At 73.9% G+C, this 226,214-nt stretch carries 212 protein-coding genes, 1 tRNA gene and 1 riboswitch (2 of these 214 cut by a window edge); of the genes, 66 read left to right on the top strand and 147 right to left on the bottom strand.

Going from position 1 to position 226,214, the window contains the following annotated elements; translation table 11 throughout:
• A protein-coding gene (locus H4O22_RS03145) for a sulfate ABC transporter substrate-binding protein (protein ID WP_182525626.1) crosses the window boundary here: on the bottom strand, positions 1–63 show its start. It extends 981 nt beyond the left edge of the window; the window shows 63 of its 1,044 coding nt (coding positions 1–63); the start codon lies at positions 61–63; its stop codon lies off the left edge, out of view.
• A gap of 281 nt (positions 64–344) precedes the next feature.
• Between H4O22_RS03145 and H4O22_RS03140 the strand changes: the two genes are divergently transcribed.
• Both H4O22_RS03140 and H4O22_RS03135 read left to right on the top strand, forming a co-directional pair.
• Complete coding sequence (locus tag H4O22_RS03140; RefSeq protein WP_406603327.1) at positions 345–2,348, top strand: 2-oxoacid:acceptor oxidoreductase subunit alpha; 2,004 nt, start codon at positions 345–347, stop codon at positions 2,346–2,348.
• Complete coding sequence (locus H4O22_RS03135) at positions 2,345–3,442, top strand: 2-oxoacid:ferredoxin oxidoreductase subunit beta (RefSeq protein ID WP_406603328.1); 1,098 nt, start codon at positions 2,345–2,347, stop codon at positions 3,440–3,442. The genes H4O22_RS03140 and H4O22_RS03135 overlap by 4 nt, the downstream gene beginning before the upstream one ends.
• Before the next feature lie 67 nt (positions 3,443–3,509).
• On the opposite strand, the gene H4O22_RS03130 is transcribed toward H4O22_RS03135, so the two are convergent.
• Entirely contained in the window at positions 3,510–3,965 is a 456-nt protein-coding gene (locus H4O22_RS03130) for a hypothetical protein (protein WP_182525624.1), read from the bottom strand.
• Between the two features lie 90 nt (positions 3,966–4,055).
• Between H4O22_RS03130 and rarD the strand changes: the two genes are divergently transcribed.
• Positions 4,056–4,964, top strand: coding sequence for an EamA family transporter RarD (gene rarD / locus H4O22_RS03125; RefSeq protein WP_220451272.1), 909 nt, complete (start codon positions 4,056–4,058; stop codon positions 4,962–4,964).
• Between the two features lie 29 nt (positions 4,965–4,993).
• Here the strand turns inward: rarD and H4O22_RS03120 are convergent, their stop codons facing one another.
• From H4O22_RS03120 to H4O22_RS03045, 16 genes are all read right to left on the bottom strand, one after another.
• Positions 4,994–6,001: a polyprenyl synthetase family protein gene (locus H4O22_RS03120; RefSeq protein ID WP_182525623.1), complete on the bottom strand. Its 1,008-nt coding sequence runs from the start codon at positions 5,999–6,001 to the stop codon at positions 4,994–4,996.
• On the bottom strand, positions 5,998–7,587 hold the full coding sequence (gene nuoN / locus H4O22_RS03115; RefSeq protein WP_182525622.1) for an NADH-quinone oxidoreductase subunit NuoN: 1,590 nt from the start codon (positions 7,585–7,587) through the stop codon (positions 5,998–6,000). The genes H4O22_RS03120 and nuoN overlap by 4 nt, the downstream gene beginning before the upstream one ends.
• Positions 7,587–9,245, bottom strand: coding sequence for an NADH-quinone oxidoreductase subunit M (locus H4O22_RS03110; protein ID WP_182525621.1), 1,659 nt, complete (start codon positions 9,243–9,245; stop codon positions 7,587–7,589). The genes nuoN and H4O22_RS03110 overlap by 1 nt, the downstream gene beginning before the upstream one ends.
• Positions 9,246–11,186 carry an NADH-quinone oxidoreductase subunit L gene (nuoL, locus tag H4O22_RS03105; RefSeq protein ID WP_182525620.1) on the bottom strand — a complete coding sequence of 647 codons (1,941 nt, stop codon included), beginning with the start codon at positions 11,184–11,186 and terminating at the stop codon, positions 9,246–9,248.
• Positions 11,187–11,217: 31 nt separating this feature from the next.
• Positions 11,218–11,511 (bottom strand): NADH-quinone oxidoreductase subunit NuoK, encoded by a 294-nt coding sequence (gene nuoK / locus H4O22_RS03100; RefSeq protein WP_182526925.1) that lies wholly within the window; start codon positions 11,509–11,511, stop codon positions 11,218–11,220.
• A 10-nt stretch (positions 11,512–11,521) separates the two neighbouring features.
• A complete protein-coding gene (locus H4O22_RS03095) occupies positions 11,522–12,430 on the bottom strand; it encodes an NADH-quinone oxidoreductase subunit J (RefSeq protein ID WP_280530179.1) in 909 nt (302 codons plus the stop codon).
• Positions 12,427–13,011, bottom strand: a complete 585-nt coding sequence (nuoI, locus tag H4O22_RS03090) for an NADH-quinone oxidoreductase subunit NuoI (RefSeq protein ID WP_182525619.1) — start codon at positions 13,009–13,011, stop codon at positions 12,427–12,429. Before nuoI ends, H4O22_RS03095 begins: the two co-directional genes overlap by 4 nt.
• 1 nt (position 13,012) lies before the next feature.
• The gene (gene nuoH / locus H4O22_RS03085; RefSeq protein ID WP_220451271.1) at positions 13,013–14,329 is read right to left on the bottom strand and encodes an NADH-quinone oxidoreductase subunit NuoH; all 1,317 of its coding nucleotides are present in this window, start codon (positions 14,327–14,329) and stop codon (positions 13,013–13,015) included.
• A complete protein-coding gene (locus H4O22_RS03080) occupies positions 14,326–16,734 on the bottom strand; it encodes an NADH-quinone oxidoreductase subunit G (RefSeq protein WP_182525618.1) in 2,409 nt (802 codons plus the stop codon). The genes nuoH and H4O22_RS03080 overlap by 4 nt, the downstream gene beginning before the upstream one ends.
• Positions 16,734–18,047, bottom strand: a complete 1,314-nt coding sequence (gene nuoF, locus H4O22_RS03075) for an NADH-quinone oxidoreductase subunit NuoF (RefSeq protein ID WP_182525617.1) — start codon at positions 18,045–18,047, stop codon at positions 16,734–16,736. The genes H4O22_RS03080 and nuoF overlap by 1 nt, the downstream gene beginning before the upstream one ends.
• Positions 18,044–18,973, bottom strand: coding sequence for an NADH-quinone oxidoreductase subunit NuoE (gene nuoE / locus H4O22_RS03070; RefSeq protein WP_280530191.1), 930 nt, complete (start codon positions 18,971–18,973; stop codon positions 18,044–18,046). Before nuoE ends, nuoF begins: the two co-directional genes overlap by 4 nt.
• Positions 18,945–20,282 (bottom strand): NADH-quinone oxidoreductase subunit D, encoded by a 1,338-nt coding sequence (locus tag H4O22_RS03065; RefSeq protein ID WP_182525615.1) that lies wholly within the window; start codon positions 20,280–20,282, stop codon positions 18,945–18,947. The genes nuoE and H4O22_RS03065 overlap by 29 nt, the downstream gene beginning before the upstream one ends.
• A gap of 142 nt (positions 20,283–20,424) precedes the next feature.
• Positions 20,425–21,168: an NADH-quinone oxidoreductase subunit C gene (locus H4O22_RS03060; RefSeq protein ID WP_220451270.1), complete on the bottom strand. Its 744-nt coding sequence runs from the start codon at positions 21,166–21,168 to the stop codon at positions 20,425–20,427.
• Positions 21,165–21,719, bottom strand: coding sequence for a NuoB/complex I 20 kDa subunit family protein (locus tag H4O22_RS03055; protein ID WP_182525614.1), 555 nt, complete (start codon positions 21,717–21,719; stop codon positions 21,165–21,167). Before H4O22_RS03055 ends, H4O22_RS03060 begins: the two co-directional genes overlap by 4 nt.
• 22 nt (positions 21,720–21,741) lie before the next feature.
• Positions 21,742–22,101, bottom strand: a complete 360-nt coding sequence (locus H4O22_RS03050) for an NADH-quinone oxidoreductase subunit A (protein ID WP_182525613.1) — start codon at positions 22,099–22,101, stop codon at positions 21,742–21,744.
• Between the two features lie 245 nt (positions 22,102–22,346).
• Positions 22,347–23,036, bottom strand: coding sequence for a demethylmenaquinone methyltransferase (locus H4O22_RS03045; protein WP_182525612.1), 690 nt, complete (start codon positions 23,034–23,036; stop codon positions 22,347–22,349).
• A gap of 110 nt (positions 23,037–23,146) precedes the next feature.
• On the opposite strand from H4O22_RS03045, the gene H4O22_RS03040 reads away from it, so the two are divergent.
• Positions 23,147–23,980: a L,D-transpeptidase family protein gene (locus H4O22_RS03040; RefSeq protein ID WP_182525611.1), complete on the top strand. Its 834-nt coding sequence runs from the start codon at positions 23,147–23,149 to the stop codon at positions 23,978–23,980.
• Positions 23,981–24,056: 76 nt separating this feature from the next.
• On the opposite strand, the gene H4O22_RS03035 is transcribed toward H4O22_RS03040, so the two are convergent.
• Positions 24,057–24,671, bottom strand: a complete 615-nt coding sequence (locus tag H4O22_RS03035) for a hypothetical protein (RefSeq protein ID WP_182525610.1) — start codon at positions 24,669–24,671, stop codon at positions 24,057–24,059.
• A gap of 70 nt (positions 24,672–24,741) precedes the next feature.
• Here H4O22_RS03035 and H4O22_RS03030 point away from each other — a divergent pair, with 70 nt between their 5' ends.
• Positions 24,742–26,025 (top strand): isochorismate synthase, encoded by a 1,284-nt coding sequence (locus tag H4O22_RS03030; RefSeq protein ID WP_244963089.1) that lies wholly within the window; start codon positions 24,742–24,744, stop codon positions 26,023–26,025.
• Between the two features lie 120 nt (positions 26,026–26,145).
• Here H4O22_RS03030 and H4O22_RS03025 read toward each other — a convergent pair whose 3' ends face one another.
• The gene (locus H4O22_RS03025; RefSeq protein WP_182525609.1) at positions 26,146–26,433 is read right to left on the bottom strand and encodes a YciI family protein; all 288 of its coding nucleotides are present in this window, start codon (positions 26,431–26,433) and stop codon (positions 26,146–26,148) included.
• Position 26,434: 1 nt separating this feature from the next.
• The gene (locus H4O22_RS03020) at positions 26,435–27,070 is read right to left on the bottom strand and encodes an MBL fold metallo-hydrolase (RefSeq protein ID WP_182525608.1); all 636 of its coding nucleotides are present in this window, start codon (positions 27,068–27,070) and stop codon (positions 26,435–26,437) included.
• A gap of 47 nt (positions 27,071–27,117) precedes the next feature.
• On the opposite strand from H4O22_RS03020, the gene H4O22_RS03015 reads away from it, so the two are divergent.
• Positions 27,118–27,645: a GNAT family N-acetyltransferase gene (locus tag H4O22_RS03015; protein ID WP_182525607.1), complete on the top strand. Its 528-nt coding sequence runs from the start codon at positions 27,118–27,120 to the stop codon at positions 27,643–27,645.
• The gene (locus H4O22_RS03010) at positions 27,642–28,820 is read left to right on the top strand and encodes a cytochrome P450 (protein ID WP_182525606.1); all 1,179 of its coding nucleotides are present in this window, start codon (positions 27,642–27,644) and stop codon (positions 28,818–28,820) included. Before H4O22_RS03015 ends, H4O22_RS03010 begins: the two co-directional genes overlap by 4 nt.
• On the opposite strand, the gene H4O22_RS03005 is transcribed toward H4O22_RS03010, so the two are convergent.
• From H4O22_RS03005 to H4O22_RS02985, 6 genes are read right to left on the bottom strand one after another with little or no spacing between them, the layout of a single operon-like run.
• Entirely contained in the window at positions 28,817–30,682 is a 1,866-nt protein-coding gene (locus tag H4O22_RS03005; protein ID WP_182525605.1) for a Na+/H+ antiporter, read from the bottom strand. The genes H4O22_RS03010 and H4O22_RS03005 overlap by 4 nt on opposite strands.
• Before the next feature lie 31 nt (positions 30,683–30,713).
• Positions 30,714–31,040 (bottom strand): hypothetical protein, encoded by a 327-nt coding sequence (locus H4O22_RS03000; protein WP_182525604.1) that lies wholly within the window; start codon positions 31,038–31,040, stop codon positions 30,714–30,716.
• A 38-nt stretch (positions 31,041–31,078) separates the two neighbouring features.
• Positions 31,079–32,125 carry a thiamine pyrophosphate-dependent enzyme gene (locus H4O22_RS02995; protein WP_244963088.1) on the bottom strand — a complete coding sequence of 349 codons (1,047 nt, stop codon included), beginning with the start codon at positions 32,123–32,125 and terminating at the stop codon, positions 31,079–31,081.
• On the bottom strand, positions 32,122–32,643 hold the full coding sequence (locus H4O22_RS20490; RefSeq protein WP_244963087.1) for a thiamine pyrophosphate-binding protein: 522 nt from the start codon (positions 32,641–32,643) through the stop codon (positions 32,122–32,124). The genes H4O22_RS02995 and H4O22_RS20490 overlap by 4 nt, the downstream gene beginning before the upstream one ends.
• Complete coding sequence (locus tag H4O22_RS02990) at positions 32,640–33,590, bottom strand: o-succinylbenzoate synthase (RefSeq protein WP_182525603.1); 951 nt, start codon at positions 33,588–33,590, stop codon at positions 32,640–32,642. Before H4O22_RS02990 ends, H4O22_RS20490 begins: the two co-directional genes overlap by 4 nt.
• Positions 33,587–34,600: an AMP-binding protein gene (locus H4O22_RS02985; protein ID WP_182525602.1), complete on the bottom strand. Its 1,014-nt coding sequence runs from the start codon at positions 34,598–34,600 to the stop codon at positions 33,587–33,589. The genes H4O22_RS02990 and H4O22_RS02985 overlap by 4 nt, the downstream gene beginning before the upstream one ends.
• A 36-nt stretch (positions 34,601–34,636) precedes the next feature.
• Here H4O22_RS02985 and H4O22_RS02980 point away from each other — a divergent pair, with 36 nt between their 5' ends.
• Positions 34,637–36,001 carry an MFS transporter gene (locus tag H4O22_RS02980; protein ID WP_244963086.1) on the top strand — a complete coding sequence of 455 codons (1,365 nt, stop codon included), beginning with the start codon at positions 34,637–34,639 and terminating at the stop codon, positions 35,999–36,001.
• Between the two features lie 21 nt (positions 36,002–36,022).
• Complete coding sequence (locus H4O22_RS02975; RefSeq protein ID WP_182525601.1) at positions 36,023–36,913, top strand: 1,4-dihydroxy-2-naphthoate polyprenyltransferase; 891 nt, start codon at positions 36,023–36,025, stop codon at positions 36,911–36,913.
• A gap of 22 nt (positions 36,914–36,935) precedes the next feature.
• On the opposite strand, the gene H4O22_RS02970 is transcribed toward H4O22_RS02975, so the two are convergent.
• A complete protein-coding gene (locus H4O22_RS02970) occupies positions 36,936–37,196 on the bottom strand; it encodes a DUF4229 domain-containing protein (RefSeq protein ID WP_182525600.1) in 261 nt (86 codons plus the stop codon).
• Positions 37,197–37,240: 44 nt separating this feature from the next.
• Here H4O22_RS02970 and H4O22_RS02965 point away from each other — a divergent pair, with 44 nt between their 5' ends.
• Positions 37,241–37,447: a hypothetical protein gene (locus H4O22_RS02965; protein ID WP_220451269.1), complete on the top strand. Its 207-nt coding sequence runs from the start codon at positions 37,241–37,243 to the stop codon at positions 37,445–37,447.
• A 145-nt stretch (positions 37,448–37,592) separates the two neighbouring features.
• Here H4O22_RS02965 and ccsB read toward each other — a convergent pair whose 3' ends face one another.
• From ccsB to hemL, 6 genes are read right to left on the bottom strand one after another with little or no spacing between them, the layout of a single operon-like run.
• The gene (gene ccsB / locus H4O22_RS02960; protein WP_182525599.1) at positions 37,593–38,618 is read right to left on the bottom strand and encodes a c-type cytochrome biogenesis protein CcsB; all 1,026 of its coding nucleotides are present in this window, start codon (positions 38,616–38,618) and stop codon (positions 37,593–37,595) included.
• Positions 38,615–40,246: a cytochrome c biogenesis protein ResB gene (gene resB / locus H4O22_RS02955; RefSeq protein ID WP_244963085.1), complete on the bottom strand. Its 1,632-nt coding sequence runs from the start codon at positions 40,244–40,246 to the stop codon at positions 38,615–38,617. The genes ccsB and resB overlap by 4 nt, the downstream gene beginning before the upstream one ends.
• Entirely contained in the window at positions 40,243–40,998 is a 756-nt protein-coding gene (locus H4O22_RS02950) for a cytochrome c biogenesis CcdA family protein (protein ID WP_182525598.1), read from the bottom strand. The genes resB and H4O22_RS02950 overlap by 4 nt, the downstream gene beginning before the upstream one ends.
• Positions 40,999–41,001: 3 nt before the next feature.
• Entirely contained in the window at positions 41,002–41,583 is a 582-nt protein-coding gene (locus H4O22_RS02945; RefSeq protein ID WP_182525597.1) for a TlpA family protein disulfide reductase, read from the bottom strand.
• A 1-nt stretch (position 41,584) separates the two neighbouring features.
• Positions 41,585–42,268: a histidine phosphatase family protein gene (locus tag H4O22_RS02940; RefSeq protein WP_182525596.1), complete on the bottom strand. Its 684-nt coding sequence runs from the start codon at positions 42,266–42,268 to the stop codon at positions 41,585–41,587.
• Entirely contained in the window at positions 42,265–43,605 is a 1,341-nt protein-coding gene (gene hemL / locus H4O22_RS02935; protein ID WP_182525595.1) for a glutamate-1-semialdehyde 2,1-aminomutase, read from the bottom strand. The genes H4O22_RS02940 and hemL overlap by 4 nt, the downstream gene beginning before the upstream one ends.
• Positions 43,606–43,878: 273 nt before the next feature.
• Between hemL and H4O22_RS02930 the strand changes: the two genes are divergently transcribed.
• A complete protein-coding gene (locus tag H4O22_RS02930) occupies positions 43,879–45,123 on the top strand; it encodes a lytic transglycosylase domain-containing protein (protein ID WP_182525594.1) in 1,245 nt (414 codons plus the stop codon).
• Position 45,124: 1 nt separating this feature from the next.
• On the opposite strand, the gene hemB is transcribed toward H4O22_RS02930, so the two are convergent.
• The 7 genes from hemB to H4O22_RS02895 form a co-directional block, all read right to left on the bottom strand.
• Positions 45,125–46,120, bottom strand: a complete 996-nt coding sequence (gene hemB / locus H4O22_RS02925) for a porphobilinogen synthase (protein WP_280530178.1) — start codon at positions 46,118–46,120, stop codon at positions 45,125–45,127.
• 267 nt (positions 46,121–46,387) lie between these two features.
• Positions 46,388–48,046: a bifunctional uroporphyrinogen-III C-methyltransferase/uroporphyrinogen-III synthase gene (locus tag H4O22_RS02920; protein WP_182525593.1), complete on the bottom strand. Its 1,659-nt coding sequence runs from the start codon at positions 48,044–48,046 to the stop codon at positions 46,388–46,390.
• Positions 48,043–49,014 carry a hydroxymethylbilane synthase gene (gene hemC / locus H4O22_RS02915; protein ID WP_280530177.1) on the bottom strand — a complete coding sequence of 324 codons (972 nt, stop codon included), beginning with the start codon at positions 49,012–49,014 and terminating at the stop codon, positions 48,043–48,045. The genes H4O22_RS02920 and hemC overlap by 4 nt, the downstream gene beginning before the upstream one ends.
• On the bottom strand, positions 49,011–50,312 hold the full coding sequence (locus H4O22_RS02910; protein WP_182525592.1) for a glutamyl-tRNA reductase: 1,302 nt from the start codon (positions 50,310–50,312) through the stop codon (positions 49,011–49,013). The genes hemC and H4O22_RS02910 overlap by 4 nt, the downstream gene beginning before the upstream one ends.
• On the bottom strand, positions 50,309–50,989 hold the full coding sequence (locus H4O22_RS02905; RefSeq protein WP_182525591.1) for a redox-sensing transcriptional repressor Rex: 681 nt from the start codon (positions 50,987–50,989) through the stop codon (positions 50,309–50,311). The genes H4O22_RS02910 and H4O22_RS02905 overlap by 4 nt, the downstream gene beginning before the upstream one ends.
• Positions 50,990–51,232: 243 nt before the next feature.
• Positions 51,233–51,487 (bottom strand): glutaredoxin family protein, encoded by a 255-nt coding sequence (locus H4O22_RS02900; protein ID WP_182525590.1) that lies wholly within the window; start codon positions 51,485–51,487, stop codon positions 51,233–51,235.
• Positions 51,484–53,118, bottom strand: coding sequence for a class I adenylate-forming enzyme family protein (locus H4O22_RS02895; RefSeq protein ID WP_182525589.1), 1,635 nt, complete (start codon positions 53,116–53,118; stop codon positions 51,484–51,486). The genes H4O22_RS02900 and H4O22_RS02895 overlap by 4 nt, the downstream gene beginning before the upstream one ends.
• Before the next feature lie 67 nt (positions 53,119–53,185).
• Between H4O22_RS02895 and H4O22_RS02890 the strand changes: the two genes are divergently transcribed.
• The 3 genes from H4O22_RS02890 (at position 53,186) to H4O22_RS02880 (ending at position 56,399) form a co-directional block, all read left to right on the top strand.
• Positions 53,186–54,067, top strand: a complete 882-nt coding sequence (locus H4O22_RS02890; RefSeq protein WP_244963084.1) for an HAD family hydrolase — start codon at positions 53,186–53,188, stop codon at positions 54,065–54,067.
• Between the two features lie 111 nt (positions 54,068–54,178).
• A complete protein-coding gene (locus tag H4O22_RS02885; RefSeq protein ID WP_182525587.1) occupies positions 54,179–54,952 on the top strand; it encodes a sigma-70 family RNA polymerase sigma factor in 774 nt (257 codons plus the stop codon).
• Positions 54,953–55,094: 142 nt separating this feature from the next.
• Positions 55,095–56,399: a DUF5667 domain-containing protein gene (locus H4O22_RS02880; protein ID WP_182525586.1), complete on the top strand. Its 1,305-nt coding sequence runs from the start codon at positions 55,095–55,097 to the stop codon at positions 56,397–56,399.
• A 25-nt stretch (positions 56,400–56,424) separates the two neighbouring features.
• Here the strand turns inward: H4O22_RS02880 and H4O22_RS02875 are convergent, their stop codons facing one another.
• The 5 genes from H4O22_RS02875 to H4O22_RS02855 form a co-directional block, all read right to left on the bottom strand.
• Complete coding sequence (locus tag H4O22_RS02875; protein WP_182525585.1) at positions 56,425–57,600, bottom strand: lysophospholipid acyltransferase family protein; 1,176 nt, start codon at positions 57,598–57,600, stop codon at positions 56,425–56,427.
• Positions 57,593–58,630 carry an NAD-dependent epimerase/dehydratase family protein gene (locus H4O22_RS02870; RefSeq protein ID WP_182525584.1) on the bottom strand — a complete coding sequence of 346 codons (1,038 nt, stop codon included), beginning with the start codon at positions 58,628–58,630 and terminating at the stop codon, positions 57,593–57,595. Before H4O22_RS02870 ends, H4O22_RS02875 begins: the two co-directional genes overlap by 8 nt.
• A 23-nt stretch (positions 58,631–58,653) precedes the next feature.
• Positions 58,654–58,755, bottom strand: coding sequence for a 30S ribosomal protein bS22 (locus tag H4O22_RS02865; protein ID WP_008356322.1), 102 nt, complete (start codon positions 58,753–58,755; stop codon positions 58,654–58,656).
• A 126-nt stretch (positions 58,756–58,881) separates the two neighbouring features.
• Entirely contained in the window at positions 58,882–59,088 is a 207-nt protein-coding gene (locus H4O22_RS02860; protein ID WP_182525583.1) for a helix-turn-helix domain-containing protein, read from the bottom strand.
• A 163-nt stretch (positions 59,089–59,251) separates the two neighbouring features.
• The gene (locus H4O22_RS02855) at positions 59,252–60,436 is read right to left on the bottom strand and encodes an acetoin utilization protein AcuC (RefSeq protein ID WP_182525582.1); all 1,185 of its coding nucleotides are present in this window, start codon (positions 60,434–60,436) and stop codon (positions 59,252–59,254) included.
• A 183-nt stretch (positions 60,437–60,619) separates the two neighbouring features.
• Here H4O22_RS02855 and trpS point away from each other — a divergent pair, with 183 nt between their 5' ends.
• The gene (gene trpS, locus H4O22_RS02850) at positions 60,620–61,582 is read left to right on the top strand and encodes a tryptophan--tRNA ligase (protein ID WP_182525581.1); all 963 of its coding nucleotides are present in this window, start codon (positions 60,620–60,622) and stop codon (positions 61,580–61,582) included.
• A 147-nt stretch (positions 61,583–61,729) separates the two neighbouring features.
• On the opposite strand, the gene proC is transcribed toward trpS, so the two are convergent.
• Genes proC through H4O22_RS02830 form a run of 4 tightly spaced genes read right to left on the bottom strand, consistent with a single transcriptional unit; the run spans position 61,730 to position 65,250 of the window.
• Positions 61,730–62,536 (bottom strand): pyrroline-5-carboxylate reductase, encoded by an 807-nt coding sequence (gene proC / locus H4O22_RS02845; protein ID WP_182525580.1) that lies wholly within the window; start codon positions 62,534–62,536, stop codon positions 61,730–61,732.
• Positions 62,537–62,551: 15 nt separating this feature from the next.
• Positions 62,552–63,487 carry a proline dehydrogenase family protein gene (locus tag H4O22_RS02840; RefSeq protein ID WP_220451268.1) on the bottom strand — a complete coding sequence of 312 codons (936 nt, stop codon included), beginning with the start codon at positions 63,485–63,487 and terminating at the stop codon, positions 62,552–62,554.
• 9 nt (positions 63,488–63,496) lie between these two features.
• Positions 63,497–64,312, bottom strand: a complete 816-nt coding sequence (locus H4O22_RS02835; protein WP_182525579.1) for a sugar phosphate isomerase/epimerase family protein — start codon at positions 64,310–64,312, stop codon at positions 63,497–63,499.
• Positions 64,309–65,250: a Ppx/GppA family phosphatase gene (locus tag H4O22_RS02830; protein ID WP_182525578.1), complete on the bottom strand. Its 942-nt coding sequence runs from the start codon at positions 65,248–65,250 to the stop codon at positions 64,309–64,311. Before H4O22_RS02830 ends, H4O22_RS02835 begins: the two co-directional genes overlap by 4 nt.
• A 31-nt stretch (positions 65,251–65,281) precedes the next feature.
• On the opposite strand from H4O22_RS02830, the gene H4O22_RS02825 reads away from it, so the two are divergent.
• On the top strand, positions 65,282–66,061 hold the full coding sequence (locus tag H4O22_RS02825) for a DUF3109 family protein (protein ID WP_182525577.1): 780 nt from the start codon (positions 65,282–65,284) through the stop codon (positions 66,059–66,061).
• A 6-nt stretch (positions 66,062–66,067) separates the two neighbouring features.
• Here the strand turns inward: H4O22_RS02825 and H4O22_RS02820 are convergent, their stop codons facing one another.
• The gene (locus H4O22_RS02820; protein ID WP_182525576.1) at positions 66,068–66,613 is read right to left on the bottom strand and encodes a hypothetical protein; all 546 of its coding nucleotides are present in this window, start codon (positions 66,611–66,613) and stop codon (positions 66,068–66,070) included.
• A 289-nt stretch (positions 66,614–66,902) separates the two neighbouring features.
• Here H4O22_RS02820 and H4O22_RS02815 point away from each other — a divergent pair, with 289 nt between their 5' ends.
• The 5 genes from H4O22_RS02815 to H4O22_RS02795 all read left to right on the top strand — a co-directional run bounded on the left by H4O22_RS02815 (position 66,903) and on the right by H4O22_RS02795 (position 70,532).
• Positions 66,903–67,322, top strand: a complete 420-nt coding sequence (locus tag H4O22_RS02815; RefSeq protein ID WP_182525575.1) for a hypothetical protein — start codon at positions 66,903–66,905, stop codon at positions 67,320–67,322.
• A gap of 54 nt (positions 67,323–67,376) precedes the next feature.
• Positions 67,377–67,640 (top strand): hypothetical protein, encoded by a 264-nt coding sequence (locus H4O22_RS02810; RefSeq protein ID WP_182525574.1) that lies wholly within the window; start codon positions 67,377–67,379, stop codon positions 67,638–67,640.
• A gap of 180 nt (positions 67,641–67,820) precedes the next feature.
• Entirely contained in the window at positions 67,821–69,086 is a 1,266-nt protein-coding gene (locus H4O22_RS02805) for an HNH endonuclease signature motif containing protein (RefSeq protein ID WP_182525573.1), read from the top strand.
• A gap of 92 nt (positions 69,087–69,178) precedes the next feature.
• Entirely contained in the window at positions 69,179–69,817 is a 639-nt protein-coding gene (locus tag H4O22_RS02800) for a VOC family protein (RefSeq protein WP_182525572.1), read from the top strand.
• Positions 69,818–69,833: 16 nt separating this feature from the next.
• A complete protein-coding gene (locus H4O22_RS02795; protein ID WP_182525571.1) occupies positions 69,834–70,532 on the top strand; it encodes a class I SAM-dependent methyltransferase in 699 nt (232 codons plus the stop codon).
• Positions 70,533–70,545: 13 nt separating this feature from the next.
• On the opposite strand, the gene H4O22_RS02790 is transcribed toward H4O22_RS02795, so the two are convergent.
• Positions 70,546–71,577, bottom strand: a complete 1,032-nt coding sequence (locus H4O22_RS02790; RefSeq protein ID WP_182525570.1) for a LacI family DNA-binding transcriptional regulator — start codon at positions 71,575–71,577, stop codon at positions 70,546–70,548.
• Positions 71,578–71,736: 159 nt separating this feature from the next.
• Here H4O22_RS02790 and radA point away from each other — a divergent pair, with 159 nt between their 5' ends.
• Both radA and disA read left to right on the top strand, forming a co-directional pair.
• On the top strand, positions 71,737–73,173 hold the full coding sequence (gene radA / locus H4O22_RS02785) for a DNA repair protein RadA (RefSeq protein WP_182525569.1): 1,437 nt from the start codon (positions 71,737–71,739) through the stop codon (positions 73,171–73,173).
• A gap of 77 nt (positions 73,174–73,250) precedes the next feature.
• Positions 73,251–74,333 (top strand): DNA integrity scanning diadenylate cyclase DisA, encoded by a 1,083-nt coding sequence (gene disA / locus H4O22_RS02780; protein ID WP_182525568.1) that lies wholly within the window; start codon positions 73,251–73,253, stop codon positions 74,331–74,333.
• Here disA and H4O22_RS02775 read toward each other — a convergent pair.
• Positions 74,324–75,193, bottom strand: a complete 870-nt coding sequence (locus H4O22_RS02775) for a hypothetical protein (protein ID WP_182525567.1) — start codon at positions 75,191–75,193, stop codon at positions 74,324–74,326. The genes disA and H4O22_RS02775 overlap by 10 nt on opposite strands.
• Before the next feature lie 80 nt (positions 75,194–75,273).
• Between H4O22_RS02775 and H4O22_RS02770 the strand changes: the two genes are divergently transcribed.
• Positions 75,274–76,140, top strand: a complete 867-nt coding sequence (locus H4O22_RS02770; protein ID WP_182525566.1) for an HhH-GPD family protein — start codon at positions 75,274–75,276, stop codon at positions 76,138–76,140.
• An 87-nt stretch (positions 76,141–76,227) separates the two neighbouring features.
• On the opposite strand, the gene H4O22_RS02765 is transcribed toward H4O22_RS02770, so the two are convergent.
• The 12 genes from H4O22_RS02765 to H4O22_RS02710 form a co-directional block, all read right to left on the bottom strand.
• Positions 76,228–78,816 (bottom strand): ATP-dependent Clp protease ATP-binding subunit, encoded by a 2,589-nt coding sequence (locus H4O22_RS02765; RefSeq protein WP_220451267.1) that lies wholly within the window; start codon positions 78,814–78,816, stop codon positions 76,228–76,230.
• A 120-nt stretch (positions 78,817–78,936) separates the two neighbouring features.
• On the bottom strand, positions 78,937–79,605 hold the full coding sequence (locus tag H4O22_RS02760; RefSeq protein WP_182525565.1) for a response regulator: 669 nt from the start codon (positions 79,603–79,605) through the stop codon (positions 78,937–78,939).
• A complete protein-coding gene (locus H4O22_RS02755) occupies positions 79,602–80,804 on the bottom strand; it encodes a sensor histidine kinase (RefSeq protein ID WP_182525564.1) in 1,203 nt (400 codons plus the stop codon). The genes H4O22_RS02760 and H4O22_RS02755 overlap by 4 nt, the downstream gene beginning before the upstream one ends.
• 83 nt (positions 80,805–80,887) lie before the next feature.
• On the bottom strand, positions 80,888–81,226 hold the full coding sequence (locus H4O22_RS02750) for a histone-like nucleoid-structuring protein Lsr2 (RefSeq protein ID WP_182525563.1): 339 nt from the start codon (positions 81,224–81,226) through the stop codon (positions 80,888–80,890).
• Positions 81,227–81,354: 128 nt separating this feature from the next.
• The gene (locus H4O22_RS02745; protein WP_182525562.1) at positions 81,355–82,128 is read right to left on the bottom strand and encodes a type III pantothenate kinase; all 774 of its coding nucleotides are present in this window, start codon (positions 82,126–82,128) and stop codon (positions 81,355–81,357) included.
• Positions 82,129–82,130: 2 nt separating this feature from the next.
• Positions 82,131–83,036: a carboxylating nicotinate-nucleotide diphosphorylase gene (gene nadC / locus H4O22_RS02740; protein ID WP_244963083.1), complete on the bottom strand. Its 906-nt coding sequence runs from the start codon at positions 83,034–83,036 to the stop codon at positions 82,131–82,133.
• Complete coding sequence (locus tag H4O22_RS02735; protein WP_182525561.1) at positions 83,033–84,730, bottom strand: L-aspartate oxidase; 1,698 nt, start codon at positions 84,728–84,730, stop codon at positions 83,033–83,035. Before H4O22_RS02735 ends, nadC begins: the two co-directional genes overlap by 4 nt.
• Positions 84,731–84,740: 10 nt before the next feature.
• The gene (panD, locus tag H4O22_RS02730; protein WP_182525560.1) at positions 84,741–85,160 is read right to left on the bottom strand and encodes an aspartate 1-decarboxylase; all 420 of its coding nucleotides are present in this window, start codon (positions 85,158–85,160) and stop codon (positions 84,741–84,743) included.
• Positions 85,160–86,056: a pantoate--beta-alanine ligase gene (gene panC, locus H4O22_RS02725; RefSeq protein WP_182525559.1), complete on the bottom strand. Its 897-nt coding sequence runs from the start codon at positions 86,054–86,056 to the stop codon at positions 85,160–85,162. The genes panD and panC overlap by 1 nt, the downstream gene beginning before the upstream one ends.
• Positions 86,053–87,033 carry a Rossmann-like and DUF2520 domain-containing protein gene (locus H4O22_RS02720; RefSeq protein WP_182525558.1) on the bottom strand — a complete coding sequence of 327 codons (981 nt, stop codon included), beginning with the start codon at positions 87,031–87,033 and terminating at the stop codon, positions 86,053–86,055. Before H4O22_RS02720 ends, panC begins: the two co-directional genes overlap by 4 nt.
• Positions 87,034–87,192: 159 nt before the next feature.
• A complete protein-coding gene (locus H4O22_RS02715; protein WP_182525557.1) occupies positions 87,193–88,875 on the bottom strand; it encodes a glycosyltransferase family 61 protein in 1,683 nt (560 codons plus the stop codon).
• Positions 88,872–90,050: a hypothetical protein gene (locus H4O22_RS02710; RefSeq protein WP_182525556.1), complete on the bottom strand. Its 1,179-nt coding sequence runs from the start codon at positions 90,048–90,050 to the stop codon at positions 88,872–88,874. Before H4O22_RS02710 ends, H4O22_RS02715 begins: the two co-directional genes overlap by 4 nt.
• A 177-nt stretch (positions 90,051–90,227) precedes the next feature.
• Between H4O22_RS02710 and H4O22_RS02705 the strand changes: the two genes are divergently transcribed.
• The gene (locus H4O22_RS02705) at positions 90,228–90,881 is read left to right on the top strand and encodes a sulfotransferase family 2 domain-containing protein (protein ID WP_182525555.1); all 654 of its coding nucleotides are present in this window, start codon (positions 90,228–90,230) and stop codon (positions 90,879–90,881) included.
• 7 nt (positions 90,882–90,888) lie between these two features.
• Entirely contained in the window at positions 90,889–92,322 is a 1,434-nt protein-coding gene (locus H4O22_RS02700; protein ID WP_182525554.1) for a bifunctional cytidylyltransferase/SDR family oxidoreductase, read from the top strand.
• A gap of 9 nt (positions 92,323–92,331) precedes the next feature.
• Here the strand turns inward: H4O22_RS02700 and H4O22_RS02695 are convergent, their stop codons facing one another.
• Together H4O22_RS02695 and H4O22_RS02690 are read right to left on the bottom strand one after the other, a co-directional pair.
• On the bottom strand, positions 92,332–95,901 hold the full coding sequence (locus H4O22_RS02695; RefSeq protein WP_182525553.1) for a CDP-glycerol glycerophosphotransferase family protein: 3,570 nt from the start codon (positions 95,899–95,901) through the stop codon (positions 92,332–92,334).
• 97 nt (positions 95,902–95,998) lie between these two features.
• Complete coding sequence (locus H4O22_RS02690; RefSeq protein ID WP_182525552.1) at positions 95,999–97,534, bottom strand: glycosyltransferase family 2 protein; 1,536 nt, start codon at positions 97,532–97,534, stop codon at positions 95,999–96,001.
• A 90-nt stretch (positions 97,535–97,624) separates the two neighbouring features.
• Between H4O22_RS02690 and H4O22_RS02685 the strand changes: the two genes are divergently transcribed.
• The gene (locus H4O22_RS02685) at positions 97,625–98,236 is read left to right on the top strand and encodes an acyltransferase (RefSeq protein ID WP_244963082.1); all 612 of its coding nucleotides are present in this window, start codon (positions 97,625–97,627) and stop codon (positions 98,234–98,236) included.
• A 7-nt stretch (positions 98,237–98,243) separates the two neighbouring features.
• Here the strand turns inward: H4O22_RS02685 and H4O22_RS02680 are convergent, their stop codons facing one another.
• The 5 genes from H4O22_RS02680 to H4O22_RS02660 form a co-directional block, all read right to left on the bottom strand.
• Positions 98,244–99,527, bottom strand: coding sequence for a nucleotide sugar dehydrogenase (locus H4O22_RS02680; RefSeq protein WP_182525551.1), 1,284 nt, complete (start codon positions 99,525–99,527; stop codon positions 98,244–98,246).
• A 40-nt stretch (positions 99,528–99,567) separates the two neighbouring features.
• Positions 99,568–100,578, bottom strand: coding sequence for a Gfo/Idh/MocA family protein (locus tag H4O22_RS02675; RefSeq protein WP_182525550.1), 1,011 nt, complete (start codon positions 100,576–100,578; stop codon positions 99,568–99,570).
• Entirely contained in the window at positions 100,575–101,696 is a 1,122-nt protein-coding gene (locus H4O22_RS02670) for a DegT/DnrJ/EryC1/StrS family aminotransferase (RefSeq protein WP_182525549.1), read from the bottom strand. The genes H4O22_RS02675 and H4O22_RS02670 overlap by 4 nt, the downstream gene beginning before the upstream one ends.
• Before the next feature lie 77 nt (positions 101,697–101,773).
• On the bottom strand, positions 101,774–103,855 hold the full coding sequence (locus H4O22_RS02665; RefSeq protein WP_182525548.1) for a glycosyltransferase family 4 protein: 2,082 nt from the start codon (positions 103,853–103,855) through the stop codon (positions 101,774–101,776).
• On the bottom strand, positions 103,852–105,180 hold the full coding sequence (locus tag H4O22_RS02660) for a glycosyltransferase (RefSeq protein ID WP_220451266.1): 1,329 nt from the start codon (positions 105,178–105,180) through the stop codon (positions 103,852–103,854). Before H4O22_RS02660 ends, H4O22_RS02665 begins: the two co-directional genes overlap by 4 nt.
• A 113-nt stretch (positions 105,181–105,293) precedes the next feature.
• Here H4O22_RS02660 and H4O22_RS02655 point away from each other — a divergent pair, with 113 nt between their 5' ends.
• Positions 105,294–107,129, top strand: a complete 1,836-nt coding sequence (locus H4O22_RS02655) for a hypothetical protein (RefSeq protein ID WP_182525547.1) — start codon at positions 105,294–105,296, stop codon at positions 107,127–107,129.
• A gap of 6 nt (positions 107,130–107,135) precedes the next feature.
• Here H4O22_RS02655 and H4O22_RS02650 read toward each other — a convergent pair whose 3' ends face one another.
• The 3 genes from H4O22_RS02650 to H4O22_RS02640 all read right to left on the bottom strand — a co-directional run bounded on the left by H4O22_RS02650 (position 107,136) and on the right by H4O22_RS02640 (position 109,611).
• Positions 107,136–108,086 carry an ABC transporter substrate-binding protein gene (locus tag H4O22_RS02650; protein ID WP_182525546.1) on the bottom strand — a complete coding sequence of 317 codons (951 nt, stop codon included), beginning with the start codon at positions 108,084–108,086 and terminating at the stop codon, positions 107,136–107,138.
• A gap of 62 nt (positions 108,087–108,148) precedes the next feature.
• Positions 108,149–108,907, bottom strand: a complete 759-nt coding sequence (locus H4O22_RS02645; RefSeq protein WP_182525545.1) for an ABC transporter permease — start codon at positions 108,905–108,907, stop codon at positions 108,149–108,151.
• Positions 108,904–109,611 carry an ABC transporter permease gene (locus H4O22_RS02640; RefSeq protein WP_244963081.1) on the bottom strand — a complete coding sequence of 236 codons (708 nt, stop codon included), beginning with the start codon at positions 109,609–109,611 and terminating at the stop codon, positions 108,904–108,906. The genes H4O22_RS02645 and H4O22_RS02640 overlap by 4 nt, the downstream gene beginning before the upstream one ends.
• 4 nt (positions 109,612–109,615) lie before the next feature.
• Here H4O22_RS02640 and H4O22_RS02635 point away from each other — a divergent pair, with 4 nt between their 5' ends.
• Positions 109,616–110,611 (top strand): ABC transporter ATP-binding protein, encoded by a 996-nt coding sequence (locus tag H4O22_RS02635; RefSeq protein ID WP_244963080.1) that lies wholly within the window; start codon positions 109,616–109,618, stop codon positions 110,609–110,611.
• A gap of 13 nt (positions 110,612–110,624) precedes the next feature.
• Here the strand turns inward: H4O22_RS02635 and H4O22_RS02630 are convergent, their stop codons facing one another.
• From H4O22_RS02630 to dacB, 12 genes are all read right to left on the bottom strand, one after another.
• Entirely contained in the window at positions 110,625–111,716 is a 1,092-nt protein-coding gene (locus H4O22_RS02630) for a GNAT family N-acetyltransferase (protein WP_182526910.1), read from the bottom strand.
• A 25-nt stretch (positions 111,717–111,741) separates the two neighbouring features.
• Complete coding sequence (locus tag H4O22_RS02625; RefSeq protein ID WP_182525543.1) at positions 111,742–112,347, bottom strand: hypothetical protein; 606 nt, start codon at positions 112,345–112,347, stop codon at positions 111,742–111,744.
• A gap of 9 nt (positions 112,348–112,356) precedes the next feature.
• Positions 112,357–112,872 (bottom strand): DUF3180 domain-containing protein, encoded by a 516-nt coding sequence (locus H4O22_RS02620; protein WP_182525542.1) that lies wholly within the window; start codon positions 112,870–112,872, stop codon positions 112,357–112,359.
• Positions 112,873–112,879: 7 nt separating this feature from the next.
• Complete coding sequence (gene folK, locus H4O22_RS02615; RefSeq protein ID WP_182525541.1) at positions 112,880–113,452, bottom strand: 2-amino-4-hydroxy-6-hydroxymethyldihydropteridine diphosphokinase; 573 nt, start codon at positions 113,450–113,452, stop codon at positions 112,880–112,882.
• Complete coding sequence (folB, locus tag H4O22_RS02610; RefSeq protein ID WP_182525540.1) at positions 113,445–113,813, bottom strand: dihydroneopterin aldolase; 369 nt, start codon at positions 113,811–113,813, stop codon at positions 113,445–113,447. Before folB ends, folK begins: the two co-directional genes overlap by 8 nt.
• Complete coding sequence (folP, locus tag H4O22_RS02605; protein ID WP_182526909.1) at positions 113,810–114,649, bottom strand: dihydropteroate synthase; 840 nt, start codon at positions 114,647–114,649, stop codon at positions 113,810–113,812. The genes folB and folP overlap by 4 nt, the downstream gene beginning before the upstream one ends.
• 59 nt (positions 114,650–114,708) lie before the next feature.
• Entirely contained in the window at positions 114,709–115,329 is a 621-nt protein-coding gene (gene folE, locus H4O22_RS02600; protein ID WP_182525539.1) for a GTP cyclohydrolase I FolE, read from the bottom strand.
• Between the two features lie 2 nt (positions 115,330–115,331).
• Positions 115,332–117,398: an ATP-dependent zinc metalloprotease FtsH gene (gene ftsH, locus H4O22_RS02595; RefSeq protein ID WP_182525538.1), complete on the bottom strand. Its 2,067-nt coding sequence runs from the start codon at positions 117,396–117,398 to the stop codon at positions 115,332–115,334.
• A 98-nt stretch (positions 117,399–117,496) separates the two neighbouring features.
• Positions 117,497–118,048, bottom strand: coding sequence for a hypoxanthine phosphoribosyltransferase (hpt, locus tag H4O22_RS02590; protein WP_182525537.1), 552 nt, complete (start codon positions 118,046–118,048; stop codon positions 117,497–117,499).
• 10 nt (positions 118,049–118,058) lie between these two features.
• Positions 118,059–119,042 (bottom strand): tRNA lysidine(34) synthetase TilS, encoded by a 984-nt coding sequence (tilS, locus tag H4O22_RS02585; protein ID WP_182525536.1) that lies wholly within the window; start codon positions 119,040–119,042, stop codon positions 118,059–118,061.
• A 7-nt stretch (positions 119,043–119,049) separates the two neighbouring features.
• Complete coding sequence (locus H4O22_RS02580) at positions 119,050–120,078, bottom strand: zinc-dependent metalloprotease (protein WP_244963079.1); 1,029 nt, start codon at positions 120,076–120,078, stop codon at positions 119,050–119,052.
• Positions 120,075–121,532: a D-alanyl-D-alanine carboxypeptidase/D-alanyl-D-alanine endopeptidase gene (gene dacB / locus H4O22_RS02575; protein WP_182525535.1), complete on the bottom strand. Its 1,458-nt coding sequence runs from the start codon at positions 121,530–121,532 to the stop codon at positions 120,075–120,077. Before dacB ends, H4O22_RS02580 begins: the two co-directional genes overlap by 4 nt.
• Before the next feature lie 45 nt (positions 121,533–121,577).
• Here dacB and H4O22_RS02570 point away from each other — a divergent pair, with 45 nt between their 5' ends.
• Positions 121,578–122,135 carry an inorganic diphosphatase gene (locus H4O22_RS02570; RefSeq protein WP_425325971.1) on the top strand — a complete coding sequence of 186 codons (558 nt, stop codon included), beginning with the start codon at positions 121,578–121,580 and terminating at the stop codon, positions 122,133–122,135.
• A gap of 58 nt (positions 122,136–122,193) precedes the next feature.
• A complete protein-coding gene (locus H4O22_RS02565) occupies positions 122,194–123,927 on the top strand; it encodes a hypothetical protein (RefSeq protein WP_182525534.1) in 1,734 nt (577 codons plus the stop codon).
• 103 nt (positions 123,928–124,030) lie between these two features.
• On the opposite strand, the gene H4O22_RS02560 is transcribed toward H4O22_RS02565, so the two are convergent.
• From H4O22_RS02560 to H4O22_RS02530, 7 genes are all read right to left on the bottom strand, one after another.
• Positions 124,031–124,690, bottom strand: a complete 660-nt coding sequence (locus tag H4O22_RS02560) for a class I SAM-dependent methyltransferase (RefSeq protein ID WP_182525533.1) — start codon at positions 124,688–124,690, stop codon at positions 124,031–124,033.
• Positions 124,691–124,713: 23 nt separating this feature from the next.
• Positions 124,714–126,762, bottom strand: a complete 2,049-nt coding sequence (locus H4O22_RS02555; RefSeq protein WP_182525532.1) for an acyl-CoA dehydrogenase family protein — start codon at positions 126,760–126,762, stop codon at positions 124,714–124,716.
• 74 nt (positions 126,763–126,836) lie between these two features.
• The gene (locus H4O22_RS02550; RefSeq protein WP_182525531.1) at positions 126,837–128,126 is read right to left on the bottom strand and encodes a C40 family peptidase; all 1,290 of its coding nucleotides are present in this window, start codon (positions 128,124–128,126) and stop codon (positions 126,837–126,839) included.
• An 81-nt stretch (positions 128,127–128,207) separates the two neighbouring features.
• Complete coding sequence (locus tag H4O22_RS02545) at positions 128,208–129,290, bottom strand: phosphatase PAP2 family protein (protein WP_244963078.1); 1,083 nt, start codon at positions 129,288–129,290, stop codon at positions 128,208–128,210.
• A gap of 5 nt (positions 129,291–129,295) precedes the next feature.
• Complete coding sequence (locus H4O22_RS02540; RefSeq protein WP_182525530.1) at positions 129,296–130,318, bottom strand: ABC transporter ATP-binding protein; 1,023 nt, start codon at positions 130,316–130,318, stop codon at positions 129,296–129,298.
• Positions 130,318–131,988, bottom strand: coding sequence for an ABC transporter permease (locus tag H4O22_RS02535; RefSeq protein WP_182525529.1), 1,671 nt, complete (start codon positions 131,986–131,988; stop codon positions 130,318–130,320). Before H4O22_RS02535 ends, H4O22_RS02540 begins: the two co-directional genes overlap by 1 nt.
• Positions 131,985–133,070, bottom strand: a complete 1,086-nt coding sequence (locus H4O22_RS02530) for a thiamine ABC transporter substrate-binding protein (protein WP_244963077.1) — start codon at positions 133,068–133,070, stop codon at positions 131,985–131,987. The genes H4O22_RS02535 and H4O22_RS02530 overlap by 4 nt, the downstream gene beginning before the upstream one ends.
• Positions 133,060–133,168: riboswitch (TPP riboswitch) on the bottom strand. Its footprint overlaps the gene before it by 11 nt.
• A gap of 58 nt (positions 133,169–133,226) precedes the next feature.
• On the opposite strand from H4O22_RS02530, the gene H4O22_RS02525 reads away from it, so the two are divergent.
• Positions 133,227–133,664, top strand: coding sequence for a GNAT family N-acetyltransferase (locus tag H4O22_RS02525; RefSeq protein WP_182525528.1), 438 nt, complete (start codon positions 133,227–133,229; stop codon positions 133,662–133,664).
• 148 nt (positions 133,665–133,812) lie between these two features.
• Here the strand turns inward: H4O22_RS02525 and H4O22_RS02520 are convergent, their stop codons facing one another.
• The 4 genes from H4O22_RS02520 to H4O22_RS02505 are packed head-to-tail and all read right to left on the bottom strand — an operon-like array spanning position 133,813 to position 138,033.
• Positions 133,813–134,886 (bottom strand): MBL fold metallo-hydrolase, encoded by a 1,074-nt coding sequence (locus H4O22_RS02520; protein ID WP_182525527.1) that lies wholly within the window; start codon positions 134,884–134,886, stop codon positions 133,813–133,815.
• A gap of 9 nt (positions 134,887–134,895) precedes the next feature.
• The gene (locus H4O22_RS02515; RefSeq protein WP_182525526.1) at positions 134,896–135,702 is read right to left on the bottom strand and encodes an SDR family oxidoreductase; all 807 of its coding nucleotides are present in this window, start codon (positions 135,700–135,702) and stop codon (positions 134,896–134,898) included.
• Positions 135,702–136,802 (bottom strand): NAD(P)H-dependent amine dehydrogenase family protein, encoded by a 1,101-nt coding sequence (locus H4O22_RS02510; protein ID WP_182525525.1) that lies wholly within the window; start codon positions 136,800–136,802, stop codon positions 135,702–135,704. The genes H4O22_RS02515 and H4O22_RS02510 overlap by 1 nt, the downstream gene beginning before the upstream one ends.
• A gap of 22 nt (positions 136,803–136,824) precedes the next feature.
• Positions 136,825–138,033 carry an oxidoreductase gene (locus H4O22_RS02505; RefSeq protein ID WP_182525524.1) on the bottom strand — a complete coding sequence of 403 codons (1,209 nt, stop codon included), beginning with the start codon at positions 138,031–138,033 and terminating at the stop codon, positions 136,825–136,827.
• Positions 138,034–138,086: 53 nt separating this feature from the next.
• Here H4O22_RS02505 and H4O22_RS02500 point away from each other — a divergent pair, with 53 nt between their 5' ends.
• Entirely contained in the window at positions 138,087–138,839 is a 753-nt protein-coding gene (locus tag H4O22_RS02500) for a putative protein N(5)-glutamine methyltransferase (RefSeq protein WP_182525523.1), read from the top strand.
• Between the two features lie 17 nt (positions 138,840–138,856).
• Here the strand turns inward: H4O22_RS02500 and H4O22_RS02495 are convergent, their stop codons facing one another.
• Genes H4O22_RS02495 through H4O22_RS02470 form a run of 6 tightly spaced genes read right to left on the bottom strand, consistent with a single transcriptional unit; the run spans position 138,857 to position 143,665 of the window.
• Entirely contained in the window at positions 138,857–139,387 is a 531-nt protein-coding gene (locus tag H4O22_RS02495) for a ribonuclease H family protein (RefSeq protein WP_244963076.1), read from the bottom strand.
• 9 nt (positions 139,388–139,396) lie between these two features.
• The gene (locus H4O22_RS02490; RefSeq protein WP_182525522.1) at positions 139,397–139,990 is read right to left on the bottom strand and encodes a hypothetical protein; all 594 of its coding nucleotides are present in this window, start codon (positions 139,988–139,990) and stop codon (positions 139,397–139,399) included.
• A 10-nt stretch (positions 139,991–140,000) separates the two neighbouring features.
• The gene (locus tag H4O22_RS02485; protein WP_182525521.1) at positions 140,001–141,149 is read right to left on the bottom strand and encodes a zinc-dependent alcohol dehydrogenase; all 1,149 of its coding nucleotides are present in this window, start codon (positions 141,147–141,149) and stop codon (positions 140,001–140,003) included.
• Positions 141,150–141,177: 28 nt separating this feature from the next.
• A complete protein-coding gene (locus H4O22_RS02480) occupies positions 141,178–141,756 on the bottom strand; it encodes a TetR family transcriptional regulator (RefSeq protein WP_182525520.1) in 579 nt (192 codons plus the stop codon).
• A 20-nt stretch (positions 141,757–141,776) separates the two neighbouring features.
• Positions 141,777–142,583 carry a glucose 1-dehydrogenase gene (locus H4O22_RS02475; protein WP_182525519.1) on the bottom strand — a complete coding sequence of 269 codons (807 nt, stop codon included), beginning with the start codon at positions 142,581–142,583 and terminating at the stop codon, positions 141,777–141,779.
• Positions 142,580–143,665, bottom strand: coding sequence for an NAD(P)H-dependent amine dehydrogenase family protein (locus H4O22_RS02470; RefSeq protein ID WP_182525518.1), 1,086 nt, complete (start codon positions 143,663–143,665; stop codon positions 142,580–142,582). The genes H4O22_RS02475 and H4O22_RS02470 overlap by 4 nt, the downstream gene beginning before the upstream one ends.
• A gap of 72 nt (positions 143,666–143,737) precedes the next feature.
• Between H4O22_RS02470 and H4O22_RS02465 the strand changes: the two genes are divergently transcribed.
• Positions 143,738–144,382: a PaaI family thioesterase gene (locus H4O22_RS02465; protein ID WP_182525517.1), complete on the top strand. Its 645-nt coding sequence runs from the start codon at positions 143,738–143,740 to the stop codon at positions 144,380–144,382.
• A 328-nt stretch (positions 144,383–144,710) separates the two neighbouring features.
• Here H4O22_RS02465 and H4O22_RS02460 read toward each other — a convergent pair whose 3' ends face one another.
• Together H4O22_RS02460 and idi are read right to left on the bottom strand one after the other, a co-directional pair.
• Positions 144,711–145,589, bottom strand: a complete 879-nt coding sequence (locus H4O22_RS02460) for an alpha/beta fold hydrolase (protein WP_182525516.1) — start codon at positions 145,587–145,589, stop codon at positions 144,711–144,713.
• A 28-nt stretch (positions 145,590–145,617) separates the two neighbouring features.
• Entirely contained in the window at positions 145,618–146,172 is a 555-nt protein-coding gene (gene idi / locus H4O22_RS02455) for an isopentenyl-diphosphate Delta-isomerase (protein ID WP_182525515.1), read from the bottom strand.
• A 169-nt stretch (positions 146,173–146,341) separates the two neighbouring features.
• On the opposite strand from idi, the gene H4O22_RS02450 reads away from it, so the two are divergent.
• Genes H4O22_RS02450 through H4O22_RS02425 form a run of 6 tightly spaced genes read left to right on the top strand, consistent with a single transcriptional unit; the run spans position 146,342 to position 152,039 of the window.
• Positions 146,342–147,409: an NAD-dependent epimerase/dehydratase family protein gene (locus H4O22_RS02450; protein ID WP_182525514.1), complete on the top strand. Its 1,068-nt coding sequence runs from the start codon at positions 146,342–146,344 to the stop codon at positions 147,407–147,409.
• Positions 147,406–148,209, top strand: coding sequence for a UbiA family prenyltransferase (locus H4O22_RS02445; RefSeq protein WP_220451264.1), 804 nt, complete (start codon positions 147,406–147,408; stop codon positions 148,207–148,209). The genes H4O22_RS02450 and H4O22_RS02445 overlap by 4 nt, the downstream gene beginning before the upstream one ends.
• Complete coding sequence (locus H4O22_RS02440; RefSeq protein ID WP_182525513.1) at positions 148,209–149,396, top strand: NAD(P)/FAD-dependent oxidoreductase; 1,188 nt, start codon at positions 148,209–148,211, stop codon at positions 149,394–149,396. The genes H4O22_RS02445 and H4O22_RS02440 overlap by 1 nt, the downstream gene beginning before the upstream one ends.
• Positions 149,397–149,398: 2 nt before the next feature.
• Positions 149,399–150,475 (top strand): type III polyketide synthase, encoded by a 1,077-nt coding sequence (locus tag H4O22_RS02435; RefSeq protein WP_244963075.1) that lies wholly within the window; start codon positions 149,399–149,401, stop codon positions 150,473–150,475.
• Positions 150,472–150,993 (top strand): isoprenylcysteine carboxyl methyltransferase family protein, encoded by a 522-nt coding sequence (locus H4O22_RS02430; RefSeq protein WP_182525511.1) that lies wholly within the window; start codon positions 150,472–150,474, stop codon positions 150,991–150,993. The genes H4O22_RS02435 and H4O22_RS02430 overlap by 4 nt, the downstream gene beginning before the upstream one ends.
• Positions 150,990–152,039 (top strand): NAD(P)/FAD-dependent oxidoreductase, encoded by a 1,050-nt coding sequence (locus tag H4O22_RS02425; RefSeq protein ID WP_182525510.1) that lies wholly within the window; start codon positions 150,990–150,992, stop codon positions 152,037–152,039. Before H4O22_RS02430 ends, H4O22_RS02425 begins: the two co-directional genes overlap by 4 nt.
• Here H4O22_RS02425 and H4O22_RS02420 read toward each other — a convergent pair.
• The 8 genes from H4O22_RS02420 to H4O22_RS02385 are packed head-to-tail and all read right to left on the bottom strand — an operon-like array spanning position 152,011 to position 157,443.
• Positions 152,011–152,637 carry a TetR/AcrR family transcriptional regulator gene (locus H4O22_RS02420; RefSeq protein ID WP_182525509.1) on the bottom strand — a complete coding sequence of 209 codons (627 nt, stop codon included), beginning with the start codon at positions 152,635–152,637 and terminating at the stop codon, positions 152,011–152,013. The genes H4O22_RS02425 and H4O22_RS02420 overlap by 29 nt on opposite strands.
• Positions 152,630–153,670, bottom strand: a complete 1,041-nt coding sequence (paaE, locus tag H4O22_RS02415; protein ID WP_182525508.1) for a 1,2-phenylacetyl-CoA epoxidase subunit PaaE — start codon at positions 153,668–153,670, stop codon at positions 152,630–152,632. Before paaE ends, H4O22_RS02420 begins: the two co-directional genes overlap by 8 nt.
• Positions 153,670–154,152, bottom strand: coding sequence for a 1,2-phenylacetyl-CoA epoxidase subunit PaaD (gene paaD, locus H4O22_RS02410; protein WP_182525507.1), 483 nt, complete (start codon positions 154,150–154,152; stop codon positions 153,670–153,672). Before paaD ends, paaE begins: the two co-directional genes overlap by 1 nt.
• Before the next feature lie 2 nt (positions 154,153–154,154).
• Positions 154,155–155,006 carry a 1,2-phenylacetyl-CoA epoxidase subunit PaaC gene (paaC, locus tag H4O22_RS02405; RefSeq protein WP_182525506.1) on the bottom strand — a complete coding sequence of 284 codons (852 nt, stop codon included), beginning with the start codon at positions 155,004–155,006 and terminating at the stop codon, positions 154,155–154,157.
• Positions 154,990–155,274, bottom strand: a complete 285-nt coding sequence (gene paaB / locus H4O22_RS02400; protein ID WP_182525505.1) for a 1,2-phenylacetyl-CoA epoxidase subunit PaaB — start codon at positions 155,272–155,274, stop codon at positions 154,990–154,992. The genes paaC and paaB overlap by 17 nt, the downstream gene beginning before the upstream one ends.
• Positions 155,271–156,215: a 1,2-phenylacetyl-CoA epoxidase subunit PaaA gene (gene paaA, locus H4O22_RS02395; RefSeq protein WP_182525504.1), complete on the bottom strand. Its 945-nt coding sequence runs from the start codon at positions 156,213–156,215 to the stop codon at positions 155,271–155,273. The genes paaB and paaA overlap by 4 nt, the downstream gene beginning before the upstream one ends.
• Positions 156,216–156,256: 41 nt before the next feature.
• Positions 156,257–157,009 (bottom strand): hypothetical protein, encoded by a 753-nt coding sequence (locus H4O22_RS02390; protein WP_182525503.1) that lies wholly within the window; start codon positions 157,007–157,009, stop codon positions 156,257–156,259.
• 38 nt (positions 157,010–157,047) lie between these two features.
• Entirely contained in the window at positions 157,048–157,443 is a 396-nt protein-coding gene (locus H4O22_RS02385) for a hypothetical protein (RefSeq protein ID WP_182525502.1), read from the bottom strand.
• Positions 157,444–157,609: 166 nt separating this feature from the next.
• On the opposite strand from H4O22_RS02385, the gene H4O22_RS02380 reads away from it, so the two are divergent.
• From H4O22_RS02380 to H4O22_RS02360, 5 genes are all read left to right on the top strand, one after another.
• Positions 157,610–158,089: an NUDIX domain-containing protein gene (locus H4O22_RS02380; protein WP_182525501.1), complete on the top strand. Its 480-nt coding sequence runs from the start codon at positions 157,610–157,612 to the stop codon at positions 158,087–158,089.
• A gap of 69 nt (positions 158,090–158,158) precedes the next feature.
• On the top strand, positions 158,159–161,092 hold the full coding sequence (locus H4O22_RS02375) for an ATP-binding protein (protein WP_182525500.1): 2,934 nt from the start codon (positions 158,159–158,161) through the stop codon (positions 161,090–161,092).
• Between the two features lie 147 nt (positions 161,093–161,239).
• Positions 161,240–161,590: a hypothetical protein gene (locus tag H4O22_RS02370; RefSeq protein WP_182525499.1), complete on the top strand. Its 351-nt coding sequence runs from the start codon at positions 161,240–161,242 to the stop codon at positions 161,588–161,590.
• 22 nt (positions 161,591–161,612) lie between these two features.
• Positions 161,613–162,344: a DinB family protein gene (locus H4O22_RS02365; protein ID WP_182525498.1), complete on the top strand. Its 732-nt coding sequence runs from the start codon at positions 161,613–161,615 to the stop codon at positions 162,342–162,344.
• A gap of 307 nt (positions 162,345–162,651) precedes the next feature.
• Complete coding sequence (locus H4O22_RS02360; protein ID WP_182525497.1) at positions 162,652–163,302, top strand: maleylpyruvate isomerase N-terminal domain-containing protein; 651 nt, start codon at positions 162,652–162,654, stop codon at positions 163,300–163,302.
• A 36-nt stretch (positions 163,303–163,338) separates the two neighbouring features.
• Here H4O22_RS02360 and H4O22_RS02355 read toward each other — a convergent pair whose 3' ends face one another.
• The 4 genes from H4O22_RS02355 to H4O22_RS02340 are packed head-to-tail and all read right to left on the bottom strand — an operon-like array spanning position 163,339 to position 167,786.
• Entirely contained in the window at positions 163,339–163,716 is a 378-nt protein-coding gene (locus tag H4O22_RS02355; protein ID WP_182525496.1) for a hypothetical protein, read from the bottom strand.
• Positions 163,717–163,732: 16 nt separating this feature from the next.
• Positions 163,733–166,129, bottom strand: a complete 2,397-nt coding sequence (gene ppsA, locus H4O22_RS02350) for a phosphoenolpyruvate synthase (protein ID WP_182525495.1) — start codon at positions 166,127–166,129, stop codon at positions 163,733–163,735.
• Positions 166,126–166,989: a pyruvate, water dikinase regulatory protein gene (locus tag H4O22_RS02345; RefSeq protein WP_182525494.1), complete on the bottom strand. Its 864-nt coding sequence runs from the start codon at positions 166,987–166,989 to the stop codon at positions 166,126–166,128. Before H4O22_RS02345 ends, ppsA begins: the two co-directional genes overlap by 4 nt.
• A 44-nt stretch (positions 166,990–167,033) precedes the next feature.
• Positions 167,034–167,786: a carboxymuconolactone decarboxylase family protein gene (locus H4O22_RS02340; protein WP_182525493.1), complete on the bottom strand. Its 753-nt coding sequence runs from the start codon at positions 167,784–167,786 to the stop codon at positions 167,034–167,036.
• Between the two features lie 64 nt (positions 167,787–167,850).
• Between H4O22_RS02340 and H4O22_RS02335 the strand changes: the two genes are divergently transcribed.
• Positions 167,851–168,138: a DUF1905 domain-containing protein gene (locus tag H4O22_RS02335; protein ID WP_182525492.1), complete on the top strand. Its 288-nt coding sequence runs from the start codon at positions 167,851–167,853 to the stop codon at positions 168,136–168,138.
• Positions 168,139–168,148: 10 nt separating this feature from the next.
• Here the strand turns inward: H4O22_RS02335 and H4O22_RS02330 are convergent, their stop codons facing one another.
• Positions 168,149–169,327, bottom strand: a complete 1,179-nt coding sequence (locus tag H4O22_RS02330) for a right-handed parallel beta-helix repeat-containing protein (RefSeq protein WP_182525491.1) — start codon at positions 169,325–169,327, stop codon at positions 168,149–168,151.
• 330 nt (positions 169,328–169,657) lie between these two features.
• Here H4O22_RS02330 and H4O22_RS02325 point away from each other — a divergent pair, with 330 nt between their 5' ends.
• Positions 169,658–170,110: a GreA/GreB family elongation factor gene (locus tag H4O22_RS02325; RefSeq protein WP_182525490.1), complete on the top strand. Its 453-nt coding sequence runs from the start codon at positions 169,658–169,660 to the stop codon at positions 170,108–170,110.
• Between the two features lie 15 nt (positions 170,111–170,125).
• On the opposite strand, the gene H4O22_RS02320 is transcribed toward H4O22_RS02325, so the two are convergent.
• From H4O22_RS02320 to H4O22_RS02305, 4 genes are read right to left on the bottom strand one after another with little or no spacing between them, the layout of a single operon-like run.
• Positions 170,126–170,782, bottom strand: a complete 657-nt coding sequence (locus H4O22_RS02320; protein ID WP_244963074.1) for an acyltransferase — start codon at positions 170,780–170,782, stop codon at positions 170,126–170,128.
• 44 nt (positions 170,783–170,826) lie between these two features.
• Positions 170,827–172,206, bottom strand: a complete 1,380-nt coding sequence (locus H4O22_RS02315; protein WP_182525489.1) for an NAD(P)/FAD-dependent oxidoreductase — start codon at positions 172,204–172,206, stop codon at positions 170,827–170,829.
• Positions 172,203–173,558 carry an aspartate aminotransferase family protein gene (locus tag H4O22_RS02310; protein WP_182525488.1) on the bottom strand — a complete coding sequence of 452 codons (1,356 nt, stop codon included), beginning with the start codon at positions 173,556–173,558 and terminating at the stop codon, positions 172,203–172,205. The genes H4O22_RS02315 and H4O22_RS02310 overlap by 4 nt, the downstream gene beginning before the upstream one ends.
• Positions 173,551–175,068, bottom strand: coding sequence for a CoA-acylating methylmalonate-semialdehyde dehydrogenase (locus H4O22_RS02305; protein ID WP_182525487.1), 1,518 nt, complete (start codon positions 175,066–175,068; stop codon positions 173,551–173,553). The genes H4O22_RS02310 and H4O22_RS02305 overlap by 8 nt, the downstream gene beginning before the upstream one ends.
• Positions 175,069–175,168: 100 nt before the next feature.
• Between H4O22_RS02305 and H4O22_RS02300 the strand changes: the two genes are divergently transcribed.
• Complete coding sequence (locus H4O22_RS02300; RefSeq protein ID WP_244963073.1) at positions 175,169–176,779, top strand: PucR family transcriptional regulator; 1,611 nt, start codon at positions 175,169–175,171, stop codon at positions 176,777–176,779.
• Here the strand turns inward: H4O22_RS02300 and H4O22_RS02295 are convergent.
• Together H4O22_RS02295 and H4O22_RS02290 are read right to left on the bottom strand one after the other, a co-directional pair.
• Positions 176,751–177,155 carry a Rid family hydrolase gene (locus tag H4O22_RS02295; protein WP_182525486.1) on the bottom strand — a complete coding sequence of 135 codons (405 nt, stop codon included), beginning with the start codon at positions 177,153–177,155 and terminating at the stop codon, positions 176,751–176,753. The genes H4O22_RS02300 and H4O22_RS02295 overlap by 29 nt on opposite strands.
• Complete coding sequence (locus tag H4O22_RS02290; protein ID WP_182525485.1) at positions 177,152–178,354, bottom strand: NAD(P)/FAD-dependent oxidoreductase; 1,203 nt, start codon at positions 178,352–178,354, stop codon at positions 177,152–177,154. The genes H4O22_RS02295 and H4O22_RS02290 overlap by 4 nt, the downstream gene beginning before the upstream one ends.
• Before the next feature lie 217 nt (positions 178,355–178,571).
• Here H4O22_RS02290 and H4O22_RS02285 point away from each other — a divergent pair, with 217 nt between their 5' ends.
• Positions 178,572–180,206: an ABC transporter substrate-binding protein gene (locus H4O22_RS02285; RefSeq protein ID WP_182525484.1), complete on the top strand. Its 1,635-nt coding sequence runs from the start codon at positions 178,572–178,574 to the stop codon at positions 180,204–180,206.
• A gap of 228 nt (positions 180,207–180,434) precedes the next feature.
• Here the strand turns inward: H4O22_RS02285 and H4O22_RS02280 are convergent, their stop codons facing one another.
• The 5 genes from H4O22_RS02280 to H4O22_RS02260 all read right to left on the bottom strand — a co-directional run bounded on the left by H4O22_RS02280 (position 180,435) and on the right by H4O22_RS02260 (position 186,008).
• The gene (locus tag H4O22_RS02280; RefSeq protein ID WP_182525483.1) at positions 180,435–181,472 is read right to left on the bottom strand and encodes an ABC transporter ATP-binding protein; all 1,038 of its coding nucleotides are present in this window, start codon (positions 181,470–181,472) and stop codon (positions 180,435–180,437) included.
• Positions 181,469–182,521, bottom strand: coding sequence for an ABC transporter ATP-binding protein (locus H4O22_RS02275; RefSeq protein ID WP_244963072.1), 1,053 nt, complete (start codon positions 182,519–182,521; stop codon positions 181,469–181,471). Before H4O22_RS02275 ends, H4O22_RS02280 begins: the two co-directional genes overlap by 4 nt.
• Positions 182,518–183,555: an ABC transporter permease gene (locus H4O22_RS02270; RefSeq protein ID WP_220451262.1), complete on the bottom strand. Its 1,038-nt coding sequence runs from the start codon at positions 183,553–183,555 to the stop codon at positions 182,518–182,520. Before H4O22_RS02270 ends, H4O22_RS02275 begins: the two co-directional genes overlap by 4 nt.
• Positions 183,548–184,498 (bottom strand): ABC transporter permease, encoded by a 951-nt coding sequence (locus tag H4O22_RS02265; RefSeq protein WP_220451261.1) that lies wholly within the window; start codon positions 184,496–184,498, stop codon positions 183,548–183,550. The genes H4O22_RS02270 and H4O22_RS02265 overlap by 8 nt, the downstream gene beginning before the upstream one ends.
• A gap of 91 nt (positions 184,499–184,589) precedes the next feature.
• Entirely contained in the window at positions 184,590–186,008 is a 1,419-nt protein-coding gene (locus tag H4O22_RS02260; protein ID WP_220451260.1) for an amidase, read from the bottom strand.
• Positions 186,009–186,208: 200 nt separating this feature from the next.
• On the opposite strand from H4O22_RS02260, the gene casG reads away from it, so the two are divergent.
• Positions 186,209–187,852, top strand: a complete 1,644-nt coding sequence (gene casG / locus H4O22_RS02255) for a steroid-24-oyl-CoA synthetase (protein WP_182525481.1) — start codon at positions 186,209–186,211, stop codon at positions 187,850–187,852.
• Here casG and H4O22_RS02250 read toward each other — a convergent pair.
• The 5 genes from H4O22_RS02250 to H4O22_RS02230 form a co-directional block, all read right to left on the bottom strand.
• Complete coding sequence (locus tag H4O22_RS02250) at positions 187,849–188,463, bottom strand: TetR/AcrR family transcriptional regulator (RefSeq protein ID WP_182525480.1); 615 nt, start codon at positions 188,461–188,463, stop codon at positions 187,849–187,851. The genes casG and H4O22_RS02250 overlap by 4 nt on opposite strands.
• Positions 188,464–188,561: 98 nt before the next feature.
• The gene (locus H4O22_RS02245) at positions 188,562–189,335 is read right to left on the bottom strand and encodes an SDR family NAD(P)-dependent oxidoreductase (RefSeq protein ID WP_182525479.1); all 774 of its coding nucleotides are present in this window, start codon (positions 189,333–189,335) and stop codon (positions 188,562–188,564) included.
• Positions 189,336–189,362: 27 nt separating this feature from the next.
• Complete coding sequence (locus tag H4O22_RS02240; protein WP_182525478.1) at positions 189,363–190,139, bottom strand: SDR family oxidoreductase; 777 nt, start codon at positions 190,137–190,139, stop codon at positions 189,363–189,365.
• A 98-nt stretch (positions 190,140–190,237) separates the two neighbouring features.
• Positions 190,238–191,422: an acyl-CoA dehydrogenase family protein gene (locus H4O22_RS02235; RefSeq protein ID WP_182525477.1), complete on the bottom strand. Its 1,185-nt coding sequence runs from the start codon at positions 191,420–191,422 to the stop codon at positions 190,238–190,240.
• A 38-nt stretch (positions 191,423–191,460) separates the two neighbouring features.
• Positions 191,461–192,267 (bottom strand): IclR family transcriptional regulator, encoded by an 807-nt coding sequence (locus H4O22_RS02230; protein WP_182525476.1) that lies wholly within the window; start codon positions 192,265–192,267, stop codon positions 191,461–191,463.
• Between the two features lie 270 nt (positions 192,268–192,537).
• On the opposite strand from H4O22_RS02230, the gene H4O22_RS02225 reads away from it, so the two are divergent.
• The 3 genes from H4O22_RS02225 to H4O22_RS02215 are packed head-to-tail and all read left to right on the top strand — an operon-like array spanning position 192,538 to position 194,839.
• Positions 192,538–193,695, top strand: coding sequence for a 3-ketosteroid-9-alpha-monooxygenase, oxygenase component (locus tag H4O22_RS02225; protein WP_182525475.1), 1,158 nt, complete (start codon positions 192,538–192,540; stop codon positions 193,693–193,695).
• On the top strand, positions 193,695–194,054 hold the full coding sequence (locus tag H4O22_RS02220; RefSeq protein ID WP_220451259.1) for a hypothetical protein: 360 nt from the start codon (positions 193,695–193,697) through the stop codon (positions 194,052–194,054). The genes H4O22_RS02225 and H4O22_RS02220 overlap by 1 nt, the downstream gene beginning before the upstream one ends.
• Positions 194,051–194,839: an SDR family NAD(P)-dependent oxidoreductase gene (locus tag H4O22_RS02215; RefSeq protein ID WP_220451258.1), complete on the top strand. Its 789-nt coding sequence runs from the start codon at positions 194,051–194,053 to the stop codon at positions 194,837–194,839. The genes H4O22_RS02220 and H4O22_RS02215 overlap by 4 nt, the downstream gene beginning before the upstream one ends.
• Before the next feature lie 104 nt (positions 194,840–194,943).
• Here H4O22_RS02215 and H4O22_RS02210 read toward each other — a convergent pair whose 3' ends face one another.
• From H4O22_RS02210 to H4O22_RS02200, 3 genes are all read right to left on the bottom strand, one after another.
• The gene (locus H4O22_RS02210) at positions 194,944–197,070 is read right to left on the bottom strand and encodes an oxidoreductase (protein ID WP_220451257.1); all 2,127 of its coding nucleotides are present in this window, start codon (positions 197,068–197,070) and stop codon (positions 194,944–194,946) included.
• A gap of 498 nt (positions 197,071–197,568) precedes the next feature.
• Positions 197,569–198,300 carry a TetR/AcrR family transcriptional regulator gene (locus tag H4O22_RS02205; protein ID WP_220451256.1) on the bottom strand — a complete coding sequence of 244 codons (732 nt, stop codon included), beginning with the start codon at positions 198,298–198,300 and terminating at the stop codon, positions 197,569–197,571.
• Positions 198,301–198,384: 84 nt separating this feature from the next.
• A complete protein-coding gene (locus H4O22_RS02200; RefSeq protein WP_182525473.1) occupies positions 198,385–199,080 on the bottom strand; it encodes a hypothetical protein in 696 nt (231 codons plus the stop codon).
• Between the two features lie 116 nt (positions 199,081–199,196).
• Here H4O22_RS02200 and H4O22_RS02195 point away from each other — a divergent pair, with 116 nt between their 5' ends.
• Both H4O22_RS02195 and H4O22_RS02190 read left to right on the top strand, forming a co-directional pair.
• Positions 199,197–199,997 (top strand): S-methyl-5'-thioadenosine phosphorylase, encoded by an 801-nt coding sequence (locus H4O22_RS02195; RefSeq protein WP_182525472.1) that lies wholly within the window; start codon positions 199,197–199,199, stop codon positions 199,995–199,997.
• On the top strand, positions 199,994–201,040 hold the full coding sequence (locus H4O22_RS02190) for an NAD-dependent epimerase/dehydratase family protein (protein ID WP_182525471.1): 1,047 nt from the start codon (positions 199,994–199,996) through the stop codon (positions 201,038–201,040). Before H4O22_RS02195 ends, H4O22_RS02190 begins: the two co-directional genes overlap by 4 nt.
• A gap of 4 nt (positions 201,041–201,044) precedes the next feature.
• On the opposite strand, the gene H4O22_RS02185 is transcribed toward H4O22_RS02190, so the two are convergent.
• Positions 201,045–202,385, bottom strand: a complete 1,341-nt coding sequence (locus tag H4O22_RS02185; RefSeq protein ID WP_220451255.1) for a hypothetical protein — start codon at positions 202,383–202,385, stop codon at positions 201,045–201,047.
• A gap of 59 nt (positions 202,386–202,444) precedes the next feature.
• Between H4O22_RS02185 and H4O22_RS02180 the strand changes: the two genes are divergently transcribed.
• The 6 genes from H4O22_RS02180 (at position 202,445) to H4O22_RS02155 (ending at position 206,736) form a co-directional block, all read left to right on the top strand.
• Positions 202,445–203,101, top strand: a complete 657-nt coding sequence (locus H4O22_RS02180; RefSeq protein WP_182525470.1) for a glycosyltransferase family 2 protein — start codon at positions 202,445–202,447, stop codon at positions 203,099–203,101.
• The gene (locus H4O22_RS02175; RefSeq protein WP_220451254.1) at positions 203,098–203,763 is read left to right on the top strand and encodes a TIGR04282 family arsenosugar biosynthesis glycosyltransferase; all 666 of its coding nucleotides are present in this window, start codon (positions 203,098–203,100) and stop codon (positions 203,761–203,763) included. Before H4O22_RS02180 ends, H4O22_RS02175 begins: the two co-directional genes overlap by 4 nt.
• Positions 203,764–203,857: 94 nt before the next feature.
• Entirely contained in the window at positions 203,858–204,526 is a 669-nt protein-coding gene (locus tag H4O22_RS02170; RefSeq protein ID WP_220451253.1) for a methyltransferase domain-containing protein, read from the top strand.
• The gene (locus H4O22_RS02165; protein ID WP_220451252.1) at positions 204,523–205,812 is read left to right on the top strand and encodes a molybdopterin-dependent oxidoreductase; all 1,290 of its coding nucleotides are present in this window, start codon (positions 204,523–204,525) and stop codon (positions 205,810–205,812) included. The genes H4O22_RS02170 and H4O22_RS02165 overlap by 4 nt, the downstream gene beginning before the upstream one ends.
• 1 nt (position 205,813) lies before the next feature.
• Complete coding sequence (locus tag H4O22_RS02160; protein ID WP_182525469.1) at positions 205,814–206,350, top strand: hypothetical protein; 537 nt, start codon at positions 205,814–205,816, stop codon at positions 206,348–206,350.
• On the top strand, positions 206,347–206,736 hold the full coding sequence (locus H4O22_RS02155; RefSeq protein WP_182525468.1) for a hypothetical protein: 390 nt from the start codon (positions 206,347–206,349) through the stop codon (positions 206,734–206,736). Before H4O22_RS02160 ends, H4O22_RS02155 begins: the two co-directional genes overlap by 4 nt.
• On the opposite strand, the gene H4O22_RS02150 is transcribed toward H4O22_RS02155, so the two are convergent.
• Both H4O22_RS02150 and H4O22_RS02145 read right to left on the bottom strand, forming a co-directional pair.
• Positions 206,736–206,808, bottom strand: a tRNA-Thr gene (locus H4O22_RS02150). The two genes, H4O22_RS02155 and H4O22_RS02150, sit on opposite strands and share 1 nt — an antisense overlap.
• Positions 206,809–206,888: 80 nt before the next feature.
• Entirely contained in the window at positions 206,889–207,083 is a 195-nt protein-coding gene (locus H4O22_RS02145) for a hypothetical protein (RefSeq protein ID WP_182525467.1), read from the bottom strand.
• 107 nt (positions 207,084–207,190) lie between these two features.
• Here H4O22_RS02145 and H4O22_RS02140 point away from each other — a divergent pair, with 107 nt between their 5' ends.
• Positions 207,191–208,156 (top strand): LysR family transcriptional regulator, encoded by a 966-nt coding sequence (locus H4O22_RS02140; protein ID WP_182525466.1) that lies wholly within the window; start codon positions 207,191–207,193, stop codon positions 208,154–208,156.
• Here the strand turns inward: H4O22_RS02140 and H4O22_RS02135 are convergent.
• From H4O22_RS02135 to topA, 4 genes are read right to left on the bottom strand one after another with little or no spacing between them, the layout of a single operon-like run.
• On the bottom strand, positions 208,111–209,691 hold the full coding sequence (locus H4O22_RS02135; RefSeq protein ID WP_244963071.1) for an alpha/beta hydrolase: 1,581 nt from the start codon (positions 209,689–209,691) through the stop codon (positions 208,111–208,113). The genes H4O22_RS02140 and H4O22_RS02135 overlap by 46 nt on opposite strands.
• The gene (locus H4O22_RS02130) at positions 209,688–210,869 is read right to left on the bottom strand and encodes a DNA polymerase III subunit delta' (RefSeq protein WP_244963070.1); all 1,182 of its coding nucleotides are present in this window, start codon (positions 210,867–210,869) and stop codon (positions 209,688–209,690) included. Before H4O22_RS02130 ends, H4O22_RS02135 begins: the two co-directional genes overlap by 4 nt.
• A complete protein-coding gene (gene tmk / locus H4O22_RS02125) occupies positions 210,866–211,537 on the bottom strand; it encodes a dTMP kinase (protein ID WP_182525465.1) in 672 nt (223 codons plus the stop codon). Before tmk ends, H4O22_RS02130 begins: the two co-directional genes overlap by 4 nt.
• A gap of 58 nt (positions 211,538–211,595) precedes the next feature.
• The gene (gene topA, locus H4O22_RS02120; RefSeq protein WP_182525464.1) at positions 211,596–214,301 is read right to left on the bottom strand and encodes a type I DNA topoisomerase; all 2,706 of its coding nucleotides are present in this window, start codon (positions 214,299–214,301) and stop codon (positions 211,596–211,598) included.
• Positions 214,302–214,451: 150 nt separating this feature from the next.
• Between topA and H4O22_RS02115 the strand changes: the two genes are divergently transcribed.
• Positions 214,452–217,352 carry a carboxypeptidase-like regulatory domain-containing protein gene (locus H4O22_RS02115; RefSeq protein WP_182525463.1) on the top strand — a complete coding sequence of 967 codons (2,901 nt, stop codon included), beginning with the start codon at positions 214,452–214,454 and terminating at the stop codon, positions 217,350–217,352.
• Between the two features lie 87 nt (positions 217,353–217,439).
• Here the strand turns inward: H4O22_RS02115 and H4O22_RS02110 are convergent, their stop codons facing one another.
• Positions 217,440–218,918, bottom strand: a complete 1,479-nt coding sequence (locus H4O22_RS02110) for a DUF7059 domain-containing protein (RefSeq protein WP_182525462.1) — start codon at positions 218,916–218,918, stop codon at positions 217,440–217,442.
• A gap of 184 nt (positions 218,919–219,102) precedes the next feature.
• On the opposite strand from H4O22_RS02110, the gene H4O22_RS02105 reads away from it, so the two are divergent.
• Genes H4O22_RS02105 through H4O22_RS02095 form a run of 3 tightly spaced genes read left to right on the top strand, consistent with a single transcriptional unit; the run spans position 219,103 to position 224,808 of the window.
• Positions 219,103–223,995 (top strand): Ig-like domain repeat protein, encoded by a 4,893-nt coding sequence (locus H4O22_RS02105; protein WP_182525461.1) that lies wholly within the window; start codon positions 219,103–219,105, stop codon positions 223,993–223,995.
• A gap of 8 nt (positions 223,996–224,003) precedes the next feature.
• Positions 224,004–224,456: a hypothetical protein gene (locus H4O22_RS02100; protein WP_182525460.1), complete on the top strand. Its 453-nt coding sequence runs from the start codon at positions 224,004–224,006 to the stop codon at positions 224,454–224,456.
• Positions 224,457–224,469: 13 nt separating this feature from the next.
• On the top strand, positions 224,470–224,808 hold the full coding sequence (locus H4O22_RS02095) for a YnfA family protein (RefSeq protein WP_220451251.1): 339 nt from the start codon (positions 224,470–224,472) through the stop codon (positions 224,806–224,808).
• Positions 224,809–224,895: 87 nt separating this feature from the next.
• Here the strand turns inward: H4O22_RS02095 and H4O22_RS02090 are convergent, their stop codons facing one another.
• A protein-coding gene (locus tag H4O22_RS02090) for a sodium-translocating pyrophosphatase (protein WP_182525459.1) crosses the window boundary here: on the bottom strand, positions 224,896–226,214 show its 3' portion. 1,039 nt of this gene lie beyond the right edge of the window; only the last 1,319 of its 2,358 coding nucleotides appear in the window; its start codon lies beyond the right edge, outside the window — the gene reads right to left on this strand; its stop codon occupies positions 224,896–224,898.

Genomic DNA, 226,214 nt, shown 5'->3' with positions numbered 1-226,214 from the left:
GGAACCGCATCCGGCCAAGGTCAGCACCACAGCGGCAGCAGCCGCTGCGACCTTGATCTTCATGAGCGTCTCGTCTCTGTGTCAGCCCCGTCCGAGAACGAGGGTCCGTCGCTAATGTCGATGACCATAGTCGACTTAATTGACTAAGTGCACCACGTCGGCGTGTCGGAACTCACTGGTCTGCACCAGGTCCAGCACGGGAGACCGCTTCGGAACGAGGGCCGAGGTCTCTATCGTGGAGAGGAGCGACGCAGACCCGGAACTGGAACAGGTTCCAGTTCCGCAGGACTGCGGGCTACCATCGTCCGACGGTTATCGGTCAAGGACCGTCCGTAAAGGCGTACGTGCACGTCGGTGCAGCAGCGAGGAAGTGGGCGCGAGCCGTGTCAGGACAGCAGGCCAAGCAGGTCAAGCAGCTCGATCGGGTGATCATCCGGTTCGCGGGCGACTCCGGTGACGGCATGCAGCTCACCGGGGACCGGTTCACCCAGGAGTCCGCGTCGTTCGGCAACGACCTCGCGACACTGCCCAACTTCCCCGCCGAGATCCGGGCGCCCCAGGGCACCATCCCCGGCGTCTCGTCGTTCCAGGTGCACTTCGCCGACCACGACATCCTCACGCCCGGCGACGCCCCCGACGTGCTGGTCGCGATGAACCCCGCCGCGCTCAAGGCCAACCTCGGCGACCTGCCCAAGGGCGCGACGATCATCGTCGACACCCACGACTTCACCGCGCGCAACCTGACCAAGGCCGGGTACGACGCGAACCCCCTGGAGTCGCTCGGCGACGCCGGCAGCGTGCTCGGCGAGTTCGCCGTCCACCCGGTCGACCTGACCGGGATGACCATCGAGGCGGTCAAGGAGTTCGGCCTCTCCCGCAAGGACGCCGGCCGCGCCAAGAACATGTTCGCCCTCGGGCTGCTCTCGTGGATGTACGGCCGGCCCACCGAGTCGACCACCGCGTTCCTCACCAAGCGCTTCGCCAAGGTGCCGGCCATCCGGGACGCCAACATCACCGCGTTCAAGGCCGGCTGGAACTTCGGGGAGACCACGGAGACCTTCGCGGTCTCCTACGAGATCAAGCCCGCCCCGGTGGCCGCCGGCACCTACCGCAACATCACCGGCAACCTCGCGCTGGCGTACGGCCTGGTCGCTGCCGGCGTGCAGTCCGGGCTCCCGGTCTTCCTCGGCACCTACCCGATCACCCCCGCCACCGACATCCTCCACGAGCTCTCGAAGCACAAGTCGTTCGGCGTCACGACCTTCCAGGCCGAGGACGAGATCGCCGGGATCGGCGCCGCCATCGGCGCGTCGTACGCGGGCTCCCTGGGTGTCACCTCGACCTCCGGGCCCGGCGTCGCGCTGAAGTCCGAGGCGATCGGCCTGGCCGTGATGACCGAGCTCCCGCTGCTGGTCGTCAACGTCCAGCGCGGCGGCCCCTCGACCGGGCTGCCGACCAAGACCGAGCAGTCCGACCTGCTGCAGGCGATGTTCGGCCGCAACGGCGAGTCCCCGGTCCCGATCGTCGCCCCGCAGTCCCCCGGCGACTGCTTCTCCGCCGCGGTCGAGGCCGCCCGGATCGCGGTCACCTACCGGACCCCGGTGATGCTGCTCTCCGACGGCTACCTCGCCAACGGCTCGGAGCCCTGGGCGCTGCCCGACGTCGCCGACCTGCCGACGATCGACCCGGGCTTCGCGACCGGCCCCAACCACGTGTCCCGCAAGTCGCCCGACGGGGAGCCCGACGAGTTCTGGCCCTACGTGCGCGACGAGGAGACCCTCGCCCGCCCGTGGGCGATCCCCGGCACCGCCGGTCTCGAGAACCGCATCGGCGGCCTCGAGAAGGGCGAGGGCCACGGCAACATCTCCTACGACCCGGCCAACCACGACCTGATGGTCCGCACCCGCCAGGCGAAGATCGACCGGATCGCCGACTCGCTGCCGCCGCTCGAGGTCGACGACCCCTCCGGCGCCGCCAAGGTGTGCGTCCTCGGGTGGGGCTCGACGTACGGGCCGATCGGCGCCGGCTGCCGCCGGGTCCGCAAGGCCGGCTTCAACGTCGCGCAGGTGCACCTGCGCCACCTCAACCCGTTCCCGAAGGACCTCGGCGAGATCCTCAAGCGCTACGACAAGGTCCTCGTCCCCGAGATGAACCTCGGTCAGCTCTCGATGCTGGTCCGCGCCAAGTTCCTGGTCGACGCGATCGGCTACAACCACGTCCGCGGGCTGCCCCTCAAGGCGGCCGAGCTGGCGGAGGCGATCGGCGCGCTCGTCGCCGACGCCGAGGGCGTCACCGTCGACCTCACCCCCGGCACCACCCCCGGCACCACCCAGGAGGTCTCCTCGTGAGCACCAGCACCGACACCAGCACCGGGCTGCCCTTCCCCGGTCTCCGCTCGGGGACCGAGGGCGTGCCGGCGAACGACGCCCCGCAGAACGCCAAGGAGTACACCTCCGACCAGGAGGTCCGCTGGTGCCCCGGCTGCGGCGACTACGCCGTCCTCAAGGCCGTGCAGGGCTTCCTGCCCGAGCTCGGGCTGCGCCGCGAGAACATCGTCTTCGTCTCCGGCATCGGCTGCTCCAGCCGGTTCCCGTACTACCTCGACACCTTCGGCATGCACTCGATCCACGGCCGCGCGCCGGCGATCGCGACCGGCATCGCGACCGCGCGCGAGGACCTCTCGGTCTGGGTCGTCACGGGCGACGGCGACGCGCTCTCGATCGGCGGCAACCACCTGATCCACGCGCTGCGCCGCAACGTGAACATGACGATCCTGCTGTTCAACAACCGGATCTACGGCCTCACCAAGGGCCAGTACTCCCCCACCTCCGAGGCCGGCAAGGTCACCAAGTCCACGCCGATGGGCTCGGTCGACCACCCGTTCAACCCGGTCTCGCTCGCGCTCGGCGCCGAGGCGTCGTTCGTGGCCCGGACCATCGACTCCGACCGCAAGCACCTCACCTCGGTGCTCTCCGCCGCGGCCGCCCACCGCGGCACCTCGCTGGTGGAGATCTACCAGAACTGCCCGATCTTCAACGACGGCGCGTTCGACGCGATCAAGAGCAACGACACCAAGGGCGACGCGATCATCCCGCTGGTCCACGGAGAGCCGATCACGTTCAGCGGCGGCAGCAAGGGCCTGGTCCGCGACACCAGCACCGGCGGCGTCAGGATCGTCGAGGTGGCCGATGTCGGTGCCGACGCGCTGCTCGTGCACGACGCCACCAACCCGGACCCGTCGACGGCGTTCGCGATCTCCCGGCTGACCGAGATGGGCTACCTCAACCAGACCCCGATCGGCATCTTCCGCCAGGTCGAGCGGCCGACGTACGACGATCAGGCCCGGGCCCAGGTCGCCCAGGCGACCGAGGCAGCCGAGGGCCCCGCAGCCGACCGGCTCGCCGCGCTCATCGGCGGCGGCGACACCTGGACGGTCGTCTGAGCTCCTGCCCACGACGCACGAGAGGCCCCCGCCGACGGCGGGGGCCTCTCGTCTGTCCGGGGAGCGGTCAGCAGACCGCGCGGCGGCAGGCGGTGTAGATGCGCTCGGTCGGCGACGCGGCGTACTTCGCCGTGGAGCGGACGAAGCCCTTGTAGTACCAGGTCGGCCGCGAGGAGGCCGGGAACTCCACGCGCACGGCGTAGCGACCCTTCTTGTCGGTCTTGACCTTGCGGTAGTTCTTCCACTTGGCGTTCTTGGCGAGCTTGCGCTGGAAGACCACGGTCTTCTTGGCGCCGTCGGGGGTGACCCGGCCCTTGATGAACCACTTGCCGCCGCGCTGGACGCTGCGGTCGTTGAGCTCGCGACGGGGCTTGGCGCGGGCGGCCGTCGTGGCGTCCGAGATGCGCTCGGCGACGACCACGCGGTCGGCGACGGCGTCCTGGGCGGGCGCCGCGAGGGCAACCGGGGCCAAGCCCAGGAGGCCGAGGGAGAGCAGAGCGGCGAGGCCGCGAAGCAGATGCATGAAGTGCCCTTCGAGTGAGTGTGCGGAACGTCGACACAGTGTGTGCCCCTCCCCCGACCACGACAAACTCGGCCTCCCTAGGATGCGCAGGTGGGGGATTCTCGGCGCGGCCTGCTGCTCGGGGTGGCCGCCTACGGCATCTGGGGCGCCTTCCCGCTGTACTTCCCGCTGCTCGAGCCGGCCGGCTCGGTGGAGATGCTCGCGCACCGGATCGTGTGGTCGGCGCTCACCATGGGGCTGCTCGTGCTCGTCCTGCGCCGCACCGCCGGGGTGCGGGCCGTGGTGCGCGACCGGAGGACCCTGCGGCTGCTCGCGCTGGCCGCGGTGACCATCACCGTCAACTGGGCGACCTACATCTACGGGGTCACCAACGACCGGGTGGTGGAGACGTCGCTGGGCTACTTCATCAACCCGCTGGTGACGGTGCTGATGGGCGTGCTGCTCCTCGGCGAGCGGCTCCGGCCGCTGCAGTGGGTGGCGATGGGCGTGGCCGCCACGTCGGTCGCGGTGCTGACCTGGGACTACGGGCGGCCGCCGTACGTCGCGCTGGTGCTGGCGTTCTCCTTCGGCACCTACGGGCTGGCCAAGAAGACCGCCGACGTCGGCGCCGTGGAGAGCCTGGCGGTCGAGACCGCGCTGGTGGCGCCGCTCGCCGCGGCGTACCTGGGCTACCTGGTCGCGACCGGCGCCTCCCAGTTCGGCGGCCACGGCGCCGACCACGCCCTGCTGCTGGTCTCCGCGGGCATCGTGACCGCGGTCCCGCTGATCTGCTTCGGCGGCGCGGCGACCCGGGTCTCGATGGTGACGCTCGGGCTGCTGCAGTACCTCGCGCCGATCCTGCAGTTCGGGCTCGGCGTCCTCTACTTCGGCGAGGACATGCCGGCCGGTCGCTGGGCCGGCTTCGTGCTGGTGTGGGTGGCGCTGGCGCTGTTCACCTACGAGGCGGCGACCCGCCGGCGCCGCCAGCTCCGGCTGGCGGTGGCGGCCAGCACCGCCTGACCTGCGCGCCCCCGCTGCCCGAGTTGAGGTCAGGCGGAGCGGACGGCGACCGCGTCGGCGAACGCCTCGAGGGCGGAGCGCACGGGGCCGTCGGGGAGGACGGCGAGCAGCGCCTTGGCCTCGTCGGCGCGCGCGACGACGTACGCGCGGGCCTCGTCCATCGCCGGGTGCTTGCGGAGCAGGTCGAGCGCCTCGGCGTGCCGCGCGTCGTCGCTCAGGTCGGACGCGAGCAGCTCGAGCAGCCGGGCGTCGCCCGGGTCGGCCGACGCCCGGGCCATCAGGACCGGCAGGGTCGGCACGCCCTCGCGCAGGTCGGTGCCGGGGGTCTTGCCGGACTCCGCGGACTCAGAGGCGATGTCGAGGATGTCGTCGGAGAGCTGGAACGCCGAGCCGACGATCTCGCCGTACGCGGCGAGCGCCTCCTCGACCTCCGGGCCGGCGCCGGAGAAGCGGGCGCCGTACCGGGCGGACGTGGCGATCAGCGACCCGGTCTTGCCGGCGACGACCTCGAGGTAGTGCTCCAGCGGGTCGTTGCCGGGGCCGGGCTCGACGGTCTCGAGGATCTGGCCCTCGACCAGCCGGGTGAACGTCTCGGCCTGGATCCGGACGGCGTCGTCGCCGAGCCGGGCGGTCAGCTCGGAGGACTTCGCGAACAGGAAGTCGCCGGTCAGGATCGCGACGTGATTGTCCCAGCGGGCGTTGGCCGAGTCGGCCCCGCGGCGCAGGGCGGCCTCGTCCATCACGTCGTCGTGGTAGAGCGAGCCGAGGTGGGTGATCTCGACGACGCACGCCGCGGTCACGACCTCGTCGGCGTCGGGGCGGTCACCGGCCTCGGCGGCCAGCAGCACCAGGAGCGGGCGGAACCGCTTGCCGCCCGCGTCGATGAGGTGGCGGGCCGCCTCGGTGACGTAGGGGAACCGGCTCTGCACGTGCCCGTGCAGCGCGGTCTCGACCACCGCCAGGCGCTCGTGCAGCCGGGCGGCGAGGGAGGGGTCGGTGACGGGCAGGGCCAGACCCGCGGCGTCCTGGGAGCTCACCTGATGAATTGTCCAGCATGCCCGGCGAGGTCGAGCACGGGGCCGGGCACGATGCCGAGCGCCAGGGTCCCGACGACGCCGACCATGATCGCGGCGGAGGTGAGCAGCGAGGGCGTCGTGACGCTGGCGACGTCGCCGTCCGGCTCGGTGAAGAACATCAGCAGGATGTGCCGGACGTAGAAGTAGACCGAGACGATGCTCGCCGCGATGGCGACCAGCACCACCGGCCAGGCGCCCGCGGACAGCGCCACGGTGAAGACCGCCCACTTGCCCACGAACCCGGCGGTCAGCGGGATGCCGGCCAGCGAGAGCAGGAAGAACGCGAACACGCCCGCGACCAGCGGCGAGCGGCGGCCGAGGCCGGCCCAGCGCTGGGTCGACGTGGCCTCGCCGCCGGAGTCGCGCACCAGGGTGACGACGGCGAACGCGCCGATCGTCGCGAAGCCGTAGGTCGTGAGGTAGAAGAGGATCGCCTGCATCGAGGTGACCTGTCCTTCGGCGAGCTCGCCGGCGCTCTGCACGCCGAGCACGCCGGTGAGCAGGAAGCCGGTGTGCGCGATCGAGGAGTACGCCAGCATCCGCTTGACGTCGGTCTGCACGATCGCGAGCACCGCGCCGACCAGCATGGTCAGGATCGCCACGACCCAGAACATCGGCTGCCAGTTCCAGCGGTCGGCGCCGAAGCCCACGTAGAACAGCCGGAGCAGGGCGCCGAACGCCGCGATCTTCGTGCAGGCCGCCATGAACCCGGTGACCGCGGTCGGGGCGCCCTGGTAGACGTCCGGGGTCCAGGCGTGGAACGGCGCGGCGCCGATCTTGAAGAGCAGGCCGACGGCGAGCATGCCCATGCCGATGTAGAGCAGCGCCTGGTTCTCGACGTCGTTGCGGACCGCCTCGTTGATCCGCTCGAGCTGCATCGAGCCCGCGAACCCGTAGATCAGCGCGACGCCGTAGAGGAAGAAGCCGGAGGAGAACGCGCCGAGCAGGAAGTACTTGAGCGCGGCCTCCTGGCTGAGCAGCCGGCGGCGGCGCGCGAGGCCGGAGAGCAGGTACAGCGGGAGCGAGAGCACCTCGAGCGCGACGAACATCGTCAGCAGGTCACCGGACGCCGGGAAGACCAGCATGCCGCCGACCGCGAACATCATCAGCGGGTAGACCTCGGTGTGGTCCAGGCCGCGGGTCGAGGCCTGGCGCTCGGCCTCGGTGCCGGGCAGCGCGGCCGCCTGGCCGGCGAACGCCGAGACGCCGCCCTCGAGACGCCGCTCGGCGAAGAGCAGCACGCCGCCCAGGGCGAAGAGGAGGATCAGCCCCCAGAGGAAGACCGACGGGCCGTCGACGACCAGGGTCCCCGAGGCCGCGACCATGCCGCGCGCGGCCCCGTCGCCGACCTCCTCGAGGTCGAGGCCGACCAGCACGGTGCAGACCAGCGCGGCGACCAGGCCGGCCCCGGCGAGCACGGCCTGGACCAGGTAGCGGCGCTCACGCGGCAGGAAGGCCTCGACCAGGACGCCGAGGATCGCGACGCCGAAGACGATGAGGATCGGCGAGAGGTCGCCGTACTCGATGGTGGGCTTGGTGAAGTCCATCAGTGATCTTCCTCCGCGGTCTCGCCGTGGGGCTCCACGTCACCGGGCTGGACGGTCGGCTCGTCGTCGCTGACGCCGACGTACGAGAGCAGGGACTCGACGGTCGGGTTGCTGACGTCGAGCAGCGGCGCCGGGTAGAAGCCGAAGAGCACGAGCGCCACCATGATCGGCGCCACCGCCGCCACCTCGCGCAGGCTCGCGTCGCGGCCGGCGACCGCCGTCGTGCGGGTCCTCGTGGCGGTCGCGGTCGCCGCGGTGGCGCCGGTTGAGGCGGTGCCGCCCGTGCCCACGGTGTGGTCCGGGTGGTCCGTGCGGTCCAGGTCGTCGACCGGGTCCGCGAGCGCGGGGCCGGTCATCATCCGCTGGTACATCCACAGCACGTAGATCGCGGCCAGCACGATGCCGGTGACCGCGACCGCGCCGACGTACCAGCGGTAGTCGAAGGCGGCCAGGATCACCAGGAACTCGGAGACGAACGGGCTCAGGCCGGGCAGGCCGAGCGTCGCGAGCCCGGCCACCAGGAACAGGCCGGCCAGGACCGGGGTCTTGGCCTCGAGGCCGCCCATCCGGCTGATCAGCGAGGTGCCGCGGCGGCGGATGATGTAGCCCGCCACCAGGAACAGCGCGGCGGTGCCGAGGCCGTGGTTGACCATGTAGAGGATCGCGCCGGAGCCGCCCTGGGTGCTGAACACGAAGATGCCGAGGGTGATGAACCCGAAGTGGCTCAGCGAGGTGAGGCCGATCAGCCGCAGCACGTCGTCCTGGCCGATCGCGACGAGCGCGCCGTACACGATCGAGATCAGCGCGAGCACGATCACCACCGGCGTCGCCCACTGCGAGGCCTCCGGGAACAGGCCCAGGCAGAACCGCAGCATGCCGAAGGTGCCGATCTTGTCGAGCACGCAGACCAGCAGCACGCTCGTGCCGGGGGTCGCCTTCTCGGTGGTGTCGGCCAGCCAGGTGTGCACGGGGAACAGCGGGGCCTTCACCGCGAAGGCGATGAAGAAGCCGGCGAAGAGCCAGCGGCCCGCGGTGGTGTCCATGTCCAGCGCGGCCAGGTCGCCGAGCAGGTACGACGGGGTGCCCTGCTGCGCGGAGACGACGTAGAGGCCGATCACCGAGCCGAGCATCACCAGCCCGCCGGCGAGCTGGAACATCAGGAACTTCAGCGCGGCCGCGGACCGGCCGGCGCGCCCGAAGCCGCCGATGAGGAAGTACGCCGGGATCAGCGTGGCCTCGAAGACGACGTAGAAGAGGAACACGTCGGTGGCCGCGAAGACCGCCAGCGAGAGCCCCTCGAGGGCGAGCGTCCAGCCGATGAAGGCGGCGGGGTTCTCCTCGCCCTCGTGCCAGCCGGCGAGCAGCACGACGGGGACGAGGAACGCGGTGAGCAGCATGAGCAGCAGCCCGAGCCCGTCGACGCCCAGCGCGTAGTGCACGCCGAACGCCTCGATCCAGGTGTGCGTCTCGGTCAACTGCATGCCGCCGTCGACCTCGAACTGCACGGCGATCGCGACGCCCACCGCGAGGGTGAGCAGGGCGACCGCGATGCCGAACCAGCGCACCAGGGACGGGTTGGTCCGCGGGAGGAAGGGAGCGGCCACGGCGCCGACGAGCGGCACCGCGATCAGCACGGTGAGCCAGGGGAAGTCGTTCATCTAGAGATTCACCGCCAGGAGAGCGAGGACGACGAGCAGCACGCCGCCGAGCAGGGAGAGCGCGTAGGACCGCACGTAGCCGTTCTGCGCCCGGCGCAGCAGCCCGCCGATGGCGGCGAGGCCCTTCGAGCCGCCGGTGAACGTCGCGTCGACGCCGGCGCGGTCGGCCGTGGTGAGGCCGCGGACCAGCGTGCTGCCGGGGCGGACCACGAGGGTGTCGTTGATGGCGTCTCCGTAGAGGTCGGCGCGGGCGGCGCGGGTCGCGAAGGACACGTCCTCGGGCGGGGTGAGCGCGACCTCGCGCTTGCCGACCAGGAACCACGCGGCGGCGACGCCGCAGGCGACGACCAGCACGGCCAGGCCGGTGACCGCGAGGGCCGGGATCGGCGGCTCGTGGTGCGGCGCCTCGCCCACCACCGGGGCCAGCCACTCGACGATCCAGTCGCCGAGCAGCAGCACGCCGGAGAGCACGGAGAGCGCCGCGAGCACGATCAGCGGGAAGGTCATCACGGCGGGCGACTCGTGCGGGTGCACGCCCTGCTTCCAGCGCTTCTCGGTGAAGAACGTGAGCAGCATCAGCCGGGTCATGTAGAAGCCGGTGATGCCGGCGCCGAGCAGCGCGAGGATGCCGACGAGGAGGTTCTCCGCGAGCGCGGTCTCGATCAGCTTGTCCTTGGACCAGAAGCCCGAGAAGCCGGGGAACCCGATGATCGCGAGGTAGCCCATCGCGAAGGTCAGGAAGGTCACCGGCATCGCGTGCCGGAGCGCGCCGTACCGGCGCATGTCGACGTCGTCGTTCATGCCGTGCATGACCGACCCGGCGCCGAGGAACATGTTGGCCTTGAAGAAGCCGTGGGTCAGCAGGTGGAAGATCGCGAACGCGTAGCCCGCGACGCCCAGGCCCGCGCCGAGCATCATGTAGCCGATCTGGCTCATCGTGGAGCCGGCCAGCACCTTCTTGATGTCGTCCTTGGCGCAGCCCAGGATCGCACCCCACAGCAGCGTGACGGTCGCGACGATGACCACGACGGTCTGGGCGTGCGGGGCCAGCTCGAAGATGAAGTTCGAGCGGACCACGAGGTAGACGCCCGCGGTGACCATGGTGGCGGCGTGGATCAGGGCCGAGACCGGGGTCGGGCCCTCCATCGCGTCGAGCAGCCAGGCCTGGAGGGGGACCTGCGCGGACTTGCCGCAGGCGCCGAGCAGGAGCAGCAGGCCGACGGCGGTCAGGGTGCCCTCGGTCGCGCCGGAGGACAGCGCGCTGATGCCGGAGAAGCTGGTGGTGCCGAAGGTGGCGAACAGCAGCGCGATCGCGAGCGCCAGGCCGATGTCGCCGACCCGGTTCATCACGAACGCCTTCTTCGCCGCGGCCGCGGCGGAGGGCTTGTGCTGCCAGAAGCCGATCAGCAGGTACGACGCGAGGCCGACGCCCTCCCAGCCGAGGAAGAGCGCGACGTAGTTCTCGGCCAGGACGAGCAGCAGCATCGCCGCCACGAACAGGTTGAGGTAGCCGAAGAACCGGCGCCGCCGCGGGTCGTGGTCCATGTAGCCGATGGAGTAGATGTGGATCAGCGAGCCCACGCCGGTGATCAGCAGCAGGAAGAGCGCCGACAGCGGGTCGTAGAGCAGGTCCATGCCGACGTGCAGCCCGCCGACGTCGATCCAGTCGTAGAGCTCCTGGGTGATCGACCGGTCGTCGGCGTCGCGACCCATCAGGTTCACGAACAGCGCCACGCTGATCGCGAAGGAGCCCAGCGGCATCGCCGTGCCCAGCAGGTGGCCCCAGCGGTCGGTCAGTCGGCCGCCCAGCAGCAGGACGGCCGCGCCCAGCAGGGGCAGCGCGACCACCAGCCACAGGAGGGAGTCGACCCCGCTCGCGGCGGACGGGTCGACCACCGGGATGAGGTGGCCACCGCCCTCCGCGGGGAGCAGGGGGGTCATGGGGTACATCGAGCTCGTCACCGGTCCTGTCTCAGTACTTCAGCAGGCTGGCGTCGTCGACCGAGGCCGAGCGACGGGTGCGGAAGATGGTCATGATGATCGCCAGCCCGACCACGACCTCGGCCGCGGCCACCACCATCACGAAGAAGGCGGCGATCTGGCCGTCGAGGTTGCCGTGCTGCTTGGCGAAGGCCACGAGGGCGAGGTTGCTGGCGTTGAGCATCAGCTCCACGCACATGAACACCACGATCGCGTTGCGACGGGTGAGCACCCCCACGCAGCCGATGCTGAACAGGATCGCGGACAAGATGATGTACGGCGTCACGTCGTCCACGTCAGCGTCCCTCCTCGGTGTCGGCGCGGTCGGCGCGGTCCTGCTGCGCCAGGGCGTCGGCGTCGTCGGTCACCTGGCTGGCCGGCATGCCGGTCCCGCGCTCGGTGTTGTGGCCCGAGCCCGCCGAGCCGTCGGCCGGGGAGCCGGAGCCGCCGGGCAGGCCGCCCAGCGAGCGCTGGACCTCCTCGATGTCGTCGGCCAGCGCCGGGGCCGAGCGGATCGTGCCGCGGGCGGCGAGCACGCGGGAGACCGAGGACTCCGCGGGCGTGCCGTCGGGCAGCAGGGCCGGGGTGTCGACCGCGTTGTGCCGGGCGTACACGCCGGGCGCGGGCAGCGGGCCGAGGTGGGTGCCCTTCTCGGCGTAGTCGCGCACCCGCTGGGCCGCCAGCGAGGACTGGGTCGCCTTCGGCGTGAGCCGCTCGCGGTGGGCGAGCACCATCGCGCCCATGGCGGCGGTGATCAGCAGCGCGCTGGTGACCTCGAAGGCGAAGACGTAGCGCGAGAACAGGATGTTGGCGAGCGCCTGGATGTTGCCGCCGTTGTTGGCCTCCTCGAGGCCGACGACGGTGCCGAGCGCGATCTGGCTCAGGCCGGTGGCGAGCACGACCGCCAGCACCACGCCGGCCACGATCGCGAGCACCCGCTGGCCGCGGATCGTCTCCACGGTGGAGTCGGAGGCGTCCACGCCGACGAGCATCAGCACGAACAGGAACAGCATCAGGATCGCGCCGGTGTAGACGATGATCTGCACCGCGAAGAGGAACGGCGCCTCCAGCACGGCGTACAGGACCGCCAGGCTGATCATCACGACCGCAAGCAGCATCGCCGCGTGCACGGCCTTGCGCACGACGAGGATGCCGAGCGCCGCCAGCACCATCACCGGGGCGAGCAGGTAGAACGCGGGGCTCACGGGTGGGTCCCCTCACCGGCGGGGTCGGCGGCGGGCGTGCTGCCGGGCGCGGGCGCGGCGTAGGTGCCGCGGTAGTAGGCACCCTCGTCGTCGCCGAGGCGCATCGCGTGCGGCGGCTGCTCCATGCCGGGCAGCAGCGGGGCCAGCAGGTCGGACTTCTCGTAGATCAGGTCGGCGCGGTTGTCGTCGGCCAGCTCGTACTCGTTGGTCATCGTGAGCGCGCGGGTCGGGCACGCCTCGATGCACAGCCCGCACAGGATGCAGCGCAGGTAGTTGATCTGGTAGACGCGGCCGTAGCGCTCGCCGGGGCTGAACCGCCCCGACTCGTCCGGCAGGTCGACGTTCTGCCCGCCCTCGACGTAGATGGCGTCCGCCGGGCAGGCCCAGGCGCACAGCTCGCAGCCGATGCACTTCTCCAGGCCGTCGGGCCACCGGTTGAGCTGGTGGCGGCCGTGGAAGCGCGGCGCCGTCGGCTGCTTCTCGAAGGGGTACTGCTCCGTGACGACCTTCTTGAACATCGTCCGGAACGTGACCCCGAACCCGGCGACCGGGTCCCAGAACTGTTCCCTCAACGTGGGCATGTCAGTGGTCCTCCCCGGCAGGGACGGTCGAGCTGGAGGTGAAGCTGAGGGGCTGGGCGGCGCCCCGGACCGGCCCGCCGGCGGGCATGGGCGGCACGGGGAACGAGCCCGGTGCCTGGTCGGCCGGCCGCGGCGACGCGGCGGCGGTGGCCGCGTCGTCCTCCTCGTCGCCGGTGAAGAAGAAGGCGAGCAGGAAGAGCGCCGCGGCGACCCCGATGCCGATCAGCAGGTAGCGCCGGTCGATGCCGCCGTCCATGGAGACGGTGCGGATCGTGGCCACGGCCACGGTCCACAGCAGCGCGATCGGGATCAGCCGCTTCCAGCCGAACGCCATGAACTGGTCGTAGCGCAGCCGCGGCAGCGACCCGCGCAGCCAGATGAAGAAGAAGATGAACGCGAGGACCTTGCCGAAGAACCACAGCACCGGCCAGTAGCCCTCGTTGAACCCGGCGTAGAGCTCGTCGATCCAGAACGGCGCGTGCCAGCCGCCGAGGAACAGCGTGGTCGCGAGCGCCGAGACGGTCGCCATGTTGATGTACTCGGCGAGGAAGAACAGGGCGAACTTCAGCGAGGAGTACTCGGTGTGGAAGCCGCCGACCAGCTCGCCCTCGGCCTCGGGGAGGTCGAAGGGCGCGCGGTTGGTCTCCCCCACCATCGCGATGATGTAGATGACGAACGACGGCGCCAGGATCAGCGCGAACCACAGGTCGTCCTGGGCGGAGACGATCTCCGAGGTCGACATCGACCCGGCGTAGAGGAAGACCGCCACGAGCGCGAGGCCCATCGCGACCTCGTAGGAGATCATCTGGGCGCTCGAGCGCAGCCCGCCGAGGAGCGAGTACGTCGAGCCGCTCGACCAGCCGCCGAGCACGATGCCGTAGATGCCGACCGAGGCGATCGCCATCACGAAGAGCACGGCGACCGGCATGTCGGTCAGCTGCAGCGGCGTGACCCGGTCGGTGAACGGCACGTCGACGACGGGGCCGAACGGGATCACCGCGAAGGTCACGAACGCCGGGACCACCGCGAGCACCGGGGCGACGAGGAAGACGACCTTGTCGGCCGCCTTCGGGATCAGGTCCTCCTTCAGCGCCAGCTTCACGCCGTCGGCGAGCGACTGCAGCAGGCCGAAGGGACCGTTGACGTTGGGGCCGATCCGGTGCTGCATGCGGGCCACGACCCGGCGCTCCCACCAGATGTTGAACAGGGTCAGCAGCACCAGGATGACGAAGATCAGCACGGCCTTGATGAGGATCAGCCACCACGGGTCGTGGCCGAAGTCCTGGAGGCCGACGTCGTCGACGAGTGGGACGATCACTGGGACGCTCCCTTCACGGTGACCGGCGAGCCGGGCGACGCGAGGTCGGCCAGCACGCCGTTGCCGAACGAGTTCGCCGGCACCCAGACCACGCCCTCGGGCAGGTCGTGGGCGATCACCGCCGGCAACGTGACCGCGCCGCGGTCGCCGCTGATGCGGACCGTGGGCCCGACCGCGTCGTAGAGGGCGGTGCTGATGCGGGCGACGGGCATCCGGGCGGTGGCGCGGAGGTGCTCCTCGCCGTCCTGCAGGGACCCCTGGTCGATCATCTGCTTCCAGGTGGCCAGCCGCACGGTGATGCCGTCCCCGGCGACCCCCGCCGCGGGCACGGACGGGTACGCGGGGGCGGGCGCGCGCCCGCCGTCCCAGGCACCCATCTCGGTCATCCGGGACCGGGCCTCGGCGACGGTGCGGAAGCCCAGCGGGCGGCCGAGCTCCTCGGCGATGCCGGCGAGGATCCGCAGGTCGGGCAGGGACGCGGGGTTGGTGAAGACCGCCTCGAAGGGGCGCGGGCGTCCCTCCCAGGTGACGAACGTGCCGGCCTTGTCGCTGACCGGAGCCACCGGGAAGACCACGTCGGCGGCCCGGGTCACCGCGGTCTCGCGGATCTCGAGCGCGACCACGAACGACGCGGCCTCGACCGCGGCGCGGGTGGCGGCCGGGTCGGCGGTGTCGTCGGGGTCGACGCCGCCGATGACGAGCCCACCGAGCTCGCCGCCGAGGAGCGCGGCGACGATCGCGTCGGCGTCGCGGCCGGGACGGTCGGGCAGGGTGTCGACGCCCCAGCTCGCGGCGGCGTCGACGCGGGCGGCGGCGTCGGCGACCGGGCGGCCGCCGGGCAGCAGGGTCGGCAGGCAGCCGGCCTCGACCGCGCCGCGGTCACCGGCGCGGCGCGGCACCCAGGCCAGCCGGGCACCGGTGCGGCGCGCCAGTGCGGCCGCGGCGGAGAGCGCGCCCGGCGAGGTCGCCAGCCGCTCGCCCAGCAGGATGATCGAGCTCGCGTCGATGCCGTGCTCGCTCTGCTCGGCGAGCGCCTCGAGCGCGGCGGCCTCCTCGCCGGGCACGGTCGGGATGACCCGGCCGTTCATCTTCCGCAGGCCGCGGCTGCTGAACGGGGCGATCGAGAGGACGCGGGTGCCGGTGCTGGAGGCCTTGCGCAGCCGCAGGAAGACCACGCCCGCCTCGTCCTCGGGCTCGAGCCCGGCGAGGACGACGGTGCGCGCGGCCTCGAGGTCGGCGTACGTCGGGGCGCCGGCCCACGGGCCGGTCAGCACGACGTCGGAGGCGAGGAACTCCGCCTCCTCCGCCGAGAGGGGCCGGGCGCGGAAGTCGATGTCGTTCGTGCCGAGCGCGACCCGGGCGAAGGTGCTGTAGGCGAACGCGTCCTCGGCGGTCACCCGGCCGCCCGTCAGGACACCGGTGGCGCCGGCGGCGCGGAGACCGCGCGCCGCGACCGCGAACGCCTCGGGCCAGGAGGCCGGGCGCAGCGAGCCGTCGGTGTCGCGCACCTGCGGGTAGGTCAGCCGGTCGGGCTGCTGGGCGTAGGTGAACGCGAAGCGGTCCTTGTCGGTGATCCACTCCTCGTTGACCTCGGGGTCGTTGCCGGCGAGGCGGCGCATCACCTTGCCGCGCCGGTGGTCGACGCGGATCGCGGAGCCGCAGGCGTCGTGCTCGGCGACCGAGGCCGTGGAGACCAGGTCGAAGGGGCGCGAGCGGAAGCGGTACTCGGCCGACGTCAGGGCGCCGACGGGGCAGATCTGGATCGTGTTGCCGGAGAAGTAGCTCTGCAGCGGCTCCTTCTCGTAGATGCCGACCTGCTGGAGCGCGCCGCGCTCGACCAGCGCGATGAACGGGTCGCCGGCGATCTGCTCGGAGAAGCGGGTGCAGCGCGCGCAGAGCACGCAGCGCTCCCGGTCGAGCAGCACCTGCGCGGAGAGGTTGATCGGCTTGGGGTAGGTGCGCTTGACGCCCTCGAACCGCGACTCGCCGCGGCCGTTGGACATCGCCTGGTTCTGCAGCGGGCACTCGCCGCCCTTGTCGCACACCGGGCAGTCGAGCGGGTGGTTGACCAGCAGGAACTCCATGATCCCCTGCTGCGCCTTGTCGGCGGCGGGGCTGGTGGCCTGGGTGCTCACCACCATGCCGTCGGCGACCGGGAGCGTGCAGGAGGCCTGCGGCTTGGGGAAGCCCCGGCCGTTGCCGGCGTCGGGGACCTCGACGAGGCACTGGCGGCAGGCGCCGACGGGCGCCAGCAGCGGGTGGTCGCAGAAGCGCGGGATCTGGACGCCGACCTGCTCGGCGGCGCGGATCACCAGGGTGTCCTTGGGGACGGTGACCTCGACGCCGTCGATGGTCAGCGTGACCGTCTCCACGGCGGTGCCGGTCTTCTCGGGGGTGGTGGTCATCAGGCGTGCGCTCCGGCAGTCGCGAAGGCGGTGGAGGCGGCCGGGTCGAACGGGCAGCCACCGTGGGTCAGGTGGGCGAGGTACTCGTCGCGGAAGTGCTGGATCGAGCTCGTGATCGGGCTGGTCGCGCCGTCGCCGAGCGCGCAGAACGCCCGCCCCAGGATGTTGTCGCACTGGTCGAGCAGCAGCTCGAGGTCGGCCTCGGTGCCCTGCCCCTTCTCCAGCGCGGCCAGGGTCTGCACCAGCCACCAGGTGCCCTCGCGGCACGGGGTGCACTTGCCGCACGACTCGTGCTTGTAGAACTCCGTCCAGCGCAGCACCGCGCGGACCACGCAGGTGGTCTCGTCGAAGAGCTGGATCGCGCGGGTGCCGAGCATGGTGCCGACCCCGGCCATCCCCTCGAAGTCCAGCGGGACGTCGAGGTGCTCGGCGGTCAGCAGCGGCGTGCTCGAGCCGCCGGGGGTCCAGAACTTCAGCTGGTGCCCCTCGCGGATCCCGCCGGCGAGGTCGAGCAGCTGGCGCAGCGTGATGCCGAGCGGCGCCTCGTACTGGCCCGGCCGGGTGACGTGGCCGGACAGCGAGAAGATGCCGTACCCCTTGGACTTCTCCGAGCCCATGCTGGCGAACCACTCCGGGCCGTTGCCGACGATGCTGGGCACCGAGGCGATCGACTCGACGTTGTTGATGACCGTCGGGCTGGCGTAGAGACCGGCGACGGCCGGGAACGGCGGGCGCAGCCGCGGCTGCCCGCGGCGGCCCTCGAGGCCCTCGAGCAGCGCGGTCTCCTCGCCGCAGATGTACGCGCCGGCGCCGGCGTGCACGACGACGTCGAGGTCGAAGCCGGACCCGTGGATGTCCTTGCCGAGGTGGCCGGCGGCGTACGCCTCGGCGACCGCCGCCTGGACGCGGCGGATGACGTGCAGGACCTCGCCGCGGATGTAGATGAACGCGGTGTTCGCGCGGATCGCGAACGAGCTGATGATCACGCCCTCGACGAGGGTGTGCGGGCTCGCCATCATCAGCGGGATGTCCTTGCAGGTGCCCGGCTCGGACTCGTCGGCGTTGACGACGAGGTACTTCGGCTTCGGGTTGTCCTGCGGGATGAAGGACCACTTCATCCCGGTCGGGAAGCCCGCCCCGCCGCGGCCGCGCAGGCCGGAGTCCTTGACCGCGGCGATGATGTCGTCGGGCGCCATGCCCAGCGCCGTGCGGAGCGCGCCGTACCCGCCGCGCTGCTCGTAGGAAGCGAGGGTCCAGGCGCGGTCGGCGTCCCAGTTGTCGGTGAGGACAGGGGTCAGGGTCCCGGTGGTCACTGCGCCTCCTTCTTGTCCGCGGCGGCCACGTTGGTCGGCGCCTGCTCCTCGGCGGTGGCCTGCTTCGCGGTGGAGTCGCCCCCCTCGGCGATGGCCTGGCTCTTCTCGGCGGGCTCGGTCGGCACGGCCGGCGCCGGGTCGGCGCCGCTCTCGTCGCCGGAGTCGCGGAACTGCTCGGCGTCCGGCGCGGTCCAGCCGCGCTCGCGGGCGATGCCCAGGCCGACCAGCGACGCCGGTCCGGCCGCGGGGCCCTCGTCGACGCGGCCGTCGGGGAAGCCGGCGAGCACGCGCTCGGCCTCGCGCCAGGTGCAGATGCGCGGGCCCCGGGTGGAGCGGACCTCGCGCCCCTCGCGCAGGTCGTCGACCAGCTGGGTCGCCGACTGCGGGGTCTGGTTGTCCATGAACTCCCAGTTGACCATCACCACCGGGGCGTAGTCGCAGGCCGCGTTGCACTCGACGTGCTCGAGGGTGACCTTGCCGTCGGCGGTGGTCTCGTCGTTGCCGACGTCGAGGTGCTCCTTGAGCCGCTCGAAGATCAGGTCGCCGCCCATCACCGCGCACAGCGTGTTGGTGCAGACGCCGACGTGGTAGTCGCCGACCGGACGGCGCTTGTACATCGTGTAGAAGGTCGCCACGCCGCTGACGTCGGCGGCGGAGATGCCGAGGATGTCGGCGCACGCCTCGATGCCCTCGGGTGTGACCCGGCCCTGGGCGGCCTGCACCAGGTGCAGCATCGGCAGCAGGCCCGAGCGCGGCTGCGGGTAGCGGGCCGCGATCTCCTGCAGCTCGGCGTACGTGGTCTCGCTCAGCTCGGTGGACTGCTGGGTCATCGGGGTCCCCTCGAGGTCGTGAGGCGGAGGAGCGCAGCGGAGGAGGCGAGCGACGTCGTGGGGTGAGTCATCGGTCGACGCCTCCCATGACGGGATCGATGGATGCGATCGCGACGATGACGTCAGCGACCATGCCGCCCTCGCTCATCACGCTCGTGGCCTGCAGGTTGGTGAACGACGGGTCGCGGAAGTGCGCCCGGAACGGGCGGGTGCCGCCGTCGGAGACGAGGTGGGCGCCGAGCTCGCCGCGCGGCGACTCGACCGGCACGTACGCCTGCCCGGCCGGCACGCGGAAGCCCTCGGTCACCAGCTTGAAGTGGTGGATCAGCGCCTCCATCGACTCGCCCATGATGTGGCGGATGTGGTCGAGGGAGTTGCCCATCCCGTCGGAGCCGATCGCGAGCTGGCTGGGCCAGGCGATCTTCTTGTCCCCGATCATCACGGGGGCGCCCTCGAGCCCGGCGAGCCGCTCGGCCGCCTGCTCGATGATCTTCAGCGACTCGTCCATCTCGTTGAGGCGGATCCGGAACCGGCCGTAGGCGTCGGCGGTGTCCCAGGTCTGGACCTCGAAGTCATAGGTCTCGTAGCCGCAGTAGGGCTCGCTCTTGCGCAGGTCCCAGGGGTAGCCGGTGCTGCGCAGGACCGGGCCGGTGAGACCGAGCGCGAGGCAGCCCTCGAGGTCGAGGTGGCCGACGCCCTCGAGCCGGGCCCGGAAGATCGGGTTGGCGTTGCAGAGCGCGGCGTACTCGGGGAGACGCTTCTTCATCAGGGCCACGAACGCCCGGATCTCCTCCAGGGCGCCCGGGGGCAGGTCCTGGGCGACGCCGCCGGGCCGGATGAACGCGTGGTTCATCCGCAGGCCGGTGATCAGCTCGAACAGGTCGAGGACCAGCTCGCGCTCGCGGAAGCCCATCGTCATCACGGTCAGCGCGCCGATCTCCATGCCGCCGGTCGCGATCGCGACCAGGTGGGAGGAGATCCGGTTGAGCTCCATGAGGAGCACCCGCATGACCGAGGCCTTCTCGGGGATCTGGTCCTCGATGTCGAGCAGCCGCTCCACCCCGAGGCAGTAGGTCGCCTCGTTGTAGAACGGGGAGAGGTAGTCCATCCGGGTGCAGAAGGTGACGCCCTGCACCCAGGAGCGGTACTCCATGTTCTTCTCGATGCCGGTGTGCAGGTAGCCGATGCCGCAGCGGGCCTCGGTCACCGTCTCGCCCTCGAGCTCGAGGATCAGCCGGAGCACGCCGTGGGTCGAGGGGTGCTGGGGACCCATGTTGACGACGACGCGCTCGTCGGCGTCCTCGGCGATGCCGGCGACGACCTCGTCCCAGTCCTGGCCGGTGACCGTGAAGACCCGGCCCTCGGAGGTCTCGCTGCTGCCTGCGTAGACGTCGTGGGTTGCCATCAGTTGTAGGACCTCCGCTGGTCGGGAGGCGGGACGGAGCCGCCCTTGTACTCCACAGGGATGCCGCCGAACGGGCAGAGCGTCCTTGCGCCGCGCGAGGACCGCGAGCGGAGCGAGCGAGCGACGTTCATCGAGGTAGCCATCAGTTGTAGGACCTCCGCTGGTCGGGAGGCGGGACGGAGCCGCCCTTGTACTCCACAGGGATGCCGCCCAGCGGGTAGTCCTTGCGCTGGGGGTGGCCCGGCCAGTCGTCGGGCATGAGGATGCGCGTCAGTGCGGGGTGGCCGTCGAAGACCAGCCCGAACATGTCGTAGGTCTCCCGCTCGTGCCAGTCGATGGTCGGGTAGACCGTGACGATGGACGGGACGTGCGGGTGGGCGTCCGGGACCGCGACCTCGAGCCGGATCCGGCGGTTGTGGCTCATCGAGAGCAGGTGGTAGACGGCGTGCAGCTCGCGGCCGGCGTCGGCCGGGTAGTGCACCCCGCTGACGCCGGAGCAGAACTCGAAGCGCAGCGCCGGGTCGTCGCGCAGCAGCTGCGCCACGGCGGGGAGGTCCTCGGCGCGCAGGTGGAAGGTGATCTCGCCGCGGTGCACGACCACGCTCTCGAGCGCGTGGTCGAGGCCGCCGCCGGCGAGCGCGGTGTCGAGCGCGCTCGCGACCTCCTCGTGCCAGCCGTCGAACGGACGCCGGCTGGCCGCCGGGAAGACCACCGGCTGCACCAGCCCGCCGTACCCGCTGGTGTCGCCGCTGTCGCTGGCGCCGAACATGCCGGTGCGCACGCCGACCGGGCGCACCTCCGGGTCGGTGGTCGCGGGGGCGTTGACGGGCGACTGGTCGACCGCGGCCTGCTCCGGCGCGTCGTTCTCGATGGGCTTGTCCGTCACCGGAGGAGGCCCTTCATCTCGGACGTCGGGAGCGCGCGGAGCGCGTCGTTCTCGCGCTGCTCGATCTCGGCGAGGCGGTTGGCGCCCAGCTTGGTCTGCTGGACCTGGTCGTGCAGCTTGAGGATCGCGTCGATGAGCATCTCGGGCCGCGGCGGGCAGCCGGGGAGGTACATGTCGACGGGGACGATGTGGTCGACGCCCTGCACGATCGCGTAGTTGTTGAACATGCCGCCGGAGCTGGCGCAGACGCCCATCGCGAGCACCCACTTGGGCTCCGCCATCTGGTCGTAGATCTGGCGCAGGACCGGGGCCATCTTCTGGCTCACCCGGCCGGCGACGATCATCAGGTCGGCCTGGCGCGGGCTGGCGCGGAAGACCTCCATGCCGAAGCGGGCCAGGTCGTACTTCGGGCCGCCGCTGGTCATCATCTCGATGGCGCAGCAGGCCAGGCCGAAGGTGGCCGGCCAGAACGACGCCTTGCGCATGTAGCCCGCGACGCCCTCGACGGTCGTCAGCAGGACGCCGCTGGGGAGCTTCTCCTCGATACCCATGTGTCCGTCCCTGTCCTTCCGGTCAGTCCCACTCGAGTCCGCCGCGGCGCCAGACATAGGCGTACGCAACGAACACGGTGGCGATGAAGACGACCATCTCGACCAGGCCGAAGAGCTCCATCGCGTCGAAGTGGACGGCCCACGGGTAGAGGAAGATGATCTCGATGTCGAAGATGATGAAGAGCATCGCGGTGATGTAGTACTTCACCGGGAAGCGCCCGCCGCCGACGGGCTGCGGGGTCGGCTCGATGCCGCACTCGTAGGAGTCGAGCCGCGCGCGGTTGTAGCGCTTGGGCCCGACGACCGCGCTCATCGCGACCGAGCCCACGGCGAACAGCGCCGCGAGGAGGGCCAGGGCCAACACCGGTGTGTAGAGCTCCATGCCGTCCAACTCCCCTCTGGCCACCCTCGAGCTGGATCCGGTTTGTGACTTTGTGAACCGAATCACGAAGTGGCGCGGGGCACAGTCTGCCACTCCTGACGGCCTCCCGCGACCGGGGGGTGGGTCCGCGGAAGCGGCCTCTGACCTGCGGATTTAGCGCACGGGGGCGTGCGTTAATTCCAGACCGCGCGTGACCTGCGAGAACGCCGTCAGGTGGCCGATCTCACGCGGTGGCAGGAGGCGGGTCAGCGGGTGGCGCGGTGCAGGGCGACGATGCCGCCGGAGAGGTTGTGCCACTGCGGGCGCTGCCAGCCGGCGTCCTCGAGCATGCCGGCGAGGCCCGGCTGGTCGGGCCAGGCGCGGATCGACTCGGCGAGGTAGACGTAGGCGTCGGGCGAGGACGAGACCGCCCGGGAGATCGCCGGGAGCGCCTTCATCAGGTACTCCAGGTAGACGGTCCGGAACGGCGCCCAGGTCGGGTGGCTGAACTCGCAGACGACGAGCCGGCCGCCGGGCCGGGTCACCCGGCGCAGCTCGGCGAGGCCGGCGCGCGGGTCGACGATGTTGCGCAGCCCGAAGGAGATCGTGACGGCGTCGAAGGTGCCGTCGGCGAACGGGAGCCGGGTGCCGTCACCGGCCGTGAACGGCAGGTGCGGGCGGGCCCGCTTGCCGACGGTGAGCATCCCCAGCGAGAAGTCGCAGGGCACGACGCTGGCGCCCCGGTCGGCGAACGGCTGGCTCGAGGTGCCCGTGCCCGCGGCGAGGTCGAGCACCCGCTCCCCCGGCTGCGGGTCGACCGCGTCGATCACGGCCCGGCGCCACTGCCGGTCCTGGCCGAGCGAGAGCACGTCGTTGGTCAGGTCGTACCGCTGCGCGACCGCGTCGAACATCCGGCGTACGTCGGTCGGCTGCTTGTCCAGGTCTGCGCGGGCCACGGACACAGGCTAGGGCCGGGGCCGAGGAACCCGCGCGGCGGATGCAACCAAGCACCCCGGGCGGGCGTCTCCCTCGTGTCACCTCCCACCACCGGACGAAGGAACCCGTCATGTCGCTCGTACGCCGACTGGTGCTCGTCGTCACGATCTCGGTCCTGCTCTCGACCGCGGCGTACGGCGCCGGCTGGGCGAGCAGGCACGACGACCGCGCCGTCCCCGTCGTGGCCGAACGCGCCGACCGTCCCCCGGCACCCACCCGGGTCCCGGCACCGCCCGCGGAGCCGCGGCCGGAGCCGCGGCCGGGTCCGCGGCTGCTGGGACCCGGCGACCAGAGCCCGGAGGTGCGCGGGCTGCAGGCCCGGCTGGCGCAGATCGACTGGTTCGAGGGCGACCCGACCGGGTTCTACGGCGACCTGACCGCGGCCGCCGTACGCGGCTTCCAGGCCAAGCGGGGGATCCCGGTGACCGGCGAGGTCGACCGTCGCACGCTGGGCCGGCTGCACGCGATGACCACCGAGCCGACCCGCGCCGAGCTGCTCGGCACGGCCGAGGCTGCCAACGCGCCCGGCGCGCTCGACGAGCGGTGCCGGACCGGCCGTGTGCTCTGCATCGACAAGACCACGAGCACGCTGCGCTGGGTCGTCGACGGCGAGGTGCTGCAGACCCTGGACACGCGGTTCGGCGCCACCGGCACCCCGACCCGCGAGGGCGTCTTCAGCGTCTACCGCAAGAGCCGGGACCACGTCTCGAGCCTCTACGGCTCCGCGATGCCGTACGCGATGTTCTTCGACGGCGGCCAGGCCGTGCACTACAGCCCGGACTTCGCCGCGGTCGGGTACGCCGGCGCCTCCCACGGCTGCGTCAACATCCGCGACCACGACGGCATCGCCTGGCTCTACGAGCAGGTGCAGGTCGGCGACACAGTGGTCGTCTCCTGGTCCTGACCCCCCGCAGCTGTGGAGAACCTCGCCGAGTCGGCGCACCTGTGCGCCGACTCGGCGGAGTTCTCCACAGGCAGGGTCAGGCGAGCTCGGTCGAGATCTCGTCGAGGAGGGTGAAGGTGTCGTCGACGGAGACGCCCTGGGTGGTGAGCTGGACGGTGCGGGACCCGGAGGGCTGCTGGCAGGTGATGGTCTGCGGCTCGCCGCTGTCCTCGCCGGCGGCCACGGCCTGGTAGCTCACGGCGCAGAGCGCGTCGCCCTCGCGCACCAGCTCGACGGGGGCCCGCTCGAGCCCGGCGACCTCGGGGTCGACGAGCCCCTGGGGCGGGGCGAACGAGCCGGGGCCGGTCTCGAAGACGGTGACCAGCGCGACCTGCCGGAGCTCCTCGTCGGTGTACACGCGGAACGCCGGCGCCTCGTCGTACACCTCGGCGTAGGTGTCCTCGACGTACTTGCGCTGGTCGACCTGGCGCTCCACCAGCTCCTCGGCGTCCGCGCCGGCGGCCTCCGGGACGTCGTCGGGGTCGAGCGCGTCGGCGGCGGTCCAGCCGACGGGGAGGGTCTCGGGGAGGTCGGCCGAGCCGGTGTCGCCCTGTGCCTTGGGCAGCACGACGGCGAGGACGACGAGCAGTCCGAGGACGATGGCGCCGAGGGTGAGGCCGACGATGCGCTGGGCGGTGGGGGTCTTCTGCACGCCCGTGACGTTACCCACGACCGCCGAGGAGCGCGCACGGGGTGCTCCTCTCGCTGGGTACGCTCGGCCCGTGACGTCGAGGATCAGCTCCGGGGGACAGCCGCCGGCCGACCCGCCCGCTGCCGGGATCGTCGCCCGGACCGTGCCGCTCGACCCGGCCGTCGCCGACTCGCTCCTCGACCTGCTGCCCGCCGACCGGCCGGTGACCTGGCTGCGCCGCGGCGAGGGCCTGGTCGGGTGGGGCGTGGCCACCGAGGTCCGCACCAGCGGACCGACCCGGTTCGCCGACGCCGCGAAGTGGTGGAGCGAGACCGTCGCCCGCGCCGACGTCCGCGACGAGGTGCAGGAGCCCGGCACCGGGCTGGTCTCGTTCGGCTCCTTCGCCTTCGCCGACGAGCCCGGCGACTCCGTGCTGGTGGTGCCCTCGATCGTCGTCGGGCGCCGCGGCGGCACCGCCTGGCTGACCACCGTCGGCACCGACGCGCTCGACCCCGCACCCGACCTGGCCCTGCAGGAGCCGGCGCCCGCCCCGGTCGGCATCCGGTTCGCCGACGGGGCGGTCAACGGCGAGGAGTGGATGAGTGTCGTCGCCGACGCCGTCGCCCGCATCGAGGCCGGCGACCTCGAGAAGGTCGTGCTGGCCCGCGACCTGATCGCCACCGCCTCGGCGCCGATCGACGTCCGGTGGCCGCTGCGCCGGCTCACCGAGACCTACCCGATGTGCTGGACCTTCCACGTCGACGGGATGTTCGGCGCGACGCCGGAGATGCTGGTCCGCCGCGAGCGCGGCCTGGTCACCTCCCGGGTGCTGGCCGGCACCATCCGCCGTACCGGCGACGACGAGCGCGACCTGGCCCTCGCCGCGACCCTCGCCCGGTCCTCCAAGGACCTCGAGGAGCACGAGTACGCCGTCCGCTCGGTCGCCGACTCCCTCGAGCCGCACTGCTCGTCGATGAACGTCCCCGAGGCGCCGTTCGTGCTGCACCTCCCGAACGTCATGCACCTCGCCACCGACGTGAACGGCGTCGTCCACGACGCCGCGACCGTCTCCTCGCTGCAGCTGGCCGAGGCGCTGCACCCCTCGGCGGCCGTCGGCGGCACCCCGACCCCGGTCGCGGTCGCGCTGATCGAGGAGATCGAGGGCATGGACCGCGGCCGGTACGCCGGCCCGGTCGGCTGGATGGACGCCTCCGGCGACGGCGAGTGGGGCATCGCGCTGCGCTCGGCGGCCATCGAGGACGCCACCGTCCGCCTGTACGCCGGCTGCGGGATCGTCGCCGACTCCGACCCCGAGGCCGAGCTGGCCGAGGCGCAGGCGAAGTTCGTCCCGGTCCGCGACGCGCTCGCGCCGTAGCCGCGCGGCTGGCCGCTCCGCGCCGCGCGCACTTGTCACGCGGTGTCCACGACTGTTCCGCGGTGCTGCAGCACCGCAGGACAGCGGCGAACACCGCGTTACAGCTGGGCGGGCGGTGGCTCAGCCCAGGTCGAGCACGTCGAGCCAGCGACCGCGGACGATCTGCCAGCCGACCACGCGGCGCTCGGCGATGACGCCGGCGGCGTGGAACGGGTCCTGGTCGAGGACACCCTCGACCTCGGCCGCGGAGCCGCCCTCCCAGACCAGCACCGCGCCGCCGTCGTCGGTGGGGCCGCTGGCCAGCAGGGCGGGCTGCTCGGCGAGCCAGTCGCGGTGGGCGGGACGGACCGCGTCGAGGGTCTCGGTGGCCGCGGGGTCGTAGGCGTAGGTGGCGCAGAAGATCGGCATCTCAGAGGTCCTCCCCGTCCGCGATCCGGACGTACTCGAGGCCCTGCGGGGCCAGGAACCGGCTGAGGTGGCCGTCGACGATCCCGAGCCCGGCCTCGGAGTGGACCCGGTCGTGGATGGCGAGGTTGCGGCGGGCGCCGACCTCGCGCGCGAAGTCGATGGTCTCCGAGACCTTCAGCCACGGCCCGGAGACCGGGAGCAGCAGCACGTCGACGTCCTCGCCGGGCGCGGTCAGCGCGTCGCCGGGGTGGTAGACCCTGGCGTCCCCCGCGGTGAGGACGTACCCGCTGTTGTGGAAGCGCGGCAGCTCGGGGTGGATCACCGCGTGCAGCTCGCCCACGACCCGCACCGGGAGGCCGAGGTCGAGCTCCTCGCCGGGCGCGACCACCGTCGTCCGCTCGGCGACGGCGGGGGCGTCCTCGCGGATCCGCTGCGCGACGGCGTCGATGGTGAAGACGGGGACGTCGACGGCGAGCAGGTGGTCGGGCAGGTAGTGGTCGGGGTGCTCGTGGGTGATCAGCACCGCGTCGGCGCCGTCCAGCGCCTCCCGGTCGGTGAACATCCCCGGGTCGAGGACGATCGTGGTCCCGGCGTGCTCCAGGCGCACGCAGGCGTGTCCGAACTTGGTGATCCGCATGCACTCACCGTAATCCGCGGGCGGAGCGGGCCTCCTACGATGCTCGGGTGACCGCACCCCGCGATGGCCTCCCCGAGGACCTAGTGGTCCGTGCCGCGACGCCCGAGGACGCCGAGGCGCTGGCGCACCTCCACCTCGACGTGTGGGACGACGCCTACACGGGGCTGATGCCGCAGCAGATCCTCGACGACCGGCGCGACCGGGTCCAGGAGCGGGTGGAACGGTGGCGCGAGCTGCTCGCCGACCCCGAGGTCACCACCCTGCTGGCAACCGCGGCCGACGAGCTCGTCGGGCTCGCCTCCGCTGGGCCGGGGCTCGACAACGACCTGGTGCTGTCCGGCGACGTGGTGCTGGAGCTCAAGGCGCTCTACGTCCGCGCGTCCTGGTGGGGCAGGGGGATCGGCTCCACGCTGTTCCGCGCGGCCGTCGGCGACCGGGCGGCGTACCTGTGGGTGCTCGCCGGCAACGACCGGGCCATCTCGTTCTACGAGCACCACGGGTTCCGCCTCGACGGGACCGAGGACGAGCTCGACGAGGGCCTGCACGTGCGGATGGTGCGGGCCGGCACCCCGTGACCACCCGCTTCGACCTCTCCGACCCCGCCTTCGACGTCACCTCCCCCGCGGTGCACGCGGCCCGCGCGGAGTCCTGGTACGTCGAGACGACCTGGGGCTGGGCCGTGCTCCGGTACGCCGAGGCGTCGGCGCTGCTGCGCGACCGCCGGTTCCGGCAGGGCAACGCGCGCTGGCCCGCGCAGAACGGCATCCACTCCGGGCTGTTCAGCGACTGGTGGGCCGAGACGCTGCTCAGCCTGGAGGGCGACGACCACGCGCGGATCCGCCGGCTGATGGTCCCGGCGTTCCGCAGCCGCACGATCGCGGCGATGCGGCCGCGCTTCCAGGCGCTCGCCGACGAGCTCGTCGACGCGTTCGCGGAGCGCGGGTCGGTGGAGCTGATCGAGGAGTTCGCCGAGCCGTACGCCGCCCGGGTCATCTGCGTGCTCCTCGGCCTCGACGAGGACCACTGGCGCCAGGTGGCGCGCTGGGCCGACGACCTCGGCGCGTCGTTCTCGATCGACGTCGCCCACCAGGTGCCGCGCATCGAGGCGGCGATCGCCGGGCTGCACGCGTACGTCGACGGGGTCGTCGCGGACCGGCTCGCCCACCCGCGCGACGACCTGGTCACCACGCTCGTGCGGGCCTCGGTCGACGGCGAGCAGCTGACCCGTCGCGAGCTCGGCGTGGCGCTGGTGTTCCTCGCCTTCGCCGGCATGGAGACCACCCGCAACCAGCTCGGGCTCGCGGTGCAGACGCTGCTGCGGCACCCCGACCAGTGGCGGCTGCTCGCCGAGCGGCCCGAGCTCGGCGCGAACGCCGTCGAGGAGGTGATGCGGGTCAACCCCACCGTCACCTGGGTGACCCGCGAGGCGGTCGAGGACGTCGACCTGCACGGGCTGCGGATCCCGCGGGGCGGGATCGTGCAGGTGCTCTCGCACGCCGCCGGCACCGACCCGGCCGCGATGCCCGACCCGTCGTTCGACATCACCCGGCAGCGGCCCCCGCACCACGGCTTCGGCGCCGGCGTCCACCACTGCCTCGGGCACTTCGTGGCGCGCACCGACATGGCCGTCGCGCTGCCGCTGCTCGCGCGCCGGATGCCGGACGCCGTCCCGGACGGCCCCGGGCGCTGGCTGCCGGTCAGCGGCAACACCGGCGCGCTGGCGTTCCCGATCCGGTTCCGACCCTCCTAGCCCGTGGTGTGGTGCACGTAGCACCACCGCCAGTCCTCGCCGGGCTCGGCGGACTGCATCACCGGGTGGCTGGTCTCGTGGAAGTGCGCGGTGGCGTGCCGGCCCGGTGAGGAGTCGCAGCAGCCGATCCGCCCGCAGGCCAGGCACTGGCGCAGCGCCACCCAGTGCGTGCCCTCCTCCAGGCAGCTCTGGCACTCGGGGTCCTCCGGGGTCTCCACCGCGGGGTACTGCTCGAGGTCGGCGCAGGTGAGCCCGGTACGCCGCGTCCCGGCCGACGCTCGCAGCTCGCGGCGCTCCTCGGCGGCGACGTCCAGCATCGACTCCTCGACGTCGAGCATGGCCAGCACGTCGGCGACCACGTCCGCGGGCACCGATCCCGACGAGCGGATCTCGAGCACCCGGCGGCGCTCGGCGGCGAGCGTCGCCAGCCGCACCCGCGCGTACAGGTCGCTGGGCGACTCCTGGCCCTCGACGGTCGCGAGCCGCTCCCAGGCGGCGAAGTTCCGCTGGTCCAGGCGCTGCCGGATCAGGTCCACGGCGCCGTGCCGGTCGTCGTACTCCAGCTGGTCGAGCTCGTGCAGCGCGGCCTTGGACGCCTGCTGGAGCAGCGTGGCGCGGGCGAGCGCGTCCTCGGCGGGATCCGGCGACGGCACCTGGAGCCGGCGGGCGAGCCACGGCAGCGTGGTGCCCTGCAGGAACAGCGTGCCGGCGACGACGGTGAGCGCCGCCAGCAGCAGCACCTCGCGGTACTCGGTGTCCTCGGGGAGCACGAACGCCGCCGCGAGCGTGACCACCCCGCGCATCCCCGCCCAGCCGAGCAGGAAGGTGTAGGTCCACGGCGGCACCGATCCCGTGTCGGGGTCGGCGCCGGGCCGCACGATCAGGTAGCGCGCCGGGAAGACCCACATCATCCGGAGCACCACCACCGCGGCGAGGACCGCCGCGCAGACCGCCGCGATCCGGCCGGCGCCGAGGTCGCTCTCCGCGGCGCCCTCGACGATCCACCAGGCCTGCAGGCCGATCAGCAGGAACACGGCGTTCTCGAGGACGAAGGCGACGGTGCGCCAGTTCAGCCGCTCGGCGATCCGTGACTGGGCGGTCTGCAGCACCGGCGCCCGGTGACCGAGCAGCAGGCCGGCGACCACGACGGCCAGGACGCCGGACGCGTGCACCTCCTCGGCCGCGAGGTACGCCGCGAACGGCACGACCAGCGACAGCGCGCTCTCGAGCACCGGGTCGCCCAGCATCCGCCGCACCCAGGCGACCACGACGTAGAACAGCACCCCGACCAGGACGCCGCCGCCCGCGGCGACCACGAAGTCCAGCGAGACGCCCCAGGCGTCCAGGCCGGTGCCGGCGGCAGCCGCGAGCGCCGTGCGAAGCAGCACGAGCGCGGTGGCGTCGTTGAGCAGCGACTCGCCCTCGAGGATCGTCACGATCCGCCGGGGCAGCCCGATCCGCCGGCCGATCGCGGTCGCGGCGACGGCGTCGGGCGGGGCCACCACGGCGCCGAGCGCGAGCGCCACGGCCCACGAGACACCGGGCAGCAGCCAGTGCACCACGACCGCGACCCCGACCGCGGTGAAGATCACCAGGCCGATCGACAGCAGCAGGATCGGCCGCCGGTTGGTGTTGAAGTCGACCAGCGAGGTCTGCTGCGCCGCGGCGTACAGGAGCGGGGGCAGCAGGCCGAGCAGCACCACGTCGTGGTCGAGGTAGACCTGCGGGACCTGCGGGGCGTACGACGCCGCGACGCCGACGGCGATCAGCAGGAACGGCGCGGGCACGTCGATCCGTTCGGCGACCGCGGTGACCACCAGGACCCCGACGGCCAGTCCGCACAGCAGGAGGGCGACGTCCACGGCGCCATCCTTCCAGGCGGGCGGAGGCGGCTCAGCCCAGCGAGCCGACCCCCGAGAGGTAGTCGGTGCGGTAGGTCAGCGCGAGCGCCCCGCCGGGAGGCAGCAGCGCGGTTGCGGCCTGGCCGAGGTGGGCGCCCTCGACGTGCACGCTCAGGTGCACCGCGCGGTCGGCCGGCACCTCGAAGGACACCGACCCCCAGTAGACGACGTACTGCCTGCCGTCGATGCTCACCACCGGCGGCACCTTGCTGGTGAGCATCCCGTTGCCCGAGGTGAGGTGCACGGTCAGCACCCGGCGCTCCCCGGTGTGGAACTCGACGTACGGGATCACGCCCGGGGGCGCCTGCTGCTCGCTCATGCCCGCACCCTGCCAGCCCCGGCCGGTCCATGGGGGCGTCAGGGGCGCAGGGCGCGGATCCGGGCGTCGAGGTCTCGGCGGTCGTGGCGGCGGACGACGGCCTCGACGACCTCGATCCCGCCGTGCGGGGAGGCGAGGGCGTGCTCGAGCTCGGGGAGGGAGTCGACGCGCCAGTGCGGGGTGCGGGTGGCGGCGCAGAGGGCGGCGAGGTCGACGCCGTGCGGGGTGCCGAAGAGTCGCTCGAAGGACCCGGCGTGCTCCTCGGCGCCCTGCTCGAGCATCGAGAAGATCGAGCCGCCGTCGTCGTTGACCACCACGATCGTGAGGTTGGGGCGCGGCTCGTCGGGCCCGAGCACCAGGCCGTTGCTGTCGTGCAGGAACGTCACGTCGCCCATCAGCGCGATGCTGCGGGTCGAGCGCGGGCGGCCCAGCGCGGCGCCGATCGCGCTGGACACGACGCCGTCGATGCCGGACAGCCCGCGGTTGGCGACCAGCTTGCGGCGGTCGCCGACGGCGTACCCGCGCAGCATCAGGTCCAGGTCGCGGATCGGGCTGGAGGCGCCGACGAACAGCAGCCCGCCGGACGGTACGGCGCGGCCCACCGCCCCGGCGACCTCGTACGGCGTGAGGCCCCGCTCGGCCGCCAGGAGCGCGTCGAGCTGTCGCGACACCGACCGGTCGGCGTCCTGCCACGCGGCCAGCCACGCGGGGTCGTCGGCCCCCTCGGGTCGGGTGTGGGCGTCGACCGCGCCGTCGACGGGGAACGGCCGGTCGGCCCAGACCCCGCGGCCGGGGGCGGCGAGCACCTCGACGTCCGGACGGGCCAGCAGCCGGCTGACCGGCCGGGACAGCGTCGGCCGGCCGAAGACGACGACCCGCTCGACCTGCGCGCCGAGCTCGCCGTCGAGGAGCAGCCGGTAGCAGCGCAGCGCGTGGGTGCCGGTGCGCGACCCGCTGGTCGGCTCGGCGAGCAGCGGCCAGTCGGCGTCCTGCGCGAGCACCCGCGGCGGCGGCCCGGCGTCGTCCCCGGCCACCACCACGGTGCGCGGCCCGAGCGGGATCACCGGGAGCGCCGGCGCACTCACGGCAGCCACCGGTCGGTCGGGACGAGCGGGTCGTCGAGCCGGACGTTGAGGTGCGTGGGGCCCTCGTCGGCGAGCGGCACCGGCCCGGGCGCGTCCAGGTCCAAGGTGGCGACGAGCGGCCCGAAGACGCCCACCTGCTCGGTCGTCTGGTTGGCGCTGGTGCCGTGCAGCCGCGTCGGGCGGTCGGCGGTGACCACGACGAGCGGGACGCCGGCATGGGCGGCCTCGAGCACCGCCGGGTGCAGGTTGGCGACCGCGGTGCCCGAGGTGCACACGACCGCGGCGCGCGCCCCGACCTTGCTCAGCCCGAGCGCGAGGAACCCCGCGGACCGCTCGTCGACCCGGGTGTGCAGCCGCACCAGCCCGGCCGCCTCGGCGTCGTGGACGGCGAAGGACAGCGGGGCGTTGCGCGACCCCGGGGAGACCACGACCTCGCTCACCCCCCCGTCGAGCAGCGCCCGGACGACGCTGCGCGCCAGCGCGGTGCTGGGCGAGGCGCTGGGGGAAGGCTCGGTCACGGACGACGATCCTGCCGGACGGCGCGGACGGCGGCGAGCCGGGACTCCCAGTGCGCGACCCGGTCGGCGGGCGCGGCCAGCCGATCGAGCGCCTCGGGGTCGACCCGCGCCGCCCCGACCGGCAGCGAGCCCTCGACCGGCAGCAGCGGCCGGACCGCCACGTCGTCGGTGAGCAGCTGCACCGTGGCCAGCCCGCACGCGTGCGGCAGCTCGGGCAGCGCCGCGGCCAGCGCGATGCCGGCGGCGATCCCGACGCTGGTCTCGAGCGCGGACGACACCACCACCGGCAGCCCGATGTCCTCGGCGATCCGCAGGCAGGCGCGCACGCCGCCCAGCGGCTGCACCTTGAGCACCGCGATGTCCGCGGCCTCGAGGTCGCGGACCCGGTAGGGGTCGGCGGCGCGGCGGATCGACTCGTCCGCCGCCACCGGCACGCCGACCCGGCGGCGTACGGCGGCCAGCTCCTCGACGCTCGCGCACGGCTGCTCGACGTACTCCAGGCCGCCCGCGGCGCGGTCCAGCGCGGCGACCGCCCGGACCGCGGTGTCGACGTCCCAGGCGCCGTTCGCGTCCACCCGCACCCGCCCGGTCGGGCCGAGCGCGTCGCGCACGGCCTCGACACGGGCCTCGTCGTCGGCGAGCGTCTGGCCGGGCTCGGCGACCTTGACCTTGGCGGTGCCGCACCCGCCGCGGCGCACGACCGCGTGCGCCGCCTCGGGCCCGACCGCGGGGACCGTCACGTTGACCGGCACCTGGCTGCGGACCGGCGCCGGCCAGTCCCCCGCCGCCGCCTCCTCCGCGCAGCGCAGCCACGGCTCGGCCACCTGCGGGTCGTACTCGAGGAACGGGCTCCACTCGCCCCAGCCGGCGTCCCCGCGGAGCAGCACCCCCTCGCGGACGGTGATGCCGCGGAAGCGCGTGCGCATCGGCACCGAGAAGACCCTCATGCCATCCCCCGCAGCCGCACCCGGTCCGGCTTGCCGTTCGGCAGCAGCGGGACGTCGTCGAGCAGCACCAGCTGGCGCGGCGCCCACGATCGCGGGTGCGCCTGCGCCACCCACTCCCGGAGCGTCTCCAGGTCGAGGTCGGCGCCCGCGGCGGCGACCGCGAAGACCACCAGCCGGTTGCCCCACTCCTCGTCGGGGACGCCGAGCACCTCGGCCGCCGCGACACCGGGGTGCTCGCGCACCCGGGCGGCGACCGCGGGCGCGGGCACGTTCACGCCGCCGCTGACCACCACGTCGTCGAGCCGGCCGAGCACCTGCAGCCGCCCGTCCTCGTCGAACCGGCCGGCGTCGGAGGTGCGGAACCACCCGTCGGTCAGCACCTCGGCCGTCAGCGCCGGGTCGCCGTCGTACCCCGCGAAGAGGGTCGGCCCGCCGATCCGCACCCGCCCGTCGCGCTCCAGCGCGACCGCGACGCCGTCCAGCGGCAGGCCGTCGTACACGCAGCCGCCCGCGGTCTCGGCGGAGCCGTACGTCGCGACGACGCGCACCCCCGCCTCCGCGGCCCGCCGCCGCAGCGCGGGGTCGACCGGCCCGCCGCCGAGCAGCACCGCGCGGAAGCCCCGGAGCGCCTCGCCGTCGGTCTCGAGCAGCCGGTGCAGCTGGGTCGGCACCAGCGAGACGAACCGCTCCTCCGCCGTCATCGCCGCGGCCGCCTCGGCGAAGGACCCGTGGTCCTCCAGCAGCACCGGTGGGTGCCCGGCGACCAGCGAGCGGCAGACCACCTGCAGGCCGGCGACGTACGTCGCGGGCAGCGCCAGCAGCCACTGCCCGGAGGTCCCCAGCCGGCGCGCGGACGCGGTCACCGACGCCAGGACGGCGTGCCGCGGCAGCAGCACCCGCTTGGGCCGGCCGGTCGACCCGGACGTCTCCACCACCCACGGCTCCGGCTCGCCGTCCGCGGCCAGCCAGCGGGCCAGCGCGGTGACCGTCGCACCAGCAGGGATTCCCATGTGCCAGAACCTAACCGGCCGTGATGGGATGCCGCGGTGCCGTCCCTCCTCGCCCGCGCGAAGCCCCCCTCCCCCCTCGCCGGCCGCCTCTCCGCACAGTCGATGCTCTTCGCCCTCGGCGAGGGCACGTTCATGGCCGGATCGGCGGTCTTCTTCACCCAGGTCGTCGGCCTGAGCGCGGCCCAGGTCGGCCTCGGACTCACCCTCGCCGGCGTCGCGGCGTTCATCACGGCCTACCCCCTGGGCCGGCTGGTGGACCGGATCGGCCCGAAGCGGGCGTGGGCGATCAGCGCGGTGGGACAGGCCTCGATGTTCGCGGTCTGGCCGTTCATCGAGAGCTTCGCCGGGTACGTCGCGATGGCCGTGGTGATGGAGGTCCTCGGTGCGCTGGGCGGCACCGCGCACGGCGCCTACACGATCGACGTGCTGCCGCCCCGGGAGCGGGTGACCTCCCGGGCCTACATGTACTCCGCGCTCAACGTCGGCTTCACCCTCGGCTCGCTCGTCGGCGGCATCGCGCTGGCGTTCGAGTCCCTGACGCTGATCCAGGTGGTGCCGCTGTTCACCGCCGCGGCCTTCCTCGTCAACGCCCTCTTCATCACCCGCCTGCCGAAGGCCCCGCACGACCTCCGGACCGCCGAGGAGCGCGCGGTCAAGGTCCCCGGCCCCGGGCCGATGCGCAACGCCGGCTGGCTGCTGTCGATGTTCTTCGCCGGCGTGCTCTGGACCAACCAGGTGATCCTCAACGTGGTCATCCCGCTGTGGCTGGTGGAGAAGACCGACTCCCCGTGGTCGGTGCTGGCGCTGCTCTTCGGCACCAACACCGTCATGTGCATCTTCCTGCCGATGCTCGCCGCCCGGGGCGTCAAGGACCGGAGCACCGCCCTGCGCGCGATCCGCGTCTCCACGGTCTTCTTCATCGTCTCCTGCGTCGTCACGCTCTCCACCCACGAGGCGGTCGGCTGGCTGACGATCGCGCTGTTCTTCCTCGGCCACGTCACCCTGACCGGCGCCGAGCTCTTCCTCTCCGCCGCCAGCTGGACCTTCGAGGCCGAGCTGATGGACCCGCGGCGGCGCGGCGAGTACCAGGGCGCCGCGGAGCTGAGCAGCACCCTGGGCCGGGTCTGGGCCCCCGCGGTGTACACGTTCCTGGCGATGAGCTGGGGCTCGGCCGGCTGGCTGGTCATCGCCGGCATCATCACCGTCGCCGCGGCCGGGCTGCACCCCGCGACCGCGATGGCGCGACGGTTCCTGGAGCGCCACGTGCCGGCTGACGTCCTCGCGGACGCCGCCGCGGGCGAGGACCCCGCGGACCAGGTCGCCCCGGTCGGGCCGCCCATCGTCACCCAGCCCGCCGAGCCGGGCGGGGTCGCACCGGGAGGCGTCACCCGGGTCCCCTGACCGGCCTGAGAGGATCCGCGGGTGACAGCTGCACGCGACTGGGTCGCCGGCGCCCGACCCCGCACCCTCCCCGCGGCGGTCTCGCCGGTCCTCGCCGGCACCGGCGTCGCGGCGTACGCCGGGGCCTGGGACGACGCCTCGGACGTGTGGTGGCGGGCGCTGCTCGCGCTCGTCGTCAGCCTGGCCCTGCAGGTCGGGGTGAACTACGCCAACGACTACTCCGACGGCGTCCGCGGCACCGACGACGCGCGGGTGGGCCCGATGCGGCTGGTCGGCTCCGGTGCGGCCACGCCGGGCGCGGTGAAGCGCGCCGCGTTCCTCGCCTTCGGCGTCGCGGCGGTCGCCGGGCTGGTCCTGGCCGCCACCACGGCGTGGTGGCTGCTCGCCGTCGGGGCGGTCTCGGTACTGGCGGCCTGGTACTACACCGGCGGCTCGCGCCCCTACGGCTACCTCGGCCTCGGCGAGGTCATGGTGTTCGTCTTCTTCGGGCTGGTCGCGGTCCTCGGCACGACGTACGTGCAGACCCAGACCTGGGAGCCCGCCGCGCTGTGGGCGGCGATCGGCGTCGGCGCGCTCGCCTGCGCGATCCTCGTGGTCAACAACCTGCGCGACATCCCCACCGACACCGCGGTCGGCAAGCGCACCCTCGCGGTCGTGCTGGGCGACCGCTCCACCCGGCTGCTGTACGCCGCGCTGGTCGCGACCGCCGCGGTGGCCGTCGTGGGCGTCGCGGCGGTGACGACCTGGTGCGTGCTGGTCGGGCTGCTCTTCCTCGTGCTCGCCGCGCCGGGCCTGCGCACGGTGCTGGGCGGCGCGACCGGCCCCGGGCTGATCCCGGTGCTGCAGCACACCGGCACCGCCGAGCTGGCCTGGGCCGCCCTGGTCGCGGGCGCGCTGGTCGTCTGCGGCTGACCCTCGACCGACCGGGGGCGGGTCAGTCCACGTCCTCCCTGGCCCGCTTCTCCTCGAAGCGGGCGGAGGCCCGCGCCGCCCGCTCCTCGACCCGCACGGCGAACGCGCGCCGCGGCCGCTCGAGCAGGAAGTAGGAGCCGACGCCGCTGACCAGGAACGCCACGATCACGCAGATCAGGATGTTCGCCTCGCCGGCGATCAGCAGCCAGGCCGAGAACACGATCGCGAACGCGCCGGCGAACAGCGCGAGGCGCAAGAGGGTGTAGATCCAGAACTCCTTCACCCGTCCAGGGTAGGTCGTCACCAGCGTGCCCCTACATTGGGAGGGTGCTGAAGTTCCTGCTGGTGATGGCGCTCTTCGCGCTCGTGACGTACCTCCTGGTGCGCGCGATCCAGCGCCGCGGGGTCCTGCCGGCGCCGCGACGACAGGCGCCGCGACCCCAGCCCCGGATCGTCGCCCCCGACGACGACGAGGAGTTCCTGCGCGACCTCGAGCGCAAGCGCCGCCACCCCGAGGACCCCGAGACCTCCTAGGCCGGCCGAGGTGACGTACGGCGTGGTCCTGGTCGCCGCGGCGGACCTCCCGGACCCCGACGCCCTCGACGCCGGGGTCGGCCCCGCCGTGGAGCGGGCCCGGGCGCGGCCCCCGGAGGCCCCAGGACGCCGCGCGGCTAGCTCCTCAGAGCCGGGTCGACTCCACGTGCGTCACGCCCGCGCCCTCGGCGTACGAGTGCTGGCTGGTCGAGGAGAAGAAGTTGATCCCGACGAAGTTGAACCACAAGGTGGCGAGACCGACGAGCGCCAGGATCGCGGCGTTGCGGCCCTTCCAGCCCGCGGTCGCGCGGGCGTGCAGGTAGCCGGCGTACACGACCCAGGTGATGAACGCCCAGACCTCCTTGGGGTCCCAGTTCCAGTACGACGCCCACGCCTGGTGCGCCCAGATCGGGCCGGTGATGAGGACCGCGAAGGTCCACACCGGGAACGCGAAGGCGTGCATCCGGTAGGAGACCCGGTCGAGGACGGCCGGTGCGGGGACGCGGGCCAGGTAGCCGCCGGAGGTGCCGCGGCGCTCGGCGCGCTCCTTGAGCAGGTAGAGCACCGAGCCGATGCCGCCGAGGGTGAACGCGCCGGTCGCGATGACGGCGGAGACGACGTGGATGACCAGCCAGGGCGAGTTCAGCGCCTCGGTGAGGGGCGCGACCTCCTCGTGCAGCCAGATCACGTCGACCATCAGCAGCACCAGGACCAGGCCGGTGACGATCGGGGCCATCCAGGCCAGCGAGAACCGGCGGTACAGCGCGAGGTAGAACGCCGCGAGGAAGAACGTCCCGGAGAGCGTGAACTCGTACATGTTGCCCCAGGGCACCCGGTTCGGGTCGGCGGCCATCCCGCGACCGACCAGCGCGACCAGGTGCACCGCGACGGCGATGATCGTCAGCAGCAGGCCCAGCCGGCCGAAGAGGTTCGTACGCCGCTCGGCGTCCTCGTCGATGTCGCCCTCGGCGTCGGGCCCGCGCTCGGCCACCGCGACGCCGCCGGCGCCACCGGCTCCGGAGCGCGCCGGGGCGGTGATCGAGCCGACCGAGACCGGCAGCTTGCGGAGCGCGGACCACTCCACCAGGTGGCTGAGCAGGGCCAGGAAGTAGACGACCCCGCAGACCGCCACGGCCTGGTTGCTCAGGGTCTCCCACGACGCGTCGCTCACGTGCTCTCCTCGTCTCGTGTGCTGCTCGAGGTGTCACCGCGCAGCGCGGCGACCACCTCGTCGATCTCGGTGGTGACGTCGCCGCCGCCGGAGCGGTCCAGCGCGGCCACCTCCACCAGTGTCCCCCCGTCGACCCGCCGGGCACGAACCCAGACCCGTCGCGGCCGGATGAACAGCGAGCCGAGCAGCCCGATGAGCGCGAGCACGACGCCGGCCAGCGCGACCAGCTTCCCGGGCGTGCGGCTGATCTGCAGCCGGTTCCACTCCTCGACGCCCTCGAAGGTGACGCTCCCGAGCCCGTCGGGCAGCTCGGCCGTCTCGCCCTCCTGGAGGTCCAGGCGCAGCGGCTTCCCGTCGGAGGTCATCACCTGCTCGGCGTTGTCCTTGTCCAGGACGTAGACCGACTGGGCGCCGCCGTCGAGGCCGAGGTCGCCGGCGTACACCAGCAGCGAGAGCAGCGGGTTGTTCAGCTCGCCCATCAGGTTGGCGGGGTCGCCCTCGACGTTGACGAACGTCGGGTAGAAGACGCCCTCGAGCCCGACCTGCACCGGGCGCGCGCCGGTCGCCTTGACCACGCCGAAGGAGAACAGGGTCTGGTCCTGCGGCAGGAACACCGTCGGGCCGGTGTAGGCGACCTCGCCCTCGCCGTCGCGGACGGTGATCACCGGCGCGTAGCCGTGGCCGATGAGGAACACCTCGGTGTCGCCGATGGCCAGCGGGTGGTTGACCCGCAGGTCGTAGCGCTGCTCCTCGGTCGCGTCGGCGCCGGTGCAGTCCTCCTGGTAGCGGGTGTCGGCGCTGAAGCCCTGGGACATCCCGGCGCGCGGCCCGTCCTTGAGCCACTCGACGTCGAAGTCGTCGACGGTGAAGCAGAACGGCTCCATGTCCTCGCCGGTGAACAGGTCGCCGGGGACGAAGTCGTCGTACTGGGTCAGGGTGTTCGAGAACGGCGTGCCGACGGGCAGGATGACGCCGCCCTTGTAGCCGAACAGGCCGCCGACGGCGAAGCCGACCAGCACCACGATCACCGAGAGGTGGAAGACCAGGTTGCCGACCTCGCGCAGGTAGCCGCGCTCGCTGCTGACCGCCGCGTCGCCGTCGTCGGGCGGGCGCACCCGGTAGCGCCGACCGCGCAGCACCTCGCGGGCGCGCGCCAGGACGGCGTCGGCGTCCTCGTCGGTGCGGTACGACGCGTGGTCCGGGAGCCGGGTCAGGTTGCGGGGGGCCCGGGGCGGCGGGGCCTTGATGGCGCGGAGGTAGACCAGGGTCCGCGGGATGATGCAGCCGATGAGGGAGATCATCAGCAGCACGTAGATCGCGGCGAACCACGGGGTGTCGTAGACGTCGAAGAGGCCGAGCCGCTCGTAGACCGGCGTCAGGTCGGGGTGCCGCTCCTGCCACTGGGTGGTCTTCAGCGCGTCGACCCCCTGCTGCGGGATCACCGACCCGGGCACGGCGGCGAGCGCCAGCACGAGCAGCAGGATCAGCGCGGTGCGCATCGAGGTCAGCTGGCGCCAGGTCCAGCGCAGCAGCTCGCCGACCGTGAGCTCGCCCCCCTGCCGGGACTCCTGCCGGGACTCCTGCTGGGGCTCCTGCTGGGGCTCCTGCGGGGACAGATCGGTGCTCACACGCCCACCTCGAAGTCGCTGACCAGGTGCAGCTGCAGCCAGGTGACGGCATGGTCCCACCAGCCGGTGACCAGCAGCACGCCGACGATCACCAGCATCAGGCCGCCGGCGCGGGTGACCCACTGCTGGTGGCGGCGGACGAACCCGAGCGCGCCGAGGGCCCGCTGCCAGAAGAGCCCAGCCAGGATGAAGGGCAGGCCCAGCCCGAGGGCGTAGAAGGCCATCAGCAGCCCGCCCCGCGCGGCGGTGCCCTCGGCGTACGCCAGCGTGGTGATCACCCCCAGCGTGGGGCCGATGCACGGCTGCCAGCCGAGCCCGAACAGGAACCCGAGCACCGGGGCCGCCGCGAGCCCGACCGCCGGGACCCGGTGGAAGCGCAGGTCGCGCTGGAGCAGCGGGACCAGGCCGATGAAGACCAGGCCCATGACGATCGCCAGGACGCCGAGCACGACGTTCAGGGTCTGGGTGTTGACCACCAGCCAGGTGGCCAGCGACCCGCTCGCGACGCCCAGCAGCACGAACACCACGCCGAAGCCGAGGACGAACAGCACCGAGCCGGCGACCATCCGGCCGCGCTTGACCTCGCCGGTGGCCAGGTCGGCGCCGGAGAGGCCGGTGGCGTAGGAGAAGTACGCCGGGAGCAGCGGGATCACGCACGGCGAGAAGAACGAGACGAGGCCCGCGAGCAGGGCCACGGGGATCGCGAGCACCAGCGAGCCCGAGCCGGCCGTCTGGCCGAACCAGTCACCCATCGCTCACGCGTCCTCGGCGAGGACGTCCTCGACCACCTGGACCAGCGTGAGCGTCGAGGGGACCGGCCCGTTCACCACGGCCGCCACCCGGCCGTCCTGGTCGAGCACGACGGTGGTGGGGGTCGCCTTGGGGCTGAAGACGCCGGTGAAGGCGAGCAGCACGGCGGGGTCCGACGAAGCGTCCACCGACGGGTACTCCACGTCGTAGCGCCGCTCGAAGGACCGCGCCGCCTCCCGGCTGGGGTCGCGGGTGTTGATGCCGAGGAACCTCGCCCGGTCGCCGAGCTCCTCGGCCGCCCCGACCAGGTCGGGCATCTCGCCGTGGCAGGCCCCGCACCAGGCGCCCCAGGTGTTCATCACGACGACCTCGCCGCGCAGGTCCGCGAGGTCGACCGGCTCGCCGTCCAGGGTCTCCCCCGTCAGCTCGATCGGGTCGGCCCGGTCGCCGGGGTCGATCTGGGTGACCCGCCCGTCGCCCTCGATGTAGCCGCCGTCGCCCGTGCCCTCCAGGGAGGAGCAGGCCGCGGTGGCCGTGAGCAGGGCACCGGTGAGCAGGGCGCCGGCGACGGCGCGGAGGCGGGTCATCTCAGGGACGCTCCTCCTCGGGAGCCCCGCCGGCCGAGAACGGCGCACGCTTGTCGCCCGCGGGGATCAGGTCGCCCGCCGGCTCGGAGTAGGACACCTGGGCCAGCCGGTCGCCGACGAAGTGCAGGGAGGTCAGCGAGCACAGGGTGCACTGGCGGCTGCGGGGGTCGTGCAGGAACGAGCGGCCCTCGACGTGCAGCCGGGTCGTCCAGATCGGCAGCTGGTGGGAGACCACCACCGCCTCGTGGCCGACGGCGGCGGCGCGGGCGTCCTCCACGGCGGCCATCATCCGGGCCACGATCTGCTTGTACGGCTCGCCCCACGACGGGCCGAGCGGGTTGCGCAGGTGCCACCACAGCCGGGGCCGCTTGACCAGCGTCATCGCGCCCTCGCCGAAGCTCATCCCCTCGAAGACCGTGGTCGACTCGATGACCCGCTCGTCGGTGACGATCTCGAGCCCGCGCCGCGCGGCCAGCGGCCGGCCGGTCTCCTGCGCGCGCTCGAGCGGCGAGGAGACGATGTGGGTGATGTCGCGGTCCCCGATCGTCGCAGCGACCCGCTCGGCCATCTGGTTGCCCAGCTTGGAGAGGTGGAAGCCGTCCCGGCGGCCGTAGAGCACGCCGCCGGGGTTGTACACCTCCCCGTGGCGCAGCAGGTGGACGATCGTGTCGGGGGTGGCGCTCATCGCGGCTCCTCGGGGCTGTCCAGGACGGCCGCCGCGGCCAGCGCGGCGGTGGGCAGGGCGTCCAGCACGGTCGAGACCGCGCGGTCGTCGTGGGCGCTGGAGAGGAACCACGCCTCGTACGCCGACGGCGGCAGGTAGACCCCCGCGTCGAGCATGGCGTGGAAGAACGCGGCGTACGCCGGGCTGCTCGTGCGCGAGGCGTCCTCGAAGTCGCGGACCGGCCCCTCGGTGAGGAACACCGAGAACATCGTGCCCGTGGACTGCACCACGTGCGGGACGCCGGCGGCGGTGAGCGCCTCGGCGGCAGCGGCCTTGATCGTCTCGGCGGCGCCGCCGATGTGCTCGTACACCTCGTCGGTGGCCAGGCGCAGCGTGGCGAGGCCGGCGGTGGTCGCAACCGGGTTCCCCGAGAGCGTGCCGGCCTGGTAGACCGGCCCCTCCGGGGAGAGGTGCGCCATCACGTCGGCGCGCCCGCCGAACGCGGCAGCCGGGAAGCCGCCGCCCATCACCTTGCCGAAGGTGACCAGGTCGGGCCGCCAGCCCTCGACGGCGCCGTCGAGGCCCCACTGGCCCTGCTTCGAGGCGCGGAAGCCGGTCATCACCTCGTCGCTGACGAACAGCGCGCCGTGCCGGGCGCAGGTCTCGGCGAGGAAGCCGTTGAACCCGGGCTCCGGCGGCACCACACCCATGTTGCCGGGGGCGGCCTCGGTGATCAGGCAGGCGATCCGGTCGCCGTGCTCGGCGAACACCTTCTCGACGGCCGCCCGGTCGTTGTAGGGCAGCACCAGCGTGAGCTCGGTCGACGAGACGGGGACGCCGGGCGTGCCGGGCACCGCGAACGTCGCGAGCCCGGAGCCGGCCGAGGCCAGCAGCGCGTCGACGTGGCCGTGGTAGCAACCGGCGAACTTCACGACCACGTCGCGGCCGGTGAAGCCGCGGGCGAGCCGGATCGCCGACATCGTCGCCTCGGTGCCGGAGGAGACGAACCGCACCCGCTCGACCGAGGTCCGCGCCACGATCTCCTCGGCCAGCTCGACCTCGGGCACGGTCGGGGTGCCGTACGACGTGCCGCGGGCGACCGCGGCCTGCACGGCCGCCTGGACCTCGGGGTGCGCGTGACCGAGCAGCATCGGGCCCCACGAGCAGATGAGGTCGACGTACTCGTGGCCGTCGACGTCGGTGAGCCACGCCCCCGCCGCCGAGCGGATGAAGCGCGGCGTGCCGCCGACCGCGTTGAAGGCGCGCACGGGTGAGTTCACACCGCCCGGGGTGACCGCTCGGGCGCGTGCGAACAGGTCCTGCGAGGCAGGCGTGGGACGGGGGCTCGCGTCAGGCATCGCCTCATTCTCGCCCAGCCCCCCAACCCGCTGCAGCCCAGGGCGACGCCTCTCCCCTCCGGGAGTGGCCCGGCCCACGTCGGATCCCCCTGTTTCGCCCCAGGTGTCATGGGGCACCATGGGTGACGTCGATCACCCGGAGCATCTCGGGAGCCGGTCCGATCGGCCGAATCGTTTTCCTGCGTAACCTCGCCGTGACACGATTCGTTAAGAACGTCACACGTGCCGCGGGAGGGCACGGACGTATTCGTTGCGAAGCCGGGAGAGAACCGAATGTCCAAGCGACTCGGACGCGCACAGCGCGCGACGGCCCTGGTGCCCCTCGCCCTGCTGTCCGCTGCCTGGACCGCCAACCTGGCCGGCGTGGGCGCCGGCTCGGCGACCGCCACCGGCAGCAACGCGCCGTCCTCGGTGACCAGCCTGCCCGACGGGACCACGGTCCCGACCGAGGCGATCGACGCCCCGGCCAGCGTGTCCTCGCCCGACGGCGTCGCCCCCGGCATCGGGTCCGGCGGCGCGGCCCAGGCGGTGTCCACGGCCTCCACCGCCGCCATCCCCTCGGCCGCGCTCGCGGCCTACCAGCGCGCCGAGACCGTCATCAACGCGGCCGACAAGTCCTGCAACGTCTCCTGGCAGCTCGTCGCCGCCGTCGGCCGCGTCGAGTCCGACCACGGCCGCTACGCCGGCAACACCCTCGACGACCAGGGCGTCGCGACCCCCGGGATCTACGGCATCGCCCTCGACGGCAGCCGCAACACCCAGGCCATCCGCGACACCGACGCCGGCCAGTTCGACAACGACGTGAAGTGGGACCGCGCGGTCGGCCCGATGCAGTTCATCCCCTCGACCTGGTCGGTCGTCGGCGTGGACGCCGACGGCGACGACGCCCGCAACCCCCAGGACATCGACGACGCGGCGCTCGCCTCGGCGGTCTACCTCTGCTCCGGCGACGACGACCTCTCGACCGTCGCCGGCCAGCGCGCCGCGGTCTACCGCTACAACCACAGCCAGTCCTACGTCGACCTGGTGCTCTCGATCATGAACGCCTACCTCGACGGCGAGTACACCTCGGTGCCCAACGGCACCACCGCCGCCGGCTACATCGTCCCCGACCCCGGCTACACTCCGCCGCCGTCGAGCACCAAGCCCCCGCAGGGCACCGGCAACCAGGGCACCATCGCGCCGACGCCGTCCACCCCGTCCTCGCCCCAGGAGCCGACCACCCCGACCCAGCCGGGAGCCACGCAGCCGCCCGCGCCGGGCACGCCCGGCACGCCGGGTGGTGAGGGCGGCAACGGCGGCACCAAGCCGCCGAAGCTGCCCGACGTGAAGCTGCCGCCGCTGCCCGAGCCGGTCGAGCAGACCCTCACCTACGCCCAGGCCGTCACCCAGTGCGCGCTCGACTACGGCCTCAAGCTCGACCTCAGCGGCGCGCTCGACGTGGTCGTCAAGCTGATCACCAACCTGATCGGCGCGTCGGCGCTGAACGCCTGCGTCGACAAGTACATGAACCCCTGAGTCAGCGGGCGAGCAGCCGGGCCACCTCGGTGGCCCAGTAGGTCAGCACCACGTCGGCGCCGGCGCGCCGGATCGAGGTGAGCGACTCCAGGATCGCCGGCTCGCGGTCGATCCAGCCGTTCGCGGCGGCGGCCTCGAGCATCGCGTACTCGCCGGAGACCTGGTACGCCGCGACCGGGACGTCGACCGCGTCGCGGACCCGGCGGACGACGTCGAGGTAGGCCATCGCCGGCTTGACCATCACCAGGTCGGCGCCCTCCGCGACGTCGAGGAGCGCCTCGCGGACGCCCTCGCGGGCGTTGGCCGCGTCCTGCTGGTAGGTGCGGCGGTCCCCCTGGAGCGAGGAGCCGACCGCCTCGCGGAACGGGCCGAAGAAGGCGGAGGCGTACTTCGCGGAGTACGCCAGCACCGAGACGTCCTGGTACTCGGCCGCGTCCAGCGCCGCGCGGACCACGGCGACCTGGCCGTCCATCATCCCGCTGGGGCCGACCATGTCGACACCGGCGTGGGCCTGGGCGCGCGCCATCGCGGCGTACGCCGCGAGCGTGCGGTCGTTGTCGACCTGCCCGTCGGGGGTCAGCACGCCGCAGTGCCCGTGGTCGGTGAACTCGTCGAGGCACAGGTCGCTCATCACCGTCAGCGCGTCGCCGACCTCGGCGACCACGTCGGTGATCGCGAGGTTGAGGATGCCCTGCGGGTCGATCGCCCCGGAGCCCTCGGCGTCCTTGGTGGCCGGGACGCCGAAGAGCATCACGCCGCCCAGGCCGAGCTCGGCGGCCTCGGTGACCGCGGCCCGCAGGCTGGAGCGGGTGTGCTGGAGGACGCCGGGCATCGAGGAGATCGCGACCGGCTCGCTGATGTCCTCGCGGACGAACAGCGGCAGCACCAGCTGGCGCGCCTCGACCGACGTCTCCGCCACCATCCGGCGCAGCGCCGGCGTCGTGCGCAGCCGCCGCGGCCGGATCGTCGGGCCGGTCACCTCGGGGTTGGTCTCCACGTCGTCCTGCCTCTCCTCGTGCCCTCGTTGGTCGAGTGCTCTCGGTGGTCGAGCGGCCCCCCTCGTTGGTCGAGTAGCGAGCGCTAGCGAGCGTATCGAGACCCCCCGACTCGTCGAGACCCTCGAGACCTCGCCCGCTTCTACCCCGGACCGAAACCTCGGCTCTTCCCTACGCTTCTGCCTTCACCCAGGTCTCGATACGCGCCCTCGTTCCTCGGGCGCTACTCGACCTCCTCGCCTTCGTTCGGAGCGCGCTGCGCGCGCTCCTCACTCGGCTCGGACCTTCCTCGACCTGGTGGAGGGCTTGCGCTCCGACGGGCGGGTGACCGGCGTGCCGGCCTCGACCATCGCGGCGCGGCGGCTGGCGCCGAAGTCCGCCAGGGCGTCGACGAGCTGCTCGACGTCCGGCGCGGGGGCCAGGACGTCGACCCGCAGGCCGTGCTCCTCGGCGGTCTTCGCGGTCGCGGGGCCGATCACGGCGATCACCGTCGACGGGTGCGGCTTGCCGGCGATGCCGACCAGGTTGCGCACCGTCGAGGACGAGGTGAACACGACCGCGTCGAACTTGCCCGACTTGATCGCGTCGCGGGTGGGCGCGGGCGGCGGGGTGGCGCGCACGGTGCGGTACGCCGTGACGTCGTCGCACTCCCAGCCGAGGTCGACCAGGCCGGCGACCAGGTTCTCGGTGGCGATGTCGGCGCGCGGGAGGAAGACCCGGTTGATCGGGTCGAGCACCTCGTCGTACTCCGGCCAGTCCTCCAGGAGCCCGGCGGCGGACTGCTCGCCCGAGGGCACCAGGTCCGCGCGCAGGCCCCAGGCGGCGATGGCCTGGGCGGTCTTGTCGCCCACCGCGGCGATCTTGAGCCCGGAGAACGCCCGCGCGTCGAGGCCGTACTCCTCGAACTTCTCGCGCACGGCGCGGACGGCGTTCACCGAGGTGAAGGCGATCCACTCGTAGCGGCCCTCGACGAGGCCGCGGACGGCCTTGTCCATCTGCTGGGGGTTGCGGGGCGGCTCGACGGAGATGGTCGGCACCTCCTCGGGCACGGCGCCGTAGCCGCGCAGCCGGGTGACGACCGGGCCGGCCTGGTCCTTGGTGCGGGGCACCAGGACCCGCCAGCCGAACAGCGGCTTGGTCTCGAACCAGGAGAGCGTCTCGCGCAGGTCGACGACCTTGCCCACGACGGTGACCGCCGGGGGCGTCATCCGCGCGGCGCGCGCGTCGGCGGCGATGTGCTCGAGGGTGGAGGTGACCGTGCTCTGCATCGTGGTCGTGCCGACCCGCGTCATCGCGACGGGGGTCTGGGCCGAGCGGCCGGCGGCGACGAGCGCCTGCGCGACGTCGGCGATCTGGCCGACGGCCGAGAGCAGCACCAGGGTGCGGTCGTCGGCGTACTGGCTCCAGTCGACCTTCTCGCCGCAGGTCACGACGGCGACCTCGCGGTGGTCCTTGGTGGTGAGCGGGATGCCGGCGTACGCCGGGACCGCGCTGACCGAGGAGACGCCGGGGACGATCTCGAAGCCGATGTCGGCCTTGACGCAGGCCTGGGCCTCCTCGGGACCGGACGCGTAGAGGAACGGGTCGCCGGTCATCAGCCGGACGACGCGCAGCCCGCGCTTCGCCTGCTTGACGACGACCTTCGCGCGGGCCGCGTGGGTCAGCGGCTGGCCGTCCTCGCCGAACCCGCCGTCCACGAGCTCGGGGCCGGGCACGGGGGCGTCCTCGGGGAGGTCGGCGGGGTCGGGCAGCCCGAGCACCGTGCGCACGAGCGCGCCGTGCTCCGGTGCCTCGGTGACGACGACGTCCGCCTGCTCGAGCAGCTCGACGGCGCGGACCGTGAGCAGGTCCGGGTCGCCGGGTCCGCTGCCCACGAAGGACACCCACCCGTGGTTCGGGGTGGCGGTGGTGATCTTGCCTCGGGTCATGCGTTGCGCACCTGTTCTGAATCGTCGTGCTGCTGGGAGTCCAGTTGTCCGGCGCCGTCGGCGAGCATCTCGCCGGCCAGCCGGGTGCCGACGCCGGCGGCGTCGGCGGGGTCCCCGGATGCGGACTTCCGCACCGAGAGGGCCCCGTCGAGTGAGAGCGCCACGGCTCGCACCCAGAGCTCGTCGCCGTCCTCGCCCTCGACGACCTCCGCGAGGGCGCCGATCGGGGCGGAGCAGCCGCCCTCGAGGGTGGCGAGCACGGCGCGCTCGGCCTCGACCGCGGCACGGGCCCGCGGGTCGTCGAGCGTGGCCAGCGCGGTGACGAGCTCGTCGTCCTCGCGGCACTCCACGCCCAGGGCGCCCTGGCCGGGAGCGGGGAGGACCTGGATCGGGTCGAGCACCTCGGTCGCCTCCTCCAGCCGGTCGAGCCGGGCCAACCCGGCACGAGCCAGTACGACGGCGTCGTACTCGCCCGAGCGGACCTTGCCGATCCGGGTGTCGACGTTGCCACGGACGCCGACCACGTCCAAACCGAGGCCGAGGGCGTGCAGCTGTGCGGCCCGCCGCGGCGAGCCGGTGCCGACCCGGGAGCCGACCGGCAGCTCGCCGAGGGTGAGGCCGTCGCGGGCGACGACCACGTCGCGCGGGTCCTCGCGTCCGGGCACCGCCACGAGGCGGATCCCGGGGGCGGGGTAGGTGGGGAGGTCCTTGAGGGAGTGCACCGCGACGTCGACGTCGCCGCGCAGCAGGGCGTCGCGCAGCGCGCCGACGAAGACCCCGGTGCCGCCGTACGTCGCCAGCGGGACGCCGGAGGCCTGGGTGCGGTCGCCGTCGGTCGCGATCTCGACCAGGACGGCGTCGCGGCCGAGGCGCTCGCGGATCATGGCCGCGACGGTGCCGGACTGGGTGGTGGCGAGCAGCGAGGCGCGGGTGCCGACCCGCACCGGCCCGCGGACGGCGGCGCTCACTCGAGCCCCTCCGCCCGGGTCACGGCGTCCACGGCCTCGGGGTCGAGCGCGAACAGCTCGGCGAGCGCGGCGGCGTAGGAGATCGCACCGGTCTCGTTGGCGAGCTCCTTGACGCGCACCGTCGGCTCGTGGAGCAGCTTGTCGGCCACCCGGCGCACGGTGTGCAGGACCTCGGCGCGCGCGGCGTCGTCGAGCCCGGGCAGCCGGTGGTCGAGCCGCTCCATCTCGGCGTCGACGACGGAGGTGGCCATCGAGCGCAGCGCCACCACGGTCGGCGTCACGCTGGCCTGGCGGCGGGCGTTGAGGAACGCGCTGACCTCCTGGCCGACGATCCGGCGGACCTGGGCGACCTCGTCGCCGACGGCGCCGTCGGAGTCGGCGTGCAGCTCCTCGGCCAGCGCCGCGAGACCCACCAGGAACACGCCCGGCAGGTCGCCCACGGCGGGCTCGACGTCGTGCGGCAGGGCGAGGTCGATGACGGCCAGCGGCCGGCCGTCGCCCCGGGCGTCCTGCACCATCTCGCGGGTGACCAGCACGCCGGTGGACCCGGTGCAGCTGATCACGAGGTCGGCGCGGCCGAGCTCGGCCTGCAGGTCGGAGAGCGGCACCGGGCGGGCGGCGTACTCGCGGGCGAGCCGGTCGGCGCGCTCGCGGCTGCGGTTGGCGACCACGACCTCGGCGGCACCGAGGCGGGCGACGGTCGCGGTGGCCAGGCCGGCCATCGCGCCGGCGCCGACGACCAGGACCCGCTTGCCGGCGACCTCGCCGACGTGCCGCTCGGCGCGCTCGAGGGCGGCGGTGACCAGGGAGGGTGCGGCGCGGTCGATGTCGGTCTCGGCGCGGGAGCGCTTGCCGACGCGGAGCGCCTGCTGGAAGAGCACGTTCAGGGCGGGCCCGACGGTGCCGAGCTCCTGGCCGACCCGGAGCGCCTCACGGGTCTGGCCGAGGATCTGGCCCTCGCCGACCGCCATCGAGTCGAGCCCGGCCGCCACCTGGAAGAGGTGGGAGACCGCGCCGTCGTCGTAGTGGACGTAGAGGTGCGGGAGCATCTGCTCGGTGGCGCGCTCCGCGCGGTCCACGAGCATCCGGGAGAGCTCCTCGACCGAGCCGTGGAAGCGGTCGACGTCGGTGTAGATCTCCAACCGGTTGCAGGTGGAGATGACGGTGGCCTCGACGACGTGCGGGCAGGCCGCGACGTCCTCGATCAGCTTGCTCACCCCGTCGCCGTCGAGCGCGACCCGCTCGAGCAGCGAGACCGGGGCGGAGTTGTGGGAGATGCCCACGACGAGCACGCTCATGCCGTCACCTCCCGGGTCGTCTGGTCGCCGTGCTTGCGCTGCTCGTGGTAGGCGAGGATCTGCAGCTCGATGGAGAGGTCGACCTTGCGGACGTCGACCCCGGCCGGCACCGAGAGCACGGTGGCGGCGAAGTTGAGGATGCTGGTGATGCCGGCCGCGACCATCCGCTCGGCGACGTCCTGCGCGGCCAGGGACGGCGTGGCGATCACGCCGATCGCGACGCCGTGCTCGCGCACGATCCGCTCGAGGTCGTCGAAGGGGCGTACGTCGATGCCCGCGACCACCTCGCCGGTGCGCGAGGCGTCGGCGTCGAGCAGCGCGACGGTGCGGAACCCCCGGCTGCGGAAGCCCGAGTAGTTCGCGAGCGCGTGGCCGAGGTTGCCGATGCCGACGATGACGACCGGCCAGTCCTGGGTCACGCCGATCTCGCGGGCGATCTGGTAGCGCAGGTAGTCGACGTCGTACCCGACCCCGCGGGTGCCGTAGCTGCCGAGGTAGGAGAGGTCCTTGCGGAGCTTGGCGCTGTTCACGCCGGCGGCGGCCGCGAGGTCCTCGCTCGAGCAGGTCGAGGTGCCCGCCTCGGAGAGCCCCGTCAGGGCTCTGAGGTAGACGGGTAGCCGCGCGACGGTGGCCTCGGGGATGTCCCGGGCGGCCTCGCTGGGAGTCCGTGCGGTCACGAGCGTCTTCTCTCCATGCCACGGGGGCAAGTAGCTGCCGGGGACGGGGGCCGAGCGGCCCGGGTTCGTCGACGACGCGTTCACTCTAGGAGTTTGTGAACGCGAGAACAAACCCGCGACAGGGCCCCTCACCACGGCTAAGACGGCTCTGAGGCCGCGCCGCGACGGGGTCGGGAGGGGTTCACGCACCTAGCGGGCTAGCACATGTGAGAAGTACCACCCACACGGGGGTCGGTGGTCCGGTCAGGGCCGGGGGCGGGTCAGCGCCGCGCGCAGGCGGGTCTCGTCGACCCGCCAGAAGTCGTGCTGCCGGCCGTCGACCAGGGTCACCGGGATCTCCTCGGCGTACCGCTCGAGCAGGGCGGGGTCGTCGAGGATCGAGACCTCGGCGTACTCCTCCCCCAGGTCGGCGCAGACCCGGGCGACCACGGCCCGGGCGTCGTCGCAGAGGTGGCAGCCCGGACGGGAGTAGAGCAGCACCCGCGGCTCCCCGGTCACTCCAGCAACCCCAGCGACCGGCGCCGCTCCAGCCCGCGCAGCCGGCCCTTCTGCACCTTGCCGGTGACCGTCAGCGGGAGCTCCGCGACGACCTCGATCCGCTGCGGCTGCTTGAAGCCGGCGAGCCGCTCCGCGCAGCGCTGGCGGACGGCGGCGACCAGCGCGTCGGGGTCCGCGGCGCCCGGGGCGACGACGTAGACGACGACGGCCTCGCCGCTCGCCTCGTCGGGGACGCCGATCACGGCCGCCTCGTCCACCCCCTCGACCTCGCGGACGACCCGCTCGACCTCGACGGGGTAGACGTTGAAGCCGGAGACGATCACCAGGTCCTGGACCCGGTCGACGAGGAACAGGTCGCCGTCGGCGTCGAGGAACCCGACGTCACCGGTGGACCACCAGCCCTCGGCGTCCGGCCCGTCCGCGCCGTCGGGCCAGTAGCCGCTGAACAGGTTGGGGCCGCGCACCTGGACCTCGCCGGGGTCCTCGCCCTCCGGGGCGCGGCCGGCGTCGTCGACCAGCCGCAGCGAGACCCCCGGCAGCGCGGCGCCCACCGAGCCCGGCTTGGGCCGCACGCTGCACAGCGTGCTGGTCACCACCGGGGCGGCCTCGGTCAGGCCGTAGCCCTGGTGGACCGGGATCCCGGTGCGGGCGGTGAACTCCTCGATGACCTCGGCCGAGAGCGGCGCGGAGCCGGACAGGATCAGCCGGACCGGGCCGAGCCGGTCGTCGAGCTGGACCTCGGCGCCCCAGTGGGCGAAGACCGGCGGCGCCACCGGGACGACGCTGCAGGCCTCGTCGTCGATGATGTCGAGCGTGCCCTGCGGGTCGAACCGGTCGACCAGGACGAGCTTGGCGCGGTGCCGGACGGCGCCCCCGAGCACGGCGTTCAGCCCGTAGACGTGGAAGAGCGGCAGCACCCCGAGCACCACGTCGTCGCCGTGCATCATCGGCGGCTGGACCCGGGCGACCTGGTCGATGTTGGCCAGCAGCGCGCGGTGGGTGAGCATCGCGGCGCGCGGGCGGCCCGACGTACCGCTGGTGTAGAGGAGGCAGGCGAGCTTCTCCGGGTCCTGCAGGGGAGGTACGGCGCGCCCGGTGCCGGCGCGCAGGTGGTCGTAGGAGCGCTCGCCGGGCAGCAGCGTCGCCCCGGCGACGACGACGCGCGGGGTGGCGGCGCGGACCAGCAGGTCGCCGTCGATCTCGGTCGGGCGGCCGGCCGCGTGGTCCTCGAGCGCCTGCTCGAGCAGGGCGACGCCCTCGCGCACCCGGCGCACCGTGTCGGCGTCGGTGACCACCATCCGCGCGCCGGAGTCGGCGATCATCCGGGCGAGCTCGCCGGGCGCGGCCTGCGGGTTGACCGGGACGGCGACGGCCTGCGCGCGGAGCGTGCCGAGGTACGTCGCGACGAACTCGAGGCGGTTGCCGGCGGCCAGCATCACCCGCTGCCCCGCGACGATGCCGGCCGCGCCGAGGCCGGTCGCGATCCGGCCCACCTCGTCGTCGAGCTGGGCCCAGGTCAGGCAGCGCCCGCCGGCCTCCACCAGCGCGAGCTTGTCGGGGTTCTCGGCGGCGGCCGCGGCGACCAGGTCGGCGACGTCGCGGACGTCGTGGACCTCGGCGGAGGCGAGCATGGGCAGATACTTCCACACGCTTCGCCGACGCGCGCCGGAGTCGGCCGGCCGGCACTACCCTGGCCCGGTGACCCCGCCCGCGGAACGGCGACGCCTCCCGAACCTCCAGCAGCGCTCGACCCTGGCGGGCGAGGCCGCCGCCGCGATCGCCGAGGTCGAGACCGCGCTGACCACCCCCGCCGACGTCACCTCGGCGGCGTTCTTCGACGTCGACAACACCGTGATGCAGGGCGCGAGCATCTTCCACTTCGCCCGCGGGCTGCACCGGCGCAAGTTCTTCACCACCCGCGAGATCGCCGGCGCCGCGTGGAAGCAGGCCTACTTCCGGATGGTCGGGGTCGAGGACCCCGACCACGTCGCCGACGCCCGCACCTCCGCGCTCTCCTTCATCGCCGGCCACACCGTGCGCGAGCTCGAGGAGCTCGCCGAGGAGATCTTCGACGAGGCGATGGCGCACCGGATCTGGCCCGGCACCCGCGCCCTGGCCCAGATGCACCTCGACCAGGGCCAGCGGGTCTGGCTGGTCACCGCGGCCCCCGTGGAGATCGCCCGGATCATCGCCCGGCGGCTCGGGCTGACCGGCGCGATGGGCACGGTCGCCGAGCACGTGGACGGCGTCTACACCGGCCGGCTGGTCGGCGACATGCTGCACGGCCCCGCGAAGGCGGTGGCGGTGGGCGCGCTGGCGGCGCGCGAGGACCTCGACCTGCAGGCCTGCTCGGCGTACTCCGACTCCTTCAACGACCTCCCCATGCTGGCGATGGTCGGCGACCCCTGTGCGATCAACCCGGACGCCCGGCTGCGTGCCCACGCCCGGGCGCAGGGCTGGCGAGTGCGCGACTACCGCACCGGCCGCAAGGCGGCGCGCGCCGGTCTGCTGGCCGGGGCGGTCACCGGCGCGACGAGCGGCGCGATCGCCGCCGGGCTCGCCGTCCGACGCCGGCGCTGAGGGGCCCAGCGCCCGGCCGCCCTTTTTCCGGACGATTACGTTCACAGAGCGGACTACCCGCGCGTAGGATCGACGCTGCTCTGGGGGGAGCGCATCGGGGAGGGTGACCACATGGCCTCGCACGGCTTCGTGCTGCGGCACGGGCTCGACGACCTGCGTCACGCGGTCGCGCGCCTGCTGCTGCCCGAGCCGCTGGCCGCCGGGACCCTCCAGTCCGAGGCCGTGGCCGGTGGCGCCAGCCCCCGCCCCGGCGCGTCCTCCGGCGGTGCGGGCGGCGGCCCCGCGCCGTACGGCGACGCCGAGCTGGCCGCGTCCTCGGAGGAGTCCGAGGCCGAGCGCGCCCGCCTGATCGCCCTCGTCGAGCTCGCCCGCGGTGGCGACACCGAGGCCTTCGGCCTGCTCTACGACCATTACCAGGGCTCGGTCTACCGCTTCCTCTTCTACCGCACCCGGTCCAGCGCGCTGGCCGAGGACCTCACCTCGGAGACCTTCTTCCGGGCGCTGCGGAGCATGACCGGCTTCCGGTGGCAGGGCAAGGACTTCGGCGCCTGGCTGATGACCATCGCCCGCAACCTCGCCACCGACCACTTCAAGGCCGGTCGCACCCGTCTGGAGACGGCGACCGAGGACATGGGCCAGCACGACGACGCCACGGAGGGCCCCGAGGCCGCCGTGCTCGCCGGGCTCACCAACGAGATCCTGCTCAAGGCGCTCACCGAGCTGCCCATCGAGCAGCGCGACTGCCTGGTGATGCGCTTCCTGCAGGGCATGAGCATCGCCGAGACCGCCGCCGTCCTCGGGCGCAGCGACGGCGCGATCAAGCAGCTGCAGCTGCGCGGGGTCCGCAACCTCGCCAAGCTGATGCCGGAAGGGATCAGGGGCTGATGACCACCATCACCACCGTCACCGTGATCCGCACGACTCCCCCGTCGTACGCCGTAACCTGCAGCGCCCACGGGTCGTTCAACGTCGTACCGGGACGCCGCACCACGCGTCCCGGCCCAGACGAGACGACAGGACCGAGACGATGAGCCCGGTGTTCGCAGCGCGACGGCGTGCCGAGGAGTTCGACTCCCTGGTCGAGGGCACCTCGACCGGGTCGCCCGACGCGCGGTACGCCTCCCTCGTCGAGATCGTCGGCGCGCTGCGCGCCACCCCGCCCGCCCAGCCCCGCCCCGAGTTCGTGGCCGAGCTGCGCGAGCGGCTGATGACGGCCGCCGAGACCGAGCTGGCACCGGTCGCCGGCCCGGCCGCCGCACCCGTGCACGACCGCCTCACGGTCACCCGCCGCTCCCCCCGCGAACGTCGGCTGGCCACGCTCGTCGGCGGCTTCGCGATCGTCGGCGCCACGACGTCGATGGCGGTCGCGTCGCAGTCCGCGCTGCCCGGTGACGTGCTCTACCCGGTCAAGCGCGCGATGGAGAACGCCCGGACCGGCGTCACCGTCGACGAGACCGAGAAGGGCGCGACCCTGCTGGACAACGCCTCGGGGCGCCTCGAGGAGGTCGGCGAGCTCGCCACGTCCGGGGAGACCGAGGACGTCCGCGCCATCGAGGAGACCCTTACCACCTTCACCGAGCAGGCGACCCAGGCCAGCGACCTGCTGCTCACCGCCTACGAGGCCGACCCCGACCCCGCGGCGATCTCCGAGCTGCAGCAGTTCACCGAGGAGAGTTTCGCGACCCTCGGCAGCCTCGCCTCGCTCGTCCCCGACGAGGTCCGCGACTCCCTCGTCACCGCCGGCAACGTGCTCGCCGGCATCGAGGCCGCCGTCCAGCTGGTCTGCCCGGACTGCGAGGACCTGCTGACCCAGACGCCGAAGTGGCTGCTCACCACCAGCGCCTCCAGCGGCCTCCAGGACCTGCTGCCCGGCCTCGCCCAGGCGGCCCCGGCGCCCGCCGGGCCCGGCCCGGACAAGGGCACGGACAAGGGCTCCGACAAGGGGTCCGACAAGGGGTCCGGCCGGGGCTCCGACGGGCCCGGCACGAAGGGCTGGCAGGAGCCCGAGCCCGGCACGACCCCGCTGCCGACCCCGACCCAGCCCCCCACCGGGGGCGAGGGCGACGGGTCCGCGACCGGCGGCGGGACGAGCGACGGCGGCGCCGGCGGCACCGGCTCCGGCTCCGGCTCCGGCGGCGCGAACCCGTCCGGCCCGGTCGGCGACCTCATCGACAAGGTGATCGGCGGCGGCCAGGGCGGTGCCGGCAGCGGCGGCGGCCAGGGCGGCGGGTCCACCCCCGGCACGCCGGGCCCGTCGGGCGGCGGCGTGCTCGGCGGCGTCCTCGAGGGCGTCGGCGGCCTCATCGGTGGGCTGGTCAAGCCCCGCCCCTGACTGCACGGCCCGGCCGTCGGAGCCGTCAGCGGAAGACGGACTCGCGCTTCATCAGCAGCGTGTAGAGCGTCTGCTGGATCGTCTCGCGCACCTGGTCGGTGACGTTGAAGACGAGCATCGGGTCGTCGGCGGCACCGCGCTCGAACTCGTCGGTGCGGATCGGCTCGCCGAACTCCAGCAGCCACTTCGAGGGCAGCGGCACCAGACCGAGCGGCCCGAGCCAGGGGAAGAGCGGGGTGATCGGGATGTACGGCACGCCGAGCAGCCGCGCCAGCGCCGGCACGTTGCCGACGAGCGGGTAGATCTCCTCCGCGCCCACGACCGAGAGCGGCACGATCGGGACGCCGGTGCGCAGCGCCGCCGAGACGAAGCCCCCGCGGCCGAACCGCTGGAGCTTGTAGCGCTCGGAGTAGGGCTTGCCGATGCCCTTGAAGCCCTCCGGCCAGACGCCGACGAGCTCGCCGCCGGCGAGCATCCGCTCGGCGTCCTCGCTGCACGCGAGGGTGGCGCCGCTCCGGCGCGCGAGCGCGGAGATGACGGGGAGCCGGAAGACGAGGTCGGCACCGAGCGGGCGCAGGAACCGGCCGGTGTGGTCGTGCACCGCGACCATCGTCATCAGCCCGTCCACCGGGACGGTGCCGGAGTGGTTGGACACCACCAGGGCGCCGCCCTCGGTCGGGATGTTCTCGATGCCGCGGACCTCGACACGGAACCAGCGCTCCGCGATCGGGCGGAGCGTGGCGAGCACGAGCTTCTCGGTGACCTCGCGGTCGAAGCCGTACTCGTCGACGGGGTACTCGCCGGTCAGCCGGCGACGGAGGAACGCGAGGAAGCGGGCCAGCTGGGGCTCCCACTGCTCACCGAAGACCTCGACCGCGGCGGCCTGGAAGGCGGCCATCCAGTCGGAGGCGGGGATCCCGGCGAGCGGCCCGCGGTCCTCGGTGGTCACCGGGGCGCGGAGCTCGGCGACGGCGGCGGGCTCGTCGGTCGCCTCGGGTGCCGGCGCGTCCGCGGCGGCGGCGGGCGCCTGCTCCTCGGGCCGGGTCCGCTCGCCCTTGGCGGCGGCGGCCTTGCGCGGGGCGGGGCGGGGCTTCGCGGGCCCGCCGGCGAGCCCGCGGGCGGCGCTGGAGGGCTGCTGCTTGCCGGTGCCGCGGCCGGGGCGACCGCGCGTGCCGATGGGGATGATCTCGGCGTCACCCATGGTCGCCTCCCGAGGACGGAGTGGTGAGCTGGCGCTCGACGCTGGCGAGGATCCGGTCGGCGTGCCCGCCGGTGGGGGGCAGCGGGGCGCCGAAGTCGGCGAACGTCTCCGCGGTGGTGTACGCCGGCTCGAAGCCGAGCACCTCGCGCATCCGGGTCGTGTCGACCCCGCGGCCGTAGGTGAGGAAGGCCAGCTGCTCGGGCGAGAAGTCCGCGACCCGCGCGGACCGCAGCGTGGAGCCGACGTTGCCGACCATGAAGCCGGGCATCCGCACCGAGGGGCGCCGGAGCCGTCGTACGGCCTGGGAGAGCATCAGGATGCCGTCGCCGGCGACGTTGAAGGTGCCGGCGACGTCGGAGCTGACCGCGTGCGTGAGGACGCCCAGGAGGTCGTGCTCGTGCAGGAACTGCAGGCGGGCGTCGTACCCGAGCACGGTGGGGATCACCGGCAGCCGGAAGTACGACGCGACCGGGCTCGACACCTGCGGGCCGAGCACGTTGGCCGCGCGCAGCATCGTCACCCGGACGTCGGAGCGGCGGCGGGCGAACCCGCGGACGTACCCCTCGACCTCCGCGACGTCCTTGGCGTAGCCCGAGGTCGGCGCCCGGCGGGGCTCCATGTCCTCGGTGAACATCGCCGGGTCGCGGTTGCTCGCGCCGTACACCGTCGTCGAGGACTTCACCACGAGGTGCTGCAGGCCCGGCGCCTTCTGGCAGGCGGCGAGCAGCTGCATCGTCCCGATGACGTTGAGCTCCTTCATCGTGTTCCGCCCGCCGGCGGTGCCGGGGGTGGAGATGACGCTCATGTGGACGACCGTGTCGACGTCCTCCTTGGCGATCACCTTGGCGATCACCGGGTTGCGGATGTCGGCGCGGACGAACGAGACCTCGCCGATGTCCCCGCGCGGCGGGACGACGTCGACGCCGATCACCCGGCGGACGCCGGGGTCGGCGGCGATGGACCGCGCGAACCTGCGCCCCAGGTCACGGGAGACTCCCGTGACCAGGACGACCTTGCCCACGCTGCCCATGGCGACGGCGACCCGGTCGAGGCCTACTTGCCGAGCTTGCGACGCTGCACGCGCGTCTTCTTCAGCAGCTTGCGGTGCTTCTTCTTGGCCATGCGCTTGCGCCGCTTCTTGATGACAGAACCCACGGGACACCTTTCAAAGCTGTGACGGCCCACGGCGGTGCCGCAGGACCGGCACAGCCTATCCGGCCCCTGGTGGCAGGCAGAATCCCGGTCCAGGACCGGGTTCCCGCACCCCGCGCCGCGGCCCGCTCAGCCCGCGTCGTAGAAGCTCTTGCGGATGTACTCGTTCGCGTCCTCCTCGCGGACGCGGAACGAGCGGCCGACCCGCACGGCCGGCAGGTCGCCGTTGTGGACGAGTCGGTAGACCGTCATCTTGGAGACACGCATCATCGCCGCGACCTCCGCGACGGTCAGGAACTTCGCTTCGGAGATATCACCGGCGGAGTTGGTAGCCATCGAGCACCAGCTTTCTTTGCGCCCGCCACTGGCTTCCCCACCGGTGATCACACGGGCGACGCAGTCGTGAGAATAGGGCCTGGTGTGACTCGTGGGGAAGAGGTAAACGAAAGAAACTGCAGTGGTCTACGGCGTGTTGACTTGCGCGATCCTGCCGTGCCGCTCACGGCATGGGGTCCAGGCCGTGCAGCGGGAAGGTCGCCATCCGGGTGGCGTGCACCGCGCGATCCAGCCAGGTGTCGGGGTCGTAGCCCTCGCGCCAGTCGCGGTACGCCGGGGTCCGGCCGTCGGTGAGCCGGTGCGGCGCCGTCCGTCCCAGGGTCGCCTCGACGTGCTCGCGCCAGCCGCCCGGGGTCTCCGTCAGCGGGTCGACCGGTCGGCCGGCCACGACGCCGAGCAGGTGCGTCCACGCTCGCGGGACGACCTCGACCAGCGCGTACCCGCCCCCGCCGGTGACCACCCAGCGCCCGCCGGCCACCTCGTGGGCCAGGTCGTGCAGGGCCTGGTACGTCGCCCGCTGGCCGTCGACGGTCAGCATCAGGTGGGCGAGCGGGTCGTCGGCGTGCGAGTCGCAGCCGTGCTGGGTGACCAGCACCTCGGGGTCGAACTCGCGCAGCAGCGGGGGCACCACCGCGTGGAACGCGCGCAGCCAGCCGCCGTCGCCGGTGCCGGGCGGCAGCGCGACGTTCACCGCGCTGCCCTGGGCGTCCCTGCCGCCGAGGTCCTCGGGGAACCCGGTGCCGGGGAAGAGCATCTGCCCGGTCTCGTGCAGGGAGATGGTGAGCACCCGCGGGTCGTCCCAGAAGATCCGCTCCACCCCGTCGCCGTGGTGGACGTCGACGTCGACGTACGCCACCCGCTGGGCGCCCTGGTCGAGCAGCTGCTGGATGCCGATCGCGACGTCGTTGTAGATGCAGAACCCGCTGGCCCGGTCGGGCATCGCGTGGTGCAGGCCGCCGCAGATGCTCGCGGAGTGCAGCGACTCCCCGCTCCAGACCTGGCGGAAGGCCTCGGCGGTCGCTCCGACGACGTGCGCCGCGGCGTGGTGCATCTCGGCGAAGACCGGGTTGTCGTCGGTGCCGAGCCCGAACCGGTGGTCGGGCGCGACCGTCCTGCCGGCCCGCGTGACGGCCTCGATGAGCGCGGGGGTGTGCACGGTGGCGATCAGGTCCTCGTCGGCGACGGGCGCCGGCACGGCGCGCAGCCGCTCCCCGACCACGCCGAGCTCGGTGGCCAGCCGCATCGTGAGGTCGACCCGCAGCGGCGACATGGGGTGGGACGGACCGAAGTCGTACTCGGTCAGCGACGGGTCGAAGACCACCGTCGCCGGACCCTCGCAGGCGGGCATGGCGGGGACGGTACCCGCCCGCCGACCTTCTGCCATGATGAGTCCGTGCTGAGGAACTCCTTCCAGTGGTGGCCCGCCTGACGGCGGACCCGTTCGAAGCACGCACTTCACCCACGGCCGCCCACGGGCGGCCGTTCGTCATCTCCGGCACGTCTCGTGGGCCCTCGACCCAGGAGCAACCCCATGACGACGCGTCACCTCTCCCTCCTCAAGCCCACCGGCCGGCTCACGCTCGGCAACCTGCTCGGCGCGCTGCGCCCGATGGCGGCGGCCCAGGACGGCGCCGACTGCTACTACGGCGTCGCCGACCTGCACGCCATGACCGTGACCCACGACCCCGCCGTCCTGCGGGAGCGCACCGACGAGCTCCGCCTGCTGCTGCTGGCGGCGGGCCTGGACCGCAGCACGCTGTTCGTGCAGAGCCGGGTCCCCGCGCACACCCAGCTGTCCTACCTGCTCGAGTGCGTCGCCACCACCGGCGAGCTCAGCCGGATGATCCAGTTCAAGGAGAAGGGTCGCGGGGTCGGCTCGACCCGGGTCTCTCTCTACACCTACCCGGCGCTGATGGCGGCCGACATCCTGCTCTACCGACCCGCCCGGGTGCCGGTCGGCGACGACCAGCGCCAGCACGTCGAGCTCACCCGCGACCTGGCGCAGCGCTTCAACCGCACCTACGGCGAGGTCTTCACGGTGCCCGAGCTCGTGGTGCCGGCCGCCGGGGCGCGGGTCATGGACCTGCAGGACCCGCGCTCGAAGATGGGCAAGTCCAGCACCGACACCGCGGGCGTGATCCACCTCCTCGACTCCCCCGACGTGGTGCGTCGCAAGGTCGCCCGGGCCGTGACCGACTCCGACACCGGACCGGACGCGGTGCGCCCCGACCGGGAGCGCAAGCCCGGGGTCAGCAACCTGCTCGAGGTGCTCGTGGCGTGCGGCGGGTCCCCCGCGGGGCTCACGACGTACGGCGCCCTGAAGCGGGCGGTCACCGACGCCGTCGTGGCCGTCCTCGAGCCGCTGCAGCAGCGGTACGCCGACCTCGCCACCGACCGCGCCCACGTCGCGGACGTGTACGCCGCCGGCGCCGCCCGGGCTCGCGAGGTGACCGCCCCGGTGCTGGCGGCGGCGGAGGCGGCGGTGGGCCTGTGACCGGCCGGCCCCGGACGTCGTACGAGGTGGTGGTCAGCGCGACCGCGCCGCATGACGTCCCGCGGGACGTCGTACGACCTGGTGGTCATCGCCGCCAGGACGTATGACGTCCCGGGCAGCGGCAGGGGCGGCGGCGGGCGGCAGCCGTCAGGAGCCCTCGGCCAGCGCGCGGGACCGGTCGCGGGCGGCCTCCATGGCGGCGAGGAACGCGGCGCGGACCTTGTGCACCTCGAGCTCGCGCAGCGCGGAGGCGGTGGTGCCGCCCGGGGAGGTGACCTGCTCGCGCAGGATCGCCGGGTGGGTGCCGGTCTCGCGCAGCATCTTCCCGGAGCCGACGAGGGTCTGGATGACCAGCTCGGTGGCGGTGGTGCGCGGCAGGCCGAGGTGGACGCCGGCCTCGATCATCGACTCGACGACGAAGAAGAGGTAGGCGGGGCCGGAGCCGGAGATCGCGGTCACCGCGTCCTGCTGGCGCTCGGGGATCCGGAGCACCTTGCCCACCGACGCCATCAGCTGCTCGACCTCGGCGAGCTGCTCCTCGCTGCAGTGCGAGCCGGGCGAGATGGCGGCCATCCCCTCGTCGACGAGCGCGGGGGTGTTCGGCATGACCCGGACGACGGCGACGTCGGCCGGCACCCGGGACTCGATGTAGGCCGTGGTGATGCCGGCGGCGAGCGAGACGACGAGCTGGCCGGGGCGCAGCTGCGGGGAGACCTCCGCGAGGACGTCGGCCATGTCCTGCGGCTTGACCACCAGCACCACCGTGTCGGCCTTGCGGGCGGCCTCGGCATTGGCGAGCACGGCCACGCCGTACCGCTCCTCGAGCTCGCGGGCCCGCTCGGGGCGCTTCTCGCCCACCATCAGGTCGTCGACCCGGCGGCCGGCGCGCACGAGCCCGGACAGCAGGGCCTCGCCCATGACGCCGGCGCCGACGATGGCGGTCTGCGTGCTCATCAGGGCCTCGACCTCTTACTTCTTGGAGAACAGCGACGTGAGGAAGAATGACAGGTTCTGCGGGCGCTCGGCGAGCCGCCGCATCAGGTAGCCGTACCACTCCTGGCCGTAGGGCACGTAGACCCGCACGGTCTCGCCGGCGGCCGCGAGGCGCTTCTGCTCCTCGGGCCGGACGCCGTAGAGCATCTGGTACTCGTACGAGCCCTGCGCGCGCCCGTAGCGGCCGGCGAGCGAGCCGGTGATCCGGATCATCCGGGGGTCGTGGGTCGCGATCATCGGGTAGCCCTGCCCGGCGAGCAGCACCTTGAGGCAGCGCACGTAGGACTTGTCGACCTCGAGCCGGTCCTGGAAGGCGACCGACTCCGGCTCGTGGTAGGCGCCCTTGCACAGCCGGACCCGCGAGCCCTCGTACGCCAGGGCCCGGCAGTCGGACTCGGTGCGGTGCAGGTAGGCCTGGAGCACCGCGCCCGTCTCGGGGAAGTCCTTGCGCAGCTCGCGCAGGATCCCGAGCGTCGAGTCGGTCGTCGTGTGGTCCTCCATGTCGAGGGTCACCGTCGAGCCCGCGTTGCGGGCCGCGCGGCAGATCGTGCGCGCGTGCTCCAGCGCCGTCTTCTCGCCGTGGCCGGGCAGCGTCTGGCCGATGGCGGACAGCTTCACCGACACCTCCGCGCCCGGGGTCAGCCCCGCGGCGGCGAGCCGGCGCAGCAGCTCGACGTACGCCGCGGCCGTGGCCTCGGCCTGGTCGGCGTCCTGGGTGTCCTCGCCGAGCAGGTCGAGGGTGGCCTTGAGACCGTCGTCGGCGAGCCGGGCGGTGGCGGCGACGACCGAGTCGGTCGACTCCCCCGGCACGTAGCCGGTGATGATCCCGGAGGTCACCGGGAGGGCGCTGACCAGGGACTTGAACCGGTCGCTGCGGGAGAGGAGCAGGATCGGCTGGCGGAGCAGGGACATGCCTGCAGGCTACGTGCTGGGCCCCGACGGGGTGCGGACGGCGAAGTGCTCGCGGGCGAACTCCAGCGACTCCCGCAGGTCGGCCGCGCGCTCCTCGCGGCTGCCGCACCGGCGGGTGTTGATCTCGACGACGACCTCGCCGGCGAAGCCCGCGCCCGCGAGGTGGGCGAGGAACGCCGCCGCCCCGGTCGAGCCGCGTCCCGGCACCAGGTGCTCGTCCTTGGCCGAGCCGGTGCCGTCGGTGAGGTGCACGTGCCGGAGCCGGCCGCCGAGCCGCTCGGCCATCGCGACCGGGTCGGACTGGGCGATCGCCGCGTGCGAGAGGTCGATCGTGGTGTTGGCGTACGGCTCGGCGGAGGGGTCCCAGCCCGGCAGGTACATCTCCATGCCGCGCTTCTGCGAGGCGCGCCACGGATACATGTTCTCGACCGCGAAGGCGATGCCCGTCGACTCCTCGAGGGCCGCGATGCCGTCGACGAAGCCCGCGGCGTACTCGCGCTGCCACCGGAACGGCGGGTGCACGACGACGACGGCGGCGCCCACCTCGTGGGCCATCTCGGCGGAGCGCTCGAGCTTGCCCCACGGCTCGGTGCCCCAGACCCGCTGGGTGAAGAGCAGGCAGGGGGCGTGCACGGCCGAGACCGGCAGCCCGTGGTGGTCGGAGAGCTGCTTGACCGCGCTGGTCTGCTGGCTCAGGGCGTCGATGCCGACCATCACCTCGACCGCGTCGTACCCGATCTCGGCGGCGTAGCCGAAGGCGTGGGCGGAGGACTCCGGGTAGACCGAGGACGTCGAGAGCCCGACGCGCACCGTCGGGGCGCTCACGCGGGGACCAGCACCGAGAGCTGGTCGAGGCGCTCGAGGATGACGCCCTCGCGCAGCGCCCACGGGCAGATCTCGAGCGCGGGGAGGTCGAAGATGTCCATGCAGGCCTCCGCCACGAGGGCCCCCGGCAGGATCTGGTGGGACCGGCTCGGCGAGACCCCGGGCAGGGACGCCAGCTCCTCGGGCGACATCGCGGCCAGCTTGGGGATCCACCGGGAGAGCTCGTCGCAGGGCAGGCTGCGCGGGACGAGCGGGCCCGCGGTGGAGGGCGCCGCGCCGCAGATCCGGGCCAGGGAGCGGAAGGTCTTCGACGACGCCGCCGCCCGGTCGGGGACGCCGGCGCGCAGCAGGTGCCCGGCGTCGCGCGCGATCTCGGCGCGGATGTCGCGGCGCAGCCGGCGGATCATGTCCTCGCTGGGACGGCCGCCGCTGAGCCGGGTGCGGGCCAGCCGGGCCGCGCCGAGCGGCAGCGACCAGGCGACGTCCGGCGCCTCGTCCTGGCCGCCGGCGATCTCCAGCGACCCGCCGCCGATGTCGAAGACCACCAGCCGGCCGGCGGACCAGCCGAACCAGCGGCGTACGGCGAGGAAGGTCAGCCGGGCCTCGTCCTCCCCCGACAGCACGCCGATGTCGACGCCGGTGCGCTCGCGCACGTGCTCGAGGACCGCGTCGGAGTTGGTGGCGTCCCGGACCGCCGAGGTCGCGAACGCCAGCAGGTCCTCGCAGCCCTTGTCCTCGGCCACGACCAGCGCCTCGGCGGTGAAGCCCGCCAGCGCGTCGATGCCGGCCTGGGTCACCGCTCCCGAGTCGTCGAGGTGCTCGGCGAGGCGGAGCGGCTGCTTGTAGGAGTACGCCGGCAGCGGCGCCGCGCCGCCGTGCGCGTCGACCACCAGCAGGTGGCCGGTGTTGGATCCGATGTCGAGGACGCCCACGCGCATGCGTCCAACGTACCCGCCGTACGCTGACAGGGTGCCCGAGGTCGACTTGGTGTTCCCGCGCGCCTGGGTGGAGTTCGTGAACCCCGCCGACGAGGACGAGGTGATGCGCTGCGACCTCACCTGGCTCACGTCGAGCTACACCTGCATCTTCGGGCAGGGCTGCGCCGGGATCTACGCCGACGCCCCCGACGTCGGCTGCTGCACGCTCGGCGCGCACTTCGCCGACGACGCGGACGAGCAACGGGTCGCAGGCTTCGTCGGCATGCTCGACGAGAACCTCTGGCAGCACGGCCCCCGGGGCCGGGAGGTCACCACCGAGGACTGGGTCGAGGTCGACGACGAGGGCGAGCGCAAGACGCTCACGATCGTGGTCGACGGCCAGCAGGCCTGCGTCTTCCAGAACCGCCCGGGCTTCGCGCCGCCGGGCGGCGGGGGCGGCGCCGGCTGCGCGCTGCACGCCCTCGCGTACGTGCTCGACAAGCACCCGCTCGAGACCAAGCCGGACGTGTGCTGGCAGCTGCCGATCCGACGCACCTTCCGCGACGTGACCCGCCAGGACGGCACGACGTACACCGAGGTCTCGATCGCGGAGTACGACCGCCGCGGCTGGGGTCCCGGCGGCCACGACCTCGACTGGTACTGCACCGGCAACACCGAGGCGCACGTCGCCCTGGAGCCGCTCTACGTCACCTCCGCGCCCGAGCTGATCGAGCTGATGGGCCGGCCGGCGTACGACGAGCTGGCGCGGCACTGCGAGGCGCACCTGCGCTCGCGCTCGACGCTGGCGCTGCACCCGGCCGACCCGCACTGAGCCGGCTCAGCCCGTCGCGTCCGTGCACTCCTCGCGGCGTACGTCCTCGCAGAGGTAGAAGCCCCACCGGGTCCTGGCGACCCGTGTGCGCTCGCCGTCGCGGTAGCTGATGCGCAGGCCGTCTCCACCCGCTGCCGGCGACTCCGCCGGCTTGGTGACCTCCACGTAGAGGACCCAGAAGGCGTGGTCCCGGCGGCCGCACCGGCCCTTGACCCGACGGGTCCCGTGGAGCGAGCGCACCTTCCGCAGAGGCTTGGCCGTGGCGAGCGGCATCCCGTCCCACCCGCGCACGACCGTGTAGTCCGTGACCTGAGCACCCCCGACCGGGTTCCTGAGACGGACGTCCGTGATCCGGGCGACTCCGGGGCGCCGGAGGCAGACGTCGGCGGCGTAGAAGGTCGCTGCATGCGGTCCGGGACCGGTCCCCACCACCACGTGCCCGTCGCCGCCGCGGCCCACGTCGAGGAGCCTCGGTCCGGCGCTGCTCGCAGGTCCCGAGAGCAGCACCGCCAGTGCCACCAGGGCGGCTGCGACGCGCAGCGGTCGGCTCATGCCCCCGCATCGTAGGGACTGCCGGGGGGTCGTGTGGACAACTCCTCCGGGTCCCAGGGCGTCACACGGATGTCTCGACGACCACTCGCTGGAGGCAACTGTGTCCCGCTCCCCGCGTCATCCCGTCCTGCTCACGGCGGTGCTCGCGGCACTCGCTGTGGGCTGCGGGTCCGCGACCGAGGATGCCGAACCCTTCCCCCGGCCACGCGAGTCCCGGTCGCCCGAGCCGGCGCGGACCCCACCGTGCGCACCGGCGCGCGAGGTCGCGGCGACACCCGACGACGGCGAGGTGCTGGTCTTCTTCGCGTGCGGCTCTCCCGTCGGCCCCTACTCCGCGTTCTCGCGTCCCGCCGGAGCGGCGGAGTCCCTCGCGACCCGGTTGGACGTGGCCCTGAGGGCGTACTTCGCCGGTCCTCGCCGGGAGGAGAAGAGCGGCTGCACGACGTTCGCGGGACCGGGGACGCTGAGGTCCACGAGCATCGTCGGCACCCGGGCCGTCATCGACCTCGACCTCGACGGCGTCGGGTCGAGCACGAGCGCTCAGTCCCAGCACCTCTGGACCGTCCTCCGACGGCACGCGTTCCAGTTCCCCGGCATCACGGAGATGGAGCCCCGCCACCACGGGAGCTGCGCAGCCTTCGGCGCGGCGGTCGAGGCAGGTCAGTGCCTCGTTGCGCAGCGTGACGGCGCGGCCGTGCCGGGTCCCTGAACCATTCGGCGCATCCCGCCCCGCCGACCGCTCCGCCACCGCCATGCTGCTGCCATGCGGAGAGCCGTCACGATCGCGCTGCACGTTCTCGTCCTCTGCCTGCTCACTGCTCTGGCGTCGGCCGTCTTCCTGCACACCGCGGACGACGACACCTGGTACCCCCGTCCACACGACGCCGACCCAGGTGATGACGACGGCTACCTCGTGGCCGTGCTGAGCCTCCTGCCCTACGTCATCCCGCTCCTGGCCGTCGCGTACGTCGCCGGGGCGCTCGTGAGCCGGGCCCGGCTCTCGCCGACGGACGACACCGACAGGTAGGCCGCTGAGCTCGCCGGATTCGACCCGGTCGAGGGATTGACACCCGTTCGAACGTGTGTTCGAATAGGAGTGCACGCCCGAGGTGGCAGTTCCTCGGGACGTCGAAGGGCGTGCGGGACGCATCGAGCAGGAACCTCGCCGCAGCCAGGCAGCCACCCGGGACCCGATGAGCGCCCATCCGTGATCACTCTGATCTCCGGTGGAGGCTCGATGGACACCCGCACCCCTGACACCCACCCGGTGCTGGGGTTCGTCGCGGCCACCCGCGAGGCCCTGAAGGACGTCGCGGACGCCAACCCGGTCTTCATGACCACCGGGCAGAAGGCGCAGGCGCTCGTCGAGCTGACCGCCCTGGAGTCCCAGGTCGCCGAGCTGCGGCTGCGGGTCACCGCAGCGGACGACGTGGCCGAGGAGACCGGCACCCGCGACGTCGCCGCTTGGGTCGCCCACCGGACCCGGCAGGACACGGCGGCGTCCCGGGCGGACGCCCGGCTGGCGACCGCCCTCGACCGCGAGCACCCGCACCTGGCCGCGGGCCTGCGCGAGGGCAGCGTCTCGCTCGCGCAGGCCCGCGTGATCGCGCACGCGCTCGCCGAGCTGCCCGCCGACCTCGGCGCCGAGCTCCGCGCCCGGGCCGAGGAGGCCCTGGTCGGGTACGCCGCCCACCACGCGCCCGGCGACCTGCGCCGCCTCGGCCGCCGGATCCTCGCCTGCGTCGACCCCGACGCCGCCGACGAGCACGAGGCCCGACTCCTCGAGGACGCCGAGCGCACTGCCCGCGAGCGCACCAAGCTCAGCCTCCGCCGGCGGGGCGACGGCACCACCCGGATCTCCGGGCTCCTCCCCGACGCCGCCGCACACCGGTTGGCGACCTACCTCGAGTCCTTCACCAACCCTCGCAAGGACACCGGAGGGACAGCCACCGCCGGAGTCGGGTCCTACTCCCGACGGCTCGGCCAGGCGTTCGTGCAGCTCCTCGAGACCATCGACCCCCGCCGACTGCCGCTCCACGGCGGCGACGCCACCACCATGTTCGTCGTCGCGCACCTCGACCAGCTGACGAAGGACCTCGGGGTGGCCGAGATCGTCGGCGGCGGCACGATCAGCGCCGGCGAGGCCCGCCGGCTCGCGTGCAACGCCCACCTCGTCCCCGCCGTGCTCGGCGGCGCCTCCGAGGTCCTCGACCTCGGCCGCCGCCGACGTCTCTACACCGCCGCCCAGCGTCGGGCGCTCCTGCTGCGCGACCGCACCTGCCGCGCGGAGGGCTGCGACATCCCCGGCACCTGGGCCGAGGCCCACCACTGGGTGGCCTGGGCGGCCGGCGGGGCCACCGACCTGGCCAACGGCACCCTCCTCTGCCACCTCCACCACCACCGGGCCCACGACGCCGCGTGGTCCGCGGAGCGACTTCCGAACGGCGACGTCCGCTACGCGAGGCGCCGGTAGGCCGGGGTGAGATCTTCGACACGACCTCTCGACGTCAAGAGATCCCGACCCCGCTGTGGGGAGGCCCGAGCGGCTCGCCCACAATCTCTGCTATGCGCTTGGATCACCTCTCGTACGCAGCTGGACCGGACGGACTCGCCGGCACGGCCCAGCGCATCGGGGCCCTGCTCGGTCGCCCCTTCGTCGACGGTGGGGTGCATCCTCGCTTCGGCACCCGCAACATGACGATGCCGCTCGCCGGCGGCACCTACCTGGAGATCGTCGAGGTGCTCGACCACCCGGCCTCCGACAAGGCGCCGTTCGGCCAGGCCGTCCGCGCCCGCTCCGCCCTCGGCGGCGGGTGGCTCGGCTGGGTCGTCGCCGTGCCCGACATCTCCGCCGTCGAGACCCGCCTGGGCCGGGAGGCGGCCCAGGGCAACCGGCACCGCCCCGACGGCACCGAGCTGCGCTGGAAGCAGATCGGCGTCAACGGCCTGATCGCCGACCCGCAGCTCCCGTTCTTCGTCGAGTGGGAGGTCCCGCCCGCCCTGCACCCGAGCGCCGGGGCCGACGGCGAGTACTCGCTGGCCTCCCTGGAGATCGCCGGCGACCCGCTGCGGGTGAGCGAGTGGCTCGGCGAGACCGTCGAGGCGCCGCTCGAGGACGTCAAGGTCGACTGGGTCGCACCGCACGGCACCCCCGGCGTCATCGCCGCCAAGGTGCAGACCCCGCACGGCCTGGTCCGCATCTGAGCGGCTCCGCGGTCCGATGAGCAGCCCGCTCGCCGGGGCGCGGCCCAGCCCCAACATCTGGCACCACCCCGCGACGTACGAGATCGAGAACCGCGCCGTCGACCCCGACGGCCTGCTCGAGGCCGCGATGGCCGCGCAGGCGACCTGGGCCGGTCGGGACGTGCTCGACGTCGGGTGCGGGACCGGCTTCCACCTGCCGCGGTTCGCGCAGACCGCCGCCTCGGTGGTCGGCGTCGAGCCGCACCCGGACCTGGCCGCGATCGCGCGCCGCCGTACCCGCCGGCTCGCCGCCGTCCGGGTCGAGCAGGGCACCGCCCAGGCGCTGCCGCTCCCCGACCGCTCCGTCGACGTCGTGCACGCCCGCTGGGCGTACTTCTTCGGGCCCGGCTGCGAGCCGGGGCTCGCCGAGCTGGACCGGGTGGTACGCCGCGGCGGCACGGCGTTCGTGATCGACAACGACCCGACGCGCTCCACGTTCGGCGGCTGGTTCCGGCGCAGCTACCCCGAGGTGGACCCGGACGCCGTCGAGCGCTTCTGGACGGCGCGCGACTGGCGGCGTACGCCGGTCGACGTGCGCTGGTCGTTCACGTCGCGCGCGGACCTCGAGGCCGTCGTCCGCATCGAGCTGGTGCCCCAGGTCGCCGACGACGTGCTCGCGACCCACGAGGGCACCGAGGTCGACTACGCCGTCAACCTGTGGTCCAAGGACTTCTGAGTCGACTGCTGGGTCAGCTCGACCCGCGCACGGTGAGCGTCGGCTCGAGCAGCACCCCGGCGTGGGCGGTGGGCGGGTGGCCGAGCAGCCCCTCCAGCGCGGTCACGATCTCGATGGCGACGTCCTCGAGCGGCTGCCGCACGGAGGTGAGGCCGGCCGGGACGACCTGGGCGACCTGGGAGTCGTCGAAGCCGACGACGGCGATGTCGCGGCCGGCGACCAGGCCCCGCTCGGCGAGCGTGTGCAGCACGCCCATGGCCAGGGTGTCGCTGGCGCAGACGAACGCCGTGGGCCGGGCCTCGTCGAGCAGCACGGCGCTGGCGCCCCGGCCGGAGGCGACCGAGTCCTCGACGCGGGAGGCGAGGCCGGTGGTCGGGAGGCCGCGGGCGCGCATCGCGCGGCCCCAGCCGGAGCGGCGGTCCTCGCCGATGAAGGAGTCCTTGCGCCAGCCGATCCAGGCGACCCGCTCGTGCCCGCGGTCCAGCAGGTGGGAGGTCGCCAGGTCGCAGCCGGCGGCGCCGTCCACGTCGACCCAGGGGTGGGTGGCCTCCGGGTCGGCCCACGGGCGGCCGAACGCGACGAACGGCGCGCGGCGCGACTGCAGCCAGGTCGCCTGGGGGTTGCCGAGGTAGGTGTCGGTCACCACGAACGCGTCGACGGCGGTCGAGCGGAGCAGGTCGTCGTACCCCGTGAGGGGCTCGTCGGGGTCGCCGGCGAACAGCAGCACGTGGTAGCCGGCCTCGCGCGAGGTGTCGACCAGCGAGTGCACGAACCGGTCCATGGTGGCGTTCGCGTTGCCCTCCTGGACCGGCATGATCCGCAACCCGATCAGGTGCGAGGCGCGGGTGCGCAGGTTGCGGGCCGCCCGGTTGGGCAGGTACCCGAGGGAGGTGATCGCCTCCTGCACCCGCAGCAGGGTGTCGGCGCGCAGCAGGTCGGGGTTGTTGACCGCGTTCGACACGGTCTGGCGCGAGACCCCCGCGAGGTCGGCGACGTCGGCGAGGGTCGGGGCCGCCGACGCGACCCGTCCCGGGCTCCTGGCCATCTCGCCCTCCTTCCCCCGTCCGGCGCGGACTTGATCGATCCAACCGGCAGCATAACGACGGCGTCGAGCGATCGCCCGCCTACCGGACGCCGCCGTCCGCCGTTCACCCCGCGGGGTGGGCTGCCACCGGTTGTCGGCGGGGTCGCCTAGGTTGCGGGCATGGCCAAGACCGCAGCGAAGCCGCCCCGCCCCGCCTACCGCTGCGCCGAGTGCGGCTGGGAGACCGGCAAGTGGGTCGGCCGCTGCGGGGAGTGCCAGGCGTGGGGCTCGGTGGCCGAGGCCGCCGCCCCCTCGGGGCGCACGGCGGCCGCGCCCGTCACCACCCCGGCGGTGCCGATCGGCCAGGTCTCGGTGGAGGACGCCGCCTTCCGGCTCAGCGGTGTCGCCGAGCTCGACCGGGTGCTCGGCGGCGGGCTGGTGCCCGGCGCCGCGATCCTGCTCGCCGGCGAGCCCGGCGTCGGCAAGAGCACCCTGCTGCTCGAGGTGGCCGCCCAGACCGCCCGCTCGGGCCAGCGCACGCTCTACGTCACCGGCGAGGAGTCGGCCTCCCAGGTGCGGCTGCGGGCCGACCGCACCGGCGGCGTGCACGACGAGCTCTACCTCGCCGCCGAGACGGACCTCGGCGCCGTGCTCACCCACATCGAGCAGGTACGCCCCACCCTGCTGGTCGTCGACTCGGTCCAGACCATCGGCGCCTCCGGCACCGAGGGAGTCCCGGGCGGCGTCACCCAGGTCAAGGAGGTCGCGGCCGCGCTGGTGCGGGTCGCGAAGACCCGCAACATCACCACGGTCCTCGTCGGCCACGTCACCAAGGACGGCTCGATCGCGGGCCCGCGCGTGCTCGAGCACCTCGTCGACGTGGTGCTGCAGTTCGAGGGCGAGGGCAGCTCCCGGTTCCGGATGCTGCGCGCGATGAAGAACCGCTTCGGCCCCGTCGACGAGGTCGGCTGCTTCGACCTCTCCCCCGAGGGCATCACCGCGGTCGCCGACCCCACCGGTCTCTTCGTCGAGAACCACCACGCCCAGGTTCCCGGCAGCTGCGTGGCCGTCACCATGGAGGGGCGCCGCCCGCTGCTCGCCGAGGTGCAGGCGCTGGTGACCACGTCCGCGCTCGAGCGTCCCCGGCGGACGACCTCGGGCCTGGACGGGTCCCGGATGGCGATGGTGCTGGCCGTCCTCCAGCAGCACTGCGGCATCCGCCTGCACAACCAGGACGTCTTCGCCTCCACGGTCGGTGGCGCCCGCCTCGGCGAGCCCGCGGTCGACCTCGCGGTCGCCGTGGCGCTCGCCTCCGCCAGCACCGGCGCCATCCCGCCGCGCGGCGTGGTGGCGATGGGCGAGATCGGCCTGGCCGGCGAGCTGCGCCGGGTCCGCGACCTGCCCCAGCGCCTCGCCGAGGCCGCCCGGCTGGGCTTCCAGGTCGCCGTCGTGCCCGCGGGGCCCGGCAGCCGCACCCCCGCCTGGGCCGCCCAGCGCCGCGAGCCGCGCTTCGTCGACGGCATGCGTGTGGTCGAGGTCCCGGACGTCGCCTCGGCGCTCCGCCTGCTCCGGCTGACCGGCGAGCGCAGCGCGCCGCTCCGCGACGTCGCCGAGTGACCCCCGACGCCGAGCCGTGCCACTAGACTCCTGGCCAGCGGCGGAGGGGCCGCGACGTTGACGAAGGGACCCGGCTGGTGGCCACCGACCGCTCGGACGAGGTACTGCGCCTCCGGGAGACCCTCGCCTCGATCGCACCCGGCACCGCGATGCGCGACGGGCTCGAGCGGATCCTGCGCGGCCGCACCGGCGCGCTGATCGTCCTCGGCAACGACAAGACCGTCGAGTCCATCTCCACCGGCGGCTTCGTGCTCGACGTGCCGTTCACCGCCACCGGGCTGCGCGAGCTGGCCAAGATGGACGGCGGGATCATCATCGACAAGGACCTCACGCGGATCATCCGCGCCGCGGTCCACCTGATGCCCGACCACACCATCCCGTCGGAGGAGACCGGCACCCGGCACCGCACCGCCGACCGGGTCGCCCGGCAGACCGGCTTCCCGGTCATCTCGGTGTCCCAGTCGATGCAGATCATCGCGGCGTACGTCGGGGAGACCCGCCACGTGCTCGAGGACTCCGGCCAGATCCTCTCCCGCGCCAACCAGGCGCTGGCGACCCTGGAGCGGTACAAGCTGCGCCTCGACGAGGTCTCCAGCACCCTCTCCGCGCTGGAGATCGAGGACCTGGTCACGGTGCGCGACGTCGCGGTCGTGGCCCAGCGTCTCGAGATGGTCACCCGCATCGCCCGCGAGATCGAGGACTACGTCCTCGAGCTCGGCACCGACGGCCGGCTGCTCACCCTCCAGCTCGAGGAGCTGGTCACCGGCGTGGACGCCGAGCGCGAGCTGGTCATCCGCGACTACCTGCCCTCCGGGCGGCGCTCCCGCAGCCCCGAGGAGCTGCTCGGCAGGCTCGAGGCGCTCTCGGCCACCGAGCTGGTCGACCCGGCGTCCGCGGCGCGGGTCCTCGGCCTCGGCAACGGCGAACACCTCGACGGGGCCGTCGCCCCGCGCGGCTACCGGCTGCTCGCCAAGGTGCCGCGGCTCCCGGGCTCCGTGGTCGACCGGCTCGTCGACCACTTCGGGACGCTGCAGAAGCTGCTCTCGGCCGGCATCGACGACCTCCAGGCCGTCGAGGGCGTCGGCGAGCTGCGCGCCCGCAGCGTGCGCGAGGGCCTCTCCCGGCTGGCCGAGTCGACGATCCTCGAGCGCTACGTCTGATCCGGCTCCACCGCGCCGGACGGCTCGGCCGACGGCCGCTGCTTCTGCTTCTGCTTCGCGCCGTCCTGCTCGCGGTCCTTCTTCTTCTTGTTCTTCTTCTTCTTCTCCGGGTCGTCCTGCTCGTCCGACTTCGGCTCCGGGGCGACGGTGACCTCGTCCGTCGCGCGGACCAGCTCGAACTGCACCTCGGCGGGCTCACCACCGAGCGCGGCGGCCGAGACGTGGTACCAGCCGAGCATCGCCCAGTCGGTCAGGCCCGAGCACTCCTCGTCGGAGCGACGGGCGTTCCACTCCACGACCAGCGTCGTCGGGATCTCCCGCCGGACGGTGACGTCCTGGTCGGGCACCGGCCGCGGGCACTCCCGGGTCGACCAGATGTCGTCGGTGCCCGAGGTGACCTTGAGGGTCAGCGAGCGCGGCGAGACCTTCCAGGTGCAGGCGTCGTCGGTGATCGTGCGCAGCTCGAGGGCGAAGACCACCCCTTGACCCGCGACCGCCTCGGTCACCGACGGGGTCACCGAGATGTCGCTGTCGACGCACGGGCCGTCGGGCACGGCGGGCACCGGGACGGTGCTGGTCGGCGCCGCCGGGGTCCTCCGCTCCTTGCGGGGGCGGGCGTCGGGCCGCGGCCCGGCGGAGGACGTCGGCGAGGCGTCGTCGGCCGACCCGGACGGCGACGCGGCCGCGCCGGAGAGCCGCGCGGAGTCGTCCCCCTCGGAGGAGCCGTCGCTGCCGCCGCCGAGCAGCCGGCCGAGGCCGAGGACCAGGAGCAGCGCGACGCCCAGGACGAGCAGGCGTCGGCGCCAGTACACCCCGGCGGGCAACGGCCCCCGGGTCAGCGGTCGCCGCGTCGCAGTCATGCCGGCCACCGTATCGACGGCGGCCCCGCAGTCCGGGGTGCCACACCGACGCTCCCGCACGAGAGGCAGGATGAGCGGCGATGAGCGCGCTCCACGACCCCCTGCTGCGGTGGTACGACGTCCACGCCCGCGAGCTCCCGTGGCGCGGGCCGAGCGCCACCCCGTGGTCGGTGCTGGTCTCGGAGCTGATGCTCCAGCAGACCCCGGTCGCCCGGGTGCTCCCCGTCCACGAGGCCTGGCTGGAGCGGTGGCCGACGCCCGCCGCGCTCGCGGCCGAGCCGGCCGGCGAGGCGGTGCGGGCCTGGGGCCGGCTCGGCTACCCCCGTCGCGCGCTGCGGCTGCACGCCGCGGCCGCCGCGATCCTCGCCGACCACGACGGCGAGGTGCCCTCGTCGTACGCCGCGCTGCGCGCGCTCCCGGGCGTGGGCGACTACACCGCGGCCGCGGTCGCCACCTTCGCGTTCGGGCAGCGCCACGCCGTGCTGGACACCAACGTGCGCCGGGTGCTGGCCCGCGCCGTGGGCGGGGTGGCGCTGCCCGCGCCCTCGGTCACGCGCACCGAGCGCGAGGTCGCGGTCGGCCTCCTGCCCGAGGACGAGCCGACCGCCGCCACCTGGTCGATCGCCGTGATGGAGCTCGGCGCGCTGGTCTGCACGGCGGCCCGGCCGCGGTGCGAGGCCTGCCCGGTCGCCGACCTGTGCGCCTGGCGCGCGGCCGGCTACCCGGCGTACGACGGGCCGGCGCGGAAGACGCAGGCCTGGGCCGGCACCGACCGCCAGTGCCGGGGCCGGCTGCTGGCGGTGCTCCGCGACAGCCCGGGCGCGGTGCACCGGAGCAGCCTGGAGGCGGTGTGGGCGGACGCGGCGCAGCGGGCGCGCTGCCTGGACAGCCTCGTCGAGGACGGGCTCGTCGTCGGGACCGGACCCGCGACCTACGCGCTCCCCTGACGCCGGCCCCGGACGACGAACCGGCCCGGCCGCACGAGGCGGCCGGGCCGGTTCGGGTTCAGCTCGGGTTCAGCTCCGGGTGGACGGTCAGCCGTCGTTGCCGGACTTCGGCACGTCGGTCGGCCGGGGCTCCTCGCCCTCGTCGAGGGCCTCGGTCAGACCCTCGCCGAGCTCGACCGACGCCGTCTCGAACGGCGGGAGGTCGGGCAGCTCGCCGACCTTCTGGCCCTCGAAGGTGAAGGTCGCGGTCGGCCCCTCGCCCTCGACGTCGACCAGCACGATCATGCCGGGACCGACCTCGCCGAAGAGCATCTTCTCGGCGAGCGCGTCCTCGATCTCGCGCTGGATCGTGCGCCGCAGCGGCCGGGCCCCGAGGACCGGGTCGAAGCCGCGCTCGGCCAGCAGGTCCTTGGCCGGCTGCGTGAGCTCGAGCCGCATGTCGCGGTCGCGCATCCGCAGCTCCACCGAGGCCACCATGTTGTCGACCATCTGGACGATCTGCGCCCGGGAGAGCGGCGGGAAGACGACGATCTCGTCGACACGGTTGAGGAACTCCGGCCGGAAGTGCTGCTTGAGCTCGTCGGAGACCTTGCCCTTCATCCGCTCGTAGGAGCCCGCGGCGTCGCCGGACTGCTGGAAGCCCAGGTTGACCGACTTGTTGATGTCGCGGGTGCCGAGGTTGGTGGTCATGATGATGACGGTGTTCTTGAAGTCGACCACCCGGCCCTGGGAGTCGGTCAGGCGACCTTCCTCCAGGATCTGCAGCAGGCTGTTGAAGATGTCGGGGTGCGCCTTCTCGACCTCGTCGAAGAGCACGACCGAGAACGGCTTGCGCCGCACCTTCTCGGTGAGCTGGCCGCCCTCCTCGTAGCCGACGTAGCCGGGAGGCGAGCCGAAGAGCCGCGAGATCGTGTGCTTCTCGCCGAACTCGCTCATGTCGAGCTGGATCAGCGAGTCCTCGTCGCCGAAGAGGAACTCGGCGAGCGTCTTGGACAGCCAGGTCTTACCGACACCGGACGGGCCGGCGAAGATGAACGAGCCGCCGGGACGCTTGGGGTCCTTGAGGCCGGCGCGGGTACGCCGGATCGCCCGGGAGAGCGCCTTGACGGCCTCGTCCTGGCCGATGACCCGCTTGTGCAGCTCGTCCTCCATCTTGAGCAGCCGGGTGGACTCCTCCTCGGAGAGCTTCACGATCGGGATGCCGGTCGCCACGGCGAGCACCTCGGCGATCAGCTCCTCGTCGACCTCCGCGACCTCGTCCATGTCGCCCGCGCGCCACTGCTTCTCGCGCTCGGACTTCTTGAGGATCAGCTGCTTCTCCTCGTCGCGCAGGCGGGCCGCGGCCTCGAAGTCCTGCCCGTCGATCGCCGCCTCCTTGCGCTGGCGGACGTCGGCGATCTTGTCGTCGTACTCGCGCAGGTCGGCGGGGGCGGTCATCCGGCGGATGCGCAGCCGCGAGCCGGCCTCGTCGATGAGGTCGATCGCCTTGTCGGGGAGGAACCGGTCGGAGATGTAGCGGTCGGCCAGCGTCGCAGCGCTCACGAGCGCCTCGTCGGTGATCGTCACGCGGTGGTGTGCCTCGTAACGGTCGCGCAGGCCCTTGAGCATCTCGATCGTGTGCGCGATGGAGGGCTCGGCGACCTGGATCGGCTGGAAGCGCCGCTCGAGGGCGGCGTCCTTCTCGAGGTACTTGCGGTACTCGTCGAGGGTGGTCGCGCCGATGGTCTGGAGCTCGCCGCGGGCCAGCATCGGCTTGAGGATGCTGGCGGCGTCGATCGCGCCCTCGGCCGCGCCGGCGCCGACGAGGGTGTGGATCTCGTCGATGAACAGCACGATGTCGCCGCGGGTGCGGATCTCCTTGAGGACCTTCTTCAGCCGCTCCTCGAAGTCACCGCGGTAGCGGCTGCCGGCCACCAGCGCGCCGAGGTCGAGGGTGTAGATCTGCTTGTCCTTGAGCGTCTCGGGCACGTTGCCCTTGACGATGTCCTGGGCCAGGCCCTCGACGATCGTGGTCTTGCCGACGCCGGGCTCGCCGATCAGCACGGGGTTGTTCTTCGTGCGGCGGGACAGGATCTGCATGACCCGCTCGATCTCCTGCTCGCGCCCGATGACCGGGTCCAGCTTGCCCTCGCGGGCGTCCTGGGTCAGGTTGCGGCCGAACTGGTCGAGCACCAGCGAGGACGACGGCGCGTCGCCGCCGCCGGTCGCGGCGGCCGCCGACTGCGCGGACTCCTTGCCCTGGAAGCCGGAGAGCAGCTGGATGACCTGCTGGCGGACCCGGTTCAGGTCGGCGCCGAGCTTCTGCAGGACCTGGGCGGCGACGCCCTCGCCCTCGCGGATCAGGCCGAGCAGGATGTGCTCGGTGCCGATGTAGGAGTGACCGAGCTGCAGCGCCTCGCGCAGGGACAGCTCGAGCACCTTCTTGGCGCGCGGGGTGAACGGGATGTGGCCGCTGGGGGCCTGCTGGCCCTGGCCGATGATCTCCTCGACCTGGGCGCGCACGGCCTCCAGGGAGATGTCGAGGCTCTCGAGGGCCTTGGCGGCAACGCCCTCGCCCTCGTGGATCAGCCCGAGCAGGATGTGCTCGGTGCCGATGTAGTTGTGGGAGAGCATGCGGGCCTCTTCCTGGGCCAGCACGACAACTCGTCGGGCTCGGTCGGTGAACCGCTCGAACATGCGTATCGCTCCTGAGGCATCCGGGGGACCTGTCCGGCTCGGTAGCGGGCAGGTGACTGCGTGATCTAACCCCGTCGACAGCCTACGCGTTCCCCGATGGGTCCCCACGGGCATCCGCTCTCAGCGAACACGCGAGCCGAGGCCGTTCTCGTGCGCGAACACCACGGCCTGCACCCGGTCGCGCAGCCCGAGCTTGCGCAGCACCTCGCCGACGTGGCTCTTGACCGTCTCGACCGACACCACGAGATCCGCCGCGACCTCCGCGTTCGAGCGGCCGCGGGCCAGGTGCCCGAGGACCTCCTGCTCCCGCGTCGTGAGGCCGTACGCCGTGAGGTCGGCCGCGGCGGTCCGCGCGGCCGGGGCGCGGGCGAAGTCCTCGACCAGGCGGCGGGTCACGTGGGGGCCGAGCAGCATCGCGCCCTCCGCGACCATCCGGACCGCCTCGACCAGCCGCTCGCCGGTGACGTCCTTGAGCAGGAAGCCGCTGGCCCCCGCCCGGAGCGCCTCGAAGACGTACTCGTCGACGTCGAAGGTGGTCAGCACGAGCACCCGCGTGCCCGAGGTCCCCGGCGCCGCCGCGATCCGCCGGGTCGCCTCGATGCCGTCCATCACGGGCATCCTGACGTCGACGAGCGCGACGTCGGGCCGCGTCGCCGCGACCAGGTCGACCAGCCCGGCACCGTCCGCCGCCGTCCCGACCACCCGCAACCCGTCCTGGGCGTCGAGCAGGGCGGCGAAGCCGGCGCAGATCGCAGGCTGGTCGTCGGCGACCACCACCGTGAGGGTCACCGGGCCGTCCCCGGGACGGTGGCCTCGACCGCGAGCTCGCCGCCGTCGCGGCGCACGGCCAGCACGCCTCCGAGCGCCTCGACCCGCTCCCGCATCCCGGTCAGCCCGCGGCCCTCGGCGTCGCCCGGGTCCGTCGTCGCGTTGCCGACCCGGACGACGACGCCCCCGGTGGCGTCCGGGACCGTCTCCACCCGCACCGGCTCCCCCGGGGCGTGCCGGCGGGCGTTCGTCAGCGCCTCCTGGACGACGCGGAACGCGACGTACCCGGCCGGCGGCGAGACGCCGGAGAGGTCGGCCGGCTCCCAGGCGACGCTCTCGCCCGCGGTGCGCGCCCGTTTGACGAGGGTGGCGATGTCGGCCGCGGTCGGCTGCGGCACGCGCTCGGGGTCCTCGACCGAGCGCCGCAGGATCCCCAGCACCCCGCGCAGCTCCTCGAGGGCGCGCCGGGAGTCCTCGGCGATCTCCGCGACGAGCGTGCGGCCGGCGGCGCTCAGGTCCGGCACGGTGTACGGCGCGGTCTCGGCCCGGACGGCGATCAGGGAGACGTGGTGGGCGACGACGTCGTGCAGGTCGCGCGCCAGCCGGGCGCGCTCCTCGACGACCGCCGACTGCTGCTCGACCTCGGCAGCCCGCGCCTCGAGGCCGGCGGTCCGACGGGCCGTCAGCGCGGACCTGCGCAGCCAGAGCGCGAGCCCCAGCGCGAGGGCGACCACCCCGGCGTACGCGCCCAGCTGAAGCAGCCGATCCCCGATCGCGGTGACGGAGGTCTGGTACGGCAGCACGATCGTGGTGCCGAGGAAGGCGTAGGACGCCACGGGCAGGAGCGCCGCGATCCCCAGGCCCCACGCGGCGCGGCGCGAGCGCCAGGCGGTCACCATCGCGCAGACCAGGAGGGAGACGAAGACGTGGATCGGCCACTCGTGGCGAGCGCCGACGACGGCGACGAGCATCGCCGTCATGACCAGGCCGCCGGCGACCAGCGGGCGGACCAGGGCCACCAGGGGCCCGGCGGCGCAGAGGAGGAGCACCCCGGACGCGGCCGCGGATCCCCATCCCTCGGCCAGGATCGAGCGGTGGGTGAGGAAGGGGTCCCACCACCTCATCGCCTGCCAGGACCCGACGATCGAGAGCGAGCCGGCCGCTGCCAGCACCAGGAAGCGGGCGGGGGTCTCGCGCAGCGCGCCGCTCAGGGTCTCCATGCCGAGGATCCTCGTGCCGCGCTCACCGGAGCCACCACCCTCGCCCGAGGGAGATTCGCGCTCCCCCGAACGTGGGGCGAGGGTCAGTGTGCGGCGTCGTACGCCTCGCGCACCTCGGCGGACACGCGGCCGCGATCGGGGACGTCGTGGCCGTTCTGGCGGGCCCAGTCGCGGATCTCCCGCGCGCTCGGACCGTCGGTGGCGGCGGAGGACGACGCGGAGGACTTGCGGCCGCGCCGGGGGGCGCTGCCGACCTTGCGGGCGTGGCCGATGTAGCCGGCCAGCGCGTCACGGAGGGCGGTCGCGTGCTGCTCGTTCAGGTCGATCTCGTACGACGTGCCGTCGAGGCCGAAGGAAACCGTCTCGATCGCCTCGCTGCCGTCGAGGTCGTCCTCCAGGACGATGTGGATCTTCTGCGCCATGAGTTTTACCTTTCATTTATCCCGAGAGTGACATCCAGAATTACGGATATCGATTAGTAAGCATGCCACCGGGGGCATCCCGTGCGCAACTTCCGAATATTCCCCGAGTTGATACCGAGAATTGGGGATCAGGAGTTGCGGTCGAATACCTGTGCGAGTCCGCGCAGCGTCAACCACGGATCGTGGTCGGTGAAACATCCACATTCCTCGAGCAGCAGCGGGGCGAGATATCCGGTGGCGACGACGCGCACGTCCTCGCGGGGCACCCCGAGCTCGGCGATCATCCGCGCGACAATTCCCTCGACCAGGCTGGCGCCCCCGAAGAGCAGGCCCGACTGCAGCGCCTCGACGGTGTTCTTGGCGATCACCGCGCGGGGCCGGACCAGCTCCACCTTGCGCAGCTGCGCGCCACGGCGGCCCAGCGCCTCGAGCGAGATCTCGAGGCCGGGCGAGATCGCCCCGCCGACGTACTGGCCTTTCTCGCTGACCACGTCGAACGTCGTGGCCGTGCCGCCGAAGTCGACGACGATGGCCGGTCCGCCGAATTGTGCAGCGGCGGCGAGCGCATTGATGATGCGGTCCGACCCTACCTCCCGGGGATTGTCCATCAGGACCGGGATGCCGGTGCGCACACCCGGCTCCACCACGACGGTGGGGCAATCGGGGAAATAGCGGGTGAGCATGTCGCGCCACTCGTGCAGGACCGCAGGCACGGTGGCACACACCGCGATCCCGTCGACGTCGGCGAGCCTCTCGCCGAGCAGTCCGCGCAGCAGCGCCGCCCATTCGTCGGAGGTGCGCCGCTCGTCGGTGCCCACCCGCCAGTCGGCCTCGACCTGCCCGTCCTCGAGCAGGCCCAGCACCGTGTGGCTGTTGCCGATGTCGGCGGCGAGCAGGGCCACGGCTACCCCTCGTGCAGGTCGAGGCCGAGGTCGAAGACGTCGACCGAGTGGGTGAGCGCGCCGACCGAGATCAGGTCGACGCCGGTGGCCGCGACCTCGCGGGCCCGATCGAGCGTCAGCCCGCCGGACGCTTCGAGCGTCGCGCGGCCGGCGGTGAGCCGCACCGCCTCGGCCATCGTCTCCGTCGGCATGTTGTCGAGCAGCACCTCGGTGCAGCCGGCGTCGAGGACCGCGCGCAGCTGGTCGAGGTCGGTCACCTCGACCTCGACCCGCAGGTCGGGGGCGGCCGCACGGACCGCCCGGTACGCCTCGACGACCCCGCCCGCGGCGACCACGTGGTTGTCCTTGACCATCGCGCGGTCGGCCAGGCTGAACCGGTGGTTGAGCCCGCCGCCGCAGCGCACGGCGTACTTCTGCAGCGCGCGGTAGGTCGGCAGCGTCTTGCGGGTGTCGAGCACCCGGGCGCCGGTGCCCTCGAGCGCGGCGACCCACTGCGCGGTCGCGGTCGCGACGCCGGAGAGGTGGGAGGCGAAGTTCAGCGCAGTGCGCTCCGCGGTGAGCACCTCGGAGAGCGGCCCGGTGACCCGCATGACGACGTCGCCGGCGGCCACGCGGGTGCCGTCGGGCAGCCGGTCGGAGACCACGACGTCGTCGCCGAGCGCGTAGCGGAACGCGAGCTCGGCGACCCCGAGACCGGCGACCACCCCCGGCTCGCGGGCGGCCAGGTCGCCGGTGCCGTGCCCCATCGGGGGCAGCGCGGCGCTGGTGACGTCGGCGGCGCCGTCGGGGAGGTCCTCCTCGAAGGCGGCGACGACCATCTCGTAGACCGAGCGCGGGTCCAGGCCCGCCTCCGAGAGCTCCTCGACGAGGGGCCGCGGCAGGTCGGCGTACGACGTCCGGGCGATCACGCGGCGCCGTCCGTCGCCGGCGCGGCCAGGAAGTCGACGACGGTCACGCCGTCGCGCACCGCGACGTCGAAGTGCCCGGCCCAGCGCGCGTCGTCGCGCTCGGGGTGGTCCTCGCGCCAGTGCGACCCGCGGGTCTCCTCGCGCAGGGCGGCGGCCTGGACCATGGCGGCTCCGATCGTCAGCAGGTTGGTGGTCTCCCACGAGGCGACGTCGACCAGCTCGGCGTCGACGCCCGCGAGCTTGTCGAGGCGGTCCGCGGCCTCCGCGAGCCCGGGGGCGTGGCGCAGCACGCCGGCGCGCGTGCTCATCACCTCCTGCAGCTCGGTGCGCACCGAGCCGGACACGAGTCCCGCCGGGCGCTCGTCGACCGCGGGGTCGGCCCACGGCCGGAGCTCGCCCGGCAGCACCGTGGCGATCCGGCGCGAGAACACCAGGCCCTCGAGCAGGGAGTTCGACGCGAGCCGGTTGGCGCCGTGGACGCCGGAGCAGGCCGCCTCGCCGGTGGCGTAGAGGCCGGGGACGTCGGTGCGCCCCCACAGGTCGGTCGCGACGCCGCCGGAGGCGTAGTGGCAGGCCGGGGCGACGGGCAGCAGGTCGGTCACCGGGTCGACCCCGTGCGAGCGGGCGGTGGCCAGGATGGTCGGGAACCGCCGCTCCCAGAACTCCGCGCCCAGGTGCCGGGCGTCGAGCCACATGTGCGGGCGCCCGGTCTCGATCATCCGGCGCATGATCGCCTTCGCGACGACGTCGCGCGGGGCCAGGTCGGCCAGCGCGTGGACGCCCGTCATGATCCGCCGGCCGCCGTCCTCGGGCAGCGCGTCGACGAGGAACGCGCCCTCGCCGCGCACCGCCTCGGAGATCAGCGGCTGCTGGCCCACCGAGTCGGCGCCGAGGTACATGACCGTGGGGTGGAACTGGACGAACTCGAGGTCGCGCAGGGTGGCCCCCGCGCGCAGCGCGAGCGCCATGCCGTCGCCGGTCGACACGGCGGGGTTCGTGGTCTGGGAGAACACCTGGCCGAGCCCGCCGCTGGCGAGCACCACCGCGCGGCAGTGGACGGCGCCGACGCCGTCGCGCTGGCCCTCCCCCATCACGTGCAGGGTCACGCCCGCGACGCCGCCCCCGGCACCCGCGGGCCCGTCGAGCAGCAGGTCGACGGCGAGGGCGTGCTGGACGACCTCGATCTCGGGCGCGAGCTCGACCGCGGCGATCAGGGCGCGCTGGATCTCGGCGCCGGTCGCGTCCCCGCCGGCGTGCGCGATCCGGTCGCGGTGGTGGCCGCCCTCGCGAGTGAGCGAGAGCAGCCCGTCGGAGCCGAGGTCGAACTCCGCCCCCAGCGCGATCAGCTCGTGCACCGCCTCGGGGCCCTCGGTCACCAGCACCCGGACGGCTTCGGGGTCGCACACCCCGGCGCCCGCGACGAGGGTGTCCACCTCGTGCTCGGCGGGGGTGTCCTCCGGGCCGAGCGCGGCCGCGATCCCGCCCTGCGCCCACTGCGTGGAGCCGGCGGCCAGCACGTCCTTGGTCACGACCAGGACGCGGCCGGCGCCGGGCGGCAGGGCCTTGCGCAGCCGCAGCGCGGTGGTCAGGCCGGCGATGCCGGACCCGATGACGACGACGTCGGCGCGGGTCGTCCAGCCGGGCTCCGGGGCGGTGAGCCGGCCCGGGACTCGGCGTACCGCGGTGGGAGGCATGGGGCGCAGGCTACCGTCCGGCCACGTGGTCGCCCCGGACCAGACCGGAGCCCGCGACGGCCTCCGCGGGGTCGAAGCCGGTGGCCAGGATCCGGTTGTCGGCGTCGACGAAGACGACGTGCGGCCGGTGCTCCCGCGCCTCGGCGGTCTCCATCTGCCCGTAGGCGATGAGGATGACCAGGTCGCCCGGGTGGACCAGCCGCGCGGCCGCGCCGTTGATTCCGATCACGCCCGACCCGCGCTCGCCGGCGATCGTGTAGGTCTCGAGCCGGGCGCCGTTGGTGATGTCGACGATGTGCACCAGCTCGCCCGGGAGCAGGTCGGCGGCGTCGAGGAGGTCCTCGTCGACGGTCACCGAGCCGACGTAGTGCAGGTCGGCCTGGGTGACCGTGGCCCGGTGGATCTTGCTCGTCATCATCGTGCGCAGCATCAGCGTTCCTCTCGGGCGGTCCCGAGGACCAGCGGCAGGTTGTCGATCAGGCGGGTGGTGCCGAGGCGGGCGGCGACGAGGATCCGGGCCTCGGTGCCCGCCGGCACGACGGCGGGCAGCTCGCGGAGGTCGGGCGTGGTGAGCACCAGGTAGTCGAGGTCGACCGCCTTGGCCTGCCGCAGCTCGGCCCGGGCCGAGTCCAGCGCGACGGCCGGGCCGTACCCGGCGGTCTCCTGGGCCGCCCGGAGCGCCCGGCTGAGGTAGACCGCCTCCAGGCGCTGGGACTCGTCGAGGTAGCGGTTGCGGCTGGACAGCGCCAGCCCGTCGGGCTCGCGGCAGGTCTCGGCGCCGACCACGTCGACGCCCATGCACAGGTCCGTGACCATCCGCCGCACCAGGACGAGCTGCTGGTAGTCCTTCTCGCCGAACACCGCGACGTCGGGACGCACCAGCCCGAAGAGCTTCGCCACCACGACCAGCACGCCGCGGAAGTGGCCCGGGCGCACCCGCCCCTCGAGGACGGTCGCCAGCGGGCCGGGCTCCACCGTGACCTCGGGCTCGCGCTGCTCGGGCCACCCCGGGTAGACCTCCTCCACCGAGGGGGCCAGCACGATGTCGACGCCCTCGCGGGCGCAGATCTCGAGGTCGGCGTCCAGGGTGCGCGGGTAGCGGTCCAGGTCCTCCCCCGCGCCGAACTGGAGCGGGTTGACGAAGACCGACACCACGACGGGGCCGTCGCCGACCTCCGCGCGAGCCCGCGCCATCAGGCTCGCGTGGCCCTCGTGGAGGGCGCCCATCGTCGGCACGAAGCCGACCCGTCGGTGCGCCCCGCGGGCGGCGGCGAGCAGGCCGGCGAGCTCCTCGCGCGTGTGCGCGAGGGCGGGCGTCCCGCTCACCGGGTCGCTCGGTCCGGCTGCTCAGGGGCCGACGCGGGGGCCGACGCAGGGGCCGTCGGGGGCAGCTCCGCGAGCGCCTCGTCGAGGGCCTCGCGGATCCGCAGCGCACGCAGCGGCACGAGCCGGCCGTCGGTGACCGCGCGACCCAGGGTGGCCCGCGCCATCGCGACGTACGACGCGAGCGTCTGCGGCGCGTTGGCGGCGAGGTCGTCGAGGTGGGCGCGCACGGTGCCGAGGTCGCCGCGGACGATGGGGCCGGTCAGCGCCGCGTCGCCGTGCTCGAGCGCGTTGTCGAGCGCGGCGGTGAGCAGCGGGCGGAGGGTCCCGGCGGAGTCGTCGGCCCCGGCGGCGGTCAGCATCTCCATCGCCTCGGTGACCAGGGTGACCAGGTGGTTCGCGCCGTGGGCGAGACCCGCGTGGTAGAGCGTGCGCATCTCCTCGGGGACCCACATCGGGCGACCGCCGAGGTCGGCGACGAGGGCCTCCGCGAAGGCGCGCTCGCCGGCCCCGGCGGTGAGGCCGAAGACGCACCCGGCCAGCCGGTCGAGGTCGACGGCGGTGCCGGTGAAGGTCATCGCGGGGTGCAGCGCGACGACCCGGGCGCCGGCCGCGCGGGCGGGCTCGAGCACCGCCAGCCCGTGGCGGCCGGAGGTGTGCACGACGTACTGACCGGGGCGCAGCGCGCCGCTCGCGGCCAGCATCGTGACGACGTTCTCGAGCATGTCGTCGGGCACGGTGAGCAGCAGCACGTCGCTGGCGCGGGCGACGCCGGTGGGCTTGTCGTGGGCCACGCCCGGGAGCAGCGCGTCGATGCGTCCCCGCGATGCGTCGGACTCGCCGGCGGCGGCGACCACCTGGTGACCCGCGGCGCGGAGCGCGGCGGCCAGGACGGCGCCGACGCGGCCGGCGCCGACGACCCCGATGCGCGAGGACCGGTGGCCGGGGTGGCGCCGGGAGGGCGCGGACTGCTGGACCATGCTGCTCACACCTTTCGTTCCAGTCCCTCCGACCACCTCGCCTGACGGCGAGGCCGGGGTGGGTACCGGACGGTTGTGCGGATGCCTGCTTGCGGCGCCCACGCTACGTCGCCGCCCGACCCACCGGAACAGCCACGCCTGTGACGTGGCCGACACCCGTCAGGGCAGCTCGTCGAGCAGCCCGCGCAGGTAGGGCCCCTCGCGCTCCTCGTCGTAGGAGTACGACGTCTGCACGCCGCCGCCCTCCGAGCGGCAGATGACCGCGTCGATGCGGTGGCCGTGCACCGCGGCCATGAGGTACTCGTTGCGCGGGCTGTAGGTGTCCGCGCCGATCATGATCACCCGGGTCGGCTCGGTCACGAACGCGATCTGGAACAGCCCGCTGCCGGCGTACCCGGCGATCGCCTCGGCGGCGCGGAAGAGCCGGACCTGCTCCCCCAGCGAGTAGTCCTCGGGGTAGACGACCTCGAAGCCGCGCTCGGCGAAGAGCGCCTCGACCTCCGGGCCGTTGCGGCAGGCGCGCTTGTCGCTGCGGCGCGAGACGAAGAACCGGCGGGGCCACGCGCGGTCCTCGGCCCCCGCGGCGAGCCGGTCGCCCACCTCGCGCCAGGTCTCCGCGATCCGCGGGTGCACGAACTGGGGGTGGCTGAACATCGGGCTGCCCGAGATCAGCCGCTCGACCCGCACCGGGCCGTCGATCACGTCGATCCGGTCGCGCGGGATGCCGCAGGCCTCGTAGAGCTCCAGCTCGTAGGGCAGCGGTCGCGGGCGCTTGCTGGTGCTGCCGACCAGCACGCGGACGTCGGGGTCGATCCGCACCGCCTCGGGCCAGCTCCAGGCCCGGGACAGGCTCTCGGTCAGCAGGTGCCCGAAGTGCCCCCGGAACTCGTTGTCGAGGTGGAGGTAGGTGCCGCTCAGCCGGGGCGGGTCGGCCGGGAGGGGGACCCGGCGCCGGGCGAAGCGGGGCGCGAGCTCCTCCAGCTGGGTGTGCACGAGGACCGGCCACTGGTTGTGCCGGTAGGTGTCGGGGAGCAGCACCCGCCCCGAGACCAGCACCTGGCGCGGCGCCACGACGACGTCGCGGTAGCTGCGCAGGCTGAGCGCGGCCCGGGTGATCGGACGCTGCATGGGCGGCCGGCGCGGGACGGGGCCCTCGCTGCCGGCCGGGGCCGCGGGGGGCGTCTCGGCCGGGATCCGCTCCAGCACCCGGTGCGGGGTGTCGGCCTGCTGGAGGTAGGCGTTGAACTCCGGCTCCCGCATCTTGACCAGCACGTCGGGCACGTCGTGCGCCAGCACCAGGTGGTCGCCGACCGCCCGGTGGGTGACGTGCCGCGCGACCACCTCGCGGAGCTGGCGCGTGCGGGCCCGCTCGCGGCGCGTCCCGTCCGGGACGCCCGCGGCGGGGTCCAGCAGCTCGCCCAGCGGACCGCGCTGGGGGCCGAGCTCCCGGGCGCCGTCCGGCACGACGTACGCGGCTCCGGGCCGGAGGTGGAAGAAGGCGGTCTCGAACCTGCGCCGCCGCTCGTCGGGGACGTCGCAGTCGAGGACGACGTCGAAGGGGCCCAGCGCCGCCATCCGGACGTGCCGCTTGCCGCCCTCCTCGTCGATCACCGTCACCCGGGCGCGCACGGAGGCCGCCCGGACCGCCTCGACGAGCGCGGGGTCCGCGGGACCGAGCAGCGCGACGTCGGCGTCGTCGCGGCCGCGGAGCGAGGCGACCAGGCCGGCGAGCTCCGCCAACCGGCGTCGGCGCCGGCGGTCGGCCACGACCCCGCGGCCCCAGGACGCCGTACGACGGGCGCCGGGCACCGCGGCCACGACCCGGCGCAGCCGGCTCCTCACCCGCGTCGTCCCAGCTGGCGGCGGACCCGGCGGCGGGCCCGGCGGCCCACCTCGCGCACGAGCTCCTTGCCGGGGTAGGTCTCCAGGCCCGGCACCGGCGCCGGCTCGGAGACGCCGTGCTCGAGGCCGGAGCGGTAGAGGACGTCCGCGATCCGGCCGGCCGACTCGACGCTCAGCGTGTCCGGGGGCGTCGCGTCCTCCGGGTAATCCTCGGGGTCGACCAGCAGGTGGGCGAGGTCGCCGACGACGGTGGCGTCGGAGCGCTCGACCGCCTCGATCCAGCCCTGGGTGTACTCGTTGGCGCGCACCGCCGCCCAGCGCGGCGTCCGGATGGGGTACGGCGGGAGGTCGGTCAGCTGGCGCAGGCCGGCCTTGCCCGACTGGCCCACGGTGAACATCCAGGTGGGGTGGTCGCCGCCGCGGTCGGTGTAGGCGATGTTGAAGTACCGCAGCATCTCGGCCTCGGGGTAGGGCAGCGAGGCGTTGTCGAGGTCCTGCAGCTCCAGGGTGCCCTCGGGCACGCCGGTCAGCGCCTCGAAGGCGCGCAGGTTCGTGGTGCGGTCGTGGGGGTCGGCGACCACGAAGGTCAGCCGGTCCTCCCCGAAGACCGCGCCCCACTCCTCGACCACGCGGCGCAGGCTGAACCGGTGCAACTCGGGCATGACCCGGGTCCAGGGGATGTTCACGGTGCCGTCGAGGTCGACCGCCGCGAAGTGCCGGCGCAGCCAGGCGTCGAGGGAGTCGGTGCCCCGCCGGCGGAGCACCTCCTGCCACTGCGAGGCGAGCAGCGGGGCGAGCGGCCGCAGCGTGAGGACGACGTGCACGTCCGGGCCGAGCTGCTCGGCGATGTGCCGGATCCGCTCCGGGCTCGCCTGGGTCAGCGTCTCGCTCGACCACAGCGTGCAGCGGGCGGTCGACGTACGGAACTCCGTGGCGAGCCGCTCCCAGCGCTGCTGCCAGCCGTCGTTCCAGTACGGCGCGAGCGTGCCGGCCGCGGTGAGCGCGGTGCGCATCTCGTGCCGGCCGCGGCCCACGTTGTGCACCCCGAGCTCCTCGAGCCGGGGTCGGGCGGCGTGCAGCGCCGCCTGGAGCGCCGTGGTGCCGGTCTTGGGCATGCCGATGTGGATCAGTCCCGACCCGTCCGGCAGCGCCGTCGCCGTGCTCGTCGAGCGCATCAGATCCGTGACCTCCTCGTCCCCTGCCCGGTGCCAGGAAGGGCGGTCCGACCCTATATCGGCCCCGCCTCATGTCCCGCGGCGTGGCTGCCCGCCCCCCGTTGTAGTCTGAGGCGCCGCGCCGCCGGGAGCCGTGCGGCGAGGGACACCACAGCTTCGGAAGGCGGACTGACGCGGATGCCGATCTTCCTCCGCGACGGCCGCGCCGTCCTGTTCGTGCACGTCCCCAAGACCGGCGGGACCACGATCGAGCGGCTGTTCACGCGCTCGGGCTGGAAGATGCGCTACCGCGCCACCGCCCGCACCCAGCCCGAGGTGTTCCCGTTCCTGCGCTGCTCCCCGCAGCACTACCACGCCGCGGTGCTCGAGGAGATGTTCGTCCCCGAGCGGTTCGAGACGACGTTCCTGCTGACCCGTGACCCGGTCGCGCGCTTCCGGTCCGAGTACGTCATGCGCAACACCCGCGACCCGCGGACCGACGCCGCCTCGGTGGAGCAGTGGGCCGACCGCGCTCTCGACCGCTACCGCGACGACGCCTACGCCTTCGACAACCACCTCCGGCCGCAGAGCGAGTTCCGGGTCCGCGGCGCGGAGGTCTACCGGCTCGAGGACGGCATGGAGGCCGTCGTGGCCGACCTCAACGAGCGGTTCGGGCTGGGCCTGGACAGCGAGATCCCGCACTCCTTCCACAGCGCCCAGCGTGCGGGGGTGGCGAGCGCGGACGTCGAGGTCTCCCCCGCCCTGACCGCCCGCCTCACCGACTTCTACCGCACCGACTACGAGGCCTTCGGCTACCCGATGCCGGGCCCGGACGCCGAAGGGCAGCAGTGATCGACCTGTGAAGAACGTCGCCGTCCTCCTGGCCGGCGGGGTCGGCGTCCGCGTCGGCCTCGACGTGCCCAAGCAGCTGGTGAAGATCGCCGGGCGCCCGATCATGGAGCACACGCTCGCGATCCTCGACGCCCACGAGGACGTCGACGAGATCCTGGTGCTGATGACCCCGGGCCACCTCGACGCGGTGCGGGCCATGGTCCGCACCGGCGGCTACGGCAAGGTCACCCAGATCCTCGAGGGCGCCGAGACCCGCAACGAGACCACCCGGCGCGCACTGGAGGCCCTCGGCGACGAGGACTGCAAGCTGCTGCTGCACGACGCCGTCCGGCCGCTGCTCAGCCCGCGGATCATCACCGACTGCTTCGAGGCGCTCGAGACGTACGGCGCGGTCGACGTCGCGATCCCGTCGGCGGACACCATCATCGAGGTGGGCCCCGACAACACCATCAAGGACATCCCGCCGCGCGCCGCGCTGCGCCGCGGCCAGACGCCGCAGGCCTTCCACGCCTCGGTGCTCAAGGCGGCGTACGCCCAGGCGGTGCTCGACCCCGACTTCGAGGCCACCGACGACTGCACCGTGGTGCTGCGCTACCAGCCCGACGTCCCGATCTGGGTCGTGCCGGGCGACGAGCGCAACATGAAGGTCACCGAGCCGATCGACCTCTACCTGGCCGACAAGCTCTTCCAGCTGACCCAGAGCGACCTGCCGCCCACCCGCGAGCCCGAGGCCTACCGCGAGGCGCTCGCCGGGAAGGTGATGGTCGTCTTCGGCGGCAGCTACGGCATCGGCGCCGACATCGCGCGGCTGGGCGAGGAGCACGGCGCCCACGTGATGACCTTCAGCCGCTCCACGACCGGCACCCACGTGCAGCGCCGCCAGGACATCGCGCAGGCCGCGGCCGCGGTCGTCGCGGAGCACGGCCGGGTCGACTACGTCGTGAACACCGCCGGCGTGCTCCCCCGCGGCGCGCTCGTGGACACCACCGACGAGACGATCTGGGCGGCCACCGAGATCAACTACATCGCGCCGATCCTGATCGCCCAGGAGTTCCACCCGCTGCTCAAGGAGACCCGGGGCAGCCTGCTGCTGTTCACGTCGAGCTCCTACACCCGCGGCCGCAGCGGCTACAGCCTCTACTCCTCGGCGAAGGCCGCCACGGTCAACCTCACCCAGGCGCTCGCCGACGAGTGGGCGCCCGACCAGGTGCGGGTGAACTGCATCAACCCCGAGCGCACCGCCACCCCGATGCGGACCAAGGCGTTCGGGCAGGAGCCGGCCGGCTCGCTGCTGGAGTCGGTCACGGTCGCCCGCGCGTCGCTGGACACCCTCATCGCCGGCGGCACCGGCCACCTGATCGACCTGCGCCGGGCCGACCCGATCGCGCTGGCCATGCACGAGACGGCGTACGACGACGACGGGGTCGACGAGCGGGGCTGACCCCGGGGCTCAGCCCCAGAACGCCCGGACGACCCGCTCGGCGCTGTGACCGTCCTGCAGGTAGTTGTAGGTCCGGTGGAACTCCTCCTGCGCCCCGGCGTACTCCTCCGCCAGGCGCGGCAGCCGCCGGAGCCAGTCGACCACCTCGTCGGCGTCGTCGACGAGCGGGCCGGGGGCGGAGTCCTCGAAGGGGTAGAGGAAGCCGCGGACGCCGCCGGTGTACGCCGCGAGGTCGGGCACCAGGAAGATCATCGGCCGCCGCGCGAGCCCGACGTCGAAGCGGAGCGAGGAGTAGTCCAGGACCGCCGCGTCGGCGGCCAGCACCAGGTCGTTGATCTCCGGGTAGGAGCTGACGTCCAGCAGCCGCGCCTGGGTGCCGGCCCGGGCGTCGGGACGCTGGTGGAACCGGTGGCCGCGCATCAGGAAGACGTAGTCCGACCCCAACCGGCGGCTCGCCGACTCCAGGTCGAGGTGCGAGATCATCTCGGCCGAGCGCCAGGTGGTCGCCAGGTCGTCGCGCCAGGTCGGCGCGTAGAGGACCACCTTCTGCTCGGGCCGGATGCCGAGGCGGCGGCGGGTGTCGGCCCGGCGCTGCTCGGCGTCCGGGGCCACCAGCGCGTCGTCGCGCGGGTAGCCGGCGCTGTGGATCGGGCCGTCGTACCGGTACTCGGTGCGGTAGTAGACGTCCATCTCGGGCGCGGGCGTGAGGATCAGGTCCCAGTCGCGGGAGGTGCGGTCGAGCTCGAGCTGGACCCGGCGGGGGGTGTAGCCCTTGGCCTCCCACATCCGGATCCCCATCGACTTGGCGGGGTAGCCGTGGAAGGTCTGCAGCAGCCGCTGCCCGGGGCGCTTGGCGAACCACCGGTCCACGTCGATGTTGAGGCAGAGGAAGCGCGCCGTCGTCAGCACGCGGTACCACTCGCGGGAGCGCATCAGCACCGGGACCCCGCCCTCGGGGACCTGGGAGGCGCTGTCGGCGACACCCCAGTAGAGGGTCAGCTCGGGGTGGGTGCGGCGCAGCTCGTGGTGGATCGCCAGCTGGCTGTCCGTGGCGGTCGCGCCGTCGTAGGACTGGAGGTAGACCGCCTGGTCGTCGAGGGGCTCCTCGTGGGTGCGCGCCCAGGTCTGGAGGCTGGTCTGCGCGAACGGGCCGCGCTCGTCGTCGGTCAACGGCGGGAGCAGCTGCACGCCGGTCCCCCGCGAGGACCGGGTCGGCCGGAACCGGTAGCCGTGGGCGACGGTGAAGTCGAGGAGCCGGTCGAGGACCGGCCCGTCCAGCACCACCCGGCAGGCGCTGCCGGGGACCCCCTCGAGCCCGAAGACGTAGGGGCCGACCGGCACCGGGGCCTCCCCCAGCTGCCAGGGGTCCCAGCGCAGCGGCAGCGAGGCCCGGACCACGCCGTCGGCGCCCGTCTCCAGCGGCGCCTCGAGGCGGGCGGCGCCCGCGAGGACGAGCCGGCCGCCCGGCGCCGGCGCGGACCCGAGCCAGGAGCCGGTCACCTCGACGGTGCGCTCCGCCAGCTCGACGCGGTCGAGGAGGAGCACCCCGTCGGCCTCGAGCACGTCGGTGTCGCCCGTGCCGGAGCGGCTGAGGACCACGCTGCCCGCGCCGGCGCCGAGCCGGGGCTGCTCGAGCGCCGGCCAGCCGACGGGCACCGGGTCGCCCGAGGCCGGCACCGCCGTCAGCTCCCAGCGCGCGTGCTGCCGGCCCACCCACGGGCGGGGCACCTCGAGCTCGAAGTGCAGCAGGTCGCCGTCGCGGCGCAGCGGCGTCCGGCGCTCGAGGGTGTCCATCCGGACCTCGACGCTGCGCAGGTCGGCGCGGCCGGACCGCAGGGTCCCGGTGATCCGGCGCCCGGAGACGCGCGCCTCCACGAGCCGGGTCCCCTCGTCGGGGCGCACCTCGAGGGTGAAACCCGCCGCGCCGACGCGCACGGGACCGACCCGCCGGTCGCCGTGCAGCCGGGCGGCGACGTGGCCGTGCCAGAGCGGCCCGGCCATCCCGCGGTCGTCGATCTTGGTGACCCCGCCGCGGCGGGTGAGGCCCTGGGTGCGCAGCCGCACCTCCAGCGACCAGCGGACCGGGTCGGCGTCCTGCCGGGCCAGCTCGGCGAGCGCCGCGGCGTCGACGACGGCGCGGACGGCGCCGCGTGACCAGTCCTGGTAGCTGCGCCCCTCGGTCTGGTTGACCGTCGGGTCGACCCGCTGCTCGATCTCGAGCGGGACCCGGGTCCCGCCGCCCTCGCGGACCAGGTCCACCTGCACCTCGGGGAGCTCGGGGAGGCTGACGTGGTCGACGTACGCCGCCAGCTCCAGCTCGAGCCGGTCGGACGACGTCCAGCGGAGGTTGCGCAGCACGACCACCAGCGGGGTCTCCTGCTCGCCCATCACGTAGCAGTCCTCGGGGACCCCGACCTCGGGGTCGCCCCGGAACGGCAGCTGGGCGCGGACCACGCCGTCGACGACGTCGGTGGGCCGCTGCCCGCGTTCGAAGAGCCGGGCGAGGACCAGCTCCTCCAGCTCCCGGCGCCGGTCGGCCTGGACCAGCCACAGCCGGACCCGCGACTCGGCGCTCAGGGACGTCCAGGCCTGCTCGCCGGCGGAGCGCAGCAGCAGCAGCACGTGCTCGCGCAGCCGGCTCCACTGCTCGTCGCTCGCCCGCTCCGCGTCGGCCAGGAACGGCTGGATCGCGGTGTCCAGGACGCCCCACAGCCACCAGTCCCGGGCGTCGGGCAGGTCCAGCCGCTCCAGCTCGCGCCAGGTGCGCTCGTGGTCGCGGACCCAGTCCTCGAGGCCGGTCAGCACCTCGACCATCGCGCCGACGCTGACCCCGTCGCGGCGGCGGGTCGGCTCGTAGGTGTCCTCGGCCAGCAGGTCGAAGCGGTCGGCCTTCGCGTAGGACTCGAGCGCGACGTCCGCGCCGTTGGGGCGCTCGGGCCGGAACCGCAGCCCCGAGGAGACCCAGAAGTCGGTGCGGAACATCCGGTTGCCGATCCCGAGGTCGGTGACCGCCACCGGGGCGGCGGCCAGGTCGGTGCCGACCAGCGCCACCTGGTGGGCGGCACGGAAGGGCGAGTCCACCCGGGGCGCCACGCCGCTCGGGGCCCGCATCCGGCCGACGGCGAGCTCGGAGCCCGACTCCTGCAGCATCCGGGCGAGCCGCCCGACGCCCTTGCGGGGGAGGTTGTCGCCGCCGGACACGAACAGCAGGTAGTCGCCCTTCGCGGCGGCCGCGGCGCGGTTGCGGGCGGTCGCGGCGTCCGGGGCGTCGGTCTTGGCGAGGACGACGCGCCAGTCGGCGTCCGCGTGCTCCTCGACGGTCTTGCGGACCCGCTCGGACCGGCCCCAGGGCTGCACCCGGATCTCGAGGTTGCGGTAGACCTGAGCGCGCAGGTCGTCGAGGCAGCCGCCGATCCGGGTGGTGTCCTCGTCGCTGACCGCCAGCACCACGGTGACGAGCGGGTCGTCCCACCCGCGGCGGAACCGGCGGCTCGCGCGGCCGACGGGCCCGCGGAGGCCGCGCGGCGTCGCCTTGCCCACACGGACGAGCGTCTGGCTGACCCGCTGACGTGCGCGCACGAGCACTCCTCCCGGCTGGACGGCGGCTGGACGACGACAGGGGATCGTATCCCGCCCGACGGTGCCCCGCGTCGGCGGGCGAGGCGGCGCCGGGGGCTCAGCCGGCGTCGGCGACGCAGGTGAGGAGGGCCCGACCGTCGGGGTCGGGCACCACCTCGAGGGTGTACGTCCTCGCCCCGCGGACGACGTGGTGCGGGGGCACCGGCGCCGCGAGCACGGGGGCCGCGTAGGTGTGCTCGCCGAGGTCGACCTGGACGCGGAGCTCCCAGCAGCGCGGCGTGCCGTCGTCCGGGAGCCGCGAGGTCAGGTCGCGCGACCAGGTGAGGGTGCCGTCCGCGGCGATCGACACCTCGCCGGCGGCCGGGTGCGGCACGTCGGGCCGGGCCCGGCGCAGGAGCGGGCGGCCGACCCGCTCCTCGGTGCGGGTCAGCACGACGCGGACGTGGAGTGCGCTCGAGGCGTGCAGCACGCTGGGCGCCTCGAGCCGGAGGACGGGGCCGTCCCAGGAGAGCCGGGCCTCGCCGACCGCCTGGTGGAGGAGGGTGCGCGGCGACTCGACGAGCGCATCGAACGCGTGGTCGGGCACCTCCCCGGCGCCGTGGCCGGGGTAGAGGATCCGCAGCCGCTCGCCGCCCACGACCAGCCGGCGGTCGGCGTCCCCGAGCCCGACCATCTCGCGCAGCCGGTCCACGCGGCCGGCGCGGAGGTGGTGGAACCGCACGCGGGGCAGCACCCGCAGCCCCGAGTCGATCCGGTCGGTGTAGTAGCGGTCGGCGAGGGTCCGCAGGCCCGCGACCAGCTCCTCCTGCTCGGCCGGCGGCAGCTCGGGGAAGTCGCGGTCGAGGAGCTTGGCCAGCTCGCTGGAGAAGTGGCGGACCAGGATGTCGTCGCGGACCGGACCGGGACCGGTCAGCTCGGCGACGTGCCCCATGATCGTCCCGATGTCGGCGAGCCGCATCCGCCACGTCGAGCTGTAGCTGATGTTCGCGGAGTCCGCCCGCTTGACGGCGTAGTAGCACTCGTAGCTGGCCAGCACCGAGATCCGCCGGGCCCGCAGCATCGCCTCGATCGTGAAGGGCTGGTCGCTCCCCACCTTGAGGTCCAGCGGGTAGCGGATGCCGTGCTCGAGGAGCATCGAGCGGCGGAACAGCTTGGTGTTGGAGACGGCGAAGACCAGGGTCCGGTCCGGGAACGGCAGGTCCTCGACGTCCTCGCGGTAGAGGCGCTGCGCCACGTGCCGGTCCTCGACCCCGACCATCCGGCCGCACAGGACGTCGGACCCCCACGCGTCGGCCCGGTCGACCATCCGCTCCAAGGCCTCGTCGCCGAGGTAGTCGTCGGCGCCCAGGAAGTAGACGTAGCGACCCTCGGCCGCGGCCAGGCCCCGGTTGCAGGGGCCGGCGGGCCCGCCGGAGTTCTCCTGGTGCAGGACCGTGAACAGCCCGGGGTGGGCCGCGGCGTACCGCTCGAGCTCCTCGCCGCTGCCGTCGGTGCTGCCGTCGTCGACCGCGACCACGTGCATGCGGTCGGGGCCGATGCTCTGCGCCACCAGGGAGTCCAGCGTGCGGGTGAGGTAGGGCATCGTGTTGTACACGGGGACGACGACCGTCACGTCGACCTCAGCCACTCTCATCCCCCGTCCTGCCCGTCTGTGATTCCGCTGCGCGATGGTAGCGCCGGCCTAGACTGCCCCTTCGTCCCGCCACCCGAGGAGATACCGACCGTGACCAGCACCGTCACCGTGAAGGACACCGCCCAGGTCCACGAGGACGCGGTCCTCGGCGAGGGCACCACGGTGTGGGAGCTGGCCCAGGTGCGCGAGGGCGCGGTGCTCGGCGCCGGCTGCATCGTGGGCCGCGGCGCGTACGTCGGGTCCGGGGTGCGGATCGGCGCGAACGTGAAGCTGCAGAACTACGCCCTGGTCTACGAGCCGGCCGTGCTCGGCGACGGCGTGTTCGTCGGCCCCGCCGCGGTGCTCACCAACGACGAGTTCCCCCGCTCGGTGGACCCCGAGGGCCGCCTCAAGCGCGGCGCCGACTGGGAGCCGGTGGCCGTGGTGGTCGAGGAGGGCGCGTCCCTGGGCGCCCGCTCGGTCTGCGTCGCCCCGGTCCGGGTCGGCCGCTGGGCCCTGGTCGCCGCCGGCGCCGTGGTGACCCGCGACGTCCCGGCGTACGCCCTGGTCGCGGGGGTCCCCGCCCGCCGGATCGGCTGGGTCGGCCGGGCCGGCGTGCGCCTGGTCGAGGAGGAGGGAGAGTCCGGAGGCGGGGTCGCATGGCGCTGCCCGCAGACCGACCAGCGCTACGTCGAGCGCGACGGGGTGCTGACCGAGGCCTGAGCCCGCCTCAGGCGCCGATGACGACGCGGCGGCGCGACGCCCACGCCGCGGGGTCGGTGACCCGCCGCCCGTCGACGAGGACCTCGACGCCCGGCAGGTCGGCAGGGGTCAGCGAGCGGTACTCCGCGTGGTCGGCCTGCACGACCGCGGCGGCCACGTCCTCGCCGCGGTGCGCCGGCAGCCCGAGCGCCTCGAGCTCGGCGACGTCGTACATCGGGTCGGAGACGTACGGCGTCGCGCCGCGGCGCCGCAGCTCCTCGACCAGCGGGAACACCCCGGAGAACGCCGTCTCCTTGACGCCCCCGCGGTACGCGGCCCCGAGGACCAGCACGGGCACCCCGGTCAGGTCGCCCTGCGCCGCGGCCAGCAGGTCGACGGCGTACGACGGCATCGCGGCGTTGGCCTCGCGGGCCGCCCGCACCACGGTGGCCTCCGGGTCGTTCCACAGGTACAGCCGCGGGTAGACCGGGATGCAGTGCCCGCCGACGGCGATGCCGGGGCGGTGGATGTGGCTGTAGGGCTGGGAGTTGCACGCGTCGATGACCAGGTCGACGTCGACGCCGATGGAGCCGGCGTAGCGGGCGAACTGGTTGGCGAGCCCGATGTTGACGTCGCGGTAGGTGGTCTCCGCGAGCTTCGCGAGCTCCGCGGCCTCCGCGGAGCCCAGGTCCCACACGCCGTTGGGACGGGGCAGGTCCTCGCGCTCGTCGAAGTCGAGCACGGCCTCGTAGAACGCGATGCCGCGCTCGGCGGAGGCGCGGTCGGTGCCGCCGACCAGCTTGGGGTAGCGGCGCAGGTCGGCGAAGACCCGACCGGTCAGCACCCGCTCGGGGCTGAACACCAAGGAGAAGTCCTCGCCCGCCCGCAGGCCGGAGCCCTCCTCCAGCATCGGCGCCCAGCGGTTCCGTGTGGTGCCGACGGGCAGCGTCGTCTCGTAGCTGACCAGCGTGCCGGGCCGCAGGCCCCGCGCGACCGCCGCGGTGGCGTCGTCCATCCACCCGAAGTCCGGCGTGCCCTCGCCGTCGACGAAGAGCGGGACGACCAGGACGACCGTCTCGCTGCGGGAGACGGCGTCCGCGGTGTTGGTGGTCGCGCTGAGCAGCCCGGCGGCCACCACCTCGCGCAGCTTCTCGCCGAGGTGCGCCTCGCCGGGGAACGGCTCCTCGCCGCGGTTCACCAGGTCGACGACGGCGGCGTTGACGTCGGCACCGACGACCCGGTGGCCCTTGCTCGCGAACTGGACGGCCAGCGGGAGGCCGATCTTGCCGAGCGCGACGACGCAGATGTCCATGGTGTCCTTCGGTTCGAGCGAGTCAGGCGGGTCAGGCGGGTCAGGCGGGGAGGGTGGCGGCGACCGAGACGGTGCCGCCCTGCTCGGCGGCGCGGAGCACGGCCGAGGAGACCTCGACCGTGCGCATGCCCTCGCGCACCGTGACGATGTCGTCGGCGACGCCGAGCACCGCGTCGCGGAACCGCTCGTGCTCGACCAGCAGCGGCTCGCGCCGCGCGATGGCGTAGCGCGTCATGTCGCCCTCGCTGACGCCGCGGAAGTTGCGCATCGTCTCCCACTCCGAGGTGGTCGCCCCGTTGGCGTAGAAGGTGAGGTCGGCGGTGAGGGTGTCGGCGACGAAGCAGCCCTTCTCGCCGGTGACGATCGTGGCGCGCTCCTTGAGCGGGCTCAGCCAGTTGACCAGGTGGTTGGCGATCGTGCCGTGCTCGAGGTCGGCGACCACGGCGACCATGTCCTCGTGCTCGCGACCGCTCTTGCGCGACGTCCGGGCCGAGACCGAGAGGTACTGCCGACCGGTCACCCAGGCGGTCAGGTCGATGTCGTGGGTGGCGAGGTCCTTGACCACGCCCACGTCGGCGATCCGGGCCGGGAACGGCCCCTGCCGGCGGGTGACGACCTGGTAGATCTCCCCGAGGTCCCCCGCGGACAGTCGCTCGCGCAGGCTCTGCAGGGCCGGGTTGTAGCGCTCGATGTGCCCCACGCCGGCGACCAGCCCGCGGGACTCGAACGCCTCGACCAGCCGGCGGGCGCCCTCCTCGGAGTCGGCCAGCGGCTTCTCGACGAGCGCGGCGACGCCGTGCTCGGCGAGGTACAGGCCGACCTCCTCGTGCAGGCCGGTCGGGCAGGCGACGACCGCGTAGTCGACGCCGGCCTCGACCAGGGCCTCGACGGTGGGGTGGATCGGCGCGCCGTGGCTGACCCGGGTGTCGGTGACGGCCGGGTCGGAGCAGCCGACCAGCTCGACGCCGTCGAGCCCGCTGAGCACGCGGGCGTGATTGCGCCCCATCGCGCCCAGGCCGATCACGCCCGCGCGCAGCCGCGGGGCGCTCACGCGCGGACCCCGACGGACTCGGCGACGGCCTCGACGATGCGGGCCAGGTCGTCCTCGCCGAGCGAGGGGTGCACGGGGAGCGAGAGCGCCTCCCGGGCGGCCCGCTCGGTCTCCGGGAGGTCCCAGCGCGGGTCCGGGGCGCCGTCGAGCAGGAACGGCCGGAGCCGGTGGACCGGCGTCGGGTAGTAGACGGCGTTGCCGATCCCCCGCTCACCGAGCCGCTGCGAGACGCCGTCCCGGTCCTCGCCGACCCGGATCGTGTACTGGTGGTAGACGTGCCGGTAGCCGTCCGGCACCGGCGGCACGACCACCCCCGGCACGTCGGCGAGCCCGGCGTCGAGGGCGGCGGCGTTGCGCCGCCGCTGCTCGGTCCAGCCCCCGAGGCGCTCGAGCTGGGTGCGGCCGATCGCCGCCGCGACGTCGGTCATCCGGGTGTTGGTCCCGACGACCTCGTTGGCGTAGCGCTGCTCCATCCCCTGGTTGCGCAGCAGCCGGAGCATCCGGGCCAGGTCGGCGTCGTCGGTGCTGACCATGCCACCCTCGAGGGAGTGCATGTTCTTGGTCGGGTAGAAGCTGAAGCACCCGGCCTGGCCCCAGGCACCGACCGGCCGCCCGTCGACGGCGGCGCCGTGCGCCTGCGCGGCGTCCTCGACGACCGCCAGCCCGTGCCGTCCGGCGACGGCCAGGAGCGCGGGCAGGTCCGCGGGGAGCCCGTAGAGGTGCACCGCCATGATCGCCGCGGTGCGCGGCCCCACCGCGGCCTCGACCGCGGCCGGGTCGAGGTTGAAGGAGCCCCGCTGGATGTCGACGAAGACCGGCTCGGCCCCCACCAGGCGGACGGCGTTCGCGCTCGCGGCGAAGGTGAAGGACGGGACGATCACCTCGTCGCCGGGGCCGAGCCCCAGCGCCAGCAGCGACAGGTGCAGCGCCGAGGTGCCGGAGTTGACCGCGACGCAGTGGGCGGCGCCCGCCAGCGGGGCGAACTCCTCCTCGAAGGCCTTGACCTCGGGGCCCTGCACCACCATGCCGCTGCGCAGCACGCGTACGGCGGCCTCGATGTCGACCTCGTCGATGACGGGCTTCGCTGCCGGGATGGGCGAGCGCTCGGTGCCGGACATGCTGGTCCTCCTGGTGGCGAGGGTCGATCAGGCCCCGGACATGCTCTCAGGTGCGCCCCTGGGGCGCGAACCTCAGGTCAGCGCAGCAGCAGCTGCTCGAGCATGCCCCCGGTGCGCTCGAGGTCCCACGACGCGTGGGCGGTTCGGGCGGCCTCGTCCGCGTGCCGCCGCCAGGTCGCCTCGTCGCTCGTGGTGGCGAGAATCCGCGCCACCGCCTCCTCGACCGAGCCGACCACCCACTCGCGCGGGTAGAGGGTGCACGCGCCGTGGTGCAGCGAGGCGAAGTACGGCCAGTCCCGCACGACGGGCACCGCCCCGCTCGCCGCCCCCTCGACCACGGCCACGTGGAAGCTCTCCCGCACCGAGGAGCTCAGGATCACGCCCACCTCCGCGAGCGCCGCGGGCACGTCCTCGGTGCGCCCCGTCCGGACGACCGCCCCCCGGGGCTCGAGCTCCGCCAGGTCGGCCTCCAGCTGCTCGACGTACCCGACCAGCCCGGGACGGCCCTGCACGGTGAGGTCGTCGCCGACCAGGAGCAGGCGGTAGCGCTCGTCGACGCGGCGCAGCCCGCGCAGGACCTCGAGGGCCCACCGCGGGTCCTTGGCGAGGTGGCCGTACCCGACCAGCCCGACGGTGAACCGGGCGTCGGGAGCCTTCGGCCGGGCGAAGCGGCGCAGGTCGACGGCGTTCGGCACGACGTGCCGGGTGGGCCCGCCCGGGGCGGCGAGGGCCGGCACGGCCGCCTCCGTCAGCTCGCGCAAGTGCTCGCTGACGAAGACCACGCTGTCGATGCGGGAGTAGTCGATCAGGTGCGGCCAGGCGGTCCACGCCTCGAAGCTGTGCAGGCGGAGCACGACCCGCGTCGAGCCGGGGTCGACCAGGGTGAGGAAGTGGGCGACGTTGTTGGCCCAGTCCGCGAAGACGACGTCCGCCCAGTCCAGGTGCGGGCGCAGGGCCTCCTCCGCGTCGCCCCGGGCCCGGCCGTCGCCCCTCAGCTCGGAGACGAGGAGCCTGCGGGACCGCCGCAGCCAGCGTTCGGCCCCCGGGAGGTCGGCCGGCTCGACGCACCGCACCTCGGTGCCGCCGCGCCGCAGGTGGTCGACCAGGTCGACGACGAACGTGGTGTTGCCGCCGGTGAGGACGAGGACCCTCGCGGGCCGGTCCCCCGGGGGCGGCACCGCCGCCGTCGACCGGCCACGCGGCGCGGTCAGCGCCGAGACCACCGCGCTGCCGCGCAGCGGCTCGGTGAACCCGGCCGGGTCCGCGGCCAGCGGCGAGGTCAGGGAGTCGAAGTGCGCGGTGCGGTGGAAGGCCAGCCGGAGCGCCTGCCGCAGCGACCCGACGGCCGGGTCGACCTGGCCGCGGGCGTGGAGGCGGTCGGCGTACCGCAGCTCGGCGGCGTACGCCGTCCTCAGCTGGGGCGGCGTACGGCCCTCGACTAGGTCCCGGGAGGCCACCAGCCCCCACAGGTCCGCGCGCGCCCGCACCGTGCCCAGCCGGTCCGCCACCTGCGCGGCGAGCTCGTGGGCCCGCCCCGGGTGCCCGGTGGCGTTCAGCTCGGCGATCACCGGGACCGCGAGCTCGATGCGGCGGGCGTCCTCCAGGCCCGCGTCGAGACAGGCCGGAGCCGGGTCCCGCCGCCACCGGGCGAGCAGCCGGCGGGTCGGCCCGGGCTCCGGCTGCCGGCGCGCGGAGTCCTCCACCGGGCCGGCCGGAGCGGTCGCGGGCACCCCGTCGGTCGCGAGGTCCCCCGCGGCACGCAGCCGGTCCAGCTCCCGGAGGGCGGGGATGGCGCCGAAGCTCGCCGGCGGGCGCGGGTGCCGCTGGGCCAGCTCCCACACCGTGTAGACGGCGCCGCCGTCGAGCGCGACCAGCAGGACCGCCTCCCCGGCCAGGTCCAGGGTCCGGTCGTGCCGGCTGACGTAGCGCCACATGCGCTCCGAGTGCGCCCCGCTGTCGACGGTCCTCCAGAAGGCCGGCTCGAAGCCGTCCTCCTCCGCGCGCAGGTGGCACACCTCGTCGAGCCCCACCCCGGCGTAGTCGTCGGCGTCCATGGTGCTCAGGGCGACCCGCACGCCTCGCGCGTGGAAGGACCGCACGGTCTCGGCGAGCACCGCCGCCGGCTGCGGCAGCTTCGCCAGCAGCAGCACCGTGCTCATGCGTCTCCCTCCGGATCGACCAGCCGGGAGAGCGCCCGCACCGCCGGCCCCAGCTGCGCGGCCCGGGCGAACTGGGCCGCGTGGCGTCTCGCCGCCTCGCGCTCCTCGTCCGTCGCCGAGAGGGCGAGGGCGGCGGCGGCGCAGAACGCGTCGGCCAGCCGGGAGACGTCGAAGCCGCACGGCTGCACCCACAGCGGGTGTCCGGTCATCACCGTGGTGGCGTCGTGCTCCACCTCGTGGACCGACATGACGGGCAGCCCCGTGGCGGCGTACTCGTAGACCTTCCCCGAGGTCATGTACCGGCCCCCCATGATCATCAGCACCAGCACGTCCCAGCCGGCGAAGATCCGGGGGACGTCGGCCTTGGGCGCGGCCCCGCCGAAGGAGACGCCGTGCGGACCGGCCTCGCGGATCAGGGTCATGTGGGTGTTCGCCTCGCGCCGGGCGCCGGAGCCGACCTGGCCGCGGATCTCGAGCCGGCTCCGGGCCAGCAGCGGGTCGCGTCGCCGGGCGAGCTTCCAGGCCTCGATCAGCGCCTCCAGGAGCTCCGGCGGCGAGGTCAGCACGCCCAGGTGCCCGAAGACCAGGCCGGCCTCGGGGTCGGGCCGGTGCAGGCCGGCGGGCACGCTGTCCTCGTCGTAGCCGTTGCGCACCACGTGGAACCGGTCGGCCAGGTCGGGGTACCGCCGCCGGTAGAAGTCCGCGATCGGGTCGTTGACCAGCCACAGCGAGAGGGCGTCCTCGAGCACGCGGCGCTCCCAGCGGCCCTGCTCGGAGTCGGGGGCGAAGGCCTCCTCGCCGCCGATGACGTCGATGGACCAGCCGTCCCGGAAGTCGACGGCGTACGGGACCCCTGCGGTCCGCCAGAGCGTGTGGGCGGCCGCCATCGTCACGTACGGGACGCAGGTGGCCAGGACCAGCTGGGCGGGCTTGCTCGCGTGCAGGTCCCGCACGGCGTCCTCGAGGTCCGCGCGCCACCCGCCGTAGATGGGCTCGGGGAACGCGTCCCACCCGCTCTGGCGGAACTCCGCGGCCCACACGCTCGGGCGCAGCGCGCGCTCCCGGGAGTAGGTGCGGATGTCGGTCTCCAGGTCCTCACGGACCAGGGGCAGCTCGACGACCTCGATCCGCGGGTCGACCCCCTCCAGCAGGGTCGGGTCCAGACCGAAGTCCCGCTCCCACGAGCTCTGCGCGATGGTGACGACGGTGACGTCCCACCCCTGGGCGACGAACTGGTTCGCCGTCTCCCGCATCCGGTACGCCGAGCTCTTCGCCGCGGGAGGGAAGCCGATGGCGAGGTAGATCAGGTGGCTGCGGCGACTCATCCGCGCACTCTCGGGACCGAGTCCCCTCGGCGGAGCAGGCTCGAGGTCGACACCGCGCGACGCTAACACGCCGGCCGGGGCGTCCCGCGTCGCCGGGAGGCAGCTCCCCTGGCGTGCCAGAATGCCGCATCGATCATCACGAGGAGGACGGGTCCCGGAGCGCCACGGCGGCCCTGGTCGTCTCCGGCGCACTGACCCTCTCGGTGGTCGTCGCCCTCGTCTGGCTGAGCGGTCGCGGCCTGGACCTCACCGACGAGGGCTACTACCTGCTCTGGCTCTCCGAGCCCGGGAGGTACGCCGCGTCGACCTCGCAGTTCGGCTTCGTCTACCACCCGCTCCACGTCCTGCTCGGGGGCGACGTCGCGCTGCTGCGCACGGTGAACGTGCTGCTCGTGCTCGCCCTGGCCTGGGTGCTGGCCCACCAGGTGCTGACCCGCCTGGCGGGCTGGCGCCCCGAGGCCCGGTGGCAGGCCCTGGTCTGCTCGGCCGGGCTGGCGACCACGGCCACGGGGGTCTTCTCGCTCGGGCTGCTGACCCCCAGCTACAACTCCCTGTCGCTCCAGGGGCTGCTCGTGGCGGTCACCGGCGTGGTGCTGGTCGTGTCCGGGGCCGCCGGGGACCGGGCGACGTGGGTCGGCTGGGTCCTCGTCGGTGTCGGCGGCTGGCTGACCTTCCTGGCGAAGCCGACGACCGCGCTGGCGCTGGCGGTCCTCGTCGCCGTCGTCCTCGTGGCCGCGGGCACGGTCCACCTCCGGGGGCTGGCGGTCGCGGCGCTGACGGCGGCGGGCCTGCTGCTCCTCACCGCGATCGCGATCGACGGCTCGGTCGCAGCGTTCGTCCGGCGGCTGCGCGACGGCACGGACCTGCTCGCTGCGCTCGACGGCGGCCACGGGCTCGGGGCGGCGCTGCGCTGGGACGCCTACGAGCCCAGCCTCGCCCAGGCCGGGGTGCTGGTCGCGGTGGCGGCGGGGACGGCGCTGGCCACCCTGGCCGGCGTGGCGCACGACGTCCGGACTCAAGTGACGTGCGGGCTCGGCGCTGCGCTGGTGGTCGGCCTGGCGGTGTGGGGAACCCGCGGCGACGCCGACGTCTTCGTCGTCGCGGACCCCTTCAGCGCCTCCCTCCTGCTCGGGCTCCCGCTCGCCGGGCTCGGGCTCCTCCTCCTCCTCGGGGGCCGGCCGGCGGTCCGCCGGATCACCCGCGCCCAGTGGGCCGTGGCGGGGCTCCTCGTGCTGCTGCCGCACGGGTTCGCGTTCGGCACCAACAACGACTACTGGCGGGTCGCCGGGCAGGCCGCCGTCTTCTGGGTGCTCCTCGCGGTGGTGCTCGTGGCCCCGCTGGCCGGGCGGCCCCGGTTCCGGTGGGTCCTGGCCCCGCTGCTGCTGGGCGCCCAGGTGCTCGCCGTGCTGGTCGTGCTCCCGGCCGTGGTGGCGCCGTACCGCCAGCCCGGCCCGGCCTGGCAGCTCGACGCGCCGGCCACCGTGCGGGGCAGCGGCCTGACGCTGCACCCCGCGGTCGCCCGGCACCTGGGCGACACCACGGCCGCCGTCCGCGCCGCCGGGCTCGAGGAGGGCGAGCCGGTGCTGGACCTGACGGGCAGGTCGCCCGGCCTGCTGCACGCCTGGGGCGCGCACGCCCCCGGCCAGCCGTGGCTCTTCGGCGGCTACCCGGGCAGCGCGGAGCACGCGGCCGCGGCGCTCGCGACGGTCCCCTGCGACGAGCTCGCCCGGGCCTGGGTGCTGACCGAGCCCCGGGGGCCGCGGCGGCTGCCGGCCTCGGTGCTGGCCACCTTCGGCGCCACGCCCCGGGACTTCACCGTCGCGGCGTCCTGGACCGCCCCCCGGGAGGTCACGCGCGACGCCCCGCAACCCCAGCAGCTGCGGGAGCCGGTCCGCGACCCGGCCGCGGCCGAGGAGGCCTGCCGGCGAGCACGCGACGGGTCGCGGTGAGCCGCCTCAGACCAGGCCCTGCTCCTGGAGGAAGGACCGCGCGACGTCCTCGACCGGCTCCCGGTCCACGCTGACCCGGACGAGGAGCTCGCCCAGCGTCTCGTTGTCGAGGGCGCCCATCAGCTCGTTGAGCGGCTCCTCGACGTCGGGGTGCTCCTCGAGGAACTCCGTGGACACGGCGGGGACGAGGTTCTGGGCGGGCTGGATGCCGCGGTCGTCCTCGACCATCAGCAGGCCCTGGTCCTCGAGGGTGACGTCGAGGGTGCTGGTCTGGCCGAGCTGCGCCTCGCCGTCGAGGACGGCCTGGAAGGTCTCGGTCGAGGCGTAGCCGAGCGGCTCGAGGGTGACGTCGATGCCGTAGACCTCGCGCAGGCCCTGCTCGCAGTCGGCCCGGCCCTTGCAGTCGGGGGCGGCGGCGAGGGTGACCGGCTCGCCCTCGAGGTCGGAGAGCGCGGTGACGCCCTCGGCGTCGGCGTACTCCTGGCTGACGAAGTAGCCGTTGGCGGAGTACGCCGCCGAGGGCTCGAGCAGGGTGATGCCCTTCTCCTCGAGCAGCTCCGCGCCCGCGTCGACGGTCTCCTGCACGTCGCTGGTCGAGATCGGCTCGGCGTCGGGCCCGTTGGCGTCGGTGTGGAGCTGGTCGACCACGCCGGCGACGTACTCCGGGGCGATCTGGACGGCGTCGGGCATCTCGTTGAGGTAGACCGGCCGGGTGTCGACCAGCCGGGTCTCGACGTCGTAGCCCTCCTCCTCGAGCAGCTGCTCGTACATCGCGGTGACCAGCGCGGCCTCGTCGAAGGACTGGCTGCCGATGACCACCGAGGTGCCCGCACCGGACCCCTGGTCGGCGGACGGGCCGTTGTCGTCCTCGGCGAGGTCGTCGCCGGCGCAGCCGGCCGCGAGGACGGAGAGGACGCCGACGGAGAGGGCGGCGGCGAGCGAGCGGCGTGTCTTCATCTGGTCGACCTTCTGTGTCCCGTGGCGCGTGCCACGCGTGTCCGGCGTGCGGGGGTTCCCGCTCAGCCCCCGGTGGGTGCTCCTGCCACGGTAGCCGCGGGCTCCGACACGTCGTCGTCGCGAGCTCGCGCCGGGCCCCGGGGCAGGGGGTCGAAGGCCCGCTGCACGCCGGCGGCGGCCAGCTCGAGGACCAGGGCGACGCCCGCCACCACCACCGCGCCGGCCATCCCCTGGGCGTAATCGTTGCGCGCGAAGCCCTCGGTGATGATCCGGCCCAGGCCGGGCCCCGCGACCAGGGCGGCGATGGTCGCGGTCGCCCACACCTGCACCAGCGCGAGCCGGACGCCGGAGGCGACGACCGGCAGCGCCAGCGGCAGCTCGACGCGCCGGAACAGCTGGCGCTCCGACATCCCCATGCCGCGGGCCGCCTCCCGGACCTCGTGCGGCACCTCGCGGACCCCGACGTAGGCGTTGGTGATGATCGGCGGCAGCGCGAAGAGGGCGAGGGCGATCAGGGTCGCCAGCCCCGCGCGCCCGTAGGGACCCAGCGGCGCCGACCCCGGCCAGTCCGCCGCCACCAGGATGGCGAGCAGCGCGAACGTCGGGACCGCGCGCCCGACGTTCGAGATGTTGACGGCGAGGAACCCGCCGCGCCCCCGGTGCCCGAGCCACAGCGCGACCGGCAGCCCGACCAGCAGCGCCGCGCCGAGCGCGGTCACCGTCAGGAGGAGCTGCTCGACCAGCCGGGCGAGGAGGCCGCCGTCGCCGGTCCAGTGCGTGCCGTCGAGCAGGTAGGACCAGGTCTCGGCGAAGAGGTTCACGCGCCGGCCCCCCGCGTCCACGGGGTCAGCAGGCGCTGGGTCACGACGAGCACCACGTCGAGGAGCGCGGCGAGCGCGACGCAGAGCAGCGCCGCCGTGAGCAGCTCGGACCGGAAGTCGCGCTGCACCCCGTGGGAGATCAGGTCCCCGAGGCCGCCGTAGGCGACCAGGGTGCCGATCGTGGTCAGCGCGACGGTCGAGACCGTCGCCACGCGCAGGCCGGCCATCACCACGGGCAGGGCCAGCGGCAGCTCCACGCGGACCAGCAGCCGGGCGCGCCCGTACCCGAGCCCGGTGGCCGCCTCCCGGACGTCGTCGGGCACCGAGCGCAGGCCGTCGAGGAGCGCCCGCACGAGGATCGTCAGCGCGTAGAGGCCGAGCCCGATCACGACGGTCGCCGCCGACAGCCCGGTGAACGGGACCAGCAGTGGCAGCAGCGCCAGCGACGGGATCGTGTAGAGCCCGGTGCTGAACCCCAGGACGGCGGTCTCCAGCCGCGGGAACCGGCGGGCCAGCAGCGCGAGCGGAAGCGCGAGCAGGACGCCCAGCGCGACCGCGGCCAGCGTGATCGCGACGTGCTCGGCCAGGGCGTCGAGGATCTCGCCGCGCCGGTCCTCGACGTACTGCCAGCAGAGCCACTCGTTGACGAACCGGCTGTAGCAGGTCGGATCGTCGGCGGGCGGGCCCTGCGTCGGTAGGGTCACGGTCATGGAAGGTACCGGCCCGGCACCCGGCGACGCCATGATCCGGCTGGCCGGCGTCGGCAAGACGTACGCCGACGGCACGGTCGCCGTCCACGACCTCCACCTCGAGGTGGGCCGCGGTGAGGTGGTCTGCCTCGTGGGCCCGTCGGGCTGCGGCAAGTCCACGACGCTGAAGATGATCAACCGGCTCATCGAGCCGAGCACCGGCACCATCGAGATCGACGGCGTCGACGTGACCCGCTCCGACCCCGTGGCGCTGCGCCGGGGCATCGGCTACGTCATCCAGCAGGTCGGGCTCTTCCCCCACCAGAAGGTCGTCACCAACGTGATGACCGTGCCGCTGCTGTACGGCGAGACCAAGGCGACCGCGCGGCGGCGCGCGCTGGAGCTGATGGAGCTCGTCGGCCTCGACCCGGCGACGTACGCCGACCGCTACCCCCACCAGCTCTCCGGCGGTCAGCGCCAGCGGGTCGGGGTGGCCCGCGCGCTCGCCGCCGACCCGCCGGTGCTGCTCATGGACGAGCCGTTCGGGGCGGTCGACCCGGTGGTGCGGGTCCGGCTCCAGGACGAGTTCCGCCGGCTGCAGCGCGACCTCGGCAAGACGGTCGTGCTGGTCACCCACGACCTCGACGAGGCGGTGCGGATGGGCGACCGGGTGGCGGTCTTCGCGTCCGGCGGCCGGCTGGCGCAGCTCGGCACCCCGGCCGAGGTGCTCGGCCGCCCGGCCGACGACTTCGTGGCCGACTTCGTGGGCTCGACCCGCGGCCTGCGCCGGCTCAGCGTGACGATGGTCGTCGCCGAGCACCTCGAGCCCCTGGACGGCGTGAGCGCGGGCGCGCTGGGCGCGGTGGTCGAGGTCGGCAGCTCGCTGGAGGACGCGCTCGCGGCCATGCTCCGCGACGACCGAGGCGTCGTCGGGGTCAAGGACGGCGCGCGGTTCGTCGGCGTGCTCACGCCCAACGGCGTGCACCGCGCGCTGCGCGCCTCGCTGGCGGAGTGACCCCTCAGTCGACTCAGTCGACCCGCACGTCGCGGTGCCAGGACTCGGTGACGTACTTCGTCTCCCAGCCCAGCGACGTGTAGAGCCCGGCGGCGCCGGTCGGGGAGTCGGCGTCCACCTCCAGCCCGACGCGGTCGCGCCCGCGGGCGGCGGCGTCGGCGATGATCGTGCGCAGCAGCCCCTTGGCCACCCCGCGCCCGCGGGCGGCCGAGCGGACGCCGATGTAGCTCACGTAGGACCCGTCGGGGCCTTGGGCGCTCTCCGAGACGGTGCCGAGCAGCGCCCCGACCGCGCGCGGCCGGCCGTCCTCGTCGAGGTCGCCCTCGAGCTCGGCCAGCCACCAGTGGTCCCAGCGGTGGCCGGGGTCCTCGCGCAGCCGGTGGAGGAACTCGTCGAAGGTCTCCTCCTGGGAGTTGAAGTGGTCCTTGAACGCCTCCTCGAGGACGTCGTGGACCTCGCGCAGGTCGCCGTCGTCGGGCATCCCGTCGCCGGCACGGCGTACCCGCCGGAACCGCACGCCGCGCTGCTCCCAGTCCGCGGGGTCGGGCACCAGCCCCACCTCGCCGGGGTCGACCGGACGGGTCTGCTGGTGCCAGGTGCGCACGCAGGTGAAGCCGGCGCCCTCGAGCCACCGGTGCTGGCGGTCGTCGTCGGCGAAGGCGCCGGTGTCGATCTGCTGGACCTCCAGGCCGCGGGCGGCGCCGACGGCGCGGGCCTGGCCGACCGCCCACTCGAAGAGCACCTCGGAGCACGCGTCCGCCACCTCGTCGGGGAGGTCGCGCTCGACCACGTGGACGAAGAGCATCCGGCCGCCGGCACGGTCGTGGACGCTCCCCCACGCGCGGATCTCGCCCGTCTCGTCGCGGACCACGACGTTCTCGCGGGTCCGCAGGCCGCGCTCGGAGACCTCGACGAGCACGTCGTCGACGCCGGATCCCGCCCAGCCGCGGCCGTGCCGCTCGTGCGCGCGCAGCAGCGCGGTGAGCCGGTCGACGTCGGAGCGGTCGCTGGGGTCGGGGGCCTCGACGGTCCAGCCGTCAGGGATCCCGGACGGCTCCGGGACCAGCTCGTCGGGGTCGCGCTCGAACCTGGAGTCCTCGGGCATCACGCCCATATTCTGCCGTAGGGGGTCAGGCGCGCTTGCGCACGGCCTCCGACGCGCGCCACGCCGCGGTGACCGCGTCGAGCTCGGCGCGGAGCACGTCGACCTGCTGCTCGAGCTCGGCGACCAGGACGACGGCCTCGGCCGCGGTCTGCTCGGCCTCGTCGAGGCGGGTCGTGAGGCGGGCGCCGTCGCGCTCGGCGAGGTCGGCGCGGCGGGCCTCGGCGTTCATCTTGCGGGTCGTGTCGGCGGCGCGCAGCTGGGACTCGCCCAGGGCGTCCTGCAGGCTCGCGAGCGTGGCCTCCTTCTCGGCGATCCGGGCCTCCACCGAGGCGACGTACGTCGCGTGCTCGGCGGTGCGCACCTCGGTCAGGCGCCGGTAGGCCTGGGCCTGTTCGGCGCGGTCCCGGGCGGCGTCCCGGCGGGTCTGCGCGAGCTCGGTGTGGGTGATGCGGGTCGCCGCGGCACCGAGGACGACGGCGAGGATCGCGGCGCCGGTGACCAGGGGCCAGGAGCCGCTGAGGACCGCGCCGGCGACGGCGGCCGTCGCGAGCACCAGGAGCGCCACCGCGACCGTCAGGCGGGTGCTGCGCTGGCGGCGTCGTGTGACGCGTGTTGCCGATGGGGAAGCCATGGGAGCAGGCTAGGGCTCCGGGTCGTCGGATCGGACGCGACACGCGCGCTCGAGGAGCAACGCGCCGACGACCACCGCGATCCCGGCCACCGCCGCCAGCCCCGAGCGGAGCGCGCGCTCGTCGGCCAGGCCCGCGGCCAGGCCGAGCCAGCTGACGGCGTACCCGCCGTAGCCGCCCGCCACCAGGGCGCCGGTGTAGGCGCTCGCGCGGGCCAGGGCGAGCCGGTTCAGCGCCCGCTGCGGCTCGAGCCGCTCGCGGCGCACCTGGAGCTGGCGCCAGGTCGACCAGGCGGCGGTGCCGACGATCGCGGCGACCACCGCGAGGGAGACCGGCTGGATCCAGGCGACGACCGGCGCGGTGCCGCCGAGCGCCTCCGCGACCGGGCGGACCGACCAGCCGCCGACCAGCCCGACCACCGCGCACGCGGCGAGGACGGCGGGCGACGTGGGCCGCAGCCGGCCCTCGCCGGGCTCCTCGCTGGGCTCGTCCGGGTCGTCCGGCGGCGGTTCGGGGAACCGGCTCACCGGCGGGTCACTCGACCTCGAGCTTCAGGTCGTCCCGCAGCACCAGGCCGTCGGTGCCGATCTCGGCGAGCAGCTCGGCGATGGGGCCCCGCCCGGGGAGCTCGGCGTCCGGCTCGAGGTCGAACCACGGCTTCAGCACGAACGCCCGCTCCCCTGCCCGCGGGTGCGGCAGCCGGAGGTGGTCCTCGTCGCTGCGGCGGTCACCGACGACGACCAGGTCGACGTCGAGCGTGCGGGGCGCGTTCGCCACCCCCTCGGGACGCTCGCGGTCGAAGGCGTCCTCGATGGCCAGGGCCCGGTCCATCAGCCGGGTCGCGGCGAGCGTCGTGTCGATGAGCACGACGGCGTTGAGGTAGGTCTTGGCGCCGGCCGGGCTGTCCACGGGCTCGGTCTCGTAGACCGGCGACACCGCGGTCACCCAGACGTCGGGGGTGTCGGCGAGGGCGTTGACCGCTCCCTGGAGCGCGGTCATCCGCTCCCCGAGGTTCGACCCCAGTGCCAACACCGCGCGGCGGATCGGCCGCATCTCACCGGTGAGGGTGTCGGCGTCGACGATGTGCGGGTTGGGGGTCTCAGTCACGTTCGGTCCTTCGCGTGATCGTCAGGGCGACGTCGTGGAACGTCGCCTCGATGGGTGCATCCGGTTTGTGGACCGTGACCCTCGCCCAGTGGACCCGGGGGTCCACGAGGCAGACGTCCGCGATCCGTTGCGCCAGGGTCTCGATCAGGTCCACCGGATCCTGCTCCACGGCAGTCTTCACCGCGGCCACGAGACTTCCGTAGTCGACGGTCTGTTGCAAGTCGTCCGAGGCCGCCGCGGGAGCGGTGTCGAGGCCCAGCACGAGGTCGACCAGGAAGGGCTGCCCCTCGCGCCGCTCGAAGTCGAAGACCCCGTGGTGGGCGAAGCACTCGATGCCCAGGACGGCGAGCTCGTCGCTCATGCCTCACTCCTCTGTCGGGACCGCTCTGCGGTCGTGTGGCGGGCGAGCGCGGCGGTGACGGCCAGCGCGTCGCGGGTGGCGCGGACGTCGTGCACGCGCAGGCCCCAGACCCCGGCGCGGGCGAGGTGGGCGCTGACCGCGGCGTGCGCGTGCTCCCGCTCCTCCACGGCCCGTGGCGAGCCGTCCGGCCCGCTGAGCAGCGTCCCGAGGAAGCTCTTGCGGCTCGCGCCGACCAGCAGCGGGAACCCGAGCTCCTGCAGCGGCGCGAGGTCGGCGAGCAGCTGCCAGTTGTGCTCGCCGCGCTTGGCGAACCCGAGCCCGGGGTCGAGCACGATCCGGTCGGCGGCGATCCCCGCGGCCAGCATGGCGTCCACGCGGGCGGCGAGCTCGCCGCGCACCGTCGCGACCACGCCGCCCGGGCCGTCGTACGTCGCGAAGTCGGTCATGTGGTCGCTGTGCGCCCGCCAGTGCATCGCGACGTACGGCGCGCCGTACGCGGCGACCGCCGGCAGCATCCGCGGGTCCGCGAGACCGCCGGAGACGTCGTTGACCAGCGTGGCCCCCGCCTCGAGGGCCGCCTCCGCGACCTCGGCGCGCATCGTGTCGACCGAGACCACCGCCCCCGCCGCCGCGAGCTCCCGGATCACCGGCACCACCCGGTCGAGCTCCTCGGACACCACGGGCCGGGTCGCGCCGGGGCGCGTCGACTCGCCGCCGATGTCGAGGATGTCGGCGCCGTCGGCGAGCAGCCGGTGGCCGTGCGCGACGGCCGCGTCGGTGCTCAGGAAGCGCCCGCCGTCGGAGAACGAGTCGGGGGTGACGTTCACGACCCCCATCACCCGGGGCCGGCCGGCCGGCCGCAGCAGCTCCACGTGCCCGACGCTACCGGGGCGCCTCAGCGCCGCGGGCTGTGGATCAGGGCCATCGCCTCGGCCCGGGTGGCCGGGTCGGAGAGGAACGACCCGCGGACCGCCGAGGTGACCGTGCGCGCGCCCGCCTTGCGGACCCCGCGCATGGTCATGCACAGGTGCTCGGCCTCGATGACGACGACGACCCCGCGGGCCTCGAGGATCCTCATCAAGGAGTCGGCCACCTGGGTGGTCAGCCGCTCCTGCACCTGCGGGCGGCGGGCGTAGACGTCGACGAGGCGGGCCAGCTTGGACAGGCCGGTGATCTTGCCGGACTCCGCAGGGATGTAGCCGACGTGCGCCACGCCCGTGAACGGCACCAGGTGGTGCTCGCACATCGACCACAGCTCGATGTCGCGGACCAGCACCATCTCCTCGTGCCCGATGTCGAAGGTGGTGGTGAGCACGTCCTCGGCGGACATCCGCAGGCCGGCCGTGACCTCGGCGTACGCCCGGGCGACCCGGGCAGGGGTCTCCCGCAGGCCCTCCCGCTCGGGGTCCTCGCCGATCGCGGCGAGCAGCTCGCGCACGGCCGCCTCCGCCCGCGCCTGGTCGAACGGGGGGATCTGGTCCGCGGGCCGTTCGGCACGCGAGATCGGGTCGGTCACGCTCAGACTCCCGGAGGGAGCGCCTCGCCGCCGGGGGTCGGCGAGCTCCCGGGGCTCGGCGTGCCGCCGTGCACGTCGCCGCCGGGACCGGGGGGCGTCACGATGACGCCCGGCGCGTCGGCGGTCGCGTGTCCGTTGGCCGACGCGCGGTCGCGGATCGCCTGCGGGATCTCGATCGGCGGGATGTCGGAGGGGTTGCGGTCCGGCGAGCCGGTCCACGCCGGACGGGCCTGGCGGCGCCGCAGCGGCGTGAAGATCTCGGCGACCTCGGCCTTGTCCAGCGTCTCCTTGTCGAGGAGCGCGAGCACCAGGTCGTCGAGGACGTCGCGGTTCTCCTCGAGGATGTCGAAGGCCTCCTGGTGGGCCGTCGCGAGGAAGTTCTTGGTCTCCTCGTCGACGATCGCCGCCACGTCCTCGGAGTAGTTGCGCTGGTGGCCCATGTCGCGGCCGAGGAACGGCTCGCCCTGGGCCTCGCCGAGCTTGATCGCGCCGAGCCGGTCGGTCATGCCGTACTGGGTGACCATCGCGCGGGCCAGGTTGGTGGCCTTCTCGATGTCGTTGCCGGCGCCGGTCGTCGGGTCGTGGAAGACCATCTCCTCGGCCGCCCGGCCGCCCAGCATGTAGGCGAGCTTGTCGAGCATCTCCGAGCGGGTCTGGGAGTACTTGTCCTCGTCGGGCAGCACCATCGTGTAGCCCAGCGCCCGGCCGCGCGGCAGGATCGTGATCTTGTGCACCGGGTCGGTGCCGGGGAGCGCCGCGGCGACGAGGGCGTGGCCGCCCTCGTGGTAGGCGGTGATGAGCTTCTCCTTCTCGCTCATCAGGCGCGTACGGCGCTGCGGGCCGGCGATGACGCGGTCGATCGCCTCGTCGAGGGTGGCGTTGGTGATCAGCTTCTCGCTGTTGCGCGCGGTGAGCAGCGCGGCCTCGTTGAGCACGTTGGCCAGGTCGGCGCCGGTGAAGCCGGGAGTACGCCGGGCCACCGAGAGCAGGTCGATGTTCTCGGCCATCGGCTTGCCGCGCGAGTGCACCTTGAGGATCGCGTGGCGGCCGGCGAGGTCGGGGGCGTCGACCTGGATCTGGCGGTCGAAGCGCCCGGGCCGCAGCAGCGCCGGGTCGAGGACGTCGGGCCGGTTGGTGGCCGCGATCAGGATCACGCCGCCGCGGACGTCGAAGCCGTCCATCTCGACCAGCAGCTGGTTGAGGGTCTGCTCGCGCTCGTCGTGGCCGCCGCCCATGCCGGCGCCGCGGTGCCGGCCGACGGCGTCGATCTCGTCGATGAAGACGATGGCCGGGGCGTTCTCCTTGGCCTGCTCGAACAGGTCGCGCACGCGGCTCGCGCCGACGCCGACGAACATCTCGACGAAGTCGGAGCCGGAGATGGAGTAGAAGGGCACGCCCGCCTCGCCGGCGACGGCGCGCGCGAGCAGGGTCTTGCCGGTGCCGGGCGGGCCGTAGAGCAGCACGCCCTTCGGGATCTTCGCGCCGACGGCCTGGAACTTGGCCGGCTCCTGGAGGAACTCCTTGATCTCGCCGAGCTCCTCGATCGCCTCGACCGCGCCGGCGACGTCGTTGAACGTCGTCTTCGGCATGTCCTTGGTGATCAGCTTGGCCTTGGACTTCCCGAACTGCATGACGCCGCGGCCGCCGCCGCCCTGCATGCTGTTGATGAGCCAGAAGAAGACCAGGATGATGATCAGGATCGGCAGGAACGAGAGCAGCAGCGAGCCGAGGATGCTCGGCTCGGCGACCTCGGTCTCGACCTTCTTGATGTCGCCCTCGTCGTAGGAGGCCTGGGCGGCCTCGAACAGCTCGCCCTGGGTGCCCTCGATCCACTTGGTGTAGACCTCGGACCCGGAGTCGCGCACCCCCTTGTTGAGGACCGCGCGGATCTCCTGGTCACCGTCGACGAAGGTGATCTCCTTGACGTCGCCGTCGGCGACGTAGGTGCTCATCTCCGAGGCCGCGATCTCGTCGCCACCCTCGCTGGGCGTGAGGAACTGGAGCAGCAGCAGGACGCCGACCACCGCGACGACGATCCACAACCACGGGCTCTTGACTGTGCGCTTCACTGTCCTCTTCCGACTGGGGCAAGCCTGAACACACGACGGTACACGTCGCGGGCAATCACGATCCTCTCACCGGACCGGTCGCGCGAGGACCCGGGGAGTCAGGAGTAGACGTGCGGGGCGAGGGTGCCGATGTCGCGCAGGTTCCGGTACCGCTCGCGGTAGTCGAGGCCGTAGCCGACGACGAACTCGTTGGGGATGTCCCAGCCGACGTACTTGACGTCGACCGGCATCTGGAGCGCCTCCGGCTTGCGCAGCAGCGTGCAGATCTCGACGCTCGCCGGGTTGCGAGAGGAGAGGTTGGAGGTCAGCCAGGACAGCGTGAGGCCGGTGTCGATGATCTCGTCGACGATGATCACGTGCCGTCCGGAGATGTCGGTGTCGAGGTCCTTGAGGATCCGCACGACGCCGCTGGACTTGGTGCCCGAGCCGTACGACGTGACCGCCATCCAGTCCATCTCGACGTGCCGGGTGAACGCGCGGGCCATGTCGGCCATCACCATCACCGCGCCGCGCAGGATGCCGACGATGAGGACGTCCTTGCCCTCGTAGTCGATCTCGATCTGGCGGGCCAGCTCGCCGATCCGCTCCTGGATCTGGGCCTCGGTGAAGAGCACGTTCACGAGGTCGTCCTCGACGTGGGCTGCGTCCATGACGCTCAGCCTAGGGGGCGTGCCTCGCGACCCGGAGCACCCCTCCCGACCGCTGCCCGCGCACGTGCCCGGGCAGGTCGACCCACCGCTGCCCGTGCCAGTCGGTGACCAGCGCGTCGAGGCCGCGGACGTGCTCGTGGAAGAGCTCGGAGGCCGGCGAGCCCGCCGCCAGCGCGGCGAGCCGCAGCACCCGGCGGCGTACGGCGTCCGGCTCCGCGGCCAGCCCGGCCACCGGCAGCGCGCCGTCCACCGGGTCCGCGAGCCGCGCGTGCGCGGCCTCGGCGAGGTCGTCGAGCAGGTCCATGTCCACGCGCAGCTGGTCGGCGGTGCGCGCCAGCGTCGCCGCGACCCCCGGGCCGAGGTGCTCCTCGAGCACCGGCAGCACGACGTGCCGCACCCGGGCCCGGGTGTACGCCGGGTCGGTGTTGTGCGGGTCCTGCCAGAACCGGAGGCCCTCGACCTGGCACGCGGTCTCGGTGTCGACCCGCGAGACGTCGAGCAGCGGCCGGCGGTACCGGTCGAAGGAGCGGCGCATCCCGGCCAGCGACCGGCCGCCGGACCCGCGGGCGAGCCCCATCAGCACGGTCTCCGCCTGGTCGTCGCGGGTGTGGCCGAGGAGCACCGCGGCGGCGTCGAGGTGCCGACCCATCTCCTCGAGCACGGCGTACCGCGCGCGGCGGGCGGCCGCCTCCGGGCCGAGGCCGCCGTCCTCGACCTGGACCCGCGCGGCCATCGTCTCGTCGACGCCGAGGCCGGCCATCTGGTCGACCACCAGCGTCGCGTGCGCGGCGGAGCCGGACTGCAGCCCGTGGTCGACGGTCGCGCCCACCACCCGGAGCCCGGCGCGGTGGCCCTCGACGACGGACGCCGCGAGCAGCGCCAGCGAGTCCGCGCCGCCGGAGCAGGCGACCAGCACCGTGCGGCCGCGGTCGAGGTCGGCGAGCGACCGGCGGACGGCGAGCCGGACGGCGGCGACCGAGGGGTGCAGGCTCACGGCGACCTCAGAGGACCCGGCGTACCCACGTCTCCGGGTCGGCGACCTCGTCCTTGGACGGCAGGTTCTCCGGCCGCTCCCAGACCGCGTTGAACTCCGCCATCCCCACCTTGTCGACCACGGCCCGGACGAAGCGGGCGCCGTCGCGGTACTGCGCCATCTTCGCGTCGATCCCGAGCACCCGCCGGAGCAGGCGGTCCAGGGTGCCGACGCCCTTGCGGCGCTCGTTGAACCGCTCGCGGATCGCGGCGACGGTGGGGATCACGCTCGGCCCGACGCCGTCCATGACGACGTCGGCGTGGCCCTCGAGCAACGACATCATCCCGGTGACCCGGTCGAGGATCTCGCGCTGCTCGGGAGAGCTGAGCAGCTCCACGAGGCTGCCGCCGCGGGCGCCCGAGCGCATCGCGTCGGTCACCCGGGAGAGCCCGTCGTCGAGGAGCGAGGAGGACTCGACGGTCTCGGCCATGGCGCGCACCTCGGAGAAGAGGTGGTCGCGCATCCACGGCACGGCGGTGAACTGGACCCGGTGGGTCTCCTCGTGCAGGCAGACCCAGAGCCGGAAGTCGCGGGGCACGGCGCCGATCTCGCGCTCGACGTGGACGATGTTGGGGGCGACCAGGAGCAGCCGGCCGTAGGGGTCGTGGAAGGGGTCGAACTGGCCGAGGACCTTGCTGGAGAGGAACCCCAGCAGGCCGCCGACCTCCGCGCCGGTCACCTTGGAGCCGACGGCGAGCGCGAACGCGGACGGCGGCTTCTTGTCGATGAGGGTGTCGACCAGCGGACCCAGCACCGTGCGGAAGCCGTCCGCGTTCGCCTGCACCCAGCCGGGGCGGTCGACCACCAGCACGGGGGCGGTGCCGTCGGGCGCGTCGAGCCCGGTGAACTCGCGCACCAGGCCGGTCGACCGGTTCGCGCCGGCCCGCAGCTCCTCGACGGCCTCTGCCGCCTCGTCCCGGGAGACCGTCGGGCCGTCCCCGGCGATCCCGGAGGCGATCCGTACAGCGAGGTCCCAGTCCACCATCTCCCGCGTCATGGCACGACCGTACCCGCGCACGCACAGGCGCCCAGCGCCGCGGCGGCGCCGTCGATCGCGGCGCGGGCGTCCAGGGTGTTCTCGGGGCGGATCCGGTCGGCCATCAGCACGAAGAGCATCGGGGTGCCGTCGACGGAGGTCGCGATGCCGGCCAGGCTGCTGACGCCGGTGAGGGTGCCGGTCTTGGCGCGCACCCGGCCGCGCCCCTCGGGCGCCCCCTGGTCGAACCGGCCGGCCAGCGAGCCGCTGAACGCCGCGACGGGCAGGCCGCCGAGCACGGAGCGCAGCGCGGGCGACCCGGTCGCGGCCTGCCGGAGCACGCCGAGCAGGGTCGCCGGGGCGATCCGGTTCTCCCGGGACAGGCCGCTGCCGTCGTGGAGCACCAGGCCGGTCACGGGGACGCCGAGATCGCGCAGCACCTCCCGCACCCCGCGGCCGCCCGCGGCGGAGCTCGCCTCGCCCCCGGCGGCGAGCCCCACGTGGCGCAGCAGCACCTCGGTGGCCTCGTTGTCGCTGACCAGCAGGGACTGCTCGACGATCTGGTCCAGCGGCGCCGACCGCACCTCGGCGACCGGCGTCGCGCCGGCGGGGGCGGTCGCCGTCCCGGGGTCGCCCACCGTGGTGATCCCCGAGTCGCGCAGGGCGGCCGCGAACACCTGGCCCGCGCTCCGGGAGGGGTCCTCGACCCGGCCGACGCCCGTGGCCGGCCGGCCCTCGTCGACCCACAGGGCCGTGATCGGCGCGACCACGCCGTCGGGGAGGTAGTCGGCCGGCCAGTGCGGGTTGACCGCCGGCCCGGTGAAGAGGGAGTCGTCGTACCCGACCCGCACCGACGAGACGCCGTCGGCCAGCAGGGCGCGGGCGGTCTGCTTGGCCAGCGTGGTGACGTCGGCGCGCGCCGGCCAGGCCGGGTCCTCGGCGGTCGGCGGCGTGGAGGCGAGGAACGGGTCGCCCCCACCGACGAGCACCACCCGGCGTCCGGTCCGGACCACCCGGGTCTCGAAGGTCCGGGTCGGACCGAGCGCCGAGAGCGCGGCCAGCCCGGTCAGCAGCTTGGTCGTCGAGGCGGGGATCGCGGTGCCCCCGCCCAGCGAGTACGTCGCGGGGCCGCGCAGGCCGCCGACGGCGGCGAGGACGTGGCGCCCGAGGTCGCGGTCGCGGAGGTACGGCGCCAGCGCCCGGCGTACCGCTGCCTCGTCGGGCGGGCGGGCGGCGACCGGGGCGGCGACGGCGGAGGGGGCGACCAGGGCGGGCAGGTCCAGCCCCGACGGCGGCGCGACCGCGGCCGGGTCGACCGGTCCGGCGGGGTCGCGGGGGAACCAGCGGTCGGCGAGGTCGTAGCGGTAGGTCGCCGCGATCCCGGTCGTCAGCGCCAGGACGACGAGCAGTGCGAGCCAGGTGCGGAGCCGTCCGGCCTCGGTGCGCGCACCGTGGCCTGCGTCACGTCGGACCACTCCGTCCCCTTCCTCACTTCGCAGTTGCGCCCATTGTGAGGGACACTGCGCGGGACTCGACATTTCACACGGCCCGCCCGGGCCGGGACGGCGGAGGAATACGTGCTGGAGTTCGACGTGCTGGTAGAGATCCCCAAGGGCCAGCGCAACAAGTACGAGGTCGACCACGCGTCGGGGCGGATCCGCCTGGACCGGACCCTGTTCACCTCGACGCAGTATCCCGCCGACTACGGCTACATCGAGGACACCCTCGGCATGGACGGCGACCCGCTGGACGCCATGGTGATCCTCCAGGAGCCGACGTTCCCGGGCTGCCTGATCAAGTGCCGCGCGATCGGCATGTTCCGGATGACCGACGAGGCCGGCGGCGACGACAAGGTCCTGTGCGTCCCGGCGACCGACCCGCGCCTCGAGCACCTGCGCGACATCAGCCACGTCTCGAAGTTCGACCGGCTCGAGATCCAGCACTTCTTCGAGGTCTACAAGGACCTCGAGCCCGGGAAGTCCGTCGAGGGTGCCGAGTGGGTCGGCCGCACCGAGGCCGAGGCCGAGGTCCGCGCGTCGTTCCAGCGCCTCAAGGACAACCCGGACGCGATCCACTAAGTCCGGACTCGCACCTGGAGCAGGTCCCGGCGCGAGCCGGGACTTGTAGGGTCCGGTCGTGACCGCGACGCGCCGGGCCCGGCTGGAGCGCGCCGTCGTCCTGGCCGCCGGCGTCCTGGTCGTCGTCTGGGCCGCGGCCTGGATCCGGGTCGGGATCGACACCGGCGACGGCGGCTACGTGGTGGCCCTCCAGCTGCGGATCGCGCAGGGCGACCTGCCGCTGGTCGACGAGCTCAACCCCCAGTCGCTCGGGGCGCTCCACGGCGCTCCCTTCGTCTGGCTCTGGCACCAGCTGTTCGGGCTGGGCGGCCTGGTGCTGGCGGCGCGCGCCGCGTTCCTGGTCGCGACCGTCGCCGTCGGCGTCCTCGCCTACCGGGCGCTGCGCACCGTCGCCGGCCCGCCGGCCGCGTTCGCGGCCGTCACCGTCGCCTGCCTGGCCATCCCCTACGGCATCCCGGTGCTCAGCTACAACACCGTGCCGATCCTCGGCAGCGTCCTCTCGGCGGGGGCGCTCGCCGCGACCGTGGAGACGGGCAGCCGGCGGTGGGCCGTCGTGTGCGGTGCGGCCCTGGGCCTCGGCACCCTCGCCAACCCGCAGTGGCTGCCGGCGGGCCTGGTCCTCGGCGTGGTCTCCCTGGTCTGGCTCTCGGCCCGGCTCTGGCTCCCGCTGCTCGCGGCCGCGGCGGCGCCGCTGCTCGTCCTCGGGCTGTGGGTGCTGGCCGTGCCGGGCGTCGGGCGGCTGCGCAACGCCGTCTCCTACATGCAGGACACCCGGGCGGCGATCACGCCCGGGTCCGAGCGGCTGGAGAACAACCTCCACGCGCTGGCCTCCCCGCTGCTGACCCCGACGTACCTGGTGCTGCTCGCGCTCGCCGCGCTGGTCACCGCGGGCGTGCTGCTCCGGCCCCGCTCGTGGATCCCCGGCGCCGCGCTCGCCGTCCTGCCCGTCGCCGCCCTCGTCCCGGTCCTGCGGGTGGCGTGGCGGCCGCTCCCGGCGGAGGCCACGACCGCGCTGACGCTCCCCGGCGACATCGGCGCCACCTCCCTGCAGGCGAGCGCCGCGGCCGTCGGGGTGCTCCTCGTCCCCTGCCTGGCCTGGCTGGCCCGGCACGGGCGCCGGTCGCTGTTCGCCGTCGGGTCCTTCGGGCTCGGCGTCGGTCTCGTCGTCACCCCCCTCCTGGCCGCGTCGACCGCCTCCGGCCCCTCGCGCGGGATCGCCGGGGCCGGGCTGGCCGTCGCCCTGCTGGTCCTGGTGCTCACGGCGATCGAGGCCGCCGAGCCCGCCCGCTGGCCGGTCGGGGCGGCCGCCGCCGTCGCCACCGTCGCCGCCATGGCGGGCATCGCCTCCGCCACCACCTTCCCCACCGTGCCGGTCGGCCGGGCCGACACCTCGGTGTCGTCCGGGGCCTGGGCCGGCATGGTCGGCGCCCCCGGCTACGTCGACTCGATCCGCACGGTGCGCGCCGCGCTGGCCGAGCACGCCGACCCGGGCGACCGGGTGCTGGGCGTCGCCGCGCCGGCGTTCCCGTTGATGGCGGACGTCCGCGTCGGCTCGCCGATGCTCTGGCTGACGTTCTGGGGCGACGGCAACCGGCGCGGGGTGCGCTGGCTCGAGGACCCCGCGAACACCCCCGACGTGGTGCTCGTCGTCGGCCACGACGCCCGCGCCCTCAGCCGGGGCCGGGCGCTGCGTACCGACGTCCTCGCTGAGCACCTCCGCTCCGACTACACCGTCGTCGACACCACCTCCGACCCCCCGCTCACGGTCCTCCGCCGCAACCCCACCGACTGAGTCCCCCTTTTTCCGCCGAGTCGGCGTGAATGTCCGGGTTCTCCACAGCTCGCCTGTGGGGAAACCGGACATTCACGCCGACTCGGCGTTGGGGCCTGAGCGGTCAGGCCGCGCGGACGCCGCGGAAGTACGCCAGCGCGCCGCTGGTCGTGAGCGTCAGGTCGCGGACGCCGAGGGTGGCCAGCCACGCGGTGAGCTGGTCGCCGGTGCAGCCGGGGCCGAGCAGGCCGGTGCGCCGGCCGACCCGCCGGGACGGCTCGTAGCGGAGCCCGGTGTCGTTGAGGAACGCGCTGCCGGTGAGCACGCCGCCCGGGCGCAGCACCCGCACGAGCTCGGCCACCGCGCGGGCGGGGTCGGGGAAGCAGTGCAGGCCGGCGAACGTCACGACCAGGTCGTACGCCGCGGCGCCGAACGGCAGCTCGCCCACGTCGGCCCGCACCGTGGTGACCTGGTCGGCGACCCCGCAGCGCTCCGCGCGCCGGGCGGTGCGGGCGAGCATCGCCGGCGACAGGTCGGCGGCGACGTAGTCGACCCCCTGCCCCGGTGAGAGCGCCCGCACCGCGACCCCGCCGCCGCACGGGACGTCGAGCACCCGGGCGCCGCGCGGCTGCGCGCCGATCTCCCCCGCCGCGGCGTACAGCAGCCGCAGGTCGCTGCCCATCCCCAGCCGCCAGGCCACCCGTCCGGCGCGCGGGTGCTCCACGCTCCAGTCGTACGCCGCGGCGTACACCGGGTCGTCGGCCCAGCCGCCCAGCAGCCTCACGGCTCCACCCTCACCACACTGGCTCAGCCGAGCAGGTCCGGGGAGCGGAGCATCGCGCGCGGGACGGCGAACGCGTCGACGAGGTCGTCGGCCAGCGGGCGGAGCTTGCGGCACAGGCTGCCGATCTCGCGGCTGATCGCCTTGGACCGGGACGACGAGAGCCGGCCGTGCTCCATGAACCAGGCCCGGTCGGCCTCGATGGTGGAGAGCGCGTGGAGGTCGCAGAGCAGGTTCAGCGCGACCCGGTTGTCGCCCTCGGGCATCGCCCGGGTCTTCTCGATGAACGCCTCCAGCACCAGCCGGTCGACGTGCGCGCGGGCGGCGCCGATGACGTGGTCCTGCACGCGGGAGAACACCTCGCCGGGGTTCATGCCGCCGTCCATGCCGCGCTTGAGCCGCCGGGCGACGCCGGAGAGCATGTGCTCCTCGCGGAAGCGGAACATCGCGAGCTGGTAGTCCGGGTCGAGCAGCCCGGCCTCCTGGTCCCACTCGTCCCCGCCGGGGAGCACGTCCTTGAGCCGCTGGAGGAGCTTGTGGACGGCGGTCTTCTCGATCACGGTCTCGACGGCGAGCCCGGTGACGAAGCGGACCATGCCGAGCTGGTCCATGTCCTCGAACTCGCTGGCGTAGTCGGTGAGCAGGCCCTTGGCGACCAGCTGCAGCAGGACGTGGTTGTCGCCCTCGAAGGTCGTGAACACGTCGGTGTCGGCCTTGAGCGCGGCGAACCGGTTGACCGCGAGGTAGCCGGCGCCGCCGCACGCCTCGCGGCACTCCTGGATGGTCTCGGTCGCGTGCCAGGTGCCGAGCGCCTTGGTGCCGGCCGCGCGCGACTCGAGCTCGCGCTTGGCGTGCTCGTCGGTGACCAGCCCGGAGGTGACGTCGTGCAGCTGCCCGGCGACGACCTCCTGGGCGAAGTGCATCGCGTAGGTGCGCGCGAGCAGCGGCAGCAGCCGGCGCTGGTGCAGGCCGTAGTCGAGGAGCAGCTCCTCCTCGTCCGCGCTGGTCGCCTCGAACTGGCGGCGCCGCAGGCCGTACTTGACCGCGAGGGTGATCGCGACCTTGGCGGCGTTGATGCCGGCGCCGCCGACGCAGACGCGGCCCTGCACGAGGGTGCCGAGCATCGTGAAGAAGCGCCGGTTGGGGTTCTCGATCGCGCTCTCGTAGACCCCCGCCGGCGTGACGTCGGCGAACCGGTTGAGCAGCGCGGTGCGCGGGATGCGGACGCCGTCGAACCACAGCCGGCCGTTGTCGACGCCGTTGAGGCCCATCTTCAGGCCGTCGTCCTCGATGCGCACGCCGGGCATCGGGTCGCCGTGCTCGTCGCGGATCGGCACCACGAAGGCGTGCACGCCCTCGGACCCGCCGGCCACCTCGAGCTGGGCGAACACCACGGCGAGCTGCGCGTGCCGGGCGGCGTTGCCGATGTAGTCCTTGCGGGCGTCCTCGCGGGTCGTGGTGACCACGAACTCCTGGGTCACCACGTCGTACGTCGCGACGGTGCCGAGCGCCTGCACGTTGGACCCGTGGCCGGTCTCGGTCATCGCGAAGCAGCCCATCAGCTTCCCGGTGATCAGGTCGGTGAGGTAGGCGTCGTGGTGGTGCTTCGAGCCGAGCTGCAGGATCGCGCCGCCGAAGAGGCCGAACTGCACGCCCACCTTGACCAGCACCGACAGGTCGCCGTACGCCAGCGTCTCGAAGGCGGCCACGGACGCCCCGATGTCGCCGCCGCCGCCGTACTCCTCGGGGAAGCCCATGCCGGTCTGACCGGTCGCGGCCATCTCGACCACGACCTCCTTGACCCGCTCGCGGAAGTCGTCGGTGGACATCGTCTCGGCGTCCTCGAGGACCGAGGCGTACTCGGCGAGGTTCGTGCGGACCAGGTTGCGCGCCTCGGCGTACTTGCCGTCGAGCAGCGCGGTGAGCGCCGGCACGTCGATCGCGGGCCGGACGTAGCCGGAGCGCTCCTCGACGTCGGCGTCCGTGTCGGTCGCGGGCGTCGCCCCCGGTCCGGTCGAGGGGACGTCCTCCACGGAGGACGGCGTCACGGTCTCGGGTGCCACGTCGGTCGCCATGGGCCCCACGTTACCCACGGGTCCGGCCGGTCAGACCTCGGCCGTGGTGGCGTGGATCGCGGTACGGATCGGGATCAGGGGCGGGCGAAGAACGTCGGGGGCCAGGCCCACATCGACTCCTCGACCACCGGCCGGCCGGTGCGGGGCGCGTGGATGATCCGGCCGTTCCCGGAGTACAGCGCGACGTGGTAGATCGAGGACGGGCTGCCGGTGTCGCCCCAGAAGACCAGGTCGCCGGGCCGCAGGTCGCTGACGGAGACCGGGGTGGACTGCTCGTACTGGGCGACCGAGTAGTGCGGCAGGCTCTTCCCCGCCGCGGCCCAGGCGCCCATGGTCAGCCCGGAGCAGTCCCAGGACGACGGGCCGGCGGCCGCCCAGACGTACGGCTCGCCGAGCTGGGCGCGGGCGAAGGCGAGCACCGCGGGCACCCCGGCCGCGGGGGCGGGGGCGGCCGGCTGCGGCTCCGGCGCGGGCTGCGGCTGGGGCGCGGGGGCCGGGGCGGGCGCGGGCTGCGGCTGCGCCGGCTGGGCCGGCTGAGCGGCCGGTGCGGCTGCCGGGGTCTCGGCAGCAGCAGCGGCCGCCTGGGCGGCCTGCTCGCGGGCGCTCGCCTCGAGCGCGGCCTGCCGCTGCTCGGCGAGCTCGAGGCTGACGTCCTGGAGCCGGGCGAGCTCCCCGAGCAGCCGCGCGCGCTCAGCGGCCACGGCCTGCGCCTCTGCCGCTGCGGCGGCGGCCGCGGCCGCGGCCCGGTCGCGGGCGGCGCGGGCGTCCTCGGCGGCCGCGTCGGCGGCGTCCTGGGCGTCCTCGGCCCGGTCGGTCGCGACCTGCGCGAGCGTGGCGGCCGCGCGGAACGCGTCGTACCGCTCGTCGAGGGCGCGCTGCACGGTCTGCAGGGACGCGGAGGTCTCCAGCACCGCCGCGGGACCGTCGGCGTGGGTGACGGCGGCGAGCGCGGAGAGCTCCGGCGCCCGGCCGTACGACGAGGTCAGCGCGCCGGCGTACGCCGCCCGGTGCGACTCGAGGTCGCGGGCGGCCGTGTCCGAGCGGGCGCTCGCGTCGCGGACCTCGCGGCGTGCCTCCTGGGCCCGCCAGCGGGCGCCGTTGAACGCCTCCGCCGCGCGGGCGGCGTCGACCTGGGTCTGCTGGAGGCGGGCACCGGCGACCGCGAGCCGGGCCTGCACGCCGGCGACGGTGCCGGCCGCCGCGTCGGCGGCGGCCCGGGCGTCGAGCACCTCGGCGCGGGTCGGCGTCCCCGCGCCCGCGTCGGACGGGTCGTCCGCGGCGGCAGCGCCGACGGAACCGGTGACGGACGCCGCGACGAGGGACACGCTCAGGACGAGGGCAGGGACGATCCGACGGCGGGGCACGCCGTCACGTTAGGCAACTTCCGTCACATCCGCCACATTTTGCCCAACTTTCTCAGAAGTCACGGCGTGTCGGCTTGTGAATTACATCGTTGTAGTTCTATAGGCCTCGTCGTCGGGCAGGGGCTCGGCCGCCGCCTTCCGCCGCGCGGGCTTGGTGAAGTCCTGCCCCGTGACCACGCCACCGAGGTAGAAGGCGACCAGGGCGATCAGGATGCCGGCGAGGTCGTCGGCGACGTAGTGCCAGCCGAAGTAGAGGGTGGCGACGACGGTGAGCCCGAAGTTCACCCAGACCGCCCACTTCGCGATCTTGCTGTCGATCGTGAACTGCACCATCAGCGCCAGCAGCAGCGTGATCGCGGTGTGCAGGCTGGCGAAGCCCGCGACGGTCTGCATCTCCCCCACCCCGGCGAGCACTCCCTGTCTGTCCTCGACCAGGCCGTACATCAGGGAGCGCGTCGGGGTGTGCGCGAGGTCGTTGTAGAGCGCGACGTACTCGAGGCCGGGGCCGATGGTCGGCAGCGCGTAGTAGGAGATCGTGCCGAGCGTCCAGGCGATGCACTGGGAGGTCACGAACCAGTAGCCGAACGACATGTTGCGCGACCAGACCAGCCAGGCGGTGACGCCGAGCGGCACCATCGGCAGGAACCACAGGTAGATGTAGGACAGCACGTGCGCGGTCACGTTGGTACCGAGCACCTCGTGCAGGACCGTCGCCGGCTCGTGGCCGAAGAACAGCGCCCGGTCCAGGATGTGCAGCTCGCGGTCGTAGGAGAGCGCCTCGATCACGCCCTCGGGGGCGTCGGGGTTGGGACGCACCTTCGGCAGGAACGACTTGAGGTTCCGGTAGCTGACGTAGGTGATGTAGAAGCTGATGATCCCGAGCGCGACCAGGACGATGCGGTCGCGGGTCCAGTGCGTGCGCAGCCGCTCGCGGATCACGCCAGGCATCGCCGACGGCCGGAGCCGCGCCTGCCAGACGATCCGGGGCACCAGGTCGAGCAGGAGGGCGCCGGTCAGCAGCAGCGGCAGCCGGATGTACGACGGGCCGAGGAAGCTGCCCTCCGGGTCGCCGAGCTTCTCGTCCAGGACGGTGGCGGTGATCACCGCCCACAGGCCCATGGCGCCCGCGATGCCGATCAGGAGGACGTAGGCGCGTCGATACACGGACGTCAGTGTAAGGACTGTTCTTGAACGTTGCCCGTGGGTATCGGTGCCAGCCGGGCCGCCTCGACCCCCAGCCGGACCCGCTCGCCGGCTCCGGGGTGGCGGTCCAGCGGCGCCACGGCGTCCAGGTCGCCCACCCCGTCGACGGTGACGACGAGGCGCACCTGCTCCGGCGTGGCGCGCGCGGAGACGACCGTGCCGACCAGTCCTCCGGGGTCCTCGACGCTCCCCTGCACGGTCAGCGCCGAGCGTCGTACGGCGACCGCGGGCGCCGGCGGCAGCCCCGCGACGGCCAGCACCCGGGCCGCGGCGGCGCCGGTCAGCACCCCGGCGTACCCGAGGAAGAGCGCGGTCGCGGGGTCGGCCGGCGCCCGCCAGACGGCGGCGATCTCGCCCTCCTGGACCAGCCGGCCGTCCCGCATCACCGCGAGCCGGTCGGCGACGGTGAACGCCTCCTCGTGGTCGTGGGTGACCATCAGCGCGGTCGTGCCGGCGGCGCGCAGGATCCGGCGCAGGTCGCCGGCGAGCCGCTCGCGCAGGCCGGCGTCGAGCGCGGACAGCGGCTCGTCGAGCAGCAGCAGCCGCGGCTCGACGGCCAGCGCCCGGGCCAGCGCGACCCGCTGCCGCTCGCCGCCCGAGAGCGTCGCCGGCAGCCGGTCGGCGTACCCGGTGAGGCCGACGAGCTCGAGCAGCTCGGCGACCCGGGACGCGGTGTTCCTCGCCCGGCGCAGCCGCAGCGCGTAGCCGACGTTGCGCCCCACCGTGAGGTGGCCGAAGAGCTGGCCGTCCTGGAACATCAGCGCGAAGCCGCGCCGGTGCGTGGGCACCCGCGCGAGGTCGCGGCCGTCCCACGAGATCCGCCCCGACGCGACCGGCTCCAGGCCGGCCACCGCCCGCAGCAGCGTCGACTTGCCGCTGCCCGAGGGCCCGAGCACCGCCAGGACGCTGCCGTCGGGCAGGTCGAGGGTGACGTCGCGGACGGCGGGGACGCCGTCGTAGGCCACCGTGACGTCCTCGACCCGCAGCATCACAGCGCCCCGACCGACGGCACGCGGAGCCGCTCGACGGCCAGCATCACCAGGGCGGTGGTGGCGGCGAGGACGACGGACGCGGCGAGGGCCATGCCGTAGTTCATCGCACCCGGGTGGCCGATGAGCCGGAAGATCACCACCGGCACGGTCGGCCGGTCGTCGCGGGCGAGGAACGAGGTCGCCCCGAACTCGCCGAGGGACACCGCGAACGCGAACCCCGCCGCGGCGAGCAGCGGCCGCCACACCACCGGCAGGTCGACGGTGAGGACCGCCCGCAGCGGGCTCGCGCCGAGGGACGCCGCCGCCTGCCGCTGCCGGTCGTCGACGGAGTGCAGCACCGGCACGAGGGTGCGAACTACCAACGGCAGCGCGACCAGCGCCTGGGCGACCGGCACCAGCAGTGCGGTGTCGCGCAGGTCCAGCGGCGGCCGGTCCAGGGTGATCAGGAAGCCGAAGCCCACGGTCACCGCGGAGACCCCCAGCGGCAGCATGAAGAAGCCGTCGAGCGTGGCGCGGACCCGGCGCTCGGCGCGCGAGCGCGAGCGGCGGGTGACCACGACCGCGACCAGCAGCCCCAGGAGCAGCGACATCCAGGTGGCGTCCACCGCGGTGCGCAGCGAGAAGGCGAGCGCCTCGGTGACCGGCACCAGCAGCGCCTGCTCGGACCCCTCGGTGGTGAGCGCGCGGTAGTTGCCGAGGCTCCACGCCCCGCCGACCCGCAGCGACCCGGAGACCAGGGTCGCGATCGGCACGCCGACGAAGAGGAGGAGCACCGCCGTCGCGCCCAGGACGGGTACGTCGGCCGGCCGCGGCCGGCGGACCGGCGCGAGGTCGCGGGACACGCTCGGGTCGGGGACGGCGCGCAGCCGCCCGGCCACCGCCAGCAGCACGGTCACCACGACCAGCTGCAGGATCGACAGCGCGGCCGCGCCCTGCAGGTCCAGGAGGTTGGTGGTCAGCAGGTAGATCTCGGTCTCCACGGTCGCGTAGCGCAGCCCGCCCAGGGTGAGCACCACCCCGAACCCGGCGGCGCAGAAGAGGAACACCACGCTCGCCGCCGAGACGATCGCGGGCCGCAGCGCGGGGAGCGTCACCGTGCGGAAGACCTGCGCGGGGCTCGCCCCGAGCGCGGCCGCCGCCTCCGCGGGCCGGCGGTCCAACGACTCCCAGGTTCCGCCGACCACCCGGATCACCACCGAGACGTTGAAGAACGTCAGCCCCAGCACGATCGCCACCGGGGAGCCGTCGAGCCCGAGCCCGCCGAGCGGGCCGAGCGGGCCGGACTCCCCCAGCAGCTGCTTGAACGCCACCCCGACCACGACGGTCGGCAGCACGAACGGCACCAGCAGCGCCGCGCGCACCAGCCGGCGCAGCGGGAAGTCCAGCCGGTGCAGCGCGTACGCCGCCGGCAGGCCGAGGAGCACCGAGAGCGCGGTCGCCGCCGAGGCCGACCACACGGTGAACCACAGCACCCGGTGCACCCGCGGCCGGGCCAGGACGTCGGCGACCGCGCCCGGGTCGAAGGACCCGTCGGCCCAGAATCCGCGGGCCAGCATCCCGGTCACCGGCAGCACGAAGAAGACGCCCAGCACCAGCACCGGCCCGAGGGCCAGGCCGGCGAGGGTGAGCGCCCGGGTCGCCGCCGGACCGGCTGCCGGGAGGCTCATCGGCTGGTGACGTCGCTCCACTCGCGCAGCCAGTCGTCGCGGTTCGCGGCGATCGCGTCCGGGTCGACGTCGTACGGCGCGTCCGGCTGCGGCGCGAACTCCGCCCACTCCGCCGGCAGCTCGACGTCCGAGGAGACCGGGAAGACGTACATGCTGGTCGGCAGCGCCGCCTGCACCTCCTGGCTCAGCAGGAAGTCGACCACCTGCTCGGCGCCGTCGGGGTTCTCCGCGCCGGCCAGCACCCCGGCGTACTCCACCTGGCGGAAGCAGGTGTCGAGCAGCGCGCTGGTCGTCGTCCCGCCCTCGCCGTCGACGGTGAACGCCGGGGAGGAGTCGTAGGAGACCACCACCGGGCGGTCGCCCTTCCCGCCGCCCTGGGTGAAGTCGGCCTGGTAGGCGTCCGACCAGCCCGAGGTGAGCTTGACCCCGTTGTCGACGAGGTCGGCCCAGTACGCCGGCCACGCCTCGCCGAACTCGGCGATGGTCGCCAGCAGGAAGGCCATCCCCGGCGAGCTGGTCGCGGCGCCGGGGACCACGAGCAGGTCCTGGTACGCCGGGTCGGCGAGGTCGGCGAGCGTGCGCGGCGGGGCGATGCCCTCCCGCTCGAACCAGGTGTCGTCGACGTTCACGCACACGTTGCCGGTGTCGACCGGGGTCAGCGCGTCGTCCTCGTCGCCGGGCAGCTCGAGCTCGGCGGCGCCCTCGGGCAGCGTCGGCGCGTAGGAGGCGAACACGCCCTCGTCGACCGCGCGGGAGGCGAAGGTGTTGTCGACGCCGAACGCCACGTCCCCGGTCGGGCTGTCCTTGGTGAGGACCAGCTTGTTGGTCAGCGCGCCGGCGTCGCCGGACGGCCGCACCTCGAGCTCGAGGCCGCTCTGCTCCTCGAAGGACGCGACCAGCTCCTCGGGCAGCGCGAAGCTGTCGTGGGTCACCAGGACGACCGTGTCCGGCCCGCTCCCGGTGCTGTCGCCGTCCGATCCGCCCTCGTCCGCACCTCCCCCCAGCGAGCAGGACGCCGCGAGCAGCGTCAGCGGGACCGTGATCGAGACCATCTGGAGGCGCGCACGGGTGCACAGGTTCATTCCGAGCTCCCTTCGCCGGTGCTAACCGGAGCAGGTTCGAGGGTCTGCGGCTGGTCCGCACTCTCAGCACGCTCGCGCGTGCTCCCCTGTCGTGTCCCGCCACCCTAGCCACCCACCCGCGACGAGGCCCGGCGAGTCCGTGTGAGACTCGCCTGCGTGGAGATCCGGGTGCTGAGGTTCGACGAGCTCGACGCCAGGACGGCGTACGACGTGTGGCGGCTGCGGCAGGCGGTGTTCGTCGTCGAGCAGGCCTGCCCCTATCCCGACCTCGACGGCCGCGACCCCGAGCCCGGCACCCGCCACGTGGTGGGCCTGCTGGACGGCGCGGTGGCCGGGTACGCGCGGGTGCTGGACGACGGCGACGAGGCCCGGGTCGGCCGGGTGGTGCTCGCCCGCGAGGCGCGCGGCCGGGGGCTCTCCGAGCCGGTGCTGCGCGCCGCGATCGACGCGGTCGGCGACCGGGCGTCGGTCCTCGACGCGCAGTCCCCGCTGGCGGGGTGGTACGCCGGGTTCGGGTACGCCGTCTGCGGCCCGGAGTTCCTCGAGGACGGCATCCCGCACCTGCCGATGCGCCGGCCCCCGACCCCCCGTTGAGTTGGGCCGACCTCCCGGTCGAGTTGGGCCGACCTCCCGGTCGAGTTGGGCCGACCTCCCGGTCGAGTTGGGCGAACATTCACGCCGACTCGGCGAACATTCACGCCGACTCGGCGGACAACTCACGCCGACTCGGCGGACCAGGGGGTCAGGGACCTGCCGTGAAGAGGACGCCGTCGGGGTCCTCGGTGCGGGTGGCCCGCCCCTGCGCGACGAGCAGCTCGAGGTGCGCCTTGGTCTCCATCGACGCCATCCCCTGGCTGAACAGGTCCAGCTCGGTGTAGGCCCGCTCGTGGCGGGTCCAGGCCAGCTCCTGGGCGACGTCGTGGCTGGTGCGGGTGCCGGCGGCGAGCGCGGCCAGGCTCTGGTCCAGGCGGGTCTCGTGGAAGGCCAGCAGCTCGTCGACCCGCTGGTGGGACGACGGCGCGACCGGGCCGTGCGCGGGCAGGACGCGCAGGTCCGGCAGCGCGCGCACCTTGGTCAGCGAGGCCATGAAGTCGCCGAGCGGCAGCGGGGCCGGGGGCACGGTGAACCCGATCGAGGGGGTGATGGTCGGCAGCACGTGGTCGCCGGCGAACAGCAGCCCGGCCGCCTGGTCGGCGAAGACGAAGTGGCCCGGCGTGTGCCCGGGGGTGTGCACGGCGTCGACGGTGCGCGACCCGAGGTCGATCGGGTGGTCGCCGTCGAGCCAGGTGGTGGGGAACGCCCACATGCTCATGTCCGGCTGCTCGTCGTTCTGCATCGCGACCCACTGTTCGGCGACCTCGCGGGCGCCGGCGGTGACCAGCACGTCGACGAACGGGTTGCTGTCCAGGGTCTCGTCGTTCAGCAGCTCCAGCGCCGGCCGCTCGCCGATGCCGAGGGCGACGTCCGCGCCGTACTCGCCGCCGAGCACGGTCGCGAGCGTGAAGTGGTCGCGGTGGACGTGGGTGACCAGGAACCGCCGGATGTCGCCGAACCCGGCGCCGATCCCGCGCAGGCACCGGTCGAGCAGGTCGCGCGCCTCCGGGATCGCCCAGCCGCCGTCGACGAGCACCAGCCCGTCGGGGGTCTCGATGACGTAGACGTTGATGGCGCGCAGGCCGTCCATCGGCAGCGGCAGCGGGATCCGGTGGATCCCCTCCGCGACCGGCCAGGCGCCCTCCGCCGACCAGTGGGTGCCCGAGTCGGGCGAGACGGCGAGGGCGGTGGAGGTGCCGGGCGAGCTGGACGAGGGAGTCACGCGCGGACCCTACGGGCCGACGTCGGGGAACCCGAGGTCGAGGGTGGGCTGCTGGATGCCCCCGTCGATCTCGAGCAGCTTGCCGGTGACGTACTGCCCCGCCCGTGAGGAGAGGTAGAGGACGCCGGCGGCGATGTCCTGGGGCTCCCCCACCCGGCGCAGCGGCGTCTTCGTCTCCAGCTGGTCCATCAGCTCGGGCTGGCCCGCGACGTACTCCAGGGCGCTGGTGAGGATCGAGCCGACGTAGATGCCGTTGACCCGGATCGAGGGCGCGAGGTCCTGCGCGGCCATCTTGGTCCAGTGTGCGAGCGCCGCCTTGGCCGTGCCGTACGCGATGAACCCGCGGTCGGCGGTGCGGCCCAGCATCGAGCTGATCGTCACGATGCTCTTCTGCGCCTCGGGCTCGGACTTCAGCATCAGCGGGACCGCCGCGACGCTGAGCGCGTGCGCGGTGGTGACGTTGAAGCTGAACGCCTCGTTGAGGAACTCGTTGGTGGTCTTGAGGAACTCGGTCGGGAAGGTGCCCCCGACGTTGTTGACCACCGTGTCGAGCCGCCCGAACTCGTCGTACGCCGCCTGCGCGAGGCCGGCGACGGCGTCGAGGTCGCTGAGGTCGGCCGGGACGACGAGGCAGCGGCGGCCGGTGGCGCGCACCTGCTCGGCGACCCGGTCGAGCTGCCGCTCGGTGCGTGCGGAGATGAGGACGTCGGCGCCGGCCTCCGCCAGCGCGACGGCGGTGGCGGCGCCGAGCCCGCGGCCGGCGCCGGTGACGATCGCGGCGTGGTCGGTGAGCGCGAAGCGGTCCAGGATGCTCATCAGCGGGTCACCAGGCCCCGGCCGGTGACCAGCGGGAGGTCGATCGCCCGGACGATCCCGGGCGCGGCCGCCACCACCGCCGGCAGTGCGTTCACGATCCGCTGGGCGGTGGTGATCATCCCGCTGACGTTGTGGTCGCCGTGCTCGCCGTGGTGGGTGAAGTCGACCTGCATCATCGGCTCGCCCGTGATCTTCACCCGGTAGCAGCCGTCGACGCCGGCGGGCGGCCGCTCCCACTCCGGCACCTGCTCGGGGTCGGTGCGGGTGATGTGCTCGAGCACCACCCGCGGGACGCCGTCGACCTTGCCGATCACCTGGAAGCGCACCGCCCCCATCGTGCCGGCGGGGATGTCGCCGGAGACCGACGGTGTGTCCCGCTCGGCGGCGCGGCGGTCGACCTCCTCGGTCAGCGGCTCGTCGAGGGTGACGTCGAGCGCAGCCGCGATCTGCCGGACGACGCTGCCCCAGGCCGCACCGAGGACGCCGGGCTGCCACAGCATGGCGGGCTGGTCGAGCGGCTTGCCGAAGCCGAAGAGGTCGTTCATGACGACGGGCTGGTAGTAGGTCGAGTAGTCGCAGATCTCCATCACCCGCACCTCGTCGATGCGCTGGGAGAGGCTGGTCATCACGACCGGGAGGATGTCGTTGGCGAAGCCGGGGTCGATCCCGTTGACGTGCAGGCTCGCCCCGCCCCGGACGCAGGCGTCCTCGATCCGGGCGATGAGCTCCGGCGGCAGGATCCCCTCGGGCCACTGCAGCAGCACCGGGCCGCTGCTGGTCACGTCGATGCCGGCCTCGACGAACGAGATCAGGTCCTCGATGCACTCGAAGACGCGGTCGTCGGCCATCGCGGTGTGCACGATCGCGTCCGGCGCGAGCGCGATCAGCTCGTCGCGGTCGGTCGTCGCCCGGATCCCCAGGTCGCGGCCGAGCTCGGCGAGCTCGCCGACGTCCTTGCCGTGCTTGTCGGGGTTGCTGACCCACACCCCCACCAGCTCGAGGTCGGGGTGGGCGACGATGCCGGCGATGGCGTGCCGCCCGATGGTGCCGGTGGACCAGACGACGACCCGCAGCGGCTTCTCGGGGATGACCTGTGACATGGGTCGCAGACTAGAACACGTTCTAGATCTGCGGAAGGGGATCGCGGTGGGCGGCCAGCTCCAGGTCGATGATCGGGCAGCGGGTGCCGGAGTAGATCGTCGGCATGCACCGGTTGCAGTGGATGCAGACCCCGGACTCGACCCGCTCGGACTGCAGCCGGTTGACCAGGTCGGGCTCGCGCAGCACGGCGCGGCCCATGGCGACGAAGTCGAACCCGTCGGCCATCGCCTGCTCCATGGTGTCGCGGCGGTTGATGCCGCCGAGCAGCATCAGCGGGAGCGAGAGCCCCGCGCGGAACTGCAGCGCCTTGTCGCGGAAGTAGGCCTCCTCGAAGGGGTAGGTCTTCATGAACGACCTGCCGACCGGCGTCCGCATCCCCAGCCGCACGGGCAGCGGCATCGAGGCCGCGAACTCCTTGACCGGGGCGCCGCCGCGGAAGAGGTACATCGGGTTCATCAGCGAGCTGCCGCCGCTCATCTGCAGTGCGTCGACGGTGCCGTCCTGCTCCAGCAGCTGGGCGAATGCGAGGCCGTCCGCGGTGGTGACGCCGCCCTTGAAGCCGTCGCTGAGGCTGACCTTCGCCGTCACCGCGACCTCGTCGCCGACCTCGTCGCGCACCGCGCGGGCCACCTGGCGGCCGAGCCGCGCGCGGTTCTCGAGCGACCCGGCCCAGCCGTCCTTGCGCCGGTTCAGGCCGGGCGCGAGGAAGGAGGAGATCAGGTAGCTGTGCGCCATGTGCAGCTCGAGGACGTCGAAGCCGGCGCGCACCAGCGTGCGGGCCGCGGCGACGTACGCCTTGGTGACGCGGGTCAGGTCGGCCTCGGTCGCGGCCTTCACCATCTGCATCGACAGCGGGCTCGGCATCGAGCTCGCCGCGATCGCCTTGACGCCGTTGGAGCGGCCGTTGGCGACCGGGCCGGCGTGGCCGACCTGGGCGGCGACGGCGGCGCCGGTCTCGTGGATCGCGTCGGTCAGCCGGGTCAGGCCACCCAGCGAGTGCTCGCCGACGACGATCACCTCGCGGTGGGTGCGCCCCTCCGGAGCCACGGAGAGGTAGGCCACCGTGGTCAGCCCGATCCCGCCCCGGGCGACCGCGAGGTGGTAGTCGATCAGGCCGTCGGTCACGAGCCCCTCGGGCGTGCGGCCCTCGAAGGTCGCGGCCTTGACGGTGCGGTTGCGGAGGGTGACCGGACCGAGCCGGGCCGGGGCGAAGACGTCGGGAGCGCTCACCTCAAAAACGATAACGTGTTCTCGTTCCGCCGGGGGCGGGTCAGGATGGACTCGTGCTCGAGGACCGCCTCCGCGCCGCCGGCTGCGTCTTTCCCGAGGAGGAGGCCGCCCTCCTCCGGGCCGCCGCCCGCGACGACGACGACCTGGAGCGGATGGTCGCCGCTCGCGTGGCCGGGACGCCGGTGGAGGTCGTCGTCGGCAGCGTCGTCCTGCACGGGACCCGGGTGGTCGTGGCGCCCGGGGTCTTCGTGCCGCGCCGGCGCACCGCGCTCGTCGTCCGCCTCGGCGCTGCCGGGCTGGGGCCCGGCGACCTGGTCGTCGACCTCTGCTGCGGCACCGGCGCAGTGGGCGCCGCGCTCGCGGCCGCCGTCCCCGGCCTCGCCGTGCACGCCGCTGACCTCGACCCGGCTGCGGTCCGCTGCGCCCGCCGCAACCTGCCCCCGGGCCGCGTGCACGAGGGCGACCTGTACGACGCCCTCCCGGCCGCCCTGCGCGGGCGGGTCGCCCTGCTCGCGGTCAACGCGCCGTACGTGCCGACCGAGGCACTCGCCCTGCTGCCGCCCGAGGCACGCCTGCACGAGCCGGCGCTGGCGCTGGACGGCGGCGCCGACGGGCTCGCCGTGCAGCGCCGGGTGGTGGCGGAGGCCCCGGCGTGGCTCGCCTCCGGCGGCCGCCTGGTCCTGGAGACCAGCGCCGCCCAGGCCCCCGCGACCCGCGCGCTGATGACCGCCGCCGGGCTCGCGGCCACCGTGCACCGCGACGAGGACCTGGACGCGACCGTCGTCGTGGGCGCGCTCAGCGGGTGACGTGGCGGCGGACCGACTCAGAACAGGGCGTCGTCGGAGACCACGGCCGGGGCGGGCGGGGCGGCGACGCCGGTGCTGCCGCCGTCCTTGCACGCCGCGACGGCGAGCCGGTCGACCAGGTCGTTCATCCGGTTGCCCGAGTGCCCCTTGACCCAGCGGAAGGCCACGTCGCCGCGGGCCTCCACGAGGTCGATGAACGGCTCCCAGAGGTCGCGGTTGGCGACCGGCTGCTTCGCGCTGTTGGTCCAGCCGCGGGTGCGCCAGCCGCGCCACCAGGCGTCGCGGAAGCAGTGCACGACGTACGTCGAGTCACTGACGACCACCAGCGGCCCGTCGAGGGCGCGGACGGCCTCCAGCGCGGCCTTGATCTCCATCCGCTGGTTGGTCGACGGCGCCTCGTGGCCGGTCCCGTAGACCGCCTCGTCGAGGGCCCACGCCCAGCCGCCGGGGCCGGGGTTGCCGGCGCAGGCGCCGTCGGTGAAGACCTCCCGGGCGCCCACCGGGACGGGCATGTCGGGGCGGGCGGGGCGACGGGTCCGGGGCGGCACCGGCGCAGTCTAGGCGGCGTCCCGGCGGCGGCCGACCACCCGGCGTACGACGCGGGTGGCGGCCCAGCCGCCCAGCACCCAGGGCCCGGCCACGACGATCGGGTCCATCCACTGGTGGTTCACGTCGGCGCGGCCCTGACCACGACGGGACCTGATCCCGTGGTGGCTGATCTCGGCCCGGATCCCGGTCTGGGTCACCGGGTTGTCCGGGCGCAGGGTGGCGAACGAGCGCGCCACGCTGCCGGCGACCTCGACGCGGTCGGCGGCGATGAGGAGCAGCCAGTGCGCGGTGCGTGCCTCGCTGAAGCGCTCGTAGGCCAGCCGGCGGACGGCGCCGGAGACGCCGTGCAGCGGCTGGGCGGTGCCGAAGACCGGGGTCAGGTCGGCATGCTCGATCGAGCGCTCGCGGTAGCCGGTGTGCGGCTGCTGCGCGGGCAGGCCGCGGACGGCGCCCTCGGGGCGGTGCTCGAGGGACTCCTGGGGGAACGACGGCCGGTCGGCCGGGTCCAGGTCGACGCCCCAGCCGGGGATCCGCGCCTTGAGCTGCTCGACGGTCTCGGGCAGCGGCGGCTTGTCGCCGGAGTAGGGAGAGGTGAGCGGCACGACGACCTCCTCAGGCTGCGTCGGTCACGATGAGCGGCTTGATGCAGCCGTCCAGCTTGGCGGACATGATGTGGTAGCCCTCGGCGATGTGCTCCAGCGGGATCCGGTGGGTCACGAGGTCGTTGGGCTTGAGGTGGCCGTTGCGGACGTGCTCGAGCAGCCGCGGCCACTGCCGCTTGACCGGGCACTGGTTGCCGCGGATGGTCAGCCCCTTGTTGAGGGCGTCACCGAACTTCACCGCGCTCTGGATCGGGCCGTAGGCGCCCATCACCGAGACCGTGCCGCCCTTGCGGACCCCGTCGATCGCCCAGTTCAGCGCGACCGGGGACCCGCCCTGGAGCTTGAGCTTGGCCGAGGTGACGTGCATCAGCAGGTTGCCGTCGGCCTCGGCGCCGACGGCGTCGATGGCCACGTCGGCGCCGAGGTGGTCGGTGATCTTCTTGAGGTGGACGACCACGTCGTCGTGCTCGGTGAAGTTGCAGGTCTCGGCGTGCGCGAAGGTCCGCGCCATCGCGAGCCGGTGCTCGAGGTGGTCCACGACGATCACCCGGCCCGCGCCCATCAGCCACGCCGACTTCGCGGCGTACAGCCCGACCGGCCCGGCGCCGAAGACCACGACGACGTCGCCCTGGTGGATGTCGCCGAGCTGGGCGCCGAAGTAGCCGGTCGCCAGCGCGTCGGTCATCAGGACGGCGTCCTCGTCGTCCAGCCAGTCCGGGATCCTGCTCGGCCCGACGTCGGCGAACGGCACCCGGACGTACTCGGCCTGGCCGCCGTCGTACCCGCCGGTGGTGTGGGAGTAGCCGTAGATGCCGCCGACCGCGGTGGCGTTGGGGTTCACGTTGTGGCAGTTGGAGTAGAGGCCGCGGACGCAGAAGAAGCAGGACCCGCAGAAGACGTTGAACGGGACCATCACCCGGTCGCCGACCTGGAGGTTCTGCACCGAGGGACCGACCTCGTCGACGACCCCGATGAACTCGTGGCCGAACGTGTGGCCGACCCGGGTGTCCGGCATCATCCCGTGGTAGAGGTGCAGGTCGGAGCCGCAGATGGCGGCCAGCTGGACCTTCACGATCGCGTCGTTCGGGTGCTCGATCCGGGGGCGGTCCTTCTCCTCGACGCGGACCCGGTACGGGCCGCGGTAGACCATCGCTCGCATGGGCCGGCGGTACCCGCCGACCCGCGCGTCATGCCGGGGTGACCTGCGCCAGCGCCTCGCGCGTCAGCTCGTGCAGGGACCGGCCGCTCTCGTGGAGCAGCCAGTGCTCGTAGGCGTGCTCGGCGGCGGCCAGCGCGACCCGGACCCGCAGCCCGGGCTCGAGGTGGGCGGTGGGGTCCAGCCCGAGGCGGGCGCCGACGAGCTCCACGAGCCGGCCTCGCTCCTCGTCGTCGAGCAGCGAGGCCCGGCGTACCCGCGACGGCGCGGCCGCCATCGCCCGGCGCCACAGCTCCATCGTCCCGCCCTCGTGGGCAAACCGCTCGGTGCGCTGGAGGATCGCCGCCGCCAGCGCGTCGGCCACCGGCTCGTCGGCGGGCCGCGCGGCGAAGGCGCTGACGATCGCCGCGCGCCCGACCCGCGTGGTGCCGACCAGCAGCTGCTCCTTGCTGCGCACGTGCCGGAACAGCGTGCTGAGCGAGATCCCGGCCGCCGCGGCGATCTCCTCCACGGTCACCGAGTCGAAGCCGCGCTCGGCGAACAGCGCCAGCGCGACCCGGTCGACGTGGGCGCGGAGCTCGACGCGCTGCCGCTCGCGGAGCCCGGTCACCGGGTCACTCTCTCACCCCGTCACCCGACGCTCGGCTCGAGCGGCGGCACGGGTACGGCGATCGCCGGCGCCTCGACGCCGCCGTCGACCTGGAGCACCTTGCCGGTCACCCAGGACGCGGCCGGCGAGGCGAGGTAGAGCGCCGCGCAGGCGATGTCCTCGGGACGGCCCGGCCGGCGCATCGGCGTACCGGCCTCGTACTCCGCGCGCAGCGCGTCGTCGGTGAGCACCACCGCCAGCCCCTGGGTGGCGACGCCGCCGACGCTGATCGCGTTGACCCGCACCCGCGGCGCGAGCTCGGCCGCGAGGTTGCGGGTCATCATGTTCAGCGCGGCCTTGGCGGTGCCGTAGGCGACGAACGAGGTCATCACCATGTCGGAGCTGCGCGAGGAGATGTTGACGATGCTGCCCTCGCCGGCGGTGTCGACCATCGCCCGCGCTGCGCGCTGGCTGAGCAGAAACGGTGCGGTCACGTTGAACCGCAGCGCCTTCTCGAACATCCGCTCGCTGGTCTCCATCGCGGGCCGGGGCCCGGTGCCGCCGGCGTTGTTGACGAGTACGTCCAGGCGGCCGAGGGTCCCGACCGTCTCGTCGACGAGCCGCTCGAGCTGGTCGGTGTGCATCACGTCGGTCTCCACGACGTGGGCGCGCCGGCCGGTCGCCACGATCGACGCCGCGACCTCCTCGAGGTCCGCGCGGGTGCGGGAGGCGAGCACGACGTCCGCGCCCGCCTCGGCCAGGCCCAGCGCGATGCCGCGCCCGATCCCCTGGCTCGCCCCGGTCACGACCGCGACCTTCCCGTCGAGCCGGAAGTGGTCGAGGATCACGCGCCCGCCCCGTCCCGGAGACCGAGGTGCGGGGCCGCGCGGCCGGCGATGAGCGGCAGGTGGAGGTAGGTCCGCACGCCGGGCTCGGCGCGCACGACGTACGGGATCGAGCTGACGCAGTGGTTGGCGGTGGAGACCACGCCCGGGTTGCGGACCAGGCCGGCGGCCACCGACTCCGGCTGCAGGCCCTTGAAGGTCAGGGAGACCGTCGGGTCGCCGGTGACCTCGACCTCGAACCGCTCCCCCTCCGGGCCGAAGGACCAGCCCGGGTCGAGGTCCTCCTCGCCCATCAGCCAGTTCACGGCGGCGGTGACGACCGGCTCGCCGTCGACCAGCGCGTCCCACCGGAACCGGCGGGCCGCGACCCGACCGGGCTCGATCACGCCGATGGGGGTGTCGATGGGCGCGCTCGCGACCGCGACCTCCTGGGTGGTGCGGACCTCGGTGCCCGAGCCGAATCCCATCTCCGCGACGACCATCCGGACCGACGCCTTGAAGCCCCCGGAGAGCAGCCCCGCCATCGGGCTCGCGTACGCCTCCTCCGGGGTGCCGCCGAAGCCCATCACGTGGCGCACCACGTCGGGCGCGTTGTAGGTGCGGATGTCGGAGAACTCCTCGGCCCGCACGTGGGTCACCGACGCCGACAGCGACGAGACCATCAGCGGGAACCGCTCGGTGATGCCGCCCGGGTGGATGCCGGTGCCGTGCAGCGTGGTGCCGCCCTCGCGACAGGCCGCCTCGATCGCGACGACGCGGTCGGGGTTGGGGTAGATCCAGCCGACCGGGGTGACCACGTTCTTGCCCGAGCGCAGCAGCGCCGCGACCTGGTCGTCGTCGGGCACCAGCGGCGCGTAGACGACGCAGTCGGCGTCCATCGCCAGGACGTCGTCCATGCTCGTCGTGGCGGTGACCCCGAGCGGCTCGGCGCCGATGAGCTCCCCCACGTCCTTGCCGTGCTTGGCATCGCTGTGCACCCAGCAGCCCACGAGCTCCAGATCGGGGTGCGCGAGCACCCCCTGGATCGCGGCGACGCCCACGCCGCCCGTCGCCCACTGGACCACCCTGATCGGTCGATTCGTCATGCCCGCAGTCAGTCAGTGACGGAAGTCACTGTCAAGATCGAAGTCACTGTCACTTTCTGGCAGGCTGCGGGCATGACCAGCCCTCCGCACCACACGGCGTACTTCCCGCTCGAGGACGTGCCGACCGAGGAGGTGGACCGCCAGGAGGCGGTGTACGCCGGGCTGGCCGGTGCCGTCCGCGACCTGCTGGACGCGACGCTCACCACCGACGCGCCCGACGACGTGGTCGCGGAGGCTGGTGCGGCCGTGGCGGCCGTGACCGAGCGGCTGCGGGAGCGCCAGGCCGACGGCGCGACGGGCGTGAAGACCAACGGGCGCGGCCGCACCTGGAGCTGGGGCAACGCCGTCATCGGCCCGCGCAACGCGACCGCCCCGCCGCTCGACGTCGTCCGACCGCCCGAGGGCGGCCCGGTGCACGCCGAGGTCACCCTCGGCGCCGCCCACCAGGGCGAGCCCGGGATCCTGCACCCCGGCGCCGCGGTCAAGATGCTCGACCACCTGATGGGCGTCGTCGCCGCCGACGGCCGCCGGCTCACGATGACCGGCACGCTGACGGTCCAGTACCGCCGCCCGACGCCGCTCGGGACGGTCTCGCTGGCCGGCTGGATCTCGGGCGAGGAGGGCAGCAAGGTCCTCGTGCGCGCCGAGCTCTCCGACGCCGACGGCGTCACCGTCGAGGCGGACGGCGTCTTCGTCGTGCCCCGCTGGGCGCGCTAGCCGTACCGGTGGTCGAGCAGCGAGGAGCGCCAGCGACGAGCGATGTCGAGACCCCCGCAACCCACGTGCCCACCCCAGGCCCCAGGTCCCTCACCGGGTCTCGACACCGGGACTTCGTCCCTGCTCGACCACCGGGTGGGGTCTCGACGACGGTCAGGCGCTGCGCGCCTTCCCTGCTCGACCCCCGGTGGTCGAGCAGCGAGGAGCGCCAGCGACGAGCGATGTCGAGAACCCCGCAGCACACGTGCCCACCCCAGGCCCCAGGTCCCCCACCGGGTCTCGACACCGGGACTTCGTCCCTGCTCGACCACCGGTGGTGGGGGCGTTCTCAGGGGCCGTTGGTGAGGAACTCCAGGACGTGGGCGTGCACCGCGTCCGGCTGCTCCACCTGGAGGAAGTGGCCGGCGCCGGGGACGGTGACGGCGCGGCTGCCGAGCGGCAGCTTCGCCTCGACGCCGGCGGCGAAGCCGGGGTGCAGGCAGCCGTCGTCGGCGCCGTGCAGGTACAGCGTCGGCACCGTCGGGGTGCCGGCCCAGGTCCGCTTCCAGTCGCGGTACGCCGGGGGGACGGCCCACGGCGCGCGGATCGCGCGGTAGTAGCCGACGGCAGCGTGCCGGTTGGCCGGCGCGTCGAGGGCGGCGAGCACGTGCGGGAGGTCCTCGGACGCGTCGTGGCCCGGCGACCAGTCGCGCCAGAGCCGGCGCACCAGCCGGGGCAGGGTCCGCTCCGGGAGCAGCGGCAGCTGGTTGAACCCGACGTACCAGCTGTTGCGGGCCTGGCGCGCGAGCAGCCGGGGTCCGGCGCCGTCCATCGTCGGCAGCGGCGGGACGGCCATCGCCACGATCCGGCGGTACGGCGAGCGCGGGTGCGCGCCCAGCCCGTGCGCGGTGATCGCGCCCCAGTCGTGGCCGACCAGCACCGCGTCCTCACCCCCGCCGAGCACCTCGTGGACCGCGGCGGCGTCGGCCATCAGCGCCGCGACGTGGAAGCAGCCGTCGTCGGGCACGGCGCTCGGCGCGTAGCCGCGCAGGTACGGCGCGACCACCCGGTAGCCGTGCCCGGCGAGGAACGGGCCGAGGTGCCGCCAGGCGTGCGCGGTGTCGGGGAACCCGTGCAGCGCCACCACCAGCGGACCGTCGGCCGGCCCCCAGGCGAGGGCGGACAGCGTCACCTGCGGCAGCCGCAGCTCGAGCGTCTCGGGAGTCACCCCGGCACCCTAGGGCCGGGTCAGCCGATCAGCCGGGCAGCGAGTCCGCGTTGCGGAGCGCCCGCGCCTGGTCGACGAACCACGGGCTGAGCGCCCACGGCGCGCGCCGCACGATCGTCCACACGTCCTCGGGATCGGCCCAGGACAGCTCGGCGACCTCGTCGGGGTTCGGCTGCGGGACCTGGACGGTGCGCGCGACGAAGACCGGGCACAGCTCGTTCTCGACGATCCCGCCGGCGTCGACGGCGCGGTAGCGGAAGTCGGGCAGCAGCAGGCGTACGCCGGTCACCTCGACGCCGAGCTCGTGGCGGCCGTACCGGACCACGGCGTCGGCCATCTCCTCGCCGGGGCGGGGGTGGCCGCAGAAGGAGTTGGTCCAGACGCCCGGCCAGGTGCGCTTGCTCAGCGCACGCCGGGTCATCAGCATCCGGCCGTCCGGGTCGAGCAGGTGGCAGGAGAACGCCAGGTGCAGCGGCGTGTCCCGCGTGTGCACGTCGGCCCGCGGCGCGGTGCCGGACGGCGTGCCGTCCGCGTCGAGCAGGACGACGAGGTCGTCGGTCCGCTCCTCGCTCTGCAGCGACATCCCCGGTCCCTTCGGCGGCGCCCGGACGCCGCTGGAGGCGGCGAGGGGCGTCCGGCCGGTAACCGCCGACCCCGTCCCGCAATCAGGCCGAGATCCGGGCGGTGGTGAGCCGTGTGAGGCCCCACCCCGAGGGGCACCGTGCAGGTCGGAAGAGCAGCGGGGAGAGATCATGCGGATCGTCGTCACCGGCGCGACCGGGAACATCGGCACGGCGGTCCTGCGCCGGCTGGCCGGCACCGGGCACCAGCTCGTCGGGCTGGCCCGGCGGCTGCCCGAGGGCCTCCCGGACGTCGAGTGGCGCACCGTCGACCTCACGACGGTCAGCGTCGAGCAGCTCGCCGGCATCCTCGGCGGCGCCGACGCCGTGGTGCACCTGGCCTGGGGCTTCCAGCCCTCCCACGACATCGACCACCTCGAGGAGCTCGGGGTCGGCGGCACCCGGCGGGTCGTCGAGGCGGTCGCCCGCGCCGACGTCCCCCACCTGGTCCACCTGTCCTCGGTAGGCGCCTACTCGCCGCGCTCCGACGACACCCCGGTCACGGAGTCCTACCCGACCGGCGGCGTCCCCACCTCGCCGTACAGCCGGCACAAGGCGGCCGCGGAGCGGATCCTGGACCGGTTCGAGGCGGAGACCGCGGCGTCGCCCGGCCGCGGCACGACGGTCACCCGGATGCGTCCGGGCATCGTGGGCCAGCGGACGGCGGGCAGCGCGCTGCTGCGGTACGGCGTGCCGGGCGCGATCCCGCGCCGCGCCCTCCACCTGCTCCCGGTGCTGCCGCTGGACCGCGGGCTGCGGATCCCGGTCGTGCACGCCGACGACGTCGCGGACGCCGTCGCCCGCGCCCTCGAGGGCCGGGTCGGCGGGCCGTTCAACCTGGCCGCCGACGACCCCCTGACCGCCGCCGACATCGCCCGCGGCCTGGGCGCCAAGCTCGTGCACGTGCCGTCCGAGGTGCTCCGGCCGGTGGTCGCGGCGACCTGGCGGATGCGGCTCCAGCAGATCGACGAGGGCTGGCTGGACATGGCCTACGCACTCCCCCTGCTCGACACCACCCGCGCTCGCAGCGAGCTCGGCTGGGGCGCGACCCGCAGCGCCGTCGAGGTGTTCGCCGAGGCGGTCGAGGGGATGCGCTCCGGGGCGTCCGGCCCGACACCGGTGCTGCGGCGCCGCACCGTCCCGGGCGCGCTGCGCGACGCCGTACGCCGTGGTCCCGTCGCCCGGAGGACGCGGCCGTGACGGCGGCGGGCGGCCTGTTGACGGCCGCCCACCCCGGGCCCACGGCCGCGGTGACCACCGTGACCGGGCTGCTCGCGGTCTCGGCCGGCCTCGGCGCCGCGCCCGCGGTCCTGGTCACCGCGGCGGTCCTCACCGGCCAACTCAGCGTCGGGTGGGGCAACGACCTCCTCGACGCCGACCGCGACCGCGCCGTCGGCCGCCTGGACAAGCCGGTGGCGGCCGGCCTGGTCGGCGAGCGCACCGTCGGCGTCGCGCTGGCGCTCGCGCTGATCGCCTGCGTGCCCCTCTCCCTCGCGGCGGGCTGGCGCAGTGGCGTCGTGCACCTGCTCCTCGTCGTCGGCGCGGCGCACGCCTACAACCTCGGCCTCAAGGCGACCGCCCTCTCCTGGGTGCCGTACGCCGTGGCCTTCGGCACCCTCCCGGCGATCGCCCACCTCGCCGGCGACGACCCCGCGTGGCCGCCGTGGTGGATGCTCGCCGCCGGCGCCGCCCTCGGGGTGGGCGCGCACGTGCTCAACGCGCTCCCCGACCTCGCCGACGACCTGCGCACCGGCGTCCGCGGGATGCCGCACCGGATCGGGCCGACCCTCGCGCGACCGCTCGCCGCGGCGCTCCTCGTCGCCGCCTCCCTGCTCGCCGCGCTCGGCCCCGAGGGCAGCCCGCCCGGGTGGGTCTGGGCCGCGCTGGTGGTGGTCGTGGCGCTCGCCGCGACGGCGCTCGCGGGGAGCGGCCGCGGGCCGTTCCGCGCGGCGATGGCGATCGCGCTGGTCGACGTCGCCCTGCTCGTGGCGGCCGGCTGATGGCCACCTGGGACCTCGCCGTCGTCGGCGCCGGGCCCGCCGGGGCGGCGGCCGCGCTCGGCGCGCTGCACGCCGACCCGGGGCTGCGGGTGGCGCTGCTCGACCGCGCCGACTTCCCCCGCGACAAGGCCTGCGGCGACGGCGTCGCGCCGCACGTCCTGGACCGGCTCGCCGAGGTCGGCGTGACCGGCCTGCTCGACGACCGGGTCCCGGTCTCGCGGCTGCGGCTGGCCCGCGACGACCACGAGGTGGACCGCACCATGACGCGCCCGTCGTACGTCGTCCCCCGGCGCGTGCTCGACGCCCGGCTGGTCGACGCGGCCTGCCGCGCCGGGGCTGTGCTGGTCCGGCACCGGGTCCGCGAGGTCGCCACCCACCCCGACTCCGTGCTCCTCGACGGCGAGCTGGACGCGTCGGTGGTCGTGGGCGCCGACGGCGCCCGGTCGGCCGTGCGCCGCGGCCTCGGCGTCACCCACGCCCGCACCGCGCTGGCGCTCCGCGGCTACGCCCCCACGCCGTCGGGCCGCGCCGGCGCCCAGGTGATCGTCTTCGGCACCCGCCGGCAGCCGTCGTACGCCTGGTCCTTCGACCGCGGCGACGGCCTCGCGAACGTCGGGTACGGCGAGGTCCTCCACGACGGCCGCGCGGCGCCCCGACGGGCCGACCTGCTCGCGTCCCTCGAGGAGCTGCTGCCCGGCTCCACCACCGGCGGCGAGGGCTGGACCGGCCACCACCTGCCGCTCTCCGGGGCGCGCTGGCGGCCGCCCTCGGGCCGGGTGCTGCTGGTCGGCGACGCCGCGGGGCTGGTCAACCCGCTGACCGGGGAGGGCATCTACTACGCGGTCGCCACCGGCATCGCCGCCGGCCGGGCCGCCGCGGCCGCCGTCGCCGACGGCGCCCCGGCGACCGCGGGGCGGCGCTACGTGCGCGCAGCCCGCTCGCACCTGCTCCCCCACCTGCGGCACACCGCCGCGGCCGCCCGGCTGACCGGCCACGGCGCGGTCCTGGAGGCGGGGCTGCGCGCCGCCGCCCGCGACCAGCGCGTCTTCGACGACCTGGTCGAGCTGGGCCTGGCCCGGGGCCGGATCACCCCCGCCGTCGTCCGCGGCCTGGCCGGGTCGCTGCGGCGCCCCGCCGCGCGAACCCACCCGTCGCCCCAGCCTGTCGAGCCTGTCGAGGAGAGATGACCATGCGCATCCTGAGCGTCCGAGGCGCCCTGCCCGAGCACTGCTACCCGCAGGAGCAGATCACCGACTCCTTCGCCGCCATCATGATGGGCGAGAACGTCAACCGCGCGGTCGTCGACCGGTTCCACCGGAACGCCTGCGTGGAGACCCGGCACACCGCGATCCCGCTGGAGGAGTACGCCGGCCTCGGCGACTTCGGCGCCTCCAACGACGCGTTCATCGCCGCGGGCGTCCAGCTCGGGGCCCGCGCCGTCGTCGACGCGCTCAAGGCCGTCGACCTCGCACCGGACGACGTGGACCTGCTGGTCTCCGCGACCGTCACGGGCCTCGCCGTACCCTCCCTCGACGCCCGGGTCGCCGCGCTCACCGGCATGCGCGACGACGTGGTCCGGGTGCCGATCGTCGGCCTCGGCTGCGTCGCCGGGGCCGCCGGCGTCGCCCGGCTGCACGACTACCTCGTCGGGCACCCGGACGCCGTCGCGGTGCTGATGAGCGTCGAGCTGTGCTCGCTCACCCTCCAGCGCGACGACACCTCGGTCGCCAACCTCGTGGCCAGCGGGCTCTTCGGGGACGGCACCGCCGCGGTGGTCGCGGTCGGCGCCCGCCGCGCCGCCCAGCTCGCCACCGGCGACGCGCCGCAGCCCGAGGTGCTCGCCAGCCGCAGCCGGCTCTACCCCGACTCCGAGCGCACCATGGGCTGGGACGTCGGCGCCGGCGGGCTCAAGATCGTCCTGGACAGCCAGGTCCCCGACGTCGTCCGCCGGTACGTCGGCGAGGACGTGCGGCGGTTCCTCGCCGACCACGACCTCGGCCACGACGACATCGAGTGGTACGTCGCGCACCCCGGCGGCCCCAAGGTGCTCGAGGCGCTCGAGGACGCGCTCGAGGTGGACCGCGAGGCGCTCGGGATGACCTGGGACTCGCTGCGCCGGATCGGCAACCTGTCCTCCGCGTCGGTGCTGCACGTCCTCGCCGACACCCTCGCCGACCGGCCACCACGGCCCGGCTCGTACGGCCTGATGCTGGCGATGGGCCCCGGCTTCTGCTCCGAGCTGGTGCTGCTCCGGGCGGCGGCATGAGCAGCGAGGCGCTGTTCACGGTCCTGATCCTGCTCGTCGGCCTGGAGCGGGTCGCCGAGCTCGTGGTCTCCCAGCGCAACGCGGCCTGGGCGTTCGCGCGCGGCGGCGTGGAGACCGGGCGCGGCCACTACCCGGTGATGGTGCTGATCCACACCGGGCTGCTGGTCGGCTGCCTGGTCGAGGCCTGGCTCGCCGACCGGGAGTTCCTGCCCGCGCTCGGGTGGACGATGCTCGCGCTGGTGGTCCTCTCGCAGGTCGTGCGCTGGTGGTGCATCGGCACCCTCGGCCACCAGTGGAACACCCGGGTGATCGTGGTCCCGGGCCTGCCGCTGGTCTCCTCGGGGCCCTACCGCTTCCTCCCGCACCCCAACTACCTCGTCGTGGTGCTCGAGGGGCTGGCCCTCCCGCTGGTGCACAGCGCGTGGGTGGCGGCCGCCGTCTTCACCGTGGCGAACGCCGCGCTGCTCCGGGTCCGGATCCGCGCCGAGGAGCGGGCCCTGCACGCGGTGGCCGCGTGACCCCAGCCAGCACCCGGGAGGTCGACCTCCTGGTCGCCGGCGGCGGCCCGGCCGGCCTGGTGACCGCCCTGCACGCCGCCCGGGCCGGCCTCCGGGTGGAGGTCTGGGAGCCGCGGCCCGGTGCCGTCGACAAGGCGTGCGGCGAGGGGCTGATGCCGGGCGCGCTGGCCGAGCTCCAGGGGCTCGGGGTCGACCCGGCGGGGCACCCGTTCCGGGGCATCCGGTACGTCGCGGGCCGGGCCAGCGCGGACGCCGACTTCCGCCGCGGCCCGGGCCGCGGGATCCGGCGTACCACCCTGCACGCGGCGCTGCACGGGGCCGCGGTGGCCGCCGGCGTCGGGTTCGAGCAGCGCGCGGTCCGCGCGCTGTGCCAGGACGACGAAGGCGTACGGGTGGACGGCGTCCGCGCCCGGCACCTGGTCGCGGCGGACGGGCTGCACTCCCCCGTCCGGCGCCTGCTCGGCCTCGAGGTGGGCACCGCGCACCGGCCCCGCTTCGGGCTGCGGCGGCACTTCGCGGTGGCCCCGTGGTCGCCGTACGTCGAGGTGCACTGGGCGCCCGAGGTCGAGGCCTACGTGACCCCGGTCGCCGACGACCTCGTCGGCGTCGCCGTGCTCGCCTCGACCAAGGGGTCGTACGACGCGCGGCTGGCGATGCTGCCCGGCCTGCGGGAGGCCCTGGCCGGCGCCGAGCCCGCCAGCGACGTGCGTGGCGCGGGGCCGCTGCGCCAGGAGGCGCGCTGCCGGGTCGCCGGGCGGGTGCTGCTGGTCGGCGACGCGGCGGGGTACGTCGACGCGCTCACCGGCGAGGGGCTCGCGCTGGGGTTCGCGCAGGCCCGGGCCGCGGTCGCGGCGATCCTCGACGGGGACCCGCAGCGCTACGACGCGGAGTGGCGCCGGCTGACCCGGCGCTACCGCTGGCTGACCGCCGCGCTGCTCGCCGGCACCCGCGCGCCGCTCGCCCGGCGCGCCGTCGTCCCCGCCGCCCGGGCGCTGCCGCCGGTCTTCCGCGGCGCGGTCAACGCGCTCGCCCGGCCGGTGGGCTGACCAGCCCCTCGAAGGCGACGGCCGCCACCGCGCGGGCCAGCTCACCGGGGTCGACCGGCCCCGCGGCGTCGTACCACTCCACCAGCGAATTCACCATGCCGAACAGCAGCCGGGAGACCACGTCGGGCGCCAGGTCGTCGCGCACCGCCCCCTCGGCGGCGGCCTCGCGGACCAGCGCCGCGAGCCGGGCGTCGACCCACCGCCGGCGCTCCAGCGCGGCCCGCTCCACCTCGGTGTTGCCGTGCACCCGCAGCAGCAGGGTGACCGCCGGCTGGTGCGCCACCAGCAGGCGGACGCCGTCCTCGACGACCTGCCGCAGCCGCGCGTACGCCGTCCCCTCCGCGCCGTCGTCGGTCGCCCGGGCCACCAGCGCGGTCAGCCCGCCGAGCGCCTCGTCGAGCGCCAGCTCCAGCAGCCGCTCCTTGCCCGGGACGTGGTGGTAGAGCGCGGCCTTGCTCAGCCCGAGCTCCGCGGCGAGGTCGCCCATGCTGGTCGCGTCGTACCCCTGGCGGATGAACAGGTCGATCGCGACCCGCAGCACCGCCTGCTGGTCGTGGCCGGGGCGCCCCCGCCGGGGCCGCGCAGAGACCTCAGGCATCGAAGTCCACCAGCACGCGCTCGGTCTCCGGCACCGCCTGGCAGGTCAGCACGTAGCCCGCGTCCACCTCGGCCGGCTCCAACGCGTAGTTGCGCCGCATCCGGACCGAGCCGTCGCGCACCAGCGCCCGGCAGGTGCCGCAGACCCCGCCCTTGCAGGCGAACGGCAGGTCGGCGCGGGTCGCCTGCAGCCCGTCGAGGAGGGGGACGTCGCGCGGCACCCGCGCGGTCGTGGACCGGCCGTCGAGGACCACGGTCGCCTCGGCGGTCTCGCCGGTCGGCACCGCCTCGGCGCGCACCAGGTCGGGCGGCGGCTCGTCGACGTGGAACAGCTCGACGTGCACCCGCTCGGGCGGCACGCCCAGCTCGGCCAGCACCTCGCGCGCGACCACCACCATCGCGAACGGACCGCACACCCACACGTGGTCGACCCCGGCGACCGGCGCGACCGTGGTCAGCAGCCGGCGCAGCCGGTCGGCGTCCAGCCGCCCCGAGAACAGCTCGACGTCGCGGGGCTCGCGGCTGAGCACGTGCACGACCGAGAACCGCGCGCCGTACCGGTCCTTGAGGTCGGCCACCTCCTCGGCGAACATCACCGACGCGCTGGTGCGGTTGCCGTAGACCAGCGTGACGTCGGCGTCCGGGCCGGTCAGCGCGGTGCCCGCGATCGAGAGCAGCGGGGTGATGCCGGAGCCCACCGCGAGGCAGAGGTGCCGGCCGCCGGGCTCGGCGCGCCACCGGCCGGTCGGCGGCAGCACCTCGACGGTCGCGCCGGGCGCCACCTCGCGCACCAGCCAGCGGGAGAACAGCCCGTCGGGAATCTCCCGGACGCCGATCCGGGGCGCGGCGCCGACGGGCGCGCAGATGGAGTACGACCGGCGGTGCTCGACGCCGTCGACGACCCGGCGGAGCGTGAGCGACTGCCCGGCCGCGAAGGCGTAGGTGTCGCGGAGGTCGTCGGGCACCGCGAAGGTCACCGCGACCGCGTCGTCGGTCAGCCGCTCGACCCGGTCGACCACCAGGGGGTGGAACATCAGATCTCCTTGACGTGCTGGAACGGCTCGCGGCACGCCGGGCAGCGGTACAGCGCGGTGCAGGAGGTCGGCCCGAACTCCGAGGTGAGCTCGGCGCCGGCCCCGCAGCGCGGGCAGCGCACCGCGCGGCGCGACGGGCCGAGGGTGAGCGCCACCGGCCCGGCCGGTGCCGCGCCGGGCGCGGAGACGCCGTGCTCGGCGAGCGCGGCCCGGCCGCGCTCGGTGATCAGGTCGCTGGACCACGGCGGGTCCAGCGCGACCCGCACCCGCACGTCGGGGTGGCCCTCCTCGGCGAGCCGGCGCACCACGTCGTCGCGCATCACGCCGAGCGCGGGGCAGCCGGAATACGTCGGGGTCAGCGTCACCACCACCGCGCCGTCCGGGCCCTCCTCGACCGAGCGGAGCACGCCGAGGTCGGCGATGGTCAGCATCGGCATCTCGGGGTCGGTCACCGACGCGGCCACGTCGTACGCCGTCGTCATGCTCACCACCCCGCCATCGGGTGCGCGCGGGCGACCGACTGCAGCTCGGCGAGCAGCGCGGGCAGGTCGTCGGGCAGGTCGTGCGTGCCGCTGGGGCGGGGCAGCCCGCACGCGTCCAGCAGCTGACCGAGCGCCAGGTCGGCGTCCTCGCGCGCCTCGGGGTGCCGGCCCACCAGCTCGTCGTACGCCGGGGCGAGGGCGCCGAGCGCGGCCTCCGTGCGGCGCCGTGACTCCTCGGTGCCGCGTGCGAGCGTCAGCACCCAGCGGCTGGACCAGTCGCGGTGGTAGGCGACCTCCTTGACCCCCTTCGCGGCGACCGCGGCCAGCACCGGGTCAGCGCCCGGGTCGTCTCCCGCGGCGAGCCGCTGGAGCGCCGGCAGCCGCACCGCCGACCAGCAGAACAGCCGCACGACCGTGTGCGCGAAGTCGCCGTTGGCGAGCGCCGCGGCGCGCGAGCAGCGGAAGCCCGGGGCGGCGCGGAAGAACGCCAGCGCGTCCTCGGCGGGCACCGGCGACCCCGGCGGCAGCGCGGGCACGACCGACGGGTCGGCGACCGCCGCGCGGGCGAGCAGCAGCCGTGCCTGGCCGAGCAGGTCGAGGGCGACGTTAGCGAGCGCGATGTCGTCCTCGAGCTCGGGGGCGCGGCTGCACCACTCCGAGAGCCGGTGGGAGAGCACCAGCGCGTCGTCGCCGAGCGCCAGGCAGGTCGCGGCGAGCGCCGCCCGGTCCACGCCGTCGGGCACCGTCGGGTCGATGCCCTCGAGCGGGTCGGCGAACCCGGTGCCGAACGCCCAGTGCGCCGGGTCGGTGCCGAGCAGCCCGTCGTACACGCCCTCTTCAGATGTGGGGGACATCGTCGGGGATCTCGTAGAAGGTGGGGTGCCGGTAGACCTTGTCGCCGGCCGGGGCGAACAGCGGGTCCTTCTCGTCGGGGCTGGAGGCGGTGACCGCGTCGGCCCGGACCACCCAGATGCTCACGCCCTCGTTGCGCCGGGTGTAGACGTCGCGGGCGTGCCGCAGCGCCATCGCGTCGTCGGCGGCGTGCAGCGAGCCGACGTGCACGTGGTTGAGCCCGCGCTTGGCGCGCACGAAGACCTCGTAGAGAGGCTGGGCGCCGCTCATGCGCCACGACTCCCAGCAGCGCCCGCGGCGTACGCCAGCGCGGCCTCGCGCACCCAGGCGCCGTCCTCGTGGGCGCGGCGCCGGTGCTCGATCCGCTCGCGGTTGCAGGGCCCGTCGCCGGAGACCACCCGACGGAGCTCGTCCCAGTCGGGCTCCCCGAAGTCGTGGTGGCCGCGCTCCTCGTTCCACCGCAGCGCGGGGTCGGGGAGGGTGACGCCGAGCGCCGCGGCCTGCGGGACGCTCATGTCCACGAACCGCTGCCGCAGCTCGTCGTTGGGGTGCCGCTTGATGCCCCAGGCCATCGACTGCGCGGAGTTGGGCGAGTCGGTGTCGGGCGGGCCGAACATCATCAGCGCCGGCCACCAGAACCGGTCCACCGACTCCTGCACCATCGCGCGCTGCTCGTCGGTGCCGCGCATCATCGTCATCAGCAGCTCGTAGCCCTGCCGCTGGTGGAAGGACTCCTCCTTGCAGATCCGGATCATCGCCCGCCCGTAGGGGCCGTACGACGTGCGGCACAGCGGCACCTGGTTGCAGATCGCGGCGCCGTCGACGAGCCAGCCGATGGTGCCGACGTCGGCGTACGACGGGGTGGGGTAGTTGAAGATCGAGGAGTACTTCTGGGCGCCGCTCATCAGCCGCTGCTCGAGGTCGTCGCGGCTGACGCCGAGGGTCTCGGCCGCGGAGTAGAGGTAGAGGCCGTGCCCGGCCTCGTCCTGCACCTTGGCGAGCAGCACCTGCTTGCGGCGCAGGGACGGGGCGCGGGTGATCCACGCGCCCTCGGGCTGCATGCCGATCACCTCGGAGTGCGCGTGCTGGGCGATCTGGCGCACCAGCGTGCGCCGGTAGCCCTCCGGCATCCAGTCGCGCGGCTCGATCCGGTCCTGCCGGGCAAGGGTGTCCTCGAAGCCCTGCTCGAGGTCCTGCTCGAGGTCCGCCATGGCGCCTCCCGTGATTACCGACCGATCGGTCAGTAATCACTCTAGCGCGTGACGATCCGGTTCCACGGGCCGCGCGGGACGTCGCCGCCGTCGATGAACCGCCAGCTCACCTTGTCCCGGTCGCCGTTCAGCGAGCGGAAGCCCAGGCAGCCGTTGAGCGCGGGCGAGACATCCATGCCGGCGTTGTTGTAGCGCTTCGACGCCGGCCGCGCGTCCCGGCGCCCGAAGACGTAGCGGGCGTCGTGGTAGCGACCCGGGCCGGCGTCCTGGATCTGGCCGAAGCAGGTGCGCCCCCGCGAACGGAGCTTGACCCAGCGGTTCTTCATCAGGCTGACCTGCGGGTCGTCGACCTTCGCGGCGTACCGCGGACGGCTGGCCCACGGGATGACCTCGCCGCGCCGGCGGAAGCCGATCCGGTCGTTGAGGTCGTCGTACGGCACGTCGAGGTAGAAGGGGTTCTGCTTCGGCGTCATCCGCCGGGGGAACCAGCCGTCCTTCGCGAACCGCCGCTCGGTCGTGCACACCCCGCGGCGGAAGCGCCCGTCGCAGCCGCCGTAGCTCTCGTACCAGTGGTCGTCGTACGTCGAGATCATCTGGCTGCCGTCGGGGGCGTCGGCGTCGAAGATCTCCCCCACCCAGAACGTCGTCGCGACGATCCGCGTGTGCCAGGGGTACGCCGCAGCGCGCCGCTCGTCGTCCGGCCGCGCCGCGTCCGCCCGGACCGGCAGCAGCAGCGTGGCCAGCACGATCACCAGCAGGGGCAGGGCTCGTCGCGCACACGTGGTCCGGATCACCCGGGGAGGCTAGTCGTCGGCGGCGCCCCGCGGCGCCGTCAGTCGGCGCGCCGGACCCGGATCGTCGGGCTGACGTCGCCCTTGCAGTCCTGGGTGCGGGCGACCCTCGCGTAGAAGCGGCCCTCGGTGCCGGTGTTGCCGGTCGACCAGGTGTAGCGGCGGCCCTGCCGCTCGGTGGTGTCGGCGACCCACAGGTGCGGCTCGCCGGCGACCATCTTGAAGACCTTCACGGTCCGGTCGGCCGCGCACCGCCGCGGGCGCGGGCTCTTCACGACGCCGGACATGTCGGTGCCCTCCGCGGTGATGGTCACGGTCACCGCGGCCCGCGCCGGGGCGGCAGCCGACGTCGCCGGCGCCGCCTGCGCGGGGGCCAGGAGTGCCGAGGCTGCGAGGCCGCCGGCGACCAGGGCGGCGGGGATGATCGAGCTGTTCATGATGGACCTGCCTTCCCGGGACGACTCTCGTCCCTCGGGAGCAAGGAGCCCCGACGCCGCCGCTGGATACCCGCCCGGCGAGGTCTTTGCCGTCGCCGGGTGTCGCGCCATCCGCCCGACTCGTTCGAGACCTGGACTTGTCGGACGTCCGTGCTCGGATGGGCGCATGCATGAGGTCGTGGTCGGCGCGCTGGTTCGTGAAGGGCGCGTCCTCCTCGTGCACCGGCGACCGGACAAGCGTGCCAACCCCGACGTGTGGGACCTGCCCGGTGGAGGCGTGGAGGCCGGCGAGTCAGAGCTCGGTGCACTCACCCGGGAGCTTCACGAGGAGCTCGGCGTGCAGATATCGACCGGCACCGCGTCCCACCTGTGTCGGCTGACCGCGGGACCTCCAGACGAGCCGGCCCTTCTCAGCGCGTGGCTCGTCCGTGACTGGCAGGGAGTGCCCGCGAACGCCGCTCCCGAGGAACACGACGGCATCGGATGGTTCAGCCTCGAGGAGCTGCCCCCTCCTCCCCACGTGCTGGTGCGCACGGCTCTGGTGGAGGCCTGGGAGCCACCAAGAGACCTCCCGCAGGACGGGGTCGGCCAGACTGCGATCGAGGCGATCGGTCCCTCGCCAGTGGCGACCCGGAGATCTGAGTAGACAGGGGAAGGACTCCCGCGGATCCTGAAAGTGAGGCGATGTCACGGGTCCTCGGCTTCCGGAGGTGGCATGAGCGCACTGCCCCGTCCCGACCTGCCGCCCGGCCCCCACCGCGACCTGACGGCCGCCCTCCACGAGCTCCACCACGAGGCCGGATGGCCCAGTCTGCGACGACTCGCTGCCGACGCCGGCTGCTCCCACACCACGGTCTCCAAGACCTTCTCGTCTCCCGCCCTCCCGAGCTGGGGCACGCTCGAGCTCCTCGTCGAGTCCATGAAGGGCGACGTGAGCGAGTTCCACGACCTCTGGCTCGCCGCGTCCAACCCGCCGTCCACCGCCCCCACCGCCACCGGACACCGCATCGCCGGACGCAGGTCCGAGCTCGGCGCCCTCCGGAGGCACCTCGAGTCCGGGACCGGTCTGCTGCTGGTGATGGGCGAGGCGGGCCTGGGCAAGACGCGGCTGGTGTCCACCGCGTGCGAGCCAGCGGCCTCGGACGTCTTCGTGGCCACCGGGCACTGCCTGCCCCTCTCGACCGAGGTGTCCCTCCTGCCGATGGCCGACGTCCTGCAGGAGGTGTACGCCTACGACGACGGGTCGTGGATCGAGAGCGTGTTGGCCGAGTCGCCCGACCACGTACGGGCGTTGGTCGGTCGGCTCCTTCCCCACGTCTCCACGACACAGACAGCACAGACAGAGCTGTTGCCTGACTCTCGCCATCTGCTGCTCTGGGCCATCGGCGCGACGCTGAACAGACTGCGATCACATCGGCCGTTGGCGCTGCTCATCGAGGACCTCCACTGGGCAGACCCCGCCACGCGCGACCTGGTCGAGCACCTCGTGGCCCGCGGACCCGAGGTTCCGCTCGTCGGGACGTGGCGCACCGAGGACCCGACGACCTCGCCCGAAGCCGTCGAGTGGCTGACCAGGATCCGTCGGCTCTCCACCGTGACCGAGCTCCAGCTCGCGCCTCTGACCCGTGAGGAGACCGCCCAGCAGCTCGCCCTCCTGGACGGGCGCGAACCCACGGCCGATGCCCTCACGTCCATCCACGAGCGCAGCCTGGGACTACCGCTGTTCACCGAGCAGCTGGCGGCACACGCCAGTGACGGGCGCGACCTGCCGTCCCTGCTCGAGACCCTGTTGTCACAGCGACTGTCGGGGATCAGCGAGGAGGCGTGGCTGCTGGCGAGGGTCCTCGGCGTCGCGGATCGGCCGTTGCCGGAATCGATCCTGGCTGATGCGGCCGGGATCACCACGGCCGCGCAGGCACGAGCGATGCACGAGCTCCGAGACAAGCGGCTCCTGGCTGTGCACGCCGCGAGCGCGGAGACCCAGCTCCGGCACCCGCTCCTCGCCGAGGCTGTGCGCGGCCGGTTGCTGGCGGCGGAAAGGACGTCCGACCACCGGCGGCTCGCGGCCGCGCTGTCGGGCGTCGAGTCCGCGGACCCTGCCGAGATCGCCCTGCACTGGCGCGAAGCAGCCGAGCCCGCGCACGAGCTCCCGTGGCGGGCGCGGGCCGGCCACCGCGCCCGAGAGCGCCTCGACCCCAGCCAGGAGGCCCAGCACTGGTTGCGCGTGGTCGAGCTGTGGCCTTCCGAGGTCGGCACTATCGAGCTTGCGGAGTGCGCGGACCGGGACGAAGCTCTCTTCCACGCCCTCCGGGCCTGCGAGGAGTGCGACGAGTGGTCGGCGCGGGCGCTGGCTCTCGCCGATGCCCGGCTCGGCGAGCTGCGCGGCGTGACGACGAACACCTCCGCCCGCTTGCACGAGCTGATGGCCCGCGTCCACGAGGAGCACGACCACCGCGCCCTTGCCATCGACCTTGCCCGGCAGTCCGTGGAGCTGTTCCGTCAGCTACCGGTCGGCCCCGGGCTCGCCCGAGCACTCGTGACCTTCGGGTTCCTGCTCGGGGAGGACACCCGCCAGCAGGAGGGGCTCTCGTGGGCGCGCCAGGCGCTCGACGTCGCCCAAGCCGTCGATGACCCCGTCGTCATCTTCGATGCCACGGTGGCGATTGCTGCGCTCGAGGCCTTCACCGGTGACCCCGGGAGCGCGATGGCAAGGATCGACGCGCTGCGCGCCGACGGACCGGCGCCTTCGTGGCAGCAGGAGATGTTGCTCGGCATGTACCACACCGACATGTTGCTGACGTACAACCGCCCCCTGGCGGAGGTGGAGGAAGCAGGACGCGCCTCCGTCGAGCTGTCGCGCTCTCCCGGCCTCGGCCTGGCTGGCATGGGGGTGATGGTCAAGATCAACATCGCCGAGGCGATGGTCAGGGCCGGGCAGGTGTCCCGAGCGGCGTCGCTCCTCGTACCTCCAGAACAGGACGGGTCCACCCAGGCGAGCTCCCTGGTCCCCCTCGGGGGCCGGGTGGAGTGGGCCCGGATCGAGGTGTGCCGAGGTCGCCTCGCTGAGGCACGCCGCGCGATCGCCGAGCTCGACGCCGTGCTCGTGAGCGAGCCGCAATTCATGATCTGGTGTGCCGATGCCGCCGCGCAGGTCGAGCTCTGGAGCGACCAGCCCGGATCAGCCTGGCGGCGCCTGCGGGGGGTGGTCGAGGCGCTGCTCGACAGAATTGAAGCCGAGACCCTTGCTCCGCTGCTCGTCCTGGCCGCGCGAGCTGCCGCCGACTGCGTGGGCGACGCCCGTGACCCTGACGCTCTCGCCGTCCTCGAGGGTCTTCGCCGACGTGCCTCCGTGGATCCGTTCGACGGGGTGTGCCCCGACAGCCACGCTTGGCGCGCCTCGTGGGATGCCGAGCTCGCCCGCCTGAGCGACCACGAGACGCTCGACGGGTGGGTCCGGGCCGCGGCCGAGTGGGATCGGCTCACCCGTCCGCACGAGGCGGCATACAGCCGCTGGCGTGCGGCCATGGTGGCCCGCCGTGAGGGTCGGGGCGCGGCGGCAGCACGTCTTCTCGAGCGCGCCGCGACCGACGCGCTCGAGCACGTCCCCCTCCACGGGGCGATCAGGGCCACCGCTGACGGTGTCCGCTGATCCTGGCCGGCTCACCTGCGAGGATCCCGGCAGGAAGCCCGCGACGCGTGCGACGGATCGGGCCGTGGCGCGTCGGACCTGTCGGACCTGTCGGACCCTGCCGCCTTCTCCCGCGTCGGGACGGGGCAGGTGGGCTGGGGGCCGTCGGTGACGTGCCAGTCCGACCTGACCATGAAGCACGGCCGACGGTCGGTGTCGGGCACTGCCGCCTTCTCCCGCGTCGGGAGGGGGCAGGTGGGCTGGGGGCCGTCGGTGACGTGCCAGTTCGACCTGACCATGAAGCACGGCGGACTGTTGCTGGTCTCACGCTGTCCTGCCGTGGCGGAAGCAGCCGTGCCGGCGACGGTGGTCATGACGATGGTGATCGCCGTGCCGGCGATGGCTCCCATGCGCCGGGATGCTGTGTCGTTCATGGAGCTCTCCCTGCTCTGTCCGCGGCGGATGTCGCCGCTGGATCTCCAGAGTTGGGCCCGGCCGATCCCTGTTGACGGGGGTTGACGGAAGTGGACAGCCTGTCGGCATGCGGCGCTTCGACGACGAGGACCTCACCGGCACAGAGTTCCGCGAGTGCGACCTGAGCAGGGCTCGGATGGTCGGCGTGGTCATGCAGGACGCCGAGATCGACGGCCTGGTCACCAACCTCGTGGTCAACGGGGTCGAGGTGATGCCCTACGTCGAGGCGGAGCTCGACCGCCGTCACCCGGTACGGCTGCTGTTGCGGTCCGATGAGCCGGCCGACCTGCGAGAGGCGTGGCGGCAGCTGCGGGAGGACTGGGCGGCGACCACCGAGCGGGTCCGGTCCATGCCCGAGAACAGTGAGCATCACCGCGTCGACGGCGAGTGGTCGATGGTCGAGACCCTGCGTCACCTCGTCTTCGTGCACGACTCCTGGTTTCGACGCTGCGTGCTCGGGCTCACCGAGCCGTTCACGGCGATGGGACTGGGGCCACCGTTCGTCATGGACCGGGAGGAGGACGGGCTGGACCCGTCCGCCCGTCCGAGCCTCGACGAGGTGCTCGCCGTGCGCAGCCGGCAGGCCTCGGAGATCGAGACCTGGCTGTCCGGGGTCACGCCTGGTCGGCTCGCGCAGACCGCGCCGGTGCCCGACGACGACCGGTGGCCGCCGTACGCCCAGGGGCGGGCAGTGCGGCAATGTCTTGGCACCGTGCTCGAGGAGGAATGGGCTCACCACGGGTTCTGCAGACGCGACCTGGACACGCTGTCGCGTCAGCAGTCTTCGCCGGGCTCGTGAGCGACACCCTGAGCCTCCTGCTGCGTGCTCCGGGGCCGCCGCGGAACGCCGTCGACGGTCAGGTGGACCTCGGCATCCGGTGCTGGATCAGGGCCTTCGGCGTCCCCGCATCCGACAAGAGTCGTCCACAGGCGGCGGCGAGGGCGGATGCCGTGGGGATGCGTGCCGGCAGCCGTGCACCTCGGGGGGTCATGGTGCGCCTTTGACGGGACGGGCCGGGTGAGGTTCTCCATGGCAGCGCGGCAGGTAGGTGCGGCCAGGAGGTCCGAGGTCTGGTCGAAAGGGCGAGCCTCTTCCTGCTTGGACGATGGTGATCTACGTGATCGACGTACGAGCGGCTTACCTGCAGGCGGCGCGCGAGGCGACGGCATTGATCGGATCGCCCGCGATCGCCGAGGCGTGGGCCGCCGAATCCGCGCTCCCGGGGATGTCAGTGGGCGCCCTCGCCAGCCACCTCGCGCGAAGTGTGCTCCAGGTCGAGTGGTTCTTGGACGGACCCGTCACCGGCACAGAGCCGGTGTCCGCGGTGGACTACTACGCACGACTCGTCGGCACGAGAGTCCCGGACTCGCCGCTGAACATCGGCGTGCGGGCCCGCAGCAACGAGACGGCGGCGACGGGGCCCGCGGCAGTGGCGGATGAGGCACGGGCAGCGTTGGACAGGCTGCGCGAGCGGCTCGGTGATGAACCCGCGGATCGACGTGTGGCGGTGCTCCACCGGCCGGGCGAGGAGATGCTGCTGGACGACTACCTGCAGACCCGGTGTGTCGAGCTGGCCGTGCACATCGAGGACCTGGGCCTCAGCGCGTGCATCCCCGTACAAGCGCCTCCGGCGGCCACGGCCATCGCGGTCGAGCTCCTCGTCGCAGCAGCACGAGCCAGGCACGGCGATCACGAGGTCCTCCAGGCGCTCTCCCGGCGGGAGCGCGACGACAACGACGCCTTGCGCGTGGTGTGAGCCTCGGCCGGGACACCTCGTTCCGGCTACCCGCGGTCAGAGGTGGTCCGGGACCGTCAGCGCGTCCGGGTCCCGCCGGGGCGGGACGTGCTGGAGCACGGTCTTCACCAGCGCCACCCGCGACGCGAGCTGCACGGTCCGCTTCAGCCGGCCCAGGTCGCCGAGCGTGCTGGCCACCGCCTCGGTGACCTGCTGGTCGGTGAACGTCGGCCGGGTGCCGGGGGCGACCTCGACGTCCGGGAGCGCGACGAGCACCGGCAGCACCTGGCTGCCCAGCCCGTCGAGCAGCGTGAACCGCTGGTAGCGGGTCAGCTTCTCCCACGCCGCCTCCGGGTCGGCGCGCCGGCCGCGCGCCGCGACCTGCTTCGCGGCCGCGGTCAGCGCCACGGTCATCTCGTGCTCGGTGAACCTCATCGACGCTCCGGGGAGATCAGTCGGACCGCTTGGCCAGCCGCAGCCAGGTGTCGACGACCGTGTCGGGGTTCAGCGACATCGACTCGATGCCGCGGTCCAGGAGCCAGTCGGCCAGCTCGGGGTGGTCCGAGGGGCCCTGGCCGCAGATCCCGACGTACTTGCCCTGCTCGCGGCACGCGGTGATCGCGAGGTCGAGCATGTGCAGGACGGCGGGGTCGCGCTCGTCGAACCCGTCGGCGACGAGCGCGGAGTCGCGGTCCAGGCCCAGGGTCAGCTGGGTCATGTCGTTGGAGCCGATCGAGAAGCCGTCGAAGTGCTCGAGGAACTGCCCGGCGATCACCGCGTTCGACGGGAGCTCGCACATCATCACGACCTGGAGGTCGTTCTCGCCGCGCCGCAGCCCGTGCTCGCCGAGCAGCTCGATCACCCCGCGCGCCTCCTTGAGGGTGCGCACGAACGGGATCATCACCTTGACGTTGGTCAGGCCCATCTCGTCGCGCACGTACCGCAGCGCTTCGCACTCCATCGCGAAGCAGTCGGCGAACTCCTCGGAGAGGTACCGCGACGCGCCGCGGTAGCCGAGCATCGGGTTCTCCTCGTGCGGCTCGTAGCCCTCGCCGCCGACGAGGTTGGCGTACTCGTTGGACTTGAAGTCGCTCATCCGCACGATCACCGGCTCCGGGGCGAACGCCGCCGCGATCATCGAGATGCCCTCGGCGACGCGCTGCACGAAGAACTCCCGGGGGCCCGGGTAGGCCGCGATCGTCTCCTCGATCTCCCGGCGCAGGCCGGCGTCGATGGACCCCGGGTCGGCGGCGAGGTCGAGCAGCGCCTTGGGGTGGATGCCGATCTGGCGGTTGATGATGAACTCCAGCCGCGCCAGCCCGACGCCGCGGTGCGGCAGCCGCGAGAACGCGAACGCCTGCTCGGGGGTGCCGACGTTCATCATGATCTTGACCGGCACCTCGGGCATCTTGCTGAGCTCGGTGCGCTCGACCTGGAAGTCCAGGACGCCCTCGTAGACCAGGCCGGTGTCGCCCTCGGCGCAGGAGACCGTCACCTCGCGGCCGTCGGCGAGGTCGCGGGTGGCGCTGCCGGCGCCGACGACGGCGGGGATGCCGAGCTCGCGGGCGATGATCGCGGCGTGGCAGGTGCGGCCGCCGCGGTTGGTGACGATCGCCGAGGCGCGCTTCATGATCGGCTCCCAGTCGGGGTCGGTCATGTCGGCGACCAGCACCTCGCCGGCGTTGAACTCGTGCATGTCCTCCACCGAGGACAGCACCCGGACCGCCCCGGCGCCGATCTTCTGCCCGATCGCGCGGCCCTCGACCAGCACCTCGGCGTCGCCGCGGGCCTCCTTGGGCAGCTTGAACCGCTCCTGGGCGCCGGTCTGCCGCGACTGCACCGTCTCGGGGCGGGCCTGGAGCACGTAGAGCAGGCCGTCGACGCCGTCCTTGCCCCACTCGATGTCCATCGGGCGGCCGTAGTGCTCCTCGATGGTGAGCGCGTGCCGGGCGAGCTCCTCGACCTCGGCGTCGGTGAGGCTGAGCAGCCGGCTCTGGGCGGGCTCCACGTCGACGAACTCCGTCGTACGACCGACGGTCGCGTCGTCGGTGTAGACCATCTTGGTCGCCTTGCCGCCGACGCCGCGCTTGAGCACGGCGGGCCGGCCGGCGCGCAGCGCGGGCTTGTAGACGTAGAACTCGTCGGGGTTCACCGCCCCCTGCACGACGCCCTCGCCGAGGCCGTACGCCGAGGTCACGAAGACCGCGTCGGTGAAGCCGGACTCGGTGTCCATCGTGAACATCACGCCCGAGGAGCCGATGTCGGAGCGGACCATCCGCTGCACCCCGGCCGACAGGCCGACGTCGGCGTGCGCGAAGCCGTGGTGGACGCGGTAGGCGATCGCGCGGTCGTTGTAGAGCGAGGCGAACACCTCGCGGATCGCGTGCAGCACCGAGTCGATCCCGCGCACGTTGAGGAAGGTCTCCTGCTGGCCGGCGAACGACGCGTCCGGGAGGTCCTCGGCGGTCGCGGAGGACCGGACCGCGAACGAGGTCTCCTCCCCCGACTCGGCCACCAGCGCGTCGTACGCCGTGCGGATGTCGACCTCGAGGTCCTCGGGGAACGGCTGCCCCACCACGGCGGCCCGGATCTCCGCGCCGACCTCGGCCAGCCGGCGTACGTCGTCGGTGTCGAGGCCGTCGAGCAGACCCGCGATCCGCTCGACCAGGCCGGTGTCGCCGATGAAGCGGTGGAACGCCTCGGAAGTGGTCGCGAAGCCGTTCGGCACCCGCACCCCGAGGTCGGTGAGGTGGGAGACCATCTCGCCCAGCGACGCGTTCTTGCCGCCGACCTGCTCGAGGTCGTCGAGGCCGAGGTCCGAGAACCACCGGACGTTGTGGGTGCTCATGTGGGTTTCCCTTCGTGGGCCCGGCGGCGCGTCCGGGCGTCGTGCTTGAGCGTCTGAAGGATCAGGGCGGAGATCTCCTCCACCGACTTCGCGGAGGAGTCGATGACGGGGACGCGGTGGGCCGCGAACAGCTCGGCGGCGCGCCGCAGCTCCCAGCGGCACTGCTCGGGCGAGGCGTAGCGGGAGCCGGGCCGGCGCTCGTTGCGCACCCGGCTGAGCCGGTCGACCGTGGTGGTCAGCCCGAAGCAGCGGGCGAGGTACGGCGCGACCGGCTCGGGCAGCGAGTCGGCCTCGAGGTCCTCGTCGACGAGGGGGTAGTTCGCGACGAACAGCCCGTGCTGGAGGGCGAGGTACATGCTGGTCGGCGTCTTGCCGCACCGCGAGGGCGCCAGCAGGATCACGTCGGACTTCTCCAGCGCCCGCAGGCTCTGGCCGTCGTCGTGCTCGATGGTGAACTCGACGGCCGCCATCCGGTTGTTGTAGCGCTTGATGTCGCCGACGCCGTGCAGGCGGGCGGCCTGCCGGATGCCGGAGCGGCCGAGCACCGCCTCGACCTTGCTCATGTGCATCTCGAAGAAGTCGATGATCGGCGCCCGCGTCTTCAGCAGCTCCTGGCGGACCCGGTCGTCGGCCGCGGTCGTGAAGACCAGCGGCGTCACCGGGCCGTCCATCGCCTCGTCGAGCTGCTCGACCACCTCGCGGGCGTCCTCGACGGTGTGGATGAAGGGGATCAGGGTCCGCTCGAAGCGGGTGTCCGGGAACTGGATGAGCAGCGCGTTGCCCATCGTCTCGGCGCTGATGCCGGTGCTGTCGGACAGGAAGAAGACCGGTACGACGTCCTCGTCGTCCTGCTCGTCCATCTCGGTCTCCTCGTCCGTCCCCGCCGTGACGTGTGTGGGGCAACCTACTCGCTGGCGGACCCCGGCACCCGGACCGTCCGTGTCTCCCCCGTCACAGGCTCCTCCCGACCACCGCCGGCGGCAACGGCCACGCGGAGCGCCTCCTCGACCTCGGCGGCGGCGAGCCCGTCCAGGCGCGCCTGCCGCGCGTGCGCGTCGACCCCGTCGGGATCCCTCACCGCCCGGGCGGCGAGGGTGACGAGCGCGAGGCTGCGGGGGTCCAGGACGGGCCCGTCGCCGTCGGTGTCGGGTGCGGGCTCCTCCCCGAGCAGGTGCCGCCGGAGCTCGGTGACGACGCGGCGCGGGTCCTCGGCCGGGGACGCGTCGGTCAGGTCCGGCAGCACGACGAGGCGGCGGTCGGCGTACGCGTCCGCTCCGCCGCCGAGCCCCGTCGGGCCGAGGAGAACGGCGCGGGTGACCCGGCGCGGGAGGCCGAGGAGCTCGCGGGCGACGTCCCCGCCGCCGGCGTACGCGAAGGACCCGCGGACCTCGCCGCGCTGGGCGAGCACGTCCTCGACGACGGCGAGGACGCCGGCTGCGAGCTCGGCGACGGTGTACGGCTCGTCGGGCACCGACCGGTTGTGGCCGTGGCCCGGCAGGTCCCAGGCGAGCAGGTCGAAGGCGTCGGCGAGGCCGGCCGCGCAGGCCGACCAGGTCGCGGTCGCCGACGTCCCGCTCGCGGGCCCGAGCACCAGCAGCGGCAGCTCGGCCCTCCGGGACGCACCGGTCAGCCGGACGGCGGTGATCGTGGGCTTCACGGACCCAGTGTCGCGCCCTCCGTCCCGGTGGACGCGGAGGGCCGGTGGCTGGAGGATGGCGCGAGTGATCCTCGAGCTCAGCGGCCCGATCTGGGAGTGGCGCGGCCCCGCGCCGTACCACTTCGTCTCGGTGCCCGACGAGGAGTGCGCGGAGCTCGCGGACGCCGCCGCGCTGGTCTCCTACGGCTGGGGGATGATCCCGGTCGCCGTCACGATCGGGGCGACCACCTGGACCACGTCGCTGTGGCCCAAGGACGGCGGGTACGTCGTGCCGCTCAAGGACCGGGTCCGGCGCGCCGAGGGGCTCTCGCTCGGCGACGTGGTCACCGTGCGGCTGCAGGTCGACGCCTGACGTCAGCCGCTCAGCGCCGCTCGTGGGCGCCGAGGTCGGGCCGGCCGACGGCCCGCCGGCGCACCTGCCGGGTCGGGTGGGCGTACTCCCAGCGCGGTCGCCACCGCCGCGGCACCCGGACCGCGCGGTCGATCGCGGGCGAGCCCGCCCGGAGCCGGAAGTCGTCCGCGCCCGGCCGGACGAAGCCGCCGGCTCCCACCCGGCGGTTGCCCCGGGCCTCGGCGCCGGCGAGGGTCGTCAGGTCTCCCGGCCCGACCAGCAGGTTGTTGCGCAGGTGGGCCCGGCTGCCCGCGGCCAGGCTCACGAAGGTGCCCGTCGGCCGGCGGTTCACGAAGGTGTTGTGGACGACCCAGAGCTGCCGGGACCGGTGGGTGAGCCCCTCCGCGCCGTACGAGACCAGGGTGGAGTTCTCCGAGCGGGGACCCTGGACGACGACGTTGCCCGCGACCAGCGACCGGCCGCCGTTCGGCAGGTCCACGGAGTAGCTGGCGGTGCCGTCGCGGTCGCTGATCCGGTTGCCGACGATGGTGTTGCGGGCCGCCCGCGACTTGAGCTCGTGGCCCACGTCGGCGCCCCAGAGCCAGCTGCCGGTGACGGTGAGCGACCGGACCGCGCCGACGTAGAGGTGGTGGGTGTAGCCGTCCCCGGCGCCATTGCGGAAGAACCGCGAGCGCCGGACCACGACGTCGCTGTCGGGGGCGGCGCCGGTGAGGATGCCGTTCTGGTTGTGGTGGAACCAGCTGCGGGTCACCGTGAGGTCGTCGCCCTCCTGGCGGATGCCGGCGCCGTTCCCGTCGGGCACGGTCGCGCCACTGAGCTCGATGCGATCGACCCTGGTGCGGTCGCCCGCGACCACCCAGATCGCCTTGCCCTGGGCGTTGTTCCCGCCCGCCTGCAGGTGCGCCCGTCCGCCGTCCCCGCGCAGCGTGAGGTCGTCCTGGGTCCAGACGGCGACGTCCCCGACGTACGTGCCGGCGTCGATGAGCACCCTGTCGCCGTCGCCCGCCACCGCGGCCGCCTCGCTGGGGGTGGTGAGCGCACGGTCGGGCCCCACGCGCCAGGTGCGCGGGGCCTGGTCGGCCGGGGCTGATGCGGTGGCCACGGCGGCCGGCAGGCCGGTCACCGTCAGGGCCGCCAGGCACAGGCCGGTCACGAGCGGTGCCGCGACGGGCGTCGTCTTGTCTCGCACCGCGCCAGTGTGCCCGGACCGGACCCCCGAGGCGGGGAAACCGCTCGACCCTGCCCCCGCCGGTTGAGTTGGGCCCCCCTCACCGTCGAGTTGGGCGAAACCCACGGGTGAGCTGGGCGTTCCTCACGCGAGCGAGTGAGGAACGCCCAGTTCGACCGTGAGGACGGCCCAACTCAACCGGGAGGACGGCCCAACTCGACCGAGCGCGGGGAACAACTCGGGTCGCCGTCGTGTTCTTCGCTCACCCCGCGGTCTGAATACCCCGTGAGGTTTCCCCCGCCCAGGCACACTCGGTTCGTGAGCCGGCCTGCCGATCGTTAGGAACCGCCGATGTCCCTCAACCCCGCTGACCTCCTTGCCGAGCGACTGGAAGCGCTGCGCGCCGAGCGGGCCGAGGTGCTGGCCGAGAGCCGGCTCGGCGCGACCGGCGACGTCGCCGACCGGGCCACCAACGTCGAGGCGACGATCCGGCTGCAGGTCCTCGACGAGCGGATCACCGCGCTCGAGGACGAGATCGAGCAGGCCCGCCACCACCGGCACACCGACGGCGTGGTCTCGGTCGGCGACGTGGTCACCCTCGACCTCGGCGACGGCCCGGAGACCTACCTCGTCGGCTCGGTCGAGCAGGCCGTGGCCGGCGTCGACACCGTCACCCCGAGCAGCCCTCTCGGCAAGGCGATCGTGGGCGCCGACGTCGGGGCCACCGTGAGCTACTCGCCGCGCTCCGGCGTGAAGCTGTCGGCGACGGTCGTCTCCGCGGGCGCCGCGACGTCCGTCTCCTGACGTCCGTCTCCTGACTCAGCCGCCGACCAGCAGGGGGCGTACGTCGCCGCGGGTGCCCACCCAGCCGACCCCGGGCTCGAAGCGCCGCACCACCCTGGCGGGGGCGCCGGCGACCACCGCGTGGTCCTCGACCTCGCCGCGCACCACCGAGCCCGCGGCCACGACCACGTTGCGGCCGATCCGCGCGCCGGGCAGGACGATCGCGCCGTGCCCGATCCAGGAGCCCGAGCCGATGACCACCGGGTCGTGGTCGCCGAGCTGGCGACCGATCGGCGTACCGAGCTGCTGGTAACCGTGGCTCGCGTCGGAGACGAACACGTCCTGCCCGCACCACACGTCGTCGCCGACGACGATCGAGGAGTGCGCGGTCAGGCTGGTGCGGGCGCCCAGCACGCACCGGTCGCCGATCACCAGGCCGCGCTCGGGCAGCTCCGGGTCGCCGGGGCCGTAGCCCACCGACAGCGTGACCTGGCGGCCGATCAGCGTGCTGGACCCGATGTGGATCGACCCGACGTTCATCAGCGTCGCGGCCGGGAAGCCGATGCAGCTGCGCTCACCGAGGCTGCCGAACGCGTCGCCCGCGCGGGTGCCGGGGACGATCTCGCCGGCCCGGTCCAGCCATGCCCACGCGGCGTGGACGGCGCGGTTCACCCACCGCTCGCGTCGATTCACCCGCGCAGGCTAGCGGCCCGCGCGGCCGCCGGCGGCCGTTCCCCTCAGGAGTCGAACCCCAGCCCCAGCCGGTCCAGCGTGCGCAGCCACGGCCCACGCCGCCCGGTCGCGTCCTCGCGCGCCATGGCGCGGCGCGTGGCCTGGATGCCGAGCCACGCGACCGGCTCCGGCGGGAACGGCACCGGGCGCTGCCGGACCATCTCCAGCGCGGTCCGCTCGGTCTCGTGGCCGCCCACCAGGTCGAGGAGCACGTCGGCGGCGAACCGCGAGGCGCCGACGCCGAGGCCGGTGAAGCCCGCGGCGTACGCCACCCGGCCGCGCTTCGCGGTGCCGAAGAACGCGCAGAACCGGGTCGAGGTGTCGATGACGCCCGACCACCGGTGCGTGAACCGGATCCCGTCGAGCTGCGGGAAGGTCGCCGCGAAGTTCCGCGCGAGGGTCTCGAAGGTCTCCCGGCGGTCGTAGCGGTCGCCGTCCATTGCGCGCCCGTAGTGGTAGACCGCGTCGTACCCGCCCCACAGGATCCGGCGGTCGGGCGTCACCCGGTAGTAGTGGAATTGGTTGCCGGAGTCGGCGACGCCGATCGCCGGGTCCCAGCGCAGCGCAGCGAGCTGCTCCTCGGTCAGCGGCTCGGTCGCGAGGACGTAGTCGAAGACCGGGACGACCGACCACCGCACCCGGCGTACCGGGCCCGGGAAGACGTTGGTCGCCAGCACCACCCGGCGGGCGTGCACGGTCCCCTGCGAGGTCGTCGCCTCGATCCCGGCACCGCGGCGGCGCAGCCCGGTCAGCCGGGTGTGCTCGGCGATCGTCGCGCCCAGCCCCTCGGCGGCGTCCGCGAGCCCCCACGCCAGCCGGGCGGGATCGAGCACGGCGCAGTCGTCGGGCGACAGCCGGCCGGCGAGGTACGTCGGGGAGTCGACCAGCGCGCGGACGGCGTCCCGGTCCAGGAAGCCGGGCAGGTCCGGCTCCAGGAGCGGCACCTCGTGCGGCCGGGTCGCGACGGCCAGGGCGCCACCACGGGCGAAGCCGCAGTCGATGCCGTGGCGCGCGACGGTCGCCTCGATGCCGTCGAGGTTCTCCAGGCCGAGCCGGTGCAGCCGGTCGTACTCGGCCGGCCAGCGGGTGCGCCCGTTGTGCTCGCCGTGGGTCAGGGTCGCCTCGCAGAAGCCGCCGTTGCGGCCGGTGGCGTGCTCGGCGATCCGGTCGGCCTCGACGAGGAGCACCGAGGTCCCGGGGTCGCGCTCGAGCGCCCGCAGCGCCGTCCAGAGCCCGGTGAAGCCGCCGCCGACGACGAGCAGGTCGACGTCCACGCGGCCGCGCAGGGGCGGGCGCGGCGCCGGGCGGGCCGGGGTGTCCAGCCACAGCGGCGCGAGCACCGAGCCGTCCAGCGCGTCCTCGGGCCGCCGGCCCGGGGACCTCACCCGCGCGCCTCCCCGCTCGCCTCGGCGAGCGCCTCCCCGAGGATCCCGATCGCCTCGCGCACCTGGCTCGGGCTCGTGGTCAGCGGCGGGACCAGGTGGATGCGGTGGTAGTTCACGAACGGCAGCATGCCGCGCCGCTTGCAGCCGGCGACGACGGCGGCGACCTCGGCGCTCGTCCCGCCGTACGGCGCGAGCGGCTCGCGGGTCTCGCGGTCGCGGACCAGCTCGATCGCCCAGAACGCGCCCGCGCCCCGCACCTCGCCGACCCACGGGTGCCGGTCGGCCAGCTCCTGCAGGCCCGGCCCGAACACCTCGCGGCCGAGCGCGTCGGCGTGCTCGACGACCCGGTCGTCCTCCATCGTGCGGATGGTGGCGACGGCCGCGGCGCAGGCCAGCGGGTGGCCGGAGTACGTGAGGCCGCCGGGGTAGACCCGGTCGTCGAACGTCGCGGCGACCGCCGGGCTGATCGCGACGCCACCGAGCGGCACGTACCCGGAGTTCACGCCCTTGGCGAAGGTGACCAGGTCGGGCACCACCTCCGACGCCCCGTCCAGCTCGACGGCGAACCACCGACCGGCGCGGCCGAACCCCGACATCACCTCGTCGGCGATCATCACGATCCCGTGCCGGTCGCACAGCTCGCGGACGCCGGTGAGGTAGCCGCGCGGCGGCACCATGATCCCGGCGGTGCCGGGGATCGACTCCAGGACGATCGCCGCGATCGCGCCCGGCCCCTCGAACGCGACGACCTGCTCGAGGTGCGCCAGCGCGCGCTCGCACTCCTGCTCCTCGGTCTCGGCGTGGAAGGCGCTGCGGTAGAGGAACGGGCCGAAGAAGTGCACGGTGCCGGTCGACGCGTGGTCGCTGGGCCACCGCCGGGGGTCGCCGGTGAGGTTGACGGCGAGCTGGGTGCCGCCGTGGTACGAGCGGTACGTCGAGAGCACCTTGTGGCGGCCGGTGTGCAGCCGCGCCATCCGGACGGCGTGCTCGTTGGCGTCGGCGCCGCCGTTGGTGAAGAACACCTTGTCGAGGTCGCCGGGCGTGTGCGCGGCGATCAGTCGGGCTGCCTCCGAGCGCGCGGCGTTCGCGTGCTGCGGTGCGACCGTGCACAGGTGCGCCGCCTGCTCCTGGATCGCCGAGACGATCCGCGGGTGCTGGTGGCCGAGGTTGGTGTAGACCAGCTGGGAGGTGAAGTCGAGCAGCCGGGTGCCGTCCTGGTCCCAGATGTGCGAGCCCTCGGCCTTGGTCACCACCATCGGGTCGAGCGACGCCTGCGCCGCCCAGGAGTGGAAGACGTGCCGGCGGTCCAGCTCGTGGGTGCGCTCCGGCGAGAGGTCGACGAGCTCAGTCATGGCGCGGGAACCCCAGGGAGAGGCCGCCCTCGGGGCGGTTGGCGGGATCGATCCACCGGGTGGTGACGACCTTGCCGCGGGTGAAGAAGTGCACGCCCTCGGCGCCGTGGGCGTGGGTGTCGCCGAACAGCGACCGCTTCCAGCCGCCGAAGGAGTAGTAGGCCACCGGGACCGGCACCGGCACGTTGACGCCGATCATGCCGACCTCGACGTCGGCCTCGAAGCGCCGGGCCGCGCCGCCGTCGTTGGTGAACACGGCCGTCCCGTTGCCGTACGGGTTCGCGTTGACCAGCGCCAGCGCCTCGGCGTACGACGCGACGCGGACGACCGAGAGGACCGGGCCGAAGACCTCCTCGCGGTAGACCTCCATCCCCGCCTCGACGTGGTCGAGCAGCGTGGGGCCGAGGAAGAACCCGCCGGACGCGTGGTCGAGGGCCTCCCGGCCGTCGACGACGACCTTGGCGCCGTCGCGCTCGCCGGACTCGACGAAGGCGGCGACCCGGTCGCGGTGCGCCCGGGTGACGAGCGGGCCCATGTCGGGCTCGCGGTCTCCCTCGATCCGTCCGGCGCCGTCCCCGATCACCAGGGTGCGGGTGCGGTCGGCGATCCTGCTGACCAGCTCGTCGGCGACCTCGCCGACCGCCACGACGACGCTGACCGCCATGCAGCGCTCACCGGCGCTGCCGTAGCCCGCGCTGACCGCGGCGTCCGCGGCCAGGTCGAGGTCGGCGTCGGGCAGCACCACCATGTGGTTCTTCGCGCCGCCGAGCGCCTGGACCCGCTTGCCGTGGCGGGCGGCCTGCTCGTAGACGTACTGCGCGATCGGCGTCGAGCCGACGAAGCTCACCGCCTGCACGACCGGGCTCTCCAGCAGCGCGTCGACCGCGACCTTGTCGCCCTGGAGCACGGTGAAGACGCCGTCGGGGAGACCGGCCTCCCGCCACAGCTCGGCCAGCCACAGGGACGCCGAGGGGTCCTTCTCGCTGGGCTTGAGAACGACCGCGTTGCCCGCGGCGATCGCGATCGGGAAGAACCACATCGGGACCATCGCCGGGAAGTTGAACGGCGAGATGACCGCGACCACGCCCAGCGGCTCGCGGCGCGAGTGCACGTCGATGCCGGTCGAGACGCCGTCGGAGTGCCCGCCCTTGAGCAGGTGGGCGATGCCGCAGGCGAACTCCACGACCTCCTGGCCGCGGGCGACCTCGCCGAGCGCGTCGGAGAGGACCTTCCCGTGCTCGGCGGTGATCAGCGCGGCGAGCTCCTCGCGGCGGGCGTTGAGCAGCTCGCGGAACGCGAACACGACCTGCGTACGGCGGGCGAGCGACGTTCGCCCCCACTCCGCGGCGGCGCGGTCGGCGCCCGCGATCACGTGCTGGGCGTCGGCGGCGGAGGCCAGCGCCACCCGGCCGGTCACCTCGCCCGTCGCGGGGTTGGTCACCTCGGCCCAGCGGTCGCTCGTCCCGTCGTACCGGGCACCGTCGGCCCAGTGGGGGATCGTCGTGGTCATGCCCCGATGGTGGGCCGGAAGACGGCGGCCGGACCCCGACAGGTCGTAGGCTTTGGCCCGGTCCGCCTGACACTCTGTCGGGTGACCGGCAGGAGGCGCCGTGCTCACCCTTCGCGACGTGCTGGCAATGCCGGCGGTCCGCGTCGGCGAGCCGCAGGTGCTCGCCGGGGGTGACCGCCTCGACCGCGAGGTCCGCTGGGTGCACAGCACCGAGCTCGTCGACATCGGGCCGCTGCTGCGCGGCGGCGACCTGGTGCTCACCACCGGCGTCGCGCTGCCCGACCACCCCGACGCCCTGGGCCGGTTCGCCGGCGGCCTCGCCGAGGCGGACGCGGCCGGCCTCCTCGTCGAGCTCGGCCGGCGCTGGACGGCCCTGCCGCCAGCGCTGGTCGAGACGTGCGAGCGGCTCGGGCTCCCGCTGGTGGCGCTGCGCCGCGAGGTGCGCTTCGTGACCGTGGCCCAGGCGGTCGGGGAGCGCCTCGTCGACGCCCAGCTGGCCGAGCTGCGCGAGGCCCAGCGGGTGCACGACACGTTCACCGAGCTCAGCCTCGACGAGGCCGGCCCCGACGAGGTGCTGGCCGCCGTCCAGCGGCTCTCCGGCGCCGCGGTGGTCCTGGAGAACGGGCAGCACCGGGTGGTCGACTACCGCCCCGGCCCGGGCGACGTCGCCGCGTTCCTCGACGACTGGGAGCGGCGCTCGCGCCGCGTGCAGCCGCGCGAGCGGACGTCGTGGGACGAGAGCAACGGCTGGCTGGTCACCCGCATCGGCCGCCCGGAGCGGTCCTGGGGACGGCTGGTGATCGGCTCCCCCGGCGACCCCCCGCAGCGGATGGTCGCCGTGGCCGAGCGCGCGGCCGCGGCGCTGGCGATGCACCGCCTGCACGACCGCAGCCGCGACGGACGGCTCCGGCGGCTGCACCAGGAGCTGCTGCTCGGGATGCTCGCGAGCCCCGGCGACGCCGAGGTCGTCCGGCGCGCCGGCCTGGCGGGCCTCCCCCTCGACGCCCGGCAGTACGTCGGGCTCGCGCTCCGCCCGGCCACGGAGCCCTCGACCGCCGCGGGCCTCGCCGCGCTCCTCGACGACATCGTCGCGGCGACCCTGCACGCCACCGAGCTGGCGCGCACCGGCGCGCTGGTCGCCGCGGTCGAGGACGACGTCCGGGTGCTGCTCGCCGTACCTCCCCGGGCGGACGCGGTGGCCGGCGTCGACGGGCTCGTGGCCCAGGTGCGCGCCCGGGTGCCGGTGGTGGCCGCCGTGGGGACGCCGGTCGACGGGCTGGACGCCGCGGACCGCACCCTGCGCGAGTCCGCGCAGGTGCTCACCGCGGTCGCAGGACGCGCCGACGCCGCGGCAGGGGTGCACCGCCTCGAGGACGTGCACGTGCGCGGCCTGCTGGTGCTGCTCGCCGACGACGAGCGGGTCCGGGTCTTCGCCCGGCGCGAGCTGGCGCCGCTACGGGCGGCCGACGCCCGCGACGGGACCGACCTGCTGGGCACCCTGCGCGCGCTCCTCCAGCACCCCGGGAGCAGGTCGGCGGCCGCCGCCGCGCTGCACGTCTCGCGTCCGGTGCTCTACGACCGGATCGCGCGCATCGAGCGGGTGCTGGGTGCCTCGCTCGGCGACGCCGAGCTGCGCACCTCGCTGCACGTCGCGGTGATCGCCGCGGACCTCGCCGCAGACGTCAACCGGGCAGGTGAGCGGTCGCCTTGACCTCGAGCCGGACGCCGGGCAGCCCGCCGCCGAGCTGGGCGGCGCCGATCGCCGTCCACGCCGGCCAGGGCTCCGCGAGCCGCCGGTCGCGCACCCGCATGAACGTCGGCACCTGCGCCGCGAGGTCGAGGTGGAAGGTCAGCAGGTCGAACACGTCGGCCAGCTCGGCACCGGCGGCGGCCAGCACCACCGCCAGGTTGTCGAAGGCCAGGTCGATCTCGTCGGCGAGGTCCTCGGGCACCGAGCCGTCCGGGCGGGTGCCCAGGACCCCGGAGCAGTAGACGGCGTCCCCGACGCGGACCGCCGGGGCGAGGTGCCACTCGGCGTACGTCTGCTCCTGGCCGGGCGGGACGACCGGCACGTGTGCGCGCCTCATGCGGACCACTCCGCCGCGAACACCGCGTGCGGGATGGTGTCGCTCCAGCGCCCGGTGAGCGCGAGCCCGGCGGCCAGCCGGCCGATCTCGTCGGCCGCCATCGCCCCCCGCTCGCCCTCGACCAGCACCACGGTGCTCTCGTCGGCCCAGTCGAGGTAGGGCAGGTCCGAGGGCGTCGCGCACACCAGGCACGGCCGGGTGCGCAGCGAGAGCACCTCCAGGTCCGGCAGCAGCTCCGCGAGCAGCACCCGGGCCATCTCCAGGTCGCCGGGGTGGCCCCCGGTGCGCACCCAGGCGGCGATCTCCTCGCGGCCCTCGAGCGGGAAGTCCAGCAGGCTGCTGCCGGAGATCTTGAGGTACCACCGGCCGTCGGGGTACTCCACCGGCGCCATCACGATGCCGCCGAAGACCATCTCCCCGCCGCGCACCTTCATCATCATCATCGTCGGCATCGAGACCGCGTCCGGGCCGGCGACCTCGGCGAGCACCACGGTGGCGCCGTACGTCGCGGTCGCGAGGCGCCGGTCGAGCAGCCCGGTGGCGTTGGTGGCGGCGCCCGTGGCGAGCACCGCCCGCGCGGCCGTCCAGGTGCCGCCCCCGGCGCCGGTGAGGCGTACGTCGTCGCCGACCCGGTCCCGGGCGACGACCTCGTCGCGCACGATCGTGGCTCCCGCGGCCGTCGCGGCGCTGAGCTCCGCAGCGACGAGCGCGCGAGGGTTGAGGATGAACGCGTCCGGCTCCCGCAGCGCGACGTGGCCCGGCTCGAAGCGCAGGCCCGGGTAGGCCTGCGCCAGCTCCTGCTCGTCGAGGGCGTCGACGGGGACGCCGAGGTCGGCGGCGTTGCGGGCGAGCACGTCGCGGTCGAACCACAGCGAGCGCTCGCCGGTCTCGGCCGGCAGCACCGTCACCGAGTGCGTGGGGGTGAGGAAGTCGATGCCGGTCCGCGCGATGAGCTCGGGGAACCGGCGCCGGCTGCGCATGGCCAGCAGCGAGGTCATCAGCGGCACCTCCAGGACGTGGCAGAGCCGGCCCTGGTCGTAGTAGCCGGCCCAGGTGCCCTCGTGCCCCGCCGGGTCCGCGGGCTCCTCGGGCCCGACGACCAGCACCGACGCCCCCGACTCGGCGGCATGGCGGGCGGTGGCGGCGCCGAGCGGCCCGGCCCCGATCACCGCGAGGTCGTACCGGGTCGGGTCACTCATGCAGGTCTCCTCGTCGCTCGCGAAGGACGGCGTCGGGAGCCGAACGAGCGAAGCCAACAGCCTGGTGCGGATGATTTCGTCCGCCGGTCCCGCTCAACGAGACCGGGGTCACACGGGTGGTGTCCGACCTCTCACTGTGGCCCGAGCGCGCGACTCGGGTGGAGCGCTCACACCACAGATATCGGGCGGGACGACCCGCCCCGAGCAAGGAGACACCGTGAGAAGCACAGTCAGCAGGCGAGCCCGGTACACCGGCCTCGTCCTCGTGGGGGCACTGGCGCTGGCCGGGTGCTCCGACTCCTCCGACAGCGAGGAGGAGAGCTCGGACGGCGGCGGCGGCGGTGACCTGAGCGTCACCGACATCTACAGCCAGGGCTGGGTGGGTGAGCAGACCGACGAGGAGCCGACCCAGGGCGGCACCTTGACGATGGCCGACTACGCCGAGACCCGCAGCCTCAACCCGACCGAGTCCTACGCCAACGGCGCCGCCTCGGGCAACCCGCTGGGGGCCGTCTACGACGTCCTCACCCGGTACGACTTCGACACCGACACCTGGGTCCCCCAGCTCGCCGAGTCGATCGAGTCCAACGACGACAACACCGTGTGGACCCTCAAGCTCCGGCCCGACGTGACCTTCTCCGACGGCACGCCGGTCAACGCCGACGCGGTCATCGGCAGCATGGGCTACTACATGGAGAACTACGGCTTCCAGGCGCTGACCCTGCTGGCCAACCAGACGGCGATGAAGAAGGTGGACGACCAGACGGTCGAGTTCACCGTCGCCGCCCCGTGGGCCACCTTCCCGGCGATGCTCGCCGGCGGCCCCGGCATGATCATGGCGCCCGCCGCCTACGACGACCCGGAGAAGTTCGAGCCGATCGGCGCCGGCGCCTTCGAGCTGGGCAACTACGCCCCGGCCGAGGAGCTCGTCCTCACCGCCCGCGAGGACTACTGGGACGGCGCTCCGAACCTCGAGGAGCTGCGGTTCGTGTGGCTCGGTGGCGACGACGCCAAGCTGGAGTCCATGGACGCCGGCGAGGTCGACGCGGCCTTCGTGCGCAACCCCCAGGCGGTCGAGACCGCGCGCCGCGACGGCTACGACGGCTACATGTACGTCGTCGGCGCCGGCGCCCAGTTCACGCTGAACGCCCGCGAGGGTCGTCCCGGCGAGGACGTCCGGGTCCGCAAGGCGATCGCCCACGCGTTCGACAACGAGTCCTACCTCGAGCGCTCCCTCGGCGGGGCCGGCATCCCGAGCAAGTCGATCTTCGCGGAGTCCTCGCCCTGGTCCACCGGCGTCGAGACCCCGGCGTACGACCAGGACGAGGCTCGCACCCTGCTGGAGGAGGCCAAGGCCGACGGCTACGACGGCAAGCTCACCTACGTCGCCGCCGCCGACCCGACCGCCCAGCAGGCGGCCGTGCAGGTCGAGGCCCAGCTCGAGGCCGTCGGCTTCGACGTCACCATCGACGCGATCGACAACATCGCCGACATGACCAGCCGGGTCTACGTCGACCACGACTTCGACATCGCGCAGGGCGCGACGTCGATCGGCAACGAGGACCCGTACGGCGCGCTGAGCGAGTGGCTCTACAGCCAGTCGCCGACCAACGGCGCCGGCTACGCGAGCGAGGAGATGGACGGTCTGCTCCGCGACCTCCAGGCCGTCGCCGACGACCCGGAGGCGGGCATGGACGCGATGCGCGCGCTCGAGGAGAAGGTCCACGAGGACGTCCCCGCGGTCATCATCAACCCCGCCGGCAACTTCGTCCCGATGCAGGACGACGTGCACGGGGTCATCCCGACCACCCAGACGATCATGCTGTTCCACGACGCCTGGAAGTCCGAGTGACGCTCACCCGCTCCTGACCCGAGCACACGACACCGGCCCGGCCCCGCTTCCGCGGGACCGGGCCGGTTCGTATTTCCAGGTGCTGCGAGACGTGCTGGGAGACGGCGCCGTCAGACGGGCGCCGGCGCCCTGACCCGCGCAGCACGACACCGGCCCGGCCCCGCTTCCGCGGGACCGGGCCGGTTCGTGTCTCCGGGTGCTGCGAGACGGTGCTGCCAGACGGTGCGGTCAGACGGGCGCGGGCGCGCCGTCGACGGCCACGTGGTGGCACGCGACGCGGTGACCGGGGGCGATCTCCCGCAGCCGCGGCTCCTCGGCGGCACACCGGTCGGTGGCCAGCGGGCAGCGCGTGCGGAAGCGGCACCCGGACGGCGGGTCGAGCGGCGACGGGAGCTCCGTGGCCTTGACGCTGGTGCTCAGCGCCGCGGACTCCTCGGCGTCCGCCTCGGTCTCGGCGCCGGGGATCGACGCGAGCAGCATCCGGGTGTAGGGGTGCACCGAGGTCACGTGCATGCCGTCGGACGGCACGACCTCGCAGGCCTTGCCGAGGTAGAGGACCATCACCCGGTCGCTGATGTTCTTGACGACCGACACGTCGTGGGCGATGAAGACCATGCTCAGGGAGAAGCGTCGCTTGGTCTCCTCGAGGAGGTTCAGGATCTGCGCCTGGACCGACACGTCGAGGCTGGAGACCGGCTCGTCGCAGATCAGCACCCGCGGGCGCATCATCAGCGCCCGGGCGATGCAGACCCGCTGGCACTGGCCGCCGGACAGCTCGTGGGGACGCCGGTCCCAGACGACGTCGGGCTCGAGCCCGACCGCCCGGAGCACGTCGCGCACCACGGCGTCCTGGTCCTGGCCGTCGTGGAGGGACGGGTCGAACCCCCAGATGGCGAGGCCCTCCGCCACCAGGTCCTTGACCTTGCGCCGCGGGTTCAGCGAGGAGATCGGGTCCTGCATGATCATCTGCATCCGGGCCCGGCGCCGGCGCACCGTGCGCGCCGGGAGAGCGGTGAGCTCGTGGCCGTCGAAGCGCACGGAGCCGCTGGTGGGGCTCGGGAGCTGCATGATGGCGCGCCCCGCGGTGGACTTCCCGCAGCCGGACTCGCCGAGGATGCCGAGGGTCTCCCCCGGCATCAGCTCCAGGTCGAGGCCGGAGACGGCATGGACCTTCTCGCCGCGCCCGACCGGGAACTCCACGACGAGGTCGCGCACGGAGAGCACCGCCTCGGCGGGCTCCTCCACCTGGAGGACGTCGGCCGTCATCGGTTCTCCTCGGTGAGCAGGGGGAAGTGGCAGGCCGCCAGCCGCTCGGGGCCGACGGGGTGGCTGCGGGGGTCCCGCAGCAGCGGCAGGTCGACCCGGCACCGGTCCTGCGCCCGGGGGCACCGGGGCGCGAACCGGCAGCCCGGCGGCGGCGCGGCCATGTCCGGCGGCCGTCCCTCGATGGTGCTCAGCACGGTGTGCGGCGCGGCCTCGAGCTGCGGGATGGAGGCGATCAGCGCCTCCGAGTACGGGTGCAGCGGCTGGCCGAAGACCTCCGCCGTGCGGCTCGCCTCCGCCACGCGGCCGGCGTACATCACCGCGACCCGGTCGGTGCGGCCCACCACGGCGCCCAGGTCGTGGCTGACCAGGATCACCGCCATGTGCCGCTCGGCCGACAGCCGCGCCAGCAGGTCGAGGATCTGCTTCTGGACGGTGACGTCCAGGGCGGTGGTGGGCTCGTCGGCGATCAGCACCTCGGGGTCGCACGAGAGCGCGAGGGCGATGACGACGCGCTGCCGCATCCCGCCGGAGAGCTCGTGCGGGTACTGGTCGAGCCGGCGCGCGGGGTCCGGGATCCCGACCTGGCGGAGCAGGTCGACGGCCCGCTCGCGAGCGCTTGAGCGGTCCAGGCCCTGGTGCATCCGGAGCGGCTGGGTCAGGTGCGCCCCGATCTTCTTGACCGGGTTGAGGGAGGTCATCGGGTCCTGGAAGACCATCGCGATCCTCGGGCCCCACAGCCGGCGACGCTCGCGCGGGCTCAGGGCGTGCACGTCCTGGCCGCCCAGCAGCACCGAGCCCGAGACCGTGCTCGAGGGACCGGAGGCGACCAGGCCCATGACGGTGCGGCCGAGGACCGACTTCCCGGACCCCGACTCCCCGACGATGCCGAGGGTCTCGCCGGCGTGCAGCCGCAGCGAGACCCCGTCGACCGCGGCGACGTCCCCGCGGGGGGTGTGGAAGACGGTCCGGAGGTCGTCGACCTCCAGCAGCAGGTCTCCGCGCACCGGCCCGGTCGCGGGCGTCGTCGGCAGCGGGGTGGAGGTGGTCACAGCTTCGCACTCCTCGGGTCCCAGCGCCGCTGGGCCTTCTCGCCCAGCAGGTTGAAGGAGAAGACGGTCAGGAAGAGGAAGACGCCCGGCACGAGCAGGATGAACGGGTGCTCCTCGACCGTGTCACCCGCCTGGGCCTCGGCGATCATGTTGCCCCAGGTCGGCTCCGGCTGGGCGATCCCGAGGCCGAGGAAGCTGAGGGACGCCTCGGCGACGATGAGCGCAGAGATCGTGACGACGGCCATCGAGAACAGCGGCAGGGCGACGTTGGGGACCAGCTCCCGCAGCATGATCCGCGCCCGGCTCGCACCCATGGCGTGGGCGGCCAGCACGAACTCGCGCTGGGCGAAGGAGATGGTGCTGGCCCGGGCGATCCGGATCATGCCGGGGATGGTCAGTGCCGCCAGGGCGAAGGCCATGTTCCGGATGTTGGGGGCGAGGATCGCGGCGAGCGCGATGAGCAGGATGAGCGGGGGCACGGCGAGCACCGCGTTGGTCACGATGCCGATGGAGCGGTCCACGCCCTTGCGGTAGAACCCGGCCACGACGCCGACGAGTCCGCCGACGGCGATGCCGATGACGATGGCGGTCAGCGAGATCACCAGCGAGGTCCGGGCGCCGAAGACCGCGCGGGTGAGCATGTCCAGCCCCGCGCCGTTGGTGCCGAGCACGTGGTCGCCGTACTTCAGCGGGTCCAGGAAGATCGGCTCGGTCAGCGCGGCGGTCGCGTCGCGCCCCTCCGGGAACGGCAGCCAGGGCGCCAGGACGGCGACGACGCCCAGGAGCACGAGCCACCCGAAGCACAGCCACGGCAGCAGGTCGACCTTGCGCCGCCGTGCGGCCCAGAGCAGCCGGCCGGCGCCGGAGACCACCAGCACCAGGCCGGCGACGACGGCCAGGGCGGCCAGGGCGCCGGACAGGACCGTGACCGCGAGGACCGCGAGGGCGATGCCGCCGACGACCATGCCGCCGCCGATGGTCGCCATCCGGGCCCGGCTCAGCGTGGTGCCGCGGAGGCGGCGGGAGTCAGACATGAACACGGCGCGTCCTGGGGTCGAGGAATCCGTACGAGAGGTCGACGCAGGTGTTGACCAGCACGTAGATCACCGCGGTCACGAGCACCGCGCCCTGCACGATCGGGAAGTTGCCGGTCTGCGCACCGCCGACCACCAGCGACCCCATCCCCGGCAGGGTGAACATGTACTCGACGATCACCGTGCTGCCGATGAGCCGCCCGGTGCTGATGCCGAAGAGCGTGATGGCCGAGAACGACGAGGGCCGCAGGGCGTCGCCGACCATGATCCGCCACGGCGGCACGCCGCGGGCGCGCGCCGCGAGCACGAAGTCCTCCTGGAGGGTGACGACCAGGTCGTTGCGGAGGATCCGGGTGAACAGCGCGACCTCGCTCAGCGCGATGACGAGCGCCGGCAGGAACGCGTGGTGCAGGTTGCCGGTCAGCGACTCACTGATCCGCACCCACTGGGCGCGGGGGAACCAACCCAGGTCGTTGACGAAGACCATGATCAGGACCAGGCCCGCGAGGAACGACGGCACCGAGAGCAGGCCGAACATCGAGGCGCCGATGATCCGGTCCACGAGACCGCCCTGCCTGGCGGCGGCCACCAGGGCCAGCGGGATGGCGATCACGAGCGCCATCACCATGCCCATCGCGGCCAGCTGGAGGCTCACGGGGAACGCCGCCATCAGCCGGTCCACGACCGGGGTCTCGGGCGGCAGGATCGAGTTGCCCAGGTCGCCGGTGAGCGCGCCGCCGAGCCAGTCGAGGTAGCGCATCAGGAGGGGGTCGTTGAGCCCCAGCTCCTCCCGCAGCGCGTCGTACTGCTCGGGCGGCTTCCCCGAGCCGAGGATCGCGGTCGCGGGGTCGCCGGGGATCAGGGCGACCATCAAGAACACGCCGAAGCTGACGAGCAACAGCACCGCGGCGAGCTCGGCCACCCGGGTCAGAACCTTGAACACCTGGTCTCCTCCCAGATCTTGGGTCGGAGGCTAGGTTCCGGTGACCCGCGCCACAGGCCCGGATTCCACTCAGCGGGAGGCCCCCGGCAGGTCAGTAGCCCGGGGCCCGGAGCGCCCAGGGCGCGGCCTGCTCGACCTGCGCCGCCAGGGACAGCAGCAGCCCCTCGCCACCCAGGTCCGCGGCGACCTGGACGCCCACCGGGAGCCCGCGCTCGTCGCTGCCGAGGGGCAGCGACATCGCGGGCTGACCGGTCAGGTTGAAGACGCTGGTGAACGCCGCGAACCGCCCGCCGTGCTCCCAGACGGTCTCCGGGCGCATCGTGTCCAGCGTGCCGAGCAGCGGCACCGGCTCGGCCACCGTCGGGGTGAGGAGGACGTCGTAGGAGCTCAGCTGCCGGCCCAGCCGCCAGCCGACCCGCTGGGCGGTCTCGAGCGCCCGGGTGACGTCGGCGCCGGTCAGCGTCGCGCGGTAGTGGTCGAGGAGGAGCCGGGTGAACGGCTCGAGGTCGTCGTCGCGCAGCTCGCGGCCGAGCGCGGCCAGCCGGGCGTCGACGGCGGCCACCAGGCCGGAGCCCATCAGGACGGCGCCGCCGCCCTGGGCGTCCTCGAGCCGGTAGTCCAGGGTGGTCTCGACGACCTCGTGGCCGAGGTCGGTGAGCAGGTCCGCCGCGCGTCGCAGCACCGCGACGACTTCGGGGTTCGCCGGCTCGCCGTCGCCGGGGGCGGTGGCCAGGGCGACCCGGAGCCGGCCGGGCGGGCGTGCGGCCAGCTCGACGTACGGCGCCGCGGGGGCCGGGGCGCCGAACGCGTCGCCCGGCAGCGAGCCGTGGGCGACGTCGAGCAGCAGCGCGCTGTCGCGCACGGTGGTGGTGAGCGCGTGGTGCACGCTGACCGGTCCCGCGAGCAGGGAGGGGTACGGCGCGGGGCTGACCCGGCCGCGGCCCGGCTTGAGCCCGAACAGGCCGTTCATCGCGGCGGGGATCCGGATCGACCCGCCGCCGTCGCTCGCCGTCGCGACCGGCACCATCCCGGTCGCGACCGCCACGGCCGAGCCGCCGCTGGACCCGCCGGTGGACCGGTCGAGGTCGCGCGGGTTGCGGCAGGGCCCGAACAGCTGCCCCTCGGTGCTGGCGTTGAGGCCGAGCTCGGGCACGTTGGTCGTGCCCAGCACGACCGCCCCCGCCGCCCGGTAGCGCCGCACCAGCTCGCTGTCCTCGGTGGCCACCCCGTCGGCGAACAGCCGGCTGCCCTTCGTCGACGGCAGCCCGGCGACGTCGGCGTACAGGTCCTTGACCAGCACCGGCACCCCGCGCAGGGGTCCCTCGGGCAGGCCGGCGTCGACCTCGGCGAGGGCCTGCTCGAACCGCGGGTGCGCGATGGCGTTGAGGTCCGGGTCGTGCCGCTCGATCCGCGCGATCGACTCCTGGACGACCTCCCGGGCGTCCAGCTCGCCGGCGCGGATCGCGGCGGCCAGGGCGGTGGCGTCGGTGCTGCCGTCGTCGGTGCGCACGGTTCTGCCTCTCGGTGGGTGGGGAGCAAGCCTCGGAGTGACCGGCACCACCCTCGGCCCGGCGGTCCCGCTCACCGGGACGCCGCGCGGGTCGCCGGCGCACCGGGCGGGCCGAGTCCCGATGATCGGAAGGCCGGTGCGGCGCAGGTCACTCATCCTCGATGATGAGTCGCCGCACGACCACGATCCGAGGAGAACGCATGAGCCAGCAGACCGACCCCCGACTCGCCGCCCAGCAGGTGGTCGCCGGTCTGTGCGCCCCCGGCGCGCCGTTCGAGCTCGAGTCGGACGAGGTGCTGGGCGCTCCGGTGCAGGTGTTCGTCCGCCGGCGCCGCGCCCTGCACGAGCTGCTGGCCGACTCCGTCCAGCACGGCGAGCGCACCTACGTCGCCACCCTCGAGGAGCGGCTGAGCTACGCCCAGCACGCGGCGATGGTCTCCTCCCTCGCCCAGGCGCTGCGCGAGGACCACGGCGTACGCCGGGGCGACCGGGTCGCCATCGCGGCCGCCAACACCACCGAGTGGATCGTCACCTTCTGGGCCGTCACCTCGATCGGTGCGGTCGCCGTCGGGTTCAACGCCTGGTGGTCGCCGCGCGAGCTGGCCTACGGCCTCGAGCACGCCACCCCGGTGCTGGTGGTCGCCGACGAGAAGCGCCGGGCAGCGCTCGAGGGCGCCACGGTGCCGGTGCTCGGCCTCGACGACGTACGCCGGCTCGCCGCGGCGTACCCGGACGCCCCGCTCCCCTCCGCCGACGTGGCCGAGGACGACCCGGCCGTCATCCTCTACACCTCCGGCACCTCGGGCCGCCCCAAGGGCGCCACGCACTCGCACCGCAACCTGCTCTCGGTCGTGGAGTACCACCGGCTCAACGACGCCATCCTCGGCGCGTTCGGCGACCCGACCGACCCGCGGGACCGCAGCTACCTGCTGGCGATGCCGCTCTTCCACATCGCGAGCCTGCACAACCTGGCGGTGCCGCGCCTGGCCACCGGCAGCAAGGTCGCCCTGCACCTCGGCGCCTTCCAGGTCGACCCGGTCATGCGGCTGGTCGAGCAGGAGCGGGTCACCAACTGGGGCGCGGTGCCGACGATGGCCTCGCGGCTGCTCGAGGCCGACCTCTCCGGGTACGACACGTCGTCGCTGAGCGCGTTCGCGCTCGCCTCCGCGCCGTCGTCGCCGCAGCTCAAGCAGCGCCTGCGCGACCACCTGCCCTTCGCCTCCTCGCTGGTCGACAGCTACGGCCTCACCGAGTCGTGCACGGCGGTCGCCGTGGCCAGCCCCCTCGACCTCGCCGAGGCGCCCGGGACCCTGGGCCGCCCGATCGTCGGGGTGGAGATGGAGATCCGTGGCGCGGACGGGCAGCCCGTGCCGGCCGGCGTCGAGGGCGAGGTCTGCGTGCGCAGCGCGTACAACATGCTGGGCTACTGGGGCGACGAGGAGGCCACGGCCGGCGCCCTGCGCGAGGGCCGCTGGCTGCACACCGGCGACCTCGGCACCTTCGACGAGCAGGGCCGGATCAGCCTCAGCAGCCGCCGCTCCGACCTGATCATCCGCGGCGGGGAGAACGTCTACCCCGCCGAGGTCGAGGCCGTCGTCGCCGAGCACCCCGACGTCGCCGAGTGCATCGTCCTGGGCGTCCCCCATCCGGACCTCGGGCAGGAGGTCGGCGCGATCGTCGTCCCGGTCCCGGGCGCGGACCTCACCGATCTCGAGGACCGGCTGCGCACGCACGCCGTCGACGCGCTCGCCTACTTCAAGGTGCCGAGCCGCTGGCGGATCGCCGCCACGCCCCTGCCCCGCAACGCCACCGGCAAGGTGGTCCGCCGCGACATCGGCTTCTAGTCGGCCGTCGCGGCGTCCTCGCGCCCCCGCAGCATCAGGCGGCAGATCAGCTCGGTGTCCGCGGCGAGCTGATCGGGGTCGTCGCGACGGTTGAGCGCGGTCATGACCACGCCGTACCACGCCTCCTCGAGCAGGCGCAGCAGCCGCAGCTCGTACGGCGTGGGGTCGTCGAGCCCGCCGGCGGCGCGCATCAGGTCGGTGAAGAGCTGGGTCACGCCCTCGTCCGGCGACTGGGCGATGGCGGCGTTGTTGGACTGCATCATCGCGTGGGCCAGCAGCGGGTTGTCCAGCAGGTCGCGACCGGCGCGCACCAGGAGCCGGGCGATGCCCTGGTCGGGGGTCTCCCCCACGCGCGAGCGCACCCCGAGGGCGGCCAGCTGCTCGACCCGGGTGTGCATCAGGGCGGTGAACAGGTGCGTCTTGGACGGGAAGTAGCGGTAGAGCGTCGCGATCGCCACGCCGGCGTCGCGGGCCACGTCGACCATCTGCACCCGCTCGAGGCCCTTGGTAGCGCCGTGCCGCGCGGCCGCCCGGAGGATGCGGTGGTAGCGGTCCCGCTGGTCGGCCGAGGTGGGCTCGGCGGGCGGCCGGTCCCCGGCGAGGCGTGGCACATCTTCCCCCTCTGAGTGGCGTGGCCCCCATGGTGCGCCTGGAGCCCAAGTGACGTGGCGCACATCACCCGCTGAGTGGGACGGACGACCGGACCTCGTCAGCCGAAGAACGCCTGGCCGCCGTCGAGGGGCACCGTGGCGCCGGTGAGGTAGCGCAGGTCCGGGCCGACGAGGGCCACCACCGCGCGGCCGATGTCCTCCTCGCAGTCACCGAGACGCCCCATCGGAATGCTGGCCACGAACTCGGCCGCCTCCTCCGGGTTGGTCTCGGTCCACCACTGCAGCCCCGGTGAGAGCGCGTGCGGGGCGATCGCGTTGACGCGGATGCCGTCTCGCGCCCACTCGACCGCGGCGGTGCGGGTCAACGACTTCAGGGCCACCTTGGCGGCGGCGTAGGCGCCGTACGTCGAGGAGTCCCAGCGCACCATCGCCGAGGTCACCAGGTTGATGATCGAGCCGTCGCCGGTGGCCTTCAGGTGCGGGTGGGCGGCCTTCATGAAGGCGAACGCCGCGAACGGCCCGGTCCGGAAGCCCTTCTGGAAGGCTCGTTCGCTCAGCTCGAGCAGCGGCCCGTGCGCGCCGGCCCAGGCGTTGTTGACCAGGATGTCGAGACGGCCGAAGCGCGCGGCGACGGCGTCGACGACGCCGGGCACGGCGTCGGTCTCCGCGACGTCGCAGACGAACGCCTCGGCCTCCACCCCGCGCTCACGCAGCTGCCGGCAGGTCTCCTCCAACGTGGCGGCGGTCCGGCCGAGGACCGCCACGGAGACGCCGGCACCGGCGAGGGCCAGGGCGATCCCCTGCCCCACGCCCTGTCCGGCGCCGGTCACCAGCGCCACTCGCCCGGCCAGCGGCCCGTCGTGCGCGTCCATCGTGCTCCCTGGTCGGTGGTGCGGTCCTCAGAAGTGCGAGGCGGGCCGCAGCGTCGCCTCGGCGCCGCCGTCGACGTAGATCACCTGGCCGGTGACGTGGGTGAGCTCCGGCGAGGACAGGAAGCCGATCACCCGCGCGATGTCCTCCGGCGCGGAGTAGCCGTGCAGCGGCATCGGCACGGCGGTGTCCATGACCTGCTTCATCTTCGGGTCGCTCACCAGGGAGGCGGTCATCGCGGTGAGCACGACGCCCGGGGCGACCACGTTGATCGAGATGCCCGCGTCGGCCCACCCGGGGGCGACGGCCGTACGCCGGGCCCACTGCGCCAGCGCCGCCTTCGAGGAGGGGTAGAGCTGCTGGGGGCGGCCGTCGGCGAGGACCGCGGCGGTCGCGCGGTCGGCGGCGTCCGGGTCGCCGGCCAGCAGCGCGTCGACGAGCGCCTGGTCCACCGGCTGGGTGGCGGAGATCGACCCGACGAGCACCACCCGCGGCGCGGGCGAGGCCGCGAGCGCCGAGCGGAGTCCGGAGACCAGGTCGGTGGTGCCGAAGAAGTTGACCGCGGGCAGCGCGGGCGAGGACCCCGAGAGGCCGGCGCAGGTGATCACGCCGTCGACGACGCCGCCCGAGGCCTCGAGGACGTCGGCGACCGCCTGCGCCCGGCCGTCCGGGGTGCTGAGGTCGGCGGTGACCTCCGTGTCCCGCAGGTCGACCCCCAGGACGCGGTCACCGCGCTCCTCGAGGAGGTGACGGACTGCTGCGCCGATGCCGGAGGCGGCACCGGTGACGACGACGAGACGGGACATGGGTTCCTCCACTGGGTCGTTCACGGTGGTTCACGGTCGGCTCGACGGCGTGGTCGGCCTCGTCCTCGATTATCCCGCGGCGCCCCAGCCGCGGTCCCTCAGATCATCGCGAGCAGCGGCCCGGGGGCGGGCGCCACGCCGATGTCGGTCAGCGCGGAGACGTGGAAGACCGCGCCGGGCACGTGGATCGCGTGCGCGAGGCCCATGTGGCCGTCGCGCCAGAACCGCTGGATCGGGTTGTCCATGCGCAGGCCGTTGCCGCCGGAGCGCGCGACGACCTCGTCCATCGCCCGCACCGCGCGCCACGCGGAGGCGACCTGGGTACGGCGGGACGCGGCCCGCTCGGCGAAGGTGATCTCGCGGCCGGCCTCGGCGGCGTCGTAGAAGCGGCTGACGTTGTCGAGCATCGCCAGCCGCGAGACCCGGATCTCCTCGGCGGCCGCGCCGATCGTGGAGAGGACGTACGGGTCGTCGGTGACCTTCGTCCCGGTGACCTGCACGCGGGTCCGCTGGTAGGCCAGGTGCGCCGCGAGCGCCCCCTCGGCGATCCCGATGACGGCACTGGTGATGCCCATCGGGAAGGCCGTGGTGAACGGGATGTGGTACGTCGGGTTGGTCAGCCCGGCCTCGCGCGGCTGGGAGCCGTCGAGGAACTTCCCGAACGACACCACCCGGTTCTCGGGAACGAAGGCGTCCTTCACGACGACGTCCTTCGACCCGGTCCCGCGCAGACCGACGACGTCCCAGCTGTCCTCGACGATCTCGTAGTCCGAGCGCGGCAGGATGACGTGGTAGCTCCGCGGCGGGGAGAGCCGGTTGCCCTCGGCGTCGCCCATGAACGCACCCAGGAAGATCCACTGGCAGTGGTCGGTGCCGGAGGAGAACTGCCAGCGGCCGTTGAAGACGTAGCCGCCGTCGACGGGACGGAGCACGCCCATCGGGGCGTACGGCGAGGCGATCCAGGTGTCCTGGTCCTTGCCCCACACCTCCTCCTGGACCGACGGGTCGCACATCGCCATCTCCCAGGGGTGCACGCCGACGATGCCGGCCACCCAGCCGGTCGAGCCGTCGAGCGAGGCGATCCGCATGACGGTCTCGGCGAACTCCCGCGGGTGCGCCTCGGCGCCGCCGTACCGGGCCGGCTGCAGCATCCGCATCACGCCGGTGTCGCGCAGCAGCGCGGCGGCGGCGTCGTCGAGGCGGCCGAGACGCTCGTTCGACTCGGCCAGGGCGACGATCTCGTCGGCGCGTTCCTCGACGGCGGCCAGGGCGGGGTGGGTCATCGTTCCTCCTGGTGGGGTGCCGGCACCGTGCCGGCGGGTCAGACCGAGTGCAGGCCGCGCGCGGAGCGACGGTCGAGGTCGGGGTAGAGCTCGAGGGAGACCCGGCGCGCGGCGTCGAGGACCAGCGGCGCGACCCGCTCCAGCGGGGTCGTGGAGTCGCCGACCAGCGAGATCGCGCCGATCGGACCCTCGGGCGCCCGGATCGCGGCGGCCACGCACGCGATGTCCTCGAAGCACTCCTGGCGCTCGATGGCCAGGCCGTGGCGGCCGCGGACCCGGTTGAGCTCCTGGTGCAGGGCCGTGAGGTCGGAGATGGTGCGCCCGGTCCGCGCGGACAGGTCGGCGCCGACGCGCTCGTCGACGTCCTCGGCGGGCAGCCAGGCCAGCATCGCCCGGCCCAGCGCGGTGCAGTGGGCCGGGGCCCGGCCACCGACCTTCGAGGGGACCGAGGTCGCGTAGCGCGCGCCGATCTTGTCGAGGTAGCGGACCTGCCCGCCCTCGAGGACCGCGAGGTGGACCGTGAGGCCGGTGCGGACCATCAGCGAGTGCAGGTGCGCGGCGGCGACGGCCCGCAGCTCGGAGCTGTCGTCGGCGACGCCGCCCAGGTGCAGGGCGCGCGGTCCGAGGCTGTAGCCGAACGACGAGTGCTCCAGCCAGTCGGCCTTCAGGAGCTGGTCGAGGATCCGGTGCGCGGTGGACCGGGGCAGGTGGGTCAGCCGGGCGACGTCCTCGAGCGCGAGCCGGGTCGAGCGGCTCGGGAAGGCGTCGAGGATCAGGGTCATCCGCTCCACCATCGACGGCGGCAGCTCACGGCGCTCAGCGGCTTCGGCGGACACGACGGTCATGGGGCTCCTCGGGCAAAACTGAAATACGTTCTAGTTTCGGTGGCAGGCGCCACAGTACGGGCCTACCGGCGTGCACGGAAGTTAGAACTGAAATTCATTCTGGTGTCGGCCGGGCGCTGGGCACGCCGCGAGCCGGCGCTGGTGTCCGCGCGCCACGTCCGCCCCGGCCCGTGCCGGTGAGTGGGACCGCGACCTCCCGCGTCCGCGGCACCGGACGGACACTCGACGGACCGCCCAGGATCCACCGGGCGCCGCAGAACGGAGCAGCAGATGAGCGTCGTCAAGGACGAGGTCCGGCACATCGAGGCGGAGGCCGCCCCCACGAGGTTCGCCCGGGGCTGGCACTGCCTCGGGCTCGAGCGTGACTTCGTGGACGGCAAGCCGCACCAGGTCACCGCGTTCGGTCAGAAGCTCGTGGTCTTCGCCGCCTCCGACGGCTCGGTCAAGGTCCTCGACGCCTACTGCCGCCACATGGGCGGCGACCTCTCCGCCGGCACGGTCAAGGGCGACGAGATCGCCTGCCCCTTCCACGACTGGCGCTGGGGCGGGGACGGTCGCTGCAAGCAGATCCCGTACGCCCGCCGCGTCCCGCTCCGCGCACGTACCCAGGCCTGGCCGACGATGGTCCAGGACGGCATGCTCTTCGTCTGGAACGACCCCGAGGGCAAGCAGCCGCCGGCCGACGTCACCATCCCGCGCATCGAGGGCTACGAGGACCCCGAGTGGAGCGACTGGGTCTGGTACACCACGGTCATCGAGGGCGCCAACTGCCGCGAGATCGTCGACAACGTCGTGGACATGGCGCACTTCTTCTACATCCACTACTCGTTCCCGACGCACTTCAAGAACGTCTTCGAGGGCCACGTCGCCACGCAGTTCATGAACGGCGAGACCCGCGAGGACATCCTGCCGCCGCGGCGGGAGGGCAAGACGCCGCCGCCGGCGGTCAAGGCGCAGACCTCGGTGGCGAGCTACCACGGCCCGTCGTTCATGATCGACGACCTCGTCTACCACTACGAGGACTTCGACGTCCCGAGCGTGCTGATCAACTGCCACTACCCGATCGACGCGAACTCCTTCGTGCTCCAGTACGGCGTGATGGTCAAGAAGCTGCCCGGCCTCGACGACGAGGCGGCGACCCTGATGGCGCAGAAGATGGGCAACTTCATCCGGCTCGGCTTCGAGCAGGACGTCGCGATCTGGCAGAGCAAGGCCCGCATCGACAACCCGCTGCTGTGCGAGGAGGACGGGCCGGTCTACCAGCTCCGCCGCTGGTACGAGCAGTTCTACGTCGACGTCGCCGACGTGACCCCGGAGATGACCGAGCGCTTCGAGTTCGAGGTCGACACCACCCGGCCCAACGAGGCCTGGCGCCGGGAGGTCGAGGAGAACCTCGCCCGCAAGCGCGCCGAGACCAGCCCGGTCTGATGGCGGTCCGGCCGGACAACCGGCTCGCCGACGGCCCCATGACCCAGGTCGCCTGCCTGACCTGCGGGGCCCACGTCGAGGCCCGCAAGAGCAGCTGGGAGCAGACCAGCGTGCAGTGGCACGCGGACGCCGTCGAGCGCTGCCTCGAACGGCGCGCCTCCAGCCCGCGGCCCGGCCCCAACGGCGCCGCGTTCGCCGGGTGCCAGGCGATGCGGGAGAGCATCGGTCAGGCCGCCCTCCGCGGCGAGCTGACCGTCCAGGACGGCGCCCCGCTGCCGACCAACCCGGACCACCCCGAGCACCCCGAGCACCCCGAGCAGCCGGAGGCGCTGGCCGCCCTCGGCGAGGAGAACCGATGAGTGACACCCAGCCCCTGGGTCGGCTCGCCGGCCGGGTCGCGGTCGTGACCGGTGCCGGGGACGGCATCGGCGCCGCGGTCGCCCGCGCGTACGCCGCCGAGGGCGCCAAGGTCGTCGTCGCCGAGCTCTCCGAGGAGTCCGGTCGCGCCGTCGCCGCCGAGGTCGACGGCCTCTTCGTGCGCACCGACGTCTCCGACAAGGCCCAGGTGCAGGCCATGGTCGACGCGGCCGTGAGCACGTACGGCTCGATCGACGTGCTGGTCAACAACGCGTGGGGCGCGGCGACCATCTGCCGGGTCGAGGACAAGACCGACGCGATGATCGACAGCGCGCTGTCGGTGGGCTTCCGCGGGCCGCTGTGGGCCATGCAGGCCGCCTTCGGCCACATGAAGGAGCGCGGCTGGGGCCGGGTCGTCAACATGTGCAGCCTCAACGGGGTCAACGCGCACGTCGGCAGCCTGGAGTACAACGCCACCAAGGAGGCGCTGCGCACCCTCACCCGCACCGCCGCGCGCGAGTGGGCGCCGACGGGCGTCGTGGTCAACGCGATGTGCCCCGGCGCCAAGAGCGCCGCCTTCCGCCGCGTGATGGGCGCGCACCCGGAGATGGAGGAGATGGCCGACCGGGGCAACCCGATGGGCCGGATCGGCGACCCGCTGACCGACATCGCGCCGGTCGCGGTCTTCCTCGCCAGCGACGAGTGCCGCTACCTGACCGGCAACACGCTCTTCGTCGACGGCGGCGCGCACATCAACGGCGTGGCCTGGCAGCCCGACCTGCCCTGACCGGCACACCGGGACGCACTTCTCAGGGAGAACCTGATGTTCCGGGGCATCGCGATGGCCCCGAACATCAGGTTTCCCCGGATCACCGGGGAAACCGGCCCCCCTCACAGCTCCCGGGCGACCCGCCAGGCCGTGTGGACCGCACCCTGGATGTAGCCCACCTCGGCGGCGTCGCCGACGACCTCGACGGCGATGCCGCGGTCGGCGAGCTGCTGGGCCAGCGGCGCCCCGGAGGTCACCTCCGAGGCGACCACGACGAGGTCGGCCGGGACCGCGTGCTGCTGGCCCTCGTGGTCGCGGAAGCGGACGGTCTCCGGCGTGATCTCCTCGAGCGTCGCCTGCCGCTCCACCCGCACCCCGTGGTCGGTGGCCCGTCGTACGGCGTTCCACCGCCGCGGCATCGCCATGGGGAGGCCGAGCTGCGCGCCGGCCTCCAGGACGGTGACCGACCGGCCGCGCTCGGCGAAGAACTCAGCCAGCTCCAGGCCGACCAGGGAGCCGCCGACGATCACCACGTCCTTGCCGACCGGCAGGAACGCGCGGGTCGCCCGGCGGATCAGCTCGGGCCGGCTCGTGACCCCGGTCAACCGGCCGGCCCGGGCCGCCCAGCGCATCGCGCGGCTGCCGCCGACCGCCTCGCCGCTGCCGGTCAGCATCGCCCGCAGGGTGTCGCCGGTCTGCACGTGCGGCAGGTCCGCGCCGGGGACGTCCGGCAGGCCTCGGTGCGCGCCGGTGGCCAGCACCACGACGCTGGGCCGGAGCGCCAGGATCGAGGCCACGTCGGCCCGGTGGTCGAGGAGCACGACGACGCCGAGGCGCTCGAGCTCGTGGGCCTGCCACTCCAGCAGCGGGCCGTTCGGAGGAGTCGTCAGCTGGGAGAACCACGCCGACCCGCCCAGCCGGTCCCCCGCCTCGACGAGCGTGACCCGGTGCCCCCGCTCCCGCGCGACCCGCGCGGTCTCCATCCCGCCCGGTCCGCCGCCGACCACCACGACGTGGCGCGGCGAGGGCACGGGCAGGAACACCGCCGCCTGCTCGTCGCCGAGCGCCGGGTTGACGGCGCAGACGGGGGTGTCGTCCCAGAAGTTCTGCTCCACGCACACGTAGCAGTTGATGCAGGGACGCACGGACTCCCGGCGACCCGCGCGCAGCTTGTTCACCAGCTGGGGGTCGACGAGCAGCTGCCGGCCCATCGCCACGAAGTCCGCGTCCCCGGAGGCGACGATCTCCTCGCCGACCTCGGGAAGCACCCGGCCGACGGCGATCACCGGGATGCCGACGGCGGCCTTCACCCGCCGGGCCTGCTCGCGGTACGCGCCGACCTCGTCGGGCAGCGGTCCCTTGAGGAAGTCCCGGAACGGGTTGCGGCCCCAGCCGGTCACGTGGATGGCGTCGGCGCCGGCCGCCTCGAAGAGGCGGGCGGCCTGCACCGTCTCGTCGGTGGTGAGCGCGCCCTCCTCGCCGTACTCCTCGCCGGCGACGCGCACCAGCACCGCCAGCCGGTCGCCGACGGCGCGGCGCACCGCGGCGATGACGTCGCAGGCCAGCCGGGCCCGGTTCTCCAGCGACCCGCCCCACGCGTCGGTACGACGGTTGTCGGCGCGGCTGAGGAAGCCGCCGAGGATGTAGCCGTGGGCGCAGTGGATCTCGATCGCGTCCGCCCCGGCCTCCATCACCCGCCGGGCGGCCTCGGCGAACTGGTCGACCAGCCAGGCGAGGTCCTCCTCGGTGGCCTCGCGGTACGTCGCGGTCCGGCCCTGGGTGACCGCGCCCATCGCGGCCAGCTCGGCCGGGGTGTTGTCGCGCAGGGAGCTCAGGTCGTACGACTCCTGCGGCTGCGACGGCACCAGCAGCGGACGCCCCTCGAGGGTGTCCACGCGCGCCACCTTCCCGTGGTGGGTGGCCTGCACGCACAGCAGCGACCCGGCGTCGTGGACCGCGTCGGCGAGCGCCCGCAGGCCGGGGATGAACCGGTCCTCGGAGAGACCGGGCTCCTTCATGCTCGTCGCGCCGACCGGGAACGACACCGCCGAGGCCGAGGTGATCACCATGCCGGTGCCGCCGGCGGCGCGGGCGACGTAGTGCTCGACGTCCTCCTCGGAGATCACGCCGTCGTGGCAGACGTTCATGTCCATCGCCGGCATGATCACCCGGTTCGGCAGGGTGATCGGGCCGATCCGCCCGGGGGCGAGCAGGTGGGTGAAGAGCTGTCCGGTTCGCCGCGTACGCACGGACGGACGCTAGGTGCGCCCCGGCAAGCGCGTCCACCGCCTCCCGGACACCGGGACCGCCGCCCCACCGCGGCCGCTCTCCGACGGCAGTCGGAGCGCCATCTCGGTGAAGCAGGCGAACTGGTTCCTGCAGACCAGGCGCGCGACCCCGTCGTCGGCGTGGACGGGACGCACCGGGACGCCGACGCGACCGCAGAGTGCGCAGTCGGCACGCTCCCTCGACACAGCCATGCCACCCCGCCTCTCCGCCGCCCTGACCACCCACCTTGCCACAGGCTGGCTTACGTCGTAAGCCCCTTCGTCGAACGGGGTAGTCCGACACACCCGTGTCGTTGCGGACCGTCAGAACAGCAAGCCAGTGGCGGAGTACCCCGCTGGGGCCGTTCTGCGGATAGTCCGGCACGTTCCGGTCGCCCCCGGCGGCGTTTCACGACCGAAACGTGCCGGACTATCCCGAAAACGGGTCGGCGGGGAGCGCCGTCTCGGGGGTGCGGACGGTCAGACGGTCCCGTTGCGAATCAGCTCGAGCCGCCGCAGCAGCTCCTCGAGCGCGTCCTCGAACTCGATGGCGGACTGGTCCTCGGAGAGCGAGGGCCGCAGGCGGGCCACCGTCGGGTACTCGCTGAGGTCGCGGTCGTGGTTGTCCTCCTCGAGGGTGTCGAGGGGGCCGACGTCGGCGCCGTGGATGGCGACCTCGAGGAGCAGGTGCCCGAGCAGGAAGCTGGAGAAGGCGCGGTAGGCGCCGACCGCGCCGTCGTCGTCGAAGCCCTCCTCGAGCAGGGCGTTGAGGAAGCGCTCGACCCACGACACGTTGCGCAGCGGCGGCCGCAGCCAGGGCGCCTCCAGCGGCCGGGACGCGACCAGCGGGAAGACCTTGGGGTGGGCGATGCCCATCCGACGTACGGCGTGGGCGAGACGTTGGAGGAAGTCCTGCCAGCCGTTCACCGGGGAGTCGACGACGTCGGGGTCGGCCTCCATCTCGGCCATCACGTGCTCGACGACGGCGTCCAGGAGGTCCTCGCGGCTCGGGACGTACCGGTACAGCGACATCGCCTCGACGCCCAGGCGCTGCCCCAACCTGCGCATGGTCGGGCCCGGGAGGCCCTCCTCGTCGATGAAGTCGACGGCAGCCCCGACGATCCGGTCCCGGCTCAGCGCGGCCCGCACCGAGGGCTTGGCTACGCCGTCCACCACGTCGGTGTCGGCGTCGACGTACTCGTCGTTGCTCACAGGGGGAACCTCCGGCGCCATGATAGGAGGGCTCCGTGCAGACCGGGACGCACACTCCCGACACCCGGACGCCGGAGGGTCAGCTCACTGGGTGTTGACGGTGATCGTCGCGGTGCCGACCAGGAGGCCGGGCTTGACGGCGTCGGTCTTGAAGGTCTCGTTGAGCAGCGGTGCCGCCACGTCGGAGATCTTCACCTGGGTGCCTTCGAGGATGGCGGTGTCGCCCTGGGTCTGCAGCGGCTTGAGGGTGCTGCCGTCCAGCTCGAAGAGGTACGCGCTGGTCACGGCGGTCTCGCCGTTGACCGCGACGTCGCCGTACACGCGCGAGACGCCCGGGTCGACGTTCAGGTTGGTCAGGGTGACCGTGGTGTCACCGGCGCTCAGCGAGAGACCCGAGCCCTCGTGCTGGATCTGGCCGACCACGTAGTTCGGGACCGAGCCGGGCTCGAAGACCGAGACGTTGCCGCCGGTGATCGGGAAGACGAGCGAGCCGTCGGTCAGCTTGGCGTCGCCCTCCACGCCCGGTGTGAGCTTGAGGGAGGCCAACGCGTCGGTGAAGCCCTTGTCGAGGGCGATCGCGGTGTTCTGACCGCTGAGCGCCTCCACGACGGCGACCGGCTTCGGAGCCGCGGACGACGAGGCGGAGGACGAGGAGGACGAGGAGCTTCCGGAGACCGAGGAGTCGTCGTCGGAGCCACAGGAGCTGAGCGGGAAGGCGAGGAGCGCGGCCACGGCGATGCCGGAGGCGACGCGCTGGGGAGTTGCGTAGCGAGTACGCATGGGAGAACACATCCTTGGGACTGGGGTGCCGTGCCTGTCCTCGGTTCTTCGGCGCCGGGGCCGGTCCGGATTGGTCCACGACTCGCCGCGTGGTCGGCCCTGGCACAGTGAGGCCCATGGACGAACGCATCGCCGACGTGGCGGTCATCGGCGGCACGGGGTTCTACTCCTTCCTCGACGACGCGGAGGAGCACAAGGTCGACACGCCGTACGGCGCCCCCTCGGCGCCGATCTCGGTCGGCACGGTCGCCGGCCGGCGGGTGGCGTTCGTGCCGCGGCACGGACGGCACCACGAGCACCCGCCGCACGCGATCCCGTACCGCGCGAACCTCTGGGCGCTGCGCTCGCTCGGGGTCCGCCAGGTCCTGGGCCCGTGCGCGGTCGGGGGCCTGCGGCCGGAGGTGGCGCCGGGCGACCTGGTCGTGCCCGACCAGCTCGTCGACCGCACCCACCGCCGGGTCGGGTCCTTCGTGGAGTCCGGGGCGGTCCACCTGCCCTTCGCCGACCCCTACTGCGACCGGCTGTCGGAGGCGCTCGCCGGCGCCGACCCGCAGGTGCGGCGCGGCGGCACGATGGTGGTGGTCGAGGGCCCCCGCTTCTCCACGCGCGCCGAGTCGCAGCAGTACGCCGCGGCGGGCTGGTCGCTCATCAACATGACCGGCGCCCCCGAGGCGGCGCTGGCCCGCGAGCTGGGCCAGTGCTACGCCCCGCTGGCGCTGGTGACCGACATGGACGCCGGCATCGACGCCGGGGCCGGGGTCGGCCAGGAGGAGATCTTCGCGCTGTTCCGGGAGAACCTGGAGCGGCTCACCGCCCTGCTGACCCGGGTGGTCGCCGACCTCCCCGACCCCGCCAGGTGCACGTGCTCCACCTGGTCGGACGGGATCGAGCTCACCTACGAGGTGCCGGGACCGTGAGGGTGCTGCTGACCGGCTCCGCCGGGTTCATCGGCACAGCGATCGGCACCGCCCTCGAGGCGGCGGGGCACGACGTGGTCCGGGTCGACCTGATGCTCGACAAGGCCCACGGCCGCGCCGAGCCGCCGCCGGGGACGCACCTCCTCGACGTCCGGGACGCTGGCGCCTGGGGACCGGACCTGCTGGCCGAGGTGGACGCGGTGTGCCACCAGGCAGCCGTCGTCGGCGCGGGCGTCACGGTGGCCGACCTCCCCGAGTACGCCGGCCACAACGACCTCGGCACCGCCGCGCTGCTCGCCGCGATGCACGCGGCCGGCGTCGACCGGCTGGTGCTCGCCTCCTCGATGGTCGTGTACGGCGAGGGGCGCTACATCTGCCCCGAGCACGGCGAGCAGGCCCCGCCACCGCGCACGCGCGCCGCGCTCGACGCGGGCGACTTCGAGAACCGGTGCCCGGTCTGCGGCGCGGCCCTGGGGTGGGCGGTCGTGGACGAGGACGCCCGGCTGGACCCGCGCAGCTCCTACGCCGCCAGCAAGCTCGCCCAGGAGCACTACGCGTCGGCGTGGGTGCGGCAGGCGGACGCCGCCGCGGTCGCCCTGCGCTACCACAACGTCTACGGACCGGGCATGCCCCGGGACACGCCGTACTCCGGGGTGGCGGCGATGTTCCGCTCCTCCCTCGAGCGCGGTGAGCGGCCCCGGGTCTTCGAGGACGGGGCGCAGGTGCGCGACTTCGTGCACGTCGACGACGTCGCCCGCGCCAACGTCGCCGCGCTCGAGGCCGTCACCGCCGAGCGCACCGGCCGGTACGCGGCGTACAACGTCGCCTCCGGGCACCCGATCACCATCCGCGAGGTCGCGGAGCTGGTGGGCCGGGGCGTCGGGGGCGGGATCGCGCCCGAGGTGACCGGCGGCTACCGCCTCGGGGACGTGCGGCACGTCGTCGCGAGCCCGGAGCGGGCCAAGGCCGGGCTCGGGTTCACCGCGCAGGTGCACCCCGCGGCCGGGCTCGAGACGTTCGCGACCGCTCCGCTGCGGGCCTGACCCCTCACCAGCTCGTGTAGAGCAGGTGCTGGACGACCAGGGCGCAGGCCAGCTGCAGGAGGAGCCCCCAGCGCCGCCAGCCCGGGGGCAGGAGCGCCAGCGAGACCGTCAGCCACGGGACGAAGAGCAACCAGATCCGCTCGACCTCGCCCTTGCTCATCCGGGACAGGTCCGCGACCAGGACGGCAGCGACGGCCGCGCCGACCAGCAGCACCGCCGGACGGGACGCCTGCCGGGCCGTGGCCGCCGCGTGCGCGAGCCCGGCCCCGAGCAGGGGGCCGGCGGAGACCAGCAGCGCGGCGAGGTTCGCCCACATCCAGTACGCCGCGGGCCGGTCCGCGGCGATGCCGTCCCAGTAGCGCTCGACGAGCACCGGGTAGGCCTCCCACCACGCGAAGCCGGCGGCGGCGAACCCCAGCACGACCGCGAGCGCGGAGACCGCGGCGACCGGCAACGGCAGCCAGGAGCGCGCCGCCACCAGCACGGCGAGCGCCACCAGGCCGACGAGCGGCAGCCCGTAGGAGAGCAGGGTGCCGTACCCGAGCAGCAGCCCGGCGAGCACCGACCAGGCCACGGCGGGCCCCTGGGCGGTGCGGGTGGCGCCGAGCGCGAGCGCCGCGATCCCCCACGCCGCGACGGCCGCGAAGATCGCGTCGGCGGAGACCGCCATGAACACGGCGGCGGGGGTGAGCACGAGGAAGGGGGCGGCGCGCCGCGCGACGTCCTCGGCCCCGAGCGCCCGCAGCGTCGTGAGCACCGCGAGCGCGGTGGTCGCCGCGACCGCCACCACCACCAGCGCCGCGGCCAGGTCGCCGCCCAGACCCACCCCCACCAGCAGGACGAAGAACAGCAGCGCCCCGGGCGGGTGGCCGGCCACGTGCGTGACCCAGTTGTCCTCGGCGTCGGAGGGGATCCGGTCGACGTACCCGCGCAGCAGGGCGCCGACGTCGTCGACCTCCCGCGCCGTCGGGAGGTACTCGAACTCGTTGCCCAGCACCCGGGTCAGCCCGTCGGTGCCGTCCACGAGCGCCAGCGCGAGCAGCCACGCCAGCCCCGCGGCGTACGACGCGGCGAGGAGCAGCCGCCACGGGAGCCGCTCGGCCAGCCCCGCGGCGTACCTCCAGGCGAGCAGGGCCAGGAGCACCGCCGGCAGCGTCCCGGGCCCCCACGCCTGGGGGTCCCACAGCCCGTGCAGGGGCGGCACCTCACGGTCGGAGGCGGACCGGGGCGCCCGCGCGGCCACCTCCCAGTCCAGCAGGGGCGGCAGGGCGAACGCGAGCACGACCAGGACGACGGCGACGCCCAGCCCGAGCGCAGGCGCGAGGCGGGCGCGGGGCGGGGTCACGGGCCGACCCTAGGGCGGCGACCCACGCGGCGGGGTTTCGGGCAGGGCACCGGGGAGCCATGACCGTCTGCGACCTCGTCCTCCCCTGCAAGGACGAGGGCCCGGCGCTCGCCGCGCTGCTCCCCCGGGTCCCCGACCAGCTCGCGGTGGTGGTGGTCGACAACGGCTCGCTCGACGACACCGCCGAGGTGGCCCGCCGGCTCGGCGCCACCGTGGTCCGGGAGGACCGCCCGGGGTACGGCGCGGCGGTGCACGCCGGCGTGCTCGCCGCGACGCACGACCTGGTCGCGGTGATGGACGGCGACGGCTCGTTCGACCCCGCCGAGCTGCTGGCGCTCATCGACGACGTCGCGTCCGGCCGTGCCGACCTGGCCGTGGGCCGCCGGCGGCCGGTCACCCGCGGGGTCTGGCCCTGGCACGCCCGCGCGGGCAACGCGCTGATCGTGGCGTGGCTGCGCCGGCGGATCGCCATGACGCCCCACGACATCGCCCCGATGCGGGTCTGCCGCCGCCAGGCGCTCCTCGACCTCGACGTGCAGGACCGGCGCTTCGGGTATCCCGTGGAGCTGATCTCGAAGGCGACGAACGCCGGGTGGCGCGTGACGGAGCGGGACGTCTCCTACCACCCCCGCGCGGAGGGCACCCGTTCCAAGGTCTCCGGCACGGTGCTCGGGACCGTGCGCACGGCGCGGGACTTCTGGCGGGTGCTGGCGTGAGCGCCCGGGCGCTGGTCGTGGCCAAGGTGCCGGTGCCGGGGCAGGCCAAGACGCGGCTCGGCGCCGACATCGGCATGACCCGGGCCGCGGAGGTTGCCGCGGCCGCGCTCCTCGACACCCTGGCCGCGTGCACCGAGGCCTTCGGGGCCGAGCGTTGCCACCTCGCCCTCGCCGGCGACCTCGCGGAGGGCGTCCTGCACGCGGAGATCGAGGCCGCGCTCGCCGGTTGGACGGTCCGGCCCCAGCGCGGTGACGGCTTCGCCGAGCGGCTGGTGCACGCCCACGCAGACCTCGCGTCGGCCGGGCCCGGGCCCGTCGTACAGGTCGGTATGGACACGCCGCAGGTGACCCCGGAGCTGCTGCTCCGTGCTGTCGCCGCGCTCGACGCCGGCCGTCACGACGCGGTGCTGGGCCCGGCCGAGGACGGTGGCTGGTGGGTGCTGGCGCTCCGCGACCCGCGGGCCGCCGCGCCGCTGCGGGACGTGGCGATGTCGACCGCCACGACGTACGCCGACACCCGCCGGGCGCTCGAGGCCACCGGGATGCTGGTGGCGACGACCACAACGGTCCGCGACGTCGACACGCTCCCGGACGCCGAGGCCGTCGCCACGTCCGCCCCCGGAAGCCGCTTCGCGCGGACGTGGGCCGGCGTCCGGCCGTGACCACTCCCGACCACCGGGCCACCCATCCGATCGGGACGCCGCTCCGAAGCATCCCCATGACCTCTCCCGGCGGGCTCGACGACGGTGGGTCCCCATGACCGCGGAGCTCAGTTCCGCCGAGGCGATGGACGCCGCGTTCACCGGCCGGCCCTGCCTGCTCGTGACGGCCGACGGCCGGCGACGACCGATGACCGCGGACCTGTGGTCGGGACCCGCCTCGCCCGCCGACCTCGAGCTGCTCGTGGACCCCTGCGACGGACCGACCCTCGACGTGGGCTGCGGCCCGGGGCGCCTCGCCGGCGCCCTGGCGGCGCGCGCGATCCGGGTCCTCGGCATCGACATCTCCGCGGTCGCCGTCCGCCAGACCCGCGCCCGCGGCGCCGACGCCCTTCGCCACGACGTCTTCGACGACCTCCCCGTGCCCGACCGGTGGCAGCACGTCCTCCTCGCCGACGGCAACGTCGGTCTGGGCGGCCAGCCCGTCCGGCTGCTGAGGCGGGTGGCGGCCCTGCTCGTCCCCGGCGGCACCGTGCTGGTGGAGCTGTCCGGATCGGGGGCGCTCGCGGTGCACGAGAACGTGCACCTCCAGGTCGACGGGCGCAGCACCGGCACCTTCTCCTGGGCGACCGTGGGCGAGGACGCCATCGACGAGGTCGCCGTCTCGGCCGGTCTGGTCGTGGACGGGGTGCGGCACGCCGGGGGGCGTCAGGTCGCGACGCTGCGGCACCCCCTGGGCGCACCGGCGCTCTGGCACACCGGGTGAGGCGTCCCCCGGGGGCGGACCCACGGGCGTGGCGGAGCCCGCTGCGGGGCCCGTGGTTCACCTCGGTCCTCGGCGCGGTGCTCCTGGTCGCCCTGCCGGTGGTGGCACTCACCGGCCTGCTGTCCTACGCGGCGTACGGGCCGGGCCTGGGGCAGGCCCGCCCCGCCGACGTGGGGTGGCTGCGCCTGCCGTCCTTCGACTGGCCGACCGACCCGGCGTGGCTCTACCGCCTCACCCAGGGGCTGCACGTCGGCCTCGGGCTGGTGCTGGTGCCGGTCGTGCTCGCCAAGCTGTGGTCGGTCGCCCCGCGGCTGACGTCATGGCCCCCCGTGCGCTCGCCGTCGCACCTGCTCGAGCGGCTCTCCCTGCTGCTCCTCGTCGGCGGGCTGCTGTTCGAGATCGCGACCGGCGTGCTGAACATCCAGTACGACTACCTCTTCGGCTTCAGCTTCTACACCGCCCACTACTACGGGGCCTGGGTGTTCATGGCGGGGCTGGTCTCCCACGTCATCCTCAAGCTCCCGCTCCTGGTCGCGGCGCTCCGGTCGCGCTCGCTGCGCGAGGAGCTGCGGACGCCGCTGGCGTCGACCCTCCCGGAGGACCCCGCGCGTGACCTCGCGGCGCCGTACCCCGCCGACGACAGCCTGGTGGCCGTGGCGCCCGCCCCCGCGACCGTGAGCCGCCGGGGCGCGCTGGCCCTGGTGGGCGGCGGCTCGCTGATGGTGCTCGCCCTGACCGCGGGCCAGACGGTCGGCGGCGCCACGCGCCAGCTCGCGCTCCTGCTCCCCCGGGGCCGCGACACCGGCGACGGTCCGAACGACTTCCCGGTCAACCGCACGGCGGAGGCCGCGGGGATCAGCGCGGCGGCCGTGGGCAGCGGCTGGCGGCTGGTCCTCACCGGCGCCGAGGGGCAGGACCCGGTCGAGCTGGACCGAGCAGCGCTCCTGGCCCTGCCCCAGCACACCGCGACGCTCCCGATCGCCTGCGTCGAGGGCTGGTCGACCACCGAGACCTGGACCGGCGTCCGGCTGCGCGACCTGGCCGCCCTGGTCGGCGTCGAGGACCCCGACGGCGCCGAGGTCGAGTCGCTGCAGGAGAGCGGAGCCTTCCGCCAGGCGGCGCTCAACGCAGGCCAGGCGGGGCACGCCGACTCGCTGCTCGCGCTGCGGGTCAACGGCGTCGACCTCTCCCTGGACCACGGCTTCCCCGCGCGGATCATCGTCCCCGCCATGCCTGGGGTGCTCAACACCAAGTGGGTCGCCGCGGTCCGCTTCGGGGGTCGGTGACGTGCGGCCCGGCACCGAGCACGTCGCGCGGGGGCGGTTCCGCGCCCGGTACGGCGACGGGCCGCTCCACCTCCTGGTCGTGCTCGCCAGCCTGGCGCTCGCGGCGTACGCCGCCCTGACGCTGGGGGTCGGGGCGCTCTGGGACACCGAGGTCTGGTGGCACTCGATCCTGGTGTGGTTCGTCGGCGCCGCGATCGCCCACGACGCCGTCCTGTTCCCGGCGTACGCCCTGGCCGACCGGCTCCTCGTCCGGGCCGTGCCCGGTCCGGGGCGCTCCCGTCCCCCGGTGTCCGCGCTCAACCACGTCCGGGTCCCGCTGCTCGCCGCCGGGCTGCTCCTCCTCCTCTTCTTCCCCGGCATCCTCGAGCAGGGAGCGTCGAGCTACCGGGCCGCCACCGGCCAGACGCAGGAGCCGTTCCTCGAGCGGTGGCTGCTGCTGAGCGGGCTCGCCTGCACCGTCAGCGCGGTCCTGTACGTCGCCCGGCGGGTGCGGGCCGGCCGGGCCTGGGAGCGCTCAGGAGAGAAGATGCCTCGATGACCGACGAGACGGAGGACCGGGGAGCGACGGGCTGGTTCTCCGTCTCGTCGCTCGGCCCGCAGCACGACCTTCCCGACGACCCGGTGCGGGACGTGGACATCCGCGTGGACGAGTACGGCGGACCGTTCTGGTCCAGCGACGGCGCCCTGGGCGACGACTTCGAGGAGCTGCGGGCCTGGATCGGCATCTCGCGAGCCCTGTACGCCGACGTCATGGCGTGGCACGACGCCGCGCAGGCTGCACCGGTGGCGACCGCGACGCAGCGGGCCCGGCAGAAGCTGCTGCGCCGGCTCGCGGCGGAGCTGCCGCCCGAGATCGAGGTGACTGACAGCCCCAGGAACCGACAACCCCCGCCTGCGTCTCCGCGGACAGGGGTTGTGGAGTGAGCCGCCTGTCGGAATCGAACCGACGACCTTCTCATTACGAGTGAGACGCTCTACCGACTGAGCTAAGGCGGCGCGCTGCCCGGCGCGGTCGGGGACCTGCCGGGCAACCCGGGAAGTATACGAGCGCCGCCGCGAGGCGCGAAACCGGTGGGTCAGGCGGCGAGCGCGGGCTCGCGCTCGACCGGGGTGGCCGACGACGAGGTGAGGCTCATCAGCGCGGTCTGCTCGGCGCCGCACCAGCAGGTGAAGGTCGCGAGCGGGCCGCGCGGGGAGTCGGCGACCGCCGACACCTGGGAGAGGAAGATGAGCTGGCGCTGGGCGCAGGCGGTGCAGGTGTGGGTGAACACGGCGGGTCCTTTCTCGACTCGGCGGCACGGTGGGATGACTCCATTCTCCGCTCCCCACGGCCATAGGGGTAGCCTCTCTTTCCGATCCCAGATATAGGCTGAGCCTTGTGCTTTCTGTGCACCAGCTCACGTGCTTCCTCGCCACCTACGAGCAGGGCTCGCTGACCCGTGCCGCCGAGGAGCTCGGGTACGCCCAGCCCTCGGTCTCCGAGCAGATCCGCGCCCTCGAGCGGTCCCTCGGCGTCCAGCTGTTCCGACGGGTCGGTCGCGGCGTCGTCCCGACGACCGTCGCCGACACCCTGCGGCCGTACGCCGAGCGGGTGCTGTCCTCGATCGACGAGGCGGAGCGCGCGGTGCAGGGCGCCCGGTCGCTGGAGACCGGGACCATCCGGTTCGGGATGTTCGGGACCGCACGGCTCTACGCCGGCGCCGGTCTGGTCGCCGACGTGCTCACCCGCTACCCCGGCGTCCGGGTCGAGCTGATCGGGCAGAACTCCACCGACGTCCAGGAGGAGCTGCGCCGGGGCCGCCTCGAGGCCGCGATGATCGCCGTCGCCGCCGCCACCAGCGAGGGGATGACGGTCACCCCGGTCGCGCGGGACGAGCTCGTCTACATCTCCGCCGACCCCGAGCGGGTCGCCTCCCCCGTCACCGCGCACCGGCTCTCCCAGGCCTCGCTCGTGCTGCCGGAGACGACCTGGCGCGCCAACGACTCCACCCGGATCGTGCTGCGGCAGATGCTGCACGAAGCCGGGCGCAACCCGCAGACCCGGATCGAGGTCGAGGACGTCGAGACCGCCGTCGAGCTGGTCGGCATGGGCCTGGCGGACAGCGTCGTCCCGCGGGGCGCCGTCGACCAGCTGCTCCCCCGGCTCGCGCCGAACGCCGGCTGGGCCTCGCTACGCCCGCGCCAGCACGACGTGCTCGCCATCGTGCACCGCTCCGACGCGACGCTCTCCCCGGCGGCGCAGCTGATGATCGAGCTCGCGACCCGCCGGATCCAGTCGATCGCCGAGCCGATCCGCGGTCAGCAGCGCAGCCCGTCCTCGGGCACGATGCCGTCGATCAGGTAGGCCTCGATCGCCTCGTCGACGCACGCGTTGCCCGCGTTGTAGCCGGTGTGCCCGTCGCCCTCGCGGGTGACGAGCACCGCGGAGGCGAGCTGGTCGGCGAGCGCCTCGGCCCAGACGTACGGCGTGGCCGGGTCGCGGGTGGTGCCGACCACGACGATCGGCGCCGCCCCCTCGCCCCGGATCGTCAGCGGCGGCTCGGCCGACCGCGGCTCGAAGCCCGCGCACCCGACCAGGCCCCACGCGAAGATCCGGCCCAGCGTCGGCGAGGCCTCCTCGAACGCCGCGAATTCCCCAGGGACGTCGGCCACCGGTACGGACGCCGGGTCGTCGAGGCAGTTGATCGCGAAGATCGCCTCGGCGCTGTTGTCGAGGTAGCGGCCCGACTCACGCGAGGCGTAGAAGTCGGCGAGCAGCATCAGCACGGTGCCGTCGCCCTCGAGCGCCCCCTCGAGGCCGGCGTCGAGCAGGGGCCAGTTCTCGCGCCCGTAGAGCGGGGTGATCAGCCCGTAGAAGGCGCTGCCGATCTCGAGCTCGCGGCCGTCCTCGGTGGGCAGCGGCTCGGCGTCGATCTCGTCGAGCAGGTCGGTGATCCGGGTGAGCCCCTCCTCGACACTGTCGCCCAGGAAGCAGTCGCCGCCCGCGACGCAGTCCTCGACGTACGCCCGCAGCGCGGTCTCGAACCCCGCGGCCTGCTGCAGCGACTTCTCGCGGGACGTCAGGGACACGTCGACGGCGCCGTCGAGGACCATCCGGCCGACCCGGTCGGGGAACAGCTCGGCGTACGTCGCGCCCAGCTGGGTGCCGTACGACGCGCCGAAGTAGAGCAGCTCGGGCTCGCCGAGGGCCGCGCGCAGCACGTCCATGTCGCGGACCGCCTCGACCGTCGAGACGTGCCCGGCGAGCTCGCCGGAGCGCTCCACGCAGCCCTCGCCGAACGCGGTGACCTGGTCGACGAGCTCCTCGACCTCCTCCGGGCTGTCGGGGGCCGGGTCGGAGGCGAGGTACTCGTCGAGCTCCTCGTCGGAGAGGCAGTCGACGGGCGCGCTCTCGCCGGTGCCGCGCGGGTCGAAGCCGACGACGTCGAAGACGTCGGTGATCGGGTCGCGGAAGCTCTCGCCGGACCGCTCGGCGTAGTCGGTGCCGGGCGCGCCGGGACCGCCCGGGTTCACGACGAGCGACCCGATGCGCTCGTCGGGGTCGGCGGCGGGCACCCGGAGCAGCGCGAGGTCGATCGTGGCCCCGTCGGGGTCGGCGTAGTCGAGCGGCACGGTGAGCGTGGCGCAGTCGGCCTCGCCGCAGGCCTCCCAGGACAGCTCCTGGGAGTAGTAGGGCGCGAGCTGGGGCTCAGGCGGGTCGGTCGCCCCCGCCGGCGGTGGCGTGGGCGGGGCCGCCTCGGGCCGGGCGTCGGCGGACCCCGCGGACCGGCCGGGGTCGTCGTCGCCCCCGGTCAGGCCGACGATCGCCACACCGAGCGCGCCGAGCACCATCGCCAGCACGATGAGGAGCACCACCACGCGCACCGTGCGGGGGCTCACCGGACGCTCCCGTCGGGGGCCATCAGCGCCACCATCATCGACTCCAGGGCCAGGGGGACCGGCACGTTGAACTCCAGCATCTGCTCGCGCGCCTCGAAGATCCAGCCGATCCGGCGCAGGTTCAGCTCGGGCGACGCAGTGGCGACGACCTGCTCGATGTCGGCGCGGATCTCGCCGTTGACCAGCTCGCCGGCCGCGCCCGTGGCGAGCGCGATGGCGTCGCGGTAGACCGAGACCAGGTCCATCAGCGCCCGGTCGACGACGTCGAGCTGGCGGCGCTTGGCGCGCGACTTCTGGTCCTTGAGCAGCAGCGCCAGGGCGGGGGCGTACTCGCGGGGCCGCCGGCCGCGCTCGACCACGCCGTACGCCGCGTCGAGGTCGACCTTCTCGCGCGCGTCGAGGTCGCCGGTCACGACGTCGGCCTCCTCCTTGGTGACCTCGGCCAGCCGCTTCGCGGCGTCCATGCACCGGCCCAGGGAGGTGAGCGACGCCGGGATCGAGACCACGTCGCGACGCCGGTTGCGGGTGGCCTCGTCGCGGGCGAGCGCCCGGGCCCGGCCGATGTGGCCCTGGCTGGCGTTGGCGGCGTACGACGCCAACGCGTCGGGCACGCCCTCGGTGCGGGCGAGGAACGCCGCGACGTCGGCCGCCGAGGGGGTGCTGAGGGTGACCATCCGGCAGCGCGAGGCGATCGTCGGCAGCACGTCCTCGACGGTCGGGGCGCAGAGCATCCACACGGTGCGCGCCGCGGGCTCCTCGATCGCCTTGAGCAGCGCGTTGACCGCCCGCTCGGTCAGCCGGTCGGCGTCCTCGACCACGATCACCTGCCAGCCGCGGCCGGCCGGGCTCAGCGCGGCCGAGCGCACCAGGTCGCGGATGAACTCGACGCCGAGCGAGAGGCCCTCGGTGCTGACCCGCTTGACGTCGGCGTGGGACCCGGCGAGCACCGTGTGGCAGGCGTGGCAGGTGCCGCAGCCCCTCTCCACCCCGCTGCGCTCGCACTGCAGCGCCGCGGCGAACGCCACGGCGGCGTTGGAGCGGCCCGATCCCGGCGGGCCGGTGAACAGCCAGGCGTGGCTCATCCCGTGGCCACCGGCCGCGGCGCGCAGCGCCTCGATCGCGTGCCGCTGGCCGACCAGGCCCTCCCAGACCGTGCCGGCGCCCACGGCGGCGGTCACGAGGCCACCGCCGCGCGGTCGAGGAGCGGGCGGACCCGGTCGAGCACGGCGGCGGCGATCTCGTCGACGGCGGCCCGGGCGTCGAGCACGAGGTAGTGGTCGGGGTCGGCGGCCGCCATCGCGGCGAACGCCTCGCGCACCCGCTGGTGGAACTCCAGGGACTCCCCCTCGATCCGGTCGCGGCCCTCGAAGCGGCCCAGCCCGGCGGTCGGCTCGAGGTCGAGGACGACGGTCAGGTGGGGGCGCAGGTCGCCGGTCGCCCAGCGCATCACCTGCTCGACCTCGGCGACGTCGAGCGACCGGCCGGCGCCCTGGTAGGCGAGCGCGGAGTCGACGTACCGGTCGGTGACGACCACCTCGCCGCGCTCCAGCGCGGGCCGCACGACGGTGTCGACGTGCTCGGCCTTGTCGGCGGCGTAGAGCAGCGACTCGGTGCGGTCCGACAGCGCCCCGGTCTCGGGGCTGAGCACGATCTCGCGCAGGGTCCGCCCGACGGGGGTGTCACCGGGCTCGAAGGTGAGCAGGACGGTGTGGCCCGCCGCCTCCAGCGCCTCCCGCAGCAGCCGGGACTGGGTGGACTTGCCCGACCCCTCGCCGCCCTCGAAGCACACGAAGACCCCGGTCTCGGCGTACGTCCCGGCCGTCGTGGTCCCGCCCGTCCTCGTCACGACCCGAACCTACGGGGCGGCACCGACGCCCTCCAACCGGGCCTCCCCGCAAGCGACCTCAGGACTTCTTGGCGGCGGCCTTCTTGGCGGCGGTCTTCTTCGCCGGCGCCTTCTTGGTCGTCTTCTTGGCGGCGGTCTTCTTCGCGCCCTTCTTGGCGGCCTTCTTCGCCGGGCCCTTGGCGCGTCGCTCCTCGAGCAGCTCGGCGGCGCGCTCGAGGGTGATCGACTCGACGCTGTCCTCCTTGCGGAGGGTGGCGTTGAACTCGCCGTCGGTCACGTACTCGCCGAAGCGGCCCGCCTTGACGACCACCGGCTGCCCGGAGACCGGGTCGTTGCCGAGCTCCTTGAGCGGCGGCGCCGCGGCGGCCCGGCCGCGCTGCTTGGGCTGGGCGTAGATCCGCAGCGCCTCGTCGAGGGTGATCGTCAGCAGCTGCTCCTCGGAGGTGAGCGAGCGGGAGTCGGTGCCCTTCTTCAGGTACGGCCCGTAGCGGCCGTTCTGGGCGGTGATCTCCTCGCCGTCCTCGGCGACGCCGACCACGCGCGGCAGCGAGAGCAGCTTGACGGCGTCCTCGAGCGAGATCGTGTCCAGCGACATCGACGCGAACAGCGAGCCGGTGCGCGCCTTCGCCGACTTCGGGGCGTCCTCGGGCAGCACCTCGGTGACGTAGGGGCCGTAGCGGCCGTTCTTGGCGACCACCTCGAGCCCGGACTCCGGGTGCTTGCCGAGGTCGATCTCCTCGCCCGCGGGGTTGGCGAAGAGCTCGGTGGCCTTCTCCAGGGTCAGCTCGTCGGGCGGCAGGTCGTCGGGGACGTTGGCCCGCTTGCCGGTCGGGTTGCCCTCCTCGTCGGGGCCCTCGAGGTAGGGGCCGTAGCGGCCCACGCGCAGGTTGATGCCCGAGTCGGGTCCGCCGATCGGGAAGGTCGCGAGCTCGCGGGCGTCGATGTCGCCGAGCTCGTCGACGAGCTTCTTGAGCCCCTCGACGTCGCCGGAGCCGAAGTAGAACTCGGCCAGCTCGGTGTCGCGCCGGGCGCGGCCGGCGGCGATCTCGTCGAGCACGTCCTCCATCTGCGCGGTGAACTCGTAGGAGATCTGGCGCGGGAAGTGCTCCTCGAGCAGCCGGGTGACCGAGAAGGCCAGCCAGGCCGGCACCAGCGCGGTGCCCTTCTTGTAGACGTAGCCGCGGTTGAGGATCGTCCCGATGATCGAGGCGTACGTCGAGGGCCGGCCGATCTCGCGGTCCTCGAGCTCCTTGATCAGCGTGGCCTCGGTGTAGCGGGCCGGCGGCTTGGTCTCGTGGCCGGCGGCGGTCACCGAGGCGGAGGACACCGCGTCGCCCTCGGCGAGCGCGGGCAGCCGGGTCTGGGTGTCGTCCTTGGCGTCGGTCGCGTCGTCGGTGCCCTCGACGTACGCCTTGAGGAAGCCGTGGAAGGTGATCACGCGGCCGCTGGCGGAGAAGACGACGTCCTCGCCGGAGGTGGCGGCGCCGCCGAGGCGGATGGTCACCGACTGGCCGACGGCGTCCTTCATCTGGGAGGCGACGGTGCGCATCCAGATCAGCTCGTAGAGGCGGAACTGGTCGCCCTTCAGCCCGGTCTGGGCCGGGGTCTGGAAGGTGTCGCCGGCGGGGCGGATCGCCTCGTGCGCCTCCTGGGCGTTCTTCACCTTGGAGGCGTAGACGCGCGGGCTGTCGGGCAGGTACTCCGCGCCGTACAGCTCCTGGACCTGCGACCGGGCCGCGCCGACCGCCGCGCTCGAGAGCGTGGTGGAGTCGGTACGCATGTAGGTGATGAAGCCGTTCTCGTAGAGCCGCTGCGCCACCGACATGGTCACCGACGCGCTCATGCCGAGCTTGCGGCCGGCCTCCTGCTGGAGGGTGGTGGTGCGGAACGGCGCGTACGGCGAGCGGCGGTAGGGCTTGGACTCCACCGAGCGGACGTCGTACGTCGCGTCCTGCAGCGCCGCGGCGAGCGACTCGGCGCGGGTGCGGTCGAGGTGGACGACCTTGCCCTGCGCTGCGGACTTCAGCAGCCCGTCGGGGCCGAAGTCGGAGCCGCGGGCGACGCGGGCGCCGTCCACGGAGTACACCTTGGCCGGGAACATCCGCTGCTCGTGCTTGCTGCCGGCGTCGAAGGTGCCCTCGAGGTCCCAGTACGACGCGACACGGAACGCCATCCGCTCGCGCTCCTTGTCGACCACCAGGCGGGTCGCGACCGACTGCACCCGGCCGGCGGAGAGGCCGGACATGACCTTCTTCCACAGCACCGGGGAGACCTCGTAGCCGTAGAGGCGGTCCAGGATGCGGCGCGCCTCCTGGGCCTCGACGAGGTCCTCGTTGATGGTGCGCGGGTTGGCGACCGCGGCCAGGATCGCGGGCTTGGTGATCTCGTGGAAGACCATCCGGTGCACCGGGATGCCCTTCTTCGGCTTCAGCTCGTCGAGGAGGTGCCAGGCGATCGCCTCGCCCTCCCGGTCCTCGTCGGTGGCGAGGTAGAGCTCGTCGGCGTCCTTGAGCAGGGTCTTCAGCTTGGAGATGTGCGACTTCTTGTCGCGCGGGACGACGTAGTAGGGCACGAAGCCGTTGTCGACGTCGACCGCCAGCCGGCCCCACGGCTTGTCCTTGATCTTGGCCGGGGTGTCCGCCGCGTTGTTCGGGAGATCACGGATGTGGCCGATGGAGGACTCGACGACGTACCCCTGACCGAGGTACTCGCCGATCTTGCGAGCCTTCGCCGGAGACTCGACGATCACCAACTTGTGTGCCACTGCTGCTCTTTCCCTCTGACGTCTGCGCGGTGCGTTCGGGCTCCATGCGGAGCCCACGGCCAGTCACGGTAGCGCGTGCCGGGGGGCTCCCCTTCCGGGGAGCCTTGCCGGACCGGTAAGAAACGCGCCGTCCCGGCCGATCCACCCCCCATGGCTCCTCTGTCCCCGGCGCGCCGCCGCGCCCTGCGTCCCCTCGCCTGGCTGCTCGCAATGCTGCTGCTGCCGCTGACCGCCGTCCTGGCCGCCGCACCGGCCCACGCCGAGGCCTTCGTGCTCACCGGCGAGGTCGTCGACGCGGTCGGCCAGCCGATCGAGGGGGTCGCCGTCACCGCGCGCCCGGTCGCCGACCAGGGGGTCGCGACGAGCGCCCGGTCCGACGAGGACGGCGTCTACGACCTCGACCTCGCCGCGGGCAGCTATCGGCTCACCTACGTGGTGACCGGCTTCGCCACCGCGACGTACGACGACGGCGCGACGGTGGTCGTCGACGCCGCCGGCACCGCCTCGGTGGGCGGCACGCCGCTGGAGGACAACGAGCTCGACCCGGTCTTCCTCGACTCCGAGCCGCTGCCCGTCGCGGGCCGCGTGCTCGACGCGGGCGGCACCCCGGTCACCGGCGTCACGGTGCGCGCCTACCCCTCCGGGTCCGCGGACCCCGAGGACCTGGTCGCCCGGACCGTGACCGCAGGCGGTGCCTGGCAGCTCCGGCTGCCGATCGGTGACTACGACCTCCAGCTGGTCGACGAGACCGAGGACGGCACCACCTGGGCCGCCACCTGGCTGGGCGGGGCCACCCCGGTCATGGTCACCGTCGGCCAGGGCGGCGCCCTGGCGTACGACGACGAGCCGGTGGACGTGCTCCCCGCCGGCGTGGTCACCGTCGCCACCGGCGGCCCGGTCGCCGTCTCCGGCGAGGTCGTCGACGTGAACGACGAGCCGGTCGCCGGGATCGTCGTGACCGCCACCCCGGGTGCCACCGGGACCGCTCGCACGGCCACCACCGACGCGGAGGGGCGCTACACGCTCTCCCTGGTGCCGGGCAGCTACACGCTCTCCTTCGAGGGCGGCACCGAGTTCGCCGACACCACCCTCACCTCCGTGGTGGTCCGGCCCAACGGCCAGGTCACGGTCGGCGGGGTCGAGGCGGTCGGCGGCGTGCTCGAGACCGTCGAGCTGACCAGCACCGCGACGTACCCCCTGGCCGGCACGGCCACGACCGCCGCCGGCGCGCCGCTGGCCGACATCCGGGTGCGGGTCTTCCCCGAGGGCGACACCGACCCCGAGTCCGTCCTGGCACAGGACGTCACCGACGCCGCCGGCCGGTACGACGTCCGGCTCGGCCTCGGCACCTACGTGCTGGAGCTCAGCGACACCCGCGACACCCCGGCGTACGTCACCCGGATGCTCGGCACCGGTCCGGACGGGTCCGTCGTGACTGTCGCGGCCGGCGGTCGGGTCCTCGTCGACGAGGCGGAGATCGCGGGGCACACGCTGCCCGCGGTGGCCCTGGCGGCGGCGACCGACACCACGACGTACCACCTGCGCGGCGAGGTGAGCGACGCCAACTACGACGCCCTCGCGGGCATCACGGTGACGGCGGTCGCCACGAGCGCCGGCGACGCCGACGCGACGACCGCCACCGACGGCGAGGGCCTGTTCGACCTCGCCGTCACGGCCGGCAGCTACCGGATCCGGTACGCCGCAGCGGGCTACCCGACGACGACCCTCCCCGACGCCGTCGTCGTCGCCCCCGGCGGCGCGATGACCCTCGGCGGGCAGCCGCTCGTCAGCGGCGACCTCGACATCACCCTGTACGGCACCGTCACCCGGCCGCTGGGCGGCACCGTGGTCGGCCCCGACGACAAGCCGCTCGCCGGCATCTCGGTGACCGCCACCCCCGACGACGAGGAGGTCGGCCCGCCGACGGCAGTCACCACGACTGCCGACGGGACGTTCACCCTGCCGCTGCGGGTCGGGGCCTACACGATCCGGCTCGTCGACAGCACCGAGAAGCACAAGGCGACCTACTACGGCGGGCTCACCCCCGCCGAGGTCGTGGTGCCGACGACCGGCGCGATCACGGCCGACGACAAGCCGATCACCGACCTCGGCCGGATCGGCATGGAGAAGGTCGGCGCCGACGACACCTTCGACCTGGCGGGCGGCGTCTACGACGGGGAGTGGGTCGGGCTCGGCGGCGTGACGGTCGAGGTGCTGCGGGCCGGGACCACCAACCCGCCGCTGCACACCGGGACCACCGACTCCGAGGGCGGCTACCGGATCGCGGTGCAGCCCGGCGTCTACCACCTGCGCTTCTCCCTGGCCGGCCGGACCACGACGTACCTCCTCGACGAGTGGGACGAGAAGCCCGCGCGGGTCACCGTGTCGGCCGACGGCCGGATCTCCTCCCCCGACCTGGAGCTCGAGGGCGACACGCTGCCCGACGTGTATCTCGTGCTGCCGCCCGCGACCATGGTCAAGGCGCCCTCGATCCGGGGCTCCGTGGCGGTCGGCCAGACGGTCGAGGTCGACCTCGGCACCTGGCAGGGCTTCGACGTCACCGCCGTCGAGCCGGGCGACGACTGGCGCGACTACGTCTACGTCGAGTGGTTCCTGGACGGGCGGTCCGCCGACCAGTGGAGCGGGGGGTACTTCTTCCAGAAGTTCACGGTCCCGGCCCAGGCGGGCGGGAAGGTCCTCTCCTTCCGGGTCACCATCGAGGACGACGAGGATCTGCGCGCCCCCATCGTCTGGACCAGCGGCGGCACCGCCGTCCCGAAGGCGCCCTCCTCGGTCAAGGGCTCGGTCAAGAAGGGCCGGCTCACGATCACCGTGACCGTCCTGGGCCTCGCCAAGCCCACCGGCAAGCTGACCGTGCTCAAGGGCAAGAAGAAGGTCGGCAAGGCCACGCTCAAGGCCGCCGGCAAGGGCAAGGCCGTCGTCGTGCTGAAGCTGAAGCCGGGCAAGCACACGCTGACCCTCGTCTACGCCGGCACCACCTCGGTCGCCGCCGCGACCGCGAAGCTGAAGGTCAAGCTCCCCCGCCGCTGACCCTCCCCCCTGCCCCCTGCCTGTGGATGAATCCGCCGAGTCGGCGCACATGTGCGCCGACTCGGCGGGGTGCTGCACAGGTCGGGGTCAGGCGGGCTCCAGGAACCCCTCGGCGACCAGCTCGCCGACCACGGGGAGGTACGTCGTGCGGGTCTCGGCGGGGTCGCGGTCCAGCAGGACGGCGAGCGCGTCGAGGACCTGGCCGACCGTGAGGTCCCCGTCGCAGGCGCCGACCAGGGCGGCCTCGACGGTGTCCGCCCGGCGCGCCCGGCGCAGGCCGCGCTGCTGGCGCAGCACGACGGTCGAGGGGTCCTCCGCGCCGGGGGCGCCGACGGTCTCCTGCTGCACGTCGGGTCGTACGACGAGGCGCGCGTCGGGCCCGATCCCGTCCGCCACCGCGTCCGCGGCGTCGCCCCACGCCCCGATCGCCGGCGCGACCGGCTGCTCGACGTCGTAGGGCCAGTCGATCAGCTCGCGCGCGGGCGGGCCGGCCTCGGTGCGCCGGCGCAGGTTGACCCAGCCGAACCCGATCGCCTCCACCCCCTGCTCGTCGAACCAGGAGAGCCAGGTGTCGTAGCGCTCGGCGTAGCCGGGTCCCCCGTGGTGGCCCGCGTCCTTGAGCCACAGCTCGACGTACTGCGCCGGGTCGACGACCTCGCGCTGGACGACGAGCGCGTCGCAGCCGTCGTCGAGCCAGCCGGACAGCCGCTCGTCCCAGGGCCGGTCGCGCGTGATCACCCAGTTGGCGAGCACCTGGCACCAGCCACCCGGGGTGAGGTGGCGCGGCGCCGCGCGCACGATGTCCTCGACGACCCGGTCGCCGGGCAGGCCGGAGTCCCGGTAGACCAGCCGCTCGCCGGTGGCCGGCGAGATCACGAACGGCGGGTTGGTGGCGATCAGGTCGTACTCCTCGCCGCGGACCGGCTCGAAGAAGGACCCGTCGCGCACCTCGACCCGGTCGGCGACGTCGTTGAGCGCGGCGTTGAAGCGCGCGATCCGCAGCGCCCGCGGGTTCACGTCGGTGGCGACCACGCTCGCGCTGTGGGTGGCGAGGTGCAGCGCCTGGACGCCGCAGCCGGTGCCGAGGTCGAGCGAGCGGCCGACGGGGTCGCGCAGGGTCAGCTGGGCCAGCGACGTCGAGGCGGAGCTGATCCCCAGCACGTGCTCGGCACCGACCCGCTGCGGGCCGCCGTCGAGGCCCGGCGTCAGGTCGCTGACCACCCAGAGCTCGGCCGCGGTGCCGCCGGCGTCGGTGGCGTAGGGCCGGACGTCGAGGCGCGCCGCCACCTCGCCCACCGACTGCTCGAGGATCCCCTCGGCGGCGAGCCGGTCGACCAGTCCGGGCAGCGCGACGGCCGCGTCGGCGGCGGGCACCGGGCGCTGCAGCAGGAAGAGCCGCACCAGCGTCTCGAGCGGCGACCCGCCCGCGGTCCGCCGTACGCCGGGGGTCGTCTCGTTGCGCGCCAGCGCGTCGTGCGCCCGGGCGCCGAGCACCTCGGCGACGGCGTCGTAGGTGAAGGACGCCGCGTGCAGCGCCTCGCGGAGCCGGTGGGGGAGGTCGCTCACCCCACCAGCCTAGGGAACCGCGGCGGCCCGGTCCCCCAGGGGCGGCGTGGCCCGTTCGAGTCATGGCCCGCGCACGTCCGACCGGCGGGCCTGGTCCATTCGGGTCCGATCCGCGCGGACGGGGTCGCCGCCCTCGTCCGCGTCCCTACTGTCCGCCGAGGCAAGGCTCAGGACGGGGACCCTCATGACTTCACGGCTCCACCGCGCACTCGCGCGGCCCATCGCTCTCGTGGTCGTCGCGACCACCCTCACGCTCGGCATCGCCGCCGGCGGCACCGCCGCTGCGGCGGACCCGACCGGTGAGCAGGGCGGGCCGGGCAGGCGGGTCGAGCAGGCCGACGGACCCCGGCGCGCGCACGCGCTCGCGGAGCCCGACGCCACCATCCGGGGCCTCGTCCGCGACGAGGGAGGCGGCCTCCTCGACGACATCCAGGTCGACGCCATCCCCGCCGCGCAGCCCGACGGCGAGCCGGTCGCCTACGACCTCACCTACGAGTACGAGGACTCCGCCTCGCACGGCGCGTACACGCTGCACGTCCCCGCCGGCGAGTACCTCGTCCGATTCTCCAGCCCCACCTGGGCAGAGAGCCCGGTCTTCGAGACGCTCTACTACGGCGGCGGGTCGGGGACCCCGGTCACCGTGCCCACCGGGGGCGAGCTCGTGCTCGACGACGTCACCCTGGTCCGCGACACCGGGGCGACGGTGACCGGCTCCGTGACGGGGGCCGCCTCCGGCTCCACCGTGGCGCTCTACCGCGTCGTCGAGGGCGAGTTCCGGAGCACCGACTGGACCTCCGCCGAGGACGACGGCAGCTACACCTTCGCGGGCGTCAACCGCGAGCGCTCCTACACCGTCGCGGTCTCGGGACGGCCGGACGACGGCAGCCCGGCGTTCCCCACGACCTTCCTCGGCCAGCGGCCCGCACCCTTCCTCGCCGAGACCTTCACGCTGCCCGCCGGCAGCAGCGGCATCGAGCTCGGTCCGATCTCCGTCACCCCGGGCGTCGAGGTGTCCGGCACGGTCCAGCACGTCGGTGGCGCTCCCGTCGGGCATGTGCACGCCCAGTTCTACGTCGTCGACGGCGACCGGGTCTACGGGCTCGGGGACCAGCACTCCCCCGGGTCCGGCGGGTACGCCGGCAGCCTGATCCCGGGCTTCACCTACACGGTGGGCGCCTACGACTACGACGACGGTGACCCCGAGCTCGTCTACCTCGGGGACACCTACTCCCTCGACGCCGCCACGCTGTTCACCCCCGTCGCCGGCACGCCGCACACCCTGGCCCCGATCACGTTGGTCGAGGACCCCGACGCCTCCTGGGTCTCCGGCACGGTGCGGGCCGCGGACGGCGGGGCGCTGCCCGAGTCGACCTCGGTGAGCCTCGACGGCGACCGCGCCGAGTCCGGCTGGGAGGACCGGATCGGCAGCGACTACGTCGACGCGACGGGCGCGTTCCGGATCCGGGTCCCGAGCCGGGCGGCCGGGCAGTACGAGCGGTACACCCTGCACGTCGAGGACGACGACCGCGTCCTGACCACCACCTACCTCGGCGACGTGACCGACCGCTCGGCGGCCCGGACGTTCCCCGAGCCCGCAGCCGGCACGACGTACGACGCCGGCACCGTCACGGTCGCCGTGCCGCAGCCGGCGATCAGCGGCACCGTGCTGCGCGGCAGCGACCCGGCGGCGGACGTGTCCGTGACCCTGCACGGCCACCACCCCGAGCTGGGCTGGGACTCGCTGCTCAGCACCACCACGGACCGCGCGGGTGCCTACTCGTTCCGCGTGCGGAGCTCGTTCGCCACCGAGGGCTACACCGAGCTCACGGTCCGCGCCGACGGCGGTGACACCCACGAGACCGTCCACCTCGGTGACGTCACCGAGATCGACGCAGCGACCACGTTCCCGATCCCGACCGACGGCGCGTCCCTCACCCTGGACCCGCTCCACCAGGCTCCGCTGCCGGGGGTCCTCAGCGGCTCGATCAGCACCGAGGACGGCGCCGCACTGGCGGACGGCAGCACCTCCGTGTCGTTGTACCGGTGGCGGGTCTGGGGGGACGGGACCGGCTACTTCGAGTACGCCGACGACACCGTCGCTCGCGGCGGTTCCTACACCTTCTCCCACGTCCCCGCCGGCACGTACGCCGTGTCGGCGCAGCACGTCGCCTGGGACGAGGAGACCCCGTCGTACATCACCTCCTGGCGTGGCGGCGTTCGGCCGACCTCCGTCGAGTCCGAGGGCGTCTTCGCGGTGAGCGCCGACGTCAACCCCACCGTCGGCATCGACATCGAGCTGCTGAGGGGCGTGCTGGTCACCGGCACCGTCACGGGCAGCACCGGCGACCCGCTCGCCGACGTCGACGTCAGCTTCTACGAGGCCACCGGGGTGCCCAGCGCCTGGACGGCGTCCGACACCACCGGACCGGAGGGGCGTTACGCGGTCCGCGTCGCCCGGGAGACCGACCTGTCGGTGTTCGCCCACCGCTCCGCCTACTCCGACCACGAGGCCCTGCTGGAGGTCGGTGGCGCCGACCTGGTGCACGACTTCGCCATGGCCCCGCAGTGGGGGGCGGTCGGCACGGTCTCCGGGGAGCGGCGGGAGTACTGCCTGGCTCGCCGCACGAGCTCCGTGCAGTTCGGTGACCGCGCGCTGTCCCTCGACCACGACGGCGCGATCCACCGCGACGACCGGGCCGCCCCGGTGCCCTTCGAGGCGCTCAACCGCGACGCGGCGCTGGCGCCGATGCTCGGGACCGGCAACACCTACTGGCGGACCTGGGGCATCTCACCCGACGGAGGCACGCTGTGCGTGCAGGTCGGCAGCCCCGCCGAGGAGCAGGACGGCACCCTGAGGTCCGACGCCGACTCCTACCAGGTCCTGCTCACCGAGGACCCGGCCGGCGGCCTCGACGTCACCTACAACTACGACAGCATCCCGTCCGCCGACGGCGACGAGCGGGCCGGCTGGGACGACGGTGAGGGCGACTTCGGGACGCGGACCCTCTTCCCGGGTGCCGCCGAGGGCGGGTACGCCGACTCCGTGGAGACCGGGCTCATCCACCACAGCCTCGGCTCCGACCAGCCCGGTCGCTACCGGTTCCACTTCGACGGCTTCGAGCCGCGCGGTGCCGCCCCCGACCCGGTGACCTACCCGGTCATCTCCGGCGAGCCGCAGGTGGGCGCGACGCTCACCGTCGACCCGGGCACCTGGACGGTCGACGGCGCGGCGGACCCCGACCTCGAGCTGCATGTCTCGTGGCGGCGCGCCCGCACCGGCCGGCAGGTCGGCACGGGCACGACGTACGTCGTCCGGCGGGGCGACGCCGGCAGGCGGATCCAGGCGCACGTGCGGGCCTGGGCCCCGGGCCACGAGCACACCACCGAGATCGCCTCGGTGCGGATCCTCGCGGCTCCGAGGGCGACCGTCCCGGCCGCCATCGCGGGGTCGGGCAAGGTCGGCAGCACGCTGACCGCGACCGCCCCGACGTGGTCCGTCTCGGACGTCACCGAGACCCGGCAGTGGTTCCGGGGAACCGCGCCGATCGAGGGCGCCACCGGCACGACGTACGACGTCCAGCCCGAGGACGTGGGCCGGACCGTCACGGTCCGCTACACCGGCACGAAGGCCGGCTTCAGCAACGGCACCAGCACCAGCACCGCCGTCACCGGCCTGCTGGGCGACGCCCCGACCGCCACCACGGCCGCGGCACTGGCCGGCTCCGGCAAGGTGGGCACCCAGCTCACCGCGACGGCGCCGACCTGGTCGATGCCGGGCGTCACCGACAGCCACCAGTGGTTCCGCGACGACGCGGTGGTCCCCGGGGCCACCGGCACGACGTACGAGGTGCTCCCGAGCGACCTCGGGACGGTGATCACGGTGCGCTACACCGGCGCCAGGAACGGGTACGCCGACGGCACCAGCACCAGCAACGGGGTCGTCGGCCAGGCCGGCGACGCCCCGACCGCGACGCCCGGGCCCCTCACCGGCAGCGGCAAGGTCGGCACCGCGCTGACCGCGGCCGTCCCGGCCTGGAGCAAGGAGGGCGTCACCACGACCGTCGCCTGGCTGGTCGACGGCGCCGTCGTCGACGGCGCGACCGGCACCAGCTACACGGTGCTCCCCTCGGACCTCGGCAGGACCGTCGTCGCCCGGTTCACCGGGACCCTCGCCGGTCACACCGACGGCGTGACCACCACGCCTGGCGTGACCACCCTCGTGGGCGACGCCCCGACGGCGACCACGGCAGTCGTCATCACCGGGTCGGGCAAGGTCGGCAGCACGCTGACCGCGACCGCCCCGACGTGGTCCGTCGCGGGCGTCACCGAGACCCGGCAGTGGTTCCGGGGAACCGCGCCGATCGAGGGCGCCACCGGCACGACGTACGACGTCCGGCCCGAGGACGTCGGCCAGGCCATCACGGTCCGCTACACCGGCACCAGGGCCGGGTACGCCGACGGCACCAGCACCAGCACCGAGATCACGGCCGTGCAGGGCGACGCCGCCGGCAACCAGGCGCTGCCCGTGATCACCGGCACGGCAGCGGTCGGCAGGACGCTGGCCTCGACGACGGGCACCTGGGACGCCGAGGGACTCACCTTCGGCCACCAGTGGCTGCGCAACGGCAGCGCGATCGCGGGGGCCACCGCGTCGACGTACCGGGTCGTCGCGGCGGACGCCGGTCGGACCCTCTCCGTCCGGGTCACCGCCACGCGGGCCGGGCACGCGCCGGCGTCGGCAGGCAGCGCGGCGGTCCCGGTCGCCAAGCTGGTCTCGACCACGAGGGTCAGGCTGGCCAAGACGTCGATCAAGGCCGGCAAGAAGGCGGTCCTCACCATCACGGTGGCGGCGTCCGGCCTGGCCGGTCCTGCCGGGCGGGTGGTGGTCTACGACGGGAAGAAGAAGCTCCTGACGGTCTCGCTGGCCGCGGCGCGCAAGGGCGTGCTGACGGTGACGCTGATGAAGCTGAAGAAGGGCAAGCACCGGCTGTCCGCGGCCTTCCTCGGCGGACCCACGGTCGGGGCCTCGGCGTCGAAGGTCGTCACGCTCAAGGTCGTGAAGAGCACCAAGAGGTAGCGGCTCCCATGCGCCCTCGCCACGCCGCCCGCACCGCCGCGGCGCTCGCCGCCGTCCTCGTGCTGGCCGCGGGCTGCTCGGACGACGACGACCCCGTGGGCCCGGAAGGTACCGGCGGCTCCTCGTCCGCGAACCCGTCGGCCGAGACGCCCGTGACCCTCGAGCGCCTCGAGGTGCACGACCCGGGGGCCCCGCCCGAGCTGGTCCTCACCCACCACGGGACGAGGCGCGGCCGCTACCTGCTGTCCGTGACACCGCCCGGCATCGTCGGCATCGCCCCCACCCAGGTCGAGCTGGCCGCCGGCGAGGAGGCCGTCCTGCGCCTCGTCGGCCGCCCGGCCGGGGAGCCGGTCACCGTGACCGTGGTCGACGCCGGCTCCCACGACGAGGTCGCCACGCTCCAGGTCGAGCCGGTCGAGCCGGTCGAGCCGGACGCTTCGCCCACTCCGCCCGCGGGCTGACACCCTGGGCGGCGTGACCGACGTCGTGCGCTCCCTGGCCCTGTTCCTGCTCGCCGCGCTCGCCGAGATCGGCGGCGCCTGGCTGGTCTGGCAGGGCGTCCGCGAGCACCGCGGGTGGGTGTGGATCGGCGCGGGCGTCCTCGCGCTCGGCGCCTACGGGTTCGTGGCGACCCTCCAGCCCGACGCGCACTTCGGCCGGATCCTCGCGGCGTACGGCGGGGTGTTCGTCGCCGGGTCGCTGGCCTGGGGGATGGCGGTGGACGGCTTCCGGCCGGACCGGTACGACGTCGTCGGCTCGCTGGTGTGCCTGGCGGGGGTCGCGCTGATCATGTACGCGCCCCGCACCGCCTGAGCGTCGGTCCGGGCACGCCCCGCATGCGAGGAGCGCGCCCCCGGACCAGACCGGGGACGCGCTCCGCGTCGTGCTGCTGCTGCTCGGCTACATCTGCACCGTCGGCGACGGGTCGACCGTGGAGGTCGGCGGCGCCGGCGGGGGCGGCGGCGGGGCGTCGTCGCCGATGGTGACCGCCCGCTGCTTGGAGACGTAGATCGCGGCCGCGATGATCGCGGTCGAGACCAGCGCGATCGCGATCCGCGCGACGTCGTTCTGGTCCTCGCCGACGCTGAGCGAGACCACCGCGCTGGCGATGAGCAGCGAGACCAGGTTCATCACCTTGATCAGCGGGTTGATGGCCGGGCCGGCGGTGTCCTTGAACGGGTCGCCGACCGTGTCGCCGATGACCGTCGCCTCGTGGGCCGGCGATCCCTTGCCGCCGTGGTGGCCGTCCTCGACGAGCTTCTTCGCGTTGTCCCACGCGCCACCGGCGTTGGCCAGGAAGACCGCCATCAGGGTGCCGGTGCCGATCGCGCCGGCGAGGAAGCCGGCGAGCGCCGTGACGCCGAGGCCGAAGCCGACCGCGATCGGGGCGAAGACCGCCAGGATGCCCGGCGTGATCAGCTCGCGCAGGGAGTCCTTGGTGACGATGTCGACGACCTTGCCGTACTCCGGACGACCGGTGCCCTCCATGATCCCGGGGATCTCGCGGAACTGGCGGCGCACCTCGTAGACGACCGCGCCGGCCGCGCGGGCGACCGCGTTGATGGCCAGGCCCGAGAAGAGGAAGACCACCGCGGCACCCAGCAGGACACCGACGAGGACGGCGGGGTTGAAGACGAAGAAGTCGGCGAGCGAGAACTCGTCGGCCTCGGGACGCGCGTCCTCGAGGGCCTCGAACGCCGAGGTGGCGTACGAGCCGAACAGCGCCGTCGCCGCCAGCACCGCCGTGGCGATCGCGATGCCCTTGGTGATCGCCTTGGTGGTGTTGCCGACCGCGTCGAGCTCGGTGAGGATCTGGGCGCCCTCGGGGCTGACGTCGCCGGACATCTCGGCCACGCCCTGCGCGTTGTCCGAGACCGGGCCGAAGGTGTCCATGGCGACGATCACGCCGACGGTGGTCAGCAGGCCGCACCCGGCCAGCGCGACCGCGAAGAGCGAGACGGTGAGCGAGGCGCCGCCGAGCAGGAAGGACCCGAAGACGGCCGCGCCGATGACGAGCGTCGTGTAGACCGCCGACTCGAACCCGACCGAGAGCCCGGAGAGGATCACCGTCGCGGCGCCGGTCATCGACGTCTTGCCGACGTCCTTGACCGGGCGGTACTCGGTGCCGGTGTAGTAGCCGGTGAGCGCCAGGATGCCGGCCGCCATCACGATGCCGATGACCACGGCGGTCGCCGCGATCAGGGCCGGGTTGCCCTCGG

The organism is Nocardioides dongkuii (genome assembly GCF_014127485.1).
Lineage (GTDB): Bacteria > Actinomycetota > Actinomycetes > Propionibacteriales > Nocardioidaceae > Nocardioides > Nocardioides dongkuii.
This window is presented reverse-complemented; position numbering and strand designations above follow the sequence as displayed.

Excerpts from the sequence above, each read along its gene's own strand:
- H4O22_RS03130 (WP_182525624.1), bottom strand. The coding sequence starts at position 3,965 with ATGCATCTGCTTCGCGGCCTCGCCGCTCTGCTCTCCCTCGGCCTCCTG.
- nuoN (WP_182525622.1), bottom strand. The coding sequence starts at position 7,587 with ATGGACTTCACCAAGCCCACCATCGAGTACGGCGACCTCTCGCCGATC.
- H4O22_RS03110 (WP_182525621.1), bottom strand. The coding sequence starts at position 9,245 with ATGAACGACTTCCCCTGGCTCACCGTGCTGATCGCGGTGCCGCTCGTC.
- nuoL (WP_182525620.1), bottom strand. The coding sequence starts at position 11,186 with ATGACCCCCCTGCTCCCCGCGGAGGGCGGTGGCCACCTCATCCCGGTG.
- nuoI (WP_182525619.1), bottom strand. The coding sequence starts at position 13,011 with ATGCCCACGTTGAGGGAACAGTTCTGGGACCCGGTCGCCGGGTTCGGG.
- H4O22_RS03080 (WP_182525618.1), bottom strand. The coding sequence starts at position 16,734 with ATGACCACCACCCCCGAGAAGACCGGCACCGCCGTGGAGACGGTCACG.
- H4O22_RS03065 (WP_182525615.1), bottom strand. The coding sequence starts at position 20,282 with ATGGCAACCCACGACGTCTACGCAGGCAGCAGCGAGACCTCCGAGGGC.
- H4O22_RS03055 (WP_182525614.1), bottom strand. The coding sequence starts at position 21,719 with ATGGGTATCGAGGAGAAGCTCCCCAGCGGCGTCCTGCTGACGACCGTC.
- H4O22_RS03050 (WP_182525613.1), bottom strand. The coding sequence starts at position 22,101 with ATGGAGCTCTACACACCGGTGTTGGCCCTGGCCCTCCTCGCGGCGCTG.
- H4O22_RS03040 (WP_182525611.1), top strand. The coding sequence starts at position 23,147 with ATGTCGCTCGTACGCCGACTGGTGCTCGTCGTCACGATCTCGGTCCTG.
- H4O22_RS03025 (WP_182525609.1), bottom strand. The coding sequence starts at position 26,433 with ATGCCGATCTTCTGCGCCACCTACGCCTACGACCCCGCGGCCACCGAG.
- H4O22_RS03020 (WP_182525608.1), bottom strand. The coding sequence starts at position 27,070 with ATGCGGATCACCAAGTTCGGACACGCCTGCGTGCGCCTGGAGCACGCC.
- H4O22_RS03000 (WP_182525604.1), bottom strand. The coding sequence starts at position 31,040 with ATGAGCGAGCAGCAGGCGCCCCCGGGCGTGATCCCGTACGTCGAGTTC.
- H4O22_RS02990 (WP_182525603.1), bottom strand. The coding sequence starts at position 33,590 with ATGAGGGTCTTCTCGGTGCCGATGCGCACGCGCTTCCGCGGCATCACC.
- H4O22_RS02985 (WP_182525602.1), bottom strand. The coding sequence starts at position 34,600 with ATGGGAATCCCTGCTGGTGCGACGGTCACCGCGCTGGCCCGCTGGCTG.
- H4O22_RS02950 (WP_182525598.1), bottom strand. The coding sequence starts at position 40,998 with ATGGGTGACTGGTTCGGCCAGACGGCCGGCTCGGGCTCGCTGGTGCTC.
- H4O22_RS02945 (WP_182525597.1), bottom strand. The coding sequence starts at position 41,583 with ATGACCCGCCTCCGCGCCGTCGCCGGCGCCCTGCTCACCGGTGCCCTG.
- H4O22_RS02940 (WP_182525596.1), bottom strand. The coding sequence starts at position 42,268 with ATGAGCGCCACCCCCGACACGATCGTCCACCTGCTGCGCCACGGGGAG.
- hemL (WP_182525595.1), bottom strand. The coding sequence starts at position 43,605 with ATGCCTGACGCGAGCCCCCGTCCCACGCCTGCCTCGCAGGACCTGTTC.
- H4O22_RS02930 (WP_182525594.1), top strand. The coding sequence starts at position 43,879 with ATGTCCAAGCGACTCGGACGCGCACAGCGCGCGACGGCCCTGGTGCCC.
- H4O22_RS02920 (WP_182525593.1), bottom strand. The coding sequence starts at position 48,046 with ATGACCCGAGGCAAGATCACCACCGCCACCCCGAACCACGGGTGGGTG.
- H4O22_RS02910 (WP_182525592.1), bottom strand. The coding sequence starts at position 50,312 with ATGAGCGTGCTCGTCGTGGGCATCTCCCACAACTCCGCCCCGGTCTCG.
- H4O22_RS02895 (WP_182525589.1), bottom strand. The coding sequence starts at position 53,118 with ATGCTCGCCTCCGCCGAGGTCCACGACGTCCGCGACGTCGCCGACCTG.
- H4O22_RS02885 (WP_182525587.1), top strand. The coding sequence starts at position 54,179 with ATGGCCTCGCACGGCTTCGTGCTGCGGCACGGGCTCGACGACCTGCGT.
- H4O22_RS02880 (WP_182525586.1), top strand. The coding sequence starts at position 55,095 with ATGAGCCCGGTGTTCGCAGCGCGACGGCGTGCCGAGGAGTTCGACTCC.
- H4O22_RS02875 (WP_182525585.1), bottom strand. The coding sequence starts at position 57,600 with ATGGGTGACGCCGAGATCATCCCCATCGGCACGCGCGGTCGCCCCGGC.
- H4O22_RS02870 (WP_182525584.1), bottom strand. The coding sequence starts at position 58,630 with ATGGGCAGCGTGGGCAAGGTCGTCCTGGTCACGGGAGTCTCCCGTGAC.
- H4O22_RS02860 (WP_182525583.1), bottom strand. The coding sequence starts at position 59,088 with ATGGCTACCAACTCCGCCGGTGATATCTCCGAAGCGAAGTTCCTGACC.
- H4O22_RS02855 (WP_182525582.1), bottom strand. The coding sequence starts at position 60,436 with ATGCCCGCCTGCGAGGGTCCGGCGACGGTGGTCTTCGACCCGTCGCTG.
- trpS (WP_182525581.1), top strand. The coding sequence starts at position 60,620 with ATGACGACGCGTCACCTCTCCCTCCTCAAGCCCACCGGCCGGCTCACG.
- proC (WP_182525580.1), bottom strand. The coding sequence starts at position 62,536 with ATGAGCACGCAGACCGCCATCGTCGGCGCCGGCGTCATGGGCGAGGCC.
- H4O22_RS02840 (WP_220451268.1), bottom strand. The coding sequence starts at position 63,487 with ATGTCCCTGCTCCGCCAGCCGATCCTGCTCCTCTCCCGCAGCGACCGG.
- H4O22_RS02830 (WP_182525578.1), bottom strand. The coding sequence starts at position 65,250 with ATGCGCGTGGGCGTCCTCGACATCGGATCCAACACCGGCCACCTGCTG.
- H4O22_RS02820 (WP_182525576.1), bottom strand. The coding sequence starts at position 66,613 with ATGAGCCGACCGCTGCGCGTCGCAGCCGCCCTGGTGGCACTGGCGGTG.
- H4O22_RS02810 (WP_182525574.1), top strand. The coding sequence starts at position 67,377 with ATGCGGAGAGCCGTCACGATCGCGCTGCACGTTCTCGTCCTCTGCCTG.
- H4O22_RS02800 (WP_182525572.1), top strand. The coding sequence starts at position 69,179 with ATGCGCTTGGATCACCTCTCGTACGCAGCTGGACCGGACGGACTCGCC.
- H4O22_RS02795 (WP_182525571.1), top strand. The coding sequence starts at position 69,834 with ATGAGCAGCCCGCTCGCCGGGGCGCGGCCCAGCCCCAACATCTGGCAC.
- H4O22_RS02790 (WP_182525570.1), bottom strand. The coding sequence starts at position 71,577 with ATGGCCAGGAGCCCGGGACGGGTCGCGTCGGCGGCCCCGACCCTCGCC.
- radA (WP_182525569.1), top strand. The coding sequence starts at position 71,737 with ATGGCCAAGACCGCAGCGAAGCCGCCCCGCCCCGCCTACCGCTGCGCC.
- H4O22_RS02775 (WP_182525567.1), bottom strand. The coding sequence starts at position 75,193 with ATGACTGCGACGCGGCGACCGCTGACCCGGGGGCCGTTGCCCGCCGGG.
- H4O22_RS02770 (WP_182525566.1), top strand. The coding sequence starts at position 75,274 with ATGAGCGCGCTCCACGACCCCCTGCTGCGGTGGTACGACGTCCACGCC.
- H4O22_RS02765 (WP_220451267.1), bottom strand. The coding sequence starts at position 78,816 with ATGTTCGAGCGGTTCACCGACCGAGCCCGACGAGTTGTCGTGCTGGCC.
- H4O22_RS02755 (WP_182525564.1), bottom strand. The coding sequence starts at position 80,804 with ATGGAGACCCTGAGCGGCGCGCTGCGCGAGACCCCCGCCCGCTTCCTG.
- H4O22_RS02750 (WP_182525563.1), bottom strand. The coding sequence starts at position 81,226 with ATGGCGCAGAAGATCCACATCGTCCTGGAGGACGACCTCGACGGCAGC.
- H4O22_RS02735 (WP_182525561.1), bottom strand. The coding sequence starts at position 84,730 with ATGCCTCCCACCGCGGTACGCCGAGTCCCGGGCCGGCTCACCGCCCCG.
- panD (WP_182525560.1), bottom strand. The coding sequence starts at position 85,160 with ATGCTGCGCACGATGATGACGAGCAAGATCCACCGGGCCACGGTCACC.
- H4O22_RS02720 (WP_182525558.1), bottom strand. The coding sequence starts at position 87,033 with ATGGTCCAGCAGTCCGCGCCCTCCCGGCGCCACCCCGGCCACCGGTCC.
- H4O22_RS02710 (WP_182525556.1), bottom strand. The coding sequence starts at position 90,050 with ATGCGCTCGACGAGCACGGCGACGGCGCTGCCGGACGGGTCGGGACTG.
- H4O22_RS02705 (WP_182525555.1), top strand. The coding sequence starts at position 90,228 with ATGCCGATCTTCCTCCGCGACGGCCGCGCCGTCCTGTTCGTGCACGTC.
- H4O22_RS02690 (WP_182525552.1), bottom strand. The coding sequence starts at position 97,534 with ATGAGAGTGGCTGAGGTCGACGTGACGGTCGTCGTCCCCGTGTACAAC.
- H4O22_RS02680 (WP_182525551.1), bottom strand. The coding sequence starts at position 99,527 with ATGGACATCTGCGTCGTCGCGCTCGGCAAGATCGGCCTCCCGCTGGCC.
- H4O22_RS02670 (WP_182525549.1), bottom strand. The coding sequence starts at position 101,696 with ATGTCCGGCACCGAGCGCTCGCCCATCCCGGCAGCGAAGCCCGTCATC.
- H4O22_RS02665 (WP_182525548.1), bottom strand. The coding sequence starts at position 103,855 with ATGAGCACGGTGCTGCTGCTGGCGAAGCTGCCGCAGCCGGCGGCGGTG.
- H4O22_RS02660 (WP_220451266.1), bottom strand. The coding sequence starts at position 105,180 with ATGAGTCGCCGCAGCCACCTGATCTACCTCGCCATCGGCTTCCCTCCC.
- H4O22_RS02650 (WP_182525546.1), bottom strand. The coding sequence starts at position 108,086 with ATGAAGACACGCCGCTCGCTCGCCGCCGCCCTCTCCGTCGGCGTCCTC.
- H4O22_RS02635 (WP_244963080.1), top strand. The coding sequence starts at position 109,616 with ATGGAAGGTACCGGCCCGGCACCCGGCGACGCCATGATCCGGCTGGCC.
- H4O22_RS02630 (WP_182526910.1), bottom strand. The coding sequence starts at position 111,716 with ATGCCCGAGGACTCCAGGTTCGAGCGCGACCCCGACGAGCTGGTCCCG.
- H4O22_RS02625 (WP_182525543.1), bottom strand. The coding sequence starts at position 112,347 with ATGGCTTCCCCATCGGCAACACGCGTCACACGACGCCGCCAGCGCAGC.
- folB (WP_182525540.1), bottom strand. The coding sequence starts at position 113,813 with ATGAGCGACGAGCTCGCCGTCCTGGGCATCGAGTGCTTCGCCCACCAC.
- folP (WP_182526909.1), bottom strand. The coding sequence starts at position 114,649 with ATGGGGGTCGTGAACGTCACCCCCGACTCGTTCTCCGACGGCGGGCGC.
- hpt (WP_182525537.1), bottom strand. The coding sequence starts at position 118,048 with ATGGACGCAGCCCACGTCGAGGACGACCTCGTGAACGTGCTCTTCACC.
- H4O22_RS02580 (WP_244963079.1), bottom strand. The coding sequence starts at position 120,078 with ATGACGCGGGAGATGGTGGACTGGGACCTCGCTGTACGGATCGCCTCC.
- H4O22_RS02555 (WP_182525532.1), bottom strand. The coding sequence starts at position 126,762 with ATGGCGACCGACGTGGCACCCGAGACCGTGACGCCGTCCTCCGTGGAG.
- H4O22_RS02540 (WP_182525530.1), bottom strand. The coding sequence starts at position 130,318 with ATGCTGCGGGTCGAGGACGTCACGGTGGCCTACGACGGCGTCCCCGCC.
- H4O22_RS02535 (WP_182525529.1), bottom strand. The coding sequence starts at position 131,988 with ATGAGCCTCCCGGCAGCCGGTCCGGCGGCGACCCGGGCGCTCACCCTC.
- H4O22_RS02530 (WP_244963077.1), bottom strand. The coding sequence starts at position 133,070 with ATGAACCTGTGCACCCGTGCGCGCCTCCAGATGGTCTCGATCACGGTC.
- H4O22_RS02515 (WP_182525526.1), bottom strand. The coding sequence starts at position 135,702 with ATGAGCATCCTGGACCGCTTCGCGCTCACCGACCACGCCGCGATCGTC.
- H4O22_RS02510 (WP_182525525.1), bottom strand. The coding sequence starts at position 136,802 with ATGTCACAGGTCATCCCCGAGAAGCCGCTGCGGGTCGTCGTCTGGTCC.
- H4O22_RS02485 (WP_182525521.1), bottom strand. The coding sequence starts at position 141,149 with ATGCGAGCGATGGTCTACCGCGGCCCGTACCGGGTCCGCGTCGAGGAG.
- H4O22_RS02470 (WP_182525518.1), bottom strand. The coding sequence starts at position 143,665 with ATGACGAATCGACCGATCAGGGTGGTCCAGTGGGCGACGGGCGGCGTG.
- H4O22_RS02465 (WP_182525517.1), top strand. The coding sequence starts at position 143,738 with ATGACCAGCCCTCCGCACCACACGGCGTACTTCCCGCTCGAGGACGTG.
- idi (WP_182525515.1), bottom strand. The coding sequence starts at position 146,172 with ATGTCGCTGCAGAGCGAGGAGCGGACCGACGACCTCGTCGTCCTGCTC.
- H4O22_RS02450 (WP_182525514.1), top strand. The coding sequence starts at position 146,342 with ATGCGGATCGTCGTCACCGGCGCGACCGGGAACATCGGCACGGCGGTC.
- H4O22_RS02440 (WP_182525513.1), top strand. The coding sequence starts at position 148,209 with ATGGCCACCTGGGACCTCGCCGTCGTCGGCGCCGGGCCCGCCGGGGCG.
- H4O22_RS02435 (WP_244963075.1), top strand. The coding sequence starts at position 149,399 with ATGCGCATCCTGAGCGTCCGAGGCGCCCTGCCCGAGCACTGCTACCCG.
- H4O22_RS02430 (WP_182525511.1), top strand. The coding sequence starts at position 150,472 with ATGAGCAGCGAGGCGCTGTTCACGGTCCTGATCCTGCTCGTCGGCCTG.
- H4O22_RS02420 (WP_182525509.1), bottom strand. The coding sequence starts at position 152,637 with ATGCCTGAGGTCTCTGCGCGGCCCCGGCGGGGGCGCCCCGGCCACGAC.
- paaE (WP_182525508.1), bottom strand. The coding sequence starts at position 153,670 with ATGTTCCACCCCCTGGTGGTCGACCGGGTCGAGCGGCTGACCGACGAC.
- paaD (WP_182525507.1), bottom strand. The coding sequence starts at position 154,152 with ATGACGACGGCGTACGACGTGGCCGCGTCGGTGACCGACCCCGAGATG.
- paaC (WP_182525506.1), bottom strand. The coding sequence starts at position 155,006 with ATGTCCCCCACATCTGAAGAGGGCGTGTACGACGGGCTGCTCGGCACC.
- paaB (WP_182525505.1), bottom strand. The coding sequence starts at position 155,274 with ATGAGCGGCGCCCAGCCTCTCTACGAGGTCTTCGTGCGCGCCAAGCGC.
- paaA (WP_182525504.1), bottom strand. The coding sequence starts at position 156,215 with ATGGCGGACCTCGAGCAGGACCTCGAGCAGGGCTTCGAGGACACCCTT.
- H4O22_RS02385 (WP_182525502.1), bottom strand. The coding sequence starts at position 157,443 with ATGAACAGCTCGATCATCCCCGCCGCCCTGGTCGCCGGCGGCCTCGCA.
- H4O22_RS02380 (WP_182525501.1), top strand. The coding sequence starts at position 157,610 with ATGCATGAGGTCGTGGTCGGCGCGCTGGTTCGTGAAGGGCGCGTCCTC.
- H4O22_RS02375 (WP_182525500.1), top strand. The coding sequence starts at position 158,159 with ATGAGCGCACTGCCCCGTCCCGACCTGCCGCCCGGCCCCCACCGCGAC.
- H4O22_RS02365 (WP_182525498.1), top strand. The coding sequence starts at position 161,613 with ATGCGGCGCTTCGACGACGAGGACCTCACCGGCACAGAGTTCCGCGAG.
- H4O22_RS02360 (WP_182525497.1), top strand. The coding sequence starts at position 162,652 with ATGGTGATCTACGTGATCGACGTACGAGCGGCTTACCTGCAGGCGGCG.
- H4O22_RS02355 (WP_182525496.1), bottom strand. The coding sequence starts at position 163,716 with ATGAGGTTCACCGAGCACGAGATGACCGTGGCGCTGACCGCGGCCGCG.
- ppsA (WP_182525495.1), bottom strand. The coding sequence starts at position 166,129 with ATGAGCACCCACAACGTCCGGTGGTTCTCGGACCTCGGCCTCGACGAC.
- H4O22_RS02345 (WP_182525494.1), bottom strand. The coding sequence starts at position 166,989 with ATGGACGAGCAGGACGACGAGGACGTCGTACCGGTCTTCTTCCTGTCC.
- H4O22_RS02325 (WP_182525490.1), top strand. The coding sequence starts at position 169,658 with ATGTCCCTCAACCCCGCTGACCTCCTTGCCGAGCGACTGGAAGCGCTG.
- H4O22_RS02310 (WP_182525488.1), bottom strand. The coding sequence starts at position 173,558 with ATGACTGAGCTCGTCGACCTCTCGCCGGAGCGCACCCACGAGCTGGAC.
- H4O22_RS02305 (WP_182525487.1), bottom strand. The coding sequence starts at position 175,068 with ATGACCACGACGATCCCCCACTGGGCCGACGGTGCCCGGTACGACGGG.
- H4O22_RS02295 (WP_182525486.1), bottom strand. The coding sequence starts at position 177,155 with ATGAGGCGCGCACACGTGCCGGTCGTCCCGCCCGGCCAGGAGCAGACG.
- H4O22_RS02290 (WP_182525485.1), bottom strand. The coding sequence starts at position 178,354 with ATGAGTGACCCGACCCGGTACGACCTCGCGGTGATCGGGGCCGGGCCG.
- H4O22_RS02280 (WP_182525483.1), bottom strand. The coding sequence starts at position 181,472 with ATGACGGCCGACGTCCTCCAGGTGGAGGAGCCCGCCGAGGCGGTGCTC.
- H4O22_RS02270 (WP_220451262.1), bottom strand. The coding sequence starts at position 183,555 with ATGTCTGACTCCCGCCGCCTCCGCGGCACCACGCTGAGCCGGGCCCGG.
- casG (WP_182525481.1), top strand. The coding sequence starts at position 186,209 with ATGAGCCAGCAGACCGACCCCCGACTCGCCGCCCAGCAGGTGGTCGCC.
- H4O22_RS02245 (WP_182525479.1), bottom strand. The coding sequence starts at position 189,335 with ATGGACGCGCACGACGGGCCGCTGGCCGGGCGAGTGGCGCTGGTGACC.
- H4O22_RS02240 (WP_182525478.1), bottom strand. The coding sequence starts at position 190,139 with ATGTCCCGTCTCGTCGTCGTCACCGGTGCCGCCTCCGGCATCGGCGCA.
- H4O22_RS02235 (WP_182525477.1), bottom strand. The coding sequence starts at position 191,422 with ATGACCCACCCCGCCCTGGCCGCCGTCGAGGAACGCGCCGACGAGATC.
- H4O22_RS02230 (WP_182525476.1), bottom strand. The coding sequence starts at position 192,267 with ATGACCGTCGTGTCCGCCGAAGCCGCTGAGCGCCGTGAGCTGCCGCCG.
- H4O22_RS02225 (WP_182525475.1), top strand. The coding sequence starts at position 192,538 with ATGAGCGTCGTCAAGGACGAGGTCCGGCACATCGAGGCGGAGGCCGCC.
- H4O22_RS02220 (WP_220451259.1), top strand. The coding sequence starts at position 193,695 with ATGGCGGTCCGGCCGGACAACCGGCTCGCCGACGGCCCCATGACCCAG.
- H4O22_RS02215 (WP_220451258.1), top strand. The coding sequence starts at position 194,051 with ATGAGTGACACCCAGCCCCTGGGTCGGCTCGCCGGCCGGGTCGCGGTC.
- H4O22_RS02200 (WP_182525473.1), bottom strand. The coding sequence starts at position 199,080 with ATGCGTACTCGCTACGCAACTCCCCAGCGCGTCGCCTCCGGCATCGCC.
- H4O22_RS02195 (WP_182525472.1), top strand. The coding sequence starts at position 199,197 with ATGGACGAACGCATCGCCGACGTGGCGGTCATCGGCGGCACGGGGTTC.
- H4O22_RS02180 (WP_182525470.1), top strand. The coding sequence starts at position 202,445 with ATGACCGTCTGCGACCTCGTCCTCCCCTGCAAGGACGAGGGCCCGGCG.
- H4O22_RS02170 (WP_220451253.1), top strand. The coding sequence starts at position 203,858 with ATGACCGCGGAGCTCAGTTCCGCCGAGGCGATGGACGCCGCGTTCACC.
- H4O22_RS02155 (WP_182525468.1), top strand. The coding sequence starts at position 206,347 with ATGACCGACGAGACGGAGGACCGGGGAGCGACGGGCTGGTTCTCCGTC.
- H4O22_RS02115 (WP_182525463.1), top strand. The coding sequence starts at position 214,452 with ATGGCTCCTCTGTCCCCGGCGCGCCGCCGCGCCCTGCGTCCCCTCGCC.
- H4O22_RS02105 (WP_182525461.1), top strand. The coding sequence starts at position 219,103 with ATGACTTCACGGCTCCACCGCGCACTCGCGCGGCCCATCGCTCTCGTG.
- H4O22_RS02100 (WP_182525460.1), top strand. The coding sequence starts at position 224,004 with ATGCGCCCTCGCCACGCCGCCCGCACCGCCGCGGCGCTCGCCGCCGTC.